The sequence below is a fragment of the Mycobacterium fragae genome (assembly GCF_002102185.1).
Classification (GTDB): Bacteria; Actinomycetota; Actinomycetes; order Mycobacteriales; family Mycobacteriaceae; genus Mycobacterium; species Mycobacterium fragae.
Genome location: NZ_LQOW01000031.1, coordinates 343704 through 572987, shown reverse-complemented (window position 1 = coordinate 572987; position 229284 = coordinate 343704). Strand labels below are relative to the sequence as shown.

Genomic DNA, 229284 nt, shown 5'->3' with positions numbered 1-229284 from the left:
GACAACCCCGCAATTGCCAATTCGACGACCTCACGCTGGCGGCCTTTCAGCGGGAGCCCCACCGAGCTCCGCAGCGCGGGCGTGCTCAAACCGCCACATTCAGCGGCCACTTCGCGTGCTAACGCGCCCGCGTAAAGGCCCCGCTGGCGATGCTGGCTTCTGGTGAACACGGCCCCGGCCTGTGCGGCAGCATCGGCCGCCGCGGCTCGATCACCGATCGAGCGGTACGCCGACGCGGCTTTGAGGAGACCTTCCCCATCACCCGTCAGCAGCGATTCAGCGTGCAACGCAACCGCATTGGCAAGAGGAAGCGCCAACACGTCGGCCAGTTCACGGGCTCGTCTCGCATCCGATGCGTCGCCCCATTGGGCCGCTGCCTGAAGGCATGCCAGCTCGTGGGTCGGCTGGTTCCGCTCCCGCGCCTCGGTCGCCGCCTGGCGCACGGTCGCGACCGCATCGCTTATCTGTCCTTTGGCCGCCAACGTCCACCCGGTCGCCAACGACAACGCGGTCTGCATAAAGAGATAGTCGGGAGGAACAGAGCGGCTAGCTTCGGCGAGTGCTTCCTCTGCGGCGTCCGGTTGTCCGAGCTTGGCGTAGGCCTCGGCCAACCCGAAGCAACTCGCCGGACGTAAACCCGTTGTAGCGCCAGCACTTTCGATGCCAGCACGTGCTTCGCGCAGCAGTCCAACGGCATTGCTGACATCGCCGCGTATCAGGTTGGCGTGCCCCAACAAAAATGCCATGTTCGCGTATGCAAACCCGGGAACATCGCGGGCCGACTCGGTGATCCGCTTTGCGGAATGGACGCTCTCCTCAATCCGGCCGGTCAACCGGCATGCGCGGGCGTACACAGCCCCGAACCAAAACCGAGTCGGCGACGACTCAAACGCGCTGATCGCCCGGTTGATCGCCTGCTCGGCGACAACAGTCAGATCGCCGACGTGACCGAGGGCACCCATCGCCATGACCAGTGCAACGGATGCCATCATGGCGTGGAAGTCCGAAAGTGTCCTCGAACATAATGCCGCTCTGGCCTTTTCCTCTGCCATTGCGCAGCGAGCAGACACCGCATCGACGCATGCTTCGACAGCCAGGCGTTCGTCGCGGTCGGTCGGTGTCTCCGCTTCCGCCGTCAGCCGGGCCAGGATGGCGGCAGCCTCGAGTGGCCGGCCGAGCATCCACACCAGGTTCGCCGCCCGGACGGTCCACCATCGGTGGTTGTCAGGGCGATTACCCTCACACATCTCTTGCAGCACTTCTTCGGCCTGCTGTCCGCGGCCGCGCATGACCAGGGTCATCGCCCGCATCGGCGCGGCCTCGGCTGCCCCGCATGCGGCTGCGGCCGCAGCGAACCGATCGGCCGAATCCGGATCGAGCAGCGTCATCGCGCAGCGCGCAGCAGTCAGGTACAGGTCCGGGTCGGCGTCGAGATCCGAATCGAGGGTGAGCAGCGCTCGGCGGACCGTCGCCCGCATGTCGCGATCGCCCTCCTTGCCCAGCCGCAGCGCCAACCGCCCGCGGATTTTGGACAGATGAATCTCGCCGGCAGTTGCCCGGCGAAGTTCGCCGATCAAGGGATGTGCGAGCCGGGCCAGGCGCTGGTCGCCTACCCGTTCGACGGTGACGAGACGCATTTGTTCGGCGCATTCGATGTCTGCGCTGCGCACCAAGTCGCCCAGGACCGCCACGCTCAGTGGTTCACACTGCGAAAGGGTGTCGACAACCCGCACCACACCCGGGGTCATCCGGCCCAGTTGCCGACCCACCATGTCGGTGAGGTTCTGCGACACCGCCACATCGCCGTCCCACATCCACACCCCGGCCACCTGCCGCATCCGGCCTGCGGCGATCTGGTCGGCTATCAGCTGGCGCAAGAACAGTGGGTTGCCGTCCGTCAGCGTCCAGAACCGCTCGACGCTGCGGGCATCGACGGGTCCGCCGACGTTGGCTTCGATCAGGCATTGAGTTGCCTCGAGGGACAGCGGTTCGAGGTCCAGTCGCGTGAGCAGCCCGTCTTTCCACAACGCGGTCACCGCGTCAGGCTCGTCACCGCCCGTTCGCACAGTTACCACCAGCTGCGCGCCGCGACTCTGCGCCAACTGATGCACGACATGCGCGGAGAGCCCGTCAAGGAGGTGTGCGTCGTCGACACCCATCAGCACCCGGCCCCGTCGCTGCTGCGCGACGAATGTGTTGATCAGTCGCCGTACGTTCGGCAACGGATCGGCGATCGCGTCGGTGAGCAGAGCCGTGAATGCGCCCAGCGGCAATGACCGCGCTGATTCGGTGCCGACAATCCAGTTGGTGCGGTCACCGGCCGCCGCCGCCCGGGCCAATACCTCCCGGGCGAGACGGGTCTTACCCACACCGGCGGCTCCGGCGATCATCACGCCGGAGTAATTGCCGGACTTGGTCAGCGCGCGGCGGATAACGCCGAGTTCACCGTCCCGCCCGGCCAGCGGATCGCCGCTGATCACGCGGCGACTATAACCGCGTTCCGCCGGCTGACGAGGCACTTCAGCAGTGATTACCGTTGCGACGCGCGCCGGGAAATTCGGGTAGTCGGCTACGCTGTCCGGCCCGGCTTGTCCCCGTGAACATGGGTTTCGTCTACCGACGCGTCGACGAAAGCGGGTGCGAAATGGCCAAGATCGGTGATCACGCGGTGGTCTTGGGCGCGAGCATGGCCGGGCTGCTGGCTGCCCGGGCGCTGACCGAATTCTTCGAAACGGTCACGGTGGTGGAGCGCGACATACTGCCCGACAACCCCGCCAACCGCCGCGGCGTGCCGCAGGGACGCCACCTACATGCCCTGTTGGCTCGGGGCGCGCAGGTGTTGGACGAGCTGTTCCCCGGGATTCTCGACGAGATGGTCGCGGGTGGCGCGCCTTACTTCGATGGCCAGGACTTGTCGAAGTTGCACTACGATCTGGGCGGTCACCGGGTGGTCAGCACGGGTTCGGTCGAGGCTTTCACCGCCTATATGACCAGTAGGCCGTTCCTGGAGTACCACGTCCGGCGGCGGGTCTGTGCCATCGCGAACATCAGGTTGCTGGACAACCACGACGTTGTCGAGTTGATGGTGAGGCCGGACTGCACCCGCGTCACCGGCGTCCTCACCGTTGACCGGGGCAGCCGAGATGAATCGATCCTGACCGCCGATCTGATTGTCGATGCGACGGGTCGCGCCTCCCGCACACCCGCGTGGCTGGAAGGACTGGGCTACGACCGCCCGGTCGAAGACCATGTAGTGGTGCATCTGGCCTATGCCAGTCAGGTGCTGCGGATGGCGCCCGATGCACTCCACGAAATGGGTGTCCTCATCGGTCCGGTACCCGGTCGCCCCACCGGACTGGGGCTTCTTGGTTGCGAAAATGACACGTGGTTGCTCACCTTGATCGGAATGGCCGGCCACAAGCCGCCTCGCGAGCTGTCCGCGATGTGGAGCTTCGCCGAAGGGTTCACTCCCGGGCATGTGCTGGCCGCCGTGCGCAATGCTGAACCCATCGGGGAGGTCGCGTGCCATCGTGTTCCGTCCAGCCAATGGCGCCGATATGACAAGATGCAGCGATTCCCCAAGGGACTGTTGGTCATCGGCGACGCGATCTGCAGCTTCAACCCCGTCTACGGGCAAGGCATGACGGTGGCCGCGCTGGAAACTTTGGCATTGCGTGGCTGCTTATCCACCGGCACAAGCGACTTGGCTTGGCGATTCTTCCGCGCAACGGCACGACCGATCCGCCAGGCGTGGCAACTGGCGGCCGGTGGTGACCTCGCGCTGCCCGAAATCGACGGCCACCGGCCGCTGGCGACGCGACTGCTCAACGGATATGTGGATCGCGTGCTGACCGCAGCGGAATTCGACACCGCCGCGCTCAATCAGTTCTTCAAGGTAACCGCACTCATCGATCCGCCGAACCGGCTGCTGCGCCCTGCCATCGTGTGGCGTGCGGCATCGGCCAACTACCGTCGGCGACAGCATGACAGCCAGATCCGCGAGCCCGCCGCCGTTGTCGAAGAGGTAGCGATCTAAGGGTCCTACATCGTCTCGGCCATCGCGATATGACCTTCGAAGCCAAGCGATGTCGCCATGGTGCGATAGCGTTCGACGAAGTCGCAGTAGCTTTGATCGTCACCGCGGGCCTTGGCCAATAACGCGCGGAGTCGTAGCAGGGCAATCTCGTAGAGCACGAAACCAGGCTCGACGGGCACGGCCGCCAACCGCTCGATTGCGGCCTGTGCTTCGTGCATGTCGGCTTCGGCGCCGCGTTGCAGCAATGTCTCGACCAACACTGTGATGGCCGCTCCACGGAAAATCATTTCACCGGTGGCGAATTCATGGTCCACGGCCGTGCGGAGGATCTCGATGGCGCCGTCGAGATCACCGATGCGTGCCTTCTCCGTGGCACTTGCCAGGTCGATCAGGTGCAACGCGGCCGTGAGAAAGCGGTTCTCCAACACAGCATCACGGGCCATCGCAATTAGGCGAAAGCCATCGCGGCGTTCTGGGCCGTCCGATTGAGCCAGTACCAGGCCGCATAGCAGTCGAGCAGCCATCAGCGCATAGTCGTCGCCGCGCTGTTCTGCCAGTTTCAGTGTCTCGGCGGTGTCCTGCACCATCGGGGTATCCAAGCGCAGCAGTCCAATCTGAATTAAGCCGTAGATACACCTCAGCTCAAGTACGGCACGCCCACCCGGGTTGAGCTCGCGGCACATCGTGGCCGACTCTTCAAGCTCGCGCTTCCACTCCGGTTGGCCCAAACAGGCCTGCGCGGCAGCTCGTACCATCAGCGCCAATATCAGCGGCGTTTCGATGATGAGATCGCCCATATGCGGATCGCCGTCGGCCAGGTCAATCATGTGCTGCGCCAGCCTCACGCACTCGGTTGCCTCGCCCACACTTAGCTTTGGGGTCAGCGCCGTCCACAGCAGCGCAACCGTCAGCGTTGGGTCAGCGATGGACTCCAGCAGCATTGCGAGTTCGGTTGACAGCTGCGATGCGTCGCGATGACGCTCGTGGCCGGCGAGTGCCGCTATTTGCCCGGCCATTCCGATGGCGAGTGACCGTTTGTCATCGGCGGCGGAGCACATCTCGCGGAGCTCGTCGAATCCGGCGTCGGCGACGCTACCCCCGGCGCGCCAGGTGGTTGCACAGAGCCGGGCCCGTGGCGCGATGCGCATCGCGGTGCGGTCGGGATCATCGGCCGGCAGTCGGTCGGCAATCTGGCGTGCTCGCTGCCAACTAGTCCATGCCGCACCGATATCGCGGTATGCACGCAACCACGTACCGGCGCGCATGTGCCAACCGAATGCCTCGTGCAGGTCGCCGGCAGCCTCCAGATGCTCGGCGATCAATGGCCCGTTTTCGTCGGTTTGTTCGATGGCCGCGGCCAGTCGCCGATGCAGCTCGGCACGCTCCGACTTCAACTGAGATTCGTAGGCCACCGTGCGGATCAATGGGTGCCGAAATGCGTACTCGGCGCGGGGTGTGAACATCACCTGATCGATGAGTTCGGCCTCAGTTAACGGCATTACGACAGGGTTGTCGACGAGTGTGGTCAGCAGCTCCTCGCCAAACCGCAGACCGATCACCGCGGCGGCTTTCAGAGTGCGTTTAGCGGACGTGTCGAGTCGGTCGATGCGCGCGGCGATAGCGGCCTGCAAGGTGGCCGGCACCTCTAGCTCGGCGACCTCACCCAAGCACTGATATGCACCACGTTCACCGGAGAGCACGCCGCGATCGGCGAGATCGTGCACAATCTGCTCTGCGAAAAACGGGTTGCCGGCGGCTCTTTCGCGGACCTGGTTCGCCAGCCCGGTAATGGACGGATGCGATCCGAGCAACTCGCCGATCAACGCCGCGGTTTGCGAGTCATCCAGTGGGGCAAGCGCAATGGTCTGCGCTCCCGGTGTCCTGCTGAGCGCACCCCGGTATTCGGGCCGGTAGGTGACCAACACCAGCGAGTAGGTCCGTGGAATCACCGCCAGGAAATCAGCCAGCATGGCTTCGCTGGCCTGGTCGATCCAATGCGCGTCTTCGATGACATACACACGGGTCGTAGAGCGAGCCAGCGCAGCCGTATTCAGTAGCGCGGTCAGCCGTCGCCGTCGAGCATCGGGCGCGATGGCGGGCAGTTCGATCGCCGGATCGCGAATGCCGAGCAGGGCGTCGAGGAGCACCAGGTCAGCGGAATCCGCGTCTGGCAGTTGGGCTCGGACTTGGGCCCGCGCCGCGTCATCGTCGTGACCGTCTGTCCCCAGCACCGCCCGCAACAGTCTTGTCACCGCGTGGAAGGCAATCTCGCTGGTATGAGATTCGCAATATGTCGAAAAAACCTGCACGCCACGTCTTTCCGCAATGGCGGTGGTCTCTGCGACGATGCGGCTCTTGCCAATGCCGGGCGGGCCGACCACACCGGCCACGCAGCCCTGGCCCTTTATCGACCGATCCAGCATCGCGGTCAGGGCGGCGAGTTCCCAATCCCGACCCACCAGAGTTGAGGCATGTGGGCCGATGCGCCCGCGCGAGGCCAGCGCGACGAGACTTCGTGCCGGCACCGGATCGGCGGCGCCCTTGATATGCACCAGTTGCGGTTCGCCGAATACAGCCGTGCCCTCGACGAGTCGGGCGGTGGACTCGCTGAGCATCACGCCCCCCTGCGGCGCGACGGACTCCATGCGCTGGGCCATGCCGACGTGGCTACCGACCGCCGTGTAACCCAGGGCGCCGGAGCCGATCTCACCGGCGATCACTTCGCCAGAGTTCAGTCCGACCCTTAGCTGCAGATCGATACCGTCTTTGGCTTCCAGCTCGACGGCCAGGTGCTCGGCTTCCTCCTGGATATCCTGCGCGGCCAAACATGCACGAAAGGCGTGGTCCTCCAACGCTACTGGTGCTCCGAAGAGCGCCATGATGCCGTCGCCGGTGAATTTGTCGACGGTGCCGCCGTAACGCCGCACCACCACTGAGGCGCGTTCGACCAGCTCGGTCATGATTTCCCGCAACCGCTCTGCTCCGACGGCCGCTGCGATGTCCATCGAATGCACGACGTCGGCGAACAACACCGTCACCTGCTTGTACTCCGCGGGTGCCGCCGTCGTTGAAACTGCCGCGCCGCACTCATTGCAGAACTTGGCTCGCGGCGGCAGCCCCGTCCCACAGGCTGGGCAGACCAATTCCACGGCCGTCATGCCATCGCCTCGGCCCAAGCCATATGACCTTCGAACCCAAGCGATGTCGCCATCGCGCGATAGCGGTCCGCGAAGTCACGGTAGGCAACCTCGTCACCGTGCGCGTGGGCCAGCAGTGCACGCATCTTCAACAGCGGTAGTTCGAACAGCACGAAGCCGGGATCGACAGCTACGGCCGCGAGTCGCTCAATTGCCGCCTGTGCCTCCCGTAGGTCAGCCTGAGTTCCACGGCGTAGCAGCGACTCCACCAGGTTGGCGGTCACCGGACCTCGGATGATCATTTCTCCGTTCTCGAAGGTGTCGTTGAGGACAGCGCGAAACATCTCGATTCCCTCGTTGATTTCTCCGCTTTGCGTCTTGTGTGCAGCGATCTGGACGTCGTTCAGGAGCACGCCAAGGCGATTTTCATTTCTCAGCGCCGATTCCCGGGCCAGCGCAAGGAGGTGCCAACCCATCGCGTCGTCCGCGCCGGCGTGAAGGAGCCGTGTTGCACCATACGCCGAGCGAGCCATCGACAGTGTGAAGTCGTCGCCGGATTGCTCCGCGATCTGCACCATCTCACCCGCCCTGGTCAGCGCAGTAACGTCGGGTTGCAGGGCTCCATTGACGACGGCTATGTAGTAGGGATAGACCGCCACGATGACCCGGGCGACCGCATCGGCATTGCGTGCCAATGTGTTGGCCTCGTCGAAGTCGTCCTTCCATCCCGGAATTCCCAGACAACAACGCGCCAAGCCACGGAGCATGGTCGCTTGTGCCAGCGGCGATCCGAGGAGCATGTCACCCTTGTTGACATCGCCGTCGGCCAGATCGATGACACTCTGCGTGAGCCGCATCGCCTCGCGCACTTCCCCGGCATGGAACTTCGCCGTCATCGCGCCGTGCAGCAGGCCGACCGTCAACGTTGGATCGCCAATGGCCTCGAGGAGCCGCGCCTGCTCCGAAGCGAGCAACGCGGCCTGACGATGCTGATTGAGAAGAGTCAGCGTCACCGGAACCCCCGCCATCCCGATCGCTAACGACACCTGATCGCCTGTGGCGGTACACAGGTCTCGCAGTTCATCGAAGCCGCTGTCGGCAAGGCTCTCCCCACCGCGAAAGGTGCTCGTGCACAACAGCCTAAGTGCCTCGATCCGCATCGCGGTACGGCCAGGGATGTCGGCCGGTAGCCGGTCGGCGACATCGCGCGCCCGCCGCCAGCTTGTCCGCGCCGCAGCGATGTCGCGGTTGGTCAGCCAATTACCGGCTCGCATATGCCAGGTGAAAGCTGCCTGGAGATCGCCGGCGGCCTCAAGGTGCTCCGCGATCAGTGCAGCTTGTTCCTCGACCGGTCCCGGTGCGCGCGCTTCGATCACGTCCGCCAGTCGCCTGTGCAGTTCGGCGCGGTCGGCCTTCAGTTGTGATTCGTAGGCCACCGTGCGAATCAATGGGTGCCGGAATGCATACTCAACGCCTGGAGTGAATTGCACTTGATCGATGAGTTCCGCCTCGACGAGCGCGTCGAAGGTCGGGTTGATCCCCAGGTGCGTCAGCAGGTCAGGACTGAACCGCGATCCGATGATCGCCGCGGCGCTCAGCGTCTTCTTGGCCGCAAGCTCCAGCCGGTCTATACGGGCAGCGATCGTCGCGTGCAAGGTAGCTGGGACGCTGACATCGGCGGTATCGCTGGACAGTGTGTAGCAGCCGCGATGGCCGTCGAGCACACCGCGCTCGGCGAGATCGCGCACGATCTCCTCGGTGAAGAACGGATTACCTGCCGCCCGGTCGACGATGTGTGCGGCCACTACGCCGACCGACGAATGCGAGCCCAACAACTCACTTGTCAGTGTCCACGTCTGGGCGTTACTCAGAGGACGAAGCGCGATCGTCTGAGCTTCAGCGAACTTCGCTAGCGCGCCCTGATATTCGGGGCGGTAGGTGATCAACACGATAGAGCGGGTTCGCGGAACCACGAGTAGGAAATTGGCCAGCATGGCTTCGCTGATGTCGTCGATCCAGTGCGCGTCCTCGATCACGTACAGGGCCGGCTGGCGTCGGGCCAGCGATGAGGCGTTGATCAAAGCGGTCAACCGTCGCCGACGAGCGTCAGCCTCTATGTTCGGCAGGGCGACCTCGGGATCAGCGATACCCAGCAAGTCGTCAAGAAGGAGAAGATCGTCGGGGTCTGCACCGGGAACTTGGGCGCGGACATGTGCGCGGGCCGCCGCATCGTCGAGATCCCCCAGCCCGAAGCCGGCACGCGACAATTGTGCCACTGCGTGGAACGGAACGTCACTCGTGTGGGACTCGCAATAAGTGGTGAATGCTTCCACTCCGCGGCGGTTGGCCAACTTAATGACCTCGCGGGCGAGTCGGCTCTTACCGATGCCGGGAGGTCCCAGAAGACTGATCACGCCACCGGCACCGTTTAGCGCCTCGTCGAGGATCGCGGTAACGGTGTTCAGTTCCCAGGTCCGCCCCACCAGTGTCGACTCCCGTCGTGTGGTGCTGTGTTTGGCTGCGGTTGCGAGCAATCGTCGTACAGCAACGGGAGTTTCAGCTCCTTTAATGCGCACCAGCTCCGGTTCACCTAGAACAGTGGCATGCTCCACGAGCCGGACGGTGGATGAGCTGAGCAACACCCCACCCGGCGGCGCTACCGATTCCATCCGCTGGGCCATCCCCACTTGCTCACCGATCGCGGTATAACTTGCGTTAGAACCAATTTCTCCCGCTATCACCTCGCCGGAGTTCAGGCCTATCCGCAGCTGCAGGGTGACGCCATCACGGGCTTCGAAGTCGCCGGAAAGCTGCTTCACCCGCTCCTGGATCTCCAGAGCCGCCAGGCATGCGCGAAAGGCGTGGTCCTCCAACGCTACTGGCGCCCCGAAGAGCGCCATGATCCCGTCGCCGGTGAATTTGTCGACGGTGCCGCCATAACGCTGCACCACCGACGACGCGCGCTCGACCAGTTCGGTCATGATCTCGCGCAGCCGCTCTGCTCCGACCGCCGCCGCGATGTCCATCGAATGCACCACGTCGGCGAACAGCACCGTCACCTGTTTGTACTCCGCGGGTGCCGCCCTCGTTGAAACTGCCGCGCCGCACTCATTGCAGAACTTGGCTCGCGGCGGCAGCCCCGTACCGCACGCTGGGCACATCAATTCCACGGCCGTCATGCCATCGCTCCGGCCCAAGCCATATGACCTTCGAACCCAAGCGATGTCGCCATCGCGCGATAGCGGTCCGCGAAGTCGCGGAAAGCAACCTCGTCACCGCGCGCCCGCGCGAGGAGGGCGTGCAGCCGCAGCAGCCAGATCTCACGTGCCGCCGAATCGTCATCGGCCGGCGCGGCCGCCAACCGGCTGATCGTGGTCTCGACTTCCTCTACGTCATCCTCGGCACCACGGTCCAACAACGTCTCCGCAAAAATTGAGGCGCCAGGAACGTAGTACAACAGCTGTTCGGTGCCGAACATATGGGCTACTGCCTGGCGCATTATCGGTAGCGCATCATCGTGATGTCCCTGACAGGCCCTTTCATAAGCTGCCCAGAAGTCCACAGCGGGTAGCTCAGAGAGGAAAAACCTTCCGTGTAGACACATGTCGCGGACCTGTGCGAGCATCTCCCGTCCGCGCTCGCGCTCTGCCGAAGCATCTCGGTTGACCAGGGCGAGACCCAGCACATATTTCGTCAGGCCCACTGCGGTGTCGTCGGCCGATGCTTCGGCGATCCGCAACGCTTCGTCGATCTCCCGCAACGCGCTGTCGTCGACGAGAAGGACCCCGTTTGCTAACGAGAATCCGTACATCCAGGCGAGGATCGCCCCGTGGGTTACCGGATCGGTGCCCCGGGCAAGTTCGACTGCGGACGCCAAGTCCTCCCGCCATCCGGGATGGCCCATGCAGGAGTGAGCAATCCCCCGCATGACCAATGCAACCGCAAGTGGCGATTCGAAGATGAGATTGCCACCCTTGGTGGGATCACCGTCGGCCAGGCTGACGACTGTCTGCGACCAGCGCAGCCCGTCGGCTAAATCGCCCGCCAGGATCTTCAGGACAATTGCAACCGCTCCGAGCCCGAGCGTGAGGGTCGGATCACCGATCGACTCGACGAGCACCATATATTCAGATACCTGCTGCGACGCCTCCCGCACACGACCCCGGACGTAATACTCCATTGCCAGCCCCGCCATCCCGATCGCCAGCGACGCCTTGTCGTCCGCAGCAGTGCACAACTCCCGCAGTTCTGCAAAGCGTTGGGAGGAACCAGCATCCATACCGCGAAATACGTGACTGCACAGCATTGTCCGGGGCGCAATGCGCATTGCGGTATGGTCCGGGTCATCGGTCGGCAACGCATCGGCGATCTGGACGGCACGCTCCCAACTGACCCTCGCCGCGGCGATGTCGCGGTTCGTCGACCACACACCGGCACGCATATGCCACTCGTAGGCGGCACGCATATCGCGGGCCGCCGCCAAGTGCTCGGCAATCAGCGCGGCATTCTGGTCATGCTGTTCAATCGCTGCGGCGAGGCGTCGATGCGATTGAGCGCGATCCGATTTCAGCTGTGAATCGTAGGCAACGCTGCGGATCAACGGATGGCGAAACACATACTCGGCACGCTGAGTGAACACAATCTGGTCGACCAGCTCGGCCCGCACCAGTTCGTCGAGGGCAGGGTCAATCCCCAGCGTTTCTAACTGCGTGAAGCTAAAGCGTGACCCGACCACCGCCGCAGCGTTCAACGTCCGTTTGGCAGCCGGGTCGAGGCGGTCGATGCGCGCCGCAATGGCCGCCTGCAAGGTGCCCGGGACGCTCACATCGGCCAGCTCCTCTGAGCAGGTATAAGCTCCACGCTCGCCGACCAGCACTCCGCGCTCGGTCAGATCGCGCACGATTTCCTCGGCGAAGAATGGGTTCCCCGCGGCGCGGTTCGCTATGACGTCGACGATGCCGGCGACCGATGTATCCGACCCGACCAACTCAGCGGTCAGCCCCGAAATATCCGAATCGTCCAGGGGTTCCAGGGCAATGGTCTGCGATCTCGGGGTATGGGCAAGTGCGCCGGCATATTCCGGGCGGTAAGTAATCAAGACCAGCGATGGGGTCCGCGGCGCCACCGAGAGGAAATCGGCCAGCATCGACTCGCTGACCTCGTCGATCCAGTGCGCATCCTCGATGACATAGACCGCCGGGGTGGTGCGGGCCAACGAGGCGGCATTCACCAGCGACGTCAACCGACGACGGCGCGCATCCGGATCGATCTGCGGCAGAGCTACATTCGGATCTCCGATGCCGAGGAGATCCTCCAAGAGGACGACATCCTCGCTGTCCGCATCTGAAACCCGCGTCCGCACCTGCGCTCGCGCCGCCGCAGCGTCGAGATCGCTTACCCCGAAGGCTGCGCGCAACAACCCGGCGACGGCGTGAAATGGGATTTCGCTGGTATGTGATTCGCAATAGCAGTTGAAGACCTCGACGCCACGGCGGTTTGCGAGCGCAGTCGTTTCGAGGACGATGCGGCTCTTGCCAATTCCCGGCGGGCCGACCACGCTTACAACACAGCCTTTCCCGGCGATCGACTGGTCCAAAATGCCGGTAAGCGCACTTATTTCCCAATGGCGTCCAACGAAAGTCGAGAACGCTCGGTCGATTCGCCGATGCGTCTCCACACCGAGCAGGCAGCGTGCGGGCACGGGCTGGGCAACGCCCTTGATGGGTACCATCTCCGGTTTGCCGAGCACCGCGTTGGCTTCAACCAGTCGCGCGGTCGACTCGCTGAGCATCACCCCACCGGGCGGTGCGACTGATTCCATCCGCTGAGCCATCCCGACCTGCTCACCGATCGCGGTGTAACCCCATGATCCCGAACCGATTTCGCCGGCGATAACCTGTCCTGAATTGAGGCCGATTCGCAGCTGTAGCGCCACGCCATCAGTGCGCTCAACCTCTGCTGCAAGGCGTTCGGTTTCCTTTTGGATGTCCAGCGCGGCAAGACATGCCCGAATTGCGTGATCCTCCAGCGCCACCGGTGCGCCGAATACCGTCATAATCCCGTCGCCGGTGAATTTGTCGACGGTGCCGCCATAGCGCTGCACCACCGTCGACGCGCGTTCGACAAGCTCGGTCATGATCTCCCGCAACCGCTCGGCACCAAGCCTCGACGCGATGTCCATCGAATGCACCACGTCCGCGAACAGCACCGTCACGTGCTTGTACTCGGCGGCGGTACCTGGCGCAGCGAGCGGCGATCCGCACTCGTCGCAGAACTTGGCGTTTGCCCGCAATGCCGTGCCGCAGGCCGCGCACGCCAACCCAGCGGTTACGGTCCCGTCGCTCACGTCACTATGGTGACACCGGCTGTGCCTCTACGCTGGGAAAACGCTGTGAACCTCCGGGACACCTTCGTCGTCGGGGCTCAGGTGACGCTAAGGCTGCTCATCTCGACCTGCATCCTCAATCGGCTCGCGCGGCCGGAGGCGGACCCATTCGGCAGCCTCGTCGACGGTTCCCACCGTCATCACCCCGGCCGGCAGCGGCGGGCGATCCACCATCACCACCGGCACCTCGAGCGCCGCGGCGGCGTCCAGCTTGGCCCGCGTCATATCGCCGCCGCTGTTCTTGGTGACCAGCGCGTCGATCCGGTGCTCCTGCAGCAACGCATATTCTCCGTCATAGTCATACGGCCCGCGAGACAGCAGCAGTTGGTGGTGGCGCGGCAGCATGCCGGGGTCGGGCGCGGTGACGGCCCGGATCAAGAACCACGCGTCGCTCTCCGCGAAGGCCGCCACACCGGATCGGCCAGTGGTGAGAAATATCCGGGAGAACCGTTGACTGGCCACCACTTCGGCTGCATGCACATCCGAGCTCACCACGACGGCATCGCCCGAATCCCACGCGGGACGGGCCAGCACGAGATAAGGCAGCTCTAGTTCCCCACAAACCTCGGCGGTATGCGCGGTGATTGTGGCCGCGAACGGATGGGTGGCGTCGACGACCGCGTCGATGTGCTCGTCGCGCAGCCACTTTCGCAGGCCCTCGACACCGCCGAATCCGCCAATCCGCACCGGGCCAACCGGAAGCGCCGGGTCCGGCACGCGTCCGGCCAGCGAGCTGATGACGTCGACACGGCCATGCAGCCTCGCTGCCAGCGTGCGCGCCTCGGCGGTGCCGCCGAGCAGCAATACCCGCATCAGTGTCGCGCTCGCCTTGCTACCGAATACAAGTAGCTGTCGGTGAATCCCTCGGCGGCCAGCACATCGCCGACGATGATGACGGCGGTCTTGGTGATCCCGGCATCGTGCATCTGCCCGGCGATATCGCCCAGAGTTCCGCGCAGTACGACCTGCTGCGGCCAGCTGGCGAAAGCCACTACCGCCGTGGGTGTTTCGGTACGGTAGCTGCCGCCCAGCAGCTGCGGCACGATCGCATCTATCTGCGCGGCGGCCAGGTGCAGCACCAAAGTTCCACCGGCCTTCGCGAGTGTCGCCAGATCCTCACCGGGCGGCATCGGAGTCGACACCGTCGCGATCCGGGTCAGTGTCACCGTCTGGGCCACCCCGGGGACGGTGAGCTCGCGGCCCAGCGCGGCGGCGGCCGCAGCGAAAGCCGGTACGCCGGGCACGATTTCGTAGCCGATACCGAGCCCGTCGAGTCGACGGCATTGTTCGGCCAGCGCGCTGTACAGCGACGGGTCGCCGGAGTGTAGCCGCGCCACGTCGTGGCCGGCGGCATCGGCGTCGGCGATCTCGGTGATGACCTGTTCCAGTGTGCGCGGTCCCGTGTCGACGATCTTCGCGTCGGGCGGGCAGAGCGCCAGCAGGTCATCGGGCATGATCGAGCCGGCATACAGGCACACCGGGCACCTTTCGAGCAGCCGTTGGCCGCGCACGGTGATCAAGTCGGCGGCACCTGGTCCCGCGCCGATGAAGTACACCGTCATTGCTTGGTCACCGCCCACTGGGTGACCGGCAGCTGCGGGCGCCAACCGGTGAAGCCCCCCAGCGGCTCGCCCCGGTAATGCTGAAAGCGGCGAAGCGTGCCGCCCAGCTTCGAGTGTGCTTGCACCACAACGGCTTCCGACTCAGCCGTGACGGCGTTGGCCACCAGGCGGCCACCGGCGGGCAGCTGATCGAGGCACGCGTCGAGCAGACCGGGCTGAGTCAGCCCGCCTCCGATGAAGATGACAGACGGCTCGGGCGCGCCGTCGAACGCCCCGGGCGCCTCGCCACGGACATCGATTTCCAGGCCTGAGGCTGCGGCGTTGGCCCTGATGTTGACCCGGCGCCGCTCGTCACGTTCGAACGCCACCGCGGCGCAGCCGCGCCAGCTGCGGCACCACTCGACGGCGATGCTGCCCGAGCCGGCACCGACGTCCCACAACCGCTCCCCCGGCCGCGGCGCCAACACCGCCATCGTCACCGCCCGCATGCTCTGTTTGGTGATCTGCCCGTCGTGGACGAACGCATCGTCGGGCAAGGACGCCGTCCGCTCATCGGGGAGGTAGCGGATGGCGATCACGTTGAGATCGTCGACGTCGACCGGCGAGTCAGTAGCCCACTCCCTGGCGGTGCCGTCGCGGCGGCGCTCCTTCGGGCCCCCGAGCTGTTCGAGCACGCTGAACTCGGAGTCGCCGCGGCCATACGCATCGAGCAGCATCGCCAGCGCCTTGGGTGTGGTTCCGTCGCTCGACAACACGATCGCCTGGCCGCCGCGGCGCACCGCGGTCCGCGGCGCCGCCGAGACCAGGCTGATCACCTCGGTGTCCTGCACCGTCCAACCCATCCGCGCGCACGCCAGCGTCACCGCCGAGACGTGCGGCAACACCGTCACCCGCTCAGGCCCGAACAGCCGGATCAACGTGCTGCCGATGCCGTGCAGCAGTGGGTCGCCACTGGCCAGCACGTGCACGTCCTCGCGGTGGCCATCGAGCAACGTGCGCAGGGCAGGCAGCATCGGCGACGGCCACTGCCGGCGAGATGCCGCCACCGTGTCATCGAGCAAGTCGAGTTGCCGCGCTGATCCGTAAACAACTGTGGCCCTGCGTAATTCGCACTGCGACACCTCCGACAAGCCCGCCATGCCGTCGGCGCCAATTCCCACAACGACGATCATCTCGGCATCCTGCGCCAGATAAACTGCGGCAACAGCCGCAAGCAGAAAAACATCGGCTGCAATGCCCACGGCACCCACACCGTGCGCCGCCGCTTGCGTAGCGCCCGCGCCGTCGCGGCGGCCACCTGAGCGGGAGTGCTGGCCAGCGGCGCCGGCGTCATACCGTGCGTCATCCGCCCGATGACGAACCCGGGCCGCACGATCAACAGCCGCACCCCAGTGCCGTGCAGCGCGTCGGCCAGCCCGCTGGCGAAGCCATCCAGGCCGGCCTTCGCCGAGCCGTACACGTAGTTGGCCCGGCGCACCCGCACCCCGGCCACCGAGGAGAAGACCACCAGCGTCCCGCGACCGGCGCGCCGCATCGCCGCAGCCAGATGCGTGAGCAGGCTCACCTGCGCGACGTAGTCCGTGTGCACGACGGCCACCGCGTGCGCGGCATCGGTCTCGGCGCGAGCCGCATCCCCGAGGACCCCGAACGCCAGTACCGCGGTGTCGAGCGGGCCGTGGTCGGCGATGATCGACGTGACCAGCGTGCCGTGGGAGTCCAGGTCGTCGGCGTCGAACTCCCGGGCGTAGACCGCCGTCGCCCCGGCGGCGCGGACTGCCGCGATCTGCTCGCCAAGCCGGTCGGCGCCGCGTGCGGCGAGCACAACCGTCGCGCCGGGAGCCAGCCGCTGGGCGAGTTCGGTGCCGATCTCGCTGCGCCCGCCGAGGATCAGCACCGTCGGAGCGCCCGTGTCATCCACGGCCCCGATTATTGCCTGCGCTAGCGTGAGCGGTGATGGCAAACTCCACCGCCCGGCTGACCAACGACGCGCTGGCGTTTCTCACCGAACGCCATCTCGCCATGTTGACCACGCTGCGCGCCGACAATTCGCCGCATGTGGTGGCGGTGGGTTTCACCTTCGACCCCAGGACACACATCGCGCGCGTCATCACCAGCGGCGGCTCTCAGAAGGCGGTGAACGCCCAACGTGGCGGGATCGCGGTGCTCAGCCAGGTCGACGGCGCCCGCTGGCTGTCGCTGGAAGGGCGGGCCAGCGTGAACAGCGAGATCGATGCCGTCCGCGACGCCGAGCTGCGCTACGCGCAGCGTTACCGCACTCCGCGGCCCAACCCCCGGCGGGTGGTCATCGAGGTGCAGGTGGAACGCGTGCTGGGATCCTCGGATCTGCTGGCTCGTGGCAAAGGCTGAGACGCCATGACCGAGCCGGCGACCCGGGTCGCGGTCTACCTCGACTTCGACAACATCGTGATGTCGCGTTACGACGAGGTGCACGGGCGCAACTCGTTTCAGCGAGACAAGGCGCGCGGATTCGACAAGGATCCCGAGCGGCTGGTGAACGCGACCGTCGATGTCGGTGCGATCATCGATTTCGCTTCATCGTTCGGAACTCTGGTGCTGACGAAGGCCTACGCCGACTGGTCCTCGGAAGTCAACGCCGGCTACCGCGGCCAACTTGTCGGCCGGGCAGTCGATTTGGTGCAGCTGTTTCCAGCGGCGGCCTACGGCAAGAACGGCGCCGATATCCGGCTAGCGGTCGACGCGGTCGAAGACATGTTCCGGCTGCCCGACCTCACCCACGTCGTCATCGTTGCCGGGGACTCCGACTACATCGCGCTCGCGCAGCGGTGTAAGCGCCTGGGGCGCTACGTCGTCGGGATCGGCGTGGCCGGTTCGACCAGCCGCTCGCTCACCGCCGCCTGCGACGAGTTCGTCAGCTATGACGCGCTGCCCGGTGTCTCGGGCACCGAGAACGCGGCGCCGAGGAAACGGACCCGGCGCACCAAAGCGGAGGCCGACGAGGAGGCCGAGGCGCCCGACCCGCAAGCCGCGGCCACCGGGTTGCTCGAACGAGCACTGCGGATCGGACACGAGAAGGACGACGCCGAATGGCTGCACAATTCGGCGGTCAAGGCGCAGATGAAGCGAATGGACCCGTCGTTCAGTGAAAAGTCGCTGGGCTTCCGCTCATTCAGCGACTTCCTCCGGTCCCGCAGCGACCTCGTGGACCTGGACGAAAGCAGCACCACCCGCATGGTGCGGCTGCACCGCGACACCTAGACGAGCGTGGCGCCGGGCGCCCTGATCACCAGCGGCACCGCAGGGAAATACGCGGCCATCTCTGGTCGCGACTTGGCCAGCGCGGCGGTGCCGTAACCCCGGTGCCGGCAGTCGGGACGGATCCAGATCCGGACGTGAACCTCGTTGTCGGCGAGCTCGCCGAACACCATCCCGACCTTCTGTTCGCCGTCGAGCGCGACAAACCATGCGGCCTCTTCGGCGTCGAATCGTTCCTGCGCCGAGCGGATCTCGTCGTCGAGGCCACCGGCAGGGCCGCCGGAGCCGTCGCCGGCGGCGCCGATGTCGTCGGTGCGCGCGGCGAAAATGTCCCGGTCCACCTCGCCCGAAAATGGGCGCAGGACCAAGGTGTCCCCGGAGCTGGCCGGCCGGTCTTTGAACGTGAAACTCAACAGGTTGTTGAGGTCCTCGAGTTCGGCGGCGATCTTCCTGCGCGAATCCTTGGTCAGTTGATCGAACGACATGCCGATGACCGCCTCGGCGCCCAGCCGGGACGTGCCCAGCAGGGCGATCAGGCCGTCGACCGCCGACGACCGGTCGTCGGCCTCCACGATCAGGTCCAGCACTTCATGTCGGCGTTCCAGCGCGGTGAGTAGCGCATCGGTGATCTCTCGCCGGGCAGCGGCGCGGTCGTGATCGGTCATCGCACGAGCGTAGCTGGCGGGTCAGGAGGTCGGCACGACGATCAGCTCATGCGGTCGATTGTTGACGGAAATGGCACCGTCGTCGGTCACCACCACGATGTCCTCGATGCGGGCCCCCCACCGGCCGGGGAAATAGATGCCGGGTTCGACGGAAAACGCCATCCCCGGGGCCAGCGGCAGATCGTTGCCGGTAACGATGTAGGGCTCTTCGTGTACCGACAACCCGATACCGTGCCCGGTCCGGTGCACGAAATAGTCGCCCAAGCCTGCCTCGGCCAGCACCTCGCGGGCGGCGGCGTCCACCTGTTCGGCGGTGATACCCGGCCGGACCATATCGACCGCGGCGCGCTGCGCGCGTTGCAGCATCGAATAGTGCTGTGCCACTTCGGCGTTCGGTTCGCCGATGCTGTAGGTCCGGGTCGAGTCAGAGTGGTAGCCCGGCTCGTATGCGCCGCCGATGTCGACCACGACGATGTCCCCGGGCCGAAGTTCGCGCTCCGAGCACTCGTGATGCGGGTCTGCGCCGTGCGGCCCGGAGCCGACGATGACGAAGGCCACCTCCGAATGCCCCTCGGCCAGAATCGCTTCGGAGATGTCGGCGGCGACGTCGGCCTCGGTTCGCCCCGGCGCCAGGAACTCCGGCACCCGGGCATGGACTCGGTCGATGGCCGCCCCGGCCTTGCGCAGCGCGTCGATCTCAGCGGAATCCTTGACCATCCGTAGCTCGCGCAGCACGCCGGTGGCCAGCACCGGCAACGCGCCAAGCACATCGGCCAGCGGCAACAGGTGCAGCGCCGGCATGGAATCGGTCACCGCGGTGGCCGCCGGGGCGCCGCCCAGCGCCGTCGCGACCAGCTGGTAGGGGTCGTCGCCGTCGACCCAATCACGCACTGCCAGGCCCAGATCCGCGGCGGCGGACTCCTTGAGTGCGGCCAGCTCCAGCCGCGGGACCACGACGGTCGGCTCACCGGAGGCCGGCAACACCAGCGCGGTGAGCCGCTCGAAGGTCTGCGCGCGGGACCCGATCAGATAGCGCAAGTCATACCCGGGGGTGATCACCAGGCCGGCGAGGCCCGCGGCCCCGGCGGCCGCGCCCGCCGACGCAATTCGGCGGGCATAAACCTGTGCGTCGAATCGGTTGCCGGTCACGCTGGCAGGATATCGGGCATGTCCGCACCTCTGCTGCTGCTCGACGGGGCCAGCATGTGGTTTCGCTCCTTCTACGGGGTCCCGTCGTCGATCACCGCGCCCGACGGCCGCCCGGTCAACGCCGTGCGGGGGTTCCTGGACTCGCTGGCGTTGGTGATCACCCGGCAACGACCGGGACGGCTGGTGGTGTGCCTGGATTTGGACTGGCGCCCGCAGTTCCGGGTCGATGCCATCCCGTCGTACAAGGCGCACCGCGTCGAGCAGGAAAATCCCGACGGGGAGCCCGACGTCGAGGAGGTGCCCGACGAGTTGTCCCCGCAGGTGGAGATGATCGAGGACATCCTCGACGCGTTCGGCATCTGCACAGGCGGCGCGGCGGGCTTTGAAGCCGACGACGTGATCGGCACGCTGGCGGCGCGGGAACGACGCGACCCCGTCGTCGTGGTCAGTGGCGACCGCGACCTGCTGCAGGTGGTCGGCGACGACCCGGTCTCGGTACGGGTGCTCTACCTCGGACGCGGGCTGACCAATGCCACGTTGTTGGGCCCCCGCGAGGTGGCCGAGCGCTTTGACCTGCCCGCCGAACGGGCCGGCGCGGCCTACGCCGAACTGGCGTTGCTGCGCGGCGACCCCTCCGACGGGCTCCCCGGCGTACCCGGCATCGGCGAGAAGACCGCGGCCACGTTGCTGGCTCAGCACGGCTCGCTGGCGGGAATCCTGAACGCCGTCGAGGACCCGAAATCGTCGTTGTCCAAAGGTGTCAGAGCCAAGCTGCGCAAGGCCGCCGACTATGTCGAGGCCGCGGGCCCGGTGGTGCGGGTGGCCCTTGACGCTCCCGTCAAGCTCTCGACGCCTACCGATGCCCTGCCGCTGGCGGCCGCGCATCCGCGGCGCGTTGCCGACCTCGCCAAGCGTTACGGCGTCGGGTCGTCGATCGCCCGGCTGCAGAAGGCGCTGGACGCGCTGCCGGGCTGAGGAGCCGGCCGCTACTTGGGCCGGCCGACCTCGTAGGTGCCCTTGTTGTCCCGGAAGGTCACGGTCACCTGACGTTTGGTGCCGTCGATGCTGACGTCACAGTCGAAGGTGCCGCCCTTTTTGACCGTCGGGTCCTTACCGTCGTTGCACTTGACGTCCTTGACGTTCTTGGCGCCGTACCCGTTGGTGGAGTCGGTGAGGATCTGCTGCACACCCGCCTGCGCCTTGTTGACGTCGAGCTTGGTTGTCACGAAAAACCCTGGCGCCCAAAAGCCCAGCACCAAAACAACCGCAACGACGATGGCCGCGAACACGCCGATCACCGTGCCGATCACCCGTCGGGACCCCTTGGCGCCGGGCGCCCCTGGGGGCTGGCCGTAGGCGCCGGGCTGCGGGTACTGGCCGTACTGACCCGGCGGATATTGGCCGTATTGCCCCGGCTGCCCGTACTGCCCAGGCTGGCCGTATTGCCCCGGCTGTGCGTACTGGCCGGGCTGTGCGCCGGGCTGCTGCTCCTGCTGCGGGTAGCCGGTGGGCTGCGGGAACGGCTGCGACGGTGGGTAGTACTGGGCCGGCTGCTGCTGATACTGCGGATACTCGCTGGGCGTGTAGGCGGGGGCCTGCCAGGTGGGCTGCTCCCCTATCGGGGTCTGCCAGGTCGGCTGCTCCCCGATGGGCGTCTGCCAGGTCTGCTGTTCGCCGGAGGGCTGCTGCCACGGCGAGGATTGCTCGGTCTTTTCTCCGCCCGTCGACGGCTGATCCTCGCCCTCGGGCTTCTGCCACGGCTGCGTCGGGTTGGGCCCTTGCGGTCCGCTCATCGTGTGTCAGTCCTCTCAGTCCTCATTGCAGTCCTGGCACTGGTTGCTGGATGCAACCGTAGCTCGGGCCTTAGCCTACCCGGCGTCAACTGCGACGACCCCACGCCGAATTGTGTCGATCGCACTCTTGGCGGTGACCCGCAGCTCCGGTTGGGGGGCGGCGTTGCGGATCTGGTCCAACAGGTCGAGCACCTGCCGGCACCAACGCACGAAGTCGCCGGCCGACAACACGGAACCTATGCCGTCGGTGTCGGCGGCGGCCAACGCCGCGGCCAGATCGCCGCGGGTGGCCCAGCGGTAGAGCGCGCCGACGAAACCGTCGTCGGGCTCGCGGCTCGGGGTGATCCGGTGCAGCTGCTCATCGGCGCGCAACTGCGCCGACAGCCGGCGCGTCCGATGCAGCGCCTGGCGCACCCCCTGGGTCGGGAGCTCCGCGTTTTGCGGCGGTCCGGGTCCGTCACCGCCGCGGGATTCGTAGAGCACGGCCGAGACCACGGCAGCCAATTCGGCGGGTCGCAGGCCCTTCCAGGCCCCGGTGCGCAGGCATTCGGCCACCAGGAGGTCGCTTTCGCTGTAGATCCGGGCCAGCAGCCGCCCGTCGTCGGTGACCGCGGGATCACCGTCGGTGGGCCGGATGAATCCACGCTCGGTGAGCAGCCCGACGATCCGGTCGAAGGTGCGGGCCAATGAGTTGGTGGCGGCGGCCACCTTCTTCTGCAGCGCGGCGTTGTCGCGTTCGATGCGCAAGTACCGTTCGGCGACGCGAACCTGGGCCTCCCGGCCGGGCGCGTGATGCGCGGGATGACGGCGCAGCTGCTGGCGCAGCGACACCAGCTCGGGGTCGATGTCGGGCTCCTCGCCGCGTGCGCCACGCCCACGACGGCCGGACGGACTCGGCAATCCGGCGGCCGCCGACCGCAGCGCCGACGCCAGATCGCGGCGAACCCGCGGCTGGCGGTGTTCGACCCGCTTGGGCAGCGACATCGAACCCATCGGCGTCGACGCGCCGGAATAGTCGGCCGACGAGATCCGCCCCGCCCAGCGGTGCTCGGTCAGCACCAGGGGCCGCGGGTCGGAGCTGTCGCGGTCGGATTCCAGCACGACCGCCAGGCCGCCACGGCGGCCGTGGGTGATCGTGATGATGTCGCCGCGACGCAGCGCCGCCAACGCGTCGTTGGCCGCCTGCCGTCGCTGCAATCGCGATGAGCGGGCCTGCGCGCGCTCCCGCTGCGAGATCTGCTCGCGCAGCCGGGCGTAGTCGAGGATCGGCGCATCTTTTCCGCCGAGTTCGGCGGCGATTTCGTCGAGCATCCGCTCGCCACGCTCGACGCCGCGGACCAGACCGACCACCGAGCGGTCCGCCTGATACTGCGCGAACGACTGCTCCAGCAGGCGGTGCGCCTGCTCCGGGCCCATTCGGTGCACCAGGTTGATCGTCATGTTGTACGACGGCGCGAACGAGCTACGCAGCGGGAAGGTGCGTGTGGAGGCGAGGCCGGCGACTTCGGCCGGTTCGATCTCGGGATGCCAGATGACGACCGCATGGCCCTCGATGTCGATGCCGCGCCTGCCGGCCCGCCCCGTGAGCTGCGTGTACTCGCCGGGCGTCAGCGGGACGTGCTGCTCGCCGTTGAACTTCACCAGCCGCTCCAGTACCACGGTGCGAGCCGGCATGTTGATGCCCAGCGCCAGGGTTTCGGTGGCGAACACCGCTTTGATCAGCCCGGCGCTGAACAGCTCCTCGACGGTGTGCCGAAACACCGGCAACAACCCGGCGTGATGAGCGGCCAAACCGCGCAGCAGCCCCTCGCGCCACTCGTAGTAGCCGAGCACATCCAGGTCGGAGTCGGCGAGGTCGCCGCAGCGGTGGTCGATCACCTCGGCGATCTGCGCCCGGTCCTCCTCGGTGGTCAACCGCAGCGGCGATCGCAGGCACTGCGCGACCGCTGCATCACAACCGGCCCGGGAGAACACGAACGTGATCGCCGGCAGCAGGCCTTCGCGGTCGAGCGTCGCGATCACGTCCGGGCGTGACGGCGACCGGTACATGCTCGGCCGTCCCGCCTGCCTGCGGGGGCCCCGCCAGTCCGCCAGCCGGTCCGCCTCACGGCGATTCGCGATGTGGCGCAACAAGTTTGGGTCCACCTGCGGCTGATGCTTGCCTTCGTCGCCGGTGTAGTCGAACAGGTCGAAGACGCGCTTGCCCACCATCATGTGCTGCCAGAGCGGGACCGGCCGGTGCTCGTCGACGACGACCGTCGTATCGCCGCGCACGGTTTGGATCCAGCCACCGAACTCCTCGGCGTTGCTCACCGTCGCCGACAAGCTGATCAGTCGCACCTCGTCGGGCAGGTGCAGGATCACCTCCTCCCACACCGCGCCACGCATCCGGTCGGCCAGGAAATGCACCTCGTCCATGACCACGTGGGAAAGCCCTTGCAGCACAGGCGAATCGGCGTAGAGCATATTGCGCAGCACCTCGGTGGTCATGACCACCACCGGTGCGTTGGCGTTGACGGACAGGTCGCCGGTGAGCAGCCCGATCCGATCCGGGCCGTAGCGTGCGACGAAGTCGGTGTGCTTCTGGTTGGACAGCGCCTTCAGCGGTGTGGTGTAGAAGCATTTGCCGCCCGCGGCCAGCGCGAGGTGCACCGCGAACTCGCCGACGACGGTCTTGCCGGCCCCGGTCGGGGCGCAGACCAGCACGTCGTGGCTGCGTTCCAGCGCCTCACAGGCCTGCTGCTGAAACGGGTCGAGCCCGAAGGCCAGTTCGGCGCTGAACCGGGCCAGCTCGCTCGGGTCAGGTGACGTCTTCATGCACTGCCGACGGCGGTTCGATGGTCGATGCTTCCTCGTCGGGGATCGCGGTTAGCGCTTCGCGTTTGGCTTTCCGTTTGTCGTGCAGGCGGGCGATCTGGATGGCGAGTTCGAGCAGCAGGGTCAGCGCCAGCCCGAGCGCGATCATCGAAAACGGGTCGGATCCCGGGGTGAATATCGCCGCGAACACGAACACCGTGAAGATCAGGCCGCGCCGCCAGGACTTCAGCCGGGCATAGCTCAGCACGCCGGCCAGGTTGAGCATGACCAGCAGCAACGGGAACTCGAAGCTGACCCCGAAAACAAGCAGCAGGTTGATCAGGAAACCGAAATACCGGTCGCCGGACAGCGCGGTCACCTGCACGTCGCTGCCCACGGTCAACAGGAAGTGCAACGCCTTGGACAGCACCAGGTAGGCCAGCACCGCGCCGGCGACGAACAGCATCGCCGCGGGCACCACGAACGCCACCGCGAAGCGGCGCTCCTTCTTGTACAGCCCCGGCGTGATGAACGCCCAGATTTGGTAGAGCCACATCGGGCAGGCCAGCACGATCCCGGCGGTGAGGCCGACCTTCAGCCGCAGCATGAACTGGTCGAACGGCGCCGTGGCCAACAACCGGCATTGCCCGTTGGCGCTGATGTCGGCCCGCGCGGACGCCGGCAGCGCGCAGTAGGGATGCCGCAGCCACTCGCCCAGGCTTTCCAGCCCGAACAGCGAGTGCGAATACCAGACGAAGCCCAGCGCCGTGGTGAGCACGATCGTGGCCAACGAGATCAGCAGCCGGGTGCGCAATTCGGTGAGGTGCGCGACGAGCGACATGGTCCCGTCGGGATTGGTGCGGCTGCGACGCAGGCGTGGATCGAGCCGCCTGAGAAAGCCGGTGGTCCGCACGGTCAGAAGGCGCTCGGGCGCCGCGGCAGCGATGCCAGGCTAGGCCGTCCGTCCGTCGGCCGGTGGCGGGTCGACCCGCTCGGACTGCACCGGCGAGGCCTGCGTGGGCTGGGCGGCAGACGTCTCCGGCTTGCTGTCACTTTGCAGTTCACGAACCTCGGACTTGAAGATGCGCAACGACTTACCCAACGAACGTGCCGCGTCGGGAAGCCTCTTGGCACCGAACAGCAGCACCACCACGACGGCAAGGATCGCCCAGTGCCACGGACTAAGACTGCCCACTTTGGTTACCTCCAGACGTCCCCACGATGCTACCGCGCCGCGGCCTGGTAGGACTCCAGCGCCGCCGTCGCTGCGTCGCGCACCCGTCGGACCAGCGATTCCGGTGCCAGGACACGCACCGAGGACCCCAGGCCCAGCACCAGGCGCGCCATCCACTCGTCGGAGGCGTAGGTCATCGCCGCCTCGCAGTGACCATTGGGCAGCTCACGCAGCAGGCGCATCGGGTAGTACTCGAACATCCACGAGGCCGACGGCGCGAGCTGCAGCGTCGCCGACGGCAGCGCCGGGTCGGCGTCGAACAGGGAGGTGTCCGGCGGCGCCTGCACCGCGGGTTTGGGCGGCGCGGACGGCTCGTCGAGCACCGTCGCGTCGACGATGCGGTCGAACCTGAACAGCCGCACCCCCTCGGCCTCGCGTGACCATGCCTCCAGGTAGCTGTGGTCGCCGACCAGCACAATGCGGATGGGGTCGACGATCCGGGTGGACAGGGTGTCATGCGAGGCCGAGTAGTAGTCGATGCGCAGCGCCCGCTTGCCGCGCACCGCCTCGCGTACCGCGGCCGCGGCCCGAACTTCGGCGGGCGCCGGCTCGTCGACCGCGGCGACGTGATCGCCGTGTCCGGCGGCCCCGGCCGCCGCCTCGATTTTCGCGATGGCGCTGCGCGCCGCCTCCGGGTCGACGACCCCCGGGATGTCCGCCAGCGCCCGCAGCGCCACCAACAGCCCGGTGGCCTCCGGCGAGGTGAGCTGCAGCGGCGTGTCCATGCCGGCGGAGAACGTCACCTCGATGGTGTCGCCGGAGAACTGGAAGTCGATCAGATCACCCGGGCTGTAGCCGGGCAGGCCACACATCCACAGCTGGTCGAGGTCCTCGCCCAGTTGCTTGACCGAGACGCCCAGATCGGCGGCGGCCTGGGCCCGGGTGACCCGCGGGTTGGCCTGGAAATACGGCACCATGTTGAGCAATCGCACCAGGCGCGTGGACACCGGTGTCACGACGCCACCTCCGCATGTGCGCGCAGCCTGGCCAATACCTCGTCGCGCAGCGACGAGGGTTCCAGCACAACGGCGTCGGCGCCGTAACCGGCGACCTCACGCGCCAGTCGGTCGGTGGATCCCACGTCGAGCTCGATGACCTCGCCGTCGCGGCCGGCCAGTTGCCGAGGCCCGAGCGACGTCCCGGCGCGCCGCAGCGCGGTGGCCCGCCCGTCGGCCACCCACACCTGGGCCTGCACGCCCGACGGCGTCTCGCCGACCGCCTCGGCCACGATCGTGCGCAGGTCGACGTCTTCGGGCCGGGTGACGGCGCCGGCCGGGCCGATCGGCGTCACCTGCTCCCCGATCCGGGACAGCCGGAACACGCGGGTGGCGCCGCGGTCGCGGTCGTGCCCCACCAGATACCACCGGCCCCGCTCGGTCAGCACCCCCCACGGTTCGACGGTGCGGGTGGTGTACGGCTCGGTGCGCGACGGGCGATGCGGAAACTGAACGGCCTGCCCGGCATCGATGGCCGACAGCAACGCCCCGAGCACGCCCTCCGATCCCCGCAACCCCGCGATCCCCGCCGGCGAAGCGATGGCCACCGGCGCGTCGGGGTCGAGGTCCACCCCGGCGGCCCGCAACTTGAGCAGCGCGCCCTGGGTGGCGGTGATCAGTTCCGGCGACTCCCACAGCTGGGTGGCGACCGCCACGGCGGCCGCCTCATCGGGCGTCAACTCCACGGCGGGCAGCGCGTAAGCCTCGCGGTTGATGCGGTAGCCCTCCACCGGATCGAATGCCGACACCTTGCCGGTCTCGAGCGGAATCCCCAAGTCGCGCAGCTCGTTCTTGTCGCGCTCGAACATCCGTGAGAACGCTTCGTCGCTGGGACTGTCGGAATAGCCAGCCACGGTGGATCGGATCTTCTCGGCGGTTAGGTAGCCGCGGGCGGAAAGCAGCGCGATGACGAGGTTCACCAACCGTTCGACTTTCGAAATCGCCACGGACATCAGCCTAATTGCCGGGCCGGCCCGGTTTACATGCTGGCGATCAGCCGCTTGACCCGCTCGTCGACCGACCGGAACGGGTCCTTGCACAGCACGGTGCGCTGGGCCTGGTCGTTGAGTTTGAGGTGCACCCAGTCGACGGTGAAGTCACGCCCGGCGGCCTGGGCGGCGCTGATGAACTCGCCGCGCAGCCGCGCACGGGTGGTTTGCGGCGGCTGGTCGACGGCGTCCTCGATTTCTTCGTCGGTGGTGATGCGCGCTGCCAGGCCCTTGCTCTGCAGCAGATCGAAGACGCCGCGGCCACGTTTGATGTCGTGATAGGCCAGATCGAGTTGAGCGATCTTGGAGTCGGACAGCTCCATGTCATAGCGGTCCTGATAGCGCTGGAAGAGCTTGCGCTTGATCACCCAGTCGATTTCGGTGTCGACCTTGGCGAAGTCCTGACTCTCGACGGCGTCGAGCTGACGTCCCCACAGGTCGACGACCTGCTCGATCTGCGCGTTGGGCTCGCGGGTCTGCAGATGCTCGACGGCCCTGGCGTAGTACTCGCGCTGGATGTCCAGTGCGCTGGCCTGACGCCCGCCGGCCAGCCGCACCGGACGCCGGCCGGTGATGTCGTGGCTGACCTCGCGGATGGCGCGGATCGGGTTGTCCAGCGAGAAGTCGCGGAACGCCACGCCGGCTTCGATCATTTCCAGCACCAGCGCGGCGGTTCCCACCTTGAGCATTGTGGTGGTTTCGCACATGTTGGAGTCGCCGACGATGACGTGCAACCGGCGGTATTTTTCGGCGTCGGCGTGCGGCTCGTCGCGGGTATTGATGATGGGGCGTGATCGCGTTGTCGCGCTAGAGACGCCCTCCCAGATGTGCTCGGCGCGCTGGGATAGGCAGAACGTCGCGGCCTTGGGGGTTTGCAGCACTTTGCCGGCCCCGCAGATCAGCTGGCGGGTGACCAGGAAAGGCAACAGCACGTCGGAGATCCGGGAGAATTCACCGGCCCGCACGATCAGGTAGTTCTCGTGACAGCCGTAGGAGTTGCCGGCCGAGTCGGTGTTGTTCTTGAACAGGTAGATGTCACCGCCGATGCCCTCGTCGGCGAGCCGCTGTTCGGCGTCGACGAGCAGGTCCTCCAGCACGCGCTCGCCGGCACGGTCATGGGTAACCAGTTGCACCAGGCTGTCGCATTCGGCGGTGGCGTACTCGGGATGGCTGCCCACGTCGAGGTAGAGCCGGGCGCCGTTTCGCAGGAATACGTTGGAGCTGCGGCCCCAGGACACCACCCTGCGGAAGAGATAACGGGCCACCTCGTCGGGAGACAGGCGCCGGTGGCCGTGGAATGTGCAGGTGACACCGAATTCGGTCTCGATGCCCATGATCCGCCGCTGCACGATTCGAGCGTACTGGTTGTTTGCGAAGCCGGTGTGCACCCCCGCCGGGAGCGGGTCTCGAATCCTTTGACGAACCGGCCGCAGCTACTTCGACGAGCCGTTGTCTGCGGCGCCCGAGTTCTTCGTTTTGGGCAGCAAAGCCTCCAGCGCTGAACCGGTGATCCGGCGGAACGCGCGCCGGGGGCGCTTGGCGTCGAGAATGGCGACTTCCAACGTCGACACCCCGAGGGCGGGCTGGTCACCTCCGTTGGAGCTGCCCGTCTGCAGGGCATTGATGGCGATCCGCACCGCATCGGCCAAATCGGCGTTCTCGGCGTAAGACTCCTTGAGCGCGTTGGCAATCGGCTCGGTGGTGCCACCCATCACCACGTAGTGCGGCTCGTCGTTGATCGACCCGTCGTAGGTGATCCGGTACAGCTCAGGTGGTTTGGTCTCGCCGTAGTGCGCGACTTCGGCCACGCACAGCTCGACTTCATACGGTTTGGCCTGCTCGGTGAAGATGGTGCCGAGCGTCTGCGCGTAGACGTTGGCCAGCTGCCGGCCAGTGACGTCGCGACGGTCGTAGGCGTAGCCACGGGTGTCGGCGAACTGGATGCCGCCGCGGCGCAGGTTGTCGAACTCGTTGAACTTGCCGGCGGCAGCGAAGCCGACCCGGTCGTAGAGCTCGCTGATCTTCTGTAGTGAGCGCGACGGGTTCTCGGCGACGAACAGCACTCCGCCGGAGTAGGCCAGCGCGACCACGCTGCGGCCTCGCGCGATGCCTTTGCGCGCCAGCTCGCTGCGCTCGCGCATCGCCTGCTCGGGCGAGATGAAGTACGGGAAACTCACTTCTCACCCCGCGAGCCTTGCGCGTCCGGACCGAAAGTGTCTGCGCGAGAGCGGTTTTCAATGACCTCTCGCGCCAGGTTGGCAATGCGTTCCTCGGGCACGTCTTGTGCGCCGTCGGCGTCGATGAGGACCGCGGTCGGATAGATGCCACGGACCAGATCCGGTCCGCCGGTGGCGGAGTCGTCGTCGGCCGCGTCGTAGAGCGCCTCGACGACGACCCGAAGCGCCGAATCCGCATCGGACACCTGCGAATACAGCTTTTTCATCGACGACTTGGCGAAGATCGACCCCGAACCCACCGCCTGGTAGCCCTCTTCCTCGAGGTTCCAGCCGCCTGCCGCGTCGAACGACACGATGCGGCCCGCCTTCTCCGGCTCGGGATCGTCGAGGTCGAGACCGGCCAGCAGCGGAAGCGCCACCAGGCCCTGCATCGCGGCTGCGAGGTTGCCGCGCACCATGTTCGCCAGCCGGTTGACCTTGCCTGGGAACGTCAGCGCGACGCCCTCCAGCTTCTCGTAGTGCTCGAGTTCGACCGCGTAGAGCCGGGCGAATTCGACGGCGATGGCTGCGGTGCCGGCGATCCCGGTCGCGGTGTAGTCATCGGTGATGTACACCTTCTTGATGTCGCGGCCGGCGATCATGTTGCCCTGTGTCGAGCGGCGGTCGCCCGCCATCACGACACCGCCGGGGTATTTCAGCGCGACGATGGTGGTCCCGTGCGGCAGCTGCCCGGTACCGGCGGGTTCGGCGCTACCGCTGCCCATGGGCAGCAGCTCAGGCGCCTGACGGCGCAGGAAGTCGGCGAACGAGGACAGCTCTACGGGGGTAGATGGGACTCCGGGAAGTGCTGAGTTAGTGACCAGGCGATCGCGGAACGGCCAGGTCACTGTCCGCCCTTTTGGACGTACGCGCGCACGAAGTCCTCGGCGTTCTCTTCCAGAACGTCATCGATCTCGTCGAGCAGATCGTCGGTTTCCTCGGTCAGCTTCTCGCGACGCTCCTGGCCCGCGGCCGTGCTGGCGGTCAGGTCGTCGTCGTCGCCGCCGCCACCGCCACGCTTGGTCTGCTCCTGAGCCATCGCTGCCTCCTGCTTTGTCATCGGCGGCGCATTACACGCGCGCCGGTCTCTCTACACTACCGGTCGACACCGACCTTTCCTCGCTAACGACCGTCAGGTCGTCAGTTGTTCCACCAGCTCGACGGCGCTGTCCACCGAGTCCAGCAGCGCCCCGACGTGGGCCTTGCTGCCCCGCAGCGGTTCCAGCGTCGGGATTCGAACCAGCGAGTCGCCGCCCAGGTCGAAAATCACCGAGTCCCAGCTGGCGGCGGCGATGTCTGCGCCGAACCGGCGCAAGCACTCGCCGCGGAAATAGGCCCGGGTGTCCGTCGGGGGGTTGTCCACTGCGTTGAGCACCTGCTGTTCGGTGACCAGACGCCGCATCGAACCGCGGGCCACCAACCGGTTGTAGAGGCCTTTGTCCAGCCGGACATCCGAATACTGTAGATCGACGAGATGCAACCGCGGTGCCGACCAGCTCAGGTTCTCCCGGTGCCGGAAGCCCTCGAGGATGCGCAGCTTGGCCGGCCAGTCCAGCAGTTCGGCGCAGTCCATCGGGTCACGCTCGAGCTGATCAAGCACGTGTGCCCAGGTTTCGACGATGTCGTTGGCGCGCGGGTCGGGGTCGCGGCTGTCCACCAGCTTCGCCACCCGGTCCAGGTAAATCCGTTGCAGCGCAAGGCCGGTCAGTTCGCGGCCGTCGGCCAAGGCCACCGTCGCCCGCAGCGACGGATCGCGGCTGATCGCGTGGACAGCGTGCACCGGCCGGGCCAGCGTCAGGTCGGTCAGGTCGATCCCCTGTGCAGGGCCCTCCTCGATCAGGTCGAGGACCAGCGCGGTGGAGCCCAGCTTCAGATAGGTGGACGTCTCGGCGAGGTTCGCGTCGCCGATGATGACGTGCAGGCGGCGGTAACGGTCGGCGTCGGCGTGCGGTTCGTCGCGGGTGTTGATGATGCCGCGCTTCAGCGTGGTCTCCAGCCCGACCTCGACCTCGATGTAGTCGGCACGTTGGGACAACTGGAAGCCCGGCTCGTCGCCCGCCGGGCCGATCCCGACTCGGCCGGAGCCGGTGACCACCTGACGCGACACCAAAAACGGGGTCAGCCCGGCGATGATGGCCGAGAACGGGGTCTGGCGGCTCATCAGGTAGTTCTCGTGCGAGCCGTAGGACGCGCCCTTGCCGTCCACGTTGTTCTTGTAAAGCTGCAACTTGGCCGCGCCGGGCACGCTGGCGACATGCCGGGCGGCGGCCTCCATCACGCGCTCGCCGGCCTTGTCCCAGATCACCGCGTCGAGCGGATCGGTGCACTCGGGCGCGGAATACTCCGGGTGGGCGTGGTCAACGTAGAGCCGCGCGCCGTTGGTCAAGATCATGTTGGCAGCGCCGACCTCGTCTGCGTCGACGACGGGCGGCGGGCCGGCCGACCGGCTCAGGTCGAAACCGCGGGCGTCTCGCAACGGCGATTCCACCTCGTAGTCCCAGCGGGTGCGTTTGGCACGCTGCAGCCCCGCGGCGGCCGCATAGGCCAACACCGCCTGGGTGGAGGTCAAAATCGGGTTCGCGGTCGGGTCTGACGGCGACGAGATGCCGTACTCGACCTCGGTCCCGATAATCCGTTGCATGCCCTAAAGACTAGGCGACGTGCGCTTGGGCGTTTTCTTCGCCGCGAACGTCTACAGGTACTGGCCCAGGTTGGATTCGGTGTCGATGGCGCGCGATGCGCTCGAGCTCTTGCCGGTGACCAGGGTGCGGATGTAAACGATCCGCTCGCCTTTCTTGCCCGAGATCCGTGCCCAGTCATCGGGGTTGGTGGTGTTGGGCAGATCCTCGTTCTCGGCGAACTCGTCGACGATGGAATCCAGCAGATGCTGAATGCGCAGACCCGGCTGACCGGTCTCCAGCACCGACTTGATGGCGTTCTTCTTCGCCCGGTCGACGACGTTTTGGATCATCGCCCCGGAGTTGAAGTCCTTGAAGTACATGACTTCCTTGTCACCGTTGGCGTAGGTGACCTCCAGGAACCGGTTGTCGTCGATCTCGGCGTACATCCGGTCGACGACCTTGACGATCATCGCCTCGATGCAAGCCGTGCGATCGCCACCGAACTCCGCCAGATCGTCGGCGTGCACCGGCAGCTCCTCGGTGAGGTACTTGGAGAAGATGTCCTGTGCCGCTTCGGCATCCGGCCGCTCGATCTTGATCTTGACGTCGAGGCGGCCCGGCCGCAGGATCGCCGGGTCGATCATGTCTTCGCGGTTGGAGGCGCCGATCACGATGACGTTCTCCAGACCTTCCACGCCGTCGATCTCACTGAGCAGCTGTGGCACCACCGTCGTCTCGACGTCTGAGGAGACCCCGGTGCCGCGGGTGCGGAAGATCGAGTCCATCTCGTCGAAGAACACGATGACCGGTGTGCCTTCGGACGCCTTCTCACGCGCCCGCTGGAAGATCAGCCGGATGTGGCGCTCGGTTTCGCCGACGAACTTGTTCAGCAGCTCCGGGCCCTTGATGTTGAGGAAGTACGACTTCGCCTCGCGCGCATCGTCGCCGCGAACCTCGGCCATCTTCTTTGCCAAGGAGTTGGCCACCGCCTTGGCGATCAATGTCTTACCGCAACCGGGCGGGCCGTAGAGCAGCACACCCTTGGGCGGGCGCAGCGCATACTCCCGGTACAGCTCCTTGTGCAGGAACGGCAGTTCGACGGCGTCGCGGATCTGCTCGATCTGCCGGCCCAACCCGCCGATGTCGTCGTAGGTGACGTCGGGCACCTCTTCCAGCACCAGGTCCTCGACCTCGGCCTTGGGGATGCGTTCGAACGCGTACCCGGCCTTGGTGTCCACCAGCAGCGAGTCACCGGGACGCAGCTTGCGGGGCTGCATGTCGTCGTTGAGGGCGTCGGGAATCCCGTCGGGCAGGTCCTCGGCAACCAACGGCTCGGCAAGCCAGACGATGCGTTCCTCGTCGGCGTGCCCGACGACCAGGGCTCGGTGACCGTCGGCGAGGATCTCGCGCAACGTGGAAATCTCGCCGACCGATTCGTAGGTGCCGGCCTCGACGACAGTTAAAGCCTCGTTGAGCCGAACTGTCTGCCCTTTCTTCAACGCCTTGACTTCGATGTTGGGCGAGCAGGTGAGCCGCATCTTGCGACCGGAGGTGAACACGTCGACGGTGTCGTCGTCGTGGGTGGCCAACAACACGCCATAACCGCTCGGCGGCTGTCCGAGCCGGTCGACCTCCTCGCGCAGCGCCAACAGTTGCTGGCGCGCTTCTTTAAGAGTTTCCATTAATTTCGAATTGCGCGCGGCGAGCGAATCGATACGCGCTTCGAGCTGATGCACGTCACGGGCACTGCGCGCCGCACTCTGCACTCCGACGGCGTTATCGAGTTGCTCGCGCAAGATCGCCGCCTCGCGCCGCAACTCCTCCAGTTCGGCGGCATCGTCGCTGGACAGGTCGGATTCGCGCGGGCTATCGAACGCTTCACGCTCTGACTCACCCATGTTGCGCTCCTTTCCCGCTCCGGACGTGTGGTGCGGCGGATACATCAACGCTACCGGCGATTTCCAATTCATGCGGGAACTCGAAATGGGGCACACTGGCACCAGCGTTAACATCATGTTGAATCGGCCCAATCGAGAGGACATCTTGACCGTGAAATCCCTAGCCACAGGCGTGGCAACCGCCGCCGCGATCGGTGCAGCATCCGTCGGTGTGATCTTCAATTCATCCGTAACCGCGACGACGCCTCAGGTTCAGCCGGTTGTCTTCGGCGCACCGATGCCGAAGGACCCCGCCCCCGCGGCAGACGTACCAACCGCCGACCAACTGATCAATGTCCTCAACCAATTGCAAAACCCCGGCGTCCCGTTCGCCAGCAAGAGCTACCTGGTGGAGGGCGGCGTCGGCGGGGTCGAGGGCCACATCGCGGACAAGAAACTGAAACAGGCCGCTGCGAACGGCAGCCTGCCGCTGTCATTCAACATCGCGAACATCGTCCCGGCCGGCCCGGGCACGGCATCGGCGGACGTCACGGCCACCGGCCCACACCTCGCACCGACCACCCAGAACATCACGTTCGTGAACCAGGGCGGCTGGAAGCTGTCGCGCAGCTCCGCAATGACGCTGATCCAGGCGGTGCAGGCGGCAGGCAGCTGACCGCTGCTTGAATGCGCCGAGCCCTCATTGCAGTCCTGAGCGCCGCCACCATTGTGGCGGCGCTCGGTCTGTCGGGGTGTTCCGGTCACCGGCACAACGCCGTGCCGCCGGCGTCGGCGCCGCCCACTGTGGCGGTTACGCCTCCGCAGAACGTTCCGCTGCCACCACCGGAAGTCCTTGTCGGCGTGCTGTACCGGCTGGCCGACCCGGGGATTCCCGGCATCCAGAAGCTGAACCTGGTGGAGGGCGCGACCCCCGCGCACGCGCCCGTCATCGACGCATTCGCCAACGCCCTGCTCGACAACGGTTACGCACCGATGCAGATCGAAGTGCGAGACATCGCGTGGTCGAATGTTCATCCGGGATACGTGGTGGCCACCGTGCGGGTCGCCACGCCCCAGCCCGGCGCGGCGGGCGTGTTCACGTTTCCGATGGAATTCAAGCCGTATCAAGGGGGCTGGCAACTGTCCCAACAAACTGCTCGAATGCTGCTGGCCGTGGCTTCGCCACAGTTCGCGCCGCCGGCGGCACCCGGCCGCTGACCGCTGCCATGTGGATCGGCTGGCTCGAATTCGACGTGCTGCTCGGCGATGTGCGCTCGCTCAAGCAGAAGCGCTCGGTGATCCGTCCGGTGATCGCCGAGTTGCAGCGCAGATTCAGCGTGTCGGCCGCCGAGACGGGGTCACACGAGCTTTACCGCCGGGCGGGCATCGGGGTGGCGATGGCCTCCGCCGACCGCAGCCACGCCGTCGAGGTGCTCGACGCGGCCGAGCGTCTGGTCGCCGCACACCCCGAGTTCGAGTTGCTGTCGGTGCGCCGCGGGTTGGTGCGTAGCGACGATTGACAGGGCCTAACTGGGCCTAACGCTTGCGCCGCACCGGGGTCGGGGCGACGGCGCCGGGAGCCAGCCGCCGCGCACAAACCAGGAAGGCGGTATGGCCGCGCATGGTGTGCTGCGGGCGCACCGCCAGACCGACGACGTTCCAACCCCGCTGCAGGGTTTCCCAGGCGCGCGGCTCGGTCCAGCATTGCTGCTCGCGCAGCGCCTCCACGGTCTTGGACAGCTGAGTCACGGTGGCCAAGTAGATCATCAGCACACCGCCGGGGACCACCACCCGCGCCACCGCGTCGAGCACATCCCAGGGCGCCAGCATGTCCAGCACCACCCGGTCGACCGAACCGGTGGGCAGGTCGCAGTCCACCAGGTCGGCGACGACCAGCAGCCAGTTGCCGGGCGGACCCCCGCAGAAGGCCTCGACGTTGCGGCGGGCGTGTTCGGCATGGTCGGCGCGCACTTCGTAGGAGATCACCTGCCCGCCCGGGCCGACCGCGCGCAACAGCGAACAGGTCAACGCCCCGGAACCGGCGCCGGCCTCCAGCACTCGCGCGCCCGGGAAGATGTCGCCCTCGTGCACGATTTGAGCGGCGTCTTTGGGGTAGACCACCTGCGCGCCGCGCGGCATCGACATGACGTAGTCCACCAACAGAGGACGCAGCGCCAAAAACGGGTCACCGTTGCTGGATTTGACGACGCTGCCTTCCGGCAGTCCGATCACCGCGTCGTGCGCGATCGCGCCGCGGTGCGTGTGGAATTCGCCGCCGGAGGTCAGCAACATCGTGTAATGGCGGCCCTTGGTGTCGGTGAGCTGGACGCGGTCACCGACGGCGAACGGGCCGGCTGCGGACACAGTTACCTAGCCTGCCAGCAGACGCGCCGAAACGGGTGCGCGGGGTTGTCGGGATGCGCCCTTAGGCTCCCGGTATGAGTGGCGAACAGCGGTCGCGGTCGGCGTCCAGACCGACATCCAGACCAGCATTGTCGCCGTCGCGCGCGGCCGACTTCAAACAGTGCCCGCTGCTGTATCGGTTCCGGGCCATCGACCGGTTGCCCGAGCCACCGTCGACCGCACAACTGCGCGGGTCGGTGGTGCACGCCGCGCTGGAGCAGCTCTACGGCCTGCCCGCAGCGGAGCGCGGCCCCGACACCGCCACGGCCCTGGTCGGCCCGGCGTGGGAACAGGTGATCGCCGAGCATCCCGACCTGGCCGCCGATTTGGCGCCCGAGCAGCGAGCCGAACTTCTCGACGAGGCGTGCGCGTTGCTGTCCGGCTACTACCGGTTGGAGGATCCCACCCGGTTCGACCCGCAAAGTTGCGAACAGCGCGTCGAGGTCGAGCTCGCCGACGGCACGGTGTTGCGCGGGTTCATCGACCGGATCGACGTCGCACCGACCGGGGAGCTTCGAGTCGTCGACTACAAGACCGGCAAGGCGCCGCCGGAAGCCCGCGCACTTGCCGAGTTCAAGGCCTTGTTCCAGATGAAGTTCTATGCAGTGGCACTGCTGCGCTCGCGGGAAGTGCTGCCGACGCGGCTGCGGCTGATCTACCTGGCGGACGGCCAGCTGCTGGACTACTCCCCCGACCGAGACGAGCTGCTGCGTTTCGAGAAGACACTGATGGCGATCTGGCGGGCGATCCAATCTGCCGGCGCGACAGGCGATTTCCGCCCCAGGCCGTCGCGGCTATGCGACTGGTGTCCGCACCACGCGCACTGCCCGGTATTCGGCGGCACGCCGCCGCCCTATCCCGGTTGGCCCGACCATCCCGACGAAGGAGATGCCGACGCTGTCCTGCACCGGGCAGATCCGGCAGCGTGATCGGCTGCCATTACCGTCGGCTCGGCGCCGACGGTGACGTCGTTTGGTTCGAATCCACCGACTTCACTCGCAGCAACTGGGCACCCGATCTTCAGCACGGTTCCCCACCGCTGGGGCTGCTGACCAAGGCGATCGAGGAGCTGATCGCCGACTCGCCGCTGCGGATCGGCCGGCTCGTCCTCGACATCCTGGGCATCATCCCGGTGACACGGGTTTCGGTGCGCGCCTGGATCGAGCGGCCCGGCAAGCGAATCTCGTTGGTGGCCGCGGAGATGCGTGCCCGCGGCGGCGACGGCGTCGAGCGTCCGGTTGCGCGGGTCAGCGCATGGGCCCTGGCCACCAGCGACACCTCCGACGTCGCCTCGGACCGCTATCCGCCGCTGGTGGAGGGCCCGGCCAGGCCGCTGCCGTCCTACTGGTGGAACGTCGGCGGCTACCTGAAATCCGTGGACTGGCGTCGGCAGCCGGACGATTCGGCCGGGGCAGCGGTGTGGTGGCTGAGCCCGCTCGTGCATGTCGTCGACTCCGAGCCCACCACCTCGTTGGAGAATCTGGCCATGGTGGTCGACTCCGCCAATGGTGTTGGTGCAGCGCTTGACCCGGCGCGATTCGTCTTCATGAACACCGACACCGTGCTGCACTTGCACCGCGCGCCGCGCGGAGCTGACTTCGCGTTGCGGGCGCGGGGGTCCATCGGAGCCGACGGCATCGGGGTGACGACGGCAGAAATCTTCGACCGCAGCGGCTTCGTCGGGACCTCAGCGCAGACGCTGCTGGCGCAACGCCGGTGACGTTGCGCTACCGCAGCGGCGACATCTCCTGCAGCATCGTGGGTATCAGCTCACTGACCGTGGGGTGGATGTGCATCGTGCGCGACAACGCGGTGTAGGGGGCCTTCGCCGACATCACGTCGAGAATGGCGTGGATGGCCTCGTCGCCGCCGACGCCGAAGATGGCCGCACCCAGGATCTGTTGGGTCTGTGCGTCGACCACCACTTTCATAAAGCCTTGCGTCTCACCTTTTTCCACCGCCCGACCGACTCTGGTCATGGGCCGTTGACCGACCAGCGCCGGGCGGCCCGATGCGCGCACCTGTTGGACGGTCATTCCGGCACGGCCCAGCGGCGGGTCGATGTAGAGCGCGTAGGTGGTGATGCGGTCGCTGACCCGGCGGGGGTCGTCATCGAGCAGGTTGGCGGCCACGATTTCGAAGTCGTTGTAGGAGGTGTGGGTGAACGCGCCCTTACCGTTACAGTCACCCATCGCCCAGATGTGCTCGACGCTGGTCTTCAGCTGGTCGTCGACGGTGATGTATCCGCTGGCGTCGGTCTGGACACCGGCGTGCTCCAGACCGAGGTCGTCGGTGTTGGGCCGTCGCCCCACCGCCAGCAGCAGATGGCTGCCGGGGATCGGTGTGGCATCAGCTCGCGGTGTCACTTTGAATCCCTTGGCCCGCTTCGTTATCCGGATGTCGTCGGCATCGACGACGACATCGATGCCCTCCCCTTCCAGGATCGTCCTGACGGTGGCGGAGACGTCTTCGTCTTCGCGGGACGCCAGCCGCGGCCCCTTCTCGACGACCGTGACCTGAGCGCCGAAGCGGCGGTACATCTGGGCGAACTCGAGCGCGACGTAGCCACCGCCGATGATGACGAGATGTTCGGGCACGACGTCGAGCTCGAGGATCGACACATTGGTGAGGAAGTCGATGTCGGCGAGCCCGGGAATGTCGGGGACCACCGCCCGGCCGCCGACATTGAGAAAGATCCGGTCGGCTTGCAAGACGTCGTCACCGACCCGCAGCGTGTGCGAATCCTCGAAGCGCGCGTGACCGCGAACGACGGTGCAGCCGTCCATGCCCGTCAACCAGTCTTCGACGCCCTTGCGGTCGCCCAGCATGATGTCGTCCTTGCGCGCCTTGACTTTCGCCATATCCACGGTGACCGACCCGGTGCCGAAGCCGTAGTCGGCGCCGCGACGGGCCAGATGCGCGGCGTGCGCGCTGGCCACCAATGTCTTGGTCGGGATGCATCCGGTGTTGACGCAGGTGCCGCCGATCAGCTTGCGCTCGATGATCGCGACGGTGTGGCCGGCCGCGGTCAACCGGCCTGCCAGCGGCGGGCCGGCCTGGCCGGCGCCCACGATGATGGCGTCGAAACGCCTTGTCACAGAGCCGCTGTCGATGCGGCGATCGCGAAGCCACCCAAGACGGCGACGGCATCTTCGAGTAGCGCAACCGACAGGTCATGGCCGTGCGCTGCGGCCAGCCGGGTGCGGGCCTGATAGCCGCCCAGGGTGCCGAGGACGGCGCCGATGACACCGGCGCCCAGTCCGCCCCACCGGTAGCCCCACGCGGTTCCGATGACGGCGCCGGCGAACGCGCCCAAGACGATCCGGGCGACGAATACCGGTGGCGCGGTCCGGTTGGGTGTCTTGGGGAGTTTGTCACCGACCAGTTCGACGACCGCGAGGATGCTGAGGACTATGACCGTGATGATGTTGCCCATCCAGGACGCCCACGTCCCATTCAGGTTGATCCAGTGCAGCAGGGCGGCCCACGAGAGCACAGCCGGAGCGGTCAGGGAACGCAACCCGGCGACGACACCGATGAACAGAGCTAGCAGCAGGACGAGGAAATGCGTCATGGCGACCCTCCAGGGGAGACGATAAGCCGGACGCTAACACAGCGACGAGTCCAACGCCGGTGCATTCAAGATCAGAACCGGCAGAACCTGATGTCCGAGGCCAGGATCGCCTTGGCGCCGATGGCGGCGAGCTCGTCCATGATCGCGTTGACGTCCCGACGCGGCACCAATGCGCGCACCGCCACCCAGTCGGGATCGGCGAGCGGGGCGATGGTCGGTGACTCCAGGCCCGGGGTTATCGACGTGGCCTTGTCGAGCACCGAACGGGGACAGTCGTAGTCGAGCATCAGATATTGCTGACCGAACACCACGCCTTGCACCCGCGCCACCAGCTGGTCGCGCGCAACGCCATGTCCCTGCGTATCTGCACTGCGGTCCGCCCGCTCGATGAGCACAGCCTCCGAATCACACAGCGGCTCACCGAAAGCCACCAAGTCGTGCAGGCTCAAAGTGCGGCCCGACCCCACCACATCGGCGATGGCGTCGGCCAGTCCGAGCTGCACCGAGATCTCCACCGCGCCGTCAAGCCGAATGACGGTCGCTTCAATACTTCTGGCGGCCAGATCTTTTCGGACCAGGTTCGGATAGGCGGTAGCGATCCGTCGCCCGGCAAGGTCTGCGATCGTCCAGTCGCGCCCGGCGGGCGCAGCGTAACGGAAGCTCGACGACCCGAATCCCAGCGCGAGGCATTCGCGCACCGGCGCATCGGATTCGCGGGCCAAATCCCGTCCGGTGATTCCGAAGTCGAGATCGCCGGATCCGACATAGACGGCGATGTCCTTGGGCCGCAAGAAGAAGAACTCGACGTTGTTGACGGGGTCGATGACGGTCAGGTCTTTGGCATCACTGCGGCGGCGATATCCGGCCTCGGCGAGGATCTCGACGGCCGGCTCACTCAGCGCACCCTTGTTGGGCACCGCGACGCGCAGCATCACAGCTTCCGATACACGTCGTCGAGCGTCAGCCCGCGGGCGATCATCAGCACCTGCGTCCAGTACAGCAATTGACTGATCTCCTCGGCGAGGGCGTCGTCGGGCTCGTGCTCGGCGGCCAGCCACACTTCACCGGCCTCTTCGAGGACCTTCTTCCCCACCGCGTGCAGCCCGCTGTCCAGCGCGGCCACTGTGGCGCTACCGGGCGGGCGGGTGCGGGCACGCTCGCCCAGCTCGGCAAACAGGTCCTCGAAGGTCTTCACGGCCAGCGATTGTTTCACGAGCCGGTAAGCAAAGTCACGGCGGTTTTCAGCCGCCCTCGGGCAATAACTCGTCATGCATGTCTTCCAGCGGCACACCCTTGGTCTCGCGGACCCATCGCCACACGAAGAGGAACGAGAGCACCGCGCACAGCGTGTAGAAGCCGTAGGCGAAGCCGAGCGCGTGGCGTAGCGCCGGGAACGTCACGGCGACCGTGGCGTTGGTGATCCACTGTGCGGTCGCCGCCAGGCCCGCCGCGGCCGCCCGGATGCGGTTAGGGAACATCTCACCCAGCAGCACCCACAGGATGGGTCCCCATGAGATGCCGAAGGCGACCACGAAGAGGTTCGCGGCGATCAGCGCGATCGTCGCGGCAGCGCCACCGAGATGCGGCCTGCCGTCGACCATCGGTGCGCTGGCGAAGACCACGGTCAACGTCGAAAGCATCACCGCCATGCCCGCGGATCCGGCGAGCAGCAACGGCTTGCGGCCGACCCTGTCGATCAACGCGATGGCGATCAACGTGATGATGACGTTGACCACCGAGGTGATCAGCGCGATCGTGAACGACGATCCCTCACCGAATCCCACGTGTTCCCACAGCACATCGGAGTAAAAGAAGATCACCGTGATGCCGACGAGTTGCTGGAAAACGGCCACTCCCAGGCCGACCCACACGATGCCGTGCAGGCCACCGGTCGGCCTGCGCAGGTCACGCCACGACGGTGGCTGTTCGGCGCGCAGACTCTGGGCGATCCTGTCCATGGTGAGGTCCACATCGCGCCCACCGAGCACCGTCGAAAGGACCCGACGCGCCTCTGGAATTCGCTGCGCGGCAATGAGATAGCGCGGTGATTCCGGGATGGTCAACGCCAGCACGCCATAGACGAGGGCCGGAATTGTTTCGCCGAGGAATGTCCAGCGCCAAGCGGCCATGCCCAGCCACAGTTCGCCGCGGGAGCCGCCGGCGAGATGAAACGGCAGCCAGTTGACGGCCAGGGACGAAAAGATGCCGAGCACGATCGCCAGCTGCTGCAACGACCCGAGCCGGCCGCGGATCTCCGGCGGCGATATCTCGGCGATATACGCGGGCCCGATGACCGACGCGACACCAATACCGAGACCACCCACGACGTGGAAGGCGATGAACATCCAGATGCTGCCGGCCAGGCCGGTGCCCAGCCCACACGCGAAGAACAAGGTGGCGGCCAGCTTCATCATCGCCAAGCGACCGGTGCGGTCGGCGATCCGTCCGGCCAGCGTTGCCCCCATCGCCGCACCCAGCAGTCCGGAGGCGGCCGCGAAACCGAGTAGCACGTTGCCGATCGCGAAGTTCGCCTGCAGCGCCTTGACCGCACCGTTGGTCACCGATACGTCGTAGCCGAAGAGCAGCCCGCCGATCGCGGCCACCGACGCAAATCGGTTGGCGGCAAGGTTCGACGGCAACTCCCCCGCCAGCGGCGCACCAGCTATCCGGCCGGACACAGCCGACCGTTCCCCGCGAGATATTGCCCCTAACCTCCCTTACCTTCGTCGTCGCGCGCGAGGCGGGCCTCGTCGAGCAGGGGCTCGAACAGCTCGACCGGATTACCCGAGGGATCGTCTAGAAGAATCTGCTTTCCACCGACTCCGGTGACGATGTCGTTGCGGAAATGGGCTCCCGCTGCGCGCAGCCGCTCGACCGCCGCCTCCAGGTTAGTGACCTCGATGGAGAAGCGGTTCCAGCCTCCTGGGGCGGGCACCCTTCCGTCGGGCATGGCCTGACCGCCGCCGGGGCCACCGCCCGGGCTGCTGAGCACCAGGCGCAGATTTCCGCGCGACAGCATCGCGAACGCGGGTGCCGGGTGCATGTCTTTGTGGAAGCCAAGGTGCGTGCAGTAGAAGGCGATTGCGGCGTCGACGTCATCGACGATGTAACGAACGCTGACCGTTGCCATCGGTTACCTCCCCGGCGGACTCGCCTGAGGATACGCCGCCCGCAGCGACGCTACGGTGTGGCATGAACTTCTCCGAGATCGAGGTCGCCGTCGACCCTGACCGCCACCAAGCGGCACACCAACGCTGTCACCGAAGGCATGGTGGGCACCGCCCGCGCCTGGAACGACGCCGACTCGCTGGTCACCGCGCTGGGCGATTCCGAGTCACGCGCCGCGGCCGAGGCGTATTTGACGCGTCTGGGCCGCCGCTAGCGCTCGGCGACGACGCCGAACAGCGGATCGGTGGCGAGCAGCCGGTGAAACGCTATAGCGCGATACCCGGCGCCGGTGAGCGCGTCGATGAGTTCGGCGCGTTGCGGCAGCGGCCAGCAACCCGCCGTCGCGCGCAACACGAGATCCAATTCGGCTGCCGACAGCGAACTTCCGGCGAACATCGAGGTCAGTACCAGCCGGCCGGTGGGTGCAAGGCGCTGCCGCAGATCCGTCAGCAGGCTGCGCCACTGTGCCGGGGGGAAGTAGTAGATGTTGTTGTGCAGCGTGATCAGGTCGAACGGGCCGGCGAGCTGCGCAAGGTCCGCGTCTCGAATGTCGGCATGCAGTACCGCACAGCGATCGGCCAGTCCCCAGGCAGCCAGGTTGGCCGACGCGAGCGCGACGACGCGCTCCGCCAGGTCGATGGCGACCGCAGACAACTGCGGGCACGCCTCTGCCGCATGCCGAACGTAGATGCCTGTGCCGCAACCGATTTCAAGCATGGTGTGAGCGGGTCGGTCTTCGACGACGCGACGGACGAAGCGGGCGATGAATGGTTCGACCAGCCGCGAGCCCCGCGCGACCACCTCGTCGTATTCCTCGAGGTATGGGCCGCGTTCGCCGGTCTGCAACCGGGCCGGCAGCTCGCGGTAGACGTCGCCGCGGTAGTCCGCCAGCTCCGCGGTGAACCCGCGAAGACCCTCGCCGTCGTGCGACGCCAAAGCGCGAATTCGGTTGCCCTTCAAGGAGTACCGGCCCTTGCGGCATCGCAGCTCGCCGATCGCGACGCCGACGTCGAGCAATCCGCACAATAAGTCGGCGTCGGCAACGCCGATGGTCTGTGTGAGCTCGTCGACCGTGGCCGACTTGCGCAACGCCGCGATCAAACCAATCCGCTCGGCCGCGCCGAGAAAGCGAATGCGACTGAGCCCACGCGAATCGGCGAGCAATCCCAACGTGGCACGCAGATTCTTCACCGCCTCCGCTGGGGGAAGCCACCACGTTGCGTGCACGCCGGCCTCAGTCCTCCGGGTTGTACGCGAGGTTGGAGCTCAGCCAGCGTTCGGCTTCCCGCAGCGTCCATCCCTTGCGCTTCGCGTAGTCGGCGACCTGGTCCTGGGCGATCCGGCCGACCACGAAGTACTGCGACTGCGGGTGCGAGAAGTACCAGCCGCTGACGGCGGCGCCGGGCCACATCGCCATCGAATCGGTCAGCTCGATGCCGGTGCGCTCCTTCACGTCCAGCAACGTCCAGAGCGTCGCCTTCTCGGTGTGCTCCGGGCAGGCCGGGTAGCCGGGCGCAGGGCGGATTCCGACGTACTTCTCGTCGATGAGTGCGTCGTTGTCCAGCTGCTCGTCGGGCTGGTATCCCCAGAACTCCTTGCGGACCCGCTGGTGCATGCGTTCGGCGAACGCCTCGGCTAGCCGGTCGGCGAGCGACTCCAGCAGGATCGCGCTGTAGTCGTCGAGCGCCGCCTTGAACTCCGCGATCTTCTCCTGGCTGCCGAGCCCGGCGGTGACGGCGAAGGCGCCGACGTAGTCCCGGTGACCCGTTTCTTTGGGGGCGATGTAGTCGCCCAGCGACCTGTTCGGGATGCCTTCGCGGTGCTCGCCCTGCTGGCGCAGGTTGTGCAGCGTGGTCAGCACCTCGCTGCGGGTGTCGTCGGTGTAGAGCTCGATGTCCTCAAAACCTGGGCCGACGGCGTTGGCGGGGAAGAACCCGATCACGCCGTTGGCGGTCAGCCACTTCTCCTTGATCAGCGTGTCGAGCATCTCTTGGGCGTCGTCGTACAGCTTGCGGGCCGCCTCGCCGGTGGCCGGATTGTTGAGGATGTCGGGGAAGCGGCCCTTCATCTCCCAGGCGTTGAAGAACGGCTGCCAGTCGATGTACTCGCGCAACTCGGCGAGGTCGTAGTCGTGAAATTCCCGTACTCCCAAGCCCATTGCGGGCACCGGCGGCGCGTAGCCGTCCCACTCGATCGGCGTCCGGTTGGCGCGGGCCTTCTCCAGGGTCAGCGTCGGCCGCTCGTTCTTCTGGGCGTGCCGTTCGCGCAGCGAGGTGTAGTCCTTTTCGGTGGCCTCCAGCAGGGCCGGCCGCTGTTTGGGGTCGAGGAGCGCGGCGGCCACCGGCACCGAGCGGGAGGCGTCTTTGACCCAGACCACCGGACCGCTACGGCGCGGCGATATCTTCACGGCCGTGTGGGCGCGCGACGTGGTCGCGCCACCGATGAGCAGCGGGATCTCCATCCCCTCGCGTTCCATCTCGGCGGCGAAGTTGACCATCTCGTCCAGCGACGGGGTGATCAGGCCCGAGAGGCCGATGATGTCGGCGTCGTGCTCGTTCGCTGCGGCCAGGATTTTCTCGGCGGGCACCATCACCCCGAGGTCGATCACTTCGAAGTTGTTGCACTGCAACACAACTCCGACGATGTTCTTGCCGATGTCGTGGACGTCGCCCTTGACGGTCGCCATCACGATCGTGCCGTTGGTGTCCTTGGAGTCACCCGGCTGCTTTTCCGCCTCGATGAACGGCAATAGGTAGGCGACGGCCTTCTTCATCACCCGGGCCGACTTCACGACCTGGGGCAAGAACATCTTCCCCGAGCCGAAGAGGTCACCGACGACGTTCATGCCGTCCATCAGGGGGCCCTCGATCACCTCGATCGGGCGGCCACCCGCGGCGGCGATCTCGGCCCGCAGTTCCTCGGTGTCCTCGTCGACGTGGGCGTCGATGCCCTTGACCAAGGCGTGCGTGATCCGCTCGCGGACCGGCAAGCCGCGCCACTCGGCGGCCGCCGCATCGTCGGCCTTTTCCGACTTGTTGAACCGTTCCGCGATCTCCAGGAGCCGTTCGGCCGCATCCGGGCGGCGGTTCAGCACGACGTCCTCGATGCGCTCGCGCAGCTCGGGGTCGATCGAGTCGTAGGGCACCAGCGCGCCCGCGTTGACGATGCCCATGTCCAGGCCGGCTTTGATGGCGTAGAACAGGAACACCGCGTGGATGGCCTCGCGGACAGGGTTGTTGCCGCGGAACGAGAACGACACGTTGGAGATGCCGCCGGAGATGTGCACCCCGGGGAGGTTCTCCTTGATCCAGGCGCAGGCCTCGATGAAGTCGATCCCGTAGGTCGCGTGCTCCTCGATCCCGGTCGCCAGCGCGAAGCAGTTCGGGTCGAAGATGATGTCCTCGGGCGGGAAGCCGACCTCTTCGGTCAGGATCCGGTAGGCGCGCTCGCAGATCTGTTTGCGGCGTTCCAGGTTGTCGGCTTGGCCCTGTTCGTCGAAGGCCATCACGACGACGGCGGCGCCGTATTTGCGGCACACCCGTGCCTCGCGGACGAACTTCTCCTCGCCCTCCTTCAGGGAGATCGAGTTGACGATCGGCTTGCCCTGCACGTTCTTCAGGCCGGCCTCGATGACTTCCCACTTGGAGGAGTCGATCATCACCGGGACGCGGCTGATGTCCGGCTCGGTCGCGATCAGCTTGGTGAACCGGTCCATCGCGGCGACGCCGTCGATCATGCCTTCGTCCATGTTGATGTCGATGACCTGCGCGCCGGCCTCGACCTGCTGCAGGGCGACCGACAGCGCACTGTCGTAGTCCTCGGATTTGATCAGGTTGCGGAACCGGGCGGAGCCGGTGATGTTGGTGCGCTCACCGATGTTCACGAACAGTGAGTCTTCGGTGATGTTGAGCGGCTCGAGGCCCGAAAGCCGGGTGGCCACTTCGATTTTCGGCACCTCGCGCGGGGGTTTGCCCTCGACGACCCTGGCGATCTCGGCGATGTGCGGCGGCGCGGTTCCGCAGCACCCACCTACGATGTTGACCAGGCCGGCTTCGGCGAAGTCGGCGATGTAGCCAGCCTGACGTTCCGGCGTCTCGTCGTACTCGCCAAACGCGTTGGGCAGTCCGGCGTTTGGATAGCAGGAGACGAAGGTGTCCGCGATCCGCGCCATCTCGGCGATGTAGGGCCTCATCTCCGGCGCGCCCAGCGCGCAGTTGAGGCCCACCGCAATCGGCTTGGCGTGCCTTATCGAGTTCCAGAATGCCTCGGTGACTTGCCCGGACAGTGTTCGTCCGGACGCGTCGGTGATGGTGCCCGAGATGATCACCGGCCAGCGACGTCCGCGGTCCTCGAACAGCGTCTCGATGGCGAACACCGCCGCCTTGGCGTTGAGCGTGTCGAAGATCGTCTCGACGATGAGCAGGTCGGCACCGCCGTCGACCAGGCCGTTGGCGGCTTCGAGGTAGGCGGCGACCAGCTGGTCGTAGGAGACGTTGCGGGCTCCAGGGTCGTTGACGTCCGGCGAGATCGACGCGGTCCGCGTCGTCGGCCCGATTGCGCCGGCAACGTAGCGGGGCTTCTCCGGGGTGCTGAACTCGTAGGCCGCCTTGCGTGCCAGGGCGGCGCCGGCGTAGTTCAGCTCGTAGCTCAGGTCCGCCATGTCGTAGTCGGAGAGCGAGATCGCGTTCGCGTTGAACGTGTTGGTTTCCAGGATGTCGGCGCCCGCCTCGAGGTACTCGCGGTGGATCCCGGCGATGATCTGCGGCTGCGTCAGGTTGAGCAGGTCGTTGTTGCCCTGAAGCGCGGTCGGCCACTCCGTGAACCGATCGCCGCGGTAGCCGGCCTCGTCCGGCCGGTCGCGCTGGATCGCCGTTCCCATCGCGCCGTCGATCACCATGATCCGCTGGCGCAGAACAGCCGTCAGTTCGTCGGTGCAGTCGGGGCGGATGTTCGGCTCAAAGGAGGTCACGTGCATTCCTTCCGTAGCGGAAGGCGTCCTTGAATCTGCCGAGCGTGGCGGATACCGGACGGGGACCAGGCCCCCCCAATAACCGTTGCAACGCCTCTCGGCCAGAAAAGTCTACGTCGTCGACGTCTAGACGCCCGGCTTAGCTCGACCCGGTGGGAATCATCCCCACAAGCATAGCCGGTCTATGGAAATGCCTCGGTCGCTCTGCGCGCCGGCAACCTGGTCAGGCCGTACGCTGATTTCGTGACCTCGCCGGATGCCAGCGCTGCGTTGCCCGAATTGCACAACACCATTGTGGTGGCGGCGTTCGAGGGGTGGAACGACGCCGGTGATGCGGCCAGCGATGCGTTGGAACACCTGGACGCCATCTGGGAGGCCGATCCGATCGTCGAGATCGACGACGAGGCCTACTACGACTACCAGGTCAACCGTCCGGTGATCCGCCAGGTCGACGGGGTCACGCGGGAATTGGTGTGGCCGTCGATGCGAATCTCGCACTGCCGGCCGCCGGGCAGCGACCGAGACATCGTGTTGATGCACGGCGTGGAGCCGAATATGCGTTGGCGCACGTTTTGCGCCGAGCTGCTGGCGGTGGCCGACAAGCTCAATGTCGACACGGTCGTGATCCTCGGCGCGCTGCTGGCCGACACACCACACACCCGGCCGGTGCCGGTGTCCGGCGCGGCCTACTCCCCCGAGTCGGCGCGGCACTTCGGCCTGGAGGAAACCCGCTACGAGGGCCCGACCGGTATCGCCGGTGTATTCCAGGACGCGTGCGTGGCGGCGGGGATACCGGCCGTGACGTTCTGGGCGGCCGTGCCGCACTACGTGTCACAGCCACCCAACCCCAAGGCGACGGTGGCGCTGCTGCGCCGCGTCGAGGATGTGCTCGACATCGAGGTGCCGCTGGCCGGCCTGCCTTCGCAGGCCGAGGAGTGGGAGGCGGCGGTCAGCGAGATGACCGCCGAGGACGACGAGATCGCCGAGTACGTGCAGTCGTTGGAACAGCGCGGCGACGCCGACGTCGACATGAACGAGGTGCTCGGCAAGATCGACGGCGACGCCCTGGCCGCCGAGTTCGAGCGTTACCTGCGCCGCCGCCGCCCCGGCTTCGGGCGCTGACGTTTTTGCGGCGAGCGTCGACTTGTCGGGCGAAAACCGGGCATTCGAGCCCAACAACTCGACGTTCGGCGCTCAGGGACGCTTGTCCAGCGCCGCGACTTCGGCGTCCATCCGCGGCAGCAGGTCGGGCACGAACCGCAGCACCGGCGCCTCGCCGACGCGGGTGGCCAGTGTCGGTTTCAGCCAGCGGACCGCGCCGACCCAGGCCGGGCAGTTGATCCGGCGCTTGCGCCGTTCGATGCCCTTGACGAAGGCCTGCCCGCACTTGTGCACCGAGGTCGTCCGGTTGAGCGGATGGGGCAGTTTGGTCAGCATCTCGCCGAACGTCGAGAGGTCCGCCTTGCTGTCCAGCACCATCGCCGTGTCGATCCACGACATGTGCGCCGACCCGACGTCGACACCGAGGTGCGAGACCTCCAGCCGCAGCGCGTTGGCGAACAGCTCGACGGCGGCCTTGGATGCGTTGTACGGCGATAGGCCCGGACAGGCGGCGTAGGCGGCCAGTGAGGACACGATCAGCACGTAGCCGCGGCGTTCGATCACCGCGGGCAAACTGGCGCGCACGGTGTGAAACACGCCGAGCACGTTGATGTCGATGAGCCGCCGGAACGCCTCCGGGTCGACCTGCAGCACCGACCCGTGACTGATCACACCGGCATTGGCCACGACGACGTCGATGCCGCCGAAGCGCTCGACGGCACGGTCGGCGGCGGCTTGCATGGCCGCCAGGTCGCACACGTCGGCCTTCACCGTCAGCACGCGGTCGTCACCCAGTTCGCCGTCCACCTTCTCGAGCTGCGCTTCGTCCAGGTCGGTCAGCACCAGCTTGGCGCCCTTGGCGTGCAGGCGACGTGCTACTTCTGCCCCAATGCCACGCGCACCACCGGTGATGAACACGACGCGGGAATCGACCGAGGTCATCAGAGCTCTACTCCTAGCAGTGCGTCCACCGCGGATGCCACCGCCCGCGGCGCGTCCGCGTCGTGACCGCCGTACTCCAGCGCGTCGGTGACCCAACCATCAAGGGCGGCAAGCGCTTTGGGCGTATCGAGGTCATCGGCCAGATAACGGCGCAGCCGGGCGATGGTGTCTGCGGCGTCCGGTCCGGCGGGCAGAGTGGTCGCGGCCCGCCAACGCTGCAGCCGCGCCGTGGCCTGCTCCAGTAGCTGGGCGTCCCAGTCGCGGTCGGCGCGATAGTGCCCGGCCAGCAGGCCCAACCGGATAGCCGCCGGCTCGACGCCCTCGGCGCGCAGGGCCGACACCAGCACCAGGTTGCCGCGGCTCTTGGACATCTTGTGACCGGCCCAGCCGATCATGCCGGCGTGCACGTAGTGCCGGGCGAATCGCCGTTCGCCGCTGACACATTCGGCGTGCGCGGCGGTGAACTCGTGATGCGGGAAGATCAGGTCGCTGCCGCCGCCCTGAATGTCCAGGCCGGTGCCGATGCGGCTGAGCGCAATCGCCGCGCATTCGACGTGCCATCCGGGGCGGCCGGGGCCGAACGGCGAGGGCCAGCTCGGCTCGCCGGGCCGTGCGGCGCGCCACATCAGCGCGTCGAGCTGGTCGCTTTTGCCGGGCCGCTCGGGATCTCCGCCGCGCTCGGCGGACAGGGCGAGCATGGTGTCGCGGTCATAACCGGATTCGTAGCCGAATTGCAGGGTGGCGTCGGCGCGGAAGTAGACGTCCGGGTAATCGCCGTCGACGATGTAGGCCGCTCCTGACGCCAGCATCTTCTCCACCAGCTCGATGACCTCTGCCACCGCCTCGCTCGCCGCCACGTACTCGCGTGGCGGCAGCACCCGCAATGCCGCCATGTCGTCGCGGAACAAGCCGACCTCCCGGCTCGCCAGCTCACGCCACGGCACGCCGTCGCTGTCGGCGCGTTCGAACAGCGGCTCGTCGACGTCGGTGACGTTCTGCACGTAGTGCACATCGTGTCCGATGTCCAGCAACAGGCGCTGGATCAGGTCGAACGCCAGATAGGTGGCGGCGTGGCCCAGGTGGGTGGCGTCGTACGGTGTGATCCCGCAGACGTACATGGTGGCGGTGGGCCCGGCCGCCAAGGGACGCACCTGCCTGTCGGAGGTGTCATACAGCCGCAGCTCCGGGCCGCGTCCCGGCAGGACCGGAAGGCGGGCGGGAGGCCAGGACTGCATACCGTCGACTTTAAGGCCGTCAGCTCGCCAACCGGATAGCACCCACGTTGGATGGCGGCGACCGGTCCCCCTCGCCGCTCCGCGGCTGGGGGTGCCCCCAGCGCCCGGCTACGCCGCGCTTGCGATCGCCGCCAGTAGCACCTCGGCCAGCTCAGGGCGACACATCAGGAAGTCGGGCAGGTACGGGTCGGGGCGGTTGTAGACCAGCTCGGAGCCATCCAGCCGCGAGGCATGCATACCCGCGGCCAGGATCACGCCCGCCGGTGCGGCCGAGTCCCACTCCCACTGCCCGCCGGCATGAACGTAGGCGTCGGCGTCACCGCGCAGCAGCGACATCGCCTTCGCACCTGCCGAACCGATCCGCACGGTCTCGATGTCCAACCGCTCGGCGAGCCGATACAGCACCGCGGGCGGGCGGCTCGAGCTTGCGGTGATGCGAATCGGCCCCGAATGCCCCGTCCGGGGCGCGGTGGCGGTATCGCTGCGATACAGCTCCCCCATCGCCGGCAAGGCGACCGCGGCGTCGGTGATCGCGCCGCTGGGCCCGCCGTGCCGCTGCCACAAGGCCACGTGCACGGCCCAGTCGTCGCGGCCCGGCTCGGAGAATTCGCGGGTGCCGTCCAACGGGTCGACGATCCACACCCGGTCGGCCTGCAACCGGGTCAAATCGTCGTAGGCCTCCTCGGACAGCACCGCGTCGCCCGGACGCTCGGCATGTAGCCGCCGCAGGATCAGCGAATTGGCTTGAATGTCACCGGCATCCCCGAGCAGCCACGGGTAGTCGAACCCGACCTTGTCGCGCACCGCCAGCAACAGCCTGCCAGCGTGCTCCGCCAGCTGCGCGGCCAGCTCGGCGTCGCTCAGGTCCGGGCTCACCCCGCCAGTATCGCCAACCGTCAGTGGTTTTCCGCAATCCATTCGGTGGTGAAGCGCTCGAATGCCCTGAGATCGTTGCCGAGTTGGCTGCCGAGGAACCTTTCGATGGCGCCGCCGACCACTGGGACTTTGACCTTGACGGTCCCGGTGAGATCCAGCCGCGAACCATTGCCGTCCGGTACCAGCAGCCCCTGTCCGGCTGCGGACGCCGATACCCGGGCAACAGCCATGTTGATCTCGCCGCGCACCCGGTCGCGGCCGACCGGACTCCACCTCTGGGTCTGCGTCCACTCCAGGTCGCCGCCCGCCAGCTTGGTGACCAGCGCGGGCAGCCGGTCGCGGGAGACGCCAAGGCTGACGGCTACGGTCACCGTGTCGTCAGAATCGACGGTCAGCGAGTCCAGCGTGGCCGTGCCGGCCTGGAATGCGGCTATCCTCGCCTGCCAGTAGTCCTCGTCGCACAGCGCTGAATGGACTTGGTCGACGGTGACCGGAAAGTCAACCGACGCGTCGAAGGACCGCGGCATGCCGAACCACGCTACCTGCTCTCAGAACGCCGGCCAGGGGATCGGACGGTGTCGGTTGGGGCCGGGCATCACCGGGTTGTCCAGCAGCGCGCAAGCGCGCCGGCGCAGCGCCGCGATCTCGGCGGCGGTTATGTGCCCGGCCAGTTCGTCGCACAGCGGGCCGGCCAGCGCGTCGACCAGCCGGTTTACCGCTTCCAGCGTCCGCTCGTCGACGGGCTTGCCTGCCCACCCCCACAGCACGGTGCGCAGCTTGTCCTCGACGTGCAGACACACACCGTGATCGACACCGTAGACGTGCCCGTCGACGTCGCGAAGGATGTGTCCGCCCTTCCGATCGGCGTTGTTGATCAGCACGTCGAACACCGCCATCCGCCACAGCCTGATGTCGTCGGCGTGCATCAACATAACCTCGTCACCGGCGTAGTCGTAGGCCCGCAGCACCGGCAGATAGCCGGCCGGCGGCTCGCCGGCGGGGAACAGATCGACCAGTTCGGGCCCCGGCTCGGGATCGGAGTCCGGCGCATCACCGGGTTGGTCCACCCACAGCTGCAGCATGCCGCGACCGGCCGGCCCGACCCGAATGATCGTGTACGGCACAAGGTTCCACCCCAACTGCGTGGACACCAGGTACGCACCGAGCTCTCGGCCGGCCAGTGTCCCGTCGGGAAAGTCCCAAAGCGGCGCCTCGCCGGCGACCGGCTTGTAGATGCAATGCACGCTGTGCTCTCCCAGCGTCGATTCGCACAGGAAGGTGGCGTTACTGGCCGACCGAATGCGTCCCAGGACGGTCAGCTCGCCGCGCCGCAGGACCTCGCGATCGTCAGGCCTCGGCGTCATCGTCAGGCCCGAGCAACGCGCTGCGGCGGTAGCCGTTGGTCCGCGCGCAGATGTGTCCCTCAGGGTCCAGCGGTTCATCGCAGAGCGGGCACGGCGGACGGCCCGCGGAGATGACACGGTTGGAGCGGGTCGCGAACTCCCGTGCCGACTCCGGCGTCAGGAACACCCGCACGGCGTCGGGACCCTCCTCGGTGTCGTCGAGCACCACGGACGCGTCGAACTCGGTATCGGTGACCGCCAACAGTTCAACCACGACGGTTTGGGCTTCGGAGTCCCAGCCCAGTCCCATGGTCCCGACGCGGAATTCGGCGTCGACCGGGGTGATCAATGGGCTGAGGTCTTCAACGTCGGCGGTCTCCGGCGGAACGGGTGTGCCGAACCTGCGGTTGACTTCGAGCAGCAGCGCGCCGATGCGCTCGGCGAGCACCGCCACCTGCTGCTTCTCCAACACCACCGACACCACCCGAGAGTCGTGCACCGCCTGCAGATAGAAGGTGCGGTTTCCGGGCTGCCCGACTGTCCCGGCGACGAAGCGGTCGGGTGAGCGGAAGACGTGAATTGCGCGGGGCATGACACTTCCAAAATACCGGCAGTCGCGGTTACGTCGTAACGTCTCAGCAGGACACAAACACAGTCAATCGGTGGAGCCGCCGACCACCGCGTCACCGGGCGGCGTCTCGCCATCTTGTCCCGCGGGCGCGGTCAGCGCAGACGTCAGCCGAGCGCCGGTGTGGTTGACGTGCAGCACGAACGGGCGCAGCCGGGTGTAGCTGATCACGCTCATCGAGGCCGGGTCGGCGCTGATGCGCTGAAAGTTGTCCAAATGCAGCGCGAGTGCGTCAGCGACGACGGCCTTGATGACGTCGCCGTGGGTGCAGGCCAGCCACAGCGCACCGGCGCCATGCTGCTCGGCCAACCGCCGGTCGTGGTCGCGCACCGCGGCGACCGCACGCGTCTGCACCTGCGCCAGCCCTTCACCGCCGGGGAACTCCGCTGCGCTGGGGTGCGCTTGCACCACCGCCCACAGCGGCTCCTTGGTCAGCTCGGCGATTTTGCGGCCCGTCCATTCGCCGTAGTCCACCTCGGAGAGCCGTTCGTCGACGACGGGTTCGACGCCGAGCCGTTCGGCCAGCGGCTCGATCGTGCGCCGGCACCGCAGCAGCGGCGAGGACACCACTGCCCGGATCGGCAGATCACCGAGGCGGTCGCTCAGTTCGGCGGCTTGCTCGCGGCCCTTGTCGTCGAGGTCGACGCCCTCGGAGCGGCCGGCCAGGACGTGTGCCGTGTTCGAGCTGGAGCGGCCATGCCGTAACAGGATGACGGTCATCTCGGCGCCACCACCCCGCTCGCCAACAGGATCATCACGCCGACACCGACCGCGACCCGGTAGCCGACGAACCAATACATGCTGTGCGCCACCAGAAACCGCAGAAACCACGCCACCGCGGCGAGCCCGATGACAAAGGCGATCACGGTGGCCACCAACAGCTGCGGGCCGGTGGCGCTCATCCCCTCACGAACCGGTTGGAAGGCGTCCGGCAAGGAGAACAACCCGGAGGCGAACACCGCCGGAATGGCAAGCAGAAAGCCGAACCGAGCGGCCAGCTCACGTTCGAGCCCGAGAAACAGCCCGGCGCTGATGGTGGCCCCGGACCGCGACACCCCGGGGACCAACGCCAGCGTTTGGGCGAAGCCAACGACGACCGCATCGCGCCAGGTTAGCTGGTCGATGTGGCGGCTTTGCCGACCGAAATACTCGGCGGCCGCAATGACCGCCGAGAACACCACCAGCGCTGTCGCCACCACCCACAGATCGCGTACCCCCGAACGGATCTCATCGGTGAACACCACGCCCAGCACGCAGATCGGGATCGTCCCGATGATCACATACCAACCCAGCCGGTAGTCCGAAGTACGGTGCTTGGGAAGGGCTCGAGTGACAACCAGGCCGTCAACCCAAGCTTTGACGATCCGCACGATGTCCCGGGCGAAATAAGCCAATACTGCGGCCTCAGTGCCCAATTGCGTGACGGCGGTGAATGACGCGCCGGCGTCGTCGGCGAAGAAGATTCGCGACACGATCGCGAGGTGGCCCGATGACGACACCGGCAAGAACTCGGTCAGACCTTGCACCACAGCCAAAACGATGACCTGCGACCAAGACATCGTCGGCGTCGCAGTCACGACGACGACCGTACCGGGTGTGCCCGGCCGCTACAGGAGGGGCTTAGCCGGTGACCGGCTCGGCAGACACCACGGAGTCACGGACCGCCGCGGCCAGGCTGCGCTCGTCGGTGACGTCGACGTCGACGACGCTGCGCCGCGCCGTGGCCACCACGTCTTCGGGCTGCGGGACGGGCCCGCTCAGCCGCGGCCGGTAGATCTCGACAAGCAGCCACTGACCTTCGATGCGGAAGGCGAAACTGCGCCCGTCGCCGACCTGCCCGAACCCACTGGCCAGCACTTTGGCCGAGAAGACCCCCGACCACATGTCCTCGATAGCAAACTCGCTGTCGGAGAATCGGCGATCGGCGGCAACGCTCATGGCGCGACCCTACCTCGCTGCAGACCGGTAGCCGCCGCGGCGTTGCCGCACCGCCCCGGGCAATCTTCCTTAGAATCGGACTCCCAGCCAGCCTTCCGGCGCATATCCGAAAGTTACCCCGTGCCGCATATCCGTAAACACGGCGAACAGGCAGTTCACCGCTGCGCCGCCAGCCTGCTGTTTTTGCTGATCACGGTCGTTGGATGTACATCCAATACGCTCGAGGCAACGCCGCCGACGACCGACCCCGCACAGCCGGTGCAGTCGCCCCCGACCTCGCGCAGTCCAGCGGGTTTGGTGCGTCCGATGGGCGGCGACGGCCAGGCGGCGATATTCGACCATCGGACTGCCCTCCTGGCGACGCTGACCGCAAGCGGGCAATCCCGGGCCGCCAAAAGCCTCGCGCTCTTGAGCTCCCAGCAAACTCCGCTTCGCGTGATCGACCTGCCCGGGCCGGCGAGCGGGCTAACCGGTGACGGCGACGGCACAGCTTATTTGTCCGCCCGCGGCGGCTACTTCGTGGTCGATCTGCCGGCCGGGCGGGTGACACGCGTGGCTGTCACCGGCGCGGACAACGTCGAATTCACGGCGATCGCCCGGCGCGCCGACCGGACCCTCGCGCTGGGGACGGCCGACGGCACGGTGTACCTGCTTTCCGCTCCGGCCACAGTCACCAGCCGGATACACATCTTTGCGCGTGTGGATTCTCTTGCTGTGCAGGGAAATACCGTCGCGGTCTTGGATCGCGCACAGACTTCGGTTACCACGATCGGCGTCGACGGCAAGGTCGGGCAGGCGTTGCGCGCCGGCCAGGGCGCCACCACCCTGGCGGCCGATCCGGCGGGGCGGCTGCTGGTCGCCGACACTCGGGGTGGCCAGCTGCTGGCGTTCGGCGTCGACCCGCTGATCCTGCGCCAGGCCTATCCCGTGCCGCAGTCACCGTATGGTCTGGCGGGATCCCGTGGGCTGACCTGGGTGTCGCAGACCGCGGCGAATATGGTCATTGGTTACGATCTGTCCACCGGAATACCCGTCGAAAAGGTGCGATACCCAACCGTGCGGCAACCCAACACGCTGGCCTTCGATGATGCTTCGGGCACGTTGTATGTGGTGTCGGGTTCCGGCGAGGGAGTTCAGGTCATCGAACATGCGGCGGGTCCCCGTTGACCGCGGCGCGGCGCAGCCGGCTGCCGGCGGGGTGGGACACCGAGATGTCCGACGAATACGAGTGGGCGCCGCTGCGCCTGCCGCCGGAGGTGACCAGGCTCAGCGCCTCGACCCGGCTGTCCATCGAAGCGGAGTACCGCGGCTGGGAGCTGACCCGGGTTCGGCTCTACACCGACGGGAGCCGACGGGTGTTGTTGCGCCGCAAGAAATCTCGCTTTGACGAGGGCGGGCGGCCCGACCAGCCCGCGCTGTAACGGTGTACGGCGTACTCCGCCGGGCGCTGTTCCTGGTGCCGGCCGAACGCATCCACACGGTGGTGTTCGCCGCGCTACGGGGCAGCACCGCGCCCGCACCGGCGCGGCGGCTCCTTCACCGGGCACTGGCACCGGCCGACCCGATACTGGTCAGCACGGTGTTCGGGGTTCGGTTCCCGGGTCCCCTGGGCCTGGCCGCGGGCTTCGACAAGGACGGCCTGGGGCTGCACACCTGGGGTGCGCTGGGCTTCGGCTACGCCGAGGTGGGGACCGTCACCGCCCGCCCGCAACCGGGCAACCCGGCGCCCCGCATGTTTCGGCTGCCCGCTGATCGCGCCCTGCTCAACCGGCTGGGCTTCAACAATCGCGGCGCGGCTGAGCTGGCGACCAGGCTCGCGCGGCAGCGCCCCGATGTACCCATCGGAGTCAACATCGGCATGACCAAATCCACCCCGCCCGAACGCGCCGCCGACGATTATGCGGCCAGCGCTCGGCTGGTCGGCCCGCTGGCGTCGTATCTGGTGGTCAACGTGAGTTCGCCGAACACGCCTGGGCTGCGCGATCTGCAGGCGGTCGAGTCGCTGCGCGCCGTCCTGTCCGCCGTGCTCGCGGAGACCTCGACGCCGGTGCTGGTGAAGATTGCACCGGATTTGGCCGATTCCGATATCGACGACATCGCGGACCTGGCGGTCGAGCTCGGTTTGGCCGGCATTGTGGCCACCAACACCACGGTGTCGCGCGACGGCCTGATCACACCGGGGGCGGACGCGCTCGGCCCCGGCGGTATCTCGGGGCCGCCGCTGGCGCGCCGGGCCACCGAGGTGCTGCGACGGCTCTACGACCGGGTCGGCCAGCGGTTGACGCTCATCAGCGTCGGCGGCATCGAGACCGTCGACGACGCGTGGGACCGCATCACCGCGGGAGCGTCGCTGCTGCAGGGCTACACGGGCTTCATCTACGGAGGAGGCTTGTGGGCCAAGCACATTCACGACGGTATCGCCCGCCGGCTGCGCGACGGCGGATTCGCCGCGTTGAGCGAGGCCGTCGGGTCGGCCAACCGTAAGTGCTAGCTACCGCTGCTCGTAGGTGCCGTAGATGACGGCCCGTGCGATCGCGTGCTGGAACAGGTTGAAGCCCAAAAACGCCGGGCTGGCATCCTCGGGGAGGTCGAGTTTTTCGACGTCGACCGCGTGCACGGTGACGTAGTAGCGATGCGGCCCATGACCCTTGGGCGGCGCCGCCCCGACATAGCGGCGCATGCCGGCGTCGTTGACCAGCGTCAGCGCCCCACCCGGTAGTTCACGGCCATCGCCCACGCCGTCGGGCAGCTCGGTAACCGAGGCGGGCAGGTTGGCCACCGCCCAGTGCCAGAAGCCGGACAAGGTCGGCGCATCGGGGTCGTAGACGGTGACCGCGAAGCTGCGCGTCTCTTCCGGGAAGCCCGACCAGCTCAGTTGTGGGCTGACATCCTCGCCGCCCGCGCCCATGATCCCGCTGATCTGGGCGGTGGCCAGCGGCTGTCCATCGGTGATCGAGGCCGATTCCAGATGAAACGACGGCAGCTTCGGCAGCGTGGCGTACGGGTCGGGCGGTGCGATCATGGTCAGTCCTCTCGTCTCGTCAGCAGCTCGACTAGCAGTGTGTCAAAAAGTGTGCCAGCACCTCAGTGCCGAACCTCAGCGCATCGACGGGTACCCGCTCATCGACGCCGTGGAACAACGCAGTGAAATCCAGGTCCGGCGGCAGGCGCAACGGGGTGAAACCGAAACAGCGAATCCCTAAGCGCGCGAAGGCTTTCGCATCGGTTCCCCCGGACAGCATGTACGGCACGATGCGGGCATCGGGATCCACCGCCAGCAGCGCGGAGTTCATCACGTCGATCAGATCGCCGTCGAAGCTGGTCTCATATGACGGCAGCGCGGTGATCCACTCCCGGCTCACCTCCGGACCGATCAGCTCGTCGACCTCGGCCTCGAATGCGGCCTGCCGACCGGGCAGGATGCGGCAGTCCACCACGGCCTCGGCAGACGCCGGAACCACGTTGGCCTTGTAGCCGGCCTTGAGCATGGTGGGGTTGGCGGTGTCGCGCAGGGTGGCCTTGACGACGCGGGCGATCGGTCCGAGCTTGTCGATGGCCCCCTCCAGGTCCGGTGAATCGGTGTCAAAGGTGTAGCCGGTCTCTTCGCCGACGGCCGCGAGGAACTGCGCGACGCTGTCGGTCAACACCAGCGGGAAGCGGTGGCGGCCCAGCCGCGCCACCGCTTCGGCGACCCAGGTGACCGCGTTGTGGTCATGCGTCATCGACCCGTGCCCGGCGCGGCCCCGCGCCGTCAGCCGCATCCAGTGCAGCCCCTTCTCAGCGGTTTCGACGAGATAGAGCCGACGCTCACCGCCATCACGGCGCGGCACGGTCAGCGAGTAGCCACCAACCTCGCCCACCGCCTCGGTGACGCCGTCGAACAGGTCGGGGCGATTGTCGACCAGCCATTGCGAGCCGTACCTGCCGCCGTTCTCTTCGTCGGCGAGGAACGCGAACACCAGGTCACGCGGCGGCACGACGCCGGCCCGCCGGAACTGTCGGGCCACCACGATCATCATGCCGACCATGTCTTTCATGTCGACCGCGCCGCGGCCCCAGACATACCCGTCCGCGACGGCGCCGGAGAACGGATGCACACTCCAATCGGCCGCCTCCGCAGGAACCACGTCGAGGTGCCCGTGAATCATCAGCGCCCCGCGCGAACTGTCGGCGCCCCTCAAGCGGGCGAAGACGTTGCCTCGCCCCGGCGCGCCGGATTCCAGGTATTCCACCTGGTAGCCGACCTCCTCCAACTGACGCGCAATCCAGTGGGCGCAGTCGGCCTCGCCCTTGGTGGTGCTCAGGTCGCCGGTGTTGGTGGTGTCGAACCGGATCAGCGTGCTGACGACATCCACCACGTCGTCGCCCGGGGTATCGGTTGGCACCGTCACAGTCACCTTTCCTACCATTGAGACTGCTCGCCGGTTTTGGGTCGGGGGCAGGCGATCCGATAGCCTTAGCTGCCAATTGTTGGCGTCGGTCCGAGTGGCGGAATGGCAGACGCGCTAGCTTGAGGTGCTAGTGCCCTACTAATGGGCGTGGGGGTTCAAGTCCCCCCTCGGACACACGACTGTCGCGAGACTGACGTTTTGCAGACAAAGTGCGAGTGGTGGCCTGCAATACGTCGGTTTCGGCGCGAGCCGCATCGATCAGCAGTGATTAACTGCCCAGCCTGGCTTCGGGCCGCAGATCGACGCCCGGCTCCTCGCCGAGCGCCAACCGGGCGAGTGCCCGGCCGAGGGCGGGCGCCTGCTTGAACAGATTGTGGCCGGCGACAAAGACAATGCCCTCGCGCTGCCAGACGGCGAACGCGTCGTCGCTCCACGGCAGTGTCGTCACCCAGCAGTGCCGGTAATCCACCGGGCGGGGATCGAGCCCCGAAAGCGCCTGTCGCACATAGGCACTGGCCCTTTCGGCCAGCGCGGCAAGTGCCTCGGGCTCGGTGAAGCTGCCGTCCTCCTTCGCCGGGGTGGCCTCACTGAGCCCCACGCCGTAGCGGTGGTTGCCGGGGGTGGCGGCCGCGTAGACGCCGGTTTCGCCGAACACGCCACTGCTGTCCTGTAGACAGGCCAGCCGCTTTACGTGATTGCGGACCTCGAACGTCAGCCGCACGTGTGCGCCCAGTCGCACCGGCAACGCCAAGCCGACGCTTCGGGCCAGCCGTGCGGTGCCGCGTCCCGCACAGACCACGACGCCGGAATGCTCGGTGCGACTCCCGCCGCACACCACCTCGACCGTGCCGCGCTTGCTCGGGCGTATCGAGATCACCTCGTCGGCGACCAGGCTGTCTCCGATCCATCCGGTGAGGGCCTCGATCGCCGCCCGGGTACGGATCGCCCCACCCGCTTCGTCGAGCATCGCGGGGCCGTCGTAGTGAGCCAGCACCGGAATTCGCTCCGCGAGTTCATCCGGGCCGATTCGGCGTACCGGGACCCCGCCGACTCTTTCCAGGATCGGCAGCCGGCGCTCCACGGCGGGGCCGATCGCGACCGCCCCGTCATCCGAGATCAGCCCGCTACCCAGCCGCTGTGACCACTTGTCCCAGATCGCGCGGCTGTCCCGGGCGAAGGCCACCAAACGGGGATCGTCGTGCGCGTGGCGAAAAATCCGCCCCTCGCCACCGGACTGACCGTTTCCGGGAATCCCGCTTTCGTAGACGCGCACCGAGGCTTTCCGCTCGATCAGCGCGTAGGCGGTTGCGAGGCCCACGATGCCGGCGCCGACGACCCCGATGTCCGCGCCATTCACGGTGCACCGGTTCCCCTGCGTGCGCGAATCTCAAACCGCAAGCCCGCGTCATTACACCGACACCATGCGTAGGCTTGAACTGTCCACGAGTCAGGGAACGACGATGAACCGACCGAGTGGCTTTTTGCGGCGAACGTCGCGACGCACCTTCCGCGACCGTCGGGAAGCGGGCCGAGTGCTGGCCGAGGAGCTGGCGTCGTATCGGGGGAAGGCCGGTCTGCTGGTCTTGGGGCTGGCCCGCGGCGGTGTTCCTGTCGGCTGGGAAGTCGCCTCCGCCCTGCACGCCGAACTCGATGTGTTTCTGGTGCGAAAGCTGGGCGTGCCGCAGTGGCCGGAGCTGGCGATGGGGGCGTTGGCAAGTGGCGGCGGCGTCGTGATGAACGAGAATGTGCTGTCGAGTCTGGCCATCAGCGACGACCAGATACGCGCGGTGATCGACCGCGAGACGGCCGAACTCCAGCGGCGCGAGCAGGCCTACCGCGGTGGGAGACCGGTCGCCGACCCGCGCGGGAAGACCGTGATCCTGGTCGACGACGGCATTGCCACCGGCGCGAGCATGCTGGCGGCGGTACGCGCAGTGCGGGCCGCCGGCCCCGAGTCGATCATCGTCGCCGTGCCGGTGGGACCGCCGTCAGCGTGCCAAGAGCTGTTAGAGGAGGCCGACGACGTGGTCTGCGCGAGTATGCCGCCCGACTTCGAAGCGGTCGGGCAGGTTTACGTCGATTTTCATCAGGTCGACGACGACGAGGTCCGCGAACTGCTCGCCACGCGGACTTAGCGGGTTTCGGCGCCCTCGTCGGTGCCCGAGTCGGCCGGATGTGACCGCAGCTCTTCGTCTTTCGCCTCGCCGGAGGCGTCCTCGGGATAGTCCGCGAACACGTCCTCGCCCGCTCCGCCTTCGTCCGGGCTGGCTGTTTCCTCGTAACCCTGGGTCGCTGCCTCCGCAGGCCGCTCCGGGCCACCCGCCTCACGTCGCTGGCGTTCCTGCAGTGCGTCGATGATCAGCAGCACGACGCCAAGCACGCTGGCGCCGATGCACACCCAGGCGATCACCTCGTTGCTGGTGACGACCGCAAACACCAGCGCGGCCAGGCCTATCACGGCCAGCACCAGCGCGATAATCAGCATCGGTAAACCTCCGGCCGACCTTCGGTTCAGCTAGTTATTACCCCGATTGAACTGGTTGAACCCGGCGGCGTCATTAGTTGCGCTCGAGTCGACCGGTGCCGCGGAGCCGCGCTGGCCGAGCTCTTCGAGCTGGGACTCCAGGTACGTCTTCAGCCGCGTGCGGTACTCACGTTCGAACGTGCGCAATTGTTCGAGGCGGCCCTCCAGCACGGTGCGCTGCTGGTTGATGGTGCCCATGATCTCGGAGTGCTTCCGTTCGGCGTCGGCCTGCAACGCGTCGGCCTTCTCCTGGGCCTGGCGCAGCTGGGCGTCGGCGCGGGTTTGCGCATCGGCCAGCAGAGCGTCGGCACGCTGCCGGGCTTCGGCGACCGTCGTCTCGGCCTCCCGCCGGGCCTCGCTGAGGATCTGGTCGGCGTTGGCGCGGGCGTCGGCCATCATCTTCTCCGACTCCGCCTTGGCGGTACCGGTCAGCCGGTCGGCGGTGTCCTGGGCCAAACTCAACACCCGAGCGGCCTTGATGGCCTGCTCCTCGCCGAGTGCGCTGGATGTTGCCGCCGGCGCCGGCGCGGGCTGGACGGGTTCGGGCTCGGGCTCGTACAGCGGCACCGACGGGCTGGGCTGAGGCTGGGGCGCAGCCGCGGCGCCACCGCCGGCGCGGGCGCTGGCAAGCTCCTGGTCCAGCTCGTTGACCCGCTGGCGCAGGTCGGAGTTCTCTTCGATGAGCCGGGTCAGCTCGTTTTCCACCAAGTCGAGGAAGGCGTCGACCTCGTCTTCGTTGTAGCCTCGCTTGCCGATTGGCGGCTTACTGAACGCCACATTGTGGACGTCGGCTGGTGTAAGCGGCATTCTTTGCCCCCTCGAGTCTTGACGGTCAAACCGACCAGGAAAGTGTAGATCGGTATGAACGGTGTGGTAGCCATACTGCAACTGCCGCCCATCCTGTCACACCAGACCCGGCGGTTGCCGGGACCGCCAATAATTAAGACCGAATTTCAAACTCTAAGAGCGGGCAAATGCCGGCCTTAAGGCAACGAAATCCGCTCGCGGCAAACCCCACTCGCGCCCCAGCAACGCCTCGGCGACATGGGATCGCCGGCGCTCACCCCTGGTAATCGAGGGCCAAGGACATGCCGATGAACGCCACCAGCAGCAGCACCATGATCGACAGGTCGAGGCGGACGGCGCCGAGATTGAGCTGCGGGATCAGTCGGCGCAGCAGCTTCACCGGCGGGTCGGTGGCCGACATGATCACCTCGAGGACCACCACGGTGGCGCCGCGCGGGTGCCAGTCGCGGCTGAATGAGCGAATGAACTCGACGACGACCCGTGCGATGAGCAGCAGCCAGAAGACAAACAGCGCGAAACCAACGATATGTATGAAGAGCGCCAACTAGAGCCCGACCTTTTATGAGGATGTGACATTGACGACATCACCGGCTTGCGGCCGGCGCGGTGACCGCAAGCCTACCGACTCGGCCGGCACCAGCACATCCGGCCGCCTCGCAGCGGGACGTTACTGGTAGGCGTAGAAGCCGGTTTCGGCGATCCGGCGACGCTCCTCGGGCGACACGTCGATGTCGGCGGGCGAAAGCAGAAACACCTTGGTCGCGACCTTGTCGAACGAACCGCGCAGCGCGAACGCCAACCCGGCCGCGAAGTCGACCAGGCGCTTGGCGTCGGCGTTGTCCATCGAAACCAGGTCCATGATCACCGGGGTGCCGTCGCGGAACCGCTCGCCGATGGTGCGGGCCTCGCTGTAATCCTTAGGCCGCAGCGTGGTGATCTTCGACAGCGGGCTGCCCTCGTCGAACAGCATGGCCATCCGGCGCGGATCCATTGCCAACGCACCGCGGGTGGAGCCGCGCAACGACCCGAATCGCGGCCGGGCCAACTCGCTGCGGTCGTAGTCATGGGAGCGGAATCGGGGCTCGTCGGGATAGCCGCCGCGATAGCTGCCCGGCTCGTCGTAATCGGGCCCGTCGTAGCGGCCCTCGTAACGGCCGTAACCATCCTCGGCGTACCGCTGCCGCGAGTAGCCGCCCCGGGTCGGGGGGTGGTCGTCGTAGTACTCGTCGTCGTAGTCCTCCATCGGGGCCATACCGAAGTAGGCCTTGACCTTGTGCAGTGTGCTCATCGCGTGACCCCTTCTAGGCTCTGGGAGTTCCGGTGTCTGTGATGAAGATGTGACTGGAGTGACTATTCAGGGTGACCGTAGCGGTCTCCGGCCCAATAGCGCGGTACCGACACGCACACACGTCGAACCATGTTCAACCGCCATTTCTAGGTCGTTTGACATCCCTGCCGACAATCCTGCCGCATGCGGTTGCGATTCGAGCACCCGTCGATGCTCCGACTGCAGACGCGCGAACGCTCTCTCCGGGTCCCAGTCCAGCGGCGGGATGCCCATCAGCCCAACCAGTTCCAGGGCACCAGAGCCGTCGACCTGCGCGCAGATCTCGTCGATCGCCTCGGGATTCGAGACGTCGACGCCGCCGCGCGACTCATCGCCGTCGAGGCTGATCTGCACGTAGACCCGCAGCGGGCTGCGCCGACGGCCCTCATCCAGTGCCGCGGCCACCGCGCGGTCGAGCGCCCTGATCACCCGGATGCTGCTCACCGAGTGGACGGTATGCGCCCAGCCGGCCAGCGAACGCGCCTTGTTGCGCTGGATCTGGCCGACCATGTGCCAGCGCATCGCGGCGGACCCCGGTCCCAGCAACCGCCGGACTTCATGCACCTTGGCCGAGGCCTCCTGTTCGCGGGATTCGCCAACGGCCGCACATCCCAATCGCGACAAAATCGCGACATCGGTTGCCGGAAAGAATTTGGTAATCGGCAGAAGTTCAATTTCGTCGACTTTGCGGCCGGCGGCTTCGGCGGCCGTCGCAAGCCGCGTTCGCAGCGCCGCCAAAGCGTCGGCCAATTCGGATTCCCGATCCGGGGAAAGCTTTACTGCCACGGCGCTCATTCCCAGCTCTCCATCCACACCACCGAAGCCATCCGGCCCGTCGGCGCGCCCCGGCGATGGCTGAACAGGCTGACGTCGTCGACCGTGCAGCGCGGGTCGATATCGATGGCTTGGATACCCAAAGACTTGAGCTGACAAGCGATTCCGGCGCGAAGGTCCAGTCCGGGGGTGCCTGCCGAAGTGGTGGTGCGACTGCCAGGCAAGGCCGCCTCCACCTCGTCGGCCATGGCTGCGGGCACTTCGTAGTTGTGCCCGCTGACCGCCGGGCCCAGCAGTGCCGAAATGTCGGCTGCATGGGCGCCGGCGGACAGCATCGCCTCGACCGCCCGGGCCACCACGCCGTCGCGTGCACCGACTCGGCCGGCGTGCACGGCGCCGACGACACCGGCACGCGCGTCACCCAGCAGCACCGGCACGCAGTCGGCGCTCACCACCGCCAGGGCCAGCCGCGGCGTGCTCGTCACCAATGCGTCGGTGTCATCGATCGGAGCGTCGCGCGGGCCGTCGACGACCTCGACCCGATCACCGTGCACCTGGTTCATCCACACCACCCGCTCGGCGCCGAGGCCGATCGCAGCGGCCAGCCGGGCCCGGTTGGCCGCCACCGCGCGCGGGTCGTCGCCGACATGATCACCGAGGTTGAAGGTGTCGAACGGTGGCGCCGAGACTCCCCCGGCCCGGGTCGTCGTCACACGCCGGATGCGAACGCTCACCTGCCCAGTATCCGACCGGCCCAGACACGGCTAGCGGCGCATGAAGGGCGGCACGTCGACGTCCTCGTCGTCGTCGCCACCGATGTTCAGCGTTGCGCCGTTGGTCGGCACGGGCACACTGAGCGCGTCAGCGGGCTCGAACAGCGTCGAACTGACCTTGCCGGCCTTGCCCGACGCGATGCCCTGGCCCTGGCTGCTGCCGACGACCGGCTTTCGGCCCATCCCGTTGGCGTCGAAGCCCGCCGCGATCACGGTGACTCGCACTTCGTCGCCCAGCGAGTCGTCGATGACCGTGCCGAAAATGATGTTGGCGTCTTGGTGGGCGGCGTCTTGCACCAACGAGGCCGCCTCATTGATCTCGAACAGGCCCAGGTCGCTGCCGCCGGCGATGGACATCAGCACACCTTGAGCACCCTCCATGGAGGCTTCCAGCAGCGGCGAGTTGATCGCGATCTCGGCGGCCTTGAGCGCCCGGCCGTCGCCGCGGGCCGAACCGATGCCCATCAGCGCCGTTCCCGCACCCGACATGATGCCTTTGACGTCGGCGAAGTCGACGTTGATCAGCCCCGGCGTGGTGATCAGGTCGGTGATGCCCTGCACACCGTTGAGCAGCACCTCGTCGGCGCTGCGGAAGGCGTCCATCAACGACACCGCAGCATCGCCCATCTGCAGCAGCCGGTCGTTGGGGATCACGATCAGCGTGTCACAGCTTTCGCGCAGCGCGGTGATGCCGATCTCGGCCTGCTGGCCACGCCGCTTGCCCTCGAAGGAGAACGGGCGCGTGACGACGCCGACCGTCAACGCGCCCAGCTTGCGGGCCACGCTGGCGACGACGGGCGCCCCGCCGGTGCCGGTGCCGCCGCCCTCGCCTGCGGTGACGAACACCATGTCGGCCCCGCGCAGCAGCTCCTCGATTTCGTCCTTGGCATCTTCGGCGGCCCTGCGCCCGACCTCGGGATCCGCGCCGGCGCCCAGTCCGCGCGTCGAGTCGCGCCCGACGTCGAGCTTGACGTCGGCATCGCTCATCAACAGCGCCTGAGCGTCGGTGTTGATCGCGATGAACTCCACGCCCTTGAGGCCCTGCTCGATCATCCGGTTGACGGCGTTGACGCCGCCACCGCCGATACCCACGACTTTGATGACGGCCAGGTAGTTGTGCGGGGGGGTCATCATTCCGTCTTCCTCCCTAGGGGACTTGGCCTTGGCGTAGCCGCCTGGCAAACCTAAACCTCAAGTAAAGGGTTAGAGTTATGTCAAGTAGTTCCGCGCAAACAGAACGGTATGGCCCCCGCGCGCACGATCCATGCAGGCGCGCCGATGAGCGTCCGGCGAATTTCCGGCGATTTTTCCTGTCCGAGTGTGCGGCCAGCTTCACAGTCGGCCCCGAACTTGCAGCCAGCCTCACATTCGTCGGGGTGGGCGGCCGGCCTATTTAACTGTCGGCAGATCCGGGCTGGACACGTCGTAGGTCCGGCCCGGCCGGGTCAACAGGGCCGTCAGCTTCTCGGCCTTTTCCTCGGTGCGGTCGGTGGTCCCCCAGATCACCGTCCGCCCGTCGGCCAGTGTCAGCGTGATCGACGCAACCGAGGGCGCAGCGATCCGGCCCACCTGAGCGGCGACCTCGGGACGCAGCGCGGTCAGCACCTCGAGCGCGGCCTTGGTCGGCGGGTCGGTGGGCCCCGGGTTGTCGACGTCGATATAGGGCAGCGCCGGAGGTGGCGGAGCGGTCGCGAAGTCGACGCCGTCGCGGTCGTAGAGGTGCGGGCCGTCGGGAAAGTCCTTGACCACCACCGGAACCCGCTCGACGATGGTGATCCGCAGCGCCGACGGATACTGCCGCTGCACCCGCGCGCTCGCCACCCGTCGGATCGCCGCCACCCGGTCGGCGACCTGATCGGTGTTGATCTGCAGCAGCGGCGTTCCGAGTTGCACCTTCGCCGCGTCGAGCACCTCGTCGCGGCTCACCGCGCCCGTCCCGGTGACGATGACGCTGCGCGCGGACATCACCGGCGTGAAATAGAGGATCAGCCCGAGCGCGACGGCGACCACGACCAGTGCCGCGGTGGCGAGCACCAGCTTCAGGCCCCGGACCGCGCCGCGCGGGACAGGTTTTTGCTCGGACCCGAAGCCGCCGCGGGCCCGGCGTTTGGCTTCTCGGCGGGCCTGCTCGATCGCCATCGCGCGGGCCTGCGCGGCGCGGCGCTCGGCGCGTTCACGGCGGGCCCGCCGCCGGGGGCCCTCGGGCTGGTCGTCTGGCGGCCCCGAAGCGAAAATCGGTTCGGTGACGGCAGTTTCGGAAGGGGCGTCGTCTTCCTCGGTCACCAGGGCACCTCCCGCCGGCCCGGCGCACTGCGATTGGCGCGTACCCGAAGCGCGGTCAGGATCTCCGGGCCCAGCATGGTGACGTCGCCGGCGCCCATGGTGACGATGACGTCGCCCGCCCTCGCGGTCGCGGCGACCGCGTCGGCGACCGCGGAGAAGTCCGGCAGATACTGCACCGGCACGCTGACGTGCTCGGCGACGCTGGCTCCACTCACGCCGGCCACCGGTTGTTCCCGCGCGGCGTAGACGTCGAGAACAAAAACCTCGTCTGCGGCATCCAGCGCGCGGCCGAATTCAGCGGCGAAAGCCTTTGTCCGCGAATACAAATGTGGCTGAAACACTACGATCGACCGGCCGCCACCGCCCTGTTCCAGCAACGTGCGCACCGCATCCAGCGTCGCGCTGATCTCGGTCGGATGGTGGGCGTAGTCGTCGAAAACCCGCACCGAACCCGCGGTTCCGATCAACTCGAATCGGCGTCGGACTCCTTCGAATCCGGCCAGCCCGTCGAGCACACCATCGGCCGGCGCGCCGACCTCGATGGCGGCCACCAGCGCCCCCAGCGCATTGAGCGCCATGTGCCGGCCCGGCACCGACAGCCGCATCACCCACGGGTGGATTTCGCCGGCCAGCTTGATGTGCGCAACCGCGCCGGTGCCCTGTTGCTCCCAGGACAGGAGCGCGGCGGTCAGCTGCTCAGGCGAGGCCTGCGAAGATGGAGAACCATAGCGCAGCACCCGAATCCCCAGCGCCGCAGTGCGTTCGGCCAACGCCGCCGCGCCCGGGTCGTCGATGCACGCGACGAGCGCTCCGCCCGGGGCCAGCCGCTCCACGAAAGAGTCGAACATCGCGACGTAGGCGTCGGCGCTGCCGAAGAAGTCGAGATGGTCGGACTCGATGTTGGTGACCACCGCGACGTTCGGCGTGTATTCCAGCAGCGAGCCGTCACTTTCGTCGGCCTCGGCCACGAAACAGTCACCGCTGCCGTGGTGGGCGTTGGTGCCGGCCTCCCCCAGCTCGCCGCCGACCGCGAAGGACGGATCCTTACCGCAGTGTTGCAGCGCCACGATGAGCATCGACGTCGTCGTGGTCTTACCGTGCGTACCCGTGACCATCAGCGTGGTGCGCCCGGCCATCAGCTTGGCCAGCACGGCCGGGCGCAGCACCACCGGGATGCCGCGCCGACGGGCCTCGACGAGCTCGGGATTGGTCTTCGGGATTGCGGCATGAGTGGTGATCACCGCCGTGGCGCCGCCGGGCAGCAGATCCAGCGACGACGCGTCATGGCCGATGCGGATCAGCGCACCGCGGGCGCGCAGCGCACGCACGCCGCGCGACTCCTTGGCGTCCGACCCCGACACCATCCCGCCGCGGTCCAGCAAGATGCGGGCGATACCGGACATGCCCGCGCCTCCGATGCCGACCATGTGCACGCGCTGCAGCTCGGCCGGCAACGGCTCGGCGTTCACCGCAACCCCCGCCGCAAAGCGCGGGCCTCGCGCGCCTGCTTGGCCAGGTCCAGGGCCGCGTGGGCCACCTGCTGCGCCGCGTCGCGGTGACCGACCAGCGCCGCGGCCCTCGTCATCGCCGCCAGCCGCGGTGCGTCGCCCAATAGCCCGGCCACCTGATCGGCGACGAACTCCGGCGTCAGATCGGCATCGGCGACAATCAGCCCGCCGCCCGCGTTGACCACCGGCAACGCGTTGAGCCGTTGCTCGCCGTTGCCGATCGGCAGCGGCACGTAGATGGCGGGCAGCCCGACGGCCGATACCTCGGCGACGGTCATCGCCCCGGAGCGGCAGATCGCCAGATCCGCTGCGGCATAAGCCAGATCCATGCGGTCCAGATACGGCACCGCGACGTAGGGCGGATCGCCCGGCTGCGGCGTGCGCAAATCGAGAATGTTCTTTGCGCCGTAGGCGTGCAGCACGGCTACTCCCGCGGCCGCCAGCGCGCCGGCGGCCGCGGCGACGGCCCGATTGATGGAAGCGGCTCCCTGCGAGCCGCCGAACACCAGCAGGACCCGCGCGTCGTCGGCGAATCCGAAGTGTGCACGCGCCGCCGGCCGCAACGCCGCGCGGTCCAGCGAGGTGATGGCCGACCGGACCGGCACGCCGACCACCTCGGCACGCGGCAGGCCGCAGTCCGAGACCGCCGAGAGCACCCGTTGCGCGCTGCGGGCGCCGACCCGGTTGGCCAGCCCGGCGCTGGCGTTGGCTTCGTGGATCACCACCGGGACGCGACGCCGGCGGGCGGCCAGGTAGGCGGGCAGCGCCACGTAGCCGCCGAACCCGATCACCACGTCGGCGCCGACCTTGTCGAGCACGACGCTGGTCTGCCGGACGGCCTGCCACACCCGAAGCGGCAGGCGGGCCAGGTCACCGCTGGGCTTACGTGGCAGCGGGACCGGGGTGATCAGCTCGAGCTGGTAGCCGCGCTGGGGCACCAGCTTGGTCTCCAGCCCACGCCGGGTGCCCAGCGCTGTTACCCGGACCTGCGGGTCCATTGCCACCAGCGCGTCGGCGACGGCCATCGCGGGCTCGACGTGCCCGGCCGTGCCGCCACCCGCGATCACCACCGACAACGACGATTCCCCGGTTGGCCCTGTGACCGATGACCCTGCGACCGAGTCGTTCACCCGTAGCGCTGACCTTCCAGTGCGCGGTCCTTTTTACGACCATGCCCAGTGCTTGCATGACGCTGACCGGTGTACCGCTGTCCGCCTCCATGATGCCCCGCCCGTCCGGTGCGCCGATCCCCCGTACGGGGTCGCGCCGCCCGTGCGGGCTTTCGCTGTGGCTTGGCCGGTTGCGGCCGACCGCGCAGCCGGTCGCGCAGCGCCTCGACCCGAGTCGGCGCATAGGGCTCGGGCAACGGCAGTCGCAGCAGGCGGTTCATCCGGTCGTCGCGTCCGGCCCGCAGCGCGGCGACCGCCTCAGGCTCGTGACGCGCCGCGTTTGCCATCATGCCGATCATCAAAAGTGTTGTGGCCGTTGATGTTCCACCCGCGGAGATGAGCGGCAGCTGAATTCCCGTGACCGGCAGCAGGCCGATCACGTAGCCAACGTTGATGAACGACTGGCCGATCACCCACATCGTGGTGGTCGCGGTCAGCAGCCGCAAAAACGGGTCGGCGGACCGGCGTGCGATGCGCATCCCGGTGTAGGCGAACAACCCGAACAGGCCCAGCAGCCCGAGGGCGCCGACCAGGCCGAGTTCCTCGCCGATGATCGCGAAGATGAAGTCGTTGTGGGCGTTGGGCAGGTAGTTCCACTTGGCGGTGCCCTGCCCCAGGCCGTCGCCGAAAATGCCGCCGTTGGCCAGCGCGAACTTCGCCTGCCTGGCCTGATACCCGGTGTCCTGTGGATCCTGCCCGGGGTTCAGCCACGATCGGACCCGGTCGGAGCGGTAGCCGGCCGACACCGCCAGGATCCCCGCCGCCATGATCACCGCGATCAGCGAGCTCAGGAAAACCCGTAGCGGCAGGCCGGCATACCAGAACAGGGCCAGCAAAATGATGCCCATCGACACCGTCTGGCCCAGGTCCGGCTGGGCCACGATGAGCGCCAGCGCGATGACGGCCGCCGGCACCAGCGGGATCAGCATTTCCCGCAGCGAGGCCCGCTCCATGCGCCGGGCGGCCAGCAGATGCGCACCCCAGATGGCGAACGCGATCTTGGTCAGTTCGGAGGGCTGCATCGACAGGCCGGCGATCACGAACCACCCGCGAGAACCGTTGGCTTCCTTGCCGATTCCGGGAACCAGCACCAACACCAGCAACACGATGGTCAGCGCGAAACCGGAGAACGCCATGCGCCGCATGAAGCGCACCGGCAATCTCAACGCCAGGTAGCAGGCGACGAGTCCGATCACCGTCCACAGCACCTGCCGCCCGAAGATGACCCACGCCGATCCGTCGTCGTCGTAAGACCGCACCCCGGACGCCGAGAGCACCATGGTCAGCCCCAGCGTGGTCAACAGCGCCGCCACCGCGATGATCAGGTGAAACGACGTCAACGGCCGGCCCAGCCAGGCACCGAACCGGGTCCGCGCAGCGCCCGGCGCCGTGGCCGGGGCGTCGGCAGGGGCGGCCGTCGCCTCGCGCTTCGTCTCCCGGTGGAACAACCGGGCCAGCGGGTTCTTCACACCGAGCTATCGGGCCGTGGCGCGCACCGCGGCTGCGAACGCATCGCCCCGGTCCGCATAGCCGGTGAACTGGTCAAATGATGCACCGGCCGGCGCCAGCAGCACCGTGTCGCCGGGTCGGGCGAGGGCTTTCGCGGCGGCGACGGCGGCGCTCATCACGGCAGCGCCGACCGGCTCCCCGGGCCGAGGGACCACTTCTGTCACATTGGTAACACGAGGCTCAGCAGTCGCATGCATAACAGCATCCTCGCCTGTCACGACCGGTACGACGGGGACATCGGGCGCGTGTCGTGATAACGCCTCGGCAACCTGAGCCCGGTCACGGCCGATCAAAACCACGCCGACCAGCCGAGACGCGATCCTCGCCACGGTCTGCTCGACCGAGGCGCCCTTGAGCAGACCACCGGCTATCCACACCACTCGCGGGTAGGCCAACACCGACCCCTCGGCAGCATGCGGGTTGGTGGCCTTGGAATCGTCGACGTAGCTGACCTCGTCGACGACGGCCACCACCTGGGCGCGGTGCGGGCCCACCCGAAAGGATGCCAACGCGGTCGCGATCGCCTCGGCGGGCGCCCCGACACTGCGGGCCAGCGCGGCGGCCGCCAGCGCGTCGAGCACGCCCACCGGCCCCGGCACCGGGATCGACGAGACCGCCGCCAGCGCCAGGTCGTCGGAGAAGGCCCGGTCGACGAGCCAGCCGTCGCGCACCCCCAGCTCCCCGGCGGCGGGTTCGCCCAGCCGGAAACCGACCCGCACCGGCGCCTGCGCGGTAGGCAGCAGCGCCGCAGCGCGGGGATCGTCCAGCCCGGTCACCGCCACCCGGCCGCGCAGCACGCGTGCCTTGGCCGCGGTGTAGTCGGCGATGCTGCCGTGCCAGTCCAGGTGGTCCTCGGCGATGTTGAGCACCGCGCCCGCCTCGGGTCGCACCGAGGGCGCCCAGTGCAGCTGGAAGCTGGACAGTTCGACGGCCAGCAGGTCGGCCGGCTCACGGAGCGCGTCCAGCACCGGGTTGCCGATGTTTCCGCATAGCCGCGCGTCAAGGCCCGCGGCCGTCAGCATGGCGTGCAGCATTGAGGTGGTGGTGGTCTTGCCGTTGGTGCCGGTGACCGCCAGCCAGCGTCGCGGCGGCCCGTAGTGTCCTGACGCATCGAGCCGCCACGCCAGTTCGACGTCGCCCCAGATCGGCACGCCGGCCGCCGCAGCCGCGACCGGCAGCGGCGCGGTCGGCGCAAAGCCAGGGCTGATGATGACCAGCGCGTAGTCGGTGATGTGTTGCGCCGCAGTCGCCGGACTCACGGTCGCCACCCCGGCGTCGGCGTGCTGCCGGCGAATGGCGGGGTCGTCGTCGCAGAGGGTCGGCACCACATCCAGCGGGGCCAGCGCCGCCAGCACCGAGCGGCCGGTGATGCCGCCACCGGCGACCAGCACGGGTGCGCCAGATGCCAACAACTCCAGCGCCATGTCAGCCGCCGGTTGCGGCGAGCCACTCGCTGTAGAACAGCGCCACCCCCAGGCCGCAGCTGATCGCGGTCAGCAGCCAAAACCGGATGATCACCGTGGTTTCGGCCCACCCGGCCAGCTCGAAATGGTGGTGGAAGGGCGCCATCCGGAACACCCTGCGACCCGTGGTGCGAAATGTCAGGATCTGCACTACCACCGAGGTGATCTCGGCGACGAACAGCGAACCCAGCACCACGGCGAGGATTTCGGTGCGGCTGGTCACCGATATGCCGGCGATGATGCCACCCAGCGCCAGTGATCCGGTGTCGCCCATGAAGATCTTGGCCGGCGCGGCGTTCCACCACAGAAAGCCGATGCAGGCGCCCGCCGTCGCGGCCGCGATGATCGCCAGATCCAGCGGATCGCGCACGTTGTAGCAACCCAGGCCCGGCGCGGTGGCACAGGCGTTGCGGTACTGCCAGAACGTGATCAGCACATAGGCGGCGCACACCATGGCCATGCAGCCGGCGGCCAGCCCGTCCAGCCCGTCGGTGAAGTTCACCGCGTTCGACCAGGCGCTGACGACGATCACGCAGAACAGCACGAAAAGCGCGGGAGGCAATGTGACAGTGGCGATTTCACGCACGTAGGACAGGTCGGAGGTGCCCGGGGTCAGACCGTCGTCGTTGCGGAATTGCAGCACCAGGACGCCGACCAGCACGGCGGCGGTGATCTGCCCGATGGTCTTGGCCGTCTTGTTGAGTCCCAGATTGCGCGACCGCCGGATCTTGATCAGGTCGTCGACGAATCCGACCGCCCCCAGTGTGGTCGCCAAAAACAGCACCAGCAGGCCCGACGCCGACGGCCCTTCGCCGCCCAACGCCAGGCCGGCGAGGTGGGTGCCCAGGTAGCCCGTCCAGATGCCGGCCAGGATCGCCACGCCGCCCATCGACGGGGTGCCGCGCTTGGTCCGGTGACTGGGTGGGCCGTCCTCGCGGATCTCGTGACCGAATCCCTGCCTGGTGAACAGCCGAATCAGCATCGGGGTCAACACAATCGACACCGTCAGCGCGATGCCGACGGCGATCAGGATGTCGATCATCGGGCGACGCCCGGGCCGTCGGGCGACGAGCGCGTCGCGCGAGGAGAGACGCGGCCCATCGGCCCAGCGTCTTCGGCGACGAGCGAGTCGGCCAGTGCACCCAGGCCGGCCGCGTTGGAGGCCTTCACCAGCACTACATCCCCGGCCTGCAACTCGGCCCGCAGCAATGCCAGGGCGGCGTCGGCGTCGGCGACGATGCTGGCCGCTCTATCGCCTTCTGAGGCCCATGCCCCCTCCATGACCGCGCCGTGGTGCATGGCGTCCATCGGCCTCCCTGTTCCCACGACAATGAGTCGAGTCACATCTAAGCGCACCGCTAACCGGCCGATGCGGTCATGCTCGGATATCGCGTCGTCGCCCAGTTCGGCCATCTCGCCCAGCACCGCCCAGCTGCGGCGTCCTTCTCGCGCCATCCACGCCAGCGCCTGCAACCCGGCCCGCATCGAGTCGGGGTTGGCGTTGTACGCGTCGTCGATCACGGTCACCCCGTCGGGGCGGGTGACCACCCGCATTCGGTGCTGCGACAGCGGGTGTGCTCCGGCCAGGGCGTCGGCCACCTGCTCGGCGGTGGCGCCGCATTCCAGCGCGACCGCCGCCGCGCACAGCGCGTTGGCCACCTGGTGGTCGCCGTGCACGGATAGTGCGATGTCGACGGCGACGGTGCCAGTTTGCAAGCCGGTGTGCAGCGTGAAGCGCGGCCTGGCCAGCTCGTCGAGCGTCACCGGCCCCGCCCACAGGTCGGCGGTTCGCTGCTCACGACTCACCCGCACCACCCGCGCCGAGGTTTTGTCGGCCATCGCGGCCACCGCCGGGTCGTCGACGTTGAGCACGACTACCCCGGACTGCGGAATAGCTTGGGGCAGCTCGGCTTTGGTGCGCGCAATGGCCTCGCGTGAGCCGAACTCGCCCAGATGCGCGGTGCCGACGTTGAGCACCACTCCGATTGCCGGCGGTGCAATCGCGGCGAGCGCCGCGATGTTGCCGGGGTGGCGCGCCGAGAGCTCCAGGATCAGGTAATCGGTGCTGTCGGTGGCGCGCAGCACCGTCCACGGATGGCCCAGTTCGTTGTTGAAGGACCCGGGGGGTGCCACCACCTCGCCGAGCGGCTCGAGCACTGCGGCCAGCAAGTCCTTCGTCGACGTCTTGCCCGACGAACCGGTGATCCCGACGATCGTCAGCCCACCGGTCACCAGCTCCGCGGCCACCGCTGCGGCCAGCTTGGCCAGCGCGGTCAGCACCGCCGCGCCCGACCCGTCGGTGTCGTGCTCGAGCACACCTGCCAGCGCGCGGGGGGCGTGCGCTTCGGGCTTCACGACGATCGCGGGCACCCCGACGGGGCGGGCGGCCAGTACGGCGACCGCCCCTGCGGCCACCGCCGCCGCCGCATGGTCGTGCCCGTCCGAACGTGCCCCGGGCAGCGCCAGGAACAACCCGCCGGATGTGACTTTGCGCGAGTCGAATTCGACTGTGCCGGTTACGCGCAACTCGGCCGCCGCCTCTGCGGAGATGTCTGACAGTTCGCCGCCGACGATGTCGGCGATCTGGGCGACCGTGAGCTCGATCATCGGCGCGCCTCGAGGGCCGCGGCGAGCTCGACCCGGTCGTCGAACGGGCGGGTGTGGCCGCCGCCGCTCTGACCGGTCTCATGGCCTTTGCCGGTGACCAGCACGACGTCTCCGGGACGGGCCCAGGACACGGCGTGGTCGATCGCCGCGCGCCGGTCGCCGATCTCGACCACTGTTGCGGCGCCGCCGGCTTCGGCTGCGCCGGCCAAGATCTCGCGACGAATCGCCGCGGGATCCTCGCTGCGTGGGTTGTCGTCGGTCACCACGACCAGGTCGGCGAGCTCGGCGGCGATCTTGCCCATCGGCGCGCGTTTACCCTGGTCGCGATCGCCGCCCGCCCCGAACACCACGGCCAGCCGACTGCCGGGGCGGCGCAGCGATCGCAGCACCTCGCGCAGCGCACCCGGCTTGTGCGCATAGTCGACCAGCGCGAGGAAGTCCTGGCCGCGCTCGATCTGCTCGAGCCGCCCCGGGACGCGGGTACCGCGCAGCCCGGTTGCCGCCTGCTCGGGGGAAACCCCGAGTGTGTCCAGAATAGCCAGTGCGACAAGGCAATTGGCGATGTTGTAGCCGCCAGGCAACCGGATGGCCACCCGGTGGTGCACGCCCGCCGGGTCGACGGCGGTGAACTCCTGCCCCCCCGCCTGCACCGTCACGTCCTCCGCGCCCCAGTCCGCAGTGCGGCCCTGGGCGCTGACGGTGACCGCGTTGGCCGCGCGCTCGGCCATCCGGCGACCGGCGTCGTCGTCGATGCACACCACCGCGGTGCGGGCGCGCAGCGGCGAGGTGGGGTCGAACAACCGGGCCTTGGCTTCGAAGTAGTCCTCCATGGTCGGGTGGAAGTCGAGATGGTCGCGGGACAGGTTGGTGAAGCCACCCACCGCGAAGCGGACGCCGTCGACTCGGCCCAATGTCAGCGCGTGACTGGACACCTCGATCACCACGGTGTCCACCCCGCGCTCGGCCATCGCGGCGAGCTGCGCCTGCAATGCGGGGGCCTCGGGCGTGGTCAGCACGCTGGGGACGTCGGTGCCGTCGATGCGCAGGCCGATGGTGCCGATCAGCCCGACCGTCCGCCCGGCCGCTCGCAGGCCCGCCTCGATCAGATAGGTCGTGGTGGTCTTTCCCGACGTTCCGGTCACGCCGACCACTGCAAGCCGCTCGGAGGGCCGACCGTAGACGATGGCGGCGAGTTCGCCGAGCACTCTGCGGGGTGCGTCGTGCACCAGGACCGGCACCGAACCGCGGTGGCCGGCTACCTCTGCCACCCCGGCGGCATCGGTCAACACCGCGACGGCCCCACGTTCCAGCGCGTCGCCGATGTAGCGCGCGCCGTGGGTCGTTGCGCCGCTCAGCGCGGCGAACAGGTCACCCGATACGACGTCCTGGGCTCGCAGCGTCACACCGGTGACACGCAGGTCGGGAACGACCGTGTCCTCGGCGGCGACGGCGCCCACGGCGGCGGCCAGCTCCGGCAACGGCGCGCCCGCGCCGGCGGTGGGGCGCAACGCAGCGGGCACCGTGATCACCTCCGTCATGGCCATTTTCTGACGTCGTGGCAGCGCGTCAATCAGCCATGACACCTTATCGACCCGGCGACGACACTCAGCCGCTATAGGGCTTGCAACGTCAACGGCGGCCCGGGATCGGGCGAGAGCGGGATGTTTTCGCGCTGCAGCAGCCAGCCCGCGATGTTGTGGAACAACGGGGCGGCCGAGTGGCCCGGTGTGCCGTCCGCATTGCGCTGCGGGTTGTCCATCATGATGCCGACCACGTACCGCGGGTTGTCGGTCGTGGCGATGCCGGCGAAGGTGATCCAGTAGACGTCGTCGAAATAACAGCCGCAGGCCGGGTTGATCTGCTGGCCTGTCCCGGTTTTGCCCGAGATCTGGTAACCGTCGACCGCGGCTTGCGGCCCGGTGCCCTGCTGGTAGCCCCTCGGATCACGCTGCACGACCCCGCGCAGCATGTTGCGCACGGTCTGCGCGGTCTGCGGCGAGACCACCCGTACGCCTTCCGGCCGCGGCTCTTCGGTCCGGCTGCCGTCGGGCCCGATGGTGGCCTTGACGATTCGCGGCGCCATCCGCAGCCCGTCATTGGCGATCGTCTGGTACATGCCGGTCATCTGCAGCAGAGTCATCGAAAGGCCTTGGCCGATAGGCAGGTTGGAGAACGTGCTGCCCGACCACTGGTCGATCGGCGGCACCACGCCGGCGCTCTCGCCCGGCAACCCGACACCGGTGCGCTGACCCAGGCCGAACTTGCGGAGCATGTCGTAGTAGCGGTCCGGGCCGACGCGCTGCGCGAGCATCAGCGTGCCCACGTTGGAAGATTTCCCGAACACGCCGGTGGTCGTGTAGGGCATCACGCCATGGCCCCAGGCATCGTGCACGGTGACCCCGCCCATGTGGATCGAGCCCGGCACTTGCAGCACCTCGTCGGGATTGCTCAGCCCGTACTCGATAACCGAAGACGCGGTGACGACCTTGTTCACCGACCCGGGCTCGAATGGCGAGGACACCGCGAGGTTGCCCATCTCTTTGTTGCCCTGACGGCCAATGTCCTGGGAGGGGTCGAAGGTGTTGTCGTTGGACATGGCCAGCACTTCACCGGTCTTGGCGTCGAGGACCACCGCCGAGACGTTGCGGGATCCGGACAGGTTCTTGGCCTGCTGCACCTGTTGCTGGACGTAGAACTGGATGTCGTCGTCGATGGTGAGTTGGACGGTCGAGCCGTTGACCGCCTTGTGCTGGTTGCGATAGCTGCCGGGGATCACCACGCCGTCGGAGCCGCGGTCGTAGGTGACCGAGCCGTCGGTGCCGGCCAGCTCGGCGTCCAGCGAGTCCTCCAGCCCGAGCAGACCGTGGCCGTCCCAGTCGATGCCGCCGACGATGTTGGCCGCCAGCGATCCGCCCGGATACTGGCGCAGGTCTTGGCGTTCGGCGCCGACCTCGGGGTACTTTTTCGTGATCACCGTGGCGATGGCGGGGTCGACGGCGCGAGCCAAATAGACGAAGGTCTCGTCGCTCTTCAGCTTTTTCAGCACGGTGGCCGTGTCCGGCTTGTTGTTCAGGCGCAGCGCGACCTCCTTGGCGATGTCGCGCAGTCGCTGCTGCGGGTCGGGGGCGTTCGCGTTCTTTTGTTTGGCCTCGGCGAGCTGCTTGTGGATCCTGCGCGGCTGAAAGGTCAAGGCGCGCGCCTCGATGGTGAAGGCGAGTTGGTCGTTGTTGCGGTCGATGATGCTGCCGCGCACCGCCTTTTCGACGTCGGTCACCTTGAGCTGGCCGGCAGCCTCGGCACGCAGGCCGGAGGCGCGCGGCACCTGCAGGTAGAACAGCTGCGCCGCCGCCACTATCAGGGCCACGAAGATGACGGCGTTGCCGGCTCTGTGCCGGAAAACGAACGACGCACCGCGCGCCCCGAGCTCGGCAGCTTGGCGGGTACGACGCTCGCGCGCCGAACGGCCGGGCGGGGTTGCCTTTGTCTTGCGGCCCGCACGGCCTACGGGCCGTGACGATCGGCCGCCTGACCGGTCCGCGCGACTCACCGTGCCGCGCCGGGTGTCGTTGCGGTCAGCGGGCCGAACTGCTCGCCGATGAGCGGCGCAGTCGCGGGCGGCGCCGCGGTCCCGTGCGGCACGCCGCCCGGCGGCACGACGCCCGCGGGTGGTGGCGCCGGCGGGGGCGCCGCAATGGTGGGCGGCGGTGCGGGCCCGGCAAGGGGCGCGGGCCCGGCCACCGCCGGTGGCACCGCGGGGGGCGGAGCCAGATCGGGCGGGGCCGCAACAGGTGCCGGGGGCGCAACAGGTGCCGGGGGCGCGGGCACAGCGGGAGGCGTGGGCGGTGCCGGGGGTGCGGCCGGAGCGGGAAGATGCTCGGTGCCCAACGTGGTGGCGCCATCGGGAGCTCGGACCATCACCTCCGGACCGGTCAGTCCCGGCACGGCCGGTGCGCCTGTACCCGGGCCCACCCGAACCGGCACCTCGACCGGATTCACCGGCGGCGGAGGCGGTGCGGGCCGCTCGTCAGGCAGCTTGGTGTTCAGCGGTGGCGGCGGCATCCCCTCGGCCGGCTTGGGAGTGCCGACGACCACCCAGTTGCCGGCCGGATCCTGGATCAAGTGGGCGGTGTCCCTCGTCGGGATCATTCCCAGGCCGCGCGCGGCCTCGGCCAGCGCCGGTGCGGACTGCGCCTCCAGCACGTCGCGCTCCAGCGCCTCCTTTTGCTGCTGCAACAGCTGGTTCTTCTCGCGGGCGTTGCCGAGTTGATAGGAACGCTCGGCCGCATCGGTGGACAACCACAACGTGACGCCCAGCCCGGCGCCGAGGGAGCCGATGACCAGCACCACGAAGGGCACTTTTGCCGCCAGCGTGCGTGGCCGTAGGTCGATCGACGCCAGCCGATTGAGCAAACGATCCCGTAAAGGCGGACGGATAACCTTGGGCGCCTTGGCTTTCCGCGCCTTCGCCCGTGCCTTGGCCTGGCTGGTGTTCTTCGGTCGAGCCATCCGCTCAGCCGGACGCGCCATCGGGGTGGTCTGCGGCGCAGTACGCGGAGCCCGTGGCTCATGGGCTGGCGCCGAGGCCTTTCCGCCGCGCGCACGGGTGCGACGGGCGGGCGCGGGATCGGCTGGTCGGCGCCCGGACTTTTTGGATGCCCCGTCATGCCCGCGACGGCGATCGCGGGGCGGCGCTTCGCGCTTGGCCTTCATGAGTCACTCCTGCCCGCGGCCCGCTGCCCGGGTTTCACCCGTTGCACTGCGCGCAGTCGCACCGCGGCGCTGCGCGGGTTGTACCGGATCTCGGCGTCGTCGGCGCGTTCGGCGCCGCGCGTCAAGGAAACGAATTGCGGTGCGTGCCCTGGGAGTTCGACCGGTAGATCGGACGGCGTGGTGGATCTGGTGGCCTGCGTGAACATCCGTTTGACGATGCGGTCCTCCAGTGATTGATAGGACAGCACCACGATGCGCCCGTCGACGGCGAGCGCATTCAGCGCGGCGGGAAGAGCGTCGTGCAACGCGTCCAGCTCGGCGTTGACCGCAATGCGCAGTGCCTGGAATGTGCGCTTGGCCGGATGCCCGCCGGTGCGCCGTGCCGGGGCCGGGATCGCTTGGTAGACAACCTCTACCAGCTCGCCGGTCGACGTGAACGGCGTGCGCGCCCGGCGGCGCACGATGTGCGCGGCGATGCGGCGCGCGAAGCGCTCCTCGCCGTATCGGCGCAAGATGTCGGCGAGCGTTGCCTCGTCGTAGGTGTTGACTATCTCCGCGGCGGTCAGCGGTGATCCGGGGTCCATCCGCATGTCCAACGGCGCATCGTGGGCGTAGGAAAAGCCGCGCTCGCCGCGGTCGAGTTGCATCGATGACACGCCGAGATCGAACAGCACACCGTCGACGGATCCTGTTGCGCCATAGCCGGATCCGGTCAGGGCGCCGACGAGCCCGTCATAGCGGGTCTGGATCAGCGTGACCCGATCGGCGAACCGCGCCAGCCGGGCACGGGCGATGTCCACGGCGGTCGGATCGCGGTCGATGCCGATCAGCCGTAGCCCGGGCAGGTCGGTCAAGAACCGCTCCGCATGTCCGCCTGCACCGATGGTCGCGTCGAGGAGCACCGCACCTGATCCGCCCGGATCGTGCCGCGTCAGCGCAGGGGTGAGTAGTGCCACGCAGCGGTCGAGCAGTACCGGCACATGACCGAAACCACCAGTGGCGTCAGGCACGACAACACCTCCCCGACGAATGACCGACCGGGCGATTGCAAGCGCCCCTGCGCCGAGGTCCCTGTCCGAGAGCACGAACCTGGCGTTGGGGAAGTACGTCAGGGTCGGTTCGGGCAGAGGCCACGGCGCACGGGCATGCACCTCAGATAATGTCGTCGAGTGCTTCATCGCTGGCCGCGGAGAAGTTCTCTTCATGGGTCTGCTGATAGTCCTGCCAGGCCTGGGCATCCCAGATCTCCAGGTAGTCGACCGATCCGATCACCACGCAGTCCTTCGAGAGGTTCGCGTAGCGGCGGTGCTCGGCAGATAACGTGATGCGGCCCTGCGCATCGGGATGCTGTTCGTCGGTGGCGGCAGCCAGGTTGCGCAGGAAGGCTCTGGCCTCCGGGTTATTGCGCTTGGCCCGGTCGGCCAACCGGCGGGCGAGCTGCTCGAATTCCGCGCGCGGGTACACAGCAAGGCTGTGGTCTTGGCTCTTGGTGACCATTAACCCTCCTGCCAGCGCGTCGCGGAACTTGGCGGGCAACGTCAGCCGCCCCTTGTCGTCCAGCTTCGGCGTGTAGGTGCCCAAAAACATCCGGCCACCTCCACGCCATCGCCCGGTGTCCTCGTCACCTGGTTTCCCCTACCGACTTCCGCCACCATACCCCACAATCCCCCACTTTGCGCCATTTATTGGATAACAGATGGGTGATTTACGCGGTGGCAATCCACCCCGCCGTGATGGGCAGGCATAACGCCGACCCGCCGGACTCGGAATTACCCAGATCAGCGCCGATCAGATGCCGGGTGGGGCGTTGTGGGGCTGCGGTCCGGCCCGGGCACAAAAAAGGGGCAGCCGGTCGGCTGCCCCACAGTTGGTAAATCGTTACTCGTCGAACCGGCGGCGGAAGCGGTCCTCCATGCGGCTGGTGAAGGATCCACCGGCGCCCTTGGCGCGGCGCTGACGCGGGCCGGGCGAGGACCCAGGGTGATCGGCCCGACCAGTCAACCGCGGACCGGTGATGGCAAACACCACACCACCGAACATGACGAGGAATCCGAGCACGGACAGGATCGGGAAGGTTCCGATCATCGTGGCCTTGAACGCCACGCCGGAAACCAGCATCCCGAGACCGATGACGAACAGCGCCGCGCCTTGGAGTCGCCGCCGAGCGGTCGGCGCACGCAACCCCCCGCCACGCACGCTGGAGGCGAACTTGGGGTCTTCGGCATAGAGCGCGCTCTCGATCTGCTCGAGCATGCGCTGCTCATGATCGGAGAGTGGCATTCGTCCCTCCTTGCCGAAAAGCTGTCACGTAACTATCGATAGCACGTGGATGCCCATTGTATGGGCAACTAATCAGAATGATACGAGGTCAATCTGTGCCGTACCACCGCTTCGGTTGCCGATTGTAGCCATGCGACGATGCCGGCCGATCACCGCTCCGGCACGCACTGCCGCGCCCGACGATGAGTCCGATAATGAAGCGGAAGCACGGCACCGGATCATCAGGAAGGCACCGCGAGTTGGCGACATTCCTCATCGACCTCCCGGCGCACGACATGCAGCGCCGGCTCGGTGATGCGTTGAATGTGTACGTCGACGCCATGCGGTATCCACCCGGCACTGAGAACCAGCGTGCGGCGATGTGGCTGGAACACACGCGCCGGCGCGGCTGGCAAGCCGTCGCCGCGGTGGAGGTGTGCGGCTGGCCCGGGGCGATGCCGCCGGCTGCCGAACTGAGCAGCGCCCCTTTGCTCGGGGTGGCCTACGGCTATTGCGGCGCACCCGATCAGTGGTGGCAGCAGCAAGTGGTGACGGGGCTGCAACGCGGCGGCTTCCCCGGCCCGGAGATCGCCGAGCTGATGTCCAGCTACTTCGAGCTGACCGAATTGCATATCCATCCCCGGGCCCAGGGCCGCGGCCTCGGAGAAGCGTTGGCGCGCAAACTACTTGCGGGCCGGCCAGAAGCCAATGTGCTGCTGTCGACGCCGGAGATCAACGGCGAAGCCAATCGCGCATGGCGGCTGTACAGACGTCTCGGCTTCGTCGACATCATCCGCGGCTACCACTTCGCGGGCGACCCGCGGCCGTTCGCAATCCTCGGCCGCAAGCTGCCGCTATAACCGCACTCGGCCGACCCGGCCCCGCGGGAACCCCGGTCTGGCACGATGATCGGGTGTTCACCGCTCGTCATCGCCGCCGCCTGCTGGCGATGACGATGCTGCTTCTGGCGATGCCGGTACTCGCCGGGTGCGTCAAGGTCAAAGCGTCGATCACCATCTCCCCCGACGACCTGGTGTCGGGAGAGATCATCGCCGCGGCCAAACCCCGCAACGACAAAGACGCCGGGCCGCAACTGGATCCCAACTTGCCGTTCAGCCAGAAAGTGGCGATCTCCCAGTATGACCACGAGGGCTACAAGGGCTCTGAAGCGGTCTTTTCCGAGTTGACCTTTGCCGAATTGCCGGAGCTGGCGAACATGAACCCCGACGCGCAGGGGGTGAATCTGTCCCTGCGCAGAGCCGGCGACCTGGTGATCCTGGAAGGGCGGGCGGATTTGACCTCGCTGACCGACCCGCAGGCCGACGTCGAACTCACCGTCACCTTCCCAGGCTCGGTGACTTCGACCAACGGCGACCGCATCGGCTCGGACATGGTGGAGTGGAAGCTCAAACCGGGCGTCGTCAATACCATGACCGCCCAGGCTCGCTACACCGATCCGAGCACGCGCTCCTTCCGCGGCGCCGCCATGTGGCTGATCCTGTCGTCGTTTGTGGTCGCGGGAGTGGTTGGGGCGCTGGCCTGGTACGGCCGCGACCGCTCACCGCGGTTCGCCGAGCCGAGCGACGAGCCACCCGACTGACCGCAACCGGTCAGCTCGTCGGCGACCAGTAGTCGAGCATTTCTGCGAACGTCTCGAACGCCGGCGCAGAAATGCCGTACGTCGCCTCGAGATGGATGCTCAGCGGATAGCCAAGGTCCGCGACGCCGTCGATCACCCGCTTGTACAGGTCGACCATCAGCTTGCGCTTCTGAGCAGGTTCCGAGTTGGCCAAAGTCTTGACGAACTCCTGCTCGTCGGCCACCGCGGCATTGCCCGGGTCCTGGATGAGCCAGTTGATGAAACCCACCCGGTTCTCGATCTTCGGTACGAAGCCGAACGACAGCAGGATTTCCGGGCGATGGTCTGAGTTCTTCGCGAACTCGGCGAGGAACTCCGTAATGGCGTCGGAATACAACAGCTGCGTCTGCGCGAACGTCGCACCCCGATCGCACTTGAAACCAAAGCGACCGGCTTCCCCCTCCCGGGTGGGGATCAAGATCACGCCGCGGTTGGCCACCAGCTCGCGGTAAATCGACAGGGCGTCGGTCGGCGCCACGCCGGAGCCCTCGCCGTCGGCCATCGTGCGCGGTACGCCGACGAAAACGACGCCCTCGATCCCGGCCCGGAGCAGCTCATCGAGCCGTCGGCGCAGCGATTGCTCATCCATGAACGCGGTGACCTGGGTGCACAGCCCGCTCAGCCCGGGCAGCTCCGGCTTGATGATCGACCAGAAATCCAGCACGTCGAGCTTCGGTTTCATCTCGACCGGCCGGTCATCCTCCTCGGCGATCAACCCGGGCATCATCACGTGGCCGATGCGGCCGGCGATACCGGCCTGCGCGGAAAGCTGCAGCACTTTGCGGGCATCGTCGATTGCCTGCTCAGCACCGCGTTCCACATTCGGCGGCACCAGCTCGAGCGCGATGGTGTTGAAGGTCAACGGGCTGCTCCTCATCAGACGCGCGAACTCGCGCGGGTCACCGACAGCATAGGTGCGGGTTAGTGAGCCTGTCGAAGCAACTCCGGCCGCCCTGGCGCCGAATAGACTGTCGGACCAGGGCGGCTATACCAGGAAGGGGTGGCGCGCTGAGCGTCGAAGCAGCGGCGACCGTCGAGTTGGGCCATACCATCACTGCCATCACCGACCAGTTGCGGAGGTACCTGCACGACCGCCGCGACGCGTCCGCGTACATCGGCAGCGATTACGACGCCATGATCGCGGTCCTGGAACAGTTCGTGCTCGACGGCGGGAAACGGCTGCGGCCCGCGTTCGCCTACTGGGGCTGGCGCGCGGTATCGACCGAAGACGCCGACGCCCAAGTGCTGCTGCTGTTTTCCGCGCTCGAGCTGCTGCACGCCTCGGCGCTGGTGCACGACGACGTGATCGACGGGTCGGCCACCCGTCGCGGCCGGCCGACCGCGCACATGACTTTCGCCGCGCTGCACCGCGACCGGCACTGGAATGGGTCCTCGGACCGATTCGGGATGTCCGCGGCCATCCTGCTTGGCGACCTGGCGCTGACCTGGGCCGACGACATCGTCGCAGGGGTCGATCTGCCGGCCGATGCGCACCGCCGAGTCCGCCACGTCTGGGCCGACATCCGCACCGAGGTCCTCGGTGGCCAGTATCTGGACATCGTGGCCGAGGCCAGCGCGGCCGAGTCGATCGCCTCGGCGATGACCGTCAACCTTTTCAAGACCGCGTGCTACACCGTGTCGCGACCGCTGCAGCTGGGGGTGGCCGCCGCCGCGGATCGACCCGACGTGCAGGCCCTTTTCTACGACGTCGGCACCGACCTGGGTGTCGCATTCCAGCTGCGCGACGATGTGCTGGGTGTGTTCGGCGACCCGGCGGTCACCGGTAAGCCCTCCGGTGACGACCTGCGTTCCGGCAAGCGCACTGTGCTGCTGGCCGAGGCGGTGGAATTGGCCGACAAATCAGATGCCAGTGCCGCCAACCTGTTACGGGCCTCGATCGGCAACGACCTAACCGAGACCCAGGTCCGTGAACTGTGCGGTGTGATCGAAGGAGTCGGTGCGCTGGCCGCGGTGCAGGACCGTATCGACATGCTGACCCGGCGAGCGCTGGGCAGGCTGGCCGACGCACCCATCAACGCGGCGGCCAAGGCCGGGCTGTCCGAGCTTGCCAGGCTGGCCGCCAACCGGTCGGCGTGACGCGAATGTCCGCGACCGGCTCGACAACCGCCCGGACGCAACGCTTTTCACGACTACGAGAGTTCATCAGCGCTCCCGAGGGCCGACCGGCGCTGCTGGGCTGCCTGGGCGCGGCGCTGATCACCGTGGGGGGACTCGGCGCGGGCAGCACCAAACAGCATGACCCCGTGCTGGAATCAATCCACTTGTCCTGGCTGCGTTTTGGCCACGGGCTGGTGCTCTCCTCGGTACTGCTGTGGTTCGGCGTGGCGGCGATGCTGGTGGCATGGCTGACCTTGGGCCGACGCGCGATCGCCGGCAATGCCAGCGAGTACACCATGGTGGCCACCACGGGCTTCTGGCTGGCGCCGCTATTGCTGTCGGTGCCGGTCTTCAGCCGCGACACCTACTCGTACCTGGCACAGGGTGCACTCCTGCGGGACGGATTGGACCCCTATGCGGTTGGTCCAGTCGATAACCCGAATCCGTTGCTGGACAATGTAAGCCCCATTTGGACCATCACCACGGCGCCGTACGGCCCGGCGTTCGTGATGGTTGCCAGGCTCGTCACGATGTTGGTCGGCAATCACGTGATCGCCGGAACCATGCTGTTACGGCTGTGCATGCTGCCCGGCCTGGCGCTGCTGATCTGGGCGGCGCCGCGCGTGGCCCGCCATCTGGGGGCCAACGGGCCGACGGCGCTGTGGATCTGCGTGCTCAACCCGCTGGTGATCATCCATCTGATGGGTGGAGTGCACAACGAGATGCTGATGGTGGGGCTGATGATGGCCGGCATCGCATTGACCTTCGAGCGCCATCCCGTTGCGGGCATAACGCTGGTCGCGGTCGGCGTCGCGGTCAAAGCCACTGCCGGTATAGCGCTGCCGTTTTTGGTCTGGGTGTGGATGCGCCAGCTACGTGAGCGACGGGGGTATCGGCCGTTAGCGGCCTTTGCGGCGGCCGGCGCGTACTCGGTGCTGATCTTCGTCGCGGTGTTCGCGGTGTTGTCCGGTTTGGCCGGGGTGGGGCTCGGCTGGCTGACCGCGCTGGCCGGTTCGGTGAAGATCATCAACTGGTTGACCATCCCGACGGCGACGGCGAATCTGGTCCACGCCATCGGCGGATGGTTCTTTCCGGTGAACTTCTACGCCGTGCTGCACGTCACCCGCGCCGCCGGCATCGTGATCATCGGGGTGTCGCTGCCGCTGCTGTGGTGGCGGTTCCGGCACGACGACCGCGAGGCGCTCGCCGGCATCGCGTGGGCGATGCTCGTCGTCGTGCTGTTCGTGCCGGCCGCGCTGCCGTGGTACTACACGTGGCCGTTGGCGGTGGTGGCCGCGCTCGCCCAGTCACGACCGGCGGTCGCGGCGATCGCCGGGTTTTCCACTTGGATCATGGTCATCTTCAAACCCGATGGCGCCCACGGCATGTACTCGTGGATCCATGTCCTGATTGCGACGGCCTGCGCGATGGTCGCGTGGTACTCGCTGTACCGGGCGCCTGAGCCCGGCGTCGAAACCGCCGAAAGTCTCAGTACGCCATAGCTTGTGCGCGGCGTAGCACTTCGCGGGCCTGGTGGGCGTGCAACGCGTCGACCGGACGGGCGTTGCTGATGGCGTCGCGCGTGCCGTCGCGGGTGACGGTCAGCGACGGATCGGGGGTGAACAGCCAGCGCACGATCTCGGTGTCGCGGTAGCCGCCGTCGTGCAGCACCATCAGCAGCCCCGGCAGGCTTTTGACCACGTGTCCGGACTCGGTGAAGAAGACCCGCGGAACCACCACATCACCGGCGCGGCGCACCGCCACCAGATGGCCTTCCCGCAGCTGTTGGTGCACCTTGGTCACCGGCACACCAAGCAGCTTGGCGACGTCGGGCAGGTCGTAGGTGGGCTCGTCTGGATCCAGGACGTCGTCGCCGGCCGGAATACTGCTCATCGCGCCCAGTCTAGAGCTGATTCCGGCGCGCTGAGTGCGGGTTTCGGGCTGAAATCGCGATGCCACCTACGATAGGCCCGTGACGGATCCTCTAGAGGGCACGTTGCTGGACGGGCGGTACCGGGTTACGACCAAGATCGCCACCGGCGGCACGTCGACGGTGTACCGCGGGCTCGACGTCCGACTGGACCGGCCCGTCGCGCTGAAGGTGATGGATTCGCGCTACGCCGATGACCAACAGTTCCTGACCCGGTTCAAGCTCGAGGCCCGAGCCGTCGCCCGGCTCAAAGACCCGGGGCTGGTCGCGGTGTACGACCAGGGCGCTGACGCCCGCCATCCCTTTCTGGTGATGGAACTCATCGAGGGCGGCACCCTGCGCGAGCTGCTGATCGAGCGCGGCCCGATGCCGCCGCATGCAGTTGCCGCGGTGCTCCGACCGGTGTTGGGCGGTCTGGCCGCCGCGCATCGCGCGGGCCTGGTGCACCGCGATGTCAAACCCGAAAATGTCCTGATCTCCGATGACGGCGATGTGAAAATCGCCGACTTCGGGTTGGTCCGCGCCATCGCGGCGGCCGGAATCACCTCTGCCAGCGTCATTCTCGGGACCGCCGCCTACTTGTCCCCTGAACAGGTGCGCGACGGTGATGCCAGCCCACGCAGCGACGTGTACGCCGTCGGAATCATGGCCTTCGAGCTGCTGACCGGACAGACGCCGTTTTCCGCCGACTCCGCGTTGTCGGTCGCATATCAGCGACTGGACAACGATGTTCCGCCACCGAGTGCGGTGATCGGCGGTGTCCCCCGCCAATTCGACGAGCTGGTGGCCCGCGCGACGGCGCGCGAACCGGCCGACAGGTACGCCGACGCGCTCGACATGGATGACGAGTTGGAGGCGATCGCCGACGAGCTGGCGCTCCCGGAATTCCGGGTGCCTGCGCCGCGCAATTCCGCCCAGCACCGATCAGCGGCGCTGCACCGCAGCCGGATAGACGAGCGCCGGCCCACCGATGAGGTGCGCCACCCGACCCGTCAGCTGACCCGTGATGACTGGTCCGATGAACCCGAATACCGTGAAATATCAGGCCGATTCGCCGGCATCGAGATGAGCGAGTTCGTACTCGCGCGCCAGCACGCCCAACGCATGGTGCTGATCTGGATCGCGGTCGTGCTGGCGGTCACCGGCATGGTCGCCGCCGCGGCATGGACCGTCGGCAGCAACTTGGCCGGACTCCTCTAGTCGCGCAGCATCTCGGCGACCAGGAACGCCAGCTCCAGCGACTGCTGGGTGTTCAGTCGTGGGTCGCACGCCGTCTCGTAGCGACCGGCCAGGTCGCTGTCCGAAATGTCTTGCGCCCCACCGAGACACTCGGTGACGTTCTCGCCGGTGATTTCGACGTGGATGCCGCCCGGATAGGTGCCCAGCGCCCGGTGCACCTCGAAGAAGCCCTGAACCTCGTCGACGATGCGATCGAAATGCCGCGTCTTGTACCCGGTGGACGACTCGTGGGTGTTGCCGTGCATGGGGTCGCACTGCCAAATCACCTGATGCCCGGTGGCCTGCACCTTCTCGATGATCGGCGGCAGCAGGTCACGCACCTTGTTGTTGCCCAACCGGCTCACCAACGTCAACCGGCCCGGCTTGTTGTGCGGGTCGAGGCGCTCGACGTATTCGACCGCAAGCTCCGGGGTGGTCGTCGGCCCGATCTTGACACCGATCGGGTTGTTGATCACCTCGGCGAATGCGACATGCGCCCCGTCGAGCTGGCGGGTACGGTCGCCGATCCACAGGTAATGCGCCGAGAGGTCATACAAGCGGGGCTCGCCGTCTTCAACGTCGGACAACCGCAGCATCGCCCGCTCGTAGTCCAGCACCAACGCTTCGTGGCTGGCGTAGATCTCGGCGGTCTGCAGGTTGCGGTCGGCCACCCCGCAGGCACTCATGAACCGCAAGCCCCGGTCGATCTCGACGGCCAGCGCCTCATAGCGCGCGCCGGCCGGAGACGTCCGGACGAACTCGCGGTTCCAGTCCTGCACCAGATGCAGCGACGCCAGCCCCGACGAGGTCAGCGCGCGCACCAGATTCATCGCCGCGCTGGCGTTGGCATAGGCGCGCACCAGCCGCGATGGGTCGTGCTCGCGCGCCTCAGCGTCCGGGGCGAACCCGTTGACCATGTCGCCGCGGTAAGACCGCAGGCCCAGCGCGTCGATATCGGCCGACCGGGGTTTGGCGTACTGCCCGGCGACTCGGGCCACCTTCACCACGGGCAGGCTGGCGCCGTAGGTCAGCACCACGGCCATCTGCAGCAGCGCCCGGATGTTGGCCCGGATGTGCGGCTCGGTGTTGTCGACGAACGTCTCCGCGCAGTCACCGCCCTGCAGCAGGAACGCCTCTCCCTTGGCCACCTGCGCCAGCTGCTCCTCGAGCCGCACGATCTCCGATGCCACCGTCACCGGTGGCACGCTTTCCAGAACCGTGCGCATCACCCTGGCGCGATCTTCGGGCCAGCTGGGCTGCTGGGCCGCGGGCTTGGCCAATGCGGCGTCGAGTTGCGCGCGCAGATCGGCCGGCAGCGGCGGCAACGAAGGCAGCTGGTCGATCGGTACGTCGACGGTCCAGTTCACTTCTACATGGTAACTGGGCCCGGCGCGCCGTTAATCGTCGTCGGCGGTGATCAGCCGAAATCGTCGCAGCTGGTCGCGGGCGTCGACCAGCGCGTCGTGCACGTCCGCCGGCCGCCGCGGCATCCGGGGGCGTCCGCGGTCCTCCCACAGCTGCCGCAGCTCGCGAGTGAATCGGGGCATCGCCGTCGGCAGCTCGGTCATCGCTCCCCACAGCTGACACAACGCCACATGGTCATACCCGCCGACCCATGCCCACAGCTCGATCGGCTCGGCGGCGTCGACCCCGAAAAACGTCTCCAGGTCCGAGCGGATCCGGGCGCGTGTGCGCCACAGCGGCGAAGCCGGAGGCGGAAGCTTGGGCAACACGTGGGCGCGCACCCAGCTGCCGGCGCGCTCGGGGTCGAATTCGGTTGATACTGCGTAATATTCGCGGCCGTCTTCGGCGGCCACCCCGATCGAGATCAGGTCGATGGTGCGGCCGTCCTCGATGAACTCCGTGTCGTAGAAATACCGCACGGCCGCCTACCCGCCACCGCCGGCGGCCAGGGCAGGTTCGGATCCCTCGGGCGGTGGTGCGGCGTGCACCTCGCGGTCGAGCTGCTCGTCGACCTGGCGCTCGTCGGGAAAGTGCGGCGTGCCCGCGACGGCACGCTGCAGCCACAGCTTGGCCCGCACGATCGGGCGGCGCAATTTGCGTTCACGCTCGACGGCACGACGCATCTTGTCCGGCTGCTGGTTGTAGCGCCAACGCGCCCACGGTGCATGTGGGCGCGACAGCCGGATGGCCGCGATGAACAGCAGAAAGACGAAGAACATGCCGATCAGACCGGTCCACACCTTGCCCTTGAGCAGCACCACCGCAGCCAATGGCGGCATCAGGACCATCCCGACGATCACGGCGCTGCGCATCAGCGGCGAGTTCGTGGTGTCGTGCCACAGCGAGATGACGAACATCATCGGGTGCAGTCCGAGCACCAGCAGTCCGCCGACCGCCACCCCCGCGAAGACGGCGTCAACCGAGGTCCGCCCGTCCTCCTCCCAGTACACGTCGGACAGGTGCAGGATCAGCGCATACTCGTCGAGCACGAGCGCCGCACCGATGCCGAAGAAAATCGCAGACAGGGTGTACTCGGGTTCGTGCCCGTCGACGGACACCGTCACCAACGTCAGGCCAGAGACCATCACCATGACCACCCCCACGACCACGTGGTGGATGTGCACCCGGCCGATGTGGATGTTGCGCGGCTCCCACCACCGGGGTGGGACGCCGCGATCGGCGCGGTAACGGATGTAGCGCACGAAGGTACGCGTCACGAAGAACGTCAGGATGAATGCGACCAGACAGCACAGCAAGGGCAGTCGGCCACGCATCACGATGTCGTTGTGCAGCCAGCTGAGCACTCTAGAAACTTACGCCCACTTTGCTCCCGGGGCCGTCCGCAACACCGCATTGGGCAGCGGCCCCGATAGGCTGTCCCCGACATGAGTAGACGGCAGTCGCCCGACGTGGGCAGTTGGCGCGGGCGGGTAGCCACCGGGTGGGCCGCCTGGAGTTCGTTCGGGCTGTTGGTGCTTGCGGCGCTGAGCTACTGGACCTGGCGCGTGTTCGAGCACAGGTCGTATCGCATCGACGTCCACGTCTACCGGATGGGAGCCCAGGCCTGGCTCGATGGCCACCAACTCTACGGCGACGTGTTCTTCAAGACCTGGCTCGAGGACCATCCGCTTCCGTTCACGTATCCCCCGATCGCTGCGGTATTGTTCACCCCCTTCACCTGGCTCTCGCTGCACGACGCCTCGCTGACCATGACGATCATCTCCGCGGTGCTGCTGGTGGTGTCCGCCGCGATGGTCCTCACCTCCCTGGGCATCTGCAGCGCCACCAGGCCCGGTGGCGTGCCGACCGCCTGGCGGCGCTACTGCGTGGCCGGAGCGATCGTCGTGGCGGCCATCGCGCTGAACATGGAGCCGATTTGGTCCAATTTCGACTACGGCCAGATCAACGTGGTGGTGATGACCATGGTCCTGGCCGACTGCTTGCCGCGACGCACCCGGTGGCCGCGTGGACTGCTGCTGGGCGTGGCGATGTCGGTCAAGCTCACCCCCGCGGTGGCACTGATCTATTTGATGCTGCGCCGCGAACGGCGGGCCGTACTGACCGCGCTGGCCACATTCGCGGTCAGCGTGCTGCTCGCTGCGGTGCTGGCGCCCCGCGATTCCTGGCAGTACTGGACCAGTTCGCTGTTCCACACCAACCGGATCGGTGACACCGCGCTGAACACCAATCAGAACTTCGCCGGCGTGCTGGCCCGGATGGGTCTGACCGGCGGCCTGCATTTCGTGGTGTGGGCGACGGCCGGCACAGCCGCGCTGGCGCTCACCGTGTGGGCGGTGCGACGGCTGCTGCACGCGGACGAACCCGTATTGGCCCTCATGTGCGTGGCGCTGCTGGCCCTGCTGGTCTCGCCGGTGTCGTGGTCACACCACTGGGTGTGGTCGCTACCGACCATCGTGACCCTGGCCGTGGTCGGTTACCGTCGCAGAAGCGTGCCGGTCCTCGGCTTGGCCGGCGCCGGACTGGCGCTGATGCGCTGGTCGCCGATCAGGCTGCTAGGCGAGCACTCCAATCTGCGCGAGCAACTGATCGGAGTGGGGTATGTGTGGTGGGCGCTCGCCGTCATCGCGATCGCCGGCCTGACCGTCACCGCGCCGAAGAGTGCCACCGAGAGCGCGCCCGCCCCCGTCGCCGAGGCCGAAGCAGCCGACGAACCTTTCAGGACCGCATCGTCGGCGACCTAGCCGGCCGCCGTCTCGGGAATCCGGGCCGGTGGGTGTCCCGACTGCTGCGGGCCGGACCCGTTGCCGCTCTCCTTGACTGCGGCGGCGTAGATGTCGACGTATTCCTGGCCGGATAGCCGCATCAACTCGTAAATCACCTCGTCGATGACGGCGCGCTCGATGAACCGGTTGCCCTCAAGCCCCTCGAACCGGGAGAAGTCCATCGGCTTGCCGAACCGAACCGTGACCCGGCCGAAGCGCAGCATCTTTTTGCCCGGCGGGTTGACGACGTTGGTGCCGATCATCGCCACCGGAATCACCGGCACCCCGGTTTGCAAGGCCAGCCGCGCCAGGCCGGTCTTGCCCTTGTACAGCCGGCCGTCGGGTGAGCGGGTGCCTTCGGGGTACATGCCCAGCAGCTTGCCCTCACGCAACAGACGCTCCGCGGTGTCCAGCGCGGCCTGCGCGGCGTCGGCGTTGCTGCGATCGATTGGCACCTGCCCGGCCACCGTGTAAAACCAGCGGGTGAACCACCCCTTCAATCCGGTGCCGGTGAAGTATTCGGCCTTCGCCAAGAAGGTGATCCGGCGACGCACCACCAGCGGAAGGTAGAAGCTGTCGGCTACGGCGAGATGGTTACTGGCGAGGATCGCGGGCCCGGAACTCGGAACGTATTCCAGCCCTTCAACTTTCGGCCGACCGAGCAACTGGAACAGCGGGCCCATGAAGATGTACTTGAATAGCCAGTACCACATGGACCCTCCCACTCACCCGCATGTTCTGCGCCAAGCGTACCCATCGAGTGTGGACGGGACCACAGGAAGCTCGCGACCTGCGGCCGCTCACTCCTCCACGGTGACGGTGATGGGCTGGTACCGGCTCGTCGCGCCGGCGTCGGGCGGGGCCTCGGCCGGAACCCCACCACCCGGCGGACCGTGCGGCGGTGGCCCCGATCTGTCGACTTGCTCGACGATGGCCCGGATCACCGCCAGCAGAGCCACGCTGTGTTCGGCGATGACGGTCAGCAGTGGGTGTTCCTCCCCGGTCACCACCGCCGCCAACGCGCACACCGGACACCACACCTGCTGACACTTGCCGGTGCCGGCGCCGTCCCCCATGGCCCGCGACGCCGCGGCACGCACCGCAGGGTCGATCCCGTCGAGAATGCTCTGCGCGAGCTTGCGCAACTCGGGACCGATGTCGGGGTGGACGCCACTCACGTCGGCCACACCTCCGGATCAGGTCGAAAACGCACTGTCAACTCGCTACCTCGAAGATGCGCGTCCAGCACCGTGCACCGTCGCAGTACGGACGCCAACCGAACTCTGCGCCGCATCCCGCCGGCACCGATGATCAGGTCGTCGCCGACCCGGCCCAGGGTAAGTGCGCCGGAATCGACCTGCGGCAACTCTAGCCGTAATCGGTACACCGATCCCAGGCCGGATCCCGATTCCAGGTCGACGACGGGACGCAACGGCCCGGGCGGCGCCGACCCGTCGCGACGGCGTGCGCTGTCCAACAGTTCAGCCAGTGCCTTGGCGCCGATCGGCTCGCCGGCCAGATGCGGGGTGAGCACCAGCGCCACGTCGCCGATGGTGGCCTCGAGCTCGTCCAGCACGGCGCGTTGCTCACCGATCCGTTCGGAGTACCAGTCGAAGGCCGGGTGTGCGGGCAGATTGCGGTACTCGTACGAATCGTCCTGCACCAGAATCTGATTGACGATCAACTCTTCGACGCGAACGCCCATCAACGACAAGGAGCCCAGCGTCCGGGCCGCTTCGGCGGCCACCACCCGCTCGGCGGTCAGGACCAGGTGGGCACCGACCCGGGCGCCGTCGGTCAGCAGGGCGGACAACCGTTCGACACCGGCGCTGGCGCGCTCCAGGAACTCGACCACCGCGGTCGAGCGGGCGTCGTCGCCGGCGGTGGCAAGCCGGCGGTGCCGCGGCCACGCGCGCTCGACGTACAGCGCGAAGGTGGCCGGCAGCGTCAGCATCCGCAACGCGTCCGCGGTGGAGGCACAGTCGACCACGACGTGGTCCCATTGGCCTGCCCCGGCAAGTTCCCCGACCTCGTGCAGCCCGAGAACTTCCTGAATACCCGGCAGCGCCGAGAGTTCTTGGGGCGCAATGCTATCCAGCTCCGATTCGGGAAAGCGCCGGCCCAGCGTGTCGACCACGCTGCACCAGCGCGCCTCGAGCAGTGCCAAGGTGTCCATGGCCAGTGCGTCCAGGAAGCCGCCGCCGACGTCGATGTCGTCGGCGAGGACCCTGACGGGCTCTCGACGGCCGGTCGGCGGGACTGCGACGCCAAGCACGTCACCCAGCGAGTGCGCTTGGTCAGTGGACACCACCAGCACCCGCTGGCCGGCGCGCGCGTCACGCACGGCGGTCGCCGCCGCCAGGGTGGACTTTCCTACCCCGCCCTTGCCGACGAACAGACTGATCCTGGCCAGGGCGGGCGCTCCAGACTCACTCAGCCTCGACTCGTTTCTTCAGATCTTTCAACGCGGTATCGGTCAGCCTGCGCTCGGCCTTGCGTTTGAGCAACCCGATCATCGGAATCGCCAGGTCGACCGTGAGCTCATAGGTGACATCGGTGCCAGACCCTTTGGGCCTCAACAGATATGCGCCTTCAAGCGAACGCAGCAACGAGCTGGAGACCAGCGACCAGCGCACTGAGTTGCGATCCTTCGGCCAGTCGTAGGAGAACACCAGGGTGTCCTTGAGGATGGCGGTGTCCAGCACCATGCGCGCCACCTTCGGGTAACCCTGGTCGTCGGCCTCCAGCACTTCGGCCTCGGTGTACTCCGAGACCCACTCCGGATAGGCATCGATGTCGGCGATCACCTTCATCACCGTGCCGGGTTCCGCATCGATGTAGATCGTCTGCGCAGTCTTCTCCGCCACCTAGTCGCTTCCTTCTCTTCCCGTACGCAGGTCGAATCTCCGGGCCGCAAGTCCTCGGCAGAAACGGTACTCCCGTATTAACCCTGGGCGGGCGAAGCGGCCGGAGAAATCCCGACCGGACGGGAGCGCTCCAGCGCCGCCTTCACTTCGAAAGCCATTCTCTTGCCCGCAACCCGGCGACGGTGAGTCATTTTGCCGAGGTTCAACCGGGCCAATTGCCAGGCGGCCACTCCGGACGGCTCGGCGTGCAGAAAGTAGTGCAACAGCACCCCGTCCAGCGCCGGTTCCAGCCACACCTCCATGGTGCCGGTGAGTGGCCCGGTCACCGTCCATCGAATCCCCTTGTCGCCGCGATCTTCGATGACTTCCAGCCGCAGATCCGGCCACCACCGTCGCCAGCTGGCCCGGTCGCCGACCGCAACGCCGACTCGTGCGGCGTCCGCGGCGACAAACGTCACGTCGGCGACTTGAACGCTGTGCACGGCCATAGCTTCACATACCGCGGTGGTGGCCGGACACCGCGACCGGCGATTTCGTCGCCAGACTAGGCTGGGCTGCACTCAGCCGGATCAAATCAGCCGGAGTAGATCGAGCGAAGGTCAGAAGAGTGCGCGAATTCAGTGTTCCCGCCCCATTCACAGTGGGCGAGCACGACAACATCGTCTCCGCAGTGTTCGACCACGAACGCGACGACCCGGACACCGTGATCTTCCAACGGCTGATCGACGGCACCTGGACCGATGTCACATGCGCGGCCGCGGCCGCTCAAATCCGCTCCGCCGCATTGGGTTTGATCGCCCAAGGAGTGCAGGCGGGCGATCGGGTGGCGATCTTTTCGGCCACCCGTTACGAGTGGGCGATCCTCGACTTCGCCATCCTCGCGGTAGGGGCGGTCACCGTCCCGATCTACGAGACGTCGTCGGCCGAGCAGGTGCGCTGGGTGCTGCAGGACTCGGGGGCGGTGGCGGTGTTCGCCGAGAGCGACAAGCACGCGACAATGGTCGCCGAGCTCAGCGGCGAGCTGCCCGAGCTGCGGCGGGTCCTGCACATCGATGGGGCAGGCCCCAAGGCGCTGGACCAGCTCGCCGAGGAAGGCGCATCGGTCGACGCCGCCGAGCTCACCAGCCGGGTCGAGGGCCTGCGCAGCACCGCTCCCGCGACGTTGATCTACACCTCGGGCACCACCGGGCGCCCCAAAGGCTGTCAGCTGACCCATTCCAACCTCGTCTACGAGATCCGGGGCGCCAAGGAATCGCTGCCCACGCTGCTGGCCAAGGGTGAGCGCATGCTGGTGTTTCTGCCGTTGGCCCACGTGCTGGCCCGGGCGATCACCCTGGCCGCTTTCGCCAACAAGGTCACCGTCGGATTCACCAGTGACATCAAGAATCTGGTGCCGATGTTCGGGGTGTTCAAGCCGACGATCGTGGTCTCGGTGCCGCGGGTGTTCGAGAAGGTGTACAACACCGCCGCGCAGAACGCCGCCAACGACGGCAAGGGCTGGATCTTCAAGCGGGCCGCCCAGACCGCGGTGGACTGGAGCGAGGCCTGCGACCGCGGCGGCCCCGGGATGCTCCTGCGGGCCAGGCACGCGATGTTCGACCGGTTGGTGTATCACAAGCTGCGCGCGGCGCTCGGCGGCGACTGCCGCGCGTCCATCTCCGGCGGCGGCCCGCTGGGCGCGCGGCTCGGCCACTTCTACCGCGGCGTCGGGCTGACCATCCATGAGGGCTACGGCCTGACCGAGACCAGCGCGGCGATCACCGTCAACCAGGTCGGCGACCTGAAGATCGGCACGGTCGGAAAGCTGTTGCCCGGCAACAGCATGCGAATCGCCGACGACGGCGAATTGCTGGTGCGCGGCGGTGTGGTGTTCGCCGAGTACTGGCGCAACGAGCAGGCCACCGCCGAGGCGATGGCCGACGGCTGGTTCAAGACCGGTGACCTGGGCGCCATCGACGAGGACGGTTTCCTGAAGATCACCGGTCGCAAGAAAGAGATCATCGTGACCGCCGGCGGCAAGAACGTCGCACCCGCGGTGCTCGAGGACCAGTTGCGGGGACACGCGCTGATCAGCCAGGCGATGGTGGTCGGCGACGCCAAGCCGTTCATCGGGGCATTGATCACCATCGACCCCGAAGCGTTCGAAGGCTGGAAGCAGCGCAACAGCAAGGCCGCCGACGCTTCGGTGGGCGATCTGGCCACCGACCCGGACCTGCTGGCCGAGGTGGACGCCGCCGTCAAACAGGCGAATTTGTCGGTGTCACATGCGGAGTCGATCCGCAAGTTCCGCATTCTGCCCGTCGACTTCACCGAGGACACCGGCGAGCTGACGCCGACGATGAAGGTCAAGCGCAAGGTGGTGGCCGAGAAGTTCGCCGACGACATCGAGGCGATCTACACCAAGGACTGACTACCGCAACAGGTCCGCCATTCGCGCGGCGAGCGTGTCCCATTGCCAGTGCGCGGTCACCCAATCCCGCCCGGCGGCGCCCATCGCGGCGGCACGGTCCGGGTCGGCAAGCAGCTCGGCGACGGCGTCGGCGACCTGGTTCACCGAACGACCGTCCACCACGAACCCGGTCTTGTTGTGCCGCACGGTTTCTGGCGCTCCGCCCGAACGGCCGGCGATGACGGGCACGCCCGTGGCGGAGGCTTCCAGGAAAACGATTCCCAGCCCCTCGACATCCAGACCCGCGCCGCGGGTGCGACAGGGCATGGCGAATACGTCGGCCATTGCGTGGTGGGCGGGTAGCTCATCGGCCGGTATCCCGGCGGTGAACGTCACGTGTTCACCCACCCCGTAACGCTGTGCCAACCGGCGCAGTGCGGCCAGGTACGGGCCGCCGCCAACGATGACCAGCGCGGCGCCGTCCACCCGCCGCCTGATTGACGGCAACGCCCGGATCAGCATGTCCTGGCCCTTGCGGGGCACCAGCCGGGACACGCACACCACTGTGGGCCGCTCACCCAGCCGGTAGCGGGTACGCAGCTCGGCGCGACTGGCCGGGTCCGGGCGAAACCGCTCGATGTCGACGCCGGGCGGCAGGTGCTCCAATGCGGCCTCGGGCCCGAACGCCGACGCGAACCGCCCCCGGGTGTAGCGGCTGACGAAGGTGACGACGTCGCAGCCCTCGCCGATTCGGCGCAGCACCGATCGGGCCACCGGCAGCATCGACCACCCCACTTCGTGGCCGTGGGTGCTGGCCAATATTCGGGTGGCACCGGCCCGACGGGCGCTTTGCGCCAGCAGCCCCAGCGGCGCGGCCGCGCCGAACCAGACGGTGTCGGCGGCCTGCTCGGCGATCAGACGGCGCATCCGGGCGTCGACGGTCGGGACCGGCAGCATCAGCGTCCCGGGATGGCGCACGACCCGATAGCGCGCTGTCTGCGCATCAAAGGCCTCGGCTCCCTTCCACTGCGGCGCGTAGACGGTCACCGCATGCTCCCCGGCGTCGGCCAGCCGGGTAACCAGCTCCAGCAGATAGGCCTGGATGCCGCCGCGCCGAGGCGGAAAGTCGTTGGTTACCAGTAGGACCCGGGACACCTGCGTAGGCTAGCCGGTCAGCCACTGCCGCCAGCGGGCCAGCACCCCCGCGGTGTCGGTGCCGAGCACGTCGTGCACCGCGGTGGGAAAGTCGCTGTGCCCGACGCCGCATGCGGCTTGGTAGAGCGCGCGCAACGTCGCCGCCCCACGGGTGTCGGCGACGAAACGCGCGAACCACCACGCCCGGTCGTAGCCGAGCGAACGCTGCGGACCCGGCGCGTCGAGGTCGGCATCCGACGGCAGGGCCGTCGGTAGCGGCGTCGCCTCGGGCGCCGCGCCTGGTCGCGCGACGTAGTCGGCCACACCTTCGGTCAGCCATCGTGGTGCATCGAGCGCGGTCTCGGCGCGCACTGCGTAGTGAAAAAGCTCGTGGCTCAACACGATTCGCAGCGCGGCCGGGCTCATGGCCGCGGCCCCCGGCGCGAACACGATGCGTTGGCCCACCGCGATCCGCCGGGCCGGATCGACCCGATCGGCGACGGCGACCGCCGCGATATCAGCCCACTTCGCCGGCGGGCCGCCCCCGGCCTCGGCTTCGAACCGACGCTGTGACCCGGTGGCCACGATGCTGATATCACGCGGCCAGTCGGCGCCCCAAAAGCTCTGCACCGCATCGATGGCCACGTCGATGTTCGCCGCCACGCGGTTCAGCAAATCCTCCACGCTGGGGCCTCCGAGGTTGACCATTCGCACGGTTCGGTCGGCGACGACGAGCACTCGCGTCGCGCCGGGCGTGCCGACTGCCGTGTGACTGGCAGACGGGGCTGACGGGCGGATGAGAACCGCGGCGGCGAGGATCAGCTCGGCGCCAAGCGCGCAGGCCAACAGCGCCGGTACCCACCGGCGTCGGCGCTCAGTAGCGACGGGCGTTGTAGATCGGGCCGGACGAGTTCATCGGCACCACCCGCACCGGCACGCCGTAGGTGGACGAATGGACCATGAGGCCGTCACCGATGTAGATGCCCGCATGGGACGCGTCGGAGTAGAAGGTCAGCACGTCACCGGGTTGCAGGTCGGACAGCGCCACGGGCTGCCCGCCGTGGGCCAAGGCCTGGCTGGAATGCGGCAGCGCGATGCCGGCCTGCTTGAACGCCCACATGACCAGCCCCGAGCAGTCGAAGGCGCCGGGCGAGGCGCCGCCCCACGAGTAGGCCGAGCCGACCTGGGTGAGCGCCGCCTGCACGGCGATGTGGCCCTCATTGGTGCCCGGTGCCGCCGCCGGCATGGGCTCACCGGGCTGCGCGCCGGGCTGGCCTGCGCCGGGCGGTAAGGCCTCCGGGGCGGGAGGAGCCGCGGCCAGAGCGGCGGGTTCCGCCGGGGCGGGCCCCGGCGCGGCCAGTGCGGTGCGTTGCTGCGGGCTGAGCGCAAGGTACTGCGACTTGACCAGGGCGATCTGTGACTGCAGCCGGCTCTGCTTGGACTGCAGGCTCGCGCGCACGGCCGCGGCCTGTTCGGCTGCGGTCTTGGCATCGGCGGCCGACTTCGCGGATGCCAGCTCGGCCTGAGCGGCCTGCGCGCGGGTGGCCCGGTAGCTTGCCATCTGCGCGAGCATCTCGGTGGAGATCACCCGCTGTACGGCCAGCTTGCCGATCAGTTGCTGCGGCGACTCCGCGGTGAGGATGGCGCCCATACCGTCGGTGCGACCGCCCATGTACGCCGCCGCAGCAAACTTATCGACACCGGTTTGGAAGGTTGCCAATCGCGACTTCGCGGCTTCCACCGCGGCTAGGTCGTCGGAATGCTTCTTCTCGGCGGCGCGCTGCGCGGCCAGCTTCTGGTTGAGGTCGAGCTGCGCACTGTGCATCGCCTCGGTGGTCTGCTCGGCTTGGCGCGACAGCTCGTTGAGTTTTGCCGTGGCGTCATCCGCCGGGTCGGCCAGCACATTGCCGGCAGCAAGGCCGGAGAGGGAAAGGGTGGCCGCTACAGCGGCGAGAGCAAATCGCTTAAGGGTGCGCCCAGTCCAGCCTCTACCGTCTAGCCCCGACCCCAAGATTTCGCATCCTTAAAACCCGTCGACGAGATCCGTCGAATTTGCTTTAGGTCTCAGACAGGTTACGAAATGGTATAGGCGTTGTCCAACGGTGGAACATTAAGAAATCAGCAAGATTCTGGCGGCGGTCACGCCACCCCGGGACGGTGGATCGGCACCAGCCGAAGCCGCGGGGCCAAGCCGGCGTCGGCGAGCACCTCCAACGCCGCGCGCTCATCCTCCAGCAAAGTTTCCGGTACCCCGAGTATCACGCTGACGACGCAGTCACGGCATCCGGGACCGCGTGCCGCGCAGTCGTCGCAGTCGATTACCACCGGCCCCGTCGGCTCGGGCTTGCTGGTGTGCGCCATCTGACTGGTCCTCTCGATCTCTTGGCAGGCCTGGCGGCAGATTAACCGCCGGCACCGACAAGTCCCGTGTCGCGACCCAGCGGTGTCGGTGCGGCTGCTTACCGTTTGCGCCATGGGTGGCGCCGAGCAGCTGAGTTTCGCCGGCCTGGACGAGCTCGCCGAGCTGTCGCTGCGCGAGACGACGTTCGTCGTCGTCGACCTGGAAACCACCGGCGGGGCGGCCTGCGACGCCATCACCGAGATCGGCGCGGTCAAGGTGCGCGGCGGCGAGGTGCTGGGCGAGTTCGCCACCCTGGTCGACCCGCAGCGCAGCATCCCGCCGCAGATCGTGCGGCTCACCGGCATCACCACCGCGATGGTGTGCGACGCCCCCACTATCGGCGCGGTACTGCCGGCCTTCCTCGAGTTCTCCCGCGGCGCCGTGCTGGTCGCCCACAACGCCCGGTTCGACGTCGGGTTCCTGCGGTCAGCCGCCGAGCAATGCGGAATCGGGTGGCCGCGGCCGCAGGTGCTGTGCACGGTCCGGCTGGCCCGTCGGGTGCTCAGCCGCGAAGAAGCACCCAGCGTGCGGCTCGCGTCGTTGGCGCGCCTGTTCGCCGTCGCCAACGAGCCGACCCACCGGGCCCTCGACGACGCCCGCGCCACCGTCGAGGTGTTGCACGCCCTGATCGAACGCGTGGGCAACCAGGGCGTGCACACCTACGCGGACCTGCGCTCGTATCTGCCCGGCGTGACGCCGGCCCAGCGTCGTAAGCGAGTGCTCGCCGAGGCGCTGCCACACCGGCCGGGGGTCTACCTGTTCCGCGGGCCGACTGGTGAAGTGCTCTATGTCGGTACGGCAATTGATCTGCGGCGCAGGGTAACTCAGTACTTCAACGGCGCTGACCGGCGTACTCGTACCAGGGAGATGGTCGCGCTGGCCCAATCCGTCGACCACATCGAGTGCGCGCACGCCCTGGAAGCCGGTGTCCGCGAGCTGCGGATGCTGGCCGCGCACGCCCCGCCCTACAACCGCCGCTCGCGGTTCCCGCACCGCTGGTGGTGGATTGTCTTGACCGACGAGGCATTTCCGCGGTTCTCGGCGGTGCGGGCCCCGCGACACGAGCGCGCGGTCGGCCCGTTTCGCTCCCGGGCCGACGCCGCCGACACGGCGGCGCTCCTCGCGCGGTTCACCGGCCTGCGCACCTGCACCACCCGGCTGGCCCGCTCGGCGCTGCACGGGCCGGCCTGCCCGGCCCGCGAAGTGTCACCGTGCCCGGCCGGCCGTGACATCACCGCCGCGCAGTACGCCCCGACCGTGCAGCATGCCGCGGCGTTGATCGACGGCCAGGACAACACGGCGCTGGCCGCCGCGGTCGAGCAGATCACCGCGCTGGCCGACCGCCACCGCTACGAAAGCGCCGCCCGGTTGCGCGATCACACCGTCGCGGCCATCGAGGTGCTGTGGCGCGGCCAGCGCCTGCGGGCGCTGGCCACGCTGCGAGAGTTGGTGGCCGCCGCGCCCGATGGGCGCGGCGGCTGGCAGCTCGCCGTCATCCGCTACGGCCAACTCGCCGCGGCCGGCACGGCCGACCGCGGCGTGCCACCGATGCCCGTCGTCGACGCCTTGCGGGCCGGCGCGCAGGTGGTGCTGCCGCGCGCCGCCCCGGTGGGCGGCGCGCGGGTCGAGGAGACTTCACTGATCGCGCGCTGGCTTGCGGCCCCAGGTGTGCGCATCGTCTGCGTCGACGGCGAGACCGGCTGGGCCTCGCCGCTGCGATCCGCGGGCCGGTGGGCGGACTGGGCGGCGGCGGCCCGCTCAGCGCGGGCCGCCGCAGAACAAGCGCTGGAAACCTCAGAGCTGCTGGCCGAACCGCACCCATCGCGCGAGCAGCTGTTCGGCCGCACCGGAATCGATCGCGTCGGCGGCGCGGCGCAGCCCGTCCTCCCACGCCGGCAGCCACTCGGCGCTGCTGGATAGCCCGGCATGCGCCACCAGCGCACCCGCGGCGTTGAGCACCACCGCGTCGCGCACCGGGCCCTTGGCCCCCGCCAACACCGAACGCGCCTCTGCCGCATTGGCTGCCGCGTCGCCGCCCAACAAGTCCCGAAGCTCCGCGCGGGCGAACCCGAAGCCCGCCGGGTCGAACGTCAACTTGTCTACGGTGCCGGCCTGGACCCGCCAGATCGTGCTGGTTGTGGTGGTGGTCAATTCGTCGAGCCCGTCGTCGCCGTGCACCACCAACACGCTGGACCGTCGTGCCGCGAACACCCCCGCCATCACCTCGGCCAGGTCGGCGAACGCGCAACCGATCAGGCCGGACCGCGGTTGTCCCGGATTAGTCAGCGGCCCAAGCAGATTGAAGACTGTCGGCACACCCACTTCGCGCCGCACCGCGGACGCATGCCGGTACGAGGGATGAAACGTCGGCGCGAAGCAGAACCCGATCCCGACCTCGGCGACGCTGCGGGCAACCTCGTCGGGCCCCAGGTCGATGCGCACCCCGAGCGCCTCCAGGGTGTCGGCGCCCCCGGCCAACGACGACGCCGCCCGGTTGCCGTGCTTGACCACCCGAACTCCGCTGGCCGCCACCACGATCGCCGCCATGGTCGACAGGTTGACGGTGCTCACGCCGTCGCCGCCGGTGCCCACCACGTCGACAGCGTCGGCGCCGATGTCGTCGATGGGCACCCGGCGGGCATGGTCGAGCATCACGTCGGCCAGCTCACCGACCTCCGCCGCGGTCGGGACCTTCATCGTCAGAGCCACCGCGAAGGCCGCGATCTGCGCCGGCGTCGCGGCGCCGGTCATGATCTGCTGCATCGCCCAGCCGGCCTGCCCGCGGGCCAGATTCTGCCCGGCCGTCAGACCCGACAGCACCCGCGGCCAGGACAACCCGTTAGACGACACCGCCACGCGCCGATGGTCCCACGACCAGCAGCGCCCGGCTACGCCGCGCTTGCGATCGCCGCACCAATTGCCGCCCCCGGGTGGAGTTCGACAACTACAAAGCGTCATACTTGCGGATGTGACGAGTGCGGTAGGGACCTCGGGTACTGCTATCACGGCGCGAGTACATTCGCTCAACCGCCCCAACATGGTCAGTGTCGGCACCATAGTGTGGCTTTCCAGCGAACTGATGTTCTTTGCTGGATTGTTCGCGATGTACTTCACGGCGCGCGCTCAGGCCGGCGGTGACTGGCCACCGGAGCCGACGCACCTGAACCTCTACCAGGCGGTGCCCGTCACGCTGGTGCTGATCGCCTCGTCATTCACCTGCCAGATGGGGGTGTTCGCCGCCGAGCGCGGCGATGTGTTCGGACTGCGCCGCTGGTATGTCATCACCTTTCTAATGGGGCTGTTCTTCGTCCTCGGGCAGGGCTACGAGTACTACCACCTGACCGGTCACGGCACCACCATCCCGGGCAGCGCCTACGGCAGCGTGTTCTACCTGGCCACCGGCTTTCACGGGCTGCACGTCATCGGCGGTCTGATCGCCTTCATCTTCCTGCTGGCCCGCACCACGATGAGCAAGTTCACCCCGGCGCAGGCAACCGCATCGATCGTCGTCTCCTATTACTGGCACTTCGTCGACATCGTCTGGATCGCCCTGTTCGCAACGATTTACTTCATCCGATGACCAGCCGTTTAACGAACAGGAGTGCTTGGTTGAAGACCTTTGCGTCACCACGAGCGAGGCGGCGGCTGCGCCGCCGCTTTTCCGCCGGGCTGCTGCTGTTGGTGGCGCTGACGGTGGCGGGCGGGCTGGCCGCCATTTTGACTCCCCGCCCGCAAGTCGCCGTCGCCGACGAGTCAGCCTCGGCGTTGTTGCGCACCGGCAAGCAGCTTTTCGACACCTCGTGCGTGTCCTGCCACGGCGCCAACCTGCAGGGTGTGGGCGGCCGCGGCCCGAGCCTGATCGGTGTGGGCGAGGCGGCGGTCTACTTTCAGACGTCCACGGGGCGGATGCCCGCCGCGCGCGGGGAGGCGCAGGCACCCCGCAAAGACCCGATTTTCGACGAACACCAGATCGACGCGCTGGGCGCCTACGTGCAAGCCAATGGCGGCGGCCCGACTGTGGTGCGCAACCCCGACGGCAGCGTCGCGATGAAATCGCTGCGCGGCGACGACTTGGGCCGCGGCGGAGACCTGTTCAGGCTCAACTGCGCCTCGTGCCACAACTTCACCGGCAAAGGCGGAGCGCTGTCGTCGGGTAAGTACGCCCCCGACCTGGAGCCCGCCAACGAGCAGCAGATCCTGGCCGCGATGCTGACCGGCCCGCAGAACATGCCGAAGTTCGCCGACCGTCAGCTGTCTTTCGAAGCCAAGAAGGACATCATCGCCTACGTGAAAAACGCCACCGAGGAACGCCAACCGGGCGGCTACGGCCTGGGCGGCTTCGGACCGGCGCCCGAGGGCATGGCGATGTGGATCATCGGAATGGTCGCCGTCATCGGCGTCGCACTGTGGATTGGGGCGCGAACGTGACCGACGCTAAGGGCACCGACGTACCGGGCCAGAAGGGCGTTGAAGGGCAGCCCAGCGAGGCTGAACTGCACGCGATGTCGCGCGAGGAGCTGGTCGACCTGGGCGGCCGGCTCGACGGCGTCGAAACCGTCTACAAGGAATCGCGCTGGCCGGTGGCCGGCACCAAAGCCGAGAAGCGCACCGACCGTCGGGTGGCACGCTGGTTTTTGCTGGGCGGCTTTTTCGGGTTCGCGCTGCTGGTGGTGTTCCTGTTCTGGCCGTGGGAGTACAAGCCGGAGGGATCGGCGGGCAGCTTCTGGTACGCGCTCACCACCCCGCTCTACGGCCTGACCTTCGGGCTTTCCATCATGTCGATTGCCGTCGGCGCGGTTTTGTTCCAGAAAAAGTTTATCCCCGAAGAGATTTCGATCCAGGAACGCCATGACGGCGGGGGCCAGGGCTCACCGGAGATTCACCGTAAGACGGTGGTCGCCAACCTGACCGACGCGTTCGAAACCTCGACGCTGCGGCGTCGCAAACTGATCGGCCTGTCGCTGGGCGCCGGCTTGGGCGCGTTCGGCCTCGGTACCCTGGTGGCGTTTGCCGGGGGGCTCATCAAGAACCCGTGGAAACCGGTGGTGCCGACGGCCAACGGCAAGAAAGCCGTGCTGTGGACCTCGGGCTGGACGCCGCGCTACGCCGGCGAAACCATCTACCTGGCCCGTGCCACCGGCGAGCATGTCGGCGCGCCGTTCGTCAGGTTGCGCCCCGAAGACATCGATGCCGGCGGAATGGAGACGGTGTTCCCGTGGCGCGAGTCCGACGGCGACGGCACCACCCACGAATCGCGCGAGCGGTTGCAGACCATCATGATGGGCGTCCGTAACCCGGTCATGCTCATCCGTCTCAAGCCCGGTGACATGTCCCGGGTGGTCAAACGAAAAGGCCAGGAGAGCTTCAACTTCGGCGAATTCTTCGCCTTCACCAAGGTCTGCTCGCACCTGGGCTGCCCGTCGTCGCTCTATGAGCAGCAGTCCTACCGGATCCTCTGCCCGTGTCACCAGTCGCAGTTCGACGCGCTGCAGTACGCCAAGCCGATCTTCGGGCCGGCGGCGCGCGCACTGGCGCAGCTGCCGATCACCATCGACACCAACGGCTATCTGGTCGCCAACGGCGACTTCATCGAACCTGTCGGACCGGCATTTTGGGAGCGCACCTCATGAGTCCGAAACTCGATGTAGGCAACATCCTGGCCCGCCAAGCCGAGGACATCGACACCCGTTATCACCCGTCGGCCGCGGTGCGACGCCAGCTCAACAAGGTCTTCCCGTCACACTGGTCGTTCTTGCTGGGCGAAATCGCCTTGTACAGCTTCATCGTGCTGCTGATCACCGGCGTGTATCTGACGCTGTTCTTCGATCCGTCGATGACCGAGGTCACCTACAACGGCGTCTACCAACCGCTGCGCGGCGTGGCGATGTCGCGGGCCTATGAGTCCGCGCTCAACATCTCCTTCGAGGTCCGCGGCGGCCTGTTCGTCCGCCAGATCCACCACTGGGCCGCGCTGATGTTCGCCGCGGCGATCATGGTGCACCTGGCCCGCGTCTTCTTCACCGGCGCGTTCCGCCGGCCCCGCGAGATGAACTGGGTGCTCGGCGCGCTGCTGCTGATCCTGGCCATGTTCGAGGGGTACTTCGGCTACTCGCTGCCCGACGACCTGCTCTCGGGTATCGGTCTGCGGGCCGCCCTGTCGTCAATCACGTTGGGAATTCCGGTGATCGGGACCTGGATGCACTGGGCGCTGATGGGCGGCGACTTCCCCGGCACCATCCTGATCCCGCGGCTGTACGCGCTGCACATCCTGCTGATCCCGGGCATCATCCTGGCGCTGATCGGGGTGCACCTGGCGTTGGTGTGGTTCCAGAAGCACACCCAGTTCCCCGGTCCCGGCCGCACCGAGAAGAACGTGGTCGGGGTGCGGGTGATGCCGGTGTTCGCGGTCAAGTCCGGGGCCTTCTTCGCGCTGACGACCGCCATCCTGGGCTTGATGGGCGGCCTGTTACAGATCAACCCGATCTGGAATCTGGGGCCCTACAAGCCATCTCAGGTTTCGGCCGGTTCACAGCCGGACTTCTACATGATGTGGACCGAGGGCCTGGCCCGTATCTGGCCGGCGTGGGAGTTCTACTTCTGGCACCACACGATTCCCGGCGCCGTCGGGGTGGCGCTGATCATGGGCCTGGTGTTCGTGCTGCTGACCATCTACCCGTTCCTGGAGAAGCGGTTCACCGGCGACTATGCGCACCACAACCTGCTGCAGCGCCCGCGTGATGTGCCGGCTCGAACTGCGGTGGGCGCCATGGCGATCGCGTTCTACATGGTGCTGACGCTGAGCGCCATGAACGACATCATCGCCTACAAGTTCCACATCTCGCTGAATGCGACGACGTGGATCGGCCGCATCTCGGCGGTGGTGCTTCCGCCGATCATCTACTTCGTCACCTACCGATGGTGCCTCGGGCTGCAGCGCAGCGACCGTGCCGTGCTCGAGCACGGCATCGAGACCGGCATCATCAAGCGGTTGCCGCACGGCGCCTACATCGAATTGCACCAGCCGCTCGGCCCGGTCGACGATCACGGTCACCCGCTGCCGCTGGAATACCAAGGGGCACCGGTGCCCAACAAGATGAACAAGCTCGGTTCGGCCGGGTCGCCGGGCTCCGGTAGCTTCCTGTTCGCCGATCCGGTGTCGGAGGACACGGCGCTGCGCGAGGCCGCCCACGCCGGCGAGCAGCGTGCTCTTACCGCGCTGCGCGAGCATCAGGACAGCAACGGCGCTCATACAGGCTCGCCCAACGGCGAGCGCGGCGAGCACCCCGAGCACTAGCGCCGTCGTCGGGCTTATTCGGTGAGCATGCGACGTAGCCGTCGCACGTGTCGCCACGGGATCAACGGCATCGCCAACGTGACCAGACCGGCGATCACATAGCCGGTCCACGCGGCGCCGTAGTGGCCGAGGGCCATCAGGTAGGTCGCCGTCGCCACGGCAACCAGGGCCACCCCCATCGTGCCCATCAGAGCGACGGTGCCGCGGAGCCAGATCCGGTCGATTGCGGTGTCCGGCAACGCCGGTCGCCACGCCTCCACGGGCTCACTACGGGCCTGGCGGGTCGTGGTTCGCGTCGGCGAATACCCGGACCTGATCGGTTGTGCGCTGGCGCTGCGCACCGGCACGCGGGCCGGTCGGGCGACCGGCTCGGACCGAGCGGTGCGCCGGGCGCGCAGCAGCACTGGTATCGCAGCCAGGATGACCAGAGCAGAGATGACGATGATGGCGTAGAGCACCGACGAGGTGTGCGGGCTTCCCGCCGCTTGGTGGAAACCCCGGCCGAGGTCCGCCAGTGCGACGATGGCGGCCACGCTCATCCCCACCAACAGGAGCCAGACGGCGGCGCACAGGCCGACCATGATGCGATCGGCGGTACCCGGCGACACCGCGCCCCGACCACGCCAGGCTTCGGAGTAGCTGTCGGCCATCAGCAGTTCGTCTGTGGCGCGTTGTTTTCGTTCGACGACAACACTTTGCCGTCGCTGGTGGTGATCGAGCAGTTGAGCCGGCTCAGCCGCAGCAAGCTGGAGGCCTCCACCGAGCCGACCTCGGACTGCGAGATCGGTGTGAGCGTGAGCGTCCACGGGATGTACACGTTGTGCTGGGTCCGTCGCAGGCCCGACGCGTCGGTATAAGTGATCGTGATCTGGTCGAACGGCGCCTTGGTGCCGGTCACCGAATACGTGACCTGCCGAGGTCCGGCCGGGCTGGGCGGAGGGGGCGGCGGCGCCGCCGCCGGTGGACTCGCCGGCGCCGGCGCAGGCGCCGGAGCCGGGGCCGGTGGTGGTGGCGCCTCGCTGCTCGGCGGCGGAGGTGGCGGAGGTGCCTCGCTGCTCGACGGCGGAGGTGGCGGCGCCTTGCTGGTCGATGGCGGCGGCGCCGCAGTTGGCGGCGTGGTGCGGATGATCTCGTCCTGCATCGGCGGCGTCGATGTGGGCGCCGTGCCGGGCGTGGCTAACTTGTTGGTGTCAGTGCGTGCGAACAGCAGCGCCACCGACACAACCAGGGCGATCGCCGCGATGATCGCGGCAACCCCTACCACCCACGGCCAGCGCGGCGTGCTGGGTTCCTCATCGGCCGAGTCGTCGTAGCTGTCGTAGTCATACAGATCCAGGTCGACGGGCACATACGGGCCACTGCTGAAGTGTTCGGATTCCGGAGCCGAGTAGGCCTGCGAATGGAAGTCGGTCGGGGCGGTCTCGTCGCCGCCCGAAGCCTCCGCCTCCATCGGCTCTTCGCCGTATTCGCTGTCGTGATAGTCGAATTCGGCGTCGTCGTGGCTGAGCTCAGCCCCGGGTTCCAGTTCTTCGGATTCCGGTCCTGGTGGATTCGGCCCGCTCATGTTTGCCTGTCCTGTCCCGCTATTTCATCGGCATTCATCGGCGCCCCGCAGCATCGCGGCTGTTCGTCTGAGCGCGCGCTCCGATGTTCCTCATTGTGCCTGGCGAAACCCTACCCAACAGGTACCCACACGGCATTCTCGGCGAACTGGTCCACGCTCAACTGACGCCCCGATTGTGACCTTGAACCACCACCAGCCAGCGCCGGTCAGTGCCTTTCGGGACCGAGGTAGTACTCGAAGACCAACCCCGCCGCCGAGCTCAGGACGAAGACCACGCCCGCGACAATCAGCCAGGGCAGCCACAACGCGATGCCGACCGCGGCCACCGAGCCCGAGAGCGCGATCACGATCGGCCACCAGCTGTGCGGGCTGAAGAAACCCAGCTCCCCTGCGCCATCGCTGATTTCAGCGCCCTCGTAGTCCTCGGGACGGGTGTCCAGCCGGCGGGCCACAAAGCGGAAGAAGGTCGCCACGATCAGCGCCATCCCAGAGGTCAGCACCAGCGCAGTCGTACCGGCCCACTCCACACCGCCGGTGGCGAACAAGGCGGTCAGCACGCCGTAGAGGACCGCGGTCAGCAGGAAGAACGCCCACACGAATTCGAACAGCCTGGCTTCGATATGCATCGGTTTTCCTACTTACTCGCTTGCGGCGCCAGCTCACCGCGGCGGGTTTCGAACGGATGCGTGGTCACCGCGACCGGAGGCTGGTCGATCGCCTGTAAGGCCTCGGCATTCGTTTTACCGGCCCGGCGCTGATCCAGGTAGGCCTTGAAGTCGTTTGCCGTCACCACCCGGACCTCGAAGTTCATCATCGAGTGGTAGGTGCCGCACATCTCGGCGCAGCGGCCGACGAACGGTCCGGTCCTGGTGATCTCGGCGACCTGGAATTTGTTGACGGAGTGGTTGGCCTCCGGGTCGGGCATCACGTCGCGCTTGAACAGGAATTCCGGCACCCAGAACGCGTGCACGACGTCGGCGGAGGCCAGCTGGAACTCGATCCGCTTGCCAGCGGGCAGCACCAGGACCGGAATCTGGGTGCTGGTGCCCAGCGTCTCGACCTGGTCGAAATTGAGGTAGGTGCGGTCCTCGGTGTTGAGCCCGCGTACCGGCCCGACGAGCTCCTCGCCGTGCTTGTCCTTGCCCGCGGGCTTGGAGACCATCCGGGCTTTCTTTGCCGGGTCGGCGCCGTCGTATCTGTATGTGCCGTCCTTGAAGTCGACCTTCTGGTAACCGAACTTCCAGTTCCACTGGAATGACGTGACGTCGACGACGACCTCGGGGTCGGACGCCAGGTGCAGCATCTTCTCCTGCACCACCACGGTGAAATAGAACAGCACCGAGATGATCAGGAAGGGTGTCACTGTGAGCACCAGCTCCAGCGGCATGTTGTAGCCGAATTGGCGGGGCAGTTCGGTGTCGGAGGCTCTCTTGCGGTGAAACGCGCTGGACCAGAAGATCAGGCCCCACACGATGACGCCGACCACCAGGGACGCGATCACCGCACCGATCCACAGCTGCCGGTTGAAGTCGGCCTCCGGGGTGATGCCCCGCGGCCAGCCCAGCCCCAGCACCTCCGTCCAGCTGCAACCGCTCAGGGTGATGGCCAGCATGCCCAGCAGGCCGGCCAGCACCGGCAGCCGAAGCCGGCGGGACCGGCGGGAGCCTGCAGAACGGCCTGCCCCGCGAGCTATCACGTTGGCGCCTCCTGTATCGCAAGCTGGGCCGACGGGTCGGCCGACTCCCTGCAGCAATCGAATACTACGCAGCGTAGACCACCGGGGCGGGTTCTCGGGCCTGTGGGGTCCGGCGGTGCGGCATACTGGCAGCGGTGTGTGGACTGCTGGCCTTCGTGGGTGCCGCGGCCCACAGTGCCGACGATGTCGCCGACGAGGTCGCACGCGCATCGCACCTGATGCGTCATCGTGGGCCCGACGAGCCGGGCACCTGGGCCGATCCGGCCGGCGCTGTCGTGTTCGGCTTCAACCGGCTGTCGATCATCGACATCGCGCATTCGCATCAACCGCTGCGCTGGGGGCCGCCGGATACGCCTGACCGCTATGAGTTGGTGTTCAACGGCGAGATCTACAACTACCTGGAGTTGCGTGCCGAATTGGCCGAGCGCCACGGCGCGGTTTTCGCCACCGATGGCGACGGCGAGGCCATCGTCGCCGCGTACCACCACTGGGGTGCGGACGCTCTGACCCGATTGCGCGGCATGTTCGCGTTCGCGCTCTGGGACACCGTCAATCGCGAATTGTTCTGCGCCCGTGACCCTTTCGGTATCAAGCCGCTGTTCGTGGCAACCGGCGCCGGTGGCACTGCCGTGGCCAGTGAAAAGAAATGCCTGCTGGAGCTGGCCGAGCTGATCCGATTCGACACCGCAATCGATGATCGCGCCGTGCAGCACTACACCGTTCTGCAATACGTGCCCGAACCGGAGACCCTGCACCGCGGGGTGCGCCGGCTCGAATCGGGTTGCTATGCGCGGATCCGTCCCGACCAGCCCGAGCCGGATGTCACCCGCTACTTCGTGCCCCGGTTCGTCGCCACCCCGATCACGCGCGACAACGAGCAGGTCCGCTACGACGAGATCACCGCGGTGCTGGAGGACTCCGTCGCCAAGCACATGCGTGCCGACGTCACCGTCGGCGCATTTCTGTCCGGAGGCATCGACTCGACGGCGATCGCGGCGCTGGCCATCCGGCACAACCCCCGGCTGATCACCTTCACCACCGGTTTCGAGCGCGAAGGGTTCTCCGAGATCGACGTCGCGGTGGCCTCGGCGGAGGCGATCGGCGCGCGGCACATCGCCAAGGTGGTCAAGCCGGACGAGTTCGTCGCCGCGCTGCCCGAAATCGTCTGGTATCTCGACGAACCGGTGGCCGACCCGGCGCTGGTGCCGTTGTTCTTCGTGGCTCGCGAGGCCCGCAAGCATGTCAAGGTGGTGCTCTCCGGCGAGGGGGCCGACGAGCTGTTCGGCGGCTACACCATCTATCGGGAACCGTTGTCGCTCAAGCCGTTCAACTATCTGCCCGGGCCGCTGAGGCGCTCGATGGGCAAGGTGTCCAAGCCGCTGCCGGAGGGCATGCGCGGCAAGAGCCTGTTACACCGCGGATCGCTGACACTCGAGCAGCGCTATTACGGCAATGCCCGCAGTTTCTCCGACGCGCAGCTGCGCGACGTGCTGCCCGGCTTCCGGCCGGACTGGACCCACACCGACGTGACGGCGCCGGTGTATGCCGAATCAGCGGGCTGGGACCCGGTGGCCCGCATGCAGCACATCGACTTGTTCACCTGGCTGCGGGGCGACATCCTGGTCAAGGCCGACAAGATGACGATGGCCAACTCGCTGGAGCTGCGGGTGCCGTTTCTGGATCCCGAGGTATTCGCCGTCGCGTCACGATTGCCGGTGCAGGCCAAGATCACTCGCACCACCACGAAGTACGCGCTGCGGCGCGCACTGGAGCCGATCGTTCCGCCCCATGTGCTCAACCGGCCCAAACTGGGCTTCCCGGTACCCATTCGGCACTGGCTGCGCGCCGGCGAATTGCTGGAATGGGCGCATCAGATCGTAGACTCATCAGCGGCCGGCCACCTGATCAACATCGCCGCGGTCCGCCAGATGCTTGACGAACATCGTTGCGGCACAACCGATCACAGCCGCAGACTATGGACCGTCCTGATCTTCATGCTGTGGCACGCGATCTTCGTCGAGCACAGCGTGGTGCCGCAGATCAGCGAACCGCACTACCCGGTCCAGCTGTAACGGGAGCAGACGCAGCTACCCCAGCGCGGCCGCGATCTCCTGGGCCGCCTCGTCGCCGTAGGCGCCGGCCAGGCGGGTCACCGCCGTCTTGCGGTCCCATTCCCATTCCTGGGTGCCGGTCGACTCCAGCACCAGCACGGCCACCAGTGATCCGAGCTGGGCGGAGCGCTCCAAGCCCAGCCCGGCGCTGCGCCCGGTCAGGAAGCCGGCCCGGAACGCGTCACCCACGCCGGTCGGGTCGACCTGACTGGTCTCGGGCACCACGCCGACGTGGATGGTGGTGCCGTCACGGTCGACCAGGTCGACGCCCTTGGCGCCCAGCGTGGTCACCCGCAGCCCCACCTGCGCCATCACGTCGGCCTCCGTCCAACCCGACTTGGACAGCAGCAGATCCCACTCGTAGTCGTTGGTGAACAGGTATGTGGCCCCGTCGATCAGCTTGCGGATCTCCTCGCCCGAGAGCCGCGCCAGTTGCTGCGAAGGGTCGGCGGCAAACGCCAGACCGAGCTTGCGGCACTCCTCGGTGTGCAAGAACATCGCCTCCGGGTCGTTGGCCCCTACGATCACCAATTCCGGTGTGCCGATTGCCGAAACCACGTCGGCGAGTGAAATCTCGCGCGCCTGCGACATGGCGCCCGGATAGAACGACGCGATCTGCGCCATCTCCAGGTCGGTGGTGCAGACGAAGCGCGCGGTATGCGCGGTGTCGGAGATCAGCACGTTGTCGCAGTTGACGCCGTGCGCCTGCAGCCAGTTCCGGTAGTCGCCGAAGTCGTCGCCGGCCGCGCCCACCAGCGCGACATCACCACCGAGCACGCCGATGGCGTAAGCCATGTTCCCGGCCACGCCGCCGCGGTGGATGACCAGGTCGTCGACCAGGAAGCTCAGCGAAACCTTCTGCAGGTGGTCGGCGAGCAGCTGCTCGGAGAACCGGCCCGGAAACCGCATCAGATGGTCAGTTGCTATCGAACCGGTCACCGCGATCGTCACGAAAAATCCACCCTTCGTTTTCTAAGCTCGGCTAGCTAAGCCTACGCGGGCCTGTGGCTGCCTTTGCGCGGCGGGCCGCCGGCCGCAGGTGCGCTAGCCTGCGTAGAGAGCCCCTAAAAGCCGGAGGAGAAACCACCGAATGCCCGGGCCGTACTCGCCGGACCACGGTATCGACACCGACGGACCACCGTTCACCGAACCCCATCCCAGCCAGCCCATTCCAGCCCAGCAGGCCTACGCCGGACCGCCGGCGGGCGCTGCCGCCGAGGCGGCTCCCCCGTCGGCCGCTTACCCCGGCCTGCTACCGCCGCCCGTGGCCTACCCGAAACCACGCCGCAAACGGCTGGTCCTGGCAACACTGGCGGCCTTGGCGCTGATCGCCGCGATGACCGCCGCGATCGTGTTCGGGGTCCGTGGCGGCGGGACCAGCCCGGGCGGCGCGTTCTCCGAGGCCACCGCAAAGACCGCGATCCAGGGCTACCTCGATGCGCTGGAGCATCGCGACACCGAGACCATCGCCCGCAACACGCTGTGCGGCATTTACGACGCGGTGCGCGACCGAAGGTCCGATCAGGCCCTGGCCAAACTGAGCAGCGACGCGTTCCGCAAGCAGTTCTCCGAGGCACAGGTGACCTCGATCGACAAGATCGTGTACTGGTCGAACTACCAGGCCCAGGTGTTGTTCAGCATGCGGGTCACCCCAACTGCGGGGGGCCGGCCGCGCGACAACGTGCAGGGCATCGCCCAGCTGCTGTCGCAGCAGAACCGAGTGCTGGTGTGCTCCTACGTGCTGCGCACGGCGGGCACGTACTAGCGGCGATCGCAAGCGCGGCGCAGCCGGGCACGGCGGGTCGCCGCCAATCGACCTAGTTGAACGAGTCGCCGCAGGCGCAGGATCCGGTGGCGTTCGGGTTGTCGATGGTGAAGCCCTGCTTTTCGATGGTGTCCACGAAGTCGATTGAGGCGCCTTGAACGTAGGGCGCGCTCATCCGGTCAACCGTCAAGGTCACACCACCGAACTCAGCCGTCAGGTCGCCATCGAGGGACCGGTCGTCGAAGAACAGGTTGTAGCGCAGTCCGGCGCAGCCGCCCGGCTGGACCGCGATGCGCAGCGCCAGGTCGTCACGTCCCTCCTGGTCCAGAAGTGACTTCGCCTTGGCTGCGGCGGCGTCGGTCAGGATCACGCCGTGAGTCTTGGCGGCTGACTCGCCCTGAACAGTCATTGCTTCTCCCCTACATGCCCACTCTGCTCAGTACATCGGTTGGGCGGTCAAAGCCCATTGACTCAACGGTACCTTGTCGCGTCGCTATTCCCGAGTCGTGCGGCCACCTCGGTGGTCAGGCCCATCAGCTGGTTGGCGGCGTCGACCAGGGCCAGCCGCACCGAGCCGGCGTAGTCGGCGATCGCGTAGGCGGCCAGGATCCCCGCTGATTGCAGTGCCAGCGCGTCCAAATCCACCTGGCCCGCCAGCACCAGCACCGGGACCTGCCGCAACCGCGCAGCGGCAGCCAGCGCGCCGACCACCTTGCCGTGCAGGGACTGGTCGTCGAACCGGCCCTCGCCGGTGATCAGCAGGTCGGCGGCGGCGATATCGTCGGCCAGGCCGGTGTGCTCGGCGATGATCTCCGCACCCGATTGACACCGGCCGCCCAGCGCAAGCAGTGCCGCACCGATCCCGCCGGCGGCCCCCGCGCCCGATTCCGCGCTGACCGGCCGCCCGGCCGTCGCGTCCAGCTCGCTGGCCCACTGCCCGAGGCGCTGCTCGAGCGCCGCCACGGTCGCCGAATCGGCGCCCTTCTGCGGCCCGAACACCCGGGCCGCTCCCCAGGGGCCCAGCAAGGGGTACTCGACGTCGGAGGCGGCGATCAGCTCGACACCTGCCAGCCGCCGCCGAGCCGCCCGCAGACCGCCGAGCTCGTCGACCATTCCGCGGCCGCCGTCGGTGCTTGCGGTGCCGCCGAGGCCGACCACGATCCGTGCGACCTTGGCAGTCAACGCGGCCGCGACCAGCTGCCCGACGCCCCGGCTGTGGGCGGCCAGCGCCGTCTGCGGTGTGGGCCGGCCCGGCAAGCGGGCCAGCCCGCACGCCTGCGCACATTCCAGGTATGCGGTGGCCGATTCGGCGTCGAGCACCCACTGCGCCTCGACGTCGTCGTCCAGCGGACCGCGTACCTGCAGTCGTCGCAGCTCCCCCAGCCGGCCGGCCAGCACATCGACAAAGCCGGGACCGCCGTCGGATTGCGGGGCAATGGTGAACTGGTCGCTGGGACGCACCCGGTTCCACCCGGCCGCGATCGCGGCGGCGGCCTCCACGGCCGACAGGCTCTCGCCGTAGCAGTCAGGGGCAACCAGCACTCGCAGGGCCGGTACCTGCGCCGCGGCGGGCGTGACAGCGCCGACGTCGACCGCCGACCCGCTCATCTGGCAAGCGTAGAGCCGGCCAGGAAAAGGCGCATGCCGACGCGAAAAGCGTGCGAAGTAACCTGGCGACGTGAAGCTTCTCGGCCGGAAGAAAGACGAGAGTGCTGTCTCGGAGGAGAACACAGCACCCACCAGCGACGAGGAGACGGCCACGCCACGGACGTCCCGGGGGGCACAAACGACGGCGCCGAAGGGGCGGCCCACACCCAGGCGCAGCGAGGCCGCCCGGCGCAAGGGCCCGGTGGCTCCGGCGCCGATGACCGCAGCCGAGGCGCGCGCCCGGCGAAAGTCGTTGGCCGGCCCCAAGCTCAGCCGCGACGAGCGCCGGGAACACAGTGCCGCGCGGCGCGCCCAGATGGCCGAACGGCGGGAACGCATGATGGCCGGCGAGGAAGGCTACCTGCTGCCCCGCGACAAGGGCCCCGTGCGCCGGTACGTCCGCGATCTGGTGGACGCTCGCCGCAACCTGCTCGGGCTGTTCATGCCCTCGGCGCTGGCGTTGATGTTCGTCATGTTCGGCGTTCCGCAGCTGCAGCTGTACATGTCGCCGGCGATGATGGCGCTGATGGCTCTGATGATGGTCGACGCGATCATCCTGGCCCGCAAAGTGTCCAAGCGGGTTGACGAGAAGTTCCCGGACAATGTCGAAAGTCGTTGGAAGTTAGGCCTTTACGCTGCAGGGCGAGCTTCCCAGATGCGGCGGATGCGGGCGCCCAGGCCCCAGGTCAAGCGCGGCGCCAAGCTCACCTGACCCCGGTGCGAACCCTGGTGCTCGGCGGGATCAAGGCGGGCAAGTCCACCTGGGCGGAGGCCGCGATCGCCGAGTCGCTGGAACCGGCGCAGCCCGTACGCTACCTCGCGACCGGGCCGGTCACCGACAGTGACCTGGCCTGGCAGCAGCGGATCGCCGCGCACCGCAACCGCAGACCCGAGCACTGGTCGACCGTGGAATCCACAGATATCGCAAAGCAATTGCGGCAAGCTCCCGACATGCCGACGCTCGTCGACGACATCGGTTGCTGGCTGACTGCTGTCCTCGACCGCTGCGGCTGGGAACGCGGATCCGTCTCGGGTGACGTCGAGGATCTACTCGCCGCCGTTGCCGAGTTCTGCTCGCCACTGGTGCTGGTCAGCCCGGAGGTCGGGCTGAGCGTGGTGCCGGCCACCGAGTCCGGCCGCCGGTTCGCCGACGAGTTGGGCATGCTCAATCAGCGACTGGCCGCGCTGTGCGAGCGGGTGGTGCTGATGGTGGCCGGCCATCCGCTGCCGATCAAGGGCTCATGATGCTGTTTCCGCCGGTCGTTCCCCCGGACACCGATGCCGCTGCGGCCGCGCGCGCCCGTCAGGCCACACTGACCAAGCCGCCGGGCTCGCTGGGCCGTCTGGAAGATCTGTCGGTGTGGGTGGCGTCGTGCCAAGGTCGCTGCCCGCCAAGGCAATTCGAACGGGCCCGGGTGGTGGTGTTCGCCGGCGACCACGGCGTTGCGAAGTCCGGGGTGTCGGCCTACCCACCCGAGGTGACCAGTCAGATGGTCGTCAACATCGCCGGCGGCGGGGCGGCGATCAACGCGTTGGCAGAGGTTGCCGGTGCGACGGTGCGCGTCGCCGACCTGGCCGTGGACGCCGACGCCGTGACGCCGCAAATCGGCGCCCACAAGGTGCGTCGTGGCAGCGGTGATATCGCCAAGCAGGATGCGTTGACCGATCAGGAGACGTCCGATGCGATAGCCGCCGGCCGCCAGATCGCCGACCAGGAGGTTGACAGCGGCGCGGATCTGCTTATCGCCGGCGATATGGGCATCGGAAACACCACTCCCGCAACGGTTTTGGTTGCTGCTCTGGCCGACATCGAGCCGGTGGCCGCGGTGGGCTACGGCACCGGGATCGATGACGCGGGCTGGGCGCGTAAGACGGCCGCCGTACGTGACGCGTTGTTCCGGGCCACGCCGGTGAGCACCGACCCGGTGGCCTTGCTGCGGAGTTGCGGCGGGGCGGATCTGGCGGCGATAGCCGGATTCTGTGCGCAGGCCGCCGTCCGGCGCACGCCGCTGCTACTGGACGGCATCGCGGTGACGGCTGCCGCACTAGTCGCCGAGCGCCTGGCACCCGGAGCGCGGCTGTGGTGGCAGGCGGGTCACCGCTCCACCGAACCCGCGCATGCGTCGGCCCTGGCCCAATTGGGACTCGATCCGATCCTGGACCTGCGCATGCGCCTGGGCGAGGGAACCGGCGCAACGCTGGCGCTGCCGGTGCTGCGCGCTGCGGTGGCCGCGTTGACGTCAATGGCGACCTTCGCCGCCGCTGGCGTGACCAACCGGGCCGACTCGTGATCCGCTCGCTGGCAACGGCTTTCGGGTTCGGGACCGTCGTACCCGTGCCCGGGCGCACGGACCGCCCGCTGGGCGGCGGTGGGGTGACCGCGCTGCCGGTGGTCGGCGCCGCACTCGGTGCGCTGGCGGCGGCCGTGGCGTGGGTCGGCGCGCTGGCCTTCGGGTCGGGCAACCCACTGGCCGGCCTGCTCGCGGTGGCCGCACTGCTGGCAGCTACCCGCGGACTGCACATCGACGGCGTGGCCGACACCGCCGACGGGCTGGGCTGCTACGGGCCGCCGGAACGCGCGCGGCAGGTGATGCGCGACGGGTCGACCGGGCCATTCGGAGTGGCAGCCGTGGTGTTGGTGATCATCCTGCAGGGACTGGCTTTCGCGACGTTGAGCCCAGTGGGCATCATCGTCGCCGTGTCCGCGGGCCGTGTTGCGGCGGTGGCGGCCTGCCGCCGATCCATGCCGGCCGCCGCGGGCAGCATCTTGGGCGCGCGGGTGGCCGGCACCCAGCCGGGGCCTGTCGTGGCGGCCTGGATCGTTGCGCTGGTCGTGGCGTCCCTGGCCGCCGGTCGTCAACCGTGGCAGGGCCCGGTCGCGGTGCTGGCAGCGCTGAGCTGCGGCGCGGTCCTGGTCGCGCACTGTGTGCGGCGGTTCGGCGGGATCAGCGGCGATGTGCTCGGCGCCGCAATCGAACTGACCACGACGGTGGCCGCGGTGGTGCTGGCCGGGCTGGTGCGGCTGGGCTGACGGCGTTATTTTCAGCGTCGTGCCTTACCGCTGGGTGCGAATCAGCCTTTCAGCTGTTGCCCTGATCCTGCTCGCCTGGCTGTGCGTGCTGGCGGTGCAGCCCTCCGCCGCCGGCGCGCTGCCGGCGTGGGTGAGCTGGTTCGGCCGGCCGGGATCGTGGCCGACGGTCGCGATTGTGGTGGCCGTCCTAGTTGCCCTGTGCGCGTTGACCTTTCGAACCCGCGGCGTCCGCCGGTCGCCAAACGTGCCGATCGCGGTCGTTGCGGGGCTCGCTGCAACCGCTGCGGTGCTGGGCTTCAGCTCGTACTGGGAGTGCCACGACACCACCCACCCGGCCTTTTTCCAGCCGCTGACCTGGACGGCCGCGCTGGTCAAAGGCGGTGTCGGCGATATGACGCTGAACGGGCATGTCTGTCCCAAGACCACTTCCGCCGCCCTGGTGGTCGGCCGCCTGGCCGCACTTGGAGCGATCTTCACCGGGCTCGCCGGCGTGGTGATCGCGTTGTTCCGGTCGCAAGTGGATCGGCTGCGGGCAAGCCGCGCCGGTGCGGTGACCGTTGTCGTCGGCATCGACGACGACACCCGCTCGATGGTCAGCTCGATTGCCGCAACGCTGGACCGGCGCAGCACCCTGGTGGTCGTCACCGGCGGTCCCGACGAGCCCGGCGAACAGGAAGCCCGCCTTCAGGGCGGCCGGGTGGTGTCGGTGGACTTCAACGCACCGGAAACGCTGGAGTCGCTGTCGCTGTGGCGCAACCTCGAGCGGCTCTACCTGATGTCGGCCGATCCGGCGACCAACCTGACATGGCTGGACGCCATTACGCGGGCGCTGGCGGTGGTCGGTCACAAGCAGCGGCTGCCCCTGATCGTCCGAATCGATGATCCGTGGCAAGCCGAGGCCTGGCGCGCCCAGCAGCTCGGCGGGTCTGACACCCGTTGGGCGGCCGATGCCGTCGGCAAATATGAGGTGACCGCTCGGCGGCTGCTCGACAACGTCACTGCGGCCGAGGCCGTTCAGCGTGTATTCATCTGCGGAACAACACCTTTGACGCTGGCACTGTGCGCCGATCTGACTCGCCGCAAACTGGAATACGACTACTACGCAGCACCCGGCGAGGCCGCGCTGCCGTCGCTGACCCTGGTGGGCGAGGACGCCGAGGAATACCTGCAGGATCACGAATTCCACCGCCGGCAGCTCGGATTCGTATCTACCGGGCCGGACATCGAGGCGGCGCCGCACGCGCCGACAGTGTCGACATTGATGCGGTTGATCGGCGATGGCGAGACGGAGCGTAACGCCGTGATATTCGTCGACGACCAGCCACGCGGGCCGTCCGCCAGCACGTCAACCGGTACCCGGCTGGCCGCCCGTTTCCCCAACATGCCGGTCTACTGCTGGGACAGCGACGCCCGCTTGGCCGACGACCCGGCAATCGTGGGCCGGCTGCGGACATACGGCCTCGCACTCGACGTCCCGGAGGGGCAGGCGCAGGATGCGTGGGAGCGCGCAGCCAGGCTGATCCATGAGCGCTACGTGGCCAGCCTCGGGCCGCAGACACCGCATTCGCCGGCACGCTTACCGTGGGACCGGCTCGAGGAGTTCTGGCGCGGGTCGAATCGCCGCCAGGTCCGTAATGCGCTGTGGATGGTCGAGCAGATCGCGGGCCACACCTGGAACACCTGGGGCAGCCCGCCGACACCGCTGCGCGCACAGGACATGGCCGGATTGCCCCCAATCGAACAGCTTGCGCGGATGGGCTTCGACCGTGACGCCGCAATGAAGATGGCACGCGCAGAACACGAAGACTGGTGTCGCTACTACCGCCGCAATGGCTGGAGATACGGCGCGGTCCGCGACGATGCCAAGCGCATCCACGACAAGCTCGTCGACTGGTCGGTGATCGAAAGCGACCCGGAGATGCTCAACACCGCGGTGAACAGTCTGGCCGCCACATTGTGGAGCCTTCGCCAGCTCGGCTATCGCTCACGTCCGCTGTGGCAACCGTTCCGGCGCGTGGGGCTCGTCACCGCCGAACAACGGAGTACGCCGTGGACGTGGACGTCGCAGTCCGGAGAGACGATGCGGGCCGATGCCGGCGACTGGGAGGTGCGGGCCGACGGGCAGAGTTGGTCGGTGCGCGACGACATTTTCCGGGCCACGCACGAGCATGTCGAAGGACGGCAATGGCGAAGGCGCGGAAAGGTTCTCGCCCGACCGGCGCAGCCGGGCGAGACAATCGAGACCTTGGAAGGCCCCACGACCGCCGCCGACGGCGATTGGGTGGTGCGGGGCGCGGACGGCGAACAGTGGCCGGTTCCCGCCGACGAGTTCGCGCAGCGATATGCCGAAGACACCTAGCCCAGCCGCGACATCCAGCCGTGCGTATCGGCGAACGTTCCGCGCTGAATGCCGGTCAGCGTGTCCCGCAGTGCCATCGTCACCTCGCCGGGTTCGCCATCACCGATGGTGAATTCGGTTTCGCCGTACTTCACATGCGCGATCGGGGTGATTACGGCTGCGGTGCCGCAGGCGAACACCTCGGTGATCTCGCCGGCGGCATTCTTCTTCTGCCACTCGTCGATGTCGATTTTGCGTTCCTCGACGGCGAAGCCGGCGTCGGTTGCCAGCTGCAGCAATGAATCCCGGGTGATGCCGGGCAAAAGCGAACCGGACAGCTCCGGGGTGACCAGCCGGGTCGACCCGCCGCTGCCGAACACGAAGAAGATGTTCATGCCGCCCATCTCTTCGATATAGCGGCGTTCCACAGCATCCAGCCACACCACTTGTTGGCAGTCGTTCTCGATCGCCTGCGCATACGCCAAAAGCGACGCGGCGTAATTGCCGCCGAATTTCGCCTCACCGGTACCACCCGGGCTGGCGCGCACGTATTCCGTTGACACCCAGACGCTGACCGGTTTAAGGCCCTGCGGGAAGTAGGCGCCGGCCGGCGAGGCCAACACCATGTACCGATACTGCTTGGCAGGGCGCACGCCCAGCCCCGGCTCGGTGGCGAACACGAACGGTCGCAGATACAACGACTCCTCGCCGCCCGCCGGCGGCACCCAAGCCTTGTCGATGGCGACCAGTTGTCGCAGCGACTGGATGAACACCTCGTCGGGCAGTTCGGGGATCGCGATCCGCCGTGCCGACGACCGCATCCGGGCGGCGTTCGCCTCGGCGCGAAACGACACGATCGACCCGTCCGGCCAGCGGTACGCCTTGAGCCCCTCGAAGACTTCCTGCGCGTAGTGCAGCACGAGCGCCGAGGGATCCAGTTCGATCGGGCCGTACGCGATCACCCGCGCGTCGTGCCAACCCTGGCCGTCGGTGTAATCGATCGACACCATGTGATCGGTGTGATATCTGCCGAACCCGGGATCGGCCAGTATCGCTTCGCGTGCCTCGTCGCTCGTCGGGTTGGCGGTGGGTGAAACCGTGAACTCGAGAACCCCGCTGGCCATCCTGCGATTGTATATAGGCGTGTCTACCGGGTTTTCGGTTCGACAAACGGTGGGCGCACCACTTCACATTCGACGGCGCGACCTCGGACGTCGACGGTGACGTGCTGGCCGTCCTCGATGCCCGCCTCGGTGTCGATCAGCGCCAGCGCGATGCCGACCTTCAGCGTCGGCGAAAAGGTGCCCGACGTGGTGACCCCGACCTCGGTGTCGCCGTTGAGCACCGTCAGGTCGGGCCGCAGCACGCCGCGCCCCACCGCGCGCAGCCCGCGCAGCAGCCGCCGCGGACCTGTCGCCTTCTCGGCCAGTAGCGCGTCACGGCCGAAGAACGCGTCCTTCTTCCAGCCGATGGCCCAGCCGCACCGGGCCTGCAGCGGCGAGATGGCGGTCGAAAGTTCGTGCCCGTGCAGTGGATAACCCATCTCGGTGCGCAGCGTGTCGCGTGCGCCCAGGCCAGCCGGCTGCCCGTCGGCCCGGGCGACCGCGGCCGCCAGCGCGTCGAACACCACGTCGGCTGATTCCCATGGCGGCAGCAGCTCGTAGCCGTGCTCACCGGTGTATCCGCTGCGGCAAACCCGCACCGGGACCCCGGAAAACGTGGCGTCGGCATAGCCCATGTAGTCCATGCCGGTCGGCAGCCCCAACTCGGCGAGCACATCCGCCGACCGCGGTCCCTGAACGGCCAGCACGGCATACGAGCGGTGCTCATTGCTGATCGTGACTCCCGCGGGCGCGGCGTCCTGCAGGGCGGCGACCACCGCGGCGGTGTTGGCGGCATTGGGCACCAGGAAGATCTCGTCGGCCGAGACGTAGTAGGCGATCAGGTCGTCGATGACACCGCCGGATTCGGTGCAGCACAACGTGTATTGCGCTTTGCCCGGTCCGATGCGGTCGAGGTCGTTGGTAAGCGCGGAGTTGACGAACTGCGCCGCGCCCGGTCCGCGGACGGTCGCCTTGCCGAGATGGCTGACGTCGAACAGTCCGACGGTGGTTCGGGTCGCGGTGTGTTCGCTGACGGTGCCGGCATACGACACCGGCATGAGCCAGCCACCGAATTCTGCGAAGTTGGCGCCCAGGTCGCGGTGGCGCTCTTCCAGCGGTCCCCGCTGGGGGTACCGCCCGCTTGCGGGGGAGTCGGTCACGATGCTCCACACTAATGAGGTGGTCGACTTCGATGCCCTCGAAGCAGCGGGGATCGCCGACGCGCGCCAGCGAGCCGGCCTGATCGAGTATCTGGACAGCCTCGGTTTCACCACCGAGGAGATGGCCGAAGCCGAGCGCAACGGGCGGCTGTTCGGCCTTGCCGGAGACGCGCTGCAGCGCTCCGGTCCCCCGATCCACAGCCTGCGCAGCGCCGCCGAGGAGCTCGGGGTGCCCGTCGAGGACATCGAACACGCCTGGGCCATGCTGGGCCTGACGGTCGCGGACGCCGATACCCCCACCTTGAGCCAGGCCGATGTCGATGGGCTGGCGACGTGGGCGGCGTTCAAGGCCGACTTCGGTGAGGACGCCGCGTCCGGATTCCTGCGCGTCCTTGGCGCATCCATGGCCCGGCTGGCCGATGCCTTGTCGTCCATGATCCGCACGGGTCGACCGGAGCTGTGGATCGGGCACACGGGCGATGAACTCATCAGCGCGCGAGCCTTCCGCGCGGTCGCCGAGTACATCCCCAGGCTCGGGGCGATGATGGACGCCGTTCACCGGCACCACCTGACCAGTACCCGCACCTTCGTCGAAGGTGTGGTGTCGGGCCCGTCGGCCAGCGTGGTGTGCGGCGTGGGCTTCGTGGACCTGTCCGGCTTCACGGCGCTGACCCAGATGCTCACACCCGCAGAGTTGTCGACCTTGCTCAACGGCTTTTCCGCCACCGTCTCCGATGTCGTCCACGCCGACGGCGGACGGGTCGTGAAATTCATCGGGGACGCCGTGATGTGGGTGAACTCGACGCCGGAGCGGCTGGCCAAAACGGCGCTCGACCTCGTCGACCACCCATTGGCGCGCGAGGTTGGCCTGCAGGTTCGCGCGGGTCTCGGTTACGGGGAGATCCTGACCATCAACGGCGATTACTTCGGCAATGCCGTGAACCTGGCCGCCCGCCTGGTCGCGGCCGCGTCACCGGGGCAGATCCTTGCCGCGGCGGCCGTCCACGACGCGCTGCCGGATTGGCCCGCGACGGTCCAGGATCCGTTGACACTCAAGGGTTTTGACGAACCTGTGACGGCCTATGATCTGCATGTGCGCACCCTCTGACTAGGGTGGTTCGTCGTGAGCTCCGAATCCGGTTACCAGCCGCCCCCCGTCACCGTCGCCACATCGCTGCCGAGTCGCGGCGTCGCAAAAGCGACGCTGATCGTTCCGGTCGTGACATCCGGTGACGAGGATCAGCCCGGCGCGGTCGTGACCGCGGCCGAGCCGTTCCTCGATGCCGAGGCGGTGGCCGAGATCGAGGACGGTCTGCGTGCGCTGGACGCCAAGGGCGGCAGCGAGCAGACCAATCGGCTGTTGGTGTCGTCGTTGCCGGTGAGCAGCGTGCTCACGGTGGGCCTCGGCAAGCCGCGCGACGAATGGCCCGCCGACGTGATTCGGCGTGCTGCTGGGGCGGCGGCGCGCGCGTTGGGCGGCGCCGAGACCGCGGTCACCACGCTGAGCGAGCTCGATCTGGAGGCCGCTGTCGAAGGACTGATTCTGGGCAGCTACCGATTCACCGCGTTCCGCAGCGACAAGACGGCGCCGAAAGACCCGGGCCTGCGAAAGCTGACTGTGTTATCCACCGCGAAGGGCGCCAAGACGCAGGCTGCGCATGCCGCGGCGGTGGCGACCGCAGTCGCCACCGCGCGTGACTTCGTCAACACCCCGCCCAGCCACCTCTACCCTGACGAATTCGCCAGCCGGGCAAAGGCTTTGGGCGAATCGGTTGGCCTCGAGGTCGAGGTGCTCGACGACAAGGCACTGCAAAAAGGCGGATACGGTGGCGTGATCGGCGTCGGCAAGGGCTCGTCACGGCCACCGCGGCTGGTGCGGCTGAGCCATCTTGGGTCACGGCTGGCGAAAAACCCGAAGCAGGCCAAAAAGGTCGCCCTGGTCGGTAAGGGCATCACCTTTGACACCGGTGGGATCTCGATCAAGCCCGCGACGAACATGCACTACATGACCTCCGACATGGGTGGGGCCGCCGCGGTCATTGCGACCGTTACGTTGGCCGCCCAGCTGGACTTGCCGATCGACGTGATCGCCACCGTGCCGATGGCCGAGAACATGCCGTCGGCGACCGCCCAGCGCCCCGGTGACGTGCTGACCCAGTACGGCGGAACCACCGTCGAGGTGCTCAACACCGACGCCGAGGGCCGGCTGATCCTTGCCGACGCCATCGCCCGGGCCTGCGAGGACAACCCCGACTACTTGATCGAGACGTCCACGTTGACCGGCGCACAGACGGTGGCGCTCGGCTCGCGCACGCCCGGGGTGATGGGCAGCGACGAGTTCCGTGACCGGGTGGCCGCCATCTCGCAGCGGGTCGGCGAGAACGGCTGGGCCATGCCGCTGCCCGACGAGCTCAAGGACGATCTGAAGTCGACGGTGGCCGACTTGGCCAATGTCAGCGGTCAGCGCTTCGCCGGGATGCTGGTGGCGGGTGTCTATTTGCGCGAGTTCGTCGGGGATTCGGTGGACTGGGCGCATATCGACGTGGCCGGTCCGGCCTACAACACCGGCAGTCCCTGGGGCTACACGCCCAAGGGCGGCACCGGTGTGCCGACCCGCACGATGTTCGCCGTATTGGAGGACATCGCACAGAACGGTTGAACAGCGCCGACGGTTATCGCAAATCGGTCCGTAGGGCGCTTCGCGCAGCCAAATACCCGGGCATCCCGTGAACTCCGGGGCCGGGAGGTGTGAAGGATGAACACAGGTAAGTGCCGCGGCGCGGTAACCGGTAGGGCCGCAAGCGGGTAGCCAAGTTCACGCCATATCGCAGCGGATCTTGCAAACCTCCGTTGATAACTCCGCCGCACATGTTCGGGTTGTGCGCTTCCTGCTCCTTGGCGTTGGTCGTAACCTTCTTCACGATCCTGTCTTTGAATCCGGGTGCGAATCGCTCGATTTGGTTGCCGATGGCGTCCGACATGTCCACCGTCGATCCGTTCGGCACATGGCAATAGGTCCATACCGTCTCCTGGCCGGCCGAAGTCCGCGTCGGATCGAAGCGACTCTGATTGGCCAGCAACACAAACGGTTTGTCGGCGTGGCGGCCTTTGTTCACCGCCGACTCGCTTGCCGCAACCTGTTGCAGAGTGCCGCCAAGATGGACGGTTGCCGCGTTCGCACACTCATCGGCCCGCCATGGAATGGGGCCATCCAGCAGGTAGTCGACCTTGCAAAGGCCCGGGCCGTATCGGTAATTCGAAAAGAGGCGCCGATACCAGCTAGGCAAGCCATCGCCGAGGATGGTTGCCACTTGGGTCGGGGATACATCGAGCAGTAGCACACGATGGGCAGGCACGTCCGCCAACCGCCTGACCCAATGACCCAGACGGATCTCGCCGCCAAGGTGCTCGAAATACGCCAGCAGAGCATCTGCGATCTTTTGCGACCCACCGCGAGGCATCGGCCATCCAGTTCGGTGCGCGCTCACAGCGAACATCAGCGCGGCGGCAGCCGTGCCAAAAAGGTTGAGCGGCATGAACGAGTGAGCCGCCATGCCCGCGAGCAGGGCCGGCGCCCTCTCGTCGTCGAAGCGACGCTTTGAGAGACCGGCAATCGAAGCCATCCCAGACCGGGCGAACTTGGCAACAATCAACGGATGCTTTGGGGGAAACGGGTCGAGGATACTGTCGAAGAGATCAATACCGTTGGACACCAACGGGTTTAGCAGCTCTTGGTAGGCGTTACGATCACGTCCCATCCCGGCAGCCGTGCTGCCCACGTCACGATAAAGTGCGACGGCGCTGCCGTCGTCGAGAGGATGGGCGGCTTCGATCGGCGCAAATATCCACTCGAGCCCGTAATCGCCCAATGGCCACCGCCGGAAGGCTGGAGAAGCCATTGCCAGCGGATGTATCGCGGAGCAGATGTCGTGCACCGACTCGTCATCGGTTACGTGTCCGGAGCGGGCACCGCCGCCCGGAGTGTCCGAACCTTCCAGAATGAGAACGCGTTTGCCGGCTTCCGCCAATGTCACACCTGCGGCAAGTCCGTTCGGCCCGGACCCAACCACCACGGCGTCGAATCGATCTGCGGCCATTCCGAGGTTTACTTCACCTGGCTGGGCTGGAGGCGCTCGGTAAGTGCCGCCAGCCGAAGGATGCACTCGCGATTGCGAGGGTGAATGGCAATCAGCGTCAGCTGGTGCGGGACGATGCGAATCGGCCCCTCGGCCGGCACCTCGATCATCTCCACTCGGCAACCGTCCGGGATCTCATGCAGACGCATCGTTATCCGTGCGGCGCCAAATCGCCCGAGCCCGGCACGCAGCACCAGCTCATGCGGCGGGTCGCAGGCTTCCACCTCGGTCTGGTCGTCGATCACCAACGGCCACACCCCGATCGAGTGCCGGATGACGGATCCCGGTGCCGGCCAGTTCGAGTCGACGGCACGCGTGCGGCTATTGCCCACCACCCATTGGGAGTAGGTCCACCCATTGGCCAGCACGTCCCAGACTTGCTGGCAGGAGGCACGCACATCTCGCATCGCGGTCAAGCCGCTTGTCGCAGTCATCGCTGGGGCATACCCGCCGACATGGCTGACCAATCGGCTCAGGGCCGCATCGGCTCGGTTACCGGCGTAGAGCCGGCCTCTGAAACCACCGAATCTTCTGCCGCCAGGCCTGCGCCGAGGTCAACGCGAAAACTGCGCCGCACAGGCAGGCGAACAGCCACGTCAGGAATGCGCCCGTCTGGCCCTGGGTCGGCGGAATCAGCGCAGTGGTGATCCGCACCATGCACGCGGTGATCCCGCTTGCGCACGCAACCAGATACAGGTTTGCGATGCGCCTCGAGCGTGGGTCCTTCCGCAGGACCAGCAGGGCGCGGGAGCCGTACACCAGTAGGTAAGCGAGGGTTGTACAGAGCAAAAGCCAATAGACGCTCAGCCAAAAGTCCGTGCGCAGCGCGAAGAAGTCACGCGCGTATGTCCGGCTGCCGCGACTCAGCGAAAAAGTAGCCAGCAACAATGGAATACACAGCGTGGCGGGGCGCTCCACGAACTGCTTGAACTTCGTCTGCATGACGGTGTCGTAAGCAAGCCGACCCAGCGCGTTGTAGACGATCGCCGAGGCCGCCACGATGTAGCAGTCGTGCCCGATGTAGTTCTGCAGATTCCACTCGCCGGTGAGATCGTGCAGGGTGACCCCGAGCGTTTCCGACGCGAACGGTGACATCAGTGCGACCGCACACCCCTGCAACGCGATGTTGAGCGTTGCGGCCACCTCCCACCGGCAATGCCAGGTGACCCGCCGGATCCAGAGGCTCCACGAAATGGATGCCAGGGTGATGATGATGAGAGCGGTCAGAGCCATGGTGTACGAACGGGATCTACAGTGGGGGCGCGTCGGGCCGCGGGCGCCATTCCTCGATTCTTGCCAGCTTGTGAGCGGTCTTCACTTGAGAATTCGCCGACACCGGTTGTGCATCCGAGTGTCCACGGATCTCTTCGGCCAAGGTGAGGACCTCTGCGGGTTCGATGAAACGGTAGCGGGTCAGCAGCTCGGCGCGGTTGATGCCCAGATTCGCTGCGGCCGTTCGCAGGTTGTCCGCAGTTATCAGGGTTCCCTTGTCGAGCTGGTCGTAGTACGTGGAGCGGCGCAACTCCATCGCCGTCCAGATTTCTTCTCTGCTGAGGGAGCGGCCCGTCAGGTATGAGAGGACCGTGGCGAGCTCTTTGCCCCTGTCGTCGGGGTACACGCGAGCAACATATCCGGTTTTTCGGCATTTCAATCCAAAACGTCTCAATGGTCAAATAGTTATTCAGCCGCTCGTCGCCCTCGATCCAGAAGTCAGGACCTTACGTCCGATTACCCGGATACCTGACGTTGCCGGGCATTCGGGTGCCGGGCCGCTCCGCCCTGGATGTGTGCCGGCAACGCCGCGTGACAGGATGGTTTGGAGAATCGCTTGGGTGCCTGCCGTACACGACGCTGTGGTAAGCCAGAGGTCAGCCCGTGCCGACCGACCGATCCATCGAGGAGTCAACAGAGATGGCCTTCTCAGTTCAGATGCCGGCACTCGGTGAGAGCGTGACTGAGGGAACCGTCACACGCTGGCTCAAGCAAGAAGGCGACACGGTCGAACTCGACGAACCCCTGCTCGAAGTCTCCACCGACAAAGTGGACACCGAGATCCCGTCGCCCGCGGCCGGCGTGCTGACCAAGATCATCGCCCAAGAGGACGACACCGTTGAAGTCGGCGGCGAGCTGGCCATCATCGGGGAGAGTACGGAAGGCCAGGGAGCGGCTGAGCAACCCGCCGCTGAGCCCGCCCCCGAACCACAACCGCAGACCGAGCCGCAACCGCAGCCGGAGCCCGAGCCGCAGCCGGCAGCTGTGTCGGCGACCGATGGGCAAGGCGAAACCGGCGCCACCCAGCCGGTGCTGATGCCCGAACTCGGCGAATCGGTCACCGAGGGCACGGTGACTCGCTGGCTGAAGAAGGTCGGCGACTCGGTCGAGGTCGACGAGCCCCTGGTGGAAGTGTCCACCGACAAGGTCGACACCGAGATCCCGTCACCGGTGGCAGGCACCCTGGTCAGCATCACCGCCGACGAAGACGACACCGTCCCGGTGGGCGGCGAGCTGGCGAAGATCGGCACCGGCGCCCAAACCGCGGCCGCGCCCGCACCCCAGCCCGAAGCCCCAGACCAGCGGCCGGCGCCAGCGGCCCAGCCGGCCCCGCCGCCGGCACCGTCGCCGCAACCGCAGCCGGCACCCGAGCCGGAAGCCAAGCCCGAGCCCGCGCCGCAACCACCACAGCCGCCGAGTGAGCCGGCGGCTACCGCCGCCGCGACCCCGTATGTCACCCCGTTGGTGCGAAAACTGGCCGCCGAGAACAACATCGATCTCACCCAGCTGCGCGGAACCGGCGTGGGAGGACGGATCCGCAAGCAAGATGTGCTGGCCGCCGCAGAAGCGAAGAAAGCTCCGGCACCCGAGCCGACGGCGCAGGCGCCGGCCGCCCCAGCACCCAGCGTCCCCACGCCCGCGCCGGCGCTGGCTCATCTGCGGGGCACCACCCAGAAGGCCAGCCGGATCCGCCAGATCACCGCGAAGAAGACCCGCGAATCCCTTCAGGCCACCGCACAGCTCACCCAGACCCACGAGGTCGACATGACCAGGATCGTGGCGTTGCGGGCCAGGGCCAAAACCGCGTTCGCCGAACGCGAGGGCGTGAACCTGACCTATCTGCCGTTCATCGCCCGCGCAGTGATCGACGCGCTCAAGATCCATCCCAACATCAATGCGAGCTACAACGAGGAAACCAAGGAGATCACCTACTACGACGCCGAGCACCTCGGCTTCGCCGTCGACACCGAGCAGGGCCTGCTCTCCCCCGTCATCCACAACGCCGGCGACCTGTCGCTTGCCGGGCTCGCGCGCGCGATCGCCGACATCGCCGCCCGTGCGCGCTCGGGCGACCTCAAGCCTGACGAGCTGTCCGGCGGCACATTCACGATCACCAACATCGGCAGCCAGGGTGCGTTGTTCGACACGCCCATCCTGGTGCCGCCGCAGGCCGCCATGCTGGGCGCCGGCGCCATCGTCAAACGGCCACGGGTCGTCGTCGACGACACCGGCAACGAGTCCATCGGGGTGCGATCGGTGTGCTACCTCCCGCTGACCTACGACCACCGCCTGATCGACGGCGCCGACGCCGGCCGGTTCCTCACCACCATCAAGAATCGGCTCGAAGAAGGCGCGTTCGAGGCCGATTTGGGACTGTGACAACGTGGCCAAGGCCGTCATTGCGATCGCGGGTTCGTCCGGACTGATCGGTTCGGCGCTGGTGACAGCGCTGCGCACGGCCGATCACCGAGTGCTGCGGATCGTGCGGCGAGCGCCGGCGAATGGCACTGAGCTGCATTGGGATCCCGACAGCGGCGAATTCGACGCCGGCGCGCTGCGCGGAGTCGACGCCGTTGTCAACCTGTGCGGCATAAACATCGGGCAGCGACGCTGGTCGGGGGCGTTCAAACAGAACCTGCGCGACAGTCGCATCACGCCAACCGAAGTGCTGTCGGCCGCAGTCGCCGAAGCGGGCGTCGGTGTGCTGGTCAACGCCAGCGCAGTCGGCTATTACGGCGACACCAAGGACCGGGCAGTCGACGAAAGCGGTTCGGTGGGAACGGGTTTCCTGGCTCAGCTGTGTCACGACTGGGAGGCTGCCACCGCCGCCGCCGTTCAGGCCGGCACGCGTGTCGTGCTGGCCCGCACCGGATTGGTGCTGGCCGCGTCGGGCGGCGCGCTGCGCCGGCTGCGCCCGCTGTTCTCCGTCGGCCTTGGTGCCCGCCTGGGCAACGGCCGCCAATACATGTCGTGGATCACCCTCGAAGACGAGGTGCGGGCGCTCCAGTTCGTCCTCTCCCACACAGGGCTGTCCGGGCCGGTGAACCTCACCGGCCCGGCGCCGGTCACCAACGCCGAGTTCACCGCGGCACTGGGCCGAGCGGTGAACCGGCGCACGCCGCTGATGCTGCCCGGGTTCGCGGTGCGCGCAGCCCTCGGCGAGTTCGCCGAGGAGGGGCTGCTGTGGGGACAGCGGGTGATCCCCGCCGCACTCGAGCGCGCTGGTTTTCAGTTCCACCACAAGACCATCGGCGAGGCGCTGCGGTATGCGACCGCGCAGCCCGCGGTCGCCTAGTACCGATGGGCGCCGCGAGACAGAAGCGTGGGTTGTGACATTGGGGCCAACCACAGCCGTGGCTTCCGTCTCGCGGAGCGGTCGCCTGTAGCCTCGTTCTGTGAGCTCCATCCGCTCGAGCGCGGCGCCGATCGACGTGCGTCAACTGGGGACGGTGGACTACGTCGAGGCGTGGCAGCTGCAACGAGAATTGGCCGATGCTCGGGTGGCAGGCGGTCCCGACACGCTGCTGCTGCTCGAGCACCCGTCGGTCTACACCGCCGGTCGCCGCACGCTGCCGCGAGAGCGACCAATAGCCGGCACGCCCGTCGTCGACACCGACCGCGGCGGCAAGATCACCTGGCACGGCCCCGGGCAGCTCGTCGGCTACCCGATCATCGGGTTGTCCGAACCACTTGATGTGGTCAATTATGTTCGGCGCCTTGAGGAATCGCTGATCGCGGTGTGCACCGAGTTGGGTCTGGATGCCGGCCGCGTCGATGGGCGTTCCGGAGTCTGGATCCCCGGGCGGCCTGCGCGCAAGGTCGCCGCCATCGGGGTTCGGGTGTCGCGGGCGACGACGTTGCATGGGTTCGCCCTCAACTGCGACTGCGACCTCGACGCCTTCCAGAAGATCGTGCCGTGCGGCATCACCGACGCCGGGGTGACGTCGATAACCGCCGAGATGGGCCGCGATGTCGGGGTCGACGACGTCCGGATACGCGTCGCCGAAGCGGTGTGCGACGCCTTAGACGGCCGGCTTGCCCGCGTAGCATCGCCGTTGTGACCGTTGCTCCGGAAGGCCGGAAACTGCTGCGTCTGGAAGTACGCAACGCGCAGACACCGATCGAGCGCAAGCCGCCGTGGATCAAGACCCGCGCGCGGATGGGCCCGGAATACACGGAGCTGAAGAACCTGGTCCGCCGCGAAGGTCTGCACACCGTGTGCGAGGAAGCCGGTTGCCCGAACATCTACGAATGCTGGGAAGACCGCGAGGCCACGTTCCTCATCGGTGGCGAGGTGTGCACCCGTCGCTGCGATTTCTGCCAGATCGACACCGGCAAGCCCGCCGTCTTGGACCGCGACGAACCACGCCGAGTCGCCGAAAGCGTGCACGCCATGGGCCTGCGGTATGCCACGGTCACCGGAGTGGCCCGCGACGACCTGCCCGACGGGGGCGCCTGGCTGTACGCCGAAACCGTGCGCGCCATCAAAAGACTCAACCCGGTGACCGGCGTCGAGCTGTTGATCCCCGATTTCAACGGTGACCCCGAGCGGCTGCGGCAGATCTTCGAGGCTGAGCCGGAAGTGTTGGCCCACAACGTCGAAACGGTGCCGCGCATCTTCAAGCGGATCCGGCCTGCGTTCTCCTATCAGCGCAGTCTCGATGTGCTGACCGCGGCCCGCGACTTCGGGCTGGTCACCAAGAGCAACCTCATCCTCGGCCTGGGCGAGACGCCCGACGAGGTGCGCACCGCCCTGGCGGATTTGCGCGAGGCCGGTTGCGACATCGTCACCATCACCCAATACCTGCGGCCGTCGGCGCGGCACCACCCCGTCGAGCGCTGGGTCACGCCGGAGGAGTTCGTCGAATACTCCGACTACGCCGAGCAGCTGGGATTCGCCGGTGTGCTGGCGGGACCGCTGGTACGGTCGTCGTATCGGGCCGGCCGGCTTTACCAGCGGGCCGTGCAGACGCGCCCCGCCGTATCCTGAACCAATGGCACGACCCCGCAACGCCGCCCAGAACAAAGCCGCCCGAGCCGAAGCCAAAGCCGCCCGCAAAGCGGCCGCCAAGGAGCGTCGCACTCAGCTCTGGCAGGCGTTCAACATGCAACGCAAAGAGGACAAGCGCCTGCTGCCCTACATGATCGGAGCATTCGTGCTGATCGTGGGGATATCGGTGGCGGTCGGGGTGTCCGCCGGCGGATTCACCACGGTCACGATGATCCCGCTGGGCGTGGTGCTGGGAGCGCTGGTGGCGTTCATCATCTTCGGCCGGCGCGCGCAACGGACGGTGTACCGCAAGGCCGAAGGCCAAACCGGGGCCGCGGCATGGGCTCTGGACAACCTGCGTGGCAAGTGGCGCTTCACCCCCGGGGTGGCCGCCACCGGCAATTTCGACGCCGTGCATCGGGTGATCGGCCGGCCCGGGGTCATCCTGGTGGCCGAGGGCTCGGCGACGCGGGTCAAGCCGCTGCTGGCCCAGGAGAAAAAGCGCACCGCCCGGGTGGTCGGCGATGTCCCGATCTACGACATCATCGTCGGCAACGGCGACGGCGAAGTGCCGCTGGCCAAACTGGAACGCCACCTCACCCGGTTGCCGGCGAACATCACCGCCAAGCAGATGGACGCGCTTGAGTCCCGGCTGTCCGCGCTGGGTTCGCGGGCCGGGCCGGCGGCGATGCCGAAGGGCCCAATGCCGACCGCCGCCAAGATGCGCGGCGTGCAGCGGACCGTACGTCGCCGCTAGCGCTGTACGTTCAGCGTCGTGCCACGGCGGTGCCGGTTAGCCGGTCCTGCAGGCCGCGGCCGTCGGCATCGATGAACAACGCGGGGATGACGAACCCGATCAGCACCCCGCGCAGCACGGCCCGCCCCAACCCGACGTGCATTCGTCCGTCGACCGACACCACCCGAAGCCCCAGGGCGAATTGGCCCGGGGTGAATTCGAACAACCGGACGGCGACCGCGCCCAGCACCAACCAGATGACCAAAACCGCAGTCGACAGCACTCCCAATGAGATCAGCCCGAACGTCATCGCCAGGGCGGCCAGCCCGTAGGCCACCAACCAGTCGACCAGCAGCGCCGCCAACCGCCGACCCATTCCGGCGAGCGAGTACGGCATGTCGGTGGGCAACCCGGACGCTCCGCCGGACGGGCCGGACAGCCAGGATCCGATGCTGCGGGCCATGGCCCCACAATAAGGCGATGTCTACCCAACTTCCGCGGCCAACGGCGCGGTCGCGTAACGTCAGCGCAACACGGGGTTGACCCTTGGGCAACATCACCTCCATAGCGTCTGGTCGGGCGATCAGTCAACGGCCGAGTAAAGGAGAGCGCTTCAATGACCGCAGTAGATTCGAGGCCTGAAGTAAAGGAGAGCGCTTCGGTGTCCGACAAGACGGCCGACGACGTCATCAAGCTCATCAAGGATGAGAAGGTCCAGTACGTCGACGTCCGGTTCTGTGATCTGCCTGGCGTCATGCAGCACTTCACGATCCCGGCTTCAGCATTCGACCAGAAGTTTTTCGAGAACGGGGTGGCGTTCGACGGGTCGTCGATTCGCGGATTCCAGTCGATCCACGAGTCCGACATGCTGCTGCTGCCCGACCCCGGAACCGCGCAAATCGACCCGTTCCGCGAAGCGAAGACGCTGAACCTCAACTTCTTTGTGCACGACCCCTTCACCCTCGAGCCGTATTCGCGCGACCCGCGCAACATTGCCCGTAAGGCCGAGAGCTACCTCAAGAGCACCGGCATCGCCGACACCGCCTACTTCGGCGCCGAGGCCGAGTTCTACATCTTCGACTCGGTGGCGTTCGACTCGACGACCAACAGCGCGTTCTACGAGGTCGACGCGATCTCGGGCTGGTGGAACACCGGCAGCGCGACCGAGGCGGACGGCAGCCCCAACCGCGGCTACAAGGTCCGGCCGAAGGGCGGTTACTTCCCGGTTGCCCCCAACGACCAGTACGTCGACCTGCGCGACAAGATGCTGACCAACCTGATCAACGCCGGCTTCACGTTGGAGAAGGGCCACCACGAGGTGGGCAGCGGCGGACAGGCCGAGATCAACTACCTGTTCAACTCGCTGCTACACGCGGCCGACGACCTGCAGCTGTACAAGTACATCGTCAAGAACACCGCGTGGCAGAACGGCAAGACGGTCACCTTCATGCCCAAGCCGCTGTTCGGCGACAACGGGTCCGGCATGCACACCCACCAGTCGCTGTGGAAGGACGGCAGCCCGCTGATGTACGACGAGATGGGCTATGCCGGCTTGTCCGACTTGGCCCGCCACTACATCGGCGGCCTGCTGCACCACGCCCCGTCGCTGCTGGCGTTCACCAACCCGACGGTCAACTCTTACAAGCGGTTGGTGCCCGGCTTCGAAGCCCCGATCAACCTGGTGTACAGCCAGCGCAACCGGTCGGCGTGTGTGCGCATCCCGATCACTGGCAACAATCCGAAGGCCAAGCGGCTGGAGTTCCGTTGCCCCGACTCGTCGGGCAACCCGTACCTGGCGTTCTCGGCGATGATGATGGCCGGCATCGACGGCATCAAGAAGAAGATCGAGCCGCAGGCACCGGTCGACAAGGACCTCTACGAGCTGCCGCCGGAAGAGGCCGCGAACATCCCGCAGGCCCCGACCTCGCTGGCCGCGGTGATCGACCGCCTCGAGGAAGACCACGAATACCTCACCGAGGGTGGGGTTTTCACTTCCGACCTGATCGAGACGTGGATCGCCTACAAGCGCGAGAACGAGATCCAGCCGATCAACGTCCGGCCGCATCCGCACGAATTCGCCTTGTACTTCGACGTATAAGTCGGCTAACCCTCTGACTCGTCAGAGTCCTCTCGAGCTTGTTATGGGAGGATCCGTTTGAACATGGCGGTGTACAACCAGTTCTCATAGCTCTGTTGGTTCATGGCCTGCACCGCGTTGCCTCTAGCCACAGCGCGGATGTTCAGGGGCACCATCGTGAAATTAACCATCTCCCACCCGACTTTGCCTAGTTCGTCCGCGAACGTCCCAAGCTCCTCGAGCGTGGACCTGGCTGCCCAGTTGTACTCCCACTTCGCGGGGCCCCAATTGCCGGTTTGGTCCAGCGCGTAACCCGGCCCGGGCCAAGGACTTCCCATGACCGGATCGTAGGGGGTATTCGTCCCGTAATAAGCCAGTACAGACGAACAAGAGGCGCAAATCTCAGCTTGACAGCACCGCTCGTCTATGAATCGCGCGCCAGGAGTGCGATGTTGCGCCGACCGCCTGCGTCAGTCGGTGGTGTGGACGATCAGCACGTCGACCTTGGCTTTGCGGGAGACTTCGGATGGAACTGATCCCAGCAGCCGCCCGGCGACGCTGCTGAGACCGACATTGCCGACTACCAGCAGGTCGGCATGGACCTCCTCGGCCAGGTCAACCAGCGCGTTGATCGGGGGGCCGACGACCGACCTCTCCTCCACGTTCTTGGCCCCGGCTTGGTGCGCCCGCTCCCTGGCGTTCTGCAGGATCGCGTAGATGGGAGCGTCGCCCACCGTCCGGTAGTCCGCGCCGTGGTCGCTCCCCGGCGGGACGGCGTAATGGCCGCGTTCCTGCTGGGCGGGGGGATGCGCTGTCGCAACGATCAAGTTCGCGCCGGTGTCCGCAGCGATCGCGCCTGCTCGGTCCACCGCACGCAGCGACGAGTCCGAGCCATCGGTGCCGACCACGACGGTCTGATATTCACTCATTTCCACTCCGTTAGATGAACTAGACCGGGCTACCGGTCAGGTCTGCGCTCCGTGTTCACGGCTGATCATCCAGGCGAGAAAGCACACTGCAACCGCCAACAGCCCGTAGATCAGCGCCGAGGGCCACCAGGGTTGGCTGGGTTGGGGCTCCTTGTAATTGGCCAGCGCCACCAAGAAGCTGCCGTTGTCGGTCGGCCCGATGCCCGGCAGCGACTGCGTCTTGGTCACCCTGATCTGGGCGTTGGTGCTGGGATCGTTGATCTGGCCCCAGGCAAAGGTGGAGTCGTCGAGCAGGAAGATGTCCCGGCTGCCCGCAGGTTGGCTGTCGTCGTGGCCCACCACCTCGACCCGCCCGACTTCCACGTTCTGGTCATCGGCGGGGACATCTGCCACGACGTCCTCGTACACGTCCCGGGGCGCCGGAGGCTTGTAGTCCGGTGGCGGTGGGCCGTCCCAACCATTGGGCGGCGGTATCCAGGCTCCGCCGTAGAAGCTGCCCGACGCCAGATAGCTGTCGCCGACTGCCGTGAACGGGAACACGCCAACGGTGGCGGCATCGAGCACGATCCGGCCGCCGGCCGGCACATAGGACTCTCGGTAGGCGCCGTTGTAGAAGTAGCGGAATGTCATCGCCTGATCGAGCGGGTTGTAGAGCATCGGACGGTGGTAGGCGTCGTAGTCGACGTAGTCCCAATGGCGGGGGCGCGCCAGCGCCTGGTTGTCGGCCTGCAGGACGTCGACGTTGTGCGCGTCGACCACGGTCTGCACCTGATGGTTGAAGTCAACCAGCTGCAGCATCTGGTTGACACCGGGATTGATGCGCGTCGCCGGTGCGGCCTTGGCAGCCGCGACCGCCTGCGGCGGCGCATCCAGCGTCTTCGGCGGTGGCACCGCCAGGGCGTTTCTCGGTGCCTCGGGCGGTAGCGGCTTGATCTTGGGGGCCTGCGCCGGCATCGTGCTCGGGGCCGGGACGACCTCTGTCACGCTCGGCTGCGCGGGTTCCGGCACAACGGGCAACGGCGGAGCCGGCGGAATCTCTACCGGCATCGTGCTCGTGGGCGCCTGGACCGGGCGGGACGGCGGGGGTCTGTCGCACACGTTGGGTGTGTGATACCGCTCCACCAAAAGCAGGCAGTTCTCGCAGGATGCGGGGTTGGCAAACTGGCCAGAGCATGGGGCCGCCTCCGCTACGCCTGGTGCGGTGACCACCACCGACAACGGCGCGAGAGCGATGGCGGTTGCCGCCGCAATCCCGAGTACTTTCATTCCCTGACCTTTTGCATTACCTGACAGTGTTGCACTTTCTCCCGATTGATACGGATCATGCCGCCAATGCATCCCCTGGGTAGCACCAGGGAAACCGGTATGCATGGTGTCCGGCGGCTATTTGACGACCGCGCCTAGTTCTGCTCGCGCCCGATCGATTTGGTCGTAGGCGTAGGTCGCCGTGGCCGCGATCGTCATCGTTTCGCCCTTGCGGGCCAGAGATTCATATGTCTGCTCCCCGAGCACCTCGCGGAGGTGTGCGATCACAGCGTTGATTTTGGGAAACGTGACGGCAGTCAGGGGGCTGAATGCGAAACCGGCAATGATGGCGGCTGGTTCGTAGTGTTCGAGCCGGTCGAGGAGGATCGCCAGGTTCGTGAAAGGCGAGCGGAGAGTGACGATGTTGCCGGAATCGTGCAAATGGCGGATCGCGAAACTGATGTGATCGAGCGCCGACAGCGGATCGTCGCGCTCGACTTCAACTTGCGCGAGATTGGCAGCTATGTGGCTCTCGTTGAAGCGGTTGCCGCTTTCGTGCGCGATCGCCAGGCCTCGGTGCATCGCCTCGGCTGCGCGCCGGGGGTCGGCGTTGCGCCAGGCGAAGCCGTAGCCCATCAACGCCAACGAGAGTGCATACGGATTGCCGGTGGCTTCGGCGGCATCGGGTAGACCGTCAGCGGCGGCGATTGCCTCGTCATCACGACCCGCGATTGTCAATGCCATGACCAGAAACGACGTGATGTTGACGTGCGCATCGCGCGTTCGGGATAGCACGGCACGGCACCATTCGACTGACCGATCGGGCTGACCGATGGCTATATACGGATTGCTGAGAAGACCTTCGTAGCCGAATGGGAGCTCACGGCGGCGACCTTCGAGGATCGCTGTCTCGCCGGCGTTGCTGTACCGCAGGGCCTCCTCGATCCGTCCGACGAACCAGCACTGTGTCGCTGTCGCGTACAGGAATACCAGCCGACGGTGATCGACTGCGCGCGCGGACTCGACCAACTCTGCGGCCCAGGCCGTGGGTTCGTAGTTTTCGACGCAGAAGCCGAGTACAGCCGCGTAGGTGGCGATGATGGCGGCGTCGTCGAGGTCGCCCTGATCGGCGGCCCACCGAAACGCGGTGCGGAGGTTGGCCAGCTCGGTGCTGAACCAGTCGTACGCCTCACGCTGACGGGGGCTGTCCCATAGAGCCAGGATGTCGGCCTCCTTTCCGGCGAAGTGGTGCGCATGCGCTGCGCGAGCATCTTCCGCCGCACCGCTGGCCACGAGTTGTTCCTCGGCGAATTGCCGAATGGTTTCCAGCATCGAAAACCTGGTCCGCCCGGACGACCGGTCGACCGCGAGCAGCGATTTGCGTACCAATGCATCGAGCAGATCCAGGACCGTGTACTCGTCCGATTCACCGTATCCGACCACCGCACAAGCGCTTTCGAGGTCGAAACCGCCGGCGAACACCGAACACCGCTGCAACAAGGTCTTTTCCGCGCCGTCGAGCAGGTCGTAAGACCACGACACCGCATGGCGCAACGTATGGTGGCGTTCCAGTCCGCGCCGCGAACCAACCAGCAGTCGAAATCGATGACCAAGACGGTCTCGTACCTCGCTGGCGGTCATCGACGCCATCCGCGATGCCGCCAATTCGATCGCCAAAGGAATCCCGTCCAGCCGCTGGCAGATCTCGGACACCGCCGCGGCCTCATCGCCGTCGACCACCGAGAAGCCCGGCGCAATGCCTTGTGCGCGTTCGACGAAGAGACGCGCCGCCGGAGAGTCGACGCCTGCTGTCGCATCCAGGGAGCGCACAGGTCGCACGCGTTCCTGGGCAAGCCCGAGGCCTTCTCGGCTGGTGGCCAATACTCGCACCGTCGTGGAATGCCCGAGGACCGCGTCGATCAAATCGGCGGCAGCATCGAGCATGTGTTCGCAGTTGTCGATCACCAGCAGTCGGATTCTGCCCGCCAACGAGGCGGCCACCGACTCGCTTACCGTCTTGCCGGGTTGTTGGGTGATGCCCAGCACGGCCGCCACCGCGTCTGGCACCGCCGCGGGATCAGTGACCGCTGCAAGCTCGAAAACCCAAACGCCGTCGGGAAATTCATCCGCCAGCTGCGCCGCGACTTCGACTGCGAGGCGTGTCTTGCCCACCCCACCTACCCCGGTCAGCGTCACCAATCGGTGAGACCGCACTGCGGCTTTGATCTCGTCGACCTCGGACGCGCGGCCGATCAAGCTGGTGGTCGCCGGGCGCAGATTTCCCGGAGTCGTGTCCAGCGTCCGCAATGGCGGAAAGTCACTGCGAAGGCCGGGTCCTCGGACCTGAAACATCCCGACTGGCATCGGTACATCCCGTAGCCGTTGCGGCCCCAGATCGACGAGGTCTACACCGGTCAGCAGACTCGCGGTCGACTCGGCCAGCAGGACCTGACCGCCATGGCCCGCGGCCATCACTCGCGCCGCCCGATTGAGTACGGCGCCAAAGTAGTCACTGTCGCGCAGTTCCGCCTCGCCGGTCGCCAGCCCCATCCGCACCGGCAACTCCAAGGCCCGCTGGGCAGCCACTGCGGCATCCACCGCCGCCATCGGGGAGTTGAACGCCGCGCACACCCCGTCGCCGGTGTGCTTGAACAGGAATCCACCGTGGCACTCGATCGTCGAGCGCAACACCTCATCGTGAGCAGCGAGCGCCTTACGCATCCCATCCGCGTCCGTCTCCCACCGACGGGTCGAACCCTCAATGTCGGTGAACAGAAACGTCACGACGCCCGAAGGGGCAGCCGCCGGCCGATCGGACACACCCGCAGAATGTCATAACAAACCCCGTTTCACCTCGAACATCGCAGGAACGGCCCAGACAACGGAATTGCCTACACTTTTGGTCATGGATCGCGGTTCCCGACCCGAAGGCCCTGGACTGCTCCAGATCGAGGACTGCCTGGACGCCGACGGTGGCGTTGCCTTGCCGCCGGGTGTCACGCTGATCTCGCTCATCGACCGCAACATCGCCAATGTCGGTGACTCGGTGGCCTATCGCTACCTGGATTTCACCGGCGCGGTTGAGCCACAGGCCATCGAGGTGACCTGGACGCAATTCGGTGTCCGGTTGCAAGCCATCGGCGCGCATATACAGCAAGCTGCAGACCGCGGTGAGCGGGTTGCGGTCCTCGCGCCGCAGGGCATCGACTACGTTGCCGGGTTCTACGCGGCGGTCAAGGCGGGCACCATCGCGGTGCCGTTGTTCGCCCCCGAATTGCCCGGGCACGCCGAACGTCTGGACACGGCGCTGCGCGATTCCGAGCCCGTTGTCGTGCTGACGACTACGGCGGCAAAAGACGCGGTGGATTACTTTCTGGCCAACCACCCGCACCTCCGGGCACCGAGAGTCATCGCCATCGACCAGATTCCGGACTCGGCCGCCGAACTGTTTGTCCCCACCGAGCTGGGCATGGACGACGTGTCCCACCTGCAGTACACCTCGGGCTCGACGCGGCCGCCGGTCGGTGTGGAAATCACCCACCGGGCGGTCGGGACCAACCTGGTGCAGATGATCCTCTCGATCGACCTGCTGGACCGAAACACCCACGGCGTCAGCTGGTTACCGCTCTACCACGATATGGGTTTGTCGATGATCGGCTTCCCAGCGATATACGGAGGACACTCCACGCTGATGTCCCCGACTGCCTTTGTGCGCAGGCCGCAGCGCTGGATTCACGCGTTGTCCGCCGGCTCCCGGGAAGGCCGCGTGGTGACTGCGGCGCCGAACTTCGCCTACGAGTGGACCGCGCAGCGCGGCCTACCCACACACGGCGAGGACGTCGACCTCAGCAACGTCGTGATGATCATCGGTTCCGAACCGGTCAGCATCGATGCGATCAGAACCTTCAACAAAGCGTTTGCGCCCTATGGATTACCGCGCACCGCGTTCAAACCGTCGTACGGCATCGCGGAGGCGGCGCTGTTCGTCGCGACCATCGCCCCGACCGCCGAGCCAACCGTCGCCTATTTCGACCGCGAACAACTGGGCGCCGGCCACGCGGTCCGCGTCGCGGCGGATGCGCCCAACGCCGTGGCGCATGTGTCCTGCGGACAGGTGGCGCGCAGCCAGTGGGCCGTGATCGTCGACCCAAATACCGCGAGCGAACTACCAGACGGTGAGGTCGGCGAAATCTGGTTGCAGGGCAATAACATTGGCCGCGGCTACTGGGGCCTGCCCGACGAGACCCGCGTCAGCTTCGGCGCCAAGCTGGCCTCGCGGCTCGCAAACGGCAGCCACGCCGACGGCTCGAACGTCGACGGCACCTGGCTGCGGACCGGGGATCTGGGTTTCTATCTGGACGGCGAGCTCTACGTCACCGGCCGCATCGCGGATCTGGTGACCATCGACGGCCGTAACCACTACCCGCAGGACATCGAGGCCACCGCTGCGGAGGCCTCGCCAATGGTACGGCGTGGCTACGTGACCGCGTTCTCGGTGCGGGACAACGAACTGGTGATCGTTGCCGAACGCGCAGCCGGCACCGGCCGCGCCGATCCGCAGCCCGCCATCGAGGCGATAAGGGAAGCGGTAGCGCACCGGCATGGTCTGCGCGTCGGCGAGGTGCGGCTGCTACCGGCCGGCGCCATCCCCCGCACCACCAGCGGCAAGCTCGCCCGTCGGGCCTGCCGCGCCCAATACCTCAGCGGCGCACTGGGCGTGCATTAAGGTCGGCGCATGACGCGCAACCTCGACGCAAGGCTCAACTCCTATTGGCCGACGGCCCTGGCCGTATTCCGAGTGGTTTTTGGGCTGCTGTTCGTGTGCCACGGCCTGTCCAAGCTGATCGGCTGGCCGGCGCCGCAGACCGTTCCGGTGGGCGAATGGCCGGGTTACTACGCGGCATGGATCGAGCTGATAACCGGCGCGCTGGTCACCGTCGGCCTGTTCACCCGGGCCGCCGCCTTCGTGGCGTGCGGCGAGATGGCGGTCGCCTACTTCACTCAGCACTTCCCGCACGGATTCTTCCCGATCGTCAATCAAGGTGAGCTGGCGGTGCTTTACTGCTTCGCCTTCCTGCTCTTGATCTTCATCGGTGCGGGCCCTTACGCGCTGGACACCAGGCGGAGCCGCTGGCGTTCGACGGCGGCACCCCGGACCCGCCAGCGACGTTGGAATCGGCGGTTCCTGCGGCGGTGACCGTGGCCGACATGCCTGTTGCCCGACATCTCTTGCGGGCGAAGGACTTAGTGGACAGCCGGTACTTCGAACCGCTGGCGGTCGCGACGATGGCCGACGCCGCCGGCCTGTCGAAGGCGCACTTCAGCCGAGAATTCAGCAGGACCTTCGGCGAGACTCCCCATCAATATCTGCTGACCCGTCGGCTCGAACGCGCCGCGGCGCTGCTGCGCACCACGGACTGGCCGGTTTCCCGGATCTGCTTCGCCGTTGGGTGGGGAAGCATCGGATCGTTTACCACCAGCTTCCACCGGATGTTCGGCCAGTCCCCCACCGGCTACCGCGCCGCATGGCCACCCGCTGCCCGGTACGTCCGAATCCCGCTCTGTGTCGCCAAGGCATACGCTCGGCCGAAAAACCGCACGTTTCGAGAAGACGCCGGCAGCGAAGTTTCTTAGGCTTCCTCACACCACTTACGAGGAGGACCGTTGCTCAGGATCGCCAATGCCCAGTTCTGGGTGCATGACCAAGACGACGCGCTCAACTTCTACACCAAGACCCTGGGCTGGGAAGTCCGGTCCGACGTCACCATGGAGGCTTGGCAGTTTCGCTGGCTGGTGGTGGCGCCGCCGGGCCAGCCCGACGTGGGCTTGGTGCTGATGCCGGTGCCGGGACCACCGATGCTCGACGCGGATGCCAGTGCCGCGCTGTCGGAGCTGATTGCCAAGGGCGCCGGCGGAACCCTGTTCCTGGAGACCGACGACTGCCAGGCGACGTATGACGAGTTGTCGCGTCGGGGTGTCGTCTTCAACGACCCGCCGACGGCGCAGCCCTACGGGATCGACACGTCGTTTCGCGACCCGTCGGGCAACAACATCCGTTTGACTCAGGTTCTCGAGTTCGATCCGGCCCGAACCTCGACCTGAGGAAGCGTCGGTCGCCGCCGGCGGGCCCTCGGCACAAGCATCGGCACCTCTCGGCGGTAGCTGCTGTACTGCGGGCCCAACTGCGCCACCAGGTCTCGCTCTTCGAACTGCACCGCGATCAGGATGTATCCGGCGGTCGCGACCGCGAACATCAGATGACCGGCCGTCATCGTCGGCGTCGCCCAGAACGCCACGATAAAACCGAGCATCAACGGGTGACGCACGACCCGGTACAGCAGCGGCGTACGAAAACCGGTGTCGCTGTGCAGTTTTCCGCGCCACACCAGATACACCTGGCGCAGGCCGAACAACTCGAAATGGTTGAGCATGAACGTGGTGGCCAGCACCGTCACCCAGCCGGCCCAGAACAACGCCCACAATCCCTGCCGAAGCACCGGGATGTCGATGTCCCAGATCTCGGCGGGCAGCGACCGCCACTGCCAATACAGCAGGAGCAGCAGCAGGCTCGCGAACAGCACATAGGTGCTGCGCTCAATCTGCTGCGGCACGACTCGCGTCCACCACCGCTTGAACGCGGGCCGGGCCATCACGCTGTGCTGGATCGCGAACAGGGCGAGCAGCAGTGTGTTCACCACGACCGCCTGTCCGACGGGCGCGGCTATCGCGTGATCAACGCTGCGGGGCACTGCAATGTCCCCGACAAAGCCGATCGCATACAGGAAAGCCACCAGGAATACCAGGTAGCACAGTGCGCCGTAACCGATCGTTACGGCGCGTTTGAACGTCGTCGCATTGGTCATGCGCTGATGCTGCACAGCACCGCCGCCCGGCACATGAGGCGTTTGCCTCAAATTTCAGGTGCCGGCGGGAGTGACGAGGCCGTGCTGCAGCGCGTACATGCTGGCGCCGATGCGGTTGGACACCCCGATCTTGGCGTAGGTGCGTTCGATGTGGTTGCGGGCCGTCTTCTCGCTGATCACCAGCGAGGCTGCGATCTCCTTGTTGGAGGCACCGCGAGCGACCAGAGTGAGCACTTCGATCTCGCGGGGGGTCAAACCGCCGGGCCGTACGTTGGGTCGTTCTCGACGACGCCCGGCCGCATGCAGAACCGCGTCCACCGCAACCGGATCGAGGGCACCGTCCCGCGCGCCTTGGCGCAGCCGCTGCTCGGCCACCTCCGGTGCGAGTTCCGCGCGGTACGGGCGCGGTTCCCGCGCCGACTGGTAGCTGACCGCCGCGGCCAGCAGGCGGTCCGGCAGGCCCAGCGAGCTGCCGGCAAGGCCGCGCGGGTAGCCGGCGCCGTCAACGCGCTCATGGTGATTGCCGGCGAGCTGGGTCACCCGCTCCAGGCCGCCGACTTGACTGAGGATCCGGACGGTGAAGTAGGGATGCAGTCGCACCCGCTCGAATTCGCTCGCGGTCAAGGAACGCGGCGCCGACCAGATCTGGTTCGACACCCCGATGCGGCCCAGGTCGTGGACGTATCCGGCGCGGCGGATCAATGCCATCGTGTCGTCGTCGAGATCGACGGCGGCCGCGGCGTCGGCGGCCAGTTGCGCGACGGCTTGCGAATGTCCCAGGGTGAAAGGGCATTTGAGGTCGACGAAGTCGCCCAGGGCGATAAGCAGGGAGTCCAGCGACTGCCCGTCCAGCCGTTGGTGACGATCCGGTGCTTCGCGCAGCGCCGCGGCCCAAACGTCCCCGGTCGTGGGGCCGGCGAGCAATGCGTCGGCATTTTCGATGAAGACGTCGACGATGTGCGGGTCGAACTGGCCACCGCGCCGGCTGCGGGCCATCGCCGCTGCGCCGTCAATGCCGTAGGTGCGGTGGTGGATCTCCGCCATGTCGGCAAGCTGCGCGATGCGCATCGGTACCGGAATGGCCTCGCCGCCAGCACCGTTGGGCAGGCCGCCGCCGTCGTACCGCTCGAACGCGAATCCCAGCGACGCCTGTACGTCGGCGCCCAAACCGATCCGCTCCGCGAGCACACTCGCCGAGGCACAGTGCGAGTGGACCAGCTGCGACAGGTGTCCGCGCGCGTTGGCGAAAAGCGTCGCCATCACCGTCAGCCGTCGCAGCAACGGCTCACCGCGAGCGACATTGCCGAGCAGGAAACGCAGATACGGCAGCCCGGACCAGTCCACCAGAGCCGAGTCCCGCCGTACGGCGATGTCATCTCCGAACCACCGTGCGTATTCGTGCGATTCGGCGTGACATCCGATCCACATGACCAGATTCGTGTAGTAGACACAGTCACGCTGATCGCGCTCGAGCCCCAGCCGGTCGGCGATCCTGGTGCCGATCAGCGCAGCGCGCAACATGTGCTCGCTGGGCTGCCCCAGACCGAGGTCGATCGCCACCGACAGCGCCGCCAGTAACTCAGCACGACTGGGCGAAGTCATCTGTTGATTCTGCCGTGCCGCGGCGCTGTCGTCAGCGGAAGTTCGCGAAGAACGCGCGGACGTCGTCGACGAACAGCTCCGGTTGCTCGAATGCGGCGAAATGCCCGCCGCGTGGCATCGCCGACCAATGCGTGACGTTGTAGATCGACTCGCACCAACTCCGCGGAGACTTCAACAGCTCTCCGGGGAAAGCGGCTACGCCGGTAGGCAATTCGACCCGATCCATTTCGCCCCAGACCTTGAAGCTCTCCCAATACAAGCGGGCCGAGGAAGCGGCGGTGCCGGTCACCCAGTACACCATCACGTTGTCGAGCAGTTCGTCTCTGCTGAGCACATTCTCGGGATGCCCATCGCAATCCATCCACGCCCAGAACTTCTCGATGATCCACGCCATTTGTCCCACAGGGGAGTCGACGAGTCCGTAGCCGAGCGTCTGGGGTCGGGTGGACTGCTGCTTGGAATAGCCTGTGCCCCATCGCCGGTGCTCCGCCAACGCCGCCAGGGCACGCTGCTCTTCCTCGGTTGGGTTGGCGAGCGCTTCGGCCGTGGGTCTGCCGATCGGCATGTTCAGGTGGATGGCGACGCAGTGCCCGCGGTTGCGGCCCATTTGCGTTGTCACCGCGGCACCCCAGTCGCCGCCCTGCGCGCCGTAGCGGTCGTAGCCAAGACGCCCCATCAGCGTCTCCCACGTCTGCGCGATCTTCTCGACACCCCAGCCGGTCCGGGTTGGCTTGCCGGAGAACCCGTACCCGGGTAGCGAAGGGCAGACGACGTGGAATGCGTCCTCGGCGCGGCCCGACGCCGGGTTGACCAGCGGCTCGATCACCTTGTGGAACTCCACGATCGACCCGGGCCAGCCGTGGGTGATCACCAGCGGGAAGGCGTCGTGGTGCGGGGATCGCTGGTGGATGAAGTGAATGTCGAGCCCGTCGATCTCGGTGGTGAAGTGGTCGAATCGGTTCAACGCGGCTTCGCGGGCGCGCCAGTCGTAGCCGTCGGCCCAGTAATCGGCCAAGTCACGCGTGTACGCCAGCGGCATGCCCTGGCTCCAGTCGTCGACACATTCGGCTTCCGGCCAACGGGTACGCGCAAGCCGTGTCCGCAGGTCGTCGAGGATTTCGCTGCCGACGTCGATGCGAAAAGGACTGACGTCGGGGGTCACAGAATGCGGCGAGGTGACCTGCCCACGTGGTAGCCGGCCGGGAAGGACATCTCGATCACCCGAAGCTGGTGATTGGCTTTCGACTCGAGCTCGAGGACGACGCAGCTTTCACCGACGGCTTTGGACTCGAGAACTATGTAGTGCTGACCGCCACCGTTGACGTCGGTGATCGGGTCACCTGAGCGCAATGCCTCAACGGGCACCAGTTCGGGGGTTATGTGTGACTCCACGTTGCAAACGGTAGGGCATGCCGGCGGTCGAGGGAACAGTTTCACTGCACGAGGTCCTTGCGGAACCGTCGCATGCCGTCGATTTTCTCGGCCAGCGTCGCATCCGGTCCGGCGTAGAACATCCACGGCATGGTCAGGATGCCGGTGATGCCGGCATCCTCCGCACGCTGGTAGTCGGCGATGGTGATGGCGTCGGTCAGCGGAGTGAGGATGGTGAAATCGTCCATCGGCAAACCGTTTTCGGCCCGCAGCGCACGCAGCCTCTCGGCGGCGGCAATAGCGCGGTCGAGCTTGATCAGATCGCCGATCCAGCCGTCGTGCCGGGCCGCGCGGCGTAACGCGATCTCGCTGAGTCCGCCGACATAGATCGGTATCCGCGGCGGCGTCGGCTGCATCTCCAGCCGCGGCGTCGAATAGAACCGGCCGTCGAACTCGGTCCAGCCCGGGGACCACAGCGCGGCCATCAGCTCGAGTATCTCGTCGGTGCGTTTGCCGCGGTCTTCGAACCGTTGCTCCATCAGCGCAAATTCGTCAGCGCACCAGCCCACACCCACACCGAGCTCCACGCGCCCGTCGGCGAGATAGGCCGCGGTACCGATGGCTTTCGCTGCCGAATAAGGATTGCGCATGCCCGGTATGTAGACCGTGGTGACGAACCGCAGCCGCGTCGTCACCTGTGCTAGCGCCCCGACCAAGACCCACGGGTCGGGCCATTCGGTGAACGGCTGCCAGCGCCGCTGCCCGTCCTTGGTGTAGGGGTACGGGGTGCTCAGCGTTTCCAAGTTGACGATGTGGTCGGGGATCCCGATGCCGTCGTACCCCAGCTCGTCGGCGGCCTTGGCGATCTCGACGATCTCTCGGGTGTTCAGGTATGCGCTGCTGATGTAGAACTTCATCCGGTTTCCCGCGCCCAGGCCGGCTGAATGAAGATGCCCTCGGCTTCGGCGGTGATTCCTTCGGCGTCGGAAAGATGGCCGGACACAAAGGTTTTGAAACCTTCGGTGCGTTCGACGGCGGCTTCGGCCCGAAGCCTGCCCAGTGGCGTGCCGCGCACATACCTGACCGTGATGGTTCCGGTGAACAGCGGCTTGGTCAGCCCCTCGCTGGCGGCCTCGCCGAGGACATGGTCGAGAATCAGCGCGCACACGCCGCCATGCACCAGTCCGGGCGGACCCTCGTAGGCGGCGTTGAGCGTGAATTCGCTCCAGCACCGGGTGCGGTCGCTGTCGTGCTGGATCGTCAGCGGCGGGGCGATCGGGTTGCGTAGACCGATCACCGCATTGCTCCATACCACTGGGCGCCCGTCCACGGCATAGCGCACCACCTGAGATTCGTCGCGCACTCTTCCGCGCAAGGCGTCGGTCGCCGTCTGGATTGCGGTGCGTGCCTGCCGAATGGTGTCCTCGTCGGCTTCGGTGCGAATGGTGGCGTCGATGAGTTCGCGCACGGCGTCGGTCAGCGGCCCGTATACCGCGGTCAGCCGGTCATGCTCGTCGGCGCTCATCACCTCGTACGGTGGTTTCACCCAACCCGCCTCTCAATCACCGAACACCTTGCCCACGACCGCTTTTGCGCGCCGCGTCACCCGCAGGTAGTTGTCCAGGAACTCGCCGCCGTCGCCGCCCTCCCACCCGGCGGCGACGGCCACGGCGTTGAGCTGGCGCCCGGGTCCGGGCAGCTGGTCGGTGGGCTTGCCGCGCACCAACACCAGCGCGTTGCGGGCCTTGGTGGCGGTCAGCCAGGCCTGCCGCAGCAGGTCGGCCTCGTCGGCGGGGATCAGCTCGGCCTCGGCGATGGCATCCAGGGTCTGCAGCGTCGAGGTGTTGTGCAGCGCCTCGATGGCGTGCGCATGGCGCAGCTGCAGCAGCTGCACGGTCCATTCGATATCGGCCAGGCCGCCGCGTCCCAGCTTGGTGTGGGTCTTGCGGTCGGCGCCGCGGGGCAGCCGCTCGGCGTCGATGCGGGCCTTCATGCGGCGGATTTCGTGCACCGCGTCCGCGGACACCCCGCCGGCCGGGTAGCGGACCTTGTCGGCCATCAGCAGGAACCGCTGACCTAGGTCGGCATCGCCGGCGACCGCGTCGGCACGCAGCAGCGCCTGGACCTCCCACGGCTCCGCCCATTGTTGGTAGTAGGCGGTGTACGAAGCCAGGGTGCGGACCAGTGGTCCATTGCGGCCTTCGGGCCGCAGATTCGCGTCGATTTCCAGCGGCGGATCCACGCTGGGCGTCCCCAAGAGCGTGCGAACCTGCTCGGCGATCGACACGGACCAGCGCACCGCTCGCGAGTCGTCGACACCGGCGGCTGGTTCGCACACGAACATCACGTCGGCGTCCGAGCCGTAACCCAGTTCGCGGCCGCCCAACCGGCCCATCCCGATGACCGCGACGGCGGCGGGCGCCTTGCCGCTTTCGGGGAGGTTGATCCGGATCACCGCGTCAAGCGCGGCTTGCAGCACCGCCACCCACACGGAAGTGAGCGCGCTGCACACGTCGGTGATCTCCAGCATGCCCAGCAGGTCAGCGGAGGCGACGCGGGCCAGCTCGCGACGGCGCAGGCTGCGCGCGACCGCGATGGCGCGCACCGGGTCAGCGTGTCGGGCGGCCGACGCCACCAGCGCGCCGGCCCCGGCCTCGGGCGCAACGTCGAGCAGCTTCGGTCCCGACGGGCCGTCGGCGTACTGCTGGATGACCTCCGGCGCGCGCATCAGCAGCTCCGGCACGTACGCCGATGTGCCGAGCACACGCATCAACCGCTTGGCCACCGCGGGCTTGTCGCGGAGCGTGGACAGATACCACCGCTGGCCGGCCAGAGCCTCACTGACCCGGCGGTAGGCCAGCAGCCCGGCGTCGGGGTCTGGTGTGTCAGAGAGCCAGTCCAACAGCCGGGGCAGCAGCACCGACTGCACCCGCCCGCGGCGGCCGCTGTGGTTGATCAGCGCGGCCAGGTGGGTCAACGCACTCTGCGGCCCGTCGTAGCCGAGCGCGGCCAGCTGGCGCTCGGCCGCCTCCGGCGTCATGCCGTGGGAGAACTCCAGCCCCGCCGGCCCGATCGACTCCAGCAGCGGTTGATAGAACAGTTTGGCGTGCAACCGTGACACCCGCAGGTTGTGGCGCTTCAGTTCTTCGCGCAGCACGCCCAGTGCGTCGTGGCGCCCGTCGGGACGGACATGGGCCGCGCGCGCCAGCCAGCGCAGCGCCTCGTCGTCCTCGGGAGCGGGCAGCATGTGGGTTCGCTTGAGCCGCTGCAACTGCAGCCGGTGTTCCAGCAGCCGCAGGAACTGGTAGGAGGCGATCAGGTTGGCGGAGTCGTCACGCCCGATGTAGCCGCCGCTGCCCAACGCGGACAGCGCGTCGACCGTGGATGCCACGTGCAGCGATTCGTCGTTGCGGCCGTGCACCAGCTGCAGCAGCTGCACCGCGAACTCCACATCGCGCAGCCCGCCGCTGCCGAGTTTGATCTCGCGGCTACGGACATCGGCCGGAACCAGCTCCTCCACCCGCCGTCGCATCGCCTGCACCTCGGGCACGAAGTCTTCGCGTTCACAGGCGTTCCACACCATCGGCATCAGCGCGGTCATGTACCGCTTGGCCAGCTCCGCGTCCCCGGCTGCCGGCCGGGCCTTCAGCAACGCCTGAAACTCCCAGGTCTTGGCCCAGCGCTGGTAGTAGGTCAGATGTGAGTCGACGGTGCGGACCAGCTCGCCGTGCCGGCCCTCCGGGCGCAGCGCCGCGTCGACTTCGAAGAAGGCCTCCGAAGCCACCCGCATCATCGCGCTGGCCACGCGGGTGGCCACCACGTCGGCGGGCTCGGCGACGAAGATCACGTCGACGTCGCTGACGTAGTTCAGTTCGCGCGCACCGCATTTGCCCATCGCGATGACCGCCAGCCGGGGCGGCGTGTCGTCACCGCAGACGGTGGCCTCGGCGACGGCCAGCGCAGCACCCAATGCGGCGTCGGCGATATCCGACAGGTGAGCGCCGACCATGGTGAACGGCAGCACCGGCTCGTCCTCGACGGCCGGCGCCAGATCCAGGGCGGCCAGCACCAGCAGCTGGTCGCGGTAGAGAGTCCGCAATTGGTCGATGCTTGCGCCGGTTGATGTTTCGGCGACGCAGTCGCTGAAGACGCGACGCAGCTGATCGGCCGACGGCAGTCGTACAGCGCCTTGCAGCAGACGCCATGACTGCGGGTGGGCGATCACGTGATCCCCCAGCGCCAGCGAGGACCCGAGCACGGCCAGCAGCCGGCCCCGCAGTCCGCGGTCGGTCAAGAGCGCGGCGTTGAGTTCGTCCCAGCCCGCATCGGCTGCCTCGGAAAGCCGGACCATCGCCTTCAGCGCGGCGTCGGCGTCGGGTGCCCGCGACAGCGACCACAACAGATCGACGTGGGCCTCGGTGTTCCACCCCAGCCGTGCCAGACTGTCGGCGGCGCGCGGATCGACCAACCCGAGCCGGCCGACGCTGGGCACGGTCGGGCGCTCCGTCACGGGTTTGGTCACGCCCACGACGTTAGCGCAGTGGGGTATGGGGGTGGTTATAGAGAAAGATAGGTCTTGAGTTCGAACGGCGTGACGTGGCTGCGGTAGTTCGCCCACTCCCTGCGCTTGTTGCGCAAGAAGAAGTCAAAAACGTGCTCCCCCAACGCTTCTGCGACCAATTCGGAGCTCTCCATGGCGCGAAGTGCGCCATCCAGGCTGGACGGCAGCTCGCGGTAGCCCATCGCGCGACGCTCCTCGGGCGTGAGGTCCCAGACGTTGTCTTCGGCTTGCGGGCCCAGCACGTAGTTCTTCTCCACGCCGCGCAATCCGGCCGCCAGCAGTACGGCGAACGTCAGGTAGGGGTTGCACGCCGAGTCGGGGCTGCGTACCTCGACCCGCCGCGAGGACGTCTTGTGCGGGCTGTACATGGGAATCCGGACCAGCGCAGAGCGGTTGGCGGCCCCCCACGACGCGGCCGTCGGGGCCTCCCCGCCGGTCACCAGCCGCTTGTACGAGTTGACCCATTGGTTGGTGACCGCGCTGATCTCGGAGGCGTGCTCCAGGATGCCCGCGATGAACGACTTGGCGACGTCGGAGAGCTGCAGCGAATCGTCGGGGCTGTGGAAGGCGTTGACTTCGCCCTCGAACAGGCTCATGTGCGTGTGCATCGCCGAGCCGGGATACTGCGCAAAGGGCTTGGGCATGAACGACGCCCGCGCCCCCTCCTCCAGCGCGACTTCCTTGATGACGTAGCGGAACGTCATCACGTTGTCGGCCATCGACAGCGCATCGGCGAAGCGCAGATCGATCTCCTGCTGACCGGGCGCGCCTTCGTGGTGGGTGAACTCGACCGAAATGCCCATGAATTCAAGGGCTTCGATCGCTCGCCGGCGGAAGTTCGACGCGGAGTCGTGCACGGCCTGGTCGAAGTAGCCGGCGTTGTCGGCGGGGATCGGCGCGGATCCGTCGTCGGGGCCGGGCTGCAAAAGGAAGAACTCGATTTCGGGGTGTACGTAGCAGGAGAAACCGAGCTCGTTGGCTTTGCCCAGCTGGCGGCGCAGCACATAACGCGGGTCAGCCCAGGACGGCGAGCCGTCGGGCATGGTGATGTCGCAGAACATCCGCGCCGAGTGATGGTGGCCCGAGCTGGTGGTCCAGGGCAGCACCTGGAAGGTCGACGGGTCGGGATGCGCGACGGTGTCGGATTCCGAGACGCGGGAAAAGCCCTCGATGGACGACCCGTCGAAGCCGATGCCTTCCTCGAAGGCCCCTTCGAGTTCAGCCGGCGCCACGGCGACCGACTTGAGGAATCCGAGCACATCGGTGAACCACAGCCGGACGAAACGGATGTCCCGTTCTTCCAGCGTGCGGAGCACGAATTCCTTCTGTCGATCCATAACGGAAACAGTATGCCCTTGCAGTTAATGCTGTGTTACCGGTGTGGCCCTAACAACGTAAGTTTCCCGGCGCGACACCGTCGACGAAGTAGCTGACCACGGCGCTGTCGACGCACTCGTCGCCGTTGAACACCGCGGTGTGTTGGGTGCCGTCGTACGTGATCAGCGGCGCGCCGAGCTGGCGGGCCAGATTCACCCCGGCTTGGTACGGCGTCGCCGGGTCGTGGGTGGTGGAGACGACGACGACCTTGCCCGGCGCGACGGGGGCCGCCGGATGCGGCGCCGACGTCGCCGGCACCGGCCACAACGCGCACAGGTCGCGCGGCGCCTGCCCGGTGAACTGCCCGTAGGACAGAAACGGTGCGGCCTGACGGATGCGGCGGTCGGCGTCCGCCCAGGCCGCCGGATCGGTCGGCACCGGCGCGTCGACGCAGCGGACGGCGTTGAACGCGTCTTGGGAGTTGTCGTAGTGGCCTTGGTCGTCGCGGCCGTTGTAGTCGTCAGCCAACATCAGCAGGTCACCGGGGTCGGTGCCGCGCTGTAACCCCAGCAGACCGCTGGTGAGGAACTTCCAATGCTGGGGCGCGTAGAGCGCGTTGACGGCGCCGGTGTTCGCGTCGGCATAGCTCAGCCCGCGCGGGTCCGCGGTGTGCGCGGGCTTGGCGACCAGCGGGTCGACCAACTGGTGATAGCGATCCACCCATTTGGTCGGGTCGGTGCCCAGCGGGCAGCCCGACTCGCGGGCGCAATCCGCCGCGTAGTCGTTGAATGCGGTCTGGAACCCGGCCTGCTGGTCGATGTTCTCCTGGATCGGGCCGACGGTCGGATCGATGGCACCGTCGAGCACCATGGCCCGTACGTGGGCGCCGAACCGCTCGACGTAGGCGGTGCCCAATTCGGTGCCATAGCTGAAGCCGAGGTAGTTGATCTGGTCGTCGCCCAGCGCCTGTCGCACGGCGTCCATGTCGCGTGCGACGGACGCGGTCCCCATGTTCTCCAGGAACGTCGGCCCCATCCGGTCGACACAGCGCTGGGCCAACTGCCGGTAGACCTGCTCGATGTGCGCCACGCCCGCCGGGCTGTAATCGACCATCGGCTCGCGCCGGTAGGCGTCGAACTCCGCGTCCGTTTGGCAGCGCAGCTCCGGAGTGGAATGCCCCACCCCTCGGGGGTCGAATCCGACAAGATCGAAGCGGCGGGTGATCTCGGTGCCTGCAAGCGCCGATGCCATCCCGGCAACGGTGTCGACCGCCGACGCCCCGGGGCCGCCCGGATTGACGAACAGCGCGCCGATCCGCCGTCCGGTAGCCGGAATTCGGATCACGGCGAGTTGAGCCTGGGCACCCTGCGGTGCGTCGTAGTCGACCGGGACCGCGACGGTGGTGCATTGCGCGCTGGGAATGTCGTCCGAGTCGCCGAGGAAACGGCCGCAGCCGCCCCAGGCCAAGTTGGCGCGCGCCGGCGCTGGTGCGATAACCGATGGGGCGATCAGCGCGGTGAATGACAGCAGCGCAAGACCCAGCAGTCTCACGTGCCACATGGCTGCTTATCGTCGCATGCGTCGGCCACAGACACTGATCTCCAAGGTCACACCTTGGTCTCGTTATTGGCCGCGCTTTCTTAACATTTCGCGCCCTTCGGGGGCACCCTGCCGTCGATCAGATAGTCCGTCGCGTAGTCGTCGATGCAGCTGTTGCCCTGGAACACCACCGTGTGCTGGGTTCCGTCGAAGGTGAGCAGCGCGCCGTGCAACTGGTTGGCCAGCTCGACACCGGCCTTGTACGGGGTGGCCGGGTCGTGAGTGGTGGACACCACCACGGTCGGCGGCAGGCCGGGCGCAGAGATGGTGTGCGGCTTGCTGGTCGGCGGGACCGGCCAGAACGCGCAGGTGCCCAGCGGCGCATCGCCGGTGAACTTGCCGTAGCTCATAAACGGCGCGATCTCACGCGAGCGGCGGTCTTCGTCGATGACCTTGGCCCGGTCTTTGACCGGCGGCTGATCGACACAGTTGATTGCCACCCGAGCGTCGCTGGCGTTGGTGTAATGACCGTGCTTATCCCGGCGCATGTACAGGTCGGCCAGCGCGAGCAGGGTGTCGCCGTGGCCGCCGGACAGTTCCGTCAAACCCTCGGTCAGGTGGTGCCAGAAGGTCGGCGAGTACAGCGCCATGATGGTGCCCACGATGGCGTCGCTGTAGCTCAGGCCACGCGGGTCTTTGGTGCGCGCCGGCTTGCTGATCCTCGGGTTGTTCTTGTCGACCAGGGGATCGACCAGGCTGTGATAGACGTCGACGGCCTTGGCCGGGTCGGTGCCCAGCGGGCAGGTGGGAGCCTTCGCACAGTCCGCCGCAAAGTCGTTGAATGCATCCTGAAACCCCTTGGCCTGCCGCAAATCTGCCTCGACGGGATCGGCATTCGGGTCGACGGCGCCGTCGAGAATCATCGCCCGCACGTGCTGCGGGTAGGCCTCGGCGTAGGCGGAGCCGATTCGGGTGCCATACGAGTAACCCAGGTAGGTCAATTTGTCGTCGCCCAGCGCCTTGCGAATGGCGTCCAGATCGCGGGCGACATTGACGGTCCCCACATTCGCCAGGAATTTGTTGCCCATCTTGTCGATACAGCGACCGACAAACGCCTTCGTCTCGTCCTCGATGTGCGCCACGCCCGCCGGGCTGTAGTCGACCTGCGGCTCGGTGCGCAGCCGGTCATTGTCCGCGTCGGAGTTACACCAGAGCGCCGGCCGCGACGACGCCACCCCGCGAGGATCGAATCCGACCAGGTCGAACCGCTCGCGTATCCGCGGCGGCAATGACTGCACAATGCCCAACGCGGCCTCGATGCCCGATTCGCCGGGCCCGCCGGGGTTGATGAGCAGCGACCCGATCCTGTCTCCGGTTGCCGAGAACCGAATCATGGCCAGCGTGGTGGCATCGCCATGGCGCTGGTTGTAGTCGACCGGCACGGCGAGCTTGCCGCATTCCGCGCCGCTGGGCAGCTTCAACGAGGTACCGCCGCCGCCGCCAACCACATGACATGGTCCCCACTCCACCGGCTGGCCGATTCGCGGCCCCGCAAGCACAGCGCGCCCGCTGATGACATGGGTGCAGCTCGCCACCGTCGCCGCCACTACGGGCAGAACGGTCCAGATCAGCATCGTGCGCGCGATGTTGCCGCGGCGAGTGGTACCCATGCCAACCCATGCTGCCATGCGCTGAACGGGAGGCCGGGCAACCGGGCTGCTACTGGGCCGCGAGCAGCAGTTCTTCCATCCCGACGGCGAAGTCGTCGGCCAATTCCCACAAGTCCGGCACCAGCTCCGGACACGCGATCAGCCCGACGTCCAGCTTGCCGTTCAGGGACATCACCGTGATGTTCAGACCCGAGCCGTGGAAGATCGGCCCCAGCGGGTACATCGCCTTGACCTCACAGCCCAGCAGATAAAGCGGCATCTGCGGGCCGGGCACATTGGAGACCACCAGGTTGTGCACCGGCCGGCTCGTGGTGAGGCTGCTCCGGGCGTAGGCCCTCATCGCCACATTGAAGACCGCGGGCGCGGCGAACTGCGACCAATCCTGCAACAGCGTGGCACTGATTGCTGAACTATGTTGTTTGGCAACCGAATTCGCTTCCGAGATGGCCTTGAGCCGCTCAGCTGGATCGGCGATATGAGTTTCCAGCCGGGCAAACATCCCTGAAACCTGGTTGCGCCCAGGCCGATCCGATTTCCCGTGCACCGAGACCGGCACCATCGCCACCAGTGATGTCTCGGGTAATTCGTCACGGTCGAGTAGGAATTGTCGTAGCACACCGGACACCAGCGCCATCACCACGTCGTTGACCTTGACGTCGAAGCGATTCTTGACCTTCTTGATGTCCTCGAGGTTCAGCTGCGCGTAAGCGACGTTGCGGTGAGTCGTGACGTTGGCATTGAACGCCGTTCGTGGTGCGGTGAATGGGGACGCCATCGCCAGTCCGATACGCGCCCGCAGCACCGATTCGAGCACCGATGACACGGTGTTTGGCAGCACGCGAGCCAGCCGCAGCGGCCGGGAGGCGAACCTCGCCAATCCGCTTACCGCGAGCTGGATTTGGTTGGCGTCGCCGACTCCTTCCACCGGCTCGGGCGGCGGCGCGTCGGGTTCGGTGCTGCACAGCTGTGACAACAGCGATGCCCCGGTGACGCCGTCGACGGCGGCGTGGTGCACTTTGGTCATCACGGCCAGACGACCGCCTTGCTGGGCATCGGTGCCGGCGACGCCTTCGATAACCCACATCTCCCAAAGCGGCCGGTTGCGGTCCAGCGGCAATGCGGCGATGTGACCGCAGATCTCGGACAGTTCCATCCGCCCGCCCGGCGGCGGCAGGCCGATGCGGTGCAGATGGCGGCTGACGTCGAAGCTGTTGTCCTCCACCCAGACGGGATGGTCGAGGTTCAGCGGGCTGTCGACGAGCTTCTCTCGGAACTGCGGCATCGCCTTGATCCGGACCGCCAACTCGTCGCGGAGCCGGTCAAAGCTATAGCCATCCGGCATCGTCGAGGTGTCGAGCTCCATGATCGAGCAGACGTGTAATGGCTGCGAGGCGGTTTCCAGGTACAGAAAGCTGGCGTCGAGTCCACTGAGCCGCTGCATGCGCCGATGGTATGTCCGGGACGCCGGTGTGAGGAAGTCCACTAAACCCGTTCTGCGCTTCGACCGCCGCGGATGGCAGACTGGGTGGGTCAGACGAACCCGGGGACCCATGGGGCCACGAGGATCGACCCGACGATAACTAGGGACAATGATGTCTGAACGGGCTGTTTACGGCGGCGCGTCGAGCGCGGCGCCACGGGCCAAGGTCCGGATCCACCATCTGCAGAAAATGAAGGCCGAAGGCCACAAGTGGGCCATGCTGACGGCCTACGACTACTCCACCGCCCGGATCTTCGACGATGCGGGCATTCCCGTGCTGCTCGTCGGTGACTCCGCCGCCAACGTCGTCTACGGCTACGACACCACGGTGCCGGTGTCGATCGATGAGTTGATTCCGCTGGTTCGCGGGGTGGTTCGAGGCGCTCCGCACGCACTTGTCGTCGCGGACTTGCCGTTCGGCAGCTACGAGGCCGGGCCCAACGCCGCGCTTGCCGCCGCCGTCCGGTTCATGAAAGAGGCTGGCGCGCATGCGGTCAAGCTCGAAGGTGGTGAGCGGGTAGCCGACCAGATCGCCGCGCTGAGCGCGGCCGGCGTCCCGGTGATGGCGCACATCGGCTTCACCCCGCAAAGCGTCAACAGCCTCGGCGGTTTCCGGGTGCAGGGCCGCGGTGATGCCGCCGAACAGACCATTGCCGACGCCATTGCCGTCGCCGAAGCCGGTGCGTTTTCCGTCGTCATGGAGATGGTGCCCGCCGAGCTGGCCACCCAGATCACCGGCAAGCTGACGATTCCCACCATCGGGATCGGAGCCGGCCCGAACTGCGATGCCCAAGTGCTGGTCTGGCAGGACATGGCCGGGCTCACCGCGGGCAAAACGGCGCGCTTCGTCAAGCAGTTCGGCGACATCGGCGGCGAATTGCGCCGCGCGGCAATGCAGTACGCCGAGGAAGTCGCTGCCGGAGTGTTCCCCGCCGACGAGCACAGCTTCTAACCGCCCTAGCCTGTTCCGCGGCGACGGACTCATTGGAGGCGCCGATGCTTGCTAACGCGTCGACGCCGTCGCGTTATGTAGAGGTCGAGCGCAAATTCGACGTCGGTGAGTCCACCTCGGTGCCGTCATTTGACGGAGTCGCCGAGATCGTTCGGGTGGAAAAGCTGCCCGCCCAAGAACTCGACGCGGTGTACTACGACACGGCGGAGCATGACCTCGCGTCAAAACGAATCACGTTGCGCCGCCGCAGCGGCGGCGAGGACGCCGGCTGGCATCTGAAACTTCCGGCCGGCCCCGACGCGCGCACCGAGGTGCGCGCGCCACTGGATGGGGAAAATGTGCCGCCCGAGTTGCTGGATGTGGTGCTCGCCATTGTCCGAGACCGCCCGCTGAGTCCGGTCGCGCGGATCGCCACCACCCGGGAGGTTCGGCTGTTGCACGGCGCCGACGGCGCGGCGCTGGCCGAGTTCTGTGACGACAAGGTCACCGCATCGCGCACGGACACCTCTGATGCGAACCCTGCCGAGCAGCGGTGGCGTGAGTGGGAACTCGAGCTCACCGCACCCGACGCGAACGCGGAGCTGATGGACCACCTGAGCAATCGACTGCTGGGCGCCGGGGCCACGCCGGCCGGGCACGGCTCCAAGCTGGCGCGGGTGATCGGCACGATGCAGAGCGAGCCGCAGGTCCGCCCGTCCGATCCCGTTCGCCAGGCGGTGGCCGAGCTGGTGGACGACCTGCTGGTGTGGGACCGCGCGGTGCGCGCCGACGCCGACGACGCCGTGCACCAGATGCGGGTGACCACACGCAAGATCCGCAGCCTGTTACAGGCCTCCCCAGAGTCATTCGGATTCTCGAAGGACGCGCCCGTCGTCGACGAGCTGCGGGAGCTAGCCGCAGTGTTGGGCGCGGCTCGCGACGCCGAGGTGCTGGCCGAACGTTACCGCCGCGCGCTTGACGAGATGCCGCCCCGGCTGGTCCGCGGCCCCGTCCGGGAACGGCTGGTCGACGGCGCTGAGGAGCGCTATCAAAACGGGCTGCGGCGCACGTTGGCCGCGCTGCGCTCGGAGCGTTATTTCCGTCTGCTCGACGCGTTGGATGCAATCGTCGCCAAACCCGTCGCATTGCCGCCCGACCAGGGGCCGGCCCCAGGGGCCATCGAGGCCGCAAGCAAGAAGGTGCGCAAGGCCGCCAAGCGGGCCAGAAAGGCTGCCGAACAGGATCGCGACAGCGCGATACACCGAATCCGTAAGCGCGCCAAGAGACTTCGCTACACCGCCGCGGCCATCGGCGCCACAGAGGTATCCGACCAGGCTAAAGCGGTGCAGTCGTTGCTCGGCGATCATCAAGACAGCGTGGTCAGCCGTGCGCATCTCGCCCAGCAGGCCGAGGAGGCGTACGCCGCGGGCGAGGACACGTTCACCTATGGACTGCTCTACCAGCAAGAGGCCGACCTGGCCGCGCGCTGTCGCGAGCAGCTTGAGCCGGCGTTGCAGAAGCTCAACGAAGCGGTATCGATGCGGGAGTGTTAGGCGGACGAGTTGGCCTGTAAGCCGGATTCTGTTCCGCGCCTGACGGCGCGGCGGCGACCATCCATCTGGACACACCGTCACCGGGTGCCTCAAGCGACCTACCCGCAGGCTCGGGCGAGCAACCCTCGAGCGCCTGCGCGACCGCACCGAAGTGCGGCCTTCTTGGCCTTGCTTCGGGTGGGGTTTGCCTAGCCATTCCGGTCACCCGGAATGCTGGTGCGCTCTTACCGCACCGTTTCACCCTTACCACCCTTCCGGATGGCGGTCTGTTTTCTGTGGCACTTTCCCGCGAGTCACCTCGGATTGCCGTTAGCAATCACCCTGCTCTGTGAAGTCCGGACTTTCCTCGACTCGCCGCTGCGACAGTGCGAGCCGCGGCCGCCCAGCCAACTCGTCCGCGATCATCCACGGTACTCGCTGCGGAATGCCCAGGCCAGCGGTCATCCGCCCGCGGCTATGCGGCGTGTAGGTCCGAGATCTTTATCGCGACAGCGACTTCCATCTCGCTGATTTCTAGTCTCGCGGGCGCTCTCGGCGGCGGAGGCGCTGCGGAGCGATACCGTGCTCCCGTCGGGGTAGTGAATTCCGCTGTGTGCGTGCATGTTTCGTCGACGCTCGTGTCGACCTGCCAGCCGGCGACTTCTTTCACGTAGTTGCACTGTTCGCACAACCCGAGCCCGTTGGCCGCACTGGTCTCACCCCCGGCAGCCCAGGGGCGGGCATGGTCGCGGTGGCGGATCGGCGCATCGCAATAGGGGGTGCGACATCGCTGGTCCCTGAGCCCGATGAAGGCGGCCAGACCGCGGGGAAAGAGCCGCGCCCGTGACTCCATCGCCACCAGGGCCCCCGTGTCCGGGTGGGCATAGAGCCGCCGCAGCGTGGCCCGGGAGCGCTCATCGGTGACGGCGGCCGAGACGAGCGCACGGCCGACGGCGGCCGGAATGGGTCCATAGCCGCAGATTTCGGCCGGTGCGTCGGAACCGCCGAGCAGGGTTTCGTCGGACATCACCAGGTTCACGGCGGTCGGTGTCGCTGCCGCCGCGTCGCGGCCGGTGACCCGCCCGACCAACGTGTCTGCCATCACCTGGCCGCGCGATCGACCGTCGCCGCAGGTATCGGCCTCGCGGCGCAACGCGGCATAGACCGATACACCCTGGGCCACCGGCAAAAGGGCGGTGACGTAGGTCATCGTGTCCGGCGCCGGCCGGATGGTCACCGTGCGGTCGCTCTCGGCTTTGGCGGCTCGGTCGACAACGGCGTGTGGATCGAGGCGGTAGGCAATCGCCTTGGCAGCCGCCGCCACCCGCGCATTACCCATGCCTTCGAGGCCCGCCGGGTCACCGCACAATTCGGCGTCCAGGGCGCGCCGATCCTCGATATCGAGACATGCGCTTTCCCGCACGATCAAGGTGGCGCGCCATTCCGTCAAAACCCCAGACTCAAGCGCGGCCAGGGTGTGCGGCATCTCGTGCACGAGGGCCTTCGCGAAGCCGAGGTGCCGGTTGCCCCGGGCTGGGGAATCCCGTCGTGCCAGAGCGATCTCGCTGGCCACTCCCCGCCCGCGCCGTTCCGCAGGCACGCCCGCGGCTGCGTCGGCGGCCCGGCGCAAGGCGTCTAGAGCAGCGGCGGCCCGAGCCTGGCCAGCCGCGGCGGCGGATTTGACCCGCTCCAGCTCGGCAATCTGTTCCACCAGCGCCGATTCACCGGAAGCCGGGTCCACCATCGCCAGTTCTTCGAACATACGTTCGATAGTACACCATCCCGGCGACAAGTCGCTTCTCACACGTCCGCCATCCTTATCGTCTACAGGGAGGGGCCCGCGACCCGCGAAAGGAGACTGCGTCTGATGCCGGCGGACCGATGGGCAAAGCGCGTCGACACCGGCGACTGGAACGCCATCGCCGCAGCGGTCAGCGACTACGGCGGCGCGCTATTACCCAAGCTCCTCACCCACGCCGAGGCGCTGCGGCTGCGCAAGCTCTACGACAAGGACCACCTCTTCCGCACCACCGTCGACATGGGACCCCGGCGCTACGGCTCAGGGCAGTATCGCTACTTCCACGCCCCCTATCCCGAGCCGATCGAGCATCTCAAGCAGGCCCTGTATCCGCGGCTGCTGCCGATCGCCCGCGACTGGTGGGGCAAGCTGCGCCGCGACGCCCCATGGCCGGACAGCCTCGATGAATGGCTGGACATGTGCCACACCGCCGGCCAGACCAGATCGACCGCGCTCATGCTCAAATACGGCACCGACGACTGGAACGCATTGCACCGAGACCTCTACGGGGACTTGGTGTTTCCCCTTCAAGTTGTGATCAACCTGAGCGAACCGGATAACGAATACACCGGCGGTGAGTTCATGCTCGTCGAACAGCGCCCGCGGGCTCAATCGCGTGGCACCGCAACCCAACTGCCGCACGGGCACGGCTACCTGTTCACCACCCGGGACCGGCCAGTGCGTTCAACTCGCGGTTGGTCAGCAGCGCCGGTGCGCCACGGCCTCTCCGTCGTCCGTTCGGGTGAGCGCTACGCGCTGGGACTGATCTTTCATGACGCCGCCTGACTATCCGCCCGTCGCAGCACGATGACGTTATCGGTCACCGTCGCGACCTGGCCGTCAGGCCCGACGGCCTTCCGCTCCACCGGCTCGGCGCGCTCGCGATGCCACTGATCGCTGCCCAGCGACAGCGGCGCGAGTACTTCCTCGATGCCGGGCAGATCGTGATGCTTGTGCTGAGACCACGGCGGGGCTGATGCGTGGTCGACGATCAACAACACACCGCCACGGGTCAGCCGTTCGGCGGCACGACGCAACACCGCCTCACGTTCCAGCCGAACCGGTGAATGCAGGTAGTGCGCCGACACCAGATCGAAGATTCCGTCCGGAAAGCTGTCGGAAAGGTCGCGATGCTGAAAGTCAATGCGGTCCAGTAGATTCCGCTGCCGCGCATCGGTGGTTGCGCGCTGCAGCGCGGTCGCCGACACGTCGACAGCCACCACCTGCCAGCCGTGCTCGGCCAGCCACATCGCGTCGGCGCCCTCACCACAGCCCAGATCCAGCGCCCGGCCCGGCTTCAGCTCCGAGGCCACCTCGATCAGGCGGGCATTAACCCTCCCGCTCCAGATGCGATCGGCCCGCCCGTAGTGCTGTTCCCAGAACTGGTGAACCTCATCCGCTTCAGTTTCCATGCCTCGAGCTTGCAGGCACCGGCGCACAATGCCAACCTTATTTGCCATGCAGGCAAAGTCAGCTGAAGACCCGATTGATCTGCGGGTGAGACTTCGACTTCGGGAGCTGCGGCTAGAGCGCGGCATGACGCTCGAAGATGTTGCGGTGCGGGCGAATATCGATATCTCCACGCTGAGCCGCCTGGAGTCCGGAAAGCGCCGCCTCGCACTGGATCATCTGCCCCGCCTGGCCGAAGCGCTTTCGGTGAGCACCGACGACTTGCTGCGCGAAACCGCACAGCCCGATCCCCGTGTGCGCGGCACCTCGCATACCCATCGCGGCGTCACGTACGTGCCGCTGACCCGACGGGGACCGGCCGGGGGCCTGCACGCGTTCAAGGTCAGAGTCAGCGCCCGCAGACGCCGCCCACCGGCCGAGCTGCCCGTGCACGAAGGCCAGGAATGGATGTACGTGCTCGCCGGGCGGATGCGACTGGTGCTCGCCGACCGCGACTTCATCATCAAACCGGGCGAAGCCGTTGAGTTCAGCACGTGGACGCCGCATTGGTTCGGCGCCGTCGACGGCCCCGTGGAAGCCATCATGATTTTCGGCCCGCATGGCGAGCGGCTCCACCTACACAGTTGAGCTACGCCAGATACCCCGTCTGGTTGACCAACCGCACCGACGACGCGCCGTCGGGATAAAACTCGGCGATACTCAACGACGCCAGGTCCAGATGCAGTCGGTAGAGAATTCCCGGCCCGGCGTCCAGCGCGAGCCGCAGCAGCATCTTGATCGGCGTCACATGCGATACCACCAGCACCGTGGTACCGCCGTGCTCGGCGACGATCCGGTCCCGCGCCCGGCACACCCGTTGGTGCACGCTGTCGAAACTCTCCCCGCCCGGCGGCTGTGTGCTGGTGTCGCGCAGCCAGCGTCGATGCAGTTCGGGATCGCGTTCGGCGGCTTCGGCGAACGTCAACCCTTCCCACGCGCCGAAATCAGTCTCGATCAGGTCGTCGTCGACGGTCACATCCAGGCCCAGCGCCTTGGCGGCCGTCGTTGCGGTGTCGTGGCAGCGTTGCAGCGGCGACGTGATCACGGCCGCTATTCCCCCACGTTGCGCAAGATAGCGGCCCGCCGCGTCGGCCTGCTGCCATCCCAGTTCGGTCAGCGCAGGGTTGCCACGTCCCGAGTAGCGCCGATGCACCGAAAGCTCGGTCTGCCCGTGGCGCAACAACAACAGCCTCGTGGCCGTGCCGCGGGCACCGGTCCAGCCGGGTGGGGTCGCGGATTCGGGTTCCTTTGCCGCCGACGCAGTCTCGGCGGGCTCGGCAGACTGGACCGCTTCCGCCGCCGCATCCATCGCCTCATTGGCCAACCGATCCGCGTAGGAGTTCTCCGCCCGCGGAACCCATCTGTAGCTGACCCGTTCGAAGCGCGACGCCAGCCTGCGGGCCTGCGCGTTGAGCTCCGCGAGGTCGGGGTGCTTCACCTGCCAGCGCCCCGACATCTGCTCGACCACCAGCTTGGAATCCATCGACACTTCGACCTCGGTGGCTCCCAGCTTCGCCGCCTCCTCCAAACCGGCGATCAGGCCGCTGTATTCGGCGACGTTGTTGGTGGCCCGCCCGATCGCCTGTTTGCTCTCGGCCAGCACAGTCGAGCGGTCCGCAGTCCACACCACCGAGCCGTAGCCTGCCGGCCCCGGGTTGCCGCGCGACCCGCCGTCTGCCTCGACGACCACCTTCATTGGCTTACGCCTTTGACTCGCAACAGGATTGCGCCACATTCGGGACAGCGCAGCACATCGTCGTCGGCAGCGGCCGAAATCCGGGACAGCTCACCGCGGTCGATCTCGATCCGGCAGGCGCCGCAGCGACGCCCCTGCAGCGGCCCCGCCCCAGGGCCGCCGCCGGCCCGCTGTCGTTCGTAGAGCGCCACCAGCTCGGGATCCAGTGCCGCGGTAAGCTCCTCGCGCCGTGACATGTGAAGGCGACGAGCCTGATCGATCTCGGCGAGTGCGCCGTCGAGAGCTTGCTGTGCGCGGGCCAGATCGGCCTGCAGCGCTTCGACCGCAGACGTCTCAGCGGCCTGTTGCGCTTGCAGTTCCTCGCGGCGTTCCATCACCTCCAACAGTGAATCCTCCAAGCTGGACTGGCGGCGTCGCAACGTCTCGAGCTCGTGCTGCAGCTCCGACAATTGTCGGGCGTCTGCCACTGACTGCAGCAGCGAGCGGTCCCGCTCCTCGCGCTGGCGAACGGCGTCGATCTCCGACTCATACCGTGATATCTGAGCGTCCAAGTCTTCCAACGCGATTTGCAACGCCGCCAGCCGGTCGGCGGCGGCAGTCTGTTCGGTTTGCATTCGCTCGTAGTCTTGGCGCTCCGGCAGGTGGCTGGCCCGGTGCGCGATCCTGGACAGTTCGGCATCCAGCTCCGCCACTTCGAGCAGCGAACGCTGTTGTGCTACTGCGGCCTTCATGGCTGGCCACCATCGACGTTCCACGGGTCGGTGCGGATTTCGCACACCCGTACGTCTAGCTCGGCACCGAATGTCGACCGCAGAACCCCGGCAGCCTGCTCACACCAGGGGTATTCACTGGCCCAGTGCGCGACATCGATCAGGGCGACGTCGGAGGTCCGACGGTGCTCGTCGGCCGGATGGTGGCGCAGATCGGCGGTGACATAGGCCTGCACACCGGCCGCGGCCGCGGCGTCCAGCAGCGAGTCGCCGGCGCCCCCGCATACCGCGACACGTGACACTGGCATGTCGGGATCCCCCGCCGCGCGTACCCCCCACGACGTCTGCGGCAGGCCCGCGCTGACCCGGGAAACAAAGGCGCGCAACGGCTCTGGCTGCGGCAACACGCCGATCCGTCCCAAGCCCACGTCGCCGGGCGGCGGGGTCAGCGCGAAGATGTCAAATGCCGGCTCTTCGTAGGGGTGCGCGGCGCGCATCGCCGCGAGCACTTGGCGCCGCGCCCGCGCCGGTGCGACGACCTCGACGCGGTCCTCGGTAACCCGTTCCACCGCACCGACATTGCCGATGGCCGGCGAAGCCTCGTCGCCCGGCAAAAACTGGCCGGTCCCGGTCACGCTCCAACTGCATTGCGAATAGTCGCCGATCACGCCCGCTCCGGCCGCAAACACCGCTGCGCGCACCGCCTCCGCGTTTTCCCGCGGGACGAAGATCACCCACTTGTCGAGATCGGCCACCGCCGGCGACGGCTCCAGCACGGCCTCGACGGTCAGCCCGAATGCCTGCGCCAACGCATCCGATACTCCCGGCGATGCCGAATCAGCGTTGGTGTGCGCGGTGAAAAGCGAACGGCCGGAACGGATCAGCTGATGCACCAGCGCACCCTTGGCGGTGCTGGCGGCCACGGTGTCCACCCCGCGTAACAGCAGCGGATGATGGGCCAGCAGCAGACCGCCGTCGGGCACCTCCTCGACCACGTCGGCAGTGGCGTCGACGGCAATCGTCACCGAGCCCAGCACGTCGTCGGGGTCCCCGCACACCAGGCCGACCGAATCCCACGCCTGGGCAAGACGCGGCGGGTAGGCCTCGTCCAGCACCTCGATGACATCGGCCAGCCGCACCGTCACGCCAGGACCTCGCTCATCGCCTCGACCAACACCCGCCATTCGGGACGTACGGCCGCCCGTAGATACCGCCCGTCCAATCCGACGAACGTGTCACACCGCCGCAGGGCGATTCCCTTGGCGTGCAAGCGCTTTCGGACCAGCTCGGAATCACCGACAGTGAACAACACGAACGGTGCGCAGCCGTCGACCGTCTCGATACCCAAAGACGCCAAACCGGACACCATCTCCGCCCGCAACTCCGCCAGCCGCCGGGCACCGGCTGCAGCCTCGGCTACGGCGTCGGGCGCACAACATGCCGCGATGGCCGTCAATTGCAGCGTGCCGACGGGCCAGTGCGCGCGCCGGGCCGTCAGCCGCAGAAGCACATCGGGCGCTCCCAGGGTATAACCGACCCGCAGGCCCGCCAGCGCCCACGTCTTGGTCAGGCTGCGCAGCACCAGCACATCGGGGAGTGCCTCGCCGGCAAGCGATTCCGGCTCTCCGGGAACCGAATCCGCGAACGCCTCATCGACCACCACGATCCGGCCGGGCCGGCGCAGTGCGAGGATCTGCTCGCGGGTATGCAACACCGATGTCGGGTTGGTGGGGTTGCCCAGCACGACAAGATCGGCGTGGTCGGGCACCTGCACTCCTGCCAAGCCGAACGGCGGCTCGAGCACGACATGATGGACCGGGACACCGGCCGCCTTCAGCGCCAACTCCGGTTCGGTGAACGAGGGCACGATCACCGCCGCGAGCGTCGGACGCAGGTTGGCCAGAAGGGCGAAGCCTTCAGCGGCTCCGGCCAGCGGCACCACCTCGTCAGGGCCACGACCGTGCCGGGCGGCGACGGCCTCAACCGCGGCGCGCTCGTCGTCGCCCCCCGGGTAGCGGGCCAGATCCGGAAGCCGCGCGGCGAGCCGTTCTACCAGCCAGCCGGGCGGTTTTGTGTGACGGACGTTGACGGCGAAATCCAGCATGCCGGGCTCGGCGGCCTGATCGCCGTGGTAGCGGGCCGCCGCGAGCGGGTTCGGATCCAGACTCGCCACGTGTGAAACACTAACGGCCTCGCCGGCAGAGCAGGTCGGCGCGTCGGAGACAATGTGAGCGTGACAGTCACGATCACGGCCGGTCCCCCGCAGTTGGTCATTTTCGACCTCGACGGCACCCTGACCGATTCCGCGCACGGCATTGTGTCCAGCTTTCGCCACGCGCTCAGCCAGGTGGGTGCCGCCGTCCCCGAGGGCGACCTGGCCGGCCGGATCGTCGGCCCACCGATGCACCACACGCTGGCCGCGATGGGGCTCGGCGAGCACACCGAGGCCGCGATCGCGGCCTACCGCGCCGACTACAGCACCCGCGGTTGGGCCATGAACAGCCTCTTCGAGGGAATCGAGCCGTTGCTGGCCGACCTGCGGGCGGCGGGCGTCCGGCTGGCCGTGGCCACCTCCAAGGCCGAGCCGACCGCACGGCGCATCCTGGCCCATTTCGGTGTCGACGACTATTTCGAAGTGGTGGCCGGCGCCAGCGTCGACGGCGCCCGCAGCAGCAAGACCGACGTGCTGGCCCACGCGTTGGCACAGCTGCAGCCCCTGCCGGAGCGCGTGCTCATGGTCGGCGACCGCGTCCACGACGTCGAGGGAGCGGCCGCGCACGGCATCGACGCCGTGGTGGTCGGTTGGGGCTACGGCCGCGACGACTTCGCCGGACATAACGGCTTCAAGCATGTCGCCACGGTCGCGGAGCTGCGGAGGGCGCTAGGTGTCTGACCCCAGGCTGCACATCACCTTCGTGTGCACCGGCAACATCTGCCGGTCGCCGATGGCCGAGAAGATGTTCGCCCATCAGATCAGCCAACGCGGACTGCACGACGTGGTCCGAGTGACCAGCGCGGGAACCGCCGGGTGGCACATCGGGAAGACCGCCGACGAACGGGCCAACCGGGTGCTGCGCGCGCACGGCTACCCCACCGACCACTCGGCCGCGCAGGTCGACATCGACCACCTGGAAGCCGACCTGGTGGTGGCGCTGGCCCGCAACCATGTCTGGCTCCTTCGCCAACTGGGAGTTGACGCCGACCGCATTCGGATGCTGCGTTCCTTCGACCCCCGCTCCGGCGCCTATGCTCTCGACGTCGACGACCCCTATTACGGCGACCACGACGATTTCGAGGCGGTGTTCACCGCCATCGAGGCCGCGTTGCCGGGCCTGCACGACTGGGTCGACGAGCGGCTCGCGGAGAACGGGCAACGCTGATGCGCCGGTTGGCGTTCCTGCTGCGGCCGGGCTGGCTGGCGCTGGCCGTGGTGGTTATCGCGTTCACCTACTTGTGTTTCAGCGTGCTCGCACCCTGGCAGCTGGGCAAGAACACCAAGACCTCGCGAGAGAACAAACAGATCGAGCAAGCTCTGACGACCGACCCCGTTCCGCTGAGAACCCTGTTGCCCCAGCAGGATTCGTCGGCGCCTGACGCGCAGTGGCGGAGGGTTACCGCGACGGGGCACTACCTGGCCGACAAACAGCTGCTGGCGCGGTTGCGGGTGGCCGGTGGGGAGCCGGCGTTCGAGGTGCTGGTGCCGTTCGCCGTCGATGGCGGACCGACGGTCCTGGTCGACCGGGGATACGTGCGGCCCGAGCAGGGTTTGCGGGTCCCGCCCATCCCCCGGCCGCCCAGCGGCACGGTCTCCATCACTGCGCGGCTACGCGATTCGGAGCAGCCGGTGGCGGGCAAGGAGCCGTTCACCAGCGACGGTGTGCGGCAGGTGTATTCGATCGACATCGACCAGATCGCCAGGCTGACCGGGGTGCCGTTGGCCGGGTCGTATCTACAACTGGTCGACAATCAACCCGGCGGGCTCGGCGTCATCGGGGTGCCCCACCTGGATGCGGGACCGTTTCTGTCGTATGGCATCCAATGGATCACCTTCGGCATCGCCGCGCCGATCCTGCTTGGCTACTTCGTGTACTCCGAGATCCGGGCCCGCCGTGCGGAAAAGGTCAAACCCGCCGACACCGGTGCGCCGCAGACCGTCGACGAGAAACTGAGCGACCGCTACGGCCGACGCCGATAACGAGCACGCCGGCGGCGGCCTGCACAACCCGGGATAGCCGCACCGCACGGCGCAAGTCGGCCACCGTCGGCGCCGGCCCGTCGCCGAGGGCGGGCCGTATCTGCAGTTCATAGCGGTACGCAGTGGGTCCGCCCAACCGCACGCCCAGCGCCCCGGCGAATGCCGCCTCGACGACGCCGGCATTGGGGCTGGGATGCCGCCCGGCGTCCCGGCGCCAGACGCGCAACGCATCCGACGGCGATCCGCCGACGACCGGCGCACACACCACCACCAGCGCAGCGGTCACCCGCGCCGCGGCATAGTTGACCGCATCATCCAAACGTGCGGCAGCCCAACCGAATCGGTGATAGCGCGGTGAACGGTGACCGATCATCGAATCCAACGTGTTGACAGCGCGGTACCCCAGCACCGCGGGCGCACCGCCCACCGCAGCCCACAGCAGCGGCGCCACATGTGCGTCGGAGGTGTTCTCGGCGACCGATTCCAATGCCGCGCGAGTCAGTCCCGCAGCGTCGAGCTGCTCAGGGTCGCGGCCGCACAGCGATGGCAACAATCGGCGGGCGGCCTCGACGTCATCGCGGTCGAGCAGCTCAGACATCGCCAGCCCGGTGCGCGCCAACGATGTCCCACCCAACGACATCCAGGTCGCCGCGGCCACCGCGCAAAGCCGCCCGGTGAACCGCTGCAGTACCGCGCCCAACAGGATTGCCGCGCCGACTAGGAGACCCGAATGAAGCGCGCCGGCGACCCGGGAATCGCGGTAGCTGAACCGCTCCAACGCCGAAGCCGCAGCACCGAATCCTGCTACCGGATGAGCACGCTGCGGGTCGCCGAGCACAAGGTCGGCCAGATAGCCGGCAAGCACCCCGACGAGCCGCATCGTCCCAAACACCTCGGCAGCGTCTCACACATGGTTCACTCGATTGCATGAAGCGATCCGCCACCCGGCTCGCCGACCTGCTTAACCCCGCCGCGGTATTGCTACCCGCCGCCAACGTGATCATGCAGTTGTCGTTGCCGGGTGTCGGATACGGCGTGCTGGAAAGTCCGGTCGACAGCGGCAACGTCTACAAGCACCCGTTCAAACGGGCCCGGACCACCGGCACCTACTTGGCCGTCGCGACGATCGGGACGCAGGAAGACCGCGAGCTGATCCGCGCCGCCGTCGACACCGCGCATCGCCAGGTGCGCTCGACGTCGTCGAGCCCGGTATCCTACAACGCCCTCGATCCCCGGCTCCAGCTGTGGGTGGCCGCCTGCCTGTACCGCTATTTCGTCGACCAGCACGAGTTCTTGCACGGCCCCCTCGACGACGCCTCCGCCGACGCGGTGTATCGGGACGCCAAGCGGCTGGGCACCACGCTGCAGGTGCGCGACGACATGTGGCCGCCGGACAGGGTGGCGTTCGACGAGTACTGGAAGCGCTCGCTCGACGACCTGCGCATCGACCCTCCGGTGCGCGAGCACCTTCGGGGGGTGGCGACGGTGGCGTTCCTGCCGCGGCCGCTGAGCGCACTGGTCGGACCGTTCAACCTCTTCGCGACGACGGGCTTTCTCGCGCCCGAGTTCCGGGCAATGATGCAGCTGGACTGGTCCGAATCCCAGCAACGCCGCTTCGAGTGGCTACTGGCCGCGCTGCGGCTAGCCGATCGGCTGATCCCCCACCAGGCGTGGATTCTCGGTTACCGACTTTACTTGTGGGACATGCGATCCCGTGCGCGCCGTGGCAAACGGATCGTGTGACGGCTACCCGACTACGGCGAACACCGCCAACGCGACGATGCACAGCAGCGCCGCCCAAAACCAGGGCTGTAGAAAGACGCGCTCGCGGGTCTCATCCTTCTTTTGCGGAAGCGCAGTCGAACGTTCGGGAGTCAATTGCGAAGTCATACTAACTATCGTTACCGGAAGTCTCGGCGCCGGTAAATGTGTTACTCGCCTCATCAACCCGCGGTTGCGAAGTAGATCACATTTCGGGCGCCAGGCCGGCGGTCGAATCCTTCAGAAGGGAGCAGATCGATGGCTTTCCCGGCACTCAACCATGTCGCGATAACAGTGCGGGACATGAAGGTCAGCGGACCGTGGTACCGCACGCTGATCGGCGCCGACCCGGTACTCGACGAGCACACCGACGCCGGATTTCGGCATCTGGTCTGGATGCTCGACGGCGGCACGTTGTTCGGCATCCACCAGCACGAGCGTTCGGCGCCCGATGAGCGATTCAGCGAGTTCCGGGTGGGCCTGGATCATGTCGGGTTCGGCTGCGCCACCCGCGCCGAGCTGGAGAAGTGGATAACCCGACTCAACGAGCTCGGCGTGCACCACGGTGGGATCGTGGACGCGCCCTACGGCTCGGGGTTGAGTTTCCGCGACCCGGACGGCATTGCGCTCGAGTTCTTCGCGCCGCCGGGATGACCGTCCCGCCTGGATATGTGAGCATTAAGGGGTGCACGCGCGGCGAATCGCGCATTTTCTGGCTGCCATGGCGGTGACCACCTCGGTGGCGCTGCTGAGCGCGCCGCTCAACGCAGCTCCCGCGTCCGCTGCCGCCTGCCCCGATGTCGAGGTGACGTTTGCTCGCGCTACCACCGAGCCACCCGGCGTTGGCGGGGTCGGACAGGAGTTTGTCGATTCGCTGCGCTCACAAGTCGGCGGCAAGTCGGTCGGCGTCTATCCGGTCAACTACCCCGCCACGGAGGATTTCGTGCCGTCCGTTAACGCAGGCACCAGTGATGCGAGCGCTCACGTCCAGTCCATGATCGCGAATTGCCCCCAAACCAAAATCGTGCTCGGTGGATATTCCCAAGGCGCGCTGGTGATCGATCAGATCACGATCGCCCAATTCCCGATCGCGGGCTTTGTCCCTGCGACCCTATCGGCGGACCAGGCCGATCATGTTGCTGCGCTCGCCCTCTTCGGGAATCCATCGGACAGATACCTGGGGGCGCCGGTAAGCACGGTCAGCCCGTGGTACGGGGCCAAGGCCATTGATCTGTGCGCGCCCGGTGATCCGATTTGCTCCCCGGGGCCTCTGGCACCGCCATCCCATGACGAGATGTTCTCCGCGGCACACCTTTCCTATCAGCATTCCGGGATGCCCGCTCAGGCTGCGACTTTCACCGCCGGCCGTCTTTAGTGATTAAACCCGCCCGGGTGTCGGCGATCGTCCTTACCATCTCTGCAATCGAGGGAGGACGACGAGACCCCGCATCGGAGGTGATGCCACCATGAGTCGTCGCTCACGACGCTTGTTTGCGCTCTCGGCATTCGCCGCCGCAGCCGCCACCGGCGCGCTCGTCGGCGCCGGGCCTGCCACGGCCGACCCGGAACCACCGCCGGCTCCGGCACCAGCGCCCGGACCGCCTGGGCTCACGCCCGAGCAGCAATGTGCATGGATCGCATATCGGATGTGGGTGCCCTGCAATTGGGTGATGAACCAACCGCCGCCGCCCGGTACGCCGGGCAGTTTGTAACGGTGGGCGCGGACGGGATCGAACCGCCGACCGCTGATGTGTAAATCTATATCGGCATGTCTAGGGCGTGTCGTCCCGTGTCGTCTTGTTACCCAATATCTCCTGTTGCACAACAGATTTCGTGAATCATCGTCTCGCCTTGTCTCGGCGCGCTATTCCCTTGTCTTGGCCCATTTTCGGCCAGCGGCGGTCGGCTCGTTCAAGCGTTCGAGCCGAACTCAGCCGCCGAGCGCCAACGCCCGTCCCTGCTTGATGGCCGGAACGACAGTGCTGTGCAAGTAGCTGCACTTGAGTGAGTGCCAGTTGCCCCGCGACGGATGCCACAGCGACACCCAGACGAACCGGTTGCCGTCAAGCTCGCACGTCGCGATGTGAGGCGTTTTCCACTCGGTCACACCCAGGTTCGCGCGGAGCGACTTTTCGAGGTCGCCCCCCACCCTGCGATATGACAAGGGTTGGCTGGAGGATGCCGAGGGTTGCGGAACGTCAGTTTGGCGGAATCGAGCACGTCCTTAGTGCGCTGGTCGAGCGTCCGGTGTTGCTTGGGTTCGCCCGTTTCCATCGGCAGAACCACGACGCGATAGGGCTTGCCGTCAGCGGTCAGGTCATAGCACGGGCCGACCATGTGGCTCTGAGCCTCGTAGAAGGCGGCTCCGCGCTGTTCGGCAGACGATCGACACACGGACGCCGACGCGCAGATGAACCCCTCGCCAAAGGTTCCAGACCTTGGCCGACAGGTATGCCTCTAGGCGCGCCTTTCGCTCGTCCGACGCCGCTCGGTCGACGGACAAAGAAGGCACCGAGGCGGTCGCTGATCTGGACATGGCTCGCCCTACTTTATGGCTGTCCCCGCCGACACCGCCCGTAGTTCGTTAATCGCCAATCCGCCGCGTCCTCCAAGCCGGGGGCGGTGGCACCAGGCCTCGCGAGCGTGGCGCGCGACGTCGAGGGGGCCGACGATATGGGCCTAACGACCGTGTATCCGCACGCCGCGACCACGGTAGCCGTCTCCTTTGAACTCTGCTGGTGGTTGGGGTCGTGTTATGGGTAGCGGCTAGCGAAAGGAGGGCGACGATGATATCCGCATTGATTGCTGCGACATTGGTGTTTGCGCCGTTGTCGCCGGCGCCGGGAGATCAGTGTCCGTTGGGGGCGCCGCCTACGACGGATGGGCAGGGCAAGACGATGGTGTGTGTCCATCACCATGAGTTGAACCATACGAACATTTGGGAATACGCCGTGTGATTGTGGCGTGGCGTACAGGGCACCTTGCTATTGCGCTGATGCCGCAATAGGACAAGCGTTGTATGCACCATGCAAGAAACGGCGGGACCGCCGTCCTACGAGGAACTTTTGGACTGCTTCAAGGCCGTTCTCAACCACGCGCTGCTTGAGGGCCATTTGTCGCCGGCATGCTTGACTTTTGATCTCGCCGTGGTGCAGGCGGTCGGTGACGTTGTGCGTGCTGTACGCGACGGCAGCCTGACTAACGAGCTGGTCAACGAGGCTTGCAGGGCCTTCGCGAAGTACGCCGCAGATCAAGACGTGGCGCCACGGTCAACCACGCTGCGTTAGCCCCTAACACTGGTGGGCGCGGACGGGATCGAACCGCCGACCGCTGGTGTGTAAAACCAGAGCTCTACCACTGAGCTACGCGCCCGTGCGGCGACACGCTACCCGCCCGCACGCGCCGCGGCCAAAACGTGGGAAGCCCGCGGCGAGCGGTGCAGAAGTCAGGCCCGTAACGCCGCCAGCGCATCGGTCCAGAGTCGCTGATCGCGGGCTTCACCGGGCTGTTTCATCTCGGCGAACCGAATCGTCCCAGACCGGTCCACCACGAACGTGCCGCGGTTGGAGAAGCCGGTGTCATCGTTGAACACCCCGTAGGCCTGACTTACCGCGCCATGAGGCCAGAAGTCGGAGAGCACCGGGAACAAGAAACCGCTTTCGAGGGCCCACACCTTGTGCGTGGGAGGCGGCCCGACGGAGATGGTCAGCACCGCGCTGTCGTCGTTCTCGAAGTCGGGCAAGTGATCGCGAAGCTGACCGAGCTCGCCCTCGCAGATACCGGTGAAAGCCAGCGGAAAGAACACCAGCAGTACGTTTTTGGCGTCCTTACCAGTCCGGTAGTCGCTGAGGGTGACCGGTTGCTGGTTCTGGTCGCGCAGGGTGAAGTCGGGAGCGGCGTCGCCCACACCCAACATCAGCGGCGCCCGGCCCGCGACTTCGGCTGCACCAACCTGCTGGCGCTCCAGTCACCAAGATTCACCGACGACGTCGGCATCAGTCCGGCGGTGGGCGCCGACTCCGCGATCTCGGCAGGCAGCACGTGACCGGGCCGGCCGGTCTTGGGCGTCAGCACCCAGATCACACCGTCATCGGCCAGCGGCGTGATCGCGTCCATCAAGGTGTCGACCAGGTCGCCGTCGCCATCACGCCACCACAGCAATACGACGTCGACGACCTCGTCGGTGTCTTCGTCGAGCAACTCACCACCGCAGGCGTCCTCCACGTCGGCGCGGATATCGTCGTCGGTGTCCTCGTCCCAACCCCACTCCTGGACAACCTGCCCTCGTTGGATGCCCAACTTGCGGGCGTAGCTCGGGGCGTCATCCGCCGCCACCACCGTGGGACCTCCTGTCGGTTTCAAACCTGCCGTGCGATGGCCCTTATCGTCGCACAGCAGGCAGCGTTGCACATCCGGCAACTCACTAGGAGGCCAGGCAGAGTTTCACCGCTTTGCTCTTGGTGTCGTTGAGCTGATTGACGCGCCGGTTGAACTCTCCCGAGCCCGCGTGGGTGCTTATCGCATTCGCCACGTCGCGGGCCGCGTCGCCGTAGGCATTGAGGGCCTCGCGCAGCTCCTGCGACAGCGGGTTACCGCTATTGCGGCCGACGACGTCGGCGCTGTGGTTCAGCGCGTCGATGGCCGGGCCTTCGCTGGGCCCGGTATCGCGGCCCTGGTTGTACGCCGCGACAAACTCATTCACCCTGTCGATTGCGTCCTTGCTGCTGCTGGCAAAGGACTCACACGCGCGGACCACGGCCTGCGCGGTCAGTGACACCTGGCGCTGCGACTCCCGGATGCTTGACGTCGCTGACGACGCCGAGATCGAGGCAGACACCGACGCCCGGTAGGCCGGGGCTATCGCGGTGTCAGCGGTCGGCGTCCCCTGCGTGATGCTGGTACAGCCGAGGACGGCCATCGCAACCATCGCAAGGCAGCCGACGACCCGTGCGGCTATTCGCAGTCGCCGTGTGGAACGCCATCCGATCAGCACAGTCCGTGACGTTACCGGTTCAGACCGGCACTACGCGGCGGGGCCTCGCATGCGGCACGATAGGGGGTATATAGCAGAGGAGTAGCGAGTTGACTACCGAGTTCGTACGCCACGATCTGGCGAAAAACTCAACCGGCCCAAGCGAACCCGATCGAGTGCGGGTGATCCGGGAAGGCGTGGCGTCCTACCTGCCCGACATCGACCCGGAGGAGACCTCCGAGTGGCTGGAATCCTTCGACGAGCTGCTGGAGCGCTCGGGGTCCTCGCGGGCGCGTTACCTGATGTTGCGGCTGCTGGAACGCGCGGGCGAACAGCGGGTGGCCATCCCCGCGCTGACGTCGACGGACTACGTCAACACCATCCCCACCGAACTCGAGCCGTGGTTCCCCGGCGACGAGGACGTTGAGCGCCGCTACCGGGCATGGATCCGGTGGAACGCGGCCGTCATGGTGCACCGCGCGCAGCGCCCGGGCGTGAATGTGGGCGGCCACATTTCGACGTATGCCTCGTCGGCGGCGCTCTATGAGGTCGGGTTCAACCATTTCTTCCGCGGCAAGTCCCATCCCGGCGGCGGTGACCAGGTATTCATCCAGGGCCACGCCTCCCCCGGCATCTATGCGCGGGCCTTCCTCGAAGGCCGGCTCACGGCCGAACAGCTCGACGGCTTCCGCCAGGAGCACAGTCATCCCGGTGGCGGGCTCCCGTCCTACCCGCACCCGCGGCTGATGCCCGACTTTTGGGAATTCCCCACCGTCTCGATGGGGTTGGGCCCGATGAACGCCATCTACCAGGCCCGGTTCAACCACTATCTGCGCGACCGGGGCATCAAGGACACCTCCGACCAGCATGTGTGGTGCTTTCTGGGCGACGGCGAAATGGATGAGCCCGAAAGCCGGGGACTGTTGCACGTCGGCGCGCTAGAGGGCCTGGACAACCTGACCTTCGTCATCAACTGCAACCTGCAGCGCCTCGACGGCCCGGTGCGCGGCAACGGCAAGATCATTCAGGAACTGGAGTCGTTCTTCCGGGGCGCCGGGTGGAACGTCATCAAGGTGATCTGGGGACGCGAATGGGATGCCTTGCTGCAGGCCGACCGGGACGGCGCGCTCGTCAACCTGATGAACGTCACACCCGATGGCGACTACCAGACCTACAAGGCCAACGACGGCGGCTACGTGCGCGACCACTTCTTCGGCCGCGATCCGCGCACCAAAGCACTGGTGGAGAACCTGACGGATCAAGAGATTTGGAACCTCAAGCGCGGCGGTCACGACTACCGCAAGGTCTACGCCGCTTACCGTGCGGCGATGGAGCACAAGGGCCAGCCGACCGTGATCCTGGCAAAAACCATCAAGGGCTATGCACTCGGTAAGCACTTCGAGGGCCGCAATGCGACCCACCAGATGAAAAAGCTGACGCTGGAAGACCTCAAGGAGTTCCGGGACACCCAGCGGATTGCCATTTCCGACGCGCAGTTGGAGGAAAACCCTTACCTGCCACCGTATTACCACCCGGGCCCCGACGCCCCGGAGATCCGCTACCTGCTCGACAGACGCCGCACACTCGGCGGCTTCGTCCCGGAGCGCCGAACCAAGTCCAAGGCGCTGACACTGCCGGGCCGCGACACCTACGCATCGTTGAAGAAGGGATCGGGCCACCAGGAGGTCGCGACCACCATGGCGACCGTGCGCACCTTCAAAGAAGTGTTGCGGGACAAAGAAATCGGCCCTCGGATCGTGCCGATCATTCCCGACGAGGCGCGGACGTTCGGGATGGACTCCTGGTTCCCGTCGCTGAAGATCTACAACCCGAACGGCCAGCTCTACACCTCAGTCGACGCCGATCTGATGTTGGCGTACAAGGAAAGTGAAGCCGGGCAGATACTGCACGAGGGCATCAACGAAGCCGGCTCGGTGGCCTGCTTCACCGCGGCCGGCACCTCGTATGCCACCCACAACGAGCCGACGATCCCGATCTACATCTTCTATTCGATGTTCGGGTTCCAACGAACCGGCGACAGCTTGTGGGCGGCCGGCGACCAGATGGCCCGCGGGTTCCTGCTCGGTGCCACCGCCGGGCGCACAACGCTGACCGGCGAGGGCCTGCAACACGCCGACGGCCACTCATTGCTGCTGGCCGCCACCAATCCAGCGGTGGTGTCCTATGACCCGGCGTTCGCCTACGAGATCGCCTACATCGTCGAAAGCGGGCTGGCCCGGATGTTCGGCGAGAATCCGGAGAACGTCTTCTTCTACATCACCGTCTACAACGAACCGTATGTGCAGCCGCCGGAGCCGGAGAATTTCGATCCCGAAGGCCTGCTGCGAGGCATCTACCGCTACCGGGCGGCCACCGACGGTCGTGCCAACACCGCCCAGATCCTTGCCTCCGGGGTGGCAATGCCCTCGGCCCTGGCCGCCGCCGAGATGCTGGCAGCGGAATGGGATGTCGCCGCCGATGTGTGGTCGGTCACCAGTTGGAGCGAGCTGAACCGCGACGGCATTGCGATTGAGAAGGAAAGGCTGCGCCACCCTGACCGCCCCGCAGGGGCGGCCTACGTGACCCAAGCCCTGTCCGACAGCCCAGGTCCCGTCATCGCCGTGTCGGACTGGATGCGCGCGGTTCCAGAGCAGATCCGGCCCTGGGTCCCGGGCACCTACGTCACGCTGGGCACTGACGGGTTCGGCTTTTCCGATACCCGTCCCGCCGCCCGCCGCTACTTCAACACCGACGCAGAATCGCAGGTCGTGGCGGTGCTGGAGGCGCTGGCACGTGACGGCGCCATCGACCCGTCCGTGCCGGTCGCCGCGGCGCGGCAGTACAAGATCGACGACGTGCAGGCCGCACCGGCGCAGACCTCGGACCCCGGTCCTGGGGCGTAACCAGCCTCACTTGGCGGAATCTGCCAGAAAAACCGGGTAGCTTTTAGAGATGGTCGACAATGAGTTCCCGCTACCCCGGTCGACGCTCGAGCTGCTCGACAAGGTTCCCGAATCGCTGCTGCGGCGGCTGAAACAGTACTCGGGCCGGCTGGCCACCCAGGCTGTCACCGCCATGCAGGACCGTCTGCCGTTCTTCGCAGAACTGGAGGCGTCGCAGCGCGCCAGCGTGGCGCTGGTGGTCCAAACCGCCGTCGTGAACTTCGTCGAGTGGATGCAAGACCCGCGCAGCAACGTCAGCTACACCGCGCGCGCGTTCGAGTTGGTGCCGCAAGAAATGACCCGACGGATCGCGTTGCGCCACTCGGTGGACATGGTCCGCGCCACGATGGAGTTCTTCGAAGAAGTGGTGCCCATGCTGGCGCGCGACGACGAGCAGCTGACCGCGTTGACCGTCGGGATCCTCAAATACAGTCGCGACCTGGCCTTCACCGCCGCCACGGCCTACGCCGACGCGGCCGAAGCGCGCGGCACCTGGGATAGCCGAATGGAAGCCAGCGTGGTGGACGCGGTGGTGCGCGGCGACACCGGTCCGGAGCTGTTGTCCAGGGCGGCCGCGCTGAACTGGGACACCACCGCCCCGGCGACGGTGGTGGTGGGCACTCCGGCGCCCGACCGGACTGCCCGGGACGGCGAGGAGGCCAGCCGGAAAGCCAGCCAGGACGTGCGGGACATCGCCGCGCGCCACAACCGTGCCGCGCTGACCGACGTGCACGGCACCTGGCTGGTGGCCATCGTGTCCGGCCACTTGGCGCCGACCGACAAGGTCCTTGGTGAACTGCTGGAGGCATTCTCCGACGGCCCGGTCGTGATCGGGCCGACCGCGCCGATGCTGACCGCGGCCTACCACAGCGCCAGCGAGGCCATCTCCGGGATGAACGCCGTCGCCGGCTGGAGCGGAGCGCCGCGGCCGGTGCTGGCGCGCGAGCTGCTGCCTGAACGCGCCCTGATGGGCGACGCGTCGGCCATCGCCGCGCTGCACACCGACGTGATGCGGCCGCTGGCGGACGCCGGGCCCACCCTCACCGAGACGCTGGACGCCTACCTCGATTGTGGCGGCGCGATCGAAGCGTGCGCCCGCAAGTTGTTCGTTCATCCAAACACGGTGCGCTACCGCCTTCGCCGCATCGCCGATTTCACCGGCCGCGATCCGACTCAGCCGCGAGACGCCTACGTCCTACGGGTGGCGGCCACAGTGGGCCACCTTGCATACCAGGCCCAGCACGCCAACGTGGCGGATAACACTGTGACACCGGTCACGCCGCGGGTGGCAAAAGACCTAGTCGCGCCGTCTACCAGCGACCGCGTCGTCTGACAGGTTGCGGCGCGATATCGAACACGTCGCATCGCGTGCCGTTTTGTAGAGTTTCCACAAAAACCTAAGACAAGGTTCATAATCTGTTACACCCCGCAAAAGGGTCTTCACAGTGTTCTCTTAAACACGTGATTGCGTTGCTTGCCCCCGGACAGGGATCGCAGACCCCCGGAATGCTGTCGTCGTGGCTGGAGTTGCCCGGCGCCACGGAGCAGATTGCCGCATGGTCGACAGCCAGTGGCCTGGACCTCGCTCAGCTTGGTACCACCGCCTCCGCCGAGCAGATCACCGACACCGCCGTCACCCAACCCCTGGTGGTGGCCGCCACCCTGCTGGCCCACCAGGAGCTGACCCGGCGCGGATTGCTCAGCGGGACCGACCTCATCGTGGCCGGTCACTCCGTCGGCGAGATCGCTGCCTACGCCATTGCCGGGGTCATCTCCGCAGATGAGGCCGTTTCGCTGGCCGCCACCCGCGGTACGGAGATGGCTAAGGCCTGCGCAACCGAGCCGACCGGCATGTCCGCCGTTCTCGGCGGTGAAGAGGCTGAGGTGCTGGCCCGTCTCGAGCAGCTCGACCTGGTGCCCGCCAACCGCAATGCCGCCGGCCAGATCGTCGCCGCCGGCCGCCTGAGCGCGCTGGACAAGCTCGCCGAAGACCCGCCCGCCAAGGCGCGGGTGCGTGCGCTGGCCACCGCCGGGGCGTTCCACACCGAGTTCATGGCCTCCGCGCTGGAGGGCTATGCGGCCGCCGCGGCCAAGATCACGCCGGCCGAGCCCAACGCCACGCTGCTCTCCAACCGCGACGGAAAGCCGGTATCGTCGGCAACCGACGCGATGGAGAAGCTTGTCGCGCAGCTGACCCGCCCGGTGCGATGGGATTTGTGCACCGAGACCATGCGTCAGCACAATGTCACGGCGACTGTCGAGTTCCCGCCCGCGGGCGCGCTCACCGGCATCGCTAAGCGTGAACTTCGCGGGATCCCGACGATACCGATCAAGTCGCCCGCAGATCTCGACGGGTTAACGGAGTTGTAGACCCCGTCAGTACAACCGCATATCGCACGTTTCATCCAGTAGCACAACACATTACGAAGGGAAGCTCACCGTGCCCGTCACCCAGCAAGAAATCATCGCCGGTCTGGCCGAAATCATCGAAGAGGTCACCGGTATCGAGCCGTCGGAGATCACTCCGGAGAAGTCGTTCGTCGACGACCTGGACATCGACTCGCTGTCGATGGTCGAGATCGCCGTGCAGACCGAGGACAAGTACGGCGTGAAGATCCCCGACGAGGACCTCGCCGGTCTGCGCACCGTCGGTGACGTCGTCGAGTACATCCAGAAGCTCGAGGAAGAGAACCCCGAAGCGGCCCAGGCCATCCGCGCCAAGATCGAGGCGGAGAACCCGGAGGCGGTCGAGGCCGTCCGCGCCAGGATGGAAGCCGACACCAAGTGACCAAACCTTCCACTGCTAACGGCGGTTTCCCCAGCGTTGTGGTAACCGCCGTCACGGCGACGACGTCGATCGCGCCGGACATCGAGAGCACGTGGAAGGGCTTGTTGGCCGGCGAGAGCGGCATCCACGTCCTCGAAGACGAGTTCGTGACTAAGTGGGACCTGCCGGTCAAGATCGGCGGTCACCTCAAGGAGGCCGTCGACGACCACATGGGTCGGCTCGACCTGCGGCGCATGTCGTATGTCCAGCGGATGGCAAAGCTGCTCGGCGGCCAGCTGTGGGAGACCGCAGGGACCCCCGAGGTTGACCCCGACCGGTTCGCCGTCGTCATCGGCACCGGTCTGGGTGGCGCCGAGCGGATTGTCGAAAGCTACGACCTGATGAATGAGGGCGGCCCCCGCAAGGTGTCGCCACTGGCCGTCCAGATGATCATGCCCAACGGCGCTGCGGCGACCGTTGGTCTGCAGCTGGGCGCCCGCGCCGGGGTGATGACCCCCGTGTCGGCGTGTTCGTCGGGTTCGGAGGCCATCGCGCACGCCTGGCGGCAAATCGTCATGGGCGACGCCGACATCGCCGTGTGCGGCGGCGTCGAAGGCGGCATTGAGGCGTTGCCGATTGCGGCGTTCTCGATGATGCGGGCCATGTCGACCCGCAACGACGACCCCGAAGGGGCGTCGCGTCCCTTCGACAAGGACCGCGACGGTTTCGTGTTCGGTGAGGCGGGCGCGCTCATGGTCATCGAGACCGAGGAGCACGCCAAGGCCCGCGGCGCCAAGCCGCTGGCCCGTCTGCTGGGTGCCGGCATCACTTCCGACGCCTTCCACATGGTGGCGCCGGCGCCGGACGGTGTCCGTGCCGGTAAGGCCATGACGCGCGCATTGGAGTTGTCCGGCTTGTCGCCCAAGGACATTGACCACATCAACGCGCACGCCACGGCCACGCCGATCGGCGACACGGCCGAGGCCAACGCCATTCGGGTCGCCGGGTGCGAGCAGGCCGCGGTCTACGCGCCGAAGGGGGCGCTGGGTCACTCCATCGGTGCCGTCGGCGCTTTGGAGTCGGTGCTGACCGTGCTGACGCTGCGCGACGGCGTCATTCCGCCCACGCTGAACTACCACACCCCTGACCCGGAGATCGATCTCGACGTGGTCGCCGGCGAACCCCGTTATGGCGAGTACAAGTACGCCATCAACAACTCGTTCGGGTTCGGCGGGCACAACGTCGCGCTCGCGTTCGGGCGTTATTAAGTAGGAAAGGAACGTTCGTAAAAGGGATGTCAACAACGTCAAAGCTGGCTACGGGGAAGGGTTTCCCCAATGTGGTCGTCACCGGCATTGCCATGACGACTGCACTTGCATCCGATGCGGAGACCACGTGGAAGTTGTTGCTGGACGGGCAAAGTGGGATCCGTAAACTCGACGACCCGTTCGTGGAGGAGTTCGATCTGCCGGTGCGCATCGGCGGACACCTCGTCGAGGAATTCGACAGCCAGCTGAATCGCGTCGAGAACCGCCGGATGGGATATCTGCAGAAGATGGCCACCGTGCTGGGCCGTCGGGTGTGGGACAACGCCGGCTCGCCGGAGGTCGACACCAACCGGTTGGCGGTATCCATCGGCACCGGAATGGGTTCCACCGAAGAGCTGGTGTTCGGCTACGACGACATGCGGGCCCGCGGCATGAGGGCGGTTTCGCCGCTGGCCGTGCAGATGTACATGCCCAACGGTGCGTCCGCGGCGGTCGGGCTGGAGCGCAAGGCCAAGGCCGGGGTGATGACCCCGGTGTCGGCGTGCGCATCCGGCTCGGAGGGTATCGCCCGCGCCTGGCAGCAGATTGTGCTGGGCGAGGCCGATATTGCGGTCTGCGGTGGGGTCGAGACCAAGATCGAAGCGGTGCCGATCGCCGGGTTCGCCCAGATGCGCATCGTGATGTCGACCAACAACGACGACCCGCCGGGCGCCTGCCGTCCGTTCGACAAGGACCGCGACGGCTTCGTGTTCGGTGAAGCCGGCGCGCTGCTGGTCATCGAGACCGAGGAGCATGCCAAGGCCCGCGGCGCCAACATCCTGGCGCGGCTGATGGGGGCCAGCATCACCTCCGACGGCTTCCACATGGTGGCCCCGGATCCCAACGGCGAGCGCGCCGGGCATGCGATGACGCGCGCGATTCAGCTCGCCGACCTCACCCCGGCCGACATCGACCACGTCAACGCCCACGCCACCGGCACCTCGGTCGGTGACCTGGCCGAGGGCAAGGCGATCAACAACGCGCTCGGCCCCGGTGGGGGGAACGCGGTGGTGTATGCACCGAAGTCCGCGCTGGGTCACTCGGTCGGCGCGGTCGGTGCGGTGGAGTCGATCCTGACCGTGCTGTCACTGCGCGACCAGATCGTGCCGCCAACGCTGAACCTGGTCAATCTGGATCCCGAGATCGACTTGGACGTCGTGGCCGGCAAACCGCGACCGGGTGACTACAAGTACGCGATCAACAACTCGTTCGGATTCGGCGGACACAACGTCGCCCTGGCATTCGGCCGGTACTGACAGGAGACTGCGATGACGATCACAGCCCCGGAGGCGATTGGCGAGTCACTCGATCCCCGAGATCCGTTGCTGCGGCTGACCACATTCTTCGACGACAACAGCGTCGAACTGCTGCACGAACGTGACCGCTCCGGGGTGCTGGCCGCCGCCGGCACAGTCAACGGGGTACGAACGATCGCATTCTGCACCGATGGCACCGTCATGGGTGGTGCGATGGGCATCGAGGGCTGCAGCCACATCGTCAACGCCTACGACACCGCGATCGAGGAGCAGAGCCCGATCGTGGGCATCTGGCACTCCGGCGGCGCTCGGCTGGCCGAAGGTGTGCGGGCGCTGCACGCGGTGGGGCTGGTGTTCGAGGCGATGATCCGGGCCTCCGGGTACATCCCGCAGATCTCCGTGGTGGTCGGGTTCGCCGCCGGCGGCGCGGCCTACGGCCCGGCGCTGACCGATGTGGTGGTGATGGCACCGGACAGCCGGGTGTTCGTCACCGGGCCCGACGTGGTCCGCAGCGTCACCGGCGAGGACGTCGACATGGCGTCGCTGGGCGGTCCGGACACCCACCACAAGAAGTCCGGGGTGTGCCACATCGTCGCCGACGACGAGCTCGACGCCTACGAGCGCGGCCGTCGCCTGGTCGGATTGTTCTGCCAGCAAGGGCATTTCGACCGCACCAAGGCCGAGGCCCACGACAGTGACTTACATGCGCTGCTGCCCGATTCGCCGCGACGCGCCTATGACGTGCACCCGATCGTCACCGCGCTGCTCGATGACGATGCGCCGTTCGACGAGTTCCAGGCCAAGTGGGCGCCGTCGATGGTCGTTGGCCTGGGCCGGTTGTCGGGCCGTACGGTCGGTGTGCTGGCCAACAACCCGTTGCGCCTGGGTGGCTGCCTGAACTCCGAAAGCGCCGAGAAGGCAGCGCGTTTCGTGCGGTTGTGCGACGCGTTCGGCATTCCGCTCGTGGTGATCGTCGACGTGCCGGGTTACTTGCCAGGTGTTGACCAGGAGTGGGGCGGTGTGGTGCGACGCGGCGCCAAGCTGCTGCATGCATTCGGCGAGGCCACCGTTCCGCGGGTCACGCTGATCACCCGCAAGATCTACGGCGGGGCCTACATCGCGATGAACTCGCGTTCGCTCAACGCCACCAAGGTTTTTGCTTGGCCGGACGCCGAGGTGGCGGTGATGGGCGCCAAGGCGGCCGTTGGGATTCTGCACAAGAAGAAGTTGGCGGCGGCGCCCGATCACGAGCGTGAGGCGCTGCACGACGAGCTGGCCGCCGAGCACGAGCGGATCGCCGGCGGCGTGGACAGCGCCATCGACATCGGCGTCGTCGACGAGAAAATCGACCCGGCGCACACTCGCAGCAAGCTGACCCAGGCGCTGGCCGAGGCGCCCGCGCGCCGCGGCCGGCACAAGAACATCCCGCTGTAAGCGCGACCAGTCAGCGAGTCGTGTAGCCGCCGTTGGCGAAGATGGTCTGACCGGTGATCCAGTTGCCCTCGTCGGTCAGGAACACCACCAGCGGGGCGATGTCCTCGATGCGGGTCAGCCGATTGCCCATCGCCTGCGACTTGTGAAACTCCACCCGTTCCGGCGTCTCTTCCGGGTAGAAGAATGGCGTATCCATCGGCCCGGGCGCTACGTTGTTCACCGAAATGCCACACGGCGCAAACTCTTTCGCTGCGGCGCGGGTGAAATGCTCGACGGGGCTCTTGGCGCCGGCATAGGTGGAGTAGCCGTCGGTGAACGCGGCCAGCAGTGCCGTCACAATGGTGATCACCGAGCCGCCGTCGTTCAACTGCTTCCCCGCCTGCTGTAAGAAGAAGTACGCCGCCTTGGTGTTGATGTCGAACATCGAGTCGTACTCGGCCTCGGTGGTCTCGATGATGGGCTTACGCAACACCTTTCCGACGGTGTTGATCGCGATGTCAACCCCGCCGAAGGCGTCCACCGCCGCGTCGAACAGCCTGGCCACGTTGGCCGGTTCGGTGAGATCGCCCTGCACCTTGATCGCCTTCACCCCGGTGTCTTGCACGGCGGCCACCGTCTTGTCGGCATCCGGCTCGGACGACGCGCTGTTGTAGTGCACTGCGACGTTGACACCCCTCTCCGCCAACGTGGTCGAGATCAACCCGCCGAGATTCTTGGCCCCGGCCGCCACTACTGCGGATTTTCCTGTCAGATTGCTCATGCTCACGAATCTAAGACCCACATGCACAAATGAGAAACAGCGTTTGACGAGCTTTCCACAAGTAGCACTTGTAGCTAGGCTCGTCGGATGCCGGACACCGCCGTTCCCGACCTACGCCGCCTCAGCCATTTCGTGGCGGTGGTAGAGGCCTCCGGGTTCACGAGAGCGGCTGAGCGCCTGCACCTTTCCCAGCAGGCGCTCAGTAGCTCGGTGCAACAGCTGGAAAAGGAGATCGGCGCGGCGCTGTTGGTGCGGTCCGGCCGGCGGATCTCACTGACCCCGGCCGGGCAAACGCTGCTCGACGAGGGGCGCACGCTGCTCGCAGCAGCGAGGACGATCACCCGGCACACCCAGGCCGCGGCAGGCGCCCAGCCAGACGAGTTCGTCGTGGGGCACTCTCCCGCCATCAGCAGCGGCGAGGTGTACGCGCTCCTCGCACCCGCGATTGGTGCGCTGCCGAGCACGTCGTTCACCGTGGTGCAGCTCTTCCCCGACCGGCTGGTGACCGGGGTTCGCGAGGGCAGCGTGAACCTCGGCCTGCGCCGCGGCGTGGTCCCCCGCGAGCGGCTGGCCAGCACTGTCGCGCGATATGACACGCTGCGCATCGCCGTCCGCAGCGACCACATGCTGGCGGGTCGGAGCCGCATCCCGGTCGCCGAATTGGCCGACGAGACCTTCGTGCTGTGGGCACCACCCGGGACGTCGTATTACAGCGATTTCCTGGTCAACGTGTGTCGCCGGGCCGGTTTCGAACCACACTATCGGGTCAGCCGAGTTCAAGGCTGCCCGCCCGAAGTTGCACCCTTGACCGACAACGCCGTCGCGTTTGTCACCTCTCCCCCCGGCCCGGCAATCGACGGGGCCGTCACCGTTGTCGACATCGAGGGCCCGGTACTGGTGCCGTTGCAGGGCTTGTGGCAGCCGCATACCCGCTCGGCGGTGCGGGATCTGATTCTGGCGCAGCGCTGATCTCAGCCGCGACAGAGGATCGCCGAAAGCACTTGGTGCAATTGCTTTTCCGGATCAGCCGGGAGTTCGTCTGTGCGCCAGCCGATGAAATCGTCGGGGCGGACCAACAGCGCTCCGTCGGAGGCTAGGCCCGCGAAGGCTGTTCCGATGCTGTGCACGTCGATCGAGACACCCATGGCTTTCGACACACGGCCTGCGGCATCGGACCATGCGGCACTGTCATCCTCGGTGAACAATGTGAATCGGGGTCCCACTAGGTCGAGGGTGGAGACACATCGACCCGCCTGATGCACCCAGGCGTGCGGGACCCGGGTGCCGGGTTGCCCGCGCAGCTCGTCTACTAGTGACACGGCGCTGGGATCCGCTGGTGCCGGACTGTCGGAAACCACAGCGGCCGAACGGTATTGGTAGCCGATGAGCAACGCGAACATCGGCGCCTCTTCGTCGGGCGGCAATTGCGGCCTGTTGTCATCCAACCGGAGCAAGCTGAGCGTCGGTCCACTCAGCGACTGGCGTGCGGAGAACCGGCCGACTGGACGCCGCTCGGCGTCGTAGCTGGCCAGCAGCCCCGCGCCGGCGGTGCCGTTCAAGACCGCGGCTAGCTTCCAGGCCAGGTTGTGTGCGCTCTGTATCGCGGCGTTCGCTCCCCCGGCCTTGAACGGCGGCATGGTGTGTGCGGCGTCGCCGACGAAAAAAGTTCGGCCACATTGGAATTGATTGGCCACCCGCTCGTACGGTTGCCATGCGGCGACGTCGACGATCTCCAAGTCGATCTGTTCGCCGATCGCCTTGGTGAGAACCTGTGCGCACCGTTCCGACGTGAACTGCGCCGCCGTCTCACCTTTGTCCGGGAAGTAGGTGGTGATGAAGACGCCCAAGTCGCCCTGGGCCACTAGGAATATCCCGTCCACGTCGGAATTTTGGACTTGCACGGCATCGCCATCGCCAAGATGCGGGACGAACTGTCGCCAAGGCGCACGAAAGTAGATGAATACAACAAAGATCGGCAGGGCGCCATACCCCGATGTGGTAACGCCCAATGACTCACGGATTCGGCTATGCACACCGTCGGCCGCGACGAGATACTCGGTGCGCACCGTTTGGGACTTCCCTGACTCCAGATCACGAAGGATCGCCGTGACGCCGGCGTCGTCCTGCTCGAACGACGACAATTCCGCGCCGTAGCGCACTTCGTTGCCATGCCGGCGGCTGTCGGCCAGCAAGATGGGCTCGAGTCGGCTCTGCGGGCAGTACTGCACGGTCGGCTCGGGGCTCAGATGGTCCAAACCGGCGAAGATCGCGTCAAGGTCCATGGACCGACGTTCCTCGCCGCTGTTCAGCGTCGGCTTGGTCACCAAGTCTGTGACATGCTCGGCGACGGCGTGTACCTCATCGCCGAGCCCCAGCCCGCGCAGGATCTCCAGGCTACGAAAGCTCAAGTTGCGGGCTTTCGGGTAGATGAAGACCTCGCTCCGCTTCTCGACCAGCAGTGACCGGACTCCGTGCTGAGCAAGCAGCGCCGAGGTGGCCAGCCCGGCTGCGCCGGCACCGACGATCAGTACGGGGACATGCTTGGCGGTCATCGGCCACCTCCCTTCTAAGCGGAACTGCCTAGTTCCGTCTAAAGCCCAGGGTTGCAGATTCTGCTGGGACACGCAACTGTTACGGCGGCGGTGCGCCGGCAAGCGGCAAGATCACATCCTCGAACACGCGCCGGACATAGACCCGGTCGATGGGCCGCCCTGTGATCACCCGCAGGACGTTGAGGCCCAGGGCCACATCGGGTATCAAACTCAGATCGCGGCCCGCCGGGATCTCCCTGCGGGCCACCGCACGGTCGAGCAGCGTCCGGACCGCATGCCGCGGAGGGGACAGCACAAGGTCGTCCAAGGCAGCCGCCAGAACGGGATCGTGCATCGCTGCCGTCGCCACCCCGACAACCACCTGAATTGTGCTGGAATTAGCGGTATCCAGCTCGGGCATGGTTGCAACCACTGCCTCGATGTCGCCGCGGAGGCTGCCGGTATCGGGTGGCTCGACGGGCCCCAGTCGTCGTCTCCAATGCGCGATCGCCTCGGCCACCACCTCAGCCTTCGACGACCAGCGACGGTATATCGCGGCCTTACCGACACCGGCACGGGACGCGATGTCGTCCATGCTCAACCGGTCGTAACCCTGTTCGGCCACCCCCGCCAGCGCCGCATCGAGGATGGCGGCGTCCAGGGATCGATCGAGACGCGCCGGGCGCCGCGCGCGCGCCGGCTGGTCGGTGTCCAGCTCCATGATCTGTCCTAGCCGATACGGATTAGTTCCGTTCCATGGTATCCGGTCAGCCGAAACGCGCCAGAAACTCCTCGGCCACGCCAAGCACCCGTTTGCGATCGGCGGCCACCAAACCGATCCGAGTCCGGCGGTCCACGATGTCGCCGACGTCAAGCGCTCCCTCATGGGTGACCGCGTATTCGAACTCGGCCCGGATCACGTCGATTCCGTCGGCCACCGGGTCGCCGGGCCGCTCACAGGTGGCAGCGGCGACGACTTGGGCGGCCTCGGCCCCATAACGCAGTACCAGCGACTCCGGCAGCCCGGCCATCGGCGGGACGGTCGACCCCGGATTAGCCGGCGCCCCGACCAACGGCAGGTTTCGGGTCTGGCACTCGGCGGCGGCTACCAATCCCCGCAACTGGACCGCTCGATCAAGCACGTCCTGGGCCATATGGCGGTATTCGGTGAGCTTGCCGCCGATCACGCTGATCACCCCCGACGGCGACTCGACGACGGCATGGTCACGCGACACGTCGGCCGTACGGCCCGCGCCGGTGTCGATCAGCGGCCGCAGCCCGGCATAGGCGCCGATCACATCGCCGGTGTCCAGCCTGATACCCAGCGCGGTGTTCACCGTGTCCAGCAGAAATGTGACCTCGTCCGAACTCGGTTGTGGCACATCAGGAATCGGTCCGGGCGCATCCTCGTCTGTCAAGCCGAGGTAGATCCGCCCAAGCTGTTCGGGCATGGCGAACACGAAACGGTTGAGCTCGCCCGGTATCGGAATCGTCAGCGCCGCAGTGGGATTGCCCAACGCATTTGCGTCGAACACGAGGTGTGTCCCCCGGCTGGGACGCAGCGACAATGACGGGTCGATCTCGGCGGCCCACACCCCGGCGGCGTTGATGACGGCACGGGCGGACACGTCGAACGATTCGCCAGTGCGCTGATCGGTCAGCCGTACCCAGGTGCCCGTGGCCCCGGATGCCGCCACGTAGGTGAGAATCCGGGCGCCGTGCTGAGCGGCGGTACGCGCCACCGCAGTAACCAACCGCGCGTCGTCGATCAGCTGCCCGTCGTAGGCGAGCAGGCCACCGTCGAGGCCCGCTTGCCTCACGGCCGGAGCCAGCTCGACGACGTGCTGCGCAGAAATCCGCCGCGAACTGGGCAGGACAGACGCCGGCGTGCCCGCCGTCTTGCGCAACACATCACCGGCGATGAAGCCGGCCCGCACCAGGGTCCGCTCGAGGCGGCCCATCGACGGCAGCAACGGAACCAATTGCGGCATCGCGCGGACCAGATGAGGAGCATTGCGGGTCATCAGGATTCCGCGCTCCACAGCGCTGCGCCGGGCGATGCCCACGTTGCCCGTCGCCAGATACCGCAGGCCGCCGTGCACCAGCTTGGAGCTCCACCGGCTGGTGCCGAACGCCAGATCATGCTTTTCCACCAGCGCCACCCGCAGCCCTCGGGACGCCGCATCAAGCGCTATGCCGGCGCCGGTGATGCCGCCGCCGATCACCACGACATCCAGCTGGGCACCATCGGCCAGCGCGGCCAGGTCGGCGGCGCGTCGCGCCGCGTTGAGTGCAGTCGGCATCAGGACAGGTATCCGTTCAACGAGTAGGTGAGCTCGGCGGCCAGCGCGTCATCGGCCAAAATCGGCCGGACTATTGGCGCGGACTGGATCGCCGATTGGGTGATCAGCAGCACCATCGCGGCGAGCCGGCGGGGGTCGCCAGGCCGCACGCTGCCGTCGCGCTGTGCCGCACGCAGGTCGTCGGCCAGCGCGTCGACCAGCATCTGCTGGCTGGCGCCGAGCCGCTGCGTGATGTAAACCATCGCCAACTCCGAGCGCAGCACCGCCATCACCAGGTCGTCGCGCCGCAGCCGTTCGGCCACCGCCACCACCCGGTCGACCAAGGCCTTGCGGCCGTCCCCGCGTGCCGGCACCTCACGCACCGCGGCGGCGATGCGGCTGGTCAGCAGGCCCGCCAGGATCGACCGGGTGTCCGGCCAGCGGCGATAGACCGTCGGCCTGCTCACCCCTGCGCGCCGCGCGATCTCGGCCAGCGTCACGCGGTCGACCCCGAAATCGATCACGCAGCTGGCGGCGGCCGCCAGTATCCGTTCTCCGGTGTCCGCGGAGGCGTTACTGATTGACACCATGTGTAATACTGTAACGCATGTCTGACGAGTTGCGCCCGCCAATGAAATGGAATGCCTGGGGTGACCCTGCGCAGGCCAAGCCCCTCTCCCAGGGAATCCGGTCGCTGCTCGATCAGGCCCTCGGCGTGACGGACGGAGACGCGCCTGAACTGCAGGCCGACCAGGTGCGGCTGCGCCCCTCGGAGCTGCCGAAGGATGACCGCGACGCGCTGACCGCCATCGTCGGAGCCGACTACTGTCGCATCGAGGACCGCGACCGGTTGCTGCACGCCGGTGGCAAGTCGACTTTGGATCTGTTGCGGCGCAAGGATTCCGGCGTGCAGGAGGCGCCCGACGCGGTGCTGTTGCCCGGCGATGACGACGAGATCGCCGCAATCCTGCGGTATTGCTCGCAGCACGGCATCGCCGTCGTCCCGTTCGGCGGCGGCACCAGCGTGGTCGGTGGACTCGACCCGATCCGCGGCGAATTCGGCGCGGTGGTGTCGCTGGACCTGCGACGGCTCGACCAACTGCTCAGCCTCGACGAGGTCTCCGGCGAAGCGGAGCTCGGCGCCGGCGTCACCGGCCCGCGGGCAGAGCAGCTCCTCGGTGAACGCGGTTTCTCGCTCGGGCATTTCCCGCAGAGCTTCGAGTTCGCCAGCCTCGGAGGCTTTGCCGCGACCCGGTCGTCGGGCCAGGACTCGGCCGGATACGGCCGCTTCGACGACATGATCCGCGGATTGCGGGCCATCACCCCCGCCGGAGTGCTGGACCTGGGCCGGGCCCCGCAGTCGGCGGCCGGTCCCGATCTGCGCCAACTGCTGATCGGGTCGGAGGGCGTCTTCGGTGTGATCAGCCGGGTCCGGGTGCGCGTGCACCCGATGCCGGAAGCCACCCGCTACGAGGCCTGGTCGTTTCCCGACTTCGCCACCGGCACAAGCGCATTGCGTGCCGTCGCCCAGACCGGCACCGGGCCGACGGTGATCCGGCTTTCCGACGAAGCCGAGACCGGGGTCAACCTGGCCACCACCGAGGCGATCGGCGAAACACAGATCGCCGGTGGCTGCCTGGCGATCACGGTATTCGAGGGCACGGCGGCGCACGCCGAGAGCAGACATGCCGAAACCCGGGCGCTGCTGGAGGCCAACGGCGGCACCTCGCTGGGCGAAGCCCCGGCGCGGGCGTGGGAGCGGGGCCGGTTCAGCGCGCCGTATCTGCGCGACTCATTGTTGGCCGCCGGTGCGCTGTGCGAGACGCTGGAAACGGCCACCGATTGGTCCAACATTCCCGCGCTGAAGGCCGCCGTCACCGATGCGCTGAGCGGCGCGCTGGCCGAATCCGGCACGCCCGCACTGGTGCTGTGCCACATTTCGCACGTGTACGCCATCGGCGCTTCCCTGTATTTCACGGTGGTCGCCGGCCAACGGGGCAATCCCATCGAACAGTGGCGCGCCGCCAAGGCCGCCGCTTCGGATGCGATCATGGCCGCCGGCGGAACGATCACCCATCATCACGCGGTCGGCGCAGACCACCGGCCGTGGATGCACGACGAGGTGGGCGAATTGGGCGTGAAAGTGCTGCGCGCGGTCAAGTCGACGCTCGACCCCGCCGGAATCCTCAACCCCGGCAAGCTGATTCCGTGAAGCGCGAGATCGCTCAGGTGACCGTGCTCACCAATCCGGCGTCGGGGCACGGCAACGCCCCGCACGCCGCGGAAAAAGCGATCGCACGGCTCCAGAAGCGCGGCATCGACGTCGTCGAAATCGTCGGCACCGACGCCGAACACGCCCGTTGGCTGCTGCGCGACGCGCTCGACCGTGGCACCGACGCGGCGGTGGTCGTCGGCGGCGACGGCGTGATCGCCGACGCGCTGCAGGCTCTGGCCGGCACCGATATTCCGCTGGGCATCATTCCGGCGGGCACCGGCAACGATCACGCCCGCGAATACGGCCTGCCCACCAAGGATCCCGCCGCCGCCGCGGACGTCGTCGCCGACGGGTGGACGGAAACCGTTGACTTGGGCCGGATCGCCGAACGCGGGGGCAGCACCAAATGGTTCGGCACCGTCGCGGCCGCGGGATTCGACTCGCTGGTCACCGACAGGGCCAACCGGATGCGTTGGCCGCGCGGTCGGATGCGCTACAACCTGGCGATGCTCGCCGAACTGTCCCGGCTACGGCTGTTGCCGTTCCGGCTGGTGCTCGACGGACGCGAGGAGATCGCCACCGACCTGACCCTGGCCGCATTCGGCAACACCCGCAGCTATGGCGGCGGAATGATGATCTGCCCCAACGCAAATCACTCCGACGGCCAACTCGACATCACCATGGTGCATTCCGCGTCGCGCGCCAGGCTGATCCGCTTGTTCCCCACCGTGTACAAAGGCACCCACGTCGGCCTGCCCGAAGTGACGACGGCGCGAGCGGCATCCGTCGACGTCGAATCGCCGGGCATCAACGCCTATGCCGACGGGGAATTCGCTTGCGCATTGCCCGCCGAAATCTCGGCGGTTCCCGGCGCGCTGCGGGTGCTTACCCCACCCCGCGGCTGAGCCAGGACACCTCGGCGCCGTCGCCGCCGTCGCGATACACCTCGAGCGCCTCGTCCCATGCCGTGCCCAGCGCCGAGTCCAGTTCGGCGGCCAGCGCGTCGGCGCCGTCGGCCATCATCGCCCGCAGCCGCATCTCGCCGACCACGATGTCGCCGTTGGCGCTCGTCGTCCCGCTCCACAGCCCCAGCTGTGGCGTGTGGCTGAACCGCTGCCCGTCGACGCCGGGGCTGGGATCCTCGGTGACCTCGAAGCGCAGCACCGACCAAGAACGCAGGGCGTTGGCCAACCGTGCGCCGGTGCCCACCGGGCCAACCCAGTTGGTCACCGCACGCAATTGCCCGGGCATCGCCGGTTGCGGCGTCCACCTCAGATGGGGCTGGGCCGACAGGGTCGACGACAACGCCCACTCGACATGCGGGCACACCGCGGCGGGCGAGGCGTGGATGTACACCACGCCGGTTGTCGCGTCGGCGAACTGGTTCGACGCACGCATTTGCTGCTCCTTCGGCTCCACGAGGGACGTCTTCCCCAACGACCTGGTGAACCCGACGAGCAGACTGATGTTGTTGGCGTGTCTATTGTGCCTTGTGAGACCTCTGTTGCGCTAGTCTCCGGCGAATTCCGATATCACTGTGTCCGAGAGCGCCGGCCAGATCGGCAGCGCCCATTCGCCGAACTCGCGGTCGGTGAGCACCACCAACACCAGGTCCGCCTCCGGATCTGCCCAGATGAACGTGCCCGATTGGCCGAAATGCCCATAGCTGCGGGTGGAATTCCTCGACCCGGTCCAGTGCGGCGACTTCGAATCCCTGATTTCGAAGCCCAGCCCCCAGTCGTTGGGCCGCTGCATGCCGTATCCGGGCAGTACCCCGTCCAGTCCGGGAAACTGCACTGTGGATACGTCGGCGTGCATCTGCGGCGATACCGTCGCCGGGCGCAGCAGATCACCGGCGAAGGCGGCCAGGTCGGCTAGCGTCGAGGTCACGCCGAAACCGGCCGCCTCCGTGCCGCCGTCGAGCCGGGTGGCGGCCATTCCCAGCGGCTCCAACACCGCCTCGGCGAGGTAGCGACCGAACTCGATGCCCGACGCCTGCTCCACCGTCTCGGCGAGCACGGTAAAGCCCTGGTTGGAGTACATCCGGCGGCTGCCGGGCTTGGCCAGGATGTGGTCGGAGTGCATCGCCAACCCAGAGGCGTGCGCCAGCAGATGCCGGACCGTGGAGCCCGGCGGCCCTGCCTCGGTGTCCAGTTCGACGACACCTTCCTCGATTGCGATCTGCACGGCCCGTGCGACCAGGAGTTTGGTCACCGACGCCAGCGCGAAGCGCCGGTTGGGGTCGCCGTGGGTGGCCAAGCTGCCAGAGGGGCCGACGACGGCGGCCGCGGCATTCGCCACAGGCCAGTCGTCGATCAACTCAAGCGCAGGCACATCACTTCCTCGCAACGTAGTAGAGGTTGATCGGATCGGACTCGATCTCCTGAGTGCGCACTTCACGGAATCCGGCGTCGGCGAGCATCGACGTGGCCAGCTGCTGGCCCCACACCGTCCCCAGCCCGGCGCCGTCGAGAGCCAGCGACACGCTCATGCAGTGCATCGTCGACACCGTGTAGAGGAACGGGGCGAGCGGGACCCCGATGTTGTCTTCCAGCCGACTGGACGCCTTGATGTCGACCATCAGGAAGACCCCTCCGGGTCGCAGCGCGCGAAAGATATTGGCCAGTACCCGCGCCGGCTGGGCCTGGTCGTGGATCGCGTCGAACACGGTCACCACGTCGTAGGCCTCGGTGATGTCGAGCTCGGTGAGATCCATACGCTCGAACCGCACGTTCTGCAGCCCGAGCCGTTCGGCCTCCGCGGTAGCGACGGCCAGCGCCTCCTCCGAAAAGTCCACGCCGGTGAACCGACTGGCCGGAAACGCCTGTGCCATCACGTTGATGGCATGTCCACTGCCGCAACCGAAGTCGGCCACGTCGGCGCCGGCGCGCAGTTGTTCGGGCAGCCCGCCGGCCAACGGCAGGATCACGTCGACCAATGCCGCGTCGAACACCTCGCCGCTCTGCTCGGCCATCAACGCGTGGAAACGCGGATACTCGCTGTAGGACAAGCCGCCGCCGTTCTGGAAGCAGCCGATGATCTTCTGCTCGATTTCGCCCATCATCGGAATGAGATGAGCGACCCGGGCAAGATTGTCGGGGCCCGCGGCGCGGGTCAGCACGGGGGCGTGACTCGGCGGAAGGGAATACGTCGCCGACGCGGGGTCGTAGTCGACGATCCGCCCGGCGGCCGTGCCGCCCAGCCACTCCCGCACGTAGCGTTCGTTGAGTCCGGCCGCGTCGGCGATCTGATCGCTGGTAGCCGGCGGGAGTTTGGCCATCGTGTCGAACAGGCCGGTCTGGTGTCCGATGCTGACGAGCATTGCCAGGCAGGCGTTGTCTATCGCGCTGACCATCCGTTCGGCGAACTGTTCGGTGGTTTCCTCGGCCGGAGTCGCCGGGCCTTCGTTGAGTGTGGTCATGCCTGACGAAGCTACGCCACACCGGCGCCGCGGCTGACAAGCCGGACAGATTAGGTTGGAGCGCATGGGTCAGACAGTGCGCGGCGTGATTTCACGAAAGAAGGGCGACCCCGTGGAGTTGGTGGACATCGTCGTCCCAGACCCCGGGCCCGGCGAGGTCGTGGTCGACGTCACCGCCTGCGGGGTGTGCCATACGGACCTCACATACCGCGAGGGTGGCATCACCGACGACTATCCCTTCCTGCTCGGCCATGAAGCGGCGGGCACCGTGGAATCGGTCGGCGCGGGCGTGACGGCGGTGGAACCGGGCGATTTCGTGATCCTGAACTGGCGCGCGGTGTGCGGGCAATGCCGGGCCTGCAAACGCGGCCGACCGCAATACTGCTTCGACACCTTCAACGCCGAGCAGAAGATGACGCTCACCGACGGCACCGAGCTCTCGCCGGCCCTGGGCATCGGCGCCTTCGCCGACAAGACGTTGGTGCAGGCCGGGCAATGCACCAAGGTCGACGCCGCCGCCGATCCCGCGGTGGCCGGCCTGCTCGGGTGTGGGGTGATGGCCGGACTCGGCGCCGCCATCAACACCGCTGCGGTCACCCGCGACGACACCGTGGCGGTGATCGGCTGCGGCGGCGTGGGCGACGCCGCGATCGCCGGTGCGGCGCTGGTCGGCGCCAGGCGGATCATCGCCGTCGACACCGACAACACCAAACTGGACTGGGCCCGCAAGTTCGGCGCCACCCACACGGTCAACGCCCGTGAACTCGACGCCGTGAAGACCATCCAGGATCTCACCGATGGGTTCGGCGCCAATGTGGTCATCGACGCCGTCGGCCGACCGGAAACCTGGAAGCAGGCGTTCTACGCCCGTGATCTGGCGGGAACCGTTGTGCTGGTTGGTGTCCCGACCCCGGATATGCGCCTGGACATGCCGCTTTTGGACTTCTTCTCCCACGGCGGGGCGCTGAAGTCGTCGTGGTACGGCGACTGCCTGCCCGAGCGTGACTTCCCCACTCTGATCGACCTGTATCTGCAGGGCCGGCTGCCGCTGGATGAGTTCGTCTCCGAACGCATAGGTCTCGGCGATGTCGAGGAGGCATTCCACAAGATGCACACGGGTACCGTGCTGCGCTCGGTGGTGATGCTGTGACTCCCATCGAACGCGTGGTCACGCACGGCACCTTCGAACTCGACGGCGGCAGTTGGGAAGTCGACAACAACATCTGGATCGTGGGCGACGAGTCCGATGTCGTGGTGTTCGACGCCGCACATATTGCGGAACCGATTGTTAAGGCCGTCGGCGGCCGCAATGTGGTCGCAGTGGTCTGCACGCATGGTCACAACGACCACGTGACGGTGGCACCTGAACTCGGCAAGCCGCTCGATGCGCCGGTGCTGCTACATCCCGGCGATGACATGCTGTGGCGGATGACCCACCCGGACAAGGACTTTCGGTCGGTATCCGACGGTGACACGGTGAGTCTCGCCGGAACGGAGCTGCGAGCCCTGCACACGCCGGGCCACTCCCCCGGATCGGTGTGCTGGTATGCCCCCGATTTGGGTGCGGTGTTCAGCGGCGACACGCTCTTCCAAGGCGGCCCCGGCGCCACCGGGCGCTCGTTTTCGGACTTCCCGACGATCCTGCAGTCGATCTCGGAACGACTCGGCACGCTTCCCCCGGACACCATCGTCTACACCGGTCACGGCGACAGCACCACCGTCGGGGACGAAATCGTGCACTACGACGACTGGGTGGCCAGAGGCCACTAGATCACACACGCACGCTCGCACCAAAGCGAGAGGGCGGCGCGGAGGCCAAACGGGCTAGCGACCGTCGAGGATCCTGCGCTTCTCGGCCTCGAACTCCGCGTCGGTCAAGGCCCCGGAATCCCGCAGCGACGACAGCGTTTTCAGTTGCTCCAGCTTGATTCCCTCGTCGCCCGGCACATCTGCCGGGACGGGCTGTGGCGGCGCCACTGTTCGTCGCTTCGACCGCCGCGAGCGCATCGACCACCACAGCACGCAAGTCAGATTCAGTAGACCGATTACGAACAGTGCGACGAACAACCAAACCAGTGAGCCGTAAGGGCTCTTTCGGCCGAACGCCAGTCGGGGGCTGATGAAACCGCCGACCCGGCCGTCGGTCCTGATGTGATACGTGCCTTCGGCCGGAACTTGAACCCGCCAAACCCGCACATGCGAATCGTTGTTGACCGTCGTTGTGCTGCCGATGCTTTCGGTGACAGTCGGCTGTGGAACGCCCGCGGGCGGGTCGATACCCAGCTTGAGTTGGGGGATCGGCAGTCCCCCACCGCGCGGACTCCCAATGACCTCGGTGTGGAAATTGACGGTGACCTCACCTGCCGGCAAGTGCACGCTGCCCGATCCCGGGATGGGCACCTCCCCGTACGCGTTGTACTTCCCGAACACGAACGCGTTGAGAACGAGCGTGACTACGAAGCCGACGACCGCCACCACGAGCGTCAGGATGCCCGTAACAAGGCCAACCCGTACCGCAACCCGTGCACCATTCATCCGCGCAGTTTGTCACGGTTCGCCGTGCGTCGAGGTGTCATCGTCGAATCTGCCTGGCAGCGCGTTGATTTGGTGAAAACACCTGGTTGTGGCGCCTTTGTTCTACGATTGGCCGAGGTATCCAACGAGGAGTGATAGCCATGGCCAGCGATCTTGATGCAACCGTGCCCGATCTTTCCGGAAAGCTGGCCGTCGTCACCGGATCCAACAGCGGCCTGGGGTTCGGATTGGCTCGTCGGCTGTCGGCAGCCGGCGCCGACGTCGTCATGGCGATCCGCAACCGGGCCAAGGGTGAGGCGGCGATCGAGCAGATTCGCACGACTGAGCCCGATGCGAAGCTGACCATCAAGCCCCTCGACCTGTCATCGCTGGCCAGCGTCGCGGCTCTCGGTGAACAACTCAACGCCGACGGCCGCCCGATCGACATCCTGATCAACAACGCCGGCGTCATGACGCCGCCGGAACGCGACACCACCGCCGACGGATTCGAATTGCAGTTCGGCAGTAATCATCTTGGGCATTTCGCGCTCACGGCGCATGTGCTTCCGCTATTGCGCGCCGCCGACCGCGCGCGCGTTGTCTCGCTGAGCAGCCTCGCGGCTCGCCAAAGCGGAAAAATCCACTTCGACGACCTCCAATTCGAGAAGTCGTATGCGCCGATGCAGGCCTACGGTCAGTCGAAGCTGGCGGTTTTGATGTTCGCCCGAGAGCTCGACAAGCGCAGCCGGGCGGGCGGTTGGGGCATCGTCTCCACCGCCGCACATCCCGGCCTGACCAAGACCAACCTGCAGATCAGCGGCCCTTCGCACGGCCGGACCAGGCCGTCACTGATGGAGCGGCTCTACAAGACCTCATGGCGCTTGACTCCGTTCCTGTGGCAGGAGATCGACGAAGGAATCCTGCCCGCGCTCTACGCGGCGGCTTCCCCCGAGGCCCAGGGCGGTGCGTTTTACGGTCCCCGCGGTATCTACGAGACCGCCGGCGGTGGCGTCAAGCTGGCCAAGGTGCCCGCGCGCGCTCGTGACGACGCCGATTGCCGACGGTTGTGGGAAGTCTCCGAGCAGCTCACCGGCGTCAGCTACCCGAAGCCGGGCTGATTGCGCAGTTTGGACCGATCGCGGCAGCGGGTAGTCACCGAGCACTGCCGATAACCGACCACGAACTCATCAGGGGGAAGGACATGGGCGACCAGGACGAAGAACAACAGAGCAGCCAAGAAAGCGACGAGCAGGACCAGCAGCAGACTTCTGAAGAGCCGACCGAGCTGAGCGAGGAAGGCAAGCAAAAAGTCGAAGATATGACGAAGGCCTACGACGACAGTAGGAAAACCGCGGTGATGCCCGGCACTGATAGGACCATCACGGGCACCGCGGTCAACGAATGGCTTGACGACGAGGGCAATCCGAAGTTCGGCAAGGAAGAGCAACAAAAGCGCGAACAGCAGCAAGACGAAGAATCGCAGGACGACAAGTCCGAGGACGTCTCGCAAGAAGGCTAGCTAGCGCCCGCCAAAACCCGGCTCCGGCTGAGGAGCGATGCGCGGAATCCCGGGGATCCGCGGGATTCCCGGTATCCCCGCTGGCGGTGACTGAGTGGTCGTGGTCGGCTGCGTCGTCGTTTGTGTGGTCGTCGTCGGCGGTTGCGTAGTGGTTGTCGTCGATGATTCCGAGGTCGTCGACGAGGGTGTCCCGGTATCCGATGCGGTCGACGACGGAGAACTCCCCGGTGCCTGGGTATCTGTTGTGTTCGATGGGGCCGGACTTTCGCTGCTCGGCGGCGCGGTGCTGACACTCGGTGTCGGCGTGCTCGGTGCGCTGCCGGCCGCATGACGAAGGGCGATCACGACCGCGGCACCGATCGCCAGCACCACCAGCGCGGTGCCCAGGATGACCACAGCCGGCCGCCGGTACCAGGGCTCGGCTGCCGCGTGGGGCCTCACCGGACGCTCTGTCGTTCGCTGCGGCCTGACGGGTCGCGCCGCGGCCTCGCTGCGCGGCGCAGGATATTCACCGGTGCGTAGGGGCATGATTCCGGAGTCGTCGTCGGCCTCCGACCAGGCCAGCGCCGGCTCGGGACTCGGTTCGGGAGGTGCTTCGGTCACGGTGGTGGGATCGAGCGCCGCCCCCAGCCCGGTCGCCGTCTGCGCTATCGCCGTCTCGCCGTCGTCGGCCGGGCCGCGCGCGGCCTGCAACGCCGCACCGATGCCGGCCGTCAGGTGCGGTCGAGGGGTGGTAATCACCGGCGCGCGAAGGCGATCCGACAGCGCCGTGGTGATCGCAGGAATGCTCGCGCCCCCGCCCACCGAGGCGACGGCTACCAGGTCCGCCGCACGGATCCCGTTGCGCTGCAAGGCTTCTTGAATAGCCGCAACAAAGCCCTCCAACGGCTGGCGGATCGCTTCGTCGAGTTCGCTTCGGGTGACCCGGATATCGCCGCGATACCCCGGCACATCGGCGGTCAACGTGGTCGCGGTGGTCGAGGAGAGCTCTTCTTTGGCGCGCCGGCAAGCTGCCCGCAACCGGGTCAGCGGACCGATCGCTGAGGTGGCGGCCGTGTCGAACGAACCCGCCGATGACAGATCACCGACGACTCGGTTGAGCAGCGCCTGGTCGACCACGTCGCCGGAGAAATCCGTGTGCCGCAGGGTGGGCGCGACCGGACCGTAGCCTCTGGCGGCGTCGAGCAGAGTGAGGCTGGTCCCGCTGCCACCGAAATCGCACAGCGCGATGATTCCGCGGCTCGGCAGCCCGGGATTCGCCTGCAGGGCGGCCGCCGCGGCCACCGAGTCTCTCAGCAGCGACACGCGGCCGCCCGACCATTCGGGCACCCGGCTCAACGCCACTTGCAATGCCTCTACCGCCGGCTGCCCCCAGTGCGCGGGATGGGTGATCACCACCGCATCGGGCAGCCCACGACCACCCGTCGCCGTATACGCCAGTGCCCGCAGCGCGTCGGCGAGGAGCGTCTCGGCGCGGTGGGTTGTGCCATCGGAGGCCACGATTTCGACCGGATCGCCCACCCGGTCGACGAAATCGGTGATCACCAGCCCCGGCTCGTTGAGTCTGGGGTTTTCCGACGGCACACCTACCTCGGGTGGACGCTGCTGATAAAGGGTCAACACCGGCTTGCGGGTCACCGCACGATCGGCGGTCACGGCCGCCAAGTTGGTGGCCCCCACCGACAGGCCCAGCGCCGACCGTTCTCCGTCAGCCATATCGTCCTATCCCCGCTGTTACAGGCGCACGCCCGGCACACCGGGCACCAATGTAATAAAGCGCTCAGCGGATCGTGCCGGCGCCCGCGATCAGCGGCAGGTCGAGCGCGGTCACCCAGCCCGGCGAGAGTTCGTTGACGGCCGGGACCGCGTTCAGCGCTCGCATCCCGGTTGCCAGACAACCGGCGGCGGCGGCGTCGCGCCCGGAGCCGTCGGTGAACCGAAACGCGGTCTCCTGGGAGATGCTCGGTGTCCCCTCGATGTCCACCCTGTACACGTCGTCCTTGGTTCCGGCCGGCCAGTCCGGGGCGGCGTCCTGACCGATGCGGTTGACGTGTTCCAGCTGGATCCGTGTTCGGCCCTGGTAGACCCCGTTGATCGTGAACCGGACGGCGGCGACGTGCCCCGGTGCGATGACGCCCTTGGCCGTCTTGCGCTCGGTGGGAGTCACCCACTTGTCCCAGGTGGTGGTGATCTCGTCGAGCATGATGCCGGCGGCGTGCGCGATCATCGGGACCGTAGCACCCCACGCGAAGATCAACACGTCGCGGTTCTGCAGCACCGGGCGGAATTCCGGCTCGCGGCCGATGCCCATCTCGTTCTCGTAATCGCCGGTGTAGTTGGTGTAGTCCAGCAATTCCGAAGCCCGAACCGTGCGCACTTCGGAGCAAACGCCCATCAGGGTCATCGGGAACAAGTCGTTCGCGAACCCGGGGTCAATGCCGGTGGTGAAACATGACGACTCACCCAACTCGCAGGCCTCGGTGATCGGCTGGATCCAATTGGGCGGGTTCAGGTGCATGGTCGGCCACACCCACGGGGTCATCGCAGTCGAGCACACGTCGATGCCCGCGCGCAGGAACCGCGTCATCAACGCGATGTTGTCCTCAGCGTGCGAGGCGGTCGGGCCGTAATGCACCAGCGCATCGGGCTTGAGCGCGATCAGCGCGTCGATATCGTCGGTGGCGGTGATGCCGACGGGCTCGGCCAACCCGCAGATCTCGCCGACGTCACGGCCCACCTTCGCCGGGTTGCTGACGCCGACGCCGACCAGCTCGAAGAGCGGATGTTTGACGATTTGGGCGATCACCATCTTGCCGACGAATCCCGTACCCCAGATGACGATCCTTTTGGCCATCAGCCACCTTCCGTTTCGCGACCCCCGATCACCCTAAGCGGAAAGGCCATCCTGGAAAGCATCCCGTCGCGCAACGTCACGGTGTGCAGCACAACCGCCGAGACATGCGCGGCGATCACGGTCATCAGCGCATAGGCGACGACCGAATGAGCTTGCCGCAGCGCCCAAAACAACCCAGGGTCAAACGGAGCGATTCGCGGAAGTCGAAGGACGCCGAACACCAGGACCGGGCCCGCGCCGGCCGACACCATCGCCCAACCGAGCAGTGGCTGTATCAGCAGCAGCGCATACAGCGATATTTCGGACACCATTATGAGTTTTCGTTCCAGCGCACCGACCGTGGGCGGCAACGCCGGGCCCCGTTGGATCAGCCGGTTGGCCATACGCACCACCACTACGACGAGGATGGTCGCGCCCAATGTCCGGTGGATCGTGATCAGTCCGGCGTATTCGCTTACCGAACTGACCATGACAAAACCGACGAACAGCGTCGAGAACACCAAGGCGGCCGTCAGCCAATGGAACACCCGGGACAACGGCGTGTATCGCCGTGGCTCGGGCGCCCCGGTCACAACATCTCCCCGGTCCGGCGCCGGTAAGACGCGGCATAGACGGCCGACCGTGCACTCAGGAGCGGGTCGTCGGTGGGCTCGATGCCGCTCGGCAGGACAAGCGGGTCGAAGTTGATATCGCGTGCGATGCCGCGCCCGTCGGTGTTGACCGAGTCGAGTGTGAGCAGTCCGGCGTCGACGGTGCGGCGGCCGGGCGGCCAGGGCAGCGTCGGGTCATCGACCGGATCCGACGATGTGCCGACGGTCAGGATCAAACTCCAGCGCAGCGGCCCGGCCCGCAGCTGGCGGATCAGCGCGTCAAACAGCGCGTTATCTCCCGGCGAGGGCGGTAGCGCCCGCTGCAGCGGCGTCAGCGACCACCGCACCGGCACCCGCGTGTTCGACTCGTTGACGAAATAGAACGCATGGAGCCCGCGATAGATGCTGTCGGCGAAACCGGTTGTCGGTGGATGCTGCTTGACGATCTTGGTGGCGCGCGCCGTTTCCGGGTGGGCCGCCATGAACCGCGCCATCGCCGTCGGATCGGGCTTGCCGGTGCCGGGAACAACCGCCGAGGCGATCGGCCGGTCGTAGAAGCCGTGCGGCGAATTGTCGAGGAAGACCGGAAGGTTCAGCATCGCCGTGCGCCACTGCTGTCCGCCCGGGAATCCGAACGCCAGGCCCAGCCCGCGCGCAGCCGCCGGCGCGTCAGCGACGCGTGGGTTTCCACCCGACAGCGAGAATCGACCGACCACCGGTGTGCGCCCGGACCGAAACACCGCCGCCTTGGACAGCTCGCCGCCGTTGCCGTTGCTTTCGAAGTGGCCCGCAACCGCGATGCCCTTGGCATGGTTTTTGCGGAAGCCCGGTTGTCGGCCGAACACTTTGGCGAAACCGTCGAGGAAAACCTGTGGTGTCAGCCGTGCGGGACCGATCCGAGCATTCGCCCACAGGAAAGCACCCACGTCGGTCGCCAAGAAGACCCCGACCGCGGCGACTCCGCGGAGCATGTCGCGCCTGCTGGGACGTGTGGTCATCGATCAACTCCCCTTGACGGATGTCGCGGCGGCACCCTCTAGCTTTACGACCGTTGCTCGGCGTCGGTTCAACTGAATTGGCCTTTCGTAAAAGAGGCGAAAACGCACCCACACGGTTCGCCGGAATGACACCATGGCGCACCATGACCAGCCAATCGCCCACCCGAGCCCGGATCCAGCGCTGCGCGGCGACGCCGGTCCTGCTCACTGCCTTTGTCACGGCCGCGGTGGGACTCGCCGGCGGCGTGGCAAACGCCAAAAGCGACTTCCCCCAAGTCACCTATCAACTGAGTGGTAGCTCGCCGGTGGCCGAGTACATCTCATTCCAGACGGACACCGGCCAGTATCAGCAGGCAAACGTGAAGTTGCCGTGGAGCACTCAGTTCACTGCCTTCGGCGGAGAGGTGTACGTGATCAGTGCGCAGTCCCCCGGCTCGGTCACCTGCACGATCCTGGTGGACCAGAAGGTGGTCAGCCAAGCGACGGCGAATGGGCAGCCGGCCCGAACCGTGTGCTCGCACTGACGACCGCAGTCGGTTTAGAGTCGCCGCATGGGCATTGCGACCCGGGTGAACGGTACGGCACCGCCGGACGTACCGCTCGACGACATCGACCTCAGCTCGTTGGACTTCTGGGCACTCGACGACGACCTGCGCGACGGAGCGTTCACCACGCTGCGCCGTGAGGCGCCGATCTCCTTCTGGGCCGAAGCATCCTTTCCCGGGTTCGAGGAAGGCCCCGGGCATTGGGCGCTGACCAAATTCGACGACATCTTCTACGCCAGCCGTCATCCGGAGATCTTCAGCTCGAGCCCCAACATCACCATCAACGATCAGCCACCGGAGGTCGCCGAGTTCTTCGGCTCGATGATCGTGCTCGACGATCCACGGCACCAGCGGTTGCGATCGATCGTCAGCAGAGCGTTCACCCCGAAGGTGGTGGCCCGGATCGAAGCATCGGTGCGCGAGCGGGCGCATCGGCTGGTCACGTCGATGATCGCGAACCACCCCGACGGCACAGGCGAAGCGGTCAGCGAGCTGGCCGGGCCGCTACCACTGCAGGTGATCTGCGACATGATGGGCATTCCCGAGGAGGACCATCAACGGGTTTTCCACTGGACCAACGTGATCCTCGGCTTCGGCGACCCTGATCTGGCAACGGATTTCGAGGAGTTCGCCAAGGTATCAATGGAGATCGGCGGCTACGCCACCGCGCTGGCCGAGGACCGCCGCGAAAATCCGCACGACGACCTGACCACCAGCCTGGGCCAGGCCGAGGTCGACGGCGAGCGGTTGTCGTCGGCCGAGATCGCGTCGTTCTTCATCCTTCTCACAGTCGCCGGCAACGAGACGACGCGCAATGCGATCAGCCACGGCTTGCTCGCCCTGACCCGTTATCCCGAGCAGCGGCAGAAGTGGTGGGCAGACTTCGACGCCGTGTCCCCTACGGCGGTCGAGGAGATCGTGCGCTGGGCCTCGCCGGTGGTCTATATGCGACGCACTCTCACACAAGACTTCGAGCTGAGCGGCACCAGGCTGGCGGCGGGCGACAAGGCCACACTGTGGTACTGCTCGGCCAACCGCGACGAGTCGAAGTTCGACGACCCGTGGACGTTTGACGTGATGCGCAACCCGAATCCGCATGTGGGTTTCGGCGGCGGCGGCGCGCATTTCTGCTTGGGCGCCAACCTGGCTCGTCGCGAGATTCGCGTCATGTTCGATGAGCTGCATCGCGAGATACCCGATATCGTCGCGACCGAGGAGCCCGCGCGGTTGCTGTCGCCGTTCATTCACGGCATCAAGACGCTGCCGATCGCATGGACGCCGCCGGAGTGATCCAGGATCGTAACGAACGGAGGGAATCCGTGACGACACCGAAGACCGTGGCACTGAGCGCTGTGTTCGCCGCAGCGGCATTGGCGCTCGCGCCGACTGCCGGAGCCGGGATGCTGATCGGCAACTACCAAGTCAACAGCCCGAGGGATCCTGGCCACTCCTGGCTGTGGGCGGTCAGGCCATGCCACAATCCTTCTCCGGACTGCGTCCACGTGCAGGGCATCCCGCGACCCAACGGGCAAGCGGTCCCCTACGACGGAGATGCGCACCTCGCCGATGGCCGCTACACGATGGTTATCGATTCGCAAGACGGCGTGCGCTGCTTGGTGTATTTCCTTCCGTCGCATGACACCTACTCCTGGGATGCGGTGACGCTAACCGGTTCGGTTGACTCCACGTTCGACGCCGGCTGCGGAGGTGCACCGGGCGGTACGGCCTCGTGGCCGTTTTCACTTGTGCGCTACTGACGGGCGCCGCCACGTGCCGTCGTCGTATGGCAAGATTGCGCCGTGCATACGCGTCTGGTGGCTAGATCCCTTGCTGTTGTTGTGATTACGAGTTGGGCGCCGTTCGGCGCCTTTGCTTCGTCCGCTTCCGCTGAGCCGTGTCCGGACGTCGAGGCGGTATTCGCCTGGGGCACCACGGAGCCGCCCGGCGTTGGTGGCATCGGTCAGGACTTCATCGATTCGTTGCAATCGAAGGTCGGCGGCAAGTCCTTCGGGGTGTATCCGGTCGACTACCCCGCCAGCCCCGACTTCCCCACCGCGCTTGACGGCATCAAGGACGCGGGGCACCACGTCGAGTCGATGGCGGCCAACTGCCCGAAGACCAAGATGGTGCTCGGCGGATACTCCCAAGGCGCCGCGGTGATGGGCTTTGTCACCTCGGCTGCAATACCGGACGGGGTCGACCCTGCCGACGTACCCAAGCCGATGCCGCCCGACGTGGCCAACCACGTCGCGGCGGTCACCCTGTTCGGAACCCCGTCGAACCGGTTCATGAATTCGGTCGGCGCCCCACCGGTCATCATCGGCCCTCTGTATGCGCCCAAAACCCTCCAGCTGTGTGCAACCGACGATCCGGTGTGCTCGGAAGGAGGCGACTGGGCCGCGCACGCGGCGTACACAAACGATGGGATGGTTGAGCAGGCGGCGAATTTCGCGGCGAGTCACATCTAGCGACTAGGCCGATACCGCCGCCCCAGCGAAGAGCTGACCCCACTCGTTTTGGGCGGCCGACTGAGCCTCGGAGAAGGTGTGAGCTGATTGTCCACCGCCATCCGCAAGATGGACCAGGGCCCAGGCCATCGCAAACACCGGCATCCGGTGACGTTGTGCGGCACTGAGCAACTCGTGGAAAGCCGCTTCCGATGGGCACCGACGAAGGCCGATGAGAATGCCCTTCGCCGTGTCGAGGATGCGACCGCCGTGCGTATTCGAACAATGCTGCGCGGGAAACCAATCCGCCATCATGCTGTACTCACCTCCTGTTGAGCCTGGAGAATATTTGGCGAGCGTGATCTCTGATGGAGCACCGTGCAATGATTTGCGCACGCATCCCGCTGCGCCAGAGGGCCGTCCACATCGGTACGCACCCGTGATCGTGTTGGTACCAAACGCTGCCAGCGACCCCGCCGCTCGCCGGGAGGGGTCAACTCCACCGACGACGGCTCGTGCAGGAGGATGTGCTGGTGTTTGCGCTTGTCGTAATCGTCGCGCTGGTTGCGACCGTGGTCGTTGGGACAGTCCTGGGCCGTCGCTATCGCGTTGGTCCTCCAGTTTTGCTCATCCTGTTGGGCGCGCTGCTAGGTCTGATCCCCCGATTCGGCGGAGTTCGGCTTGATGGCGAGCTCGTGCTTTTGCTGTTCTTGCCGGCGATCCTGTATTGGGAGAGCCTGAACACCAGCTATCGCGAAATCCGGGCGAACCTGCGCGTCATCATTTTCCTCAGCGTCGGCCTGGTGATTGCGACGGCGGTAGCAGTGTCGTGGACCGCGCGGGCGATGGGGATGGAGTCGCACGCGGCGTCGGTGCTCGGTGCCGTGCTCTCGCCCACCGATGCTGCCGCCGTCGCCGGCCTGGCGAAGCAGTTGCCGCGTCGGGCCCTGACCGTGCTGCGCGCCGAGAGCTCGATCAATGACGGGACCGCACTCGTCCTGTTCGCCATAAGCGTGTCGGTTGCGGTCGGCGGCGCCCCGGTGAGCCCGGCAGTTTTGACTGCCCGCTTTGTCGGCTCCTACGTCGGCGGGATCGCCGCCGGGCTGGTTGTCGGCATGGTGGTGACCCTAGTGCGCCGCCGAATCGACGCTCCCCAGGAGGAAGGAGCCTTGAGCTTGTTGACGCCGTTCGCGGCGTTCCTGTTGGCCGAGACCATTCACTGCAGCGGTGTCGTCGCGGTCCTGGTGTCCGCGCTGGTGCTCTCCTACGTCAGCCCGCGGGTGATCCGGGCTCGATCCCGTCTGCAGTCATTCGCGTTCTGGGATCTCTCGACATTTCTGATCAACGGATCGCTGTGGGTGTTCGTCGGCGTCCAGATCCCGGGCGCGGTGCGACACATATCCGACGTCCATGGCGGCGTGCGGCACGCCGTATTGCTGGCCTTCGCCGTCACCGGCGTCGTCGTCGCAAGTCGATTCGTTTGGACAGAAGTCACGACCGTCTTGATACGTGCGGTGGACCGACGCGAGGTGCAGCGCACCCGTCGCGCCACCTGGCGCCAGCGCGTGGTATCCAGCTGGGCGGGATTCCGCGGCGCGGTGTCGCTGGCCGCCGCACTGGCTGTCCCCCTCACCACTCACGGCGGCGGTGCATTCCCGGATCGCAACCTGATCATCTTCGTCGTGTCCGTCGTGATCCTGGTGACCGTGCTCGTCCAAGGCAGCACTCTGCCCGCGGTCGTGCGCTGGGCCCGAATGCCCCAAGACGCAACGCAAGCCGACGAGTTGCAACTGGCGCGTACCCGTGGCGCACAGGCCGCACTCGAGGCGTTGCCGGTGGTGGCCGGTGAACTCGGCGTCAGTCCGGAGCTGACGAGCCGTCTGCGAAAGGAATACGAAGAGCACGCGGCACTCATCGAAGCCAGCGGCGACCCTGCGACGCCTAACCACAAGGCCGAGCAGCACGATCTGCTTCGGCAGGTGCGCCTTGGCGTGCTGGAACACAAGCGCCGGGCCATCACCGAGCTTCGAGACCAACATCTCATCGACGACATCGTGCTGCGCGAATTGCAGTCGGCGATGGATCTCGAGGAGGTGCGGCTTCTCGACCCGGCCGACACCGAGTGATCGGCCTTGCTACATCCGCACTTTCGCGGCGATCTGGTTGACGATGTCGACTGCGGTATGCCCGGGATTGGCGCTGCAGGTGTTGACGTCGATGACGACGTTGTTTCTCGCCGCCAGGGCCCGGCCACAGGCCCAGCCGCCGGCCTTGGGATTCTGCTGACTTGCGATGACGCTCAGCACACCGTTCTTGTTCGATACCGGCCCGGTGTTCCACTCCGTCCCGGACTGGATGTGCTTGTAATGCTCGCACTTCGACCATTGTTTGGCAGAGGCGGCGAAGAAGGCGCCGGCTTGTTTGGCGGAGGAAAACAACACGAGCGCCTGCTCGGCGAAATGGTTGAAGTTGTCACCCTCCTGAAGCGTCTGATCCCGCACGGCGATGAAACCACTGCCGGCATAGACCTGGCTCTGCGCTGCGCCGTCGACGGCCAGGCACTGCTTGGGCTGCATCGTGGCGCTGTCGTCGGCCATCGCGACGTGATATTTGGTGATGGTCATGTCGGTGGCACCCATGACGGCATTGATCTGCTCGGGCGTGAGCAGCAACCCCTTCAGGGAGTCCTCCGCAAGTGTAGGCGCGGCTTTCGTGGTGGTCCTGGTGGTGGTCGACGTTTTGCCGGCTTGGTCACTCCCGCTGCCACAACCCACGGCGAGAATGCAGATGCCGGTAATGGCGAATGCGGCCGTCAGAATGCGCATCTGTCCATTCCCCGTTCCCGCCGTAATCCCAACCGATCACCGCGGCGATGTGACGAGCGTACCGCGATCTAAGGCGAGAAATGTCAGCGAATTTGCCAAATTTAAACTCCGCTCAGTGATTTCAAGCAGGTCCCAGATAGTTCGCGGAATTCCATCGGGCGCACTGGGGAATTCAGTACCGTCTACTCATGTCGCTTCGGCGGGAAAGTCCGGTCCGCGGGCGACGGCTGCGCCTCGACGAGGCGCTGTTCGAGCGCTTCGCCATGAGCCGGGCCGGCTATCGGTTCATGCTTCACCTGGCCCCGCGCCTCGACAAGGTGCTGATCCCCCGGACGAAGGGCCGGCTGAGTTCGGCCGGATTCGACAAAGTCGGGCTCGTGACGACGACCGGCGCCAAGTCCGGCAAGCCGCGCACGCAGCCGCTGGCTTTGCTCGACGATTCGGATTCAGACGCGCTGCTCGCCATCGGGTCCAACTACGGGCGGCCCAGTCATCCGGCCTGGAGCGCCAACCTGCTGGCCCACCCCGAATGCACCATCGAGTTCAAGGGGCCGCCCGCCCGGTACCGTGCCGAGCTGCTCACCGGCGACGCCCGAGACTCGGCATGGGCCAGGATCGTCGACTTCTACGCCGGCTATGAGAGCTACCGCACCAGCTGCGCGCCCCGCGAGATCAGGGTCTTCCGCCTCCGGCCGGTCGCCGCTGGTCCCTAGGGCGACGGCCTTCGCCCGCCCTCGGTGCCCGCCGCCAAACGGCTGCGACTGTTATTGCTGGCGCGTTATGGTGCTGATGTTGCTGAAAGGTTGCTGTGGGAGACGTCTTTGCAGGGAACTTTGTTCGGTAAGTACCAGCTGATCGAGTTGCTGGGCCGCGGCGGTATGGGCGAAGTATGGCGAGCCCACGACACCGCCATGGATCGGACCGTCGCGATCAAGATCCTGCCGGCCGAGATCTCCCAGGACGAGGTGTTCCAGCAACGGTTCCGTCGCGAAGCCCACGCGGCTGCGCGCTTGCGGAATCCGCACGTCGTGCCGATCCACACCCACGGCGAAGTCGACGGACGGCTGTACGTCGACATGGCGCTGATCGAGGGCCGCGACCTGCAGTCCATCCTGGAGCGTGGGCCACTGCCCCCGGCGAGGGCGGTGCACATCGTCGAGCAGATCGCCAAGGCGCTGAATGCCGCGCACAAGGCCGGGCTGTTGCATCGGGATGTCAAGCCGTCCAACATCTTGCTCGACGACGACGACTTTGCCTATCTGATCGACTTCGGGCTCGCGCTCGCGGCCGGCGAGCGGGGATTGACCACGATCGGCGACGTGATCGGAACCTTCCACTACATGGCCCCGGAACGGTTCAGCACCCGACAGGTCAACGCTCCCCCGATCGACGCCCGCTCGGACATCTATGCGTTGACCTGCGTGTTGTATGAATGCTTGACCGCAGAGCACGCGTTCCCCGGTGACAGCCTCGAGCAACAGGTCGGTAACCACCTCTACACTCCGCCGCCGCGGCCATCGCGCACCAAGCCGGGGTTGCCGACGGCCTTCGACGCGGTCATAGCCAAGGGCATGGCGAAAAAGCCCGACGAGCGCTACGGCACCGCCCTCGAATTGGCCCGCGCCGCCCGCGACGCCATCACCACGCCCATCGCCGTGCCGCAGCGGCCGGATCGGACACAGCCGACAGCGCCGGACCACACGATGCCGCGGCCTCGCGTTGAGAACTACGGCCGTCGGCCAACCCCGGAACCGCAGAATGGCCCCAATACAGAGACCGTCGCGCACCGGCTGCCCCCCGCAGACTCATACCCGCGGCAACAATCTCCGCTGCCGCGCCAAGAATCCCCGCCCCCTCGGCAAGAGCCCCCGGTCCCGAAGCAAAAACCGCCCCGACAACTCCAGACGCCGGCGCCGAAGGCACCGTGGTGGCGCCGCCCGCCCGTGGTTATCTCGGCCGCAGCCGTGCTCACGGTCGCTCTGGTGGTCGTGGCGACGGTCATCATCCTGGGTAAGCACGGTTCGGGCCAAGGGGGTGTCGAGCAGACGACGCTGCCCTTCTCGGGCCTTCGCGAGCCGGAAGGTGTGTCTGTCGACAACGGCGGCACGGTGTACGTCGCCGATACTCTGCACAACCGGGTGCTGTCATTGCCTATGGGCTCGACCAACCCGGCCGTGCTGCCCTTCGAGGGCCTGAACTATCCGACCGGGGTAACTGCAGACAACACCGGGAATGTCTATGTCACCGACTCGGGTAACAAACGAGTGTTGGTACTTCAGGGCGGCTCGATCAAGGAGCTGCCGTTTACTGACCTCGTCAACCCGACGGGTGTCACGGTGGACAACAGCCGCACCGTCTACGTCACCGACACCGCCAAGAACCGGGTGGTGTACCTGCCGGCCGGGGCCGGGCCAGAGGGACAGAAGGACCTGCCCTTCACCGGTCTCAACGCTCCAACCGGTGTGGTGGTCAATGAAAACAATGGGACCGTCTACGTCGCCGACGGCGGCAACAACCGAGTCCTTTCGCTGCCCGCCGGCTCCAGCACACAGGCCGCGCTGCCCTTCGCCGGCCTGACTGATCCCGGCGGCGTGACGGTGGACGACGAGGGCGCCGTGTACGTCACCAACAGCGGGGACAACCGGACGCTGAAACTTCCGGTGGGCGCCACCTCCCAGGTCGTACTGCCCTTCACCGGCCTCGACTATCCGTGGGGTCTGGCAGTCGACAACAACGGCACCGTCTACGTCGCAGGCCACAACAACAAGGTTGTCGCGCTGCGCCAGAAGTAAGCCATGCGCGCGGTTGTCAGCCACGGTGAGAGTGCGACTCTTCGGGAGTCCACGCCGTCGGCAGACCAGGCTGGCCGGGGAACAAGAAGTCGATGAACGCCGAGGCCGTGGGTTGTGGCTCGTGGTTGGCCAGGCCCGGTCGCTCGTTGGCTTCGATGAAGACATAGTCATCGCGGGTGACGTCCGGGACAACCAGGTCAATGCCCGTCACCGGGATACCGATCGCCTCGGCGGCCGCCACCGCGACCCGGCAAAGCTCTGGATGGACCTTCGCGGTGACGTCGTGGATCGAACCGCCCTGATGGAGATTGGCAGTACGGCGAACGCGCAGCCGTTTTCCTTCGGGCAGTACGTCGTCCAGCGTCCAACCGGCGTCAGCCACCGTCGCCTCGGTGACCTCGTCGAGCGGAATGCTGGACTCACCACCGGTGGCCTCTGAGCGCCGTCGGCTTTCGGCCCGAATCAAATCCCGCACGCTGTGTTCGCCGGTGCCGATGACCTCGGGCGGCATCCGCAGTGCGGCGGCCACCACCTTGCCGTCGATAACCACCAAGCGAAGGTCGTCGCCGGCCACCCGCTGCTCGATCAGCACGTCCGGATGTTGCTCGCGGGCTCGGGCCAACGCGGCGGCGAGCGCGTCATGGCCGTCCTCGACGGTGATGCCCACAGTGATGCCCTTGCCCTGCTCTCCGCGAGTCGGTTTGACGACGACCTCGTTGACCTCTTTCAGGAAGGCGTCGTCACCGTCGTCGAAAGTCGCGACGCGGGCGCGGGGCACGTTGATGCCGGCCTCCGACACCAGGCGCCGGGTCAAACGCTTGTCGTCGCAACGGCTCATCGCGATCGCCGAGGTGAATTCGGACAGCGACTCGCGCGTGATGACACTGCGGCCGCCGTGGGACAGACGCATCTCGCCGGTACCCGCATCGAGGACCTCGACGCGGATCCCGCGGCGCAGCGCTTCGTCGGCGATGATCCGGGCATAGGGATTGAGGTCGTCGACCGTCTCCGGGGGCGGGGTGAACAACGGCTCGTTGATCGCGTTCTTCCGCTTGATGGCCATCACCGGAATACGGCGGAAACCCAGCTTCTCGTACAGGGCGATGGCCGCGGCGTTGTCGTGAGCGACCGACAGGTCCATATAGGCGCGACCCGCCCTGCGGTAGTGCTCGGCCATGGCCCGGGTCAGGGCTTCGCCGACCCCGGGTATTCCGGCAGCCGGATCGACCGCCAAGGTCCACATGCTCGAGCCCCGCTCGGGATCGGAGAACAGCAACTCATGGTCGATGCCGGTTACGGCGCCCACCACCGCGCCGTCTTCGTCGCGCACCGCCACCAGGTATGTCACGGCCGGCTGGTGCAGATGGTTGTTCCAGATGACGTCGACCGGCGCTGGGACCATTTCGCAGCGCACCAAGACGCGGTTCATCGCATCGGCGTCGGCTGGGGTCTCCAGCGCGCGTACGGTCACGCCGTGCGGTGGCGGTCCCGGGTCGTCCTGGTGGGAGTCGTCGAAGCGCAGGCGATAGGTATGACTGGGGTCGATGAAGAGCTCATTCGGTGATTGAGCGACGACCACGTGCGGCTCGCGGGGGTAGATGCAGATGTCGCGCCGCCCGGGCCCTTCCCGTCGCAGTGCCTCGGCCAGCTTGCCGGAGTCGGTGAAGGTTTGCCCGAAGACGAGTCGGCCCCAACCCAATTCGAGCTCCACGTCGTCGGCCATCGCGTCCATCAGGTGCGCCGGCGCGACGTCGTGCAGACCCAGCGTGATCGATTCGCGATCGTTGTCCGAAGGATCGATGGCGCTCATGCCGCCGGCCCTGTCCCACTATGGCGCCGCAGCCATAGCAATCGGCACGTCATGGTCAAGTTGTCTACCCATTTCTGCGACCGACACATCGAATTAATTTCCATTTCCTGCATATGCGGATTTCCGAAAGGCCGACGTGGTGTGCTGTCACCGAGGCCGAGTTTGACCTCGATGGCCCACGGGAGGAAGCGTGTCATATCCATACCAGGGATCGCCCGAGGACAAGGTGCCTGAATCCGACCAGCCTACGCAGATCGCACCCACCGGCTGGCCCCCACCGGAACAGGCGGGGCAGCCGCAGACGCACGGCACGCCGTCGCCGCCGTATGGTGCCTGGCAGCAGCCCTACAGCCCCCCGCCGCCGTACGGGGCTCCGCAGCAGCCCGGTGGGGTGCCGCAGAGCGGCGCTTACGAGCCGCCGCCGATCGAACAGATGCCAGGCCAGCCGGCACCGTTCGCAACACCGCCACCGGGGTACGGTTATTCGCCGCCACAGCCTCCGATGGCGCCGTGGGCGGGATATCCCCCGCCGTCATATCCACCGCCGGGCTATCCGGCCGGCGGTTATCCTGCGCAACAGCAAACTAACCGGCTGGCCGTTTGGGCACTGGTCCTTTCCCTTATCGGCATACCCCTGGGCCTCGTCGTCATCGGCAACGCGGCCTTGATTGCCGGCATTGTGATGGGAATTGTTGCGCTGAACCAAATCTCGCGGACGCATCAACCGGGTCGCGGATTGGCGATCGCCGCCATTGTTACCGGAGCAATCGCGCTGATCATCTTCGTGGTCTTCTGGGACCCTGGCTTTTTCGAAGGCTTTTTCGAGGGGTTGCGCGGGCAGTGAACTAGGTTTCCAGCGCCTTGGCACAGGCGGCGAGGACTGCCGAGAAGCTCGACTGAAGCAGCCGACTGCTGACCGGCTCCAACAGCTTGCCGCCCGCATAGGCCGGATGGGTGAAGCGGGTCAACCAATCGACATGTGTGCCGTCGCCCCGCGGACTAAACGTCAGTGTGCCGCCTTCGTGCTCGAACGGCGGAAACGATCGCAGGATGAGATACGAGTAGCTGCGCGGCGGGTCGTAGGCGGTGATCTCTTCCCGGAACCAGGTGCCCAACCCGATCACCCGTCGCACCGCGCCCTTGCCAGGACCCGGCGAGTCTTTTGCCCAATGAGCGGCGACGACCGGCGGGGCGGAGGTCAAACTGGCCGGGTCAGCCAGCCAGTCGAAGACCTTTACCACGGGCGCGGCAATCGTCCGCTCGACTCGAAGCTCAGCCATGAGAGATCTCCTGTCCGGTTCAAGCTGGCGGCACCTGCGGGGTGCCGCGGCCCAGATTACGGAACCCCGCGCAAGCCTCCTTGATGCCCAGCAGGAACGGCAACGCGCTCAACTCCGACTTCAGCTTTGCCGCCAGGCGGCCTGACGTGCTGGGCTCCGGCACCGTCACCGGCACCTCAGACGCGGCGAGGTCGATGTAGTAAGTGGGTGTCTCTCCGATGCCCTCGAAGTTGTGTACCAGGGGCATGCAACGCCGGCCGAACGGCTCGTCGAGACACTGTTTCACGACGTCGGTCATCAGCACGTATTCCGCCACTGGCACTTGGTTTTTCAGCATGTGGTGCACCAGAATGACGTCGAGCCCGGCGAGTTCGGTGTGGCGCTTCACCCTCTGCTCGGCCACCTCGCCCTCGTGCGCGACGAACTTCAGCGACAGCTTGTCCAGCTGCGCGCAGCTGGCGCAGTCGCAGGGGTCCTCTTTTTTCATCCGCTCTCGCCGCGCGAGGAATGACTGGCGCATCCGCGACAGCCGCTCGCACACCAGGACTTTGGCGTCGCCGTTCGGTGCCCAGAAAAACGCGGCGTCGCCCTCGAGCTTCGCCAGCTTCAGGCCTTTCGCGGCGTCGATGACCGACTCCAGCAGCCCGGCGACCGTCAGTTGGGCATGCACCAGGTGCAGCCGGTTCCAATTCATGTAGTTGGTGTATCCGCCGATGTCGGCGATGAGCAGAACGGCGCGCCGGATGGCCATGACATCGGCAGTCTAGTCCGGAAACGCTGCGGCGCCAGAAGGTGCGCCTCTGGCAACCACGACCGGCATCGACGTCCCGGCATCGCTGCGCAGTATCGTGTGCACGACTTCGATGAGGTCCTCGACGGGCATCAACTTGCCCGGCATACAGCCACGCGACACCCAAAGCGGATAAGCCTTCATCGCGAGCTCGGTATCCCAGCCGTTGGTCATTCCTGTCGCCGCGTCTCCCTCGCCGCCCCCGCACTCCCCGACGATGAGGCAGGTGAATCCGATATCCGGGTGCTCGGCTCGCCACGCCTCAACGAGCCTCTCCAGCGCTGCCTTGCTGACGCCATAGGCGCCGAGACCTGGCCATGGCGGCCCGAAAGTGCCTGCATCAGACGACAAATAGACCACTTTGCCCGCGGAAGTCGTCAAGTGTGGCACCGCCGCCGCCGTGGCCAGTGCCGCGCCAACGACGTTGGTATCGAAGACGCGCCGCCACGTTTCGGCATCGGTGTCGACCATGCGAACGAGCGGCCCAATGGCGGGTGTGTAGACCAGGTTGTCGATGCCGCCAAGCGCGTCGGCGGCGTCCCCGATGGCGGATCGGCACGACGCCTCGTCGGTGACATCGCATTCGATGGCGACCGCGCCCGACCCCGCCTCCTTAGCCGCAGCCTCGATGCGCTCGCGGCGCCGGGCGAGCAGCGCGACCTGATCGCCGCGTTGGGCGAGGCCGACCCCGATGCAGCGCCCGAGCCCGCTGGACGCGCCGACCACCACTGTCCTTGACATATCTACCCTCATCTGTCAACCGCGCTGTCGGCGAGAAACATATCGTACGGTGGGGCCATGAAGTATCTCGACGTCGATGGAATGGGGCGGGTCAGTCGCATTGGGCTGGGCACTTGGCAGTTCGGCTCACCGGAGTGGGGCTACGGTGACCAGTACGCTTCGGGCCCGGCACGGGACATCGTGCAGCGCGCACTTGGCCTCGGGGTCACGCTGTTCGACACCGCCGAGATCTACGGACTCGGCAAGAGCGAGCGCATCCTCGGCGAAGCGCTCGGAGACAAGCGGGCCGAGGTTGCGGTCGCCAGCAAGATCATGCCGGTCGCGCCACTCCCACCGATCGTCAAGCAGCGTGCGCGCGCCAGTGCGCGGCGGCTGAGGCTGGACCGCATCCCGCTCTACCAGATCCACCAGCCCAACCCGGTGGTTCCCGACTCGGTGATCATGCCGGGGATGCGCGACCTGCTCGACAGCGGCGTCATCGGCGCGGCCGGCGTCTCCAACTACTCGTTGTCGCGGTGGCGCAAAGCCGATGCCGCCCTCGGACGTCCGGTCATCAGCAACCAGGTGCACTTTTCGCTCGCCCACCCGCAGGCACTCAAGGAGCTTGTCCCATTCGCCGAACGCGAGAACCGCATCGTGATCGCCTACAGCCCACTGGCGAAGGGACTACTGGGTGGCAAGTACGGCGTCGACAACCGGCCCAGTGACCTAGTGCGGTCGACGAATCCCTTGTTCGGCACCGAGAACCTGCGCCGGGTCGAGCCGCTGTTGCAGACGTTGCGCGACGTCGCCTCGGCCGTCCACGCCAAGCCTGCTCAGGTGGCGCTGGCCTGGCTGATCAGCCTGCCCGGGGTGGTTGCCATTCCCGGGGCGTCCAGCGTCGAGCAGCTGGAGTTCAACGTCGCCGCCGCCGACATCGAGCTGCCCGCGGACTCCCGCGACGCGCTGACCGACGCGGCCCGCGCGTTCCGGCCCGTGTCCACCGGGCGCAGCCTTATCGGCATGGTCCGCGAGAAGCTCGAAAGGCGCTGATCCGGCCACTCTCTGTAGACTAAGTTCATGACTAAGTCCATAGCCATCAGAGTCGGCGTCCACGAGGCCAAAACACGCCTCTCAGAGCTGCTGCGGCTCGTTGACAGCGGACAGGAGATCGAGATTGCGCGCGGGAGTGAACCCGTGGCAAAGCTGGTACCGTTCCGTCACCGGGAGGTCCGCCGCCTAGGCATCGACCGGGGCGTGTATACCGTGCCCGACGATTTCGACGCTCCACTACCGGACGATGTTCTTGAAGACTTCCATCGGTGACGCGCTACTTGGTCGACACCCACGTTTGGCTGTGGATGCAGTCCGACCCTGACCGGCTTCGTGACGAATCACGAGCAATCATTCAGGAGATCCGCAACAGCATTCTCTTCTCGGCGGCCAGCGCCTGGGAGATCGCGATCAAGCATCGACTCGGCAAGCTGCAGTTGCCCGAAGCACCCGCTTCGTATGTCCCCGATCGCATGCGGCGTTCCGGAACGTCTCCGCTGCCCGTCGACCATGCGCACACGCTGAGGACCGCCGAGCTTCCGGATCACCATCGGGATCCGTTCGACCGGCTTCTTGTCGCCCAGGCGCAACTGCTCGACCTGACAATCATCACCGCCGACGAGCAGTTCTCTGCCTACGATGTTGCGGTTGTCGGCGCTTAACCACGCGATGCCGCCGCGAAAGGCGCTGATCCGACCGTAGCTTGTGGCATCCTGCGGGAGTGTCCGCTGCCGAAGCGGCCGCTCCTACCGGGGTTGTGACGTTTCTGTTCACCGATGTCGAGGGTTCGACCCGTCGGTGGGAGAATGACGCGGACGAGATGCGGATCTCGCTGGCCGCCCACGACGAGGTGTTGCGTTCGGCGATCGAAGCGAATGGCGGCTGGTTGTTCAAGCACACCGGTGATGGCGTGTGTGCCGCTTTCGCTTCGCCGCGGTCGGCAGTCGATGCCGCAGTGGCCGCGCAGCACAAGATGGAATTGCCGGTCCGGATGGGGCTCGCCACCGGTGAAGCCGAGCTGCGTGGCGCCGACTACTTCGGGGCGGTACTGAACCGCGCCGCGCGGGTGATGGCCGCCGGGCACGGCGGTCAGATCCTGCTGGCCGAGTCGACGGCGGGTCTACTCAGCGGAGTCGATCTGCTGGATCTTGGTCCGCGGCGGCTGCGGGATCTGCCGATTCCGGTCAACTTGTTTCAGGTCCGGGCGCCGGGCCTGCGCGCGGAGTTTCCGCCGCTTCGGGCCCTCGATACGAGTCCGGGCAATCTGCGGCCGCAGACCACGAGCTTCATCGGGCGTGCGTCGGAGGCCGCAGAGTTGCAAGCTGCGGTGGAGGCCCACCGGTTGGTGACATTGACCGGGGTCGGTGGGGTCGGCAAGACGCGGCTGGCAACCGAAGTCGCCGCTGGGTTGAGGGACGAATTCCCTGACGGCGTATGGGTTTTCGAATTAGCGACGGTCGCCGATCCGGATGCGGTGCCCGACGCGGTGGCGGCCGTGTTGAGCATTACTCAACAGCCAGGGCAGAGCGTCAGCGAATCCGTCGCCGCTGCGCTGGAGGGCAGGGTCCGGTTGTTGTTGTTCGACAACTGCGAGCATGTTCGCGACGCGGCGGCCGATCTGGTCGAGGCCATCCTGGCGCGTTCGTCGACCGTGAAGATCCTTGCAACCAGCCGCGAAGGGCTGGGGATTGCCGACGAGCAGTTGTGGGTCGTGCCGTCGCTGGATGTCGACGCTGGAGTCGACTCGGCGGCGGCGAGCCTGTTCGTCGAACGTGCGCAGAGCGTTTCATCGCACTTCTCTCTGACCCAGCCCGACGATGCAGCGGCAGTGGTGGAGATCTGCCGCCGCGTCGACGGAATCCCGTTGGCCATCGAGTTGGCGGCCTCCCGGATGGCCTCGATGACCGCCGCCGAGATCCGTGATCGTCTCGATCAGCGGTTCCGGCTGTTGGTGGGGTCACGCCGCGGGCTGGAACGCCACCAGACGCTGCGCCATGCCGTGCAATGGTCCTACGACCTGCTCGACGATGCGGAAAAGGTGTTGCTGGAGCGGTGTTCAGTGTTCGCCGGCGGTTTCGACCTCGAAAGCGCCTGCGCCGTGGCGGGTTACGAGGATGACTTCGCCGCCATCGATCTGCTGGACGCGTTGGTGCGCAAGTCGTTGCTCGTCGCTGACCGGTCGTCGGGGCACACTCGCTTCTCCATGCTGGAGACGATCCGCCAGTTCGCCGAGGAGCA

The 229284-nt window shown here is 67.0% G+C and carries 218 protein-coding genes, 2 tRNA genes, 1 other RNA gene and 2 pseudogenes (2 of these 223 running past the window's edge); 84 read left to right on the top strand and 139 right to left on the bottom strand.

Annotated features, from left to right (window positions below; all coding sequences use genetic code 11):
• A protein-coding gene (locus AWC06_RS21050; RefSeq protein ID WP_085199895.1) for a LuxR C-terminal-related transcriptional regulator crosses the window boundary here: on the bottom strand, window positions 1-2480 show its 5' portion. It extends 163 nt beyond the left edge of the window; only the first 2480 of its 2643 coding nucleotides appear in the window; it begins with the start codon at window positions 2478-2480; the stop codon falls past the left edge of the window.
• 164 nt (window positions 2481-2644) lie between these two features.
• On the opposite strand from AWC06_RS21050, the gene AWC06_RS21045 reads away from it, so the two are divergent.
• The gene (locus AWC06_RS21045; RefSeq protein WP_139820185.1) at window positions 2645-4036 is read left to right on the top strand and encodes an FAD-dependent oxidoreductase; all 1392 of its coding nucleotides are present in this window, start codon (window positions 2645-2647) and stop codon (window positions 4034-4036) included.
• Window positions 4037-4041: 5 nt separating this feature from the next.
• Here the strand turns inward: AWC06_RS21045 and AWC06_RS21040 are convergent, their stop codons facing one another.
• The 7 genes from AWC06_RS21040 to dprE2 all read right to left on the bottom strand — a co-directional run bounded on the left by AWC06_RS21040 (window position 4042) and on the right by dprE2 (window position 17038).
• Entirely contained in the window at window positions 4042-7194 is a 3153-nt protein-coding gene (locus AWC06_RS21040; protein ID WP_085199894.1) for an adenylate/guanylate cyclase domain-containing protein, read from the bottom strand.
• Window positions 7191-10352, bottom strand: a complete 3162-nt coding sequence (locus AWC06_RS21035) for an ATP-binding protein (RefSeq protein WP_085199893.1) — start codon at window positions 10350-10352, stop codon at window positions 7191-7193. Before AWC06_RS21035 ends, AWC06_RS21040 begins: the two co-directional genes overlap by 4 nt.
• The gene (locus AWC06_RS21030) at window positions 10349-13519 is read right to left on the bottom strand and encodes an adenylate/guanylate cyclase domain-containing protein (RefSeq protein ID WP_085199892.1); all 3171 of its coding nucleotides are present in this window, start codon (window positions 13517-13519) and stop codon (window positions 10349-10351) included. Before AWC06_RS21030 ends, AWC06_RS21035 begins: the two co-directional genes overlap by 4 nt.
• An 87-nt stretch (window positions 13520-13606) precedes the next feature.
• Window positions 13607-14371: a cobalt-precorrin-6A reductase gene (locus tag AWC06_RS21025; RefSeq protein WP_085199891.1), complete on the bottom strand. Its 765-nt coding sequence runs from the start codon at window positions 14369-14371 to the stop codon at window positions 13607-13609.
• Complete coding sequence (cobM, locus tag AWC06_RS21020; protein ID WP_085199890.1) at window positions 14371-15120, bottom strand: precorrin-4 C(11)-methyltransferase; 750 nt, start codon at window positions 15118-15120, stop codon at window positions 14371-14373. Before cobM ends, AWC06_RS21025 begins: the two co-directional genes overlap by 1 nt.
• The gene (gene cbiE / locus AWC06_RS21015; RefSeq protein ID WP_085199889.1) at window positions 15117-16292 is read right to left on the bottom strand and encodes a precorrin-6y C5,15-methyltransferase (decarboxylating) subunit CbiE; all 1176 of its coding nucleotides are present in this window, start codon (window positions 16290-16292) and stop codon (window positions 15117-15119) included. Before cbiE ends, cobM begins: the two co-directional genes overlap by 4 nt.
• Window positions 16289-17038 carry a decaprenylphospho-beta-D-erythro-pentofuranosid-2-ulose 2-reductase gene (gene dprE2 / locus AWC06_RS21010; protein ID WP_085199888.1) on the bottom strand — a complete coding sequence of 250 codons (750 nt, stop codon included), beginning with the start codon at window positions 17036-17038 and terminating at the stop codon, window positions 16289-16291. The genes cbiE and dprE2 overlap by 4 nt, the downstream gene beginning before the upstream one ends.
• 35 nt (window positions 17039-17073) lie before the next feature.
• On the opposite strand from dprE2, the gene AWC06_RS21005 reads away from it, so the two are divergent.
• A complete protein-coding gene (locus AWC06_RS21005) occupies window positions 17074-17487 on the top strand; it encodes a F420-dependent biliverdin reductase (protein ID WP_085199887.1) in 414 nt (137 codons plus the stop codon).
• Between the two features lie 6 nt (window positions 17488-17493).
• Complete coding sequence (locus tag AWC06_RS21000) at window positions 17494-18357, top strand: NYN domain-containing protein (protein ID WP_085199886.1); 864 nt, start codon at window positions 17494-17496, stop codon at window positions 18355-18357.
• On the opposite strand, the gene AWC06_RS20995 is transcribed toward AWC06_RS21000, so the two are convergent.
• On the bottom strand, window positions 18354-19019 hold the full coding sequence (locus tag AWC06_RS20995; RefSeq protein ID WP_085199885.1) for a GNAT family N-acetyltransferase: 666 nt from the start codon (window positions 19017-19019) through the stop codon (window positions 18354-18356). The genes AWC06_RS21000 and AWC06_RS20995 overlap by 4 nt on opposite strands.
• A 21-nt stretch (window positions 19020-19040) precedes the next feature.
• Window positions 19041-20168, bottom strand: coding sequence for a M24 family metallopeptidase (locus tag AWC06_RS20990; RefSeq protein WP_085199884.1), 1128 nt, complete (start codon window positions 20166-20168; stop codon window positions 19041-19043).
• Between the two features lie 18 nt (window positions 20169-20186).
• Here AWC06_RS20990 and AWC06_RS20985 point away from each other — a divergent pair, with 18 nt between their 5' ends.
• Window positions 20187-21143 carry a 5'-3' exonuclease gene (locus AWC06_RS20985; protein WP_085199883.1) on the top strand — a complete coding sequence of 319 codons (957 nt, stop codon included), beginning with the start codon at window positions 20187-20189 and terminating at the stop codon, window positions 21141-21143.
• Between the two features lie 11 nt (window positions 21144-21154).
• On the opposite strand, the gene AWC06_RS20980 is transcribed toward AWC06_RS20985, so the two are convergent.
• The 12 genes from AWC06_RS20980 to arc form a co-directional block, all read right to left on the bottom strand.
• On the bottom strand, window positions 21155-21961 hold the full coding sequence (locus tag AWC06_RS20980) for a DUF4333 domain-containing protein (protein WP_085199882.1): 807 nt from the start codon (window positions 21959-21961) through the stop codon (window positions 21155-21157).
• 75 nt (window positions 21962-22036) lie between these two features.
• Window positions 22037-24778: a DEAD/DEAH box helicase gene (locus tag AWC06_RS20975; RefSeq protein WP_085199881.1), complete on the bottom strand. Its 2742-nt coding sequence runs from the start codon at window positions 24776-24778 to the stop codon at window positions 22037-22039.
• Window positions 24762-25670 carry a twin-arginine translocase subunit TatC gene (gene tatC / locus AWC06_RS20970; protein WP_085199880.1) on the bottom strand — a complete coding sequence of 303 codons (909 nt, stop codon included), beginning with the start codon at window positions 25668-25670 and terminating at the stop codon, window positions 24762-24764. Before tatC ends, AWC06_RS20975 begins: the two co-directional genes overlap by 17 nt.
• Window positions 25671-25709: 39 nt before the next feature.
• Entirely contained in the window at window positions 25710-25952 is a 243-nt protein-coding gene (gene tatA / locus AWC06_RS20965; protein ID WP_085199879.1) for a Sec-independent protein translocase subunit TatA, read from the bottom strand.
• 29 nt (window positions 25953-25981) lie between these two features.
• Complete coding sequence (locus AWC06_RS20960; RefSeq protein WP_085199878.1) at window positions 25982-26947, bottom strand: helix-turn-helix transcriptional regulator; 966 nt, start codon at window positions 26945-26947, stop codon at window positions 25982-25984.
• Window positions 26944-27933 carry a helix-turn-helix transcriptional regulator gene (locus AWC06_RS20955; RefSeq protein ID WP_085200099.1) on the bottom strand — a complete coding sequence of 330 codons (990 nt, stop codon included), beginning with the start codon at window positions 27931-27933 and terminating at the stop codon, window positions 26944-26946. Before AWC06_RS20955 ends, AWC06_RS20960 begins: the two co-directional genes overlap by 4 nt.
• Window positions 27934-27965: 32 nt before the next feature.
• Window positions 27966-29324 carry a Pup--protein ligase gene (gene pafA / locus AWC06_RS20950; protein ID WP_139820159.1) on the bottom strand — a complete coding sequence of 453 codons (1359 nt, stop codon included), beginning with the start codon at window positions 29322-29324 and terminating at the stop codon, window positions 27966-27968.
• 84 nt (window positions 29325-29408) lie between these two features.
• Window positions 29409-30152: a proteasome subunit alpha gene (prcA, locus tag AWC06_RS20945; protein WP_085199877.1), complete on the bottom strand. Its 744-nt coding sequence runs from the start codon at window positions 30150-30152 to the stop codon at window positions 29409-29411.
• On the bottom strand, window positions 30149-31039 hold the full coding sequence (prcB, locus tag AWC06_RS20940) for a proteasome subunit beta (RefSeq protein ID WP_085199876.1): 891 nt from the start codon (window positions 31037-31039) through the stop codon (window positions 30149-30151). The genes prcA and prcB overlap by 4 nt, the downstream gene beginning before the upstream one ends.
• The gene (locus AWC06_RS20935) at window positions 31036-31230 is read right to left on the bottom strand and encodes a ubiquitin-like protein Pup (RefSeq protein ID WP_062540654.1); all 195 of its coding nucleotides are present in this window, start codon (window positions 31228-31230) and stop codon (window positions 31036-31038) included. Before AWC06_RS20935 ends, prcB begins: the two co-directional genes overlap by 4 nt.
• 93 nt (window positions 31231-31323) lie before the next feature.
• Window positions 31324-32832: a pup deamidase/depupylase gene (gene dop / locus AWC06_RS20930; RefSeq protein WP_085199875.1), complete on the bottom strand. Its 1509-nt coding sequence runs from the start codon at window positions 32830-32832 to the stop codon at window positions 31324-31326.
• 51 nt (window positions 32833-32883) lie between these two features.
• Complete coding sequence (arc, locus tag AWC06_RS20925; protein WP_085199874.1) at window positions 32884-34710, bottom strand: proteasome ATPase; 1827 nt, start codon at window positions 34708-34710, stop codon at window positions 32884-32886.
• Between the two features lie 115 nt (window positions 34711-34825).
• On the opposite strand from arc, the gene AWC06_RS20920 reads away from it, so the two are divergent.
• From AWC06_RS20920 to AWC06_RS20910, 3 genes are read left to right on the top strand one after another with little or no spacing between them, the layout of a single operon-like run.
• Complete coding sequence (locus tag AWC06_RS20920; RefSeq protein ID WP_139820158.1) at window positions 34826-35365, top strand: MTB12 family secreted protein; 540 nt, start codon at window positions 34826-34828, stop codon at window positions 35363-35365.
• Between the two features lie 11 nt (window positions 35366-35376).
• The gene (gene lppK, locus AWC06_RS20915; RefSeq protein ID WP_085199873.1) at window positions 35377-35907 is read left to right on the top strand and encodes a lipoprotein LppK; all 531 of its coding nucleotides are present in this window, start codon (window positions 35377-35379) and stop codon (window positions 35905-35907) included.
• Between the two features lie 8 nt (window positions 35908-35915).
• Window positions 35916-36209 carry a DUF503 domain-containing protein gene (locus AWC06_RS20910; RefSeq protein WP_085199872.1) on the top strand — a complete coding sequence of 98 codons (294 nt, stop codon included), beginning with the start codon at window positions 35916-35918 and terminating at the stop codon, window positions 36207-36209.
• A gap of 16 nt (window positions 36210-36225) precedes the next feature.
• Here the strand turns inward: AWC06_RS20910 and trmI are convergent, their stop codons facing one another.
• The gene (gene trmI / locus AWC06_RS20905) at window positions 36226-37053 is read right to left on the bottom strand and encodes a tRNA (adenine(58)-N(1))-methyltransferase TrmI (protein ID WP_085199871.1); all 828 of its coding nucleotides are present in this window, start codon (window positions 37051-37053) and stop codon (window positions 36226-36228) included.
• 74 nt (window positions 37054-37127) lie between these two features.
• Here trmI and AWC06_RS20900 point away from each other — a divergent pair, with 74 nt between their 5' ends.
• Together AWC06_RS20900 and AWC06_RS20895 are read left to right on the top strand one after the other, a co-directional pair.
• Window positions 37128-38021 (top strand): RecB family exonuclease, encoded by an 894-nt coding sequence (locus tag AWC06_RS20900; RefSeq protein ID WP_085199870.1) that lies wholly within the window; start codon window positions 37128-37130, stop codon window positions 38019-38021.
• Complete coding sequence (locus AWC06_RS20895) at window positions 38018-38812, top strand: thioesterase family protein (protein ID WP_085199869.1); 795 nt, start codon at window positions 38018-38020, stop codon at window positions 38810-38812. The genes AWC06_RS20900 and AWC06_RS20895 overlap by 4 nt, the downstream gene beginning before the upstream one ends.
• 7 nt (window positions 38813-38819) lie before the next feature.
• Here the strand turns inward: AWC06_RS20895 and AWC06_RS20890 are convergent, their stop codons facing one another.
• From AWC06_RS20890 to metH, 8 genes are all read right to left on the bottom strand, one after another.
• On the bottom strand, window positions 38820-40190 hold the full coding sequence (locus AWC06_RS20890) for an FAD-containing oxidoreductase (protein ID WP_085199868.1): 1371 nt from the start codon (window positions 40188-40190) through the stop codon (window positions 38820-38822).
• Window positions 40187-40666: a glycine zipper 2TM domain-containing protein gene (locus tag AWC06_RS20885; protein ID WP_085199867.1), complete on the bottom strand. Its 480-nt coding sequence runs from the start codon at window positions 40664-40666 to the stop codon at window positions 40187-40189. The genes AWC06_RS20890 and AWC06_RS20885 overlap by 4 nt, the downstream gene beginning before the upstream one ends.
• 71 nt (window positions 40667-40737) lie before the next feature.
• A complete protein-coding gene (gene hisG / locus AWC06_RS20880) occupies window positions 40738-41598 on the bottom strand; it encodes an ATP phosphoribosyltransferase (protein ID WP_085200096.1) in 861 nt (286 codons plus the stop codon).
• The gene (locus tag AWC06_RS20875) at window positions 41598-41879 is read right to left on the bottom strand and encodes a phosphoribosyl-ATP diphosphatase (protein WP_085199866.1); all 282 of its coding nucleotides are present in this window, start codon (window positions 41877-41879) and stop codon (window positions 41598-41600) included. The genes hisG and AWC06_RS20875 overlap by 1 nt, the downstream gene beginning before the upstream one ends.
• A 28-nt stretch (window positions 41880-41907) precedes the next feature.
• A complete protein-coding gene (locus tag AWC06_RS20870; RefSeq protein ID WP_085199865.1) occupies window positions 41908-43344 on the bottom strand; it encodes a sugar porter family MFS transporter in 1437 nt (478 codons plus the stop codon).
• Between the two features lie 29 nt (window positions 43345-43373).
• Window positions 43374-43796: a VOC family protein gene (locus AWC06_RS20865; RefSeq protein WP_085199864.1), complete on the bottom strand. Its 423-nt coding sequence runs from the start codon at window positions 43794-43796 to the stop codon at window positions 43374-43376.
• Between the two features lie 248 nt (window positions 43797-44044).
• Complete coding sequence (locus AWC06_RS20860) at window positions 44045-45061, bottom strand: SAM-dependent methyltransferase (RefSeq protein ID WP_139820157.1); 1017 nt, start codon at window positions 45059-45061, stop codon at window positions 44045-44047.
• Window positions 45062-45068: 7 nt separating this feature from the next.
• Window positions 45069-48809, bottom strand: coding sequence for a methionine synthase (gene metH, locus AWC06_RS20855; RefSeq protein WP_085199862.1), 3741 nt, complete (start codon window positions 48807-48809; stop codon window positions 45069-45071).
• Between the two features lie 237 nt (window positions 48810-49046).
• On the opposite strand from metH, the gene AWC06_RS20850 reads away from it, so the two are divergent.
• Window positions 49047-49925, top strand: a complete 879-nt coding sequence (locus AWC06_RS20850) for a PAC2 family protein (RefSeq protein ID WP_085199861.1) — start codon at window positions 49047-49049, stop codon at window positions 49923-49925.
• 72 nt (window positions 49926-49997) lie between these two features.
• On the opposite strand, the gene AWC06_RS20845 is transcribed toward AWC06_RS20850, so the two are convergent.
• The 9 genes from AWC06_RS20845 to AWC06_RS20805 all read right to left on the bottom strand — a co-directional run bounded on the left by AWC06_RS20845 (window position 49998) and on the right by AWC06_RS20805 (window position 56866).
• The gene (locus AWC06_RS20845; protein WP_085199860.1) at window positions 49998-50846 is read right to left on the bottom strand and encodes an SDR family oxidoreductase; all 849 of its coding nucleotides are present in this window, start codon (window positions 50844-50846) and stop codon (window positions 49998-50000) included.
• Window positions 50846-52081 carry a cysteine--1-D-myo-inosityl 2-amino-2-deoxy-alpha-D-glucopyranoside ligase gene (gene mshC, locus AWC06_RS20840; protein ID WP_085199859.1) on the bottom strand — a complete coding sequence of 412 codons (1236 nt, stop codon included), beginning with the start codon at window positions 52079-52081 and terminating at the stop codon, window positions 50846-50848. Before mshC ends, AWC06_RS20845 begins: the two co-directional genes overlap by 1 nt.
• 108 nt (window positions 52082-52189) lie before the next feature.
• Window positions 52190-52999, bottom strand: a complete 810-nt coding sequence (locus tag AWC06_RS20835) for a 3'(2'),5'-bisphosphate nucleotidase CysQ (RefSeq protein ID WP_085199858.1) — start codon at window positions 52997-52999, stop codon at window positions 52190-52192.
• On the bottom strand, window positions 52978-53484 hold the full coding sequence (locus tag AWC06_RS20830; RefSeq protein ID WP_085199857.1) for a DUF2505 domain-containing protein: 507 nt from the start codon (window positions 53482-53484) through the stop codon (window positions 52978-52980). Before AWC06_RS20830 ends, AWC06_RS20835 begins: the two co-directional genes overlap by 22 nt.
• 21 nt (window positions 53485-53505) lie before the next feature.
• Complete coding sequence (locus tag AWC06_RS20825; RefSeq protein WP_085199856.1) at window positions 53506-54321, bottom strand: SCO1664 family protein; 816 nt, start codon at window positions 54319-54321, stop codon at window positions 53506-53508.
• Entirely contained in the window at window positions 54305-54892 is a 588-nt protein-coding gene (locus AWC06_RS20820) for a DUF3090 domain-containing protein (protein ID WP_085199855.1), read from the bottom strand. The genes AWC06_RS20825 and AWC06_RS20820 overlap by 17 nt, the downstream gene beginning before the upstream one ends.
• 63 nt (window positions 54893-54955) lie before the next feature.
• Window positions 54956-55648 carry a histidine phosphatase family protein gene (locus AWC06_RS20815; protein ID WP_085199854.1) on the bottom strand — a complete coding sequence of 231 codons (693 nt, stop codon included), beginning with the start codon at window positions 55646-55648 and terminating at the stop codon, window positions 54956-54958.
• Complete coding sequence (locus tag AWC06_RS20810) at window positions 55645-56487, bottom strand: undecaprenyl-diphosphate phosphatase (RefSeq protein WP_085200095.1); 843 nt, start codon at window positions 56485-56487, stop codon at window positions 55645-55647. Before AWC06_RS20810 ends, AWC06_RS20815 begins: the two co-directional genes overlap by 4 nt.
• Before the next feature lie 61 nt (window positions 56488-56548).
• Window positions 56549-56866 (bottom strand): hypothetical protein, encoded by a 318-nt coding sequence (locus AWC06_RS20805; protein ID WP_085199853.1) that lies wholly within the window; start codon window positions 56864-56866, stop codon window positions 56549-56551.
• A gap of 129 nt (window positions 56867-56995) precedes the next feature.
• Here AWC06_RS20805 and AWC06_RS20800 point away from each other — a divergent pair, with 129 nt between their 5' ends.
• Genes AWC06_RS20800 through AWC06_RS20790 form a run of 3 tightly spaced genes read left to right on the top strand, consistent with a single transcriptional unit; the run spans window position 56996 to window position 59357 of the window.
• Window positions 56996-58033 (top strand): NHL repeat-containing protein, encoded by a 1038-nt coding sequence (locus AWC06_RS20800; protein WP_085200094.1) that lies wholly within the window; start codon window positions 56996-56998, stop codon window positions 58031-58033.
• Complete coding sequence (locus tag AWC06_RS20795; protein ID WP_085199852.1) at window positions 58030-58287, top strand: DUF5703 family protein; 258 nt, start codon at window positions 58030-58032, stop codon at window positions 58285-58287. The genes AWC06_RS20800 and AWC06_RS20795 overlap by 4 nt, the downstream gene beginning before the upstream one ends.
• 2 nt (window positions 58288-58289) lie before the next feature.
• The gene (locus AWC06_RS20790) at window positions 58290-59357 is read left to right on the top strand and encodes a quinone-dependent dihydroorotate dehydrogenase (RefSeq protein ID WP_085199851.1); all 1068 of its coding nucleotides are present in this window, start codon (window positions 58290-58292) and stop codon (window positions 59355-59357) included.
• Here the strand turns inward: AWC06_RS20790 and AWC06_RS20785 are convergent, their stop codons facing one another.
• Window positions 59358-59888 carry a YbhB/YbcL family Raf kinase inhibitor-like protein gene (locus AWC06_RS20785; protein WP_085199850.1) on the bottom strand — a complete coding sequence of 177 codons (531 nt, stop codon included), beginning with the start codon at window positions 59886-59888 and terminating at the stop codon, window positions 59358-59360. It lies immediately after the preceding gene.
• A 31-nt stretch (window positions 59889-59919) separates the two neighbouring features.
• Window positions 59920-61275, bottom strand: a complete 1356-nt coding sequence (locus AWC06_RS20780) for a M20/M25/M40 family metallo-hydrolase (protein ID WP_085199849.1) — start codon at window positions 61273-61275, stop codon at window positions 59920-59922.
• A 70-nt stretch (window positions 61276-61345) separates the two neighbouring features.
• On the opposite strand from AWC06_RS20780, the gene AWC06_RS20775 reads away from it, so the two are divergent.
• Window positions 61346-61431, top strand: a tRNA-Leu gene (locus AWC06_RS20775).
• Window positions 61432-61525: 94 nt separating this feature from the next.
• Here AWC06_RS20775 and AWC06_RS20770 read toward each other — a convergent pair.
• Window positions 61526-62614 (bottom strand): NAD(P)/FAD-dependent oxidoreductase, encoded by a 1089-nt coding sequence (locus AWC06_RS20770; RefSeq protein ID WP_085199848.1) that lies wholly within the window; start codon window positions 62612-62614, stop codon window positions 61526-61528.
• A 103-nt stretch (window positions 62615-62717) separates the two neighbouring features.
• Here AWC06_RS20770 and AWC06_RS20765 point away from each other — a divergent pair.
• A pseudogene (locus tag AWC06_RS20765) lies at window positions 62718-63392 on the top strand (phosphoribosyltransferase); the annotation flags it as partial.
• Here the strand turns inward: AWC06_RS20765 and AWC06_RS20760 are convergent.
• The 20 genes from AWC06_RS20760 to AWC06_RS20665 form a co-directional block, all read right to left on the bottom strand.
• Window positions 63389-63742, bottom strand: coding sequence for a hypothetical protein (locus AWC06_RS20760; RefSeq protein ID WP_085199846.1), 354 nt, complete (start codon window positions 63740-63742; stop codon window positions 63389-63391). The pseudogene AWC06_RS20765 and the gene AWC06_RS20760 overlap by 4 nt on opposite strands.
• Before the next feature lie 30 nt (window positions 63743-63772).
• Entirely contained in the window at window positions 63773-64588 is an 816-nt protein-coding gene (gene wag31 / locus AWC06_RS20755) for a DivIVA-like cell division protein Wag31 (protein ID WP_085199845.1), read from the bottom strand.
• 253 nt (window positions 64589-64841) lie between these two features.
• A complete protein-coding gene (locus AWC06_RS20750; RefSeq protein ID WP_085199844.1) occupies window positions 64842-65132 on the bottom strand; it encodes a YggT family protein in 291 nt (96 codons plus the stop codon).
• A gap of 123 nt (window positions 65133-65255) precedes the next feature.
• A complete protein-coding gene (locus AWC06_RS20745) occupies window positions 65256-65876 on the bottom strand; it encodes a cell division protein SepF (RefSeq protein ID WP_085199843.1) in 621 nt (206 codons plus the stop codon).
• Between the two features lie 66 nt (window positions 65877-65942).
• Complete coding sequence (locus AWC06_RS20740) at window positions 65943-66701, bottom strand: YggS family pyridoxal phosphate-dependent enzyme (protein ID WP_372458193.1); 759 nt, start codon at window positions 66699-66701, stop codon at window positions 65943-65945.
• A 5-nt stretch (window positions 66702-66706) separates the two neighbouring features.
• Window positions 66707-67423 carry a peptidoglycan editing factor PgeF gene (gene pgeF, locus AWC06_RS20735; protein ID WP_085199841.1) on the bottom strand — a complete coding sequence of 239 codons (717 nt, stop codon included), beginning with the start codon at window positions 67421-67423 and terminating at the stop codon, window positions 66707-66709.
• Between the two features lie 30 nt (window positions 67424-67453).
• Window positions 67454-68593: a cell division protein FtsZ gene (ftsZ, locus tag AWC06_RS20730; RefSeq protein ID WP_085200093.1), complete on the bottom strand. Its 1140-nt coding sequence runs from the start codon at window positions 68591-68593 to the stop codon at window positions 67454-67456.
• A 258-nt stretch (window positions 68594-68851) separates the two neighbouring features.
• A complete protein-coding gene (locus AWC06_RS20725) occupies window positions 68852-69748 on the bottom strand; it encodes a cell division protein FtsQ/DivIB (RefSeq protein WP_139820155.1) in 897 nt (298 codons plus the stop codon).
• Complete coding sequence (gene murC, locus AWC06_RS20720) at window positions 69742-71214, bottom strand: UDP-N-acetylmuramate--L-alanine ligase (RefSeq protein ID WP_085199839.1); 1473 nt, start codon at window positions 71212-71214, stop codon at window positions 69742-69744. Before murC ends, AWC06_RS20725 begins: the two co-directional genes overlap by 7 nt.
• Complete coding sequence (gene murG / locus AWC06_RS20715; RefSeq protein ID WP_085199838.1) at window positions 71211-72383, bottom strand: undecaprenyldiphospho-muramoylpentapeptide beta-N-acetylglucosaminyltransferase; 1173 nt, start codon at window positions 72381-72383, stop codon at window positions 71211-71213. Before murG ends, murC begins: the two co-directional genes overlap by 4 nt.
• On the bottom strand, window positions 72380-73870 hold the full coding sequence (gene ftsW / locus AWC06_RS20710) for a putative lipid II flippase FtsW (protein ID WP_372458194.1): 1491 nt from the start codon (window positions 73868-73870) through the stop codon (window positions 72380-72382). Before ftsW ends, murG begins: the two co-directional genes overlap by 4 nt.
• A gap of 27 nt (window positions 73871-73897) precedes the next feature.
• Complete coding sequence (gene murD, locus AWC06_RS20705; protein ID WP_085199836.1) at window positions 73898-75355, bottom strand: UDP-N-acetylmuramoyl-L-alanine--D-glutamate ligase; 1458 nt, start codon at window positions 75353-75355, stop codon at window positions 73898-73900.
• A gap of 1 nt (window position 75356) precedes the next feature.
• The gene (gene mraY, locus AWC06_RS20700) at window positions 75357-76436 is read right to left on the bottom strand and encodes a phospho-N-acetylmuramoyl-pentapeptide-transferase (protein WP_085199835.1); all 1080 of its coding nucleotides are present in this window, start codon (window positions 76434-76436) and stop codon (window positions 75357-75359) included.
• A complete protein-coding gene (locus AWC06_RS20695) occupies window positions 76433-78001 on the bottom strand; it encodes a UDP-N-acetylmuramoyl-tripeptide--D-alanyl-D-alanine ligase (RefSeq protein ID WP_085199834.1) in 1569 nt (522 codons plus the stop codon). Before AWC06_RS20695 ends, mraY begins: the two co-directional genes overlap by 4 nt.
• The gene (locus AWC06_RS20690; RefSeq protein WP_372458192.1) at window positions 77998-79539 is read right to left on the bottom strand and encodes a UDP-N-acetylmuramoyl-L-alanyl-D-glutamate--2,6-diaminopimelate ligase; all 1542 of its coding nucleotides are present in this window, start codon (window positions 79537-79539) and stop codon (window positions 77998-78000) included. Before AWC06_RS20690 ends, AWC06_RS20695 begins: the two co-directional genes overlap by 4 nt.
• A 74-nt stretch (window positions 79540-79613) precedes the next feature.
• Complete coding sequence (locus AWC06_RS20685; RefSeq protein WP_085199832.1) at window positions 79614-81548, bottom strand: peptidoglycan D,D-transpeptidase FtsI family protein; 1935 nt, start codon at window positions 81546-81548, stop codon at window positions 79614-79616.
• Window positions 81545-82711, bottom strand: a complete 1167-nt coding sequence (ftsL, locus tag AWC06_RS20680) for a cell division protein FtsL (protein ID WP_085199831.1) — start codon at window positions 82709-82711, stop codon at window positions 81545-81547. Before ftsL ends, AWC06_RS20685 begins: the two co-directional genes overlap by 4 nt.
• On the bottom strand, window positions 82708-83862 hold the full coding sequence (gene rsmH / locus AWC06_RS20675) for a 16S rRNA (cytosine(1402)-N(4))-methyltransferase RsmH (RefSeq protein WP_139820154.1): 1155 nt from the start codon (window positions 83860-83862) through the stop codon (window positions 82708-82710). The genes ftsL and rsmH overlap by 4 nt, the downstream gene beginning before the upstream one ends.
• A 1-nt stretch (window position 83863) precedes the next feature.
• A complete protein-coding gene (gene mraZ, locus AWC06_RS20670) occupies window positions 83864-84298 on the bottom strand; it encodes a division/cell wall cluster transcriptional repressor MraZ (protein WP_085199829.1) in 435 nt (144 codons plus the stop codon).
• 291 nt (window positions 84299-84589) lie between these two features.
• The gene (locus AWC06_RS20665) at window positions 84590-84991 is read right to left on the bottom strand and encodes a DUF3040 domain-containing protein (protein ID WP_085199828.1); all 402 of its coding nucleotides are present in this window, start codon (window positions 84989-84991) and stop codon (window positions 84590-84592) included.
• 239 nt (window positions 84992-85230) lie between these two features.
• On the opposite strand from AWC06_RS20665, the gene AWC06_RS20660 reads away from it, so the two are divergent.
• Together AWC06_RS20660 and AWC06_RS20655 are read left to right on the top strand one after the other, a co-directional pair.
• Window positions 85231-85830: a GNAT family N-acetyltransferase gene (locus AWC06_RS20660; RefSeq protein ID WP_085200092.1), complete on the top strand. Its 600-nt coding sequence runs from the start codon at window positions 85231-85233 to the stop codon at window positions 85828-85830.
• A gap of 89 nt (window positions 85831-85919) precedes the next feature.
• Window positions 85920-86570, top strand: coding sequence for an LppM family (lipo)protein (locus tag AWC06_RS20655; protein WP_211282009.1), 651 nt, complete (start codon window positions 85920-85922; stop codon window positions 86568-86570).
• 10 nt (window positions 86571-86580) lie between these two features.
• Here AWC06_RS20655 and AWC06_RS20650 read toward each other — a convergent pair whose 3' ends face one another.
• On the bottom strand, window positions 86581-87471 hold the full coding sequence (locus AWC06_RS20650) for a mycobacterial-type methylenetetrahydrofolate reductase (RefSeq protein ID WP_085200090.1): 891 nt from the start codon (window positions 87469-87471) through the stop codon (window positions 86581-86583).
• A gap of 188 nt (window positions 87472-87659) precedes the next feature.
• Here AWC06_RS20650 and idsA2 point away from each other — a divergent pair, with 188 nt between their 5' ends.
• Window positions 87660-88706: a bifunctional (2E,6E)-farnesyl/geranyl diphosphate synthase gene (idsA2, locus tag AWC06_RS20645; RefSeq protein WP_227371062.1), complete on the top strand. Its 1047-nt coding sequence runs from the start codon at window positions 87660-87662 to the stop codon at window positions 88704-88706.
• Between the two features lie 5 nt (window positions 88707-88711).
• The gene (locus AWC06_RS20640) at window positions 88712-90229 is read left to right on the top strand and encodes an alpha-(1->6)-mannopyranosyltransferase A (RefSeq protein ID WP_085199827.1); all 1518 of its coding nucleotides are present in this window, start codon (window positions 88712-88714) and stop codon (window positions 90227-90229) included.
• Here AWC06_RS20640 and AWC06_RS20635 read toward each other — a convergent pair.
• On the bottom strand, window positions 90216-90620 hold the full coding sequence (locus tag AWC06_RS20635; RefSeq protein WP_085199826.1) for an Rv2175c family DNA-binding protein: 405 nt from the start codon (window positions 90618-90620) through the stop codon (window positions 90216-90218). The genes AWC06_RS20640 and AWC06_RS20635 overlap by 14 nt on opposite strands.
• 79 nt (window positions 90621-90699) lie before the next feature.
• Here AWC06_RS20635 and AWC06_RS20630 point away from each other — a divergent pair, with 79 nt between their 5' ends.
• Window positions 90700-91857 (top strand): protein kinase domain-containing protein, encoded by a 1158-nt coding sequence (locus AWC06_RS20630; protein ID WP_139820153.1) that lies wholly within the window; start codon window positions 90700-90702, stop codon window positions 91855-91857.
• Here AWC06_RS20630 and AWC06_RS20625 read toward each other — a convergent pair.
• From AWC06_RS20625 to AWC06_RS20615, 3 genes are read right to left on the bottom strand one after another with little or no spacing between them, the layout of a single operon-like run.
• Window positions 91854-93242 carry a class II 3-deoxy-7-phosphoheptulonate synthase gene (locus AWC06_RS20625; protein ID WP_085199825.1) on the bottom strand — a complete coding sequence of 463 codons (1389 nt, stop codon included), beginning with the start codon at window positions 93240-93242 and terminating at the stop codon, window positions 91854-91856. The two genes, AWC06_RS20630 and AWC06_RS20625, sit on opposite strands and share 4 nt — an antisense overlap.
• Before the next feature lie 30 nt (window positions 93243-93272).
• Entirely contained in the window at window positions 93273-93758 is a 486-nt protein-coding gene (locus AWC06_RS20620; protein ID WP_085199824.1) for a polyadenylate-specific 3'-exoribonuclease AS, read from the bottom strand.
• Window positions 93759-93764: 6 nt separating this feature from the next.
• Window positions 93765-94613, bottom strand: coding sequence for a hypothetical protein (locus AWC06_RS20615; protein ID WP_085200087.1), 849 nt, complete (start codon window positions 94611-94613; stop codon window positions 93765-93767).
• 111 nt (window positions 94614-94724) lie between these two features.
• Here AWC06_RS20615 and AWC06_RS20610 point away from each other — a divergent pair, with 111 nt between their 5' ends.
• Entirely contained in the window at window positions 94725-96041 is a 1317-nt protein-coding gene (locus AWC06_RS20610) for a glycosyltransferase 87 family protein (RefSeq protein WP_085199823.1), read from the top strand.
• On the opposite strand, the gene AWC06_RS20605 is transcribed toward AWC06_RS20610, so the two are convergent.
• The 5 genes from AWC06_RS20605 to AWC06_RS20585 all read right to left on the bottom strand — a co-directional run bounded on the left by AWC06_RS20605 (window position 96038) and on the right by AWC06_RS20585 (window position 99411).
• Window positions 96038-96775, bottom strand: coding sequence for a lysophospholipid acyltransferase family protein (locus AWC06_RS20605; RefSeq protein WP_085199822.1), 738 nt, complete (start codon window positions 96773-96775; stop codon window positions 96038-96040). The two genes, AWC06_RS20610 and AWC06_RS20605, sit on opposite strands and share 4 nt — an antisense overlap.
• Before the next feature lie 87 nt (window positions 96776-96862).
• Window positions 96863-97240 (bottom strand): hypothetical protein, encoded by a 378-nt coding sequence (locus AWC06_RS20600; RefSeq protein ID WP_085200086.1) that lies wholly within the window; start codon window positions 97238-97240, stop codon window positions 96863-96865.
• Window positions 97237-98499: an ArsA family ATPase gene (locus tag AWC06_RS20595; RefSeq protein WP_085199821.1), complete on the bottom strand. Its 1263-nt coding sequence runs from the start codon at window positions 98497-98499 to the stop codon at window positions 97237-97239. Before AWC06_RS20595 ends, AWC06_RS20600 begins: the two co-directional genes overlap by 4 nt.
• Window positions 98492-98929, bottom strand: a complete 438-nt coding sequence (locus tag AWC06_RS20590; RefSeq protein ID WP_085199820.1) for an SRPBCC family protein — start codon at window positions 98927-98929, stop codon at window positions 98492-98494. Before AWC06_RS20590 ends, AWC06_RS20595 begins: the two co-directional genes overlap by 8 nt.
• A 77-nt stretch (window positions 98930-99006) precedes the next feature.
• Window positions 99007-99411, bottom strand: a complete 405-nt coding sequence (locus AWC06_RS20585; protein WP_139820180.1) for a polyketide cyclase / dehydrase and lipid transport — start codon at window positions 99409-99411, stop codon at window positions 99007-99009.
• 125 nt (window positions 99412-99536) lie between these two features.
• Between AWC06_RS20585 and AWC06_RS20580 the strand changes: the two genes are divergently transcribed.
• Window positions 99537-101339, top strand: a complete 1803-nt coding sequence (locus AWC06_RS20580) for an AMP-dependent synthetase/ligase (protein WP_085199818.1) — start codon at window positions 99537-99539, stop codon at window positions 101337-101339.
• On the opposite strand, the gene pimB is transcribed toward AWC06_RS20580, so the two are convergent.
• The 4 genes from pimB to AWC06_RS20560 form a co-directional block, all read right to left on the bottom strand.
• Complete coding sequence (gene pimB, locus AWC06_RS20575; protein WP_085199817.1) at window positions 101340-102473, bottom strand: GDP-mannose-dependent alpha-(1-6)-phosphatidylinositol monomannoside mannosyltransferase; 1134 nt, start codon at window positions 102471-102473, stop codon at window positions 101340-101342.
• Window positions 102474-102482: 9 nt separating this feature from the next.
• Complete coding sequence (locus AWC06_RS20570) at window positions 102483-103160, bottom strand: hypothetical protein (protein ID WP_372458112.1); 678 nt, start codon at window positions 103158-103160, stop codon at window positions 102483-102485.
• Window positions 103161-103326: 166 nt separating this feature from the next.
• Entirely contained in the window at window positions 103327-104463 is a 1137-nt protein-coding gene (gene ripC, locus AWC06_RS20565) for a peptidoglycan hydrolase RipC (RefSeq protein ID WP_085199815.1), read from the bottom strand.
• Window positions 104464-104591: 128 nt separating this feature from the next.
• On the bottom strand, window positions 104592-104813 hold the full coding sequence (locus AWC06_RS20560) for a hypothetical protein (RefSeq protein WP_085199814.1): 222 nt from the start codon (window positions 104811-104813) through the stop codon (window positions 104592-104594).
• A 112-nt stretch (window positions 104814-104925) separates the two neighbouring features.
• On the opposite strand from AWC06_RS20560, the pseudogene AWC06_RS20555 reads away from it, so the two are divergent.
• Window positions 104926-106710, top strand: a pseudogene (locus AWC06_RS20555) (DEDD exonuclease domain-containing protein); the annotation flags it as partial.
• Here AWC06_RS20555 and trpD read toward each other — a convergent pair.
• Complete coding sequence (gene trpD / locus AWC06_RS20550) at window positions 106648-107709, bottom strand: anthranilate phosphoribosyltransferase (protein WP_227371055.1); 1062 nt, start codon at window positions 107707-107709, stop codon at window positions 106648-106650. The pseudogene AWC06_RS20555 and the gene trpD sit on opposite strands and share 63 nt — an antisense overlap.
• Before the next feature lie 112 nt (window positions 107710-107821).
• Here trpD and ctaE point away from each other — a divergent pair, with 112 nt between their 5' ends.
• The 4 genes from ctaE to qcrB are packed head-to-tail and all read left to right on the top strand — an operon-like array spanning window position 107822 to window position 112147.
• Window positions 107822-108433: an aa3-type cytochrome oxidase subunit III gene (gene ctaE / locus AWC06_RS20545; RefSeq protein ID WP_085199811.1), complete on the top strand. Its 612-nt coding sequence runs from the start codon at window positions 107822-107824 to the stop codon at window positions 108431-108433.
• A complete protein-coding gene (gene qcrC, locus AWC06_RS20540) occupies window positions 108430-109281 on the top strand; it encodes a cytochrome bc1 complex diheme cytochrome c subunit (RefSeq protein ID WP_085199810.1) in 852 nt (283 codons plus the stop codon). Before ctaE ends, qcrC begins: the two co-directional genes overlap by 4 nt.
• Window positions 109278-110483, top strand: coding sequence for a cytochrome bc1 complex Rieske iron-sulfur subunit (gene qcrA / locus AWC06_RS20535; protein ID WP_085200085.1), 1206 nt, complete (start codon window positions 109278-109280; stop codon window positions 110481-110483). Before qcrC ends, qcrA begins: the two co-directional genes overlap by 4 nt.
• On the top strand, window positions 110480-112147 hold the full coding sequence (gene qcrB / locus AWC06_RS20530) for a cytochrome bc1 complex cytochrome b subunit (protein WP_085199809.1): 1668 nt from the start codon (window positions 110480-110482) through the stop codon (window positions 112145-112147). Before qcrA ends, qcrB begins: the two co-directional genes overlap by 4 nt.
• A gap of 14 nt (window positions 112148-112161) precedes the next feature.
• Here the strand turns inward: qcrB and AWC06_RS20525 are convergent, their stop codons facing one another.
• The 4 genes from AWC06_RS20525 to ctaC form a co-directional block, all read right to left on the bottom strand.
• Entirely contained in the window at window positions 112162-112797 is a 636-nt protein-coding gene (locus AWC06_RS20525; RefSeq protein WP_085199808.1) for a DUF2561 family protein, read from the bottom strand.
• The gene (locus AWC06_RS20520) at window positions 112797-113711 is read right to left on the bottom strand and encodes an MmpS family transport accessory protein (RefSeq protein WP_085199807.1); all 915 of its coding nucleotides are present in this window, start codon (window positions 113709-113711) and stop codon (window positions 112797-112799) included. The genes AWC06_RS20525 and AWC06_RS20520 overlap by 1 nt, the downstream gene beginning before the upstream one ends.
• Before the next feature lie 206 nt (window positions 113712-113917).
• The gene (locus tag AWC06_RS20515; protein WP_085199806.1) at window positions 113918-114337 is read right to left on the bottom strand and encodes a cytochrome c oxidase subunit 4; all 420 of its coding nucleotides are present in this window, start codon (window positions 114335-114337) and stop codon (window positions 113918-113920) included.
• An 8-nt stretch (window positions 114338-114345) separates the two neighbouring features.
• Complete coding sequence (ctaC, locus tag AWC06_RS20510) at window positions 114346-115407, bottom strand: aa3-type cytochrome oxidase subunit II (protein ID WP_443677343.1); 1062 nt, start codon at window positions 115405-115407, stop codon at window positions 114346-114348.
• Window positions 115408-115541: 134 nt separating this feature from the next.
• Between ctaC and asnB the strand changes: the two genes are divergently transcribed.
• Window positions 115542-117479: an asparagine synthase (glutamine-hydrolyzing) gene (gene asnB, locus AWC06_RS20505; RefSeq protein WP_085199805.1), complete on the top strand. Its 1938-nt coding sequence runs from the start codon at window positions 115542-115544 to the stop codon at window positions 117477-117479.
• 15 nt (window positions 117480-117494) lie between these two features.
• Here asnB and AWC06_RS20500 read toward each other — a convergent pair whose 3' ends face one another.
• The gene (locus AWC06_RS20500) at window positions 117495-118469 is read right to left on the bottom strand and encodes a carbohydrate kinase family protein (protein ID WP_085199804.1); all 975 of its coding nucleotides are present in this window, start codon (window positions 118467-118469) and stop codon (window positions 117495-117497) included.
• 139 nt (window positions 118470-118608) lie between these two features.
• Here AWC06_RS20500 and AWC06_RS20495 point away from each other — a divergent pair, with 139 nt between their 5' ends.
• Entirely contained in the window at window positions 118609-119283 is a 675-nt protein-coding gene (locus AWC06_RS20495; protein ID WP_085199803.1) for an Rv0361 family membrane protein, read from the top strand.
• A 52-nt stretch (window positions 119284-119335) separates the two neighbouring features.
• Here the strand turns inward: AWC06_RS20495 and AWC06_RS20490 are convergent, their stop codons facing one another.
• Window positions 119336-119692: an iron-sulfur cluster assembly accessory protein gene (locus AWC06_RS20490; protein WP_085199802.1), complete on the bottom strand. Its 357-nt coding sequence runs from the start codon at window positions 119690-119692 to the stop codon at window positions 119336-119338.
• A 62-nt stretch (window positions 119693-119754) separates the two neighbouring features.
• A complete protein-coding gene (locus AWC06_RS20485) occupies window positions 119755-120831 on the bottom strand; it encodes a glycerate kinase family protein (RefSeq protein ID WP_139820179.1) in 1077 nt (358 codons plus the stop codon).
• 130 nt (window positions 120832-120961) lie between these two features.
• Between AWC06_RS20485 and AWC06_RS20480 the strand changes: the two genes are divergently transcribed.
• The 5 genes from AWC06_RS20480 to AWC06_RS20460 are packed head-to-tail and all read left to right on the top strand — an operon-like array spanning window position 120962 to window position 126320.
• Complete coding sequence (locus AWC06_RS20480; protein WP_085199800.1) at window positions 120962-121642, top strand: DUF3043 domain-containing protein; 681 nt, start codon at window positions 120962-120964, stop codon at window positions 121640-121642.
• 5 nt (window positions 121643-121647) lie between these two features.
• The gene (locus AWC06_RS20475; RefSeq protein ID WP_085199799.1) at window positions 121648-122175 is read left to right on the top strand and encodes a bifunctional adenosylcobinamide kinase/adenosylcobinamide-phosphate guanylyltransferase; all 528 of its coding nucleotides are present in this window, start codon (window positions 121648-121650) and stop codon (window positions 122173-122175) included.
• Entirely contained in the window at window positions 122172-123221 is a 1050-nt protein-coding gene (cobT, locus tag AWC06_RS20470) for a nicotinate-nucleotide--dimethylbenzimidazole phosphoribosyltransferase (RefSeq protein WP_139820150.1), read from the top strand. The genes AWC06_RS20475 and cobT overlap by 4 nt, the downstream gene beginning before the upstream one ends.
• Window positions 123218-123961, top strand: coding sequence for an adenosylcobinamide-GDP ribazoletransferase (locus AWC06_RS20465; protein ID WP_085199798.1), 744 nt, complete (start codon window positions 123218-123220; stop codon window positions 123959-123961). Before cobT ends, AWC06_RS20465 begins: the two co-directional genes overlap by 4 nt.
• 19 nt (window positions 123962-123980) lie before the next feature.
• Window positions 123981-126320: a RyR domain-containing protein gene (locus AWC06_RS20460; RefSeq protein ID WP_227371056.1), complete on the top strand. Its 2340-nt coding sequence runs from the start codon at window positions 123981-123983 to the stop codon at window positions 126318-126320.
• Here AWC06_RS20460 and AWC06_RS20455 read toward each other — a convergent pair.
• Window positions 126317-127423, bottom strand: coding sequence for a branched-chain amino acid aminotransferase (locus AWC06_RS20455; RefSeq protein ID WP_085199796.1), 1107 nt, complete (start codon window positions 127421-127423; stop codon window positions 126317-126319). The two genes, AWC06_RS20460 and AWC06_RS20455, sit on opposite strands and share 4 nt — an antisense overlap.
• Before the next feature lie 23 nt (window positions 127424-127446).
• On the bottom strand, window positions 127447-128562 hold the full coding sequence (gene gcvT / locus AWC06_RS20450) for a glycine cleavage system aminomethyltransferase GcvT (RefSeq protein WP_169715388.1): 1116 nt from the start codon (window positions 128560-128562) through the stop codon (window positions 127447-127449).
• A 1-nt stretch (window position 128563) separates the two neighbouring features.
• Between gcvT and AWC06_RS20445 the strand changes: the two genes are divergently transcribed.
• Together AWC06_RS20445 and AWC06_RS20440 are read left to right on the top strand one after the other, a co-directional pair.
• On the top strand, window positions 128564-129670 hold the full coding sequence (locus AWC06_RS20445; RefSeq protein ID WP_085199794.1) for an adenylate/guanylate cyclase domain-containing protein: 1107 nt from the start codon (window positions 128564-128566) through the stop codon (window positions 129668-129670).
• Between the two features lie 15 nt (window positions 129671-129685).
• A complete protein-coding gene (locus AWC06_RS20440) occupies window positions 129686-131221 on the top strand; it encodes a leucyl aminopeptidase (protein WP_085199793.1) in 1536 nt (511 codons plus the stop codon).
• A gap of 13 nt (window positions 131222-131234) precedes the next feature.
• Here AWC06_RS20440 and AWC06_RS20435 read toward each other — a convergent pair whose 3' ends face one another.
• From AWC06_RS20435 to AWC06_RS20420, 4 genes are read right to left on the bottom strand one after another with little or no spacing between them, the layout of a single operon-like run.
• The gene (locus tag AWC06_RS20435) at window positions 131235-132659 is read right to left on the bottom strand and encodes a phytoene desaturase family protein (RefSeq protein WP_085199792.1); all 1425 of its coding nucleotides are present in this window, start codon (window positions 132657-132659) and stop codon (window positions 131235-131237) included.
• A gap of 8 nt (window positions 132660-132667) precedes the next feature.
• Window positions 132668-133132, bottom strand: a complete 465-nt coding sequence (locus AWC06_RS20430; RefSeq protein ID WP_085199791.1) for an SRPBCC family protein — start codon at window positions 133130-133132, stop codon at window positions 132668-132670.
• Between the two features lie 58 nt (window positions 133133-133190).
• Window positions 133191-133931 (bottom strand): hypothetical protein, encoded by a 741-nt coding sequence (locus AWC06_RS20425; protein ID WP_085199790.1) that lies wholly within the window; start codon window positions 133929-133931, stop codon window positions 133191-133193.
• Window positions 133932-133947: 16 nt separating this feature from the next.
• Entirely contained in the window at window positions 133948-134316 is a 369-nt protein-coding gene (locus tag AWC06_RS20420) for a hypothetical protein (RefSeq protein WP_085199789.1), read from the bottom strand.
• A 293-nt stretch (window positions 134317-134609) separates the two neighbouring features.
• On the opposite strand from AWC06_RS20420, the gene sucB reads away from it, so the two are divergent.
• From sucB to AWC06_RS20395, 5 genes are all read left to right on the top strand, one after another.
• A complete protein-coding gene (sucB, locus tag AWC06_RS20415) occupies window positions 134610-136349 on the top strand; it encodes a 2-oxoglutarate dehydrogenase, E2 component, dihydrolipoamide succinyltransferase (RefSeq protein ID WP_085200082.1) in 1740 nt (579 codons plus the stop codon).
• A gap of 4 nt (window positions 136350-136353) precedes the next feature.
• Window positions 136354-137265, top strand: coding sequence for a TIGR01777 family oxidoreductase (locus AWC06_RS20410; RefSeq protein ID WP_085199788.1), 912 nt, complete (start codon window positions 136354-136356; stop codon window positions 137263-137265).
• 100 nt (window positions 137266-137365) lie between these two features.
• Complete coding sequence (gene lipB / locus AWC06_RS20405; RefSeq protein ID WP_085199787.1) at window positions 137366-138031, top strand: lipoyl(octanoyl) transferase LipB; 666 nt, start codon at window positions 137366-137368, stop codon at window positions 138029-138031.
• Complete coding sequence (gene lipA, locus AWC06_RS20400; protein ID WP_085199786.1) at window positions 138028-138960, top strand: lipoyl synthase; 933 nt, start codon at window positions 138028-138030, stop codon at window positions 138958-138960. The genes lipB and lipA overlap by 4 nt, the downstream gene beginning before the upstream one ends.
• Before the next feature lie 4 nt (window positions 138961-138964).
• Complete coding sequence (locus tag AWC06_RS20395) at window positions 138965-139717, top strand: DUF4191 domain-containing protein (RefSeq protein WP_085199785.1); 753 nt, start codon at window positions 138965-138967, stop codon at window positions 139715-139717.
• Between the two features lie 10 nt (window positions 139718-139727).
• Here AWC06_RS20395 and AWC06_RS20390 read toward each other — a convergent pair whose 3' ends face one another.
• Window positions 139728-140159, bottom strand: a complete 432-nt coding sequence (locus AWC06_RS20390; RefSeq protein ID WP_085199784.1) for an RDD family protein — start codon at window positions 140157-140159, stop codon at window positions 139728-139730.
• A gap of 198 nt (window positions 140160-140357) precedes the next feature.
• On the opposite strand from AWC06_RS20390, the gene glnA (AWC06_RS20385) reads away from it, so the two are divergent.
• Complete coding sequence (gene glnA / locus AWC06_RS20385; protein ID WP_085199783.1) at window positions 140358-141794, top strand: type I glutamate--ammonia ligase; 1437 nt, start codon at window positions 140358-140360, stop codon at window positions 141792-141794.
• Window positions 141795-141835: 41 nt separating this feature from the next.
• Here glnA (AWC06_RS20385) and AWC06_RS20380 read toward each other — a convergent pair whose 3' ends face one another.
• The 4 genes from AWC06_RS20380 to AWC06_RS20365 form a co-directional block, all read right to left on the bottom strand.
• The gene (locus AWC06_RS20380) at window positions 141836-142111 is read right to left on the bottom strand and encodes a hypothetical protein (protein ID WP_085199782.1); all 276 of its coding nucleotides are present in this window, start codon (window positions 142109-142111) and stop codon (window positions 141836-141838) included.
• A 132-nt stretch (window positions 142112-142243) separates the two neighbouring features.
• Complete coding sequence (locus AWC06_RS20375; RefSeq protein WP_085199781.1) at window positions 142244-142702, bottom strand: universal stress protein; 459 nt, start codon at window positions 142700-142702, stop codon at window positions 142244-142246.
• Between the two features lie 36 nt (window positions 142703-142738).
• A complete protein-coding gene (locus AWC06_RS20370) occupies window positions 142739-143968 on the bottom strand; it encodes a hypothetical protein (protein WP_085199780.1) in 1230 nt (409 codons plus the stop codon).
• Window positions 143969-144085: 117 nt separating this feature from the next.
• Complete coding sequence (locus AWC06_RS20365; protein ID WP_227371057.1) at window positions 144086-146767, bottom strand: adenylate/guanylate cyclase domain-containing protein; 2682 nt, start codon at window positions 146765-146767, stop codon at window positions 144086-144088.
• 85 nt (window positions 146768-146852) lie between these two features.
• Here AWC06_RS20365 and AWC06_RS20360 point away from each other — a divergent pair, with 85 nt between their 5' ends.
• Genes AWC06_RS20360 through AWC06_RS20345 form a run of 4 tightly spaced genes read left to right on the top strand, consistent with a single transcriptional unit; the run spans window position 146853 to window position 150049 of the window.
• Window positions 146853-148673, top strand: a complete 1821-nt coding sequence (locus AWC06_RS20360) for a fatty acyl-AMP ligase (RefSeq protein WP_085199778.1) — start codon at window positions 146853-146855, stop codon at window positions 148671-148673.
• Window positions 148674-148682: 9 nt separating this feature from the next.
• Window positions 148683-149144, top strand: coding sequence for a DoxX family protein (locus AWC06_RS20355; protein ID WP_085199777.1), 462 nt, complete (start codon window positions 148683-148685; stop codon window positions 149142-149144).
• Between the two features lie 11 nt (window positions 149145-149155).
• A complete protein-coding gene (locus tag AWC06_RS20350; RefSeq protein WP_085200081.1) occupies window positions 149156-149581 on the top strand; it encodes a helix-turn-helix transcriptional regulator in 426 nt (141 codons plus the stop codon).
• A 30-nt stretch (window positions 149582-149611) separates the two neighbouring features.
• Window positions 149612-150049, top strand: a complete 438-nt coding sequence (locus tag AWC06_RS20345) for a VOC family protein (RefSeq protein WP_085199776.1) — start codon at window positions 149612-149614, stop codon at window positions 150047-150049.
• Here AWC06_RS20345 and mddA read toward each other — a convergent pair.
• The 11 genes from mddA to AWC06_RS20290 all read right to left on the bottom strand — a co-directional run bounded on the left by mddA (window position 150010) and on the right by AWC06_RS20290 (window position 164311).
• Entirely contained in the window at window positions 150010-150810 is an 801-nt protein-coding gene (gene mddA / locus AWC06_RS20340; RefSeq protein ID WP_085200080.1) for a methanethiol S-methyltransferase, read from the bottom strand. The genes AWC06_RS20345 and mddA overlap by 40 nt on opposite strands.
• A gap of 54 nt (window positions 150811-150864) precedes the next feature.
• A complete protein-coding gene (locus tag AWC06_RS20335) occupies window positions 150865-152412 on the bottom strand; it encodes an HD domain-containing phosphohydrolase (protein ID WP_085199775.1) in 1548 nt (515 codons plus the stop codon).
• 31 nt (window positions 152413-152443) lie between these two features.
• Window positions 152444-153574 (bottom strand): epoxide hydrolase family protein, encoded by a 1131-nt coding sequence (locus tag AWC06_RS20330; RefSeq protein ID WP_085199774.1) that lies wholly within the window; start codon window positions 153572-153574, stop codon window positions 152444-152446.
• Entirely contained in the window at window positions 153571-153804 is a 234-nt protein-coding gene (locus tag AWC06_RS20325; RefSeq protein WP_211282001.1) for a hypothetical protein, read from the bottom strand. Before AWC06_RS20325 ends, AWC06_RS20330 begins: the two co-directional genes overlap by 4 nt.
• A 41-nt stretch (window positions 153805-153845) precedes the next feature.
• On the bottom strand, window positions 153846-154700 hold the full coding sequence (locus AWC06_RS20320) for a TIGR03619 family F420-dependent LLM class oxidoreductase (RefSeq protein ID WP_085199773.1): 855 nt from the start codon (window positions 154698-154700) through the stop codon (window positions 153846-153848).
• Window positions 154697-155308 carry a PaaI family thioesterase gene (locus tag AWC06_RS20315; RefSeq protein ID WP_085199772.1) on the bottom strand — a complete coding sequence of 204 codons (612 nt, stop codon included), beginning with the start codon at window positions 155306-155308 and terminating at the stop codon, window positions 154697-154699. Before AWC06_RS20315 ends, AWC06_RS20320 begins: the two co-directional genes overlap by 4 nt.
• 33 nt (window positions 155309-155341) lie before the next feature.
• On the bottom strand, window positions 155342-158311 hold the full coding sequence (locus tag AWC06_RS20310; RefSeq protein WP_085199771.1) for a bifunctional [glutamine synthetase] adenylyltransferase/[glutamine synthetase]-adenylyl-L-tyrosine phosphorylase: 2970 nt from the start codon (window positions 158309-158311) through the stop codon (window positions 155342-155344).
• A 29-nt stretch (window positions 158312-158340) separates the two neighbouring features.
• The gene (gene glnA, locus AWC06_RS20305; protein WP_085199770.1) at window positions 158341-159681 is read right to left on the bottom strand and encodes a type I glutamate--ammonia ligase; all 1341 of its coding nucleotides are present in this window, start codon (window positions 159679-159681) and stop codon (window positions 158341-158343) included.
• Window positions 159682-159730: 49 nt separating this feature from the next.
• The gene (locus AWC06_RS20300) at window positions 159731-161221 is read right to left on the bottom strand and encodes an alpha/beta hydrolase (protein WP_085199769.1); all 1491 of its coding nucleotides are present in this window, start codon (window positions 161219-161221) and stop codon (window positions 159731-159733) included.
• Window positions 161222-161301: 80 nt separating this feature from the next.
• The gene (locus AWC06_RS20295) at window positions 161302-162888 is read right to left on the bottom strand and encodes an alpha/beta hydrolase (RefSeq protein ID WP_227371058.1); all 1587 of its coding nucleotides are present in this window, start codon (window positions 162886-162888) and stop codon (window positions 161302-161304) included.
• 31 nt (window positions 162889-162919) lie between these two features.
• Entirely contained in the window at window positions 162920-164311 is a 1392-nt protein-coding gene (locus AWC06_RS20290) for a WS/DGAT/MGAT family O-acyltransferase (protein ID WP_085199767.1), read from the bottom strand.
• A 151-nt stretch (window positions 164312-164462) separates the two neighbouring features.
• On the opposite strand from AWC06_RS20290, the gene panB reads away from it, so the two are divergent.
• A complete protein-coding gene (gene panB, locus AWC06_RS20285) occupies window positions 164463-165302 on the top strand; it encodes a 3-methyl-2-oxobutanoate hydroxymethyltransferase (protein ID WP_085200078.1) in 840 nt (279 codons plus the stop codon).
• A 44-nt stretch (window positions 165303-165346) separates the two neighbouring features.
• Window positions 165347-166834, top strand: coding sequence for a CYTH and CHAD domain-containing protein (locus tag AWC06_RS20280; RefSeq protein WP_085199766.1), 1488 nt, complete (start codon window positions 165347-165349; stop codon window positions 166832-166834).
• Window position 166835: 1 nt separating this feature from the next.
• Here the strand turns inward: AWC06_RS20280 and rnpB are convergent.
• Together rnpB and AWC06_RS20270 are read right to left on the bottom strand one after the other, a co-directional pair.
• Window positions 166836-167228: RNase P RNA component class A (gene rnpB / locus AWC06_RS20275), an RNA gene on the bottom strand.
• Between the two features lie 60 nt (window positions 167229-167288).
• The gene (locus tag AWC06_RS20270; protein WP_085199765.1) at window positions 167289-168575 is read right to left on the bottom strand and encodes an HNH endonuclease; all 1287 of its coding nucleotides are present in this window, start codon (window positions 168573-168575) and stop codon (window positions 167289-167291) included.
• A 105-nt stretch (window positions 168576-168680) separates the two neighbouring features.
• On the opposite strand from AWC06_RS20270, the gene AWC06_RS20265 reads away from it, so the two are divergent.
• Window positions 168681-169397, top strand: coding sequence for a 2OG-Fe(II) oxygenase (locus AWC06_RS20265; protein WP_085199764.1), 717 nt, complete (start codon window positions 168681-168683; stop codon window positions 169395-169397).
• Here the strand turns inward: AWC06_RS20265 and AWC06_RS20260 are convergent.
• Window positions 169382-170023, bottom strand: a complete 642-nt coding sequence (locus AWC06_RS20260) for a class I SAM-dependent methyltransferase (protein ID WP_085199763.1) — start codon at window positions 170021-170023, stop codon at window positions 169382-169384. The genes AWC06_RS20265 and AWC06_RS20260 overlap by 16 nt on opposite strands.
• Before the next feature lie 46 nt (window positions 170024-170069).
• Here AWC06_RS20260 and AWC06_RS20255 point away from each other — a divergent pair, with 46 nt between their 5' ends.
• A complete protein-coding gene (locus tag AWC06_RS20255) occupies window positions 170070-170648 on the top strand; it encodes a helix-turn-helix domain-containing protein (protein WP_085199762.1) in 579 nt (192 codons plus the stop codon).
• A gap of 1 nt (window position 170649) precedes the next feature.
• On the opposite strand, the gene AWC06_RS20250 is transcribed toward AWC06_RS20255, so the two are convergent.
• Genes AWC06_RS20250 through cobC form a run of 4 tightly spaced genes read right to left on the bottom strand, consistent with a single transcriptional unit; the run spans window position 170650 to window position 174639 of the window.
• Window positions 170650-171756, bottom strand: coding sequence for a bifunctional RNase H/acid phosphatase (locus AWC06_RS20250; RefSeq protein ID WP_085199761.1), 1107 nt, complete (start codon window positions 171754-171756; stop codon window positions 170650-170652).
• Entirely contained in the window at window positions 171753-172487 is a 735-nt protein-coding gene (locus tag AWC06_RS20245; protein WP_085199760.1) for a zinc ribbon domain-containing protein, read from the bottom strand. The genes AWC06_RS20250 and AWC06_RS20245 overlap by 4 nt, the downstream gene beginning before the upstream one ends.
• Window positions 172484-173611 (bottom strand): Nif3-like dinuclear metal center hexameric protein, encoded by a 1128-nt coding sequence (locus AWC06_RS20240; protein ID WP_085199759.1) that lies wholly within the window; start codon window positions 173609-173611, stop codon window positions 172484-172486. The genes AWC06_RS20245 and AWC06_RS20240 overlap by 4 nt, the downstream gene beginning before the upstream one ends.
• Window positions 173608-174639 carry an Rv2231c family histidinol phosphate aminotransferase CobC gene (gene cobC / locus AWC06_RS20235; RefSeq protein ID WP_244899126.1) on the bottom strand — a complete coding sequence of 344 codons (1032 nt, stop codon included), beginning with the start codon at window positions 174637-174639 and terminating at the stop codon, window positions 173608-173610. The genes AWC06_RS20240 and cobC overlap by 4 nt, the downstream gene beginning before the upstream one ends.
• A gap of 60 nt (window positions 174640-174699) precedes the next feature.
• Between cobC and AWC06_RS20230 the strand changes: the two genes are divergently transcribed.
• From AWC06_RS20230 to AWC06_RS20220, 3 genes are read left to right on the top strand one after another with little or no spacing between them, the layout of a single operon-like run.
• Window positions 174700-175359: an HAD-IA family hydrolase gene (locus tag AWC06_RS20230; RefSeq protein WP_085199758.1), complete on the top strand. Its 660-nt coding sequence runs from the start codon at window positions 174700-174702 to the stop codon at window positions 175357-175359.
• A complete protein-coding gene (locus AWC06_RS20225; RefSeq protein ID WP_085199757.1) occupies window positions 175352-175846 on the top strand; it encodes a low molecular weight protein-tyrosine-phosphatase in 495 nt (164 codons plus the stop codon). The genes AWC06_RS20230 and AWC06_RS20225 overlap by 8 nt, the downstream gene beginning before the upstream one ends.
• Window positions 175846-176661, top strand: a complete 816-nt coding sequence (locus AWC06_RS20220; RefSeq protein WP_085199756.1) for an SURF1 family cytochrome oxidase biogenesis protein — start codon at window positions 175846-175848, stop codon at window positions 176659-176661. The genes AWC06_RS20225 and AWC06_RS20220 overlap by 1 nt, the downstream gene beginning before the upstream one ends.
• Here the strand turns inward: AWC06_RS20220 and AWC06_RS20215 are convergent.
• Window positions 176588-177541, bottom strand: coding sequence for a cobalamin biosynthesis protein (locus AWC06_RS20215; protein ID WP_085200076.1), 954 nt, complete (start codon window positions 177539-177541; stop codon window positions 176588-176590). The genes AWC06_RS20220 and AWC06_RS20215 overlap by 74 nt on opposite strands.
• Before the next feature lie 47 nt (window positions 177542-177588).
• On the opposite strand from AWC06_RS20215, the gene AWC06_RS20210 reads away from it, so the two are divergent.
• Entirely contained in the window at window positions 177589-178404 is an 816-nt protein-coding gene (locus AWC06_RS20210) for an oxygenase MpaB family protein (RefSeq protein ID WP_085199755.1), read from the top strand.
• Between the two features lie 3 nt (window positions 178405-178407).
• Here the strand turns inward: AWC06_RS20210 and AWC06_RS23355 are convergent, their stop codons facing one another.
• A complete protein-coding gene (locus AWC06_RS23355) occupies window positions 178408-178551 on the bottom strand; it encodes a hypothetical protein (RefSeq protein WP_169715387.1) in 144 nt (47 codons plus the stop codon).
• A 129-nt stretch (window positions 178552-178680) separates the two neighbouring features.
• Between AWC06_RS23355 and AWC06_RS20205 the strand changes: the two genes are divergently transcribed.
• The 4 genes from AWC06_RS20205 to AWC06_RS20190 all read left to right on the top strand — a co-directional run bounded on the left by AWC06_RS20205 (window position 178681) and on the right by AWC06_RS20190 (window position 181709).
• Window positions 178681-179076, top strand: coding sequence for a VOC family protein (locus AWC06_RS20205; RefSeq protein WP_085199754.1), 396 nt, complete (start codon window positions 178681-178683; stop codon window positions 179074-179076).
• Between the two features lie 67 nt (window positions 179077-179143).
• Window positions 179144-179797: a cutinase family protein gene (locus tag AWC06_RS20200; protein WP_085200075.1), complete on the top strand. Its 654-nt coding sequence runs from the start codon at window positions 179144-179146 to the stop codon at window positions 179795-179797.
• A 91-nt stretch (window positions 179798-179888) separates the two neighbouring features.
• Complete coding sequence (locus tag AWC06_RS23150) at window positions 179889-180134, top strand: hypothetical protein (RefSeq protein WP_139820148.1); 246 nt, start codon at window positions 179889-179891, stop codon at window positions 180132-180134.
• Window positions 180135-181448: 1314 nt separating this feature from the next.
• Window positions 181449-181709 (top strand): hypothetical protein, encoded by a 261-nt coding sequence (locus tag AWC06_RS20190; protein ID WP_085199752.1) that lies wholly within the window; start codon window positions 181449-181451, stop codon window positions 181707-181709.
• 10 nt (window positions 181710-181719) lie between these two features.
• Here the strand turns inward: AWC06_RS20190 and AWC06_RS20185 are convergent.
• The 4 genes from AWC06_RS20185 to AWC06_RS20170 all read right to left on the bottom strand — a co-directional run bounded on the left by AWC06_RS20185 (window position 181720) and on the right by AWC06_RS20170 (window position 183415).
• Window positions 181720-181794: transfer RNA gene (locus AWC06_RS20185), tRNA-Val, on the bottom strand.
• A 73-nt stretch (window positions 181795-181867) separates the two neighbouring features.
• Window positions 181868-182338 carry a peroxiredoxin gene (locus AWC06_RS20180; RefSeq protein ID WP_085199751.1) on the bottom strand — a complete coding sequence of 157 codons (471 nt, stop codon included), beginning with the start codon at window positions 182336-182338 and terminating at the stop codon, window positions 181868-181870.
• Window positions 182338-182760: a DUF3052 domain-containing protein gene (locus tag AWC06_RS20175; RefSeq protein WP_085199750.1), complete on the bottom strand. Its 423-nt coding sequence runs from the start codon at window positions 182758-182760 to the stop codon at window positions 182338-182340. The genes AWC06_RS20180 and AWC06_RS20175 overlap by 1 nt, the downstream gene beginning before the upstream one ends.
• Window positions 182761-182845: 85 nt before the next feature.
• Entirely contained in the window at window positions 182846-183415 is a 570-nt protein-coding gene (locus AWC06_RS20170) for a hypothetical protein (protein ID WP_139820147.1), read from the bottom strand.
• A gap of 89 nt (window positions 183416-183504) precedes the next feature.
• Between AWC06_RS20170 and aceE the strand changes: the two genes are divergently transcribed.
• The 7 genes from aceE to AWC06_RS20135 all read left to right on the top strand — a co-directional run bounded on the left by aceE (window position 183505) and on the right by AWC06_RS20135 (window position 193100).
• Entirely contained in the window at window positions 183505-186297 is a 2793-nt protein-coding gene (aceE, locus tag AWC06_RS20165; RefSeq protein WP_085199748.1) for a pyruvate dehydrogenase (acetyl-transferring), homodimeric type, read from the top strand.
• 49 nt (window positions 186298-186346) lie between these two features.
• Entirely contained in the window at window positions 186347-187669 is a 1323-nt protein-coding gene (locus AWC06_RS20160; protein ID WP_085199747.1) for a PucR family transcriptional regulator, read from the top strand.
• 128 nt (window positions 187670-187797) lie between these two features.
• Window positions 187798-188706, top strand: a complete 909-nt coding sequence (locus AWC06_RS20155) for an ACP S-malonyltransferase (RefSeq protein ID WP_085199746.1) — start codon at window positions 187798-187800, stop codon at window positions 188704-188706.
• 70 nt (window positions 188707-188776) lie between these two features.
• Window positions 188777-189124 carry a meromycolate extension acyl carrier protein AcpM gene (gene acpM, locus AWC06_RS20150; protein WP_085199745.1) on the top strand — a complete coding sequence of 116 codons (348 nt, stop codon included), beginning with the start codon at window positions 188777-188779 and terminating at the stop codon, window positions 189122-189124.
• Window positions 189121-190371, top strand: coding sequence for a 3-oxoacyl-ACP synthase KasA (gene kasA, locus AWC06_RS20145; RefSeq protein ID WP_085199744.1), 1251 nt, complete (start codon window positions 189121-189123; stop codon window positions 190369-190371). Before acpM ends, kasA begins: the two co-directional genes overlap by 4 nt.
• 26 nt (window positions 190372-190397) lie before the next feature.
• Window positions 190398-191666 (top strand): 3-oxoacyl-ACP synthase KasB, encoded by a 1269-nt coding sequence (gene kasB, locus AWC06_RS20140; protein ID WP_085199743.1) that lies wholly within the window; start codon window positions 190398-190400, stop codon window positions 191664-191666.
• A gap of 12 nt (window positions 191667-191678) precedes the next feature.
• Window positions 191679-193100, top strand: coding sequence for an acyl-CoA carboxylase subunit beta (locus AWC06_RS20135; RefSeq protein ID WP_085199742.1), 1422 nt, complete (start codon window positions 191679-191681; stop codon window positions 193098-193100).
• A 10-nt stretch (window positions 193101-193110) separates the two neighbouring features.
• Here the strand turns inward: AWC06_RS20135 and AWC06_RS20130 are convergent, their stop codons facing one another.
• Window positions 193111-193860, bottom strand: a complete 750-nt coding sequence (locus AWC06_RS20130; RefSeq protein WP_085199741.1) for an SDR family oxidoreductase — start codon at window positions 193858-193860, stop codon at window positions 193111-193113.
• An 87-nt stretch (window positions 193861-193947) separates the two neighbouring features.
• Between AWC06_RS20130 and AWC06_RS20125 the strand changes: the two genes are divergently transcribed.
• Window positions 193948-194829: a LysR family transcriptional regulator gene (locus tag AWC06_RS20125; RefSeq protein ID WP_085199740.1), complete on the top strand. Its 882-nt coding sequence runs from the start codon at window positions 193948-193950 to the stop codon at window positions 194827-194829.
• A 2-nt stretch (window positions 194830-194831) separates the two neighbouring features.
• On the opposite strand, the gene AWC06_RS20120 is transcribed toward AWC06_RS20125, so the two are convergent.
• The 4 genes from AWC06_RS20120 to AWC06_RS20105 form a co-directional block, all read right to left on the bottom strand.
• The gene (locus AWC06_RS20120) at window positions 194832-196412 is read right to left on the bottom strand and encodes an FAD-dependent monooxygenase (protein ID WP_085199739.1); all 1581 of its coding nucleotides are present in this window, start codon (window positions 196410-196412) and stop codon (window positions 194832-194834) included.
• A gap of 79 nt (window positions 196413-196491) precedes the next feature.
• On the bottom strand, window positions 196492-197112 hold the full coding sequence (locus tag AWC06_RS20115) for a TetR/AcrR family transcriptional regulator (RefSeq protein WP_085199738.1): 621 nt from the start codon (window positions 197110-197112) through the stop codon (window positions 196492-196494).
• A 46-nt stretch (window positions 197113-197158) separates the two neighbouring features.
• The gene (locus AWC06_RS20110) at window positions 197159-198694 is read right to left on the bottom strand and encodes a glycerol-3-phosphate dehydrogenase/oxidase (RefSeq protein ID WP_085199737.1); all 1536 of its coding nucleotides are present in this window, start codon (window positions 198692-198694) and stop codon (window positions 197159-197161) included.
• Window positions 198694-199263 (bottom strand): TetR/AcrR family transcriptional regulator, encoded by a 570-nt coding sequence (locus AWC06_RS20105; RefSeq protein WP_085199736.1) that lies wholly within the window; start codon window positions 199261-199263, stop codon window positions 198694-198696. Before AWC06_RS20105 ends, AWC06_RS20110 begins: the two co-directional genes overlap by 1 nt.
• A gap of 41 nt (window positions 199264-199304) precedes the next feature.
• Between AWC06_RS20105 and AWC06_RS20100 the strand changes: the two genes are divergently transcribed.
• Together AWC06_RS20100 and AWC06_RS20095 are read left to right on the top strand one after the other, a co-directional pair.
• The gene (locus AWC06_RS20100) at window positions 199305-200885 is read left to right on the top strand and encodes an FAD-binding oxidoreductase (protein WP_085200074.1); all 1581 of its coding nucleotides are present in this window, start codon (window positions 199305-199307) and stop codon (window positions 200883-200885) included.
• The gene (locus AWC06_RS20095; RefSeq protein ID WP_085199735.1) at window positions 200882-201793 is read left to right on the top strand and encodes a diacylglycerol kinase; all 912 of its coding nucleotides are present in this window, start codon (window positions 200882-200884) and stop codon (window positions 201791-201793) included. The genes AWC06_RS20100 and AWC06_RS20095 overlap by 4 nt, the downstream gene beginning before the upstream one ends.
• Here the strand turns inward: AWC06_RS20095 and AWC06_RS20090 are convergent.
• From AWC06_RS20090 to AWC06_RS20080, 3 genes are all read right to left on the bottom strand, one after another.
• Complete coding sequence (locus tag AWC06_RS20090; protein WP_085200073.1) at window positions 201774-202286, bottom strand: DUF3145 domain-containing protein; 513 nt, start codon at window positions 202284-202286, stop codon at window positions 201774-201776. The genes AWC06_RS20095 and AWC06_RS20090 overlap by 20 nt on opposite strands.
• Window positions 202287-202397: 111 nt before the next feature.
• On the bottom strand, window positions 202398-203222 hold the full coding sequence (locus AWC06_RS20085) for a serine hydrolase domain-containing protein (protein WP_085199734.1): 825 nt from the start codon (window positions 203220-203222) through the stop codon (window positions 202398-202400).
• A gap of 1 nt (window position 203223) precedes the next feature.
• Window positions 203224-204309 (bottom strand): class I SAM-dependent methyltransferase, encoded by a 1086-nt coding sequence (locus tag AWC06_RS20080; protein ID WP_085199733.1) that lies wholly within the window; start codon window positions 204307-204309, stop codon window positions 203224-203226.
• A 64-nt stretch (window positions 204310-204373) separates the two neighbouring features.
• Between AWC06_RS20080 and AWC06_RS20075 the strand changes: the two genes are divergently transcribed.
• Window positions 204374-205459 carry an S-(hydroxymethyl)mycothiol dehydrogenase gene (locus AWC06_RS20075; RefSeq protein WP_085199732.1) on the top strand — a complete coding sequence of 362 codons (1086 nt, stop codon included), beginning with the start codon at window positions 204374-204376 and terminating at the stop codon, window positions 205457-205459.
• Window positions 205456-206079 (top strand): MBL fold metallo-hydrolase, encoded by a 624-nt coding sequence (locus AWC06_RS20070; RefSeq protein ID WP_085199731.1) that lies wholly within the window; start codon window positions 205456-205458, stop codon window positions 206077-206079. Before AWC06_RS20075 ends, AWC06_RS20070 begins: the two co-directional genes overlap by 4 nt.
• Before the next feature lie 54 nt (window positions 206080-206133).
• Here the strand turns inward: AWC06_RS20070 and AWC06_RS20065 are convergent, their stop codons facing one another.
• On the bottom strand, window positions 206134-206844 hold the full coding sequence (locus tag AWC06_RS20065) for an SHOCT domain-containing protein (RefSeq protein WP_085199730.1): 711 nt from the start codon (window positions 206842-206844) through the stop codon (window positions 206134-206136).
• A 140-nt stretch (window positions 206845-206984) separates the two neighbouring features.
• Here AWC06_RS20065 and AWC06_RS20060 point away from each other — a divergent pair, with 140 nt between their 5' ends.
• Together AWC06_RS20060 and AWC06_RS20055 are read left to right on the top strand one after the other, a co-directional pair.
• Window positions 206985-207941 (top strand): SDR family oxidoreductase, encoded by a 957-nt coding sequence (locus tag AWC06_RS20060; protein WP_085199729.1) that lies wholly within the window; start codon window positions 206985-206987, stop codon window positions 207939-207941.
• Between the two features lie 83 nt (window positions 207942-208024).
• Window positions 208025-208342, top strand: a complete 318-nt coding sequence (locus AWC06_RS20055) for a hypothetical protein (RefSeq protein ID WP_085199728.1) — start codon at window positions 208025-208027, stop codon at window positions 208340-208342.
• On the opposite strand, the gene AWC06_RS20050 is transcribed toward AWC06_RS20055, so the two are convergent.
• The 4 genes from AWC06_RS20050 to AWC06_RS20035 all read right to left on the bottom strand — a co-directional run bounded on the left by AWC06_RS20050 (window position 208343) and on the right by AWC06_RS20035 (window position 212784).
• Complete coding sequence (locus AWC06_RS20050; protein ID WP_085199727.1) at window positions 208343-210058, bottom strand: Hsp70 family protein; 1716 nt, start codon at window positions 210056-210058, stop codon at window positions 208343-208345.
• 64 nt (window positions 210059-210122) lie between these two features.
• Window positions 210123-211196, bottom strand: a complete 1074-nt coding sequence (locus tag AWC06_RS20045; RefSeq protein ID WP_085199726.1) for an NAD(P)H-dependent amine dehydrogenase family protein — start codon at window positions 211194-211196, stop codon at window positions 210123-210125.
• Window positions 211196-211768, bottom strand: a complete 573-nt coding sequence (locus AWC06_RS20040) for a cytochrome b (RefSeq protein WP_085199725.1) — start codon at window positions 211766-211768, stop codon at window positions 211196-211198. The genes AWC06_RS20045 and AWC06_RS20040 overlap by 1 nt, the downstream gene beginning before the upstream one ends.
• The gene (locus tag AWC06_RS20035) at window positions 211765-212784 is read right to left on the bottom strand and encodes a catalase family peroxidase (protein WP_085199724.1); all 1020 of its coding nucleotides are present in this window, start codon (window positions 212782-212784) and stop codon (window positions 211765-211767) included. Before AWC06_RS20035 ends, AWC06_RS20040 begins: the two co-directional genes overlap by 4 nt.
• 143 nt (window positions 212785-212927) lie before the next feature.
• On the opposite strand from AWC06_RS20035, the gene AWC06_RS20030 reads away from it, so the two are divergent.
• From AWC06_RS20030 to AWC06_RS20015, 4 genes are all read left to right on the top strand, one after another.
• A complete protein-coding gene (locus tag AWC06_RS20030; RefSeq protein WP_085199723.1) occupies window positions 212928-213308 on the top strand; it encodes an MmpS family transport accessory protein in 381 nt (126 codons plus the stop codon).
• 27 nt (window positions 213309-213335) lie between these two features.
• The gene (locus AWC06_RS20025) at window positions 213336-214619 is read left to right on the top strand and encodes a cytochrome P450 (protein WP_085199722.1); all 1284 of its coding nucleotides are present in this window, start codon (window positions 213336-213338) and stop codon (window positions 214617-214619) included.
• Window positions 214620-214729: 110 nt separating this feature from the next.
• A complete protein-coding gene (locus tag AWC06_RS20020; RefSeq protein ID WP_085200072.1) occupies window positions 214730-215086 on the top strand; it encodes a hypothetical protein in 357 nt (118 codons plus the stop codon).
• A gap of 81 nt (window positions 215087-215167) precedes the next feature.
• Window positions 215168-215797 carry a cutinase family protein gene (locus AWC06_RS20015; protein WP_085199721.1) on the top strand — a complete coding sequence of 210 codons (630 nt, stop codon included), beginning with the start codon at window positions 215168-215170 and terminating at the stop codon, window positions 215795-215797.
• 3 nt (window positions 215798-215800) lie between these two features.
• On the opposite strand, the gene AWC06_RS20010 is transcribed toward AWC06_RS20015, so the two are convergent.
• Window positions 215801-216091: an ANTAR domain-containing protein gene (locus AWC06_RS20010; RefSeq protein WP_085199720.1), complete on the bottom strand. Its 291-nt coding sequence runs from the start codon at window positions 216089-216091 to the stop codon at window positions 215801-215803.
• Window positions 216092-216309: 218 nt separating this feature from the next.
• On the opposite strand from AWC06_RS20010, the gene AWC06_RS20005 reads away from it, so the two are divergent.
• Entirely contained in the window at window positions 216310-217902 is a 1593-nt protein-coding gene (locus tag AWC06_RS20005) for a Na+/H+ antiporter (RefSeq protein ID WP_085200071.1), read from the top strand.
• 9 nt (window positions 217903-217911) lie between these two features.
• Here the strand turns inward: AWC06_RS20005 and AWC06_RS20000 are convergent, their stop codons facing one another.
• Window positions 217912-218601 carry a sensor domain-containing protein gene (locus AWC06_RS20000; protein ID WP_085199719.1) on the bottom strand — a complete coding sequence of 230 codons (690 nt, stop codon included), beginning with the start codon at window positions 218599-218601 and terminating at the stop codon, window positions 217912-217914.
• A gap of 188 nt (window positions 218602-218789) precedes the next feature.
• On the opposite strand from AWC06_RS20000, the gene AWC06_RS19995 reads away from it, so the two are divergent.
• A complete protein-coding gene (locus tag AWC06_RS19995) occupies window positions 218790-219314 on the top strand; it encodes a nitroreductase family deazaflavin-dependent oxidoreductase (RefSeq protein WP_211281999.1) in 525 nt (174 codons plus the stop codon).
• A 108-nt stretch (window positions 219315-219422) separates the two neighbouring features.
• Window positions 219423-221393 carry a serine/threonine-protein kinase PknD gene (locus AWC06_RS19990; protein ID WP_085200069.1) on the top strand — a complete coding sequence of 657 codons (1971 nt, stop codon included), beginning with the start codon at window positions 219423-219425 and terminating at the stop codon, window positions 221391-221393.
• 16 nt (window positions 221394-221409) lie between these two features.
• Here AWC06_RS19990 and ngg read toward each other — a convergent pair whose 3' ends face one another.
• Entirely contained in the window at window positions 221410-223203 is a 1794-nt protein-coding gene (gene ngg / locus AWC06_RS19985) for an N-acetylglutaminylglutamine synthetase (protein ID WP_085199718.1), read from the bottom strand.
• 190 nt (window positions 223204-223393) lie between these two features.
• On the opposite strand from ngg, the gene AWC06_RS19980 reads away from it, so the two are divergent.
• On the top strand, window positions 223394-224047 hold the full coding sequence (locus tag AWC06_RS19980) for a DUF4190 domain-containing protein (RefSeq protein ID WP_085199717.1): 654 nt from the start codon (window positions 223394-223396) through the stop codon (window positions 224045-224047).
• 1 nt (window position 224048) lies between these two features.
• On the opposite strand, the gene AWC06_RS19975 is transcribed toward AWC06_RS19980, so the two are convergent.
• From AWC06_RS19975 to AWC06_RS19965, 3 genes are read right to left on the bottom strand one after another with little or no spacing between them, the layout of a single operon-like run.
• Window positions 224049-224483, bottom strand: coding sequence for an SRPBCC family protein (locus AWC06_RS19975; RefSeq protein ID WP_085199716.1), 435 nt, complete (start codon window positions 224481-224483; stop codon window positions 224049-224051).
• Window positions 224484-224502: 19 nt separating this feature from the next.
• Window positions 224503-225234 (bottom strand): DUF2652 domain-containing protein, encoded by a 732-nt coding sequence (locus AWC06_RS19970; RefSeq protein WP_085199715.1) that lies wholly within the window; start codon window positions 225232-225234, stop codon window positions 224503-224505.
• A gap of 12 nt (window positions 225235-225246) precedes the next feature.
• The gene (locus AWC06_RS19965) at window positions 225247-226002 is read right to left on the bottom strand and encodes an SDR family oxidoreductase (protein WP_211282008.1); all 756 of its coding nucleotides are present in this window, start codon (window positions 226000-226002) and stop codon (window positions 225247-225249) included.
• A 69-nt stretch (window positions 226003-226071) separates the two neighbouring features.
• Between AWC06_RS19965 and AWC06_RS19960 the strand changes: the two genes are divergently transcribed.
• The 4 genes in view from AWC06_RS19960 to AWC06_RS19945 are tightly spaced (at most 59 nt apart) and all read left to right on the top strand, a layout consistent with a single transcriptional unit that may run on beyond the window.
• A complete protein-coding gene (locus AWC06_RS19960) occupies window positions 226072-227046 on the top strand; it encodes an aldo/keto reductase (RefSeq protein WP_085199713.1) in 975 nt (324 codons plus the stop codon).
• A 27-nt stretch (window positions 227047-227073) separates the two neighbouring features.
• Window positions 227074-227319 (top strand): type II toxin-antitoxin system Phd/YefM family antitoxin, encoded by a 246-nt coding sequence (locus AWC06_RS23835; RefSeq protein WP_085199712.1) that lies wholly within the window; start codon window positions 227074-227076, stop codon window positions 227317-227319.
• Window positions 227316-227708, top strand: a complete 393-nt coding sequence (locus AWC06_RS19950) for a type II toxin-antitoxin system VapC family toxin (protein WP_085199711.1) — start codon at window positions 227316-227318, stop codon at window positions 227706-227708. The genes AWC06_RS23835 and AWC06_RS19950 overlap by 4 nt, the downstream gene beginning before the upstream one ends.
• A 59-nt stretch (window positions 227709-227767) precedes the next feature.
• On the top strand, window positions 227768-229284 hold the 5' portion of the coding sequence (locus AWC06_RS19945) for an ATP-binding protein (RefSeq protein WP_227371059.1). It continues 1156 nt past the right edge of the window; the window shows 1517 of its 2673 coding nt (coding positions 1-1517); the start codon lies at window positions 227768-227770; its stop codon lies off the right edge, out of view.

What these genes read in the sequence shown, in the direction of transcription:
- AWC06_RS21045 (WP_139820185.1), top strand. Translation starts at nt 2,645, where the DNA reads ATGGCCAAGATCGGTGATCACGCGGTGGTCTTGGGCGCGAGCATGGCC.
- AWC06_RS21040 (WP_085199894.1), bottom strand. Translation starts at nt 7,194, where the DNA reads ATGACGGCCGTGGAATTGGTCTGCCCAGCCTGTGGGACGGGGCTGCCG.
- AWC06_RS21035 (WP_085199893.1), bottom strand. Translation starts at nt 10,352, where the DNA reads ATGACGGCCGTGGAATTGATGTGCCCAGCGTGCGGTACGGGGCTGCCG.
- AWC06_RS21025 (WP_085199891.1), bottom strand. Translation starts at nt 14,371, where the DNA reads ATGCGGGTATTGCTGCTCGGCGGCACCGCCGAGGCGCGCACGCTGGCA.
- cobM (WP_085199890.1), bottom strand. Translation starts at nt 15,120, where the DNA reads ATGACGGTGTACTTCATCGGCGCGGGACCAGGTGCCGCCGACTTGATC.
- cbiE (WP_085199889.1), bottom strand. Translation starts at nt 16,292, where the DNA reads ATGATCGTCGTTGTGGGAATTGGCGCCGACGGCATGGCGGGCTTGTCG.
- AWC06_RS21005 (WP_085199887.1), top strand. Translation starts at nt 17,074, where the DNA reads ATGGCAAACTCCACCGCCCGGCTGACCAACGACGCGCTGGCGTTTCTC.
- AWC06_RS21000 (WP_085199886.1), top strand. Translation starts at nt 17,494, where the DNA reads ATGACCGAGCCGGCGACCCGGGTCGCGGTCTACCTCGACTTCGACAAC.
- AWC06_RS20995 (WP_085199885.1), bottom strand. Translation starts at nt 19,019, where the DNA reads ATGACCGATCACGACCGCGCCGCTGCCCGGCGAGAGATCACCGATGCG.
- AWC06_RS20985 (WP_085199883.1), top strand. Translation starts at nt 20,187, where the DNA reads ATGTCCGCACCTCTGCTGCTGCTCGACGGGGCCAGCATGTGGTTTCGC.
- AWC06_RS20980 (WP_085199882.1), bottom strand. Translation starts at nt 21,961, where the DNA reads ATGAGCGGACCGCAAGGGCCCAACCCGACGCAGCCGTGGCAGAAGCCC.
- AWC06_RS20975 (WP_085199881.1), bottom strand. Translation starts at nt 24,778, where the DNA reads ATGAAGACGTCACCTGACCCGAGCGAGCTGGCCCGGTTCAGCGCCGAA.
- AWC06_RS20935 (WP_062540654.1), bottom strand. Translation starts at nt 31,230, where the DNA reads ATGGCTCAGGAGCAGACCAAGCGTGGCGGTGGCGGCGGCGACGACGAC.
- dop (WP_085199875.1), bottom strand. Translation starts at nt 32,832, where the DNA reads ATGCAACGGATTATCGGGACCGAGGTCGAGTACGGCATCTCGTCGCCG.
- arc (WP_085199874.1), bottom strand. Translation starts at nt 34,710, where the DNA reads ATGGGTGAGTCAGAGCGTGAAGCGTTCGATAGCCCGCGCGAATCCGAC.
- AWC06_RS20920 (WP_139820158.1), top strand. Translation starts at nt 34,826, where the DNA reads ATGTTGAATCGGCCCAATCGAGAGGACATCTTGACCGTGAAATCCCTA.
- lppK (WP_085199873.1), top strand. Translation starts at nt 35,377, where the DNA reads ATGCGCCGAGCCCTCATTGCAGTCCTGAGCGCCGCCACCATTGTGGCG.
- AWC06_RS20910 (WP_085199872.1), top strand. Translation starts at nt 35,916, where the DNA reads ATGTGGATCGGCTGGCTCGAATTCGACGTGCTGCTCGGCGATGTGCGC.
- AWC06_RS20900 (WP_085199870.1), top strand. Translation starts at nt 37,128, where the DNA reads ATGAGTGGCGAACAGCGGTCGCGGTCGGCGTCCAGACCGACATCCAGA.
- AWC06_RS20885 (WP_085199867.1), bottom strand. Translation starts at nt 40,666, where the DNA reads ATGACGCATTTCCTCGTCCTGCTGCTAGCTCTGTTCATCGGTGTCGTC.
- hisG (WP_085200096.1), bottom strand. Translation starts at nt 41,598, where the DNA reads ATGCTGCGCGTCGCGGTGCCCAACAAGGGTGCGCTGAGTGAGCCGGCC.
- AWC06_RS20865 (WP_085199864.1), bottom strand. Translation starts at nt 43,796, where the DNA reads ATGGCAACGGTCAGCGTTCGTTACATCGTCGATGACGTCGACGCCGCA.
- metH (WP_085199862.1), bottom strand. Translation starts at nt 48,809, where the DNA reads ATGCACGTGACCTCCTTTGAGCCGAACATCCGCCCCGACTGCACCGAC.
- AWC06_RS20845 (WP_085199860.1), bottom strand. Translation starts at nt 50,846, where the DNA reads ATGACCTCGGTCGATTCCCGCGTCGTGTTCATCACCGGTGGTGCGCGT.
- mshC (WP_085199859.1), bottom strand. Translation starts at nt 52,081, where the DNA reads ATGCAGTCCTGGCCTCCCGCCCGCCTTCCGGTCCTGCCGGGACGCGGC.
- AWC06_RS20835 (WP_085199858.1), bottom strand. Translation starts at nt 52,999, where the DNA reads ATGGATTGCGGAAAACCACTGACGGTTGGCGATACTGGCGGGGTGAGC.
- AWC06_RS20830 (WP_085199857.1), bottom strand. Translation starts at nt 53,484, where the DNA reads ATGCCGCGGTCCTTCGACGCGTCGGTTGACTTTCCGGTCACCGTCGAC.
- AWC06_RS20825 (WP_085199856.1), bottom strand. Translation starts at nt 54,321, where the DNA reads ATGACGCCGAGGCCTGACGATCGCGAGGTCCTGCGGCGCGGCGAGCTG.
- AWC06_RS20820 (WP_085199855.1), bottom strand. Translation starts at nt 54,892, where the DNA reads ATGCCCCGCGCAATTCACGTCTTCCGCTCACCCGACCGCTTCGTCGCC.
- AWC06_RS20815 (WP_085199854.1), bottom strand. Translation starts at nt 55,648, where the DNA reads ATGACCGTCATCCTGTTACGGCATGGCCGCTCCAGCTCGAACACGGCA.
- AWC06_RS20810 (WP_085200095.1), bottom strand. Translation starts at nt 56,487, where the DNA reads ATGTCTTGGTCGCAGGTCATCGTTTTGGCTGTGGTGCAAGGTCTGACC.
- AWC06_RS20805 (WP_085199853.1), bottom strand. Translation starts at nt 56,866, where the DNA reads ATGAGCGTTGCCGCCGATCGCCGATTCTCCGACAGCGAGTTTGCTATC.
- AWC06_RS20785 (WP_085199850.1), bottom strand. Translation starts at nt 59,888, where the DNA reads ATGATCGCACCGCCCGACCCGTACGCCACGCTGCCGAAGCTGCCGTCG.
- AWC06_RS20780 (WP_085199849.1), bottom strand. Translation starts at nt 61,275, where the DNA reads ATGGTAGGAAAGGTGACTGTGACGGTGCCAACCGATACCCCGGGCGAC.
- AWC06_RS20760 (WP_085199846.1), bottom strand. Translation starts at nt 63,742, where the DNA reads ATGCTGATTATCGCGCTGGTGCTGGCCGTGATAGGCCTGGCCGCGCTG.
- wag31 (WP_085199845.1), bottom strand. Translation starts at nt 64,588, where the DNA reads ATGCCGCTTACACCAGCCGACGTCCACAATGTGGCGTTCAGTAAGCCG.
- AWC06_RS20745 (WP_085199843.1), bottom strand. Translation starts at nt 65,876, where the DNA reads ATGAGCACACTGCACAAGGTCAAGGCCTACTTCGGTATGGCCCCGATG.
- ftsZ (WP_085200093.1), bottom strand. Translation starts at nt 68,593, where the DNA reads ATGACCCCCCCGCACAACTACCTGGCCGTCATCAAAGTCGTGGGTATC.
- murD (WP_085199836.1), bottom strand. Translation starts at nt 75,355, where the DNA reads ATGGCGCTGGAGTTGTTGGCATCTGGCGCACCCGTGCTGGTCGCCGGT.
- mraY (WP_085199835.1), bottom strand. Translation starts at nt 76,436, where the DNA reads ATGATCGACATCCTGATCGCCGTCGGCATCGCGCTGACGGTGTCGATT.
- AWC06_RS20695 (WP_085199834.1), bottom strand. Translation starts at nt 78,001, where the DNA reads ATGATCGAGCTCACGGTCGCCCAGATCGCCGACATCGTCGGCGGCGAA.
- AWC06_RS20690 (WP_372458192.1), bottom strand. Translation starts at nt 79,539, where the DNA reads ATGACGGAGGTGATCACGGTGCCCGCTGCGTTGCGCCCCACCGCCGGC.
- ftsL (WP_085199831.1), bottom strand. Translation starts at nt 82,711, where the DNA reads ATGAAGGCCAAGCGCGAAGCGCCGCCCCGCGATCGCCGTCGCGGGCAT.
- mraZ (WP_085199829.1), bottom strand. Translation starts at nt 84,298, where the DNA reads ATGTTTTTGGGCACCTACACGCCGAAGCTGGACGACAAGGGGCGGCTG.
- AWC06_RS20665 (WP_085199828.1), bottom strand. Translation starts at nt 84,991, where the DNA reads ATGCCACTCTCCGATCATGAGCAGCGCATGCTCGAGCAGATCGAGAGC.
- AWC06_RS20655 (WP_211282009.1), top strand. Translation starts at nt 85,920, where the DNA reads ATGACGATGCTGCTTCTGGCGATGCCGGTACTCGCCGGGTGCGTCAAG.
- AWC06_RS20640 (WP_085199827.1), top strand. Translation starts at nt 88,712, where the DNA reads ATGTCCGCGACCGGCTCGACAACCGCCCGGACGCAACGCTTTTCACGA.
- AWC06_RS20635 (WP_085199826.1), bottom strand. Translation starts at nt 90,620, where the DNA reads ATGAGCAGTATTCCGGCCGGCGACGACGTCCTGGATCCAGACGAGCCC.
- AWC06_RS20615 (WP_085200087.1), bottom strand. Translation starts at nt 94,613, where the DNA reads ATGCGTGGCCGACTGCCCTTGCTGTGCTGTCTGGTCGCATTCATCCTG.
- AWC06_RS20610 (WP_085199823.1), top strand. Translation starts at nt 94,725, where the DNA reads ATGAGTAGACGGCAGTCGCCCGACGTGGGCAGTTGGCGCGGGCGGGTA.
- AWC06_RS20605 (WP_085199822.1), bottom strand. Translation starts at nt 96,775, where the DNA reads ATGTGGTACTGGCTATTCAAGTACATCTTCATGGGCCCGCTGTTCCAG.
- AWC06_RS20570 (WP_372458112.1), bottom strand. Translation starts at nt 103,160, where the DNA reads ATGGTCAACCTCGGAGGCCCCAGCGTGGAGGATTTGCTGAACCGCGTG.
- AWC06_RS20560 (WP_085199814.1), bottom strand. Translation starts at nt 104,813, where the DNA reads ATGGCGCACACCAGCAAGCCCGAGCCGACGGGGCCGGTGGTAATCGAC.
- qcrC (WP_085199810.1), top strand. Translation starts at nt 108,430, where the DNA reads ATGACCAGCCGTTTAACGAACAGGAGTGCTTGGTTGAAGACCTTTGCG.
- qcrB (WP_085199809.1), top strand. Translation starts at nt 110,480, where the DNA reads ATGAGTCCGAAACTCGATGTAGGCAACATCCTGGCCCGCCAAGCCGAG.
- AWC06_RS20525 (WP_085199808.1), bottom strand. Translation starts at nt 112,797, where the DNA reads ATGGCCGACAGCTACTCCGAAGCCTGGCGTGGTCGGGGCGCGGTGTCG.
- AWC06_RS20520 (WP_085199807.1), bottom strand. Translation starts at nt 113,711, where the DNA reads ATGAGCGGGCCGAATCCACCAGGACCGGAATCCGAAGAACTGGAACCC.
- AWC06_RS20515 (WP_085199806.1), bottom strand. Translation starts at nt 114,337, where the DNA reads ATGCATATCGAAGCCAGGCTGTTCGAATTCGTGTGGGCGTTCTTCCTG.
- AWC06_RS20495 (WP_085199803.1), top strand. Translation starts at nt 118,609, where the DNA reads ATGCCCGGGCCGTACTCGCCGGACCACGGTATCGACACCGACGGACCA.
- AWC06_RS20490 (WP_085199802.1), bottom strand. Translation starts at nt 119,692, where the DNA reads ATGACTGTTCAGGGCGAGTCAGCCGCCAAGACTCACGGCGTGATCCTG.
- cobT (WP_139820150.1), top strand. Translation starts at nt 122,172, where the DNA reads ATGATGCTGTTTCCGCCGGTCGTTCCCCCGGACACCGATGCCGCTGCG.
- AWC06_RS20455 (WP_085199796.1), bottom strand. Translation starts at nt 127,423, where the DNA reads ATGGCCAGCGGGGTTCTCGAGTTCACGGTTTCACCCACCGCCAACCCG.
- AWC06_RS20445 (WP_085199794.1), top strand. Translation starts at nt 128,564, where the DNA reads ATGCTCCACACTAATGAGGTGGTCGACTTCGATGCCCTCGAAGCAGCG.
- AWC06_RS20435 (WP_085199792.1), bottom strand. Translation starts at nt 132,659, where the DNA reads ATGGCCGCAGATCGATTCGACGCCGTGGTGGTTGGGTCCGGGCCGAAC.
- AWC06_RS20430 (WP_085199791.1), bottom strand. Translation starts at nt 133,132, where the DNA reads ATGACTGCGACAAGCGGCTTGACCGCGATGCGAGATGTGCGTGCCTCC.
- AWC06_RS20425 (WP_085199790.1), bottom strand. Translation starts at nt 133,931, where the DNA reads ATGGCTCTGACCGCTCTCATCATCATCACCCTGGCATCCATTTCGTGG.
- sucB (WP_085200082.1), top strand. Translation starts at nt 134,610, where the DNA reads ATGGCCTTCTCAGTTCAGATGCCGGCACTCGGTGAGAGCGTGACTGAG.
- AWC06_RS20395 (WP_085199785.1), top strand. Translation starts at nt 138,965, where the DNA reads ATGGCACGACCCCGCAACGCCGCCCAGAACAAAGCCGCCCGAGCCGAA.
- AWC06_RS20390 (WP_085199784.1), bottom strand. Translation starts at nt 140,159, where the DNA reads ATGGCCCGCAGCATCGGATCCTGGCTGTCCGGCCCGTCCGGCGGAGCG.
- AWC06_RS20380 (WP_085199782.1), bottom strand. Translation starts at nt 142,111, where the DNA reads ATGGGAAGTCCTTGGCCCGGGCCGGGTTACGCGCTGGACCAAACCGGC.
- AWC06_RS20375 (WP_085199781.1), bottom strand. Translation starts at nt 142,702, where the DNA reads ATGAGTGAATATCAGACCGTCGTGGTCGGCACCGATGGCTCGGACTCG.
- AWC06_RS20370 (WP_085199780.1), bottom strand. Translation starts at nt 143,968, where the DNA reads ATGAAAGTACTCGGGATTGCGGCGGCAACCGCCATCGCTCTCGCGCCG.
- AWC06_RS20360 (WP_085199778.1), top strand. Translation starts at nt 146,853, where the DNA reads ATGGATCGCGGTTCCCGACCCGAAGGCCCTGGACTGCTCCAGATCGAG.
- AWC06_RS20355 (WP_085199777.1), top strand. Translation starts at nt 148,683, where the DNA reads ATGACGCGCAACCTCGACGCAAGGCTCAACTCCTATTGGCCGACGGCC.
- AWC06_RS20350 (WP_085200081.1), top strand. Translation starts at nt 149,156, where the DNA reads ATGCCTGTTGCCCGACATCTCTTGCGGGCGAAGGACTTAGTGGACAGC.
- mddA (WP_085200080.1), bottom strand. Translation starts at nt 150,810, where the DNA reads ATGACCAATGCGACGACGTTCAAACGCGCCGTAACGATCGGTTACGGC.
- AWC06_RS20335 (WP_085199775.1), bottom strand. Translation starts at nt 152,412, where the DNA reads ATGACTTCGCCCAGTCGTGCTGAGTTACTGGCGGCGCTGTCGGTGGCG.
- AWC06_RS20320 (WP_085199773.1), bottom strand. Translation starts at nt 154,700, where the DNA reads ATGAAGTTCTACATCAGCAGCGCATACCTGAACACCCGAGAGATCGTC.
- AWC06_RS20315 (WP_085199772.1), bottom strand. Translation starts at nt 155,308, where the DNA reads ATGAGCGCCGACGAGCATGACCGGCTGACCGCGGTATACGGGCCGCTG.
- glnA (WP_085199770.1), bottom strand. Translation starts at nt 159,681, where the DNA reads ATGGATCGACAGAAGGAATTCGTGCTCCGCACGCTGGAAGAACGGGAC.
- AWC06_RS20300 (WP_085199769.1), bottom strand. Translation starts at nt 161,221, where the DNA reads ATGTGGCACGTGAGACTGCTGGGTCTTGCGCTGCTGTCATTCACCGCG.
- AWC06_RS20295 (WP_227371058.1), bottom strand. Translation starts at nt 162,888, where the DNA reads ATGGCAGCATGGGTTGGCATGGGTACCACTCGCCGCGGCAACATCGCG.
- AWC06_RS20290 (WP_085199767.1), bottom strand. Translation starts at nt 164,311, where the DNA reads ATGCAGCGGCTCAGTGGACTCGACGCCAGCTTTCTGTACCTGGAAACC.
- panB (WP_085200078.1), top strand. Translation starts at nt 164,463, where the DNA reads ATGTCTGAACGGGCTGTTTACGGCGGCGCGTCGAGCGCGGCGCCACGG.
- AWC06_RS20280 (WP_085199766.1), top strand. Translation starts at nt 165,347, where the DNA reads ATGCTTGCTAACGCGTCGACGCCGTCGCGTTATGTAGAGGTCGAGCGC.
- AWC06_RS20270 (WP_085199765.1), bottom strand. Translation starts at nt 168,575, where the DNA reads ATGTTCGAAGAACTGGCGATGGTGGACCCGGCTTCCGGTGAATCGGCG.
- AWC06_RS20265 (WP_085199764.1), top strand. Translation starts at nt 168,681, where the DNA reads ATGCCGGCGGACCGATGGGCAAAGCGCGTCGACACCGGCGACTGGAAC.
- AWC06_RS20260 (WP_085199763.1), bottom strand. Translation starts at nt 170,023, where the DNA reads ATGGAAACTGAAGCGGATGAGGTTCACCAGTTCTGGGAACAGCACTAC.
- AWC06_RS20255 (WP_085199762.1), top strand. Translation starts at nt 170,070, where the DNA reads ATGCAGGCAAAGTCAGCTGAAGACCCGATTGATCTGCGGGTGAGACTT.
- AWC06_RS20250 (WP_085199761.1), bottom strand. Translation starts at nt 171,756, where the DNA reads ATGAAGGTGGTCGTCGAGGCAGACGGCGGGTCGCGCGGCAACCCGGGG.
- AWC06_RS20245 (WP_085199760.1), bottom strand. Translation starts at nt 172,487, where the DNA reads ATGAAGGCCGCAGTAGCACAACAGCGTTCGCTGCTCGAAGTGGCGGAG.
- AWC06_RS20220 (WP_085199756.1), top strand. Translation starts at nt 175,846, where the DNA reads ATGCGCCGGTTGGCGTTCCTGCTGCGGCCGGGCTGGCTGGCGCTGGCC.
- AWC06_RS20215 (WP_085200076.1), bottom strand. Translation starts at nt 177,541, where the DNA reads ATGCGGCTCGTCGGGGTGCTTGCCGGCTATCTGGCCGACCTTGTGCTC.
- AWC06_RS20210 (WP_085199755.1), top strand. Translation starts at nt 177,589, where the DNA reads ATGAAGCGATCCGCCACCCGGCTCGCCGACCTGCTTAACCCCGCCGCG.
- AWC06_RS23355 (WP_169715387.1), bottom strand. Translation starts at nt 178,551, where the DNA reads ATGACTTCGCAATTGACTCCCGAACGTTCGACTGCGCTTCCGCAAAAG.
- AWC06_RS20205 (WP_085199754.1), top strand. Translation starts at nt 178,681, where the DNA reads ATGGCTTTCCCGGCACTCAACCATGTCGCGATAACAGTGCGGGACATG.
- AWC06_RS20200 (WP_085200075.1), top strand. Translation starts at nt 179,144, where the DNA reads ATGGCGGTGACCACCTCGGTGGCGCTGCTGAGCGCGCCGCTCAACGCA.
- AWC06_RS23150 (WP_139820148.1), top strand. Translation starts at nt 179,889, where the DNA reads ATGAGTCGTCGCTCACGACGCTTGTTTGCGCTCTCGGCATTCGCCGCC.
- AWC06_RS20190 (WP_085199752.1), top strand. Translation starts at nt 181,449, where the DNA reads ATGCAAGAAACGGCGGGACCGCCGTCCTACGAGGAACTTTTGGACTGC.
- AWC06_RS20180 (WP_085199751.1), bottom strand. Translation starts at nt 182,338, where the DNA reads ATGTTGGGTGTGGGCGACGCCGCTCCCGACTTCACCCTGCGCGACCAG.
- AWC06_RS20160 (WP_085199747.1), top strand. Translation starts at nt 186,347, where the DNA reads ATGGTCGACAATGAGTTCCCGCTACCCCGGTCGACGCTCGAGCTGCTC.
- kasB (WP_085199743.1), top strand. Translation starts at nt 190,398, where the DNA reads ATGTCAACAACGTCAAAGCTGGCTACGGGGAAGGGTTTCCCCAATGTG.
- AWC06_RS20135 (WP_085199742.1), top strand. Translation starts at nt 191,679, where the DNA reads ATGACGATCACAGCCCCGGAGGCGATTGGCGAGTCACTCGATCCCCGA.
- AWC06_RS20130 (WP_085199741.1), bottom strand. Translation starts at nt 193,860, where the DNA reads ATGAGCAATCTGACAGGAAAATCCGCAGTAGTGGCGGCCGGGGCCAAG.
- AWC06_RS20125 (WP_085199740.1), top strand. Translation starts at nt 193,948, where the DNA reads ATGCCGGACACCGCCGTTCCCGACCTACGCCGCCTCAGCCATTTCGTG.
- AWC06_RS20120 (WP_085199739.1), bottom strand. Translation starts at nt 196,412, where the DNA reads ATGACCGCCAAGCATGTCCCCGTACTGATCGTCGGTGCCGGCGCAGCC.
- AWC06_RS20115 (WP_085199738.1), bottom strand. Translation starts at nt 197,112, where the DNA reads ATGGAGCTGGACACCGACCAGCCGGCGCGCGCGCGGCGCCCGGCGCGT.
- AWC06_RS20110 (WP_085199737.1), bottom strand. Translation starts at nt 198,694, where the DNA reads ATGCCGACTGCACTCAACGCGGCGCGACGCGCCGCCGACCTGGCCGCG.
- AWC06_RS20105 (WP_085199736.1), bottom strand. Translation starts at nt 199,263, where the DNA reads ATGGTGTCAATCAGTAACGCCTCCGCGGACACCGGAGAACGGATACTG.
- AWC06_RS20100 (WP_085200074.1), top strand. Translation starts at nt 199,305, where the DNA reads ATGAAATGGAATGCCTGGGGTGACCCTGCGCAGGCCAAGCCCCTCTCC.
- AWC06_RS20090 (WP_085200073.1), bottom strand. Translation starts at nt 202,286, where the DNA reads ATGCGTGCGTCGAACCAGTTCGCCGACGCGACAACCGGCGTGGTGTAC.
- AWC06_RS20080 (WP_085199733.1), bottom strand. Translation starts at nt 204,309, where the DNA reads ATGACCACACTCAACGAAGGCCCGGCGACTCCGGCCGAGGAAACCACC.
- AWC06_RS20075 (WP_085199732.1), top strand. Translation starts at nt 204,374, where the DNA reads ATGGGTCAGACAGTGCGCGGCGTGATTTCACGAAAGAAGGGCGACCCC.
- AWC06_RS20065 (WP_085199730.1), bottom strand. Translation starts at nt 206,844, where the DNA reads ATGAATGGTGCACGGGTTGCGGTACGGGTTGGCCTTGTTACGGGCATC.
- AWC06_RS20060 (WP_085199729.1), top strand. Translation starts at nt 206,985, where the DNA reads ATGGCCAGCGATCTTGATGCAACCGTGCCCGATCTTTCCGGAAAGCTG.
- AWC06_RS20055 (WP_085199728.1), top strand. Translation starts at nt 208,025, where the DNA reads ATGGGCGACCAGGACGAAGAACAACAGAGCAGCCAAGAAAGCGACGAG.
- AWC06_RS20050 (WP_085199727.1), bottom strand. Translation starts at nt 210,058, where the DNA reads ATGGCTGACGGAGAACGGTCGGCGCTGGGCCTGTCGGTGGGGGCCACC.
- AWC06_RS20045 (WP_085199726.1), bottom strand. Translation starts at nt 211,196, where the DNA reads ATGGCCAAAAGGATCGTCATCTGGGGTACGGGATTCGTCGGCAAGATG.
- AWC06_RS20035 (WP_085199724.1), bottom strand. Translation starts at nt 212,784, where the DNA reads ATGACCACACGTCCCAGCAGGCGCGACATGCTCCGCGGAGTCGCCGCG.
- AWC06_RS20030 (WP_085199723.1), top strand. Translation starts at nt 212,928, where the DNA reads ATGACCAGCCAATCGCCCACCCGAGCCCGGATCCAGCGCTGCGCGGCG.
- AWC06_RS20025 (WP_085199722.1), top strand. Translation starts at nt 213,336, where the DNA reads ATGGGCATTGCGACCCGGGTGAACGGTACGGCACCGCCGGACGTACCG.
- AWC06_RS20020 (WP_085200072.1), top strand. Translation starts at nt 214,730, where the DNA reads ATGCTGATCGGCAACTACCAAGTCAACAGCCCGAGGGATCCTGGCCAC.
- AWC06_RS20010 (WP_085199720.1), bottom strand. Translation starts at nt 216,091, where the DNA reads ATGATGGCGGATTGGTTTCCCGCGCAGCATTGTTCGAATACGCACGGC.
- AWC06_RS20000 (WP_085199719.1), bottom strand. Translation starts at nt 218,601, where the DNA reads ATGCGCATTCTGACGGCCGCATTCGCCATTACCGGCATCTGCATTCTC.
- AWC06_RS19995 (WP_211281999.1), top strand. Translation starts at nt 218,790, where the DNA reads ATGTCGCTTCGGCGGGAAAGTCCGGTCCGCGGGCGACGGCTGCGCCTC.
- ngg (WP_085199718.1), bottom strand. Translation starts at nt 223,203, where the DNA reads ATGAGCGCCATCGATCCTTCGGACAACGATCGCGAATCGATCACGCTG.
- AWC06_RS19975 (WP_085199716.1), bottom strand. Translation starts at nt 224,483, where the DNA reads ATGGCTGAGCTTCGAGTCGAGCGGACGATTGCCGCGCCCGTGGTAAAG.
- AWC06_RS19970 (WP_085199715.1), bottom strand. Translation starts at nt 225,234, where the DNA reads ATGGCCATCCGGCGCGCCGTTCTGCTCATCGCCGACATCGGCGGATAC.
- AWC06_RS19960 (WP_085199713.1), top strand. Translation starts at nt 226,072, where the DNA reads ATGAAGTATCTCGACGTCGATGGAATGGGGCGGGTCAGTCGCATTGGG.
- AWC06_RS23835 (WP_085199712.1), top strand. Translation starts at nt 227,074, where the DNA reads ATGACTAAGTCCATAGCCATCAGAGTCGGCGTCCACGAGGCCAAAACA.